Raw genomic sequence first — 230,686 nt, forward strand, 5'->3', positions numbered from 1 at the left:
CAGCGATCAGCTGTCGGTGTTCGGCGATTTCACCCACCGCGATCGCGGTGCGGCCAAGCCGGCTGCCAGCGGCGTGGATCCGGTGCTGCTGCGCCCGATCGACGACCTCGAGCTGACCGTGCGTTCGGCCAACTGCCTCAAGGCCGAGAGCATCTATTACATCGGCGATCTGATTCAGAAGACCGAAGTGGAGCTGCTCAAGACCCCGAACCTGGGCAAGAAGTCGCTCACCGAAATCAAGGAAGTGCTGGCACAGCGCGGCCTTGCACTGGGCATGAAGCTGGAGAACTGGCCGCCGGCCGGCGTCGCCCAGCACGGCATGCTTGGTTGATGCATCAGCGCATGGGCGTCTTCGGGCGCCCATGCGGTTTTTCTCATCGACGGGCCAAAGCCCGCGGTGACACCGGTCGAAGGATGGCCGGTTCGGACCAACCGCAGTCCATTCAACAGCGCCAGGATGGCGACAACGTCTCCCAGTAGTCTCAACATTCCTTAGGAAATCACACTCATGCGTCACCAGAAATCTGGTCGTAAGTTCAACCGCACCAGCGCGCACCGCGAAGCCATGTTCCGCAATATGGCCGCTTCGCTGTTCAAGCACGAGCTGATCAAGACCACCTTGCCGAAGGCCAAGGAACTGCGTCGCGTCGCCGAACCGCTGATCACCATCGGTAAGGTCGATGGCGTCGCCAATCGTCGTCTGGCGTTCGCTCGCCTGCGCGACAAGGAAGCGGTGGGCAAGCTGTTCGTCGAACTGGGCCCGCGTTACGCGACCCGTCCCGGCGGCTACCTGCGCATCCTGAAGGCCGGTTTCCGTGCTGGCGACAATGCGCCGATGGCGTATGTGGAGCTGGTCGATCGCCCGGTCGTTGCGGAGGAAGTGGCCGAGTAATCGGATCGCTTCATCAAGATTCTCGAAGAGCCCGGCATTGCCGGGCTTTTTGTTGTGCGCGGTATCGATTCGGGCCAGCGGTTCGGGGTATTGGGCGTGTTCTGGGCAATGCTTGCTTGGGCACCGGCCGACTCCGGGGCGGTGGCGTGGCCATGATGCTGGATGGCCAGGGTTCCTAGCCGGCGTGGTCGCGGCGATGCCTGCTCGATGGCCGTGGAGCCCATCGCCTGGCGATGCGCTGCCGCTGGGATGCAAGGCGCCTTGCGTGTGCGACGGAGCAGGGCGGTACATGCGTGGTCAGCGCCGCGGCGATGATTGATAATCGGGCTTCGATCCTAGGCAAGCAGTCACGATGAATCCATTGCGTTGGGGGTTTCGGGCGCAGTTCCTGCTGGGCTTTCTGGCCTGTGCGGGACTATTGGCCTATGCGATCTACGTACAGCTGTATCTGGGGCTGGAGCCTTGCCCGCTGTGCATTTTCCAGCGGATCGCGTTTGCGGCTCTGGCAGTGTTGTTCCTGCTCGGTGCCCTGCACGGGCCGCGTGGCGCAGGCGGGCGCAAGGTCTATGGCGTATTGAGTTTCATCGCCGCCGGCGTGGGCATGGGCATCGCCGCACGGCATGTCTGGGTGCAGATCCGGCCCAAGGACATGATGTCTTCGTGTGGCCCGCCGCTGAGTTTTCTGAGCGAGACGATGGGGCCGTTCGAGGTGTTCCGCACCGTGCTGACCGGCAGCGGCGACTGCGGCAACATCGACTGGCGCTTTCTGGGCCTGAGCATGCCAATGTGGAGCATGGTGTGGTTCGTGGCGCTTGCGTTGTGGGCGCTGTACGCCGGCTTCAAGGCGAGGCGCAGCTCGGTGCATCGCCAAGGCTAAGGGATGCCGCTGCGCGCCTGGGACGGTGGGGCCGGAACATGATGGGTCGGTCGCCTCGCGAGCTGCCTTGGCCTATCGCGTGCCGTCTGCGTGGCTTGAGTGGCTTGAAGGCGTCGCGGTTGTGCGCGTCACAGACAAGTGCGCGGATGTGCGGTTCGCCCGCGCTGCCCGAGCGGGCCGGCCGAGGGTGCGGCGTCGTTCCGCAACTACGTCGATCAGGTGCGTGGCCAGTGCCCGCTGGCGTAGGTGGACGTCGTGTCAGACCTTGGGCGTTGTTCGCCATTCAGTTGCGTTCGCCAAGGGGCACAAGGATTCGACGTCATCGCTTGCCTCGTCCACTGCGTGAACGCTTTGCGTTGCGCGCTGGCTCTGCCACCATCGCAGGCTGTCAGGAGCCCTCGTCATGAATCTTTCCGCCGCAACCCCCGCTTCCGATCACGCTGCCTCGTCGTGGGCGCCCGGCAGCTGGCGTGACAAACCCGCGCTGCAGCTGCCCGTGTATCCGGATCAGTCTGCGCTGCAGGCGGCGATGGACGAGTTGGGTCAGTTGCCGCCGCTGGTGACCTCGTGGGAGATCTTCGCACTCAAGCGCCAGTTGGCCGAAGCGCAGGAGGGCAAGCGCTTCCTGCTGCAGGGTGGCGATTGCGCGGAGAATTTCAGCGATTGTGAATCGGGCACCATTTCCAATCGCCTGAAGGTGCTGCTGCAGATGAGCCTGGTGCTGGTGCACGGCCTGCGGCTGCCGGTGGTACGGGTGGGCCGCTTTGCCGGGCAATACGCCAAGCCGCGCTCGGCCGATACCGAAACCCGTGATGGTGTGACCTTGCCGAGTTATCGCGGCGATGTGATCAATGCGCCGGCCTTCACCGAGGCCGCGCGCGTGCCCGATCCGCGGCGCATGATCACCGCGCATTCGCGGTCGGCGATGACGATGAACTTCGTGCGCGCCTTGATCGACGGCGGCTTCGCCGACCTGCATCACCCCGAATACTGGAACCTGGACTGGGTGGGCTATTCGCCGCTGGCGGCCGACTACCAGAAGATGGTGTCCTCGATCGGCGATGCGGTGCGCTTCATGGAGACCCTGTCTGGAGCCGAGGTGTACAACCTCAACCGCATCGATTTCTACACCTCGCACGAGGCGTTGCTGCTGCCCTATGAGCAGTGCCTGACCCGCCAGGTGCCGCGCCAATGGGGCTGGTTCAACCTCAGCACGCATTACCCGTGGATCGGCATGCGCACCGCAGCGCTGGATGGCGCGCATGTGGAATACCTGCGCGGGGTGCGCAACCCGATCGCCATCAAGGTTGGGCCGTCGGTACAGCCGGACCAGCTGTTGCGGCTGATCGACGTACTCAATCCCGAAGACGAACCCGGGCGTCTGAGCTTCATCCATCGCATGGGCGCGGCGCAGATCGCCGAGAAGTTGCCGCCGCTGCTGGATGCGGTCAAGCGCGATGGGCGCCGGGTGCTGTGGGTGTGCGATGCGATGCATGGCAATACCGAGAGCACCGGAAATGGCTACAAAACCCGGCGTTTCGACAATATCCGCGGTGAAGTGGAGACCTCGTTCGACCTGCATGCGGCTGCCGGTACGCGGCTGGGCGGTGTGCATCTGGAGCTCACCGGCGAAGATGTCACCGAATGCACCGGCGGCGCACGCGAACTGACCGAGCGCGATCTGGAGCGTGCCTACCGCTCCAGCGTGGACCCACGCCTGAACTATGAGCAGTCGCTGGAAATTGCGATGGCGATCGTACGCAAGCAACAACAGGCCGCGTCGCAGCCGCTGGGCGCATGAGCGGCGCGTGCGCATGACGTGATGCTCATGCCGCTTGCGGCATGCTCTGGCAGCCATCCCTCTCCCCCCCACAGGAAGAACGGTTTGACTGCCGATTGGAACGTCATTCGCGAATACGCAATTCCCCTGGGCGCCGCGCTGCTGGCCGGCGTCGTGACCTGGTCGTTGATGCTGTGGTTGTTCCGCCGCATGCAGGGACGCGATTACCGCCGCGCGCGTATCATTCGCGTGATCACCTTGCCCGCGGCCTTCATCCTGCCGCTGTTGTTTCTGGGTGTCGCTACCGAGGCGACCCCGCTGAGCGGCAAGGCGCTGGCAGCGGTGCAGCATTTGTTGCATGTCGGCATCGTCGGCTGCGTGACCTGGTTGCTGGTACGCGCGGTGGCGGCCGGCGAAGCGGCGATCCTTCGCAGCAACCCGATCGAGGTGGCGGACAATCTGACCGCGCGCCGCATCCAGACCCAGACCCGGGTGCTGAGCCGCGTGGTGATGGGCGCGGTGATCCTGCTTGGCGTCTCGGTGGTGCTGCTCGGCTTCGAGCAGGTGCGCCAGATCGGCAAGACGCTGCTGGCCTCGGCCGGCATCATCGGCCTGGTGGCGGGCATCGCGGCCAAGCCGGTGTTCGGCAACCTGATCGCCGGCCTGCAGATCGCGCTGACCCAGCCGATCCGGCTGGACGACGTGGTGATCGTCGAAGGCGAATGGGGCCGCATCGAAGAGATCGGCAGCTCGTATGTGGTGGTACGGATCTGGGATGAGCGACGCATGGTGGTGCCGCTCACCTGGTTCATCGAAAACCCGTTCCAGAACTGGACGCGCGCCAGCGCGGATCTGCTCGGTACCGCGTTCCTGTGGCTGGATTACCGCACGCCGATCGCCGCAGTGCGCGCGGAACTGGAGCGCATCTGCCAGAGCGAGCCGCTATGGGATGGGCGCGTCTGCGTCACCCAGATCACCGATACCAGCGACAACACCATTCAGGTGCGCCTGTTGGTGAGTGCGCGCAATTCTGGCGATGCCTTCGACCTGCGCTGCCTGGTGCGCGAAAGCATGATCGATTTTCTGACCCGCGAGCATGCTTACGCGCTGCCCAGGATCCGCGCCGAGATTGCGGCGCAGGAAAAGCCGGTGTCGCGCGCTGCAGAACCGATCTCGCCGGAGAGCGTGCGTTCGCCGGGTGCCGAAGATGGCGAGCCTGCAGCATCGATCTAGCGTTGCCGGCAGAGGGATCTAGCCGTTTTGGTGTGCGCTGGCGGCCAACCGGTTCGCGCATCGCAGGATTGGCGATGCGCAGCCGCCCGGGCGGCAAGCTGCGCGACATCCGGGGGACGCTGTCTGATGACGTCGATACCTGGACCGCCCCGCATTGCCTTGCGGTGCGGGGCGGTGCGCTCAGTCCGCGGTCTTCGGTGGCGATGCGCCCGGTGTCGCTGGCGGTGGTGCGCTCGGCGCGTAGCCGGGCGCGAACCGCGCGTGGCTGCGTTGCTCGTAGGCGTAGGCCAGTTCGATCAGGCGCGGCTCGCTCCAGGCGGTGCCCATGAACAGCAGTCCGAGCGGCAAGCCCTGGGTCTGCCCCATCGGCACGCTCAGGCTCGGATATCCGGCCACTGCCGCGGCACCGTAGCCGGCACCGGGAAAGGTGTCGCCCTTGCCGAGCGTGGTGACCCAGGCCGCGCCGGTGGTCGGCACGATCAGCGCGTCCAGGCGGTCGGCTTCCAGGGCTGCGTCGATGCCTTCCGGCCCGGCCAGCCGTTTGGCGTTGGCGCGTGCGCTCAAATAGCCCGCGTCGTCGAGGCCGGGCGCTGCCTGCGCCTGTTCGAACAACTCCTGCCCGAAGTGCGGCATCTCGCGCTGCGCCTGCGTGCGATTGAACGCAATCAACTGCTCCAGGCTCGCCACGGGCGCGCGGTGGTTCTGCAGATACGCGTTCAAGCCGGCCTTGAATTCGACCAGTAAGACCATCTGCTCAGCAGCATCCCACTTGCCATCCGTGGCCAGGGCCGTCTCAACCACCGTGGCACCTGCCGCGCGCAAGGTCTGCACGGCGCGATCCAATGCGGCGGCGATCACGGGATCCTCGCGCAGTGGATTGCGCAGCAGGCCCAGGCGCGCGCCACGCAGGCTGTCGGGTTTCAGGTGGGCCAGGTAATCGACGCTGGTCGCCGGTGCCTTGGCAGTGGCCGGGTCCTGCGCATCGGGCGCGGCGATGGCCTGCAGCAGCGCGGCCGCGTCGGCCACGCTGCGCGTCATCGGGCCGGCGGTGTCCTGGCTGGCCGAAATCGGGATGATGCCGTCGCGGCTGACCAGGCCTACCGTCGGCTTGAGCCCGACCAGGCCGTTGACCGATGCCGGACAGGTGATGCTGCCATCGGTCTCGGTGCCGATGCCCACCGTGGCCAGGCTGGCGGCGATTGCCGCACCGGTGCCGGCGCTGGAGCCGCATGGGTTGCGGTCGAGCGCGTAGGGATTGCGGGTCAGCCCGCCGCGGGCGCTCCAGCCGGAGCTGGACTGGGTGGAGCGGAAATTCGCCCACTCGCTCAGGTTGGTCTTGCCCAGGATCACCGCCCCGGCCGCGCGCAGGCGCTGCACCAGAAAGGCATCGCGGGTTGGATGGAACGCGGCCAGTGCCAGCGAGCCGGCGCTGTTGACCATCGGCACGGCGTCGATGTTGTCCTTGAGCAGCACCGGGATGCCGTGCAACGGTCCGCGCGTGCGGCCGGCGCGGCGTTCGTCGTCGAGCCAGCGTGCCTCGGCTTCGGCCTGCGGATTGTGTTCGATCACCGCATTGAGCTGCGGGCCGGCGCGGTCGACGCTGGCGATGCGTTGCAGGTAGGCACGGGTCAGTTCGAGGCTGGTGGTGGTGCCGGCCTGCATGCGCGCCTGCAGGCCGGCCACATCGGCCTCAACCAGTTCCAGCGGTTCGGTGCCGGCGGCCGTGGCGGGTGCATGACGCGTCGGGGCGTCGGCATGTGTACAGCCGCACAGCGCCAGCAGCAAGGCAAGGCACAAGGTGGTGGGTCGCATCGGCGCGGGTTCCCCGGGAAGTCTGCGCAGGCTAACGGCGCAGGATCTCGGTGACAACGGATGGCCGTGTCCGCATGGACGGGACAGGGTGGGTCAGCGGCGACGCCGGACCAGATCGCGTGCCAGCACGCCGACCACGATCAGGTTGATCGCCAGCACGGCCCAGGCGGTCCAGCCAGGATGGCGGACGATGGCGTAGATATCGAATGGCAGATAGATGGCGGCCGACAGGCAGCCCAGCAGCGAGGCCCAGGCCTTGGCGCGCCACAGGCCCCAGGCTTCCACCACATGCAGCAGGCCGTAGGCCAGCATGGCGGCAGCGGCCAGATGCACGGCATCGGGGTTGATGGTCTTGAGCAACGACGGCAGAGCGCCGTGGTCGGGATCCAGGTTGAAGCGGCGGATCAGCGTACTGACCGCATGTTGCAGCGGGAGCGGGCCCAGAATTTCCAGGCCCGTCGCCGCCAACAGCGCAAGCGCCCCCTTGACCGCCTCGAGCAGGGCGATCGCATGAAGGCCCGGATGCGCACGCGGATCCGGGCTGTAAGGCTTGCGCTGCACGAGCGTGAACGCCAGGGCTTAGCCGGAACGGCCAGCGCGCTTGCGCTCGTTCTCGGTCAGGTGCTTCTTGCGCAGGCGGATTTCCTTCGGGGTGACTTCGACCAGCTCGTCGTCCTCGATGAAGTCCAGCGCCTGTTCCAGCGTGTACTTGATGGCCGGGGTCAGCTTGATCGCATCGTCCTTGCCCGACGCACGCATGTTGGTCAGCGGCTTGGTCTTGATCGCGTTGACGGTCAGGTCGTTGTCCTTGGAATGGATGCCGACCAGCTGGCCTTCGTATACGTTGTCGCCTTCGGCGGCGAACAGGCGGCCACGCTCTTCCAGCGGTCCCAGCGCATAGGCCGGCGTTGCGCCCGGTGCGTTGGCAATCATCACGCCGTTCTGGCGCTTGGCGATGGCGCCCTGTTCCTTCGGGCCGTAATGGTCGAACACGTGGAACAGCAGGCCCGAGCCCTGGGTCAGGGTGCGGAACTCGTTCTGGAAGCCGATCAGGCCACGCGCCGGGATCATGTAATCCAGGCGCACGCGGCCCTTGCCGTCCGGCTCCATGTTCTTCAGCTGGCCCTTGCGGGTGCCCAGCTTTTCCATCACGCCGCCCTGGTGCTGTTCTTCGATGTCCACCACGAGCTGTTCGATCGGCTCCATCAGCTTGCCGTCGATTTCCTTGATGATCACTTCCGGACGCGACACGGCCAGCTCGTAGCCTTCACGACGCATGTTCTCGATCAGCACCGACAGGTGCAGTTCGCCACGGCCGGAGACCAGGAACTTGTCGGCGTCCGAGCCTTCCTCGACCTTCAGTGCCACGTTGTGCACCTTCTCGCGGTCCAGGCGGTCGCGCAGCTGGCGGCTGGTCAGGAACTTGCCGCCGGACAGGTCCTTGTTGCCGGCGAACGGCGAGTTGTTGACCTGGAAGGTCATCGAGATGGTGGGTTCGTCCACGGTCAGCGCCGGCAGCGCCTCAGGGTGGTCGAGCGCACACACGGTGTCGGAGATGGTCAGTTCCTGGATGCCGGAGATGGCCACGATGTCGCCGGCCTCGGCGCTGTCCTGCTCGATGCGCTCCAGACCCAAAAAGCCCAGCACCTGCAGCACCTTGCCCTGGCGCTTCTTGCCTTCGCGGTCGATCACGCTGACCGGCATGTTCTTCTTCAAGGTGCCGCGCTGGATGCGGCCGATGCCGATCACGCCGACGAAGTTGTTGTAGTCCAGCTGGCTGATGCGCATCTGGAACGGGCCGTCCGGGTCCACGTCCGGTGCCGAGACGTGCTGCATGATCGCTTCGTACAGCGGGGTCATGTCGCCGTCGCGCACGCTCGAATCCAGGCTGGCGTAGCCGTTCAATGCCGATGTGTAGACGATCGGGAAGTCCAGCTGCTCGTCGGTGGCGCCGAGCTTGTCGAATAGGTCGAACACCTGGTCGATCACCCAGTCCGGGCGCGCGCCGGGACGGTCGATCTTGTTGACCACCACGATCGGCTTGAAGCCCATCGCAAAGGCCTTCTGGGTCACGAAGCGGGTCTGCGGCATCGGGCCGTCCATCGCGTCGACCAGGATCAGCACCGAGTCCACCATCGACAGCACGCGCTCGACTTCGCCACCGAAGTCGGCGTGTCCCGGGGTGTCGACGATGTTGATGCGGTTGCCCTGCCAGGTGATGGCGGTGTTCTTGGCCAGGATCGTGATGCCACGTTCCTTTTCCTGGTCGTTGCTGTCCATCACGCGCTCAGCCAGGACGGTGCGTTCGGACAGGGTGCCGGACTGCTTCAGCAGGCAGTCGACGAGGGTGGTCTTGCCATGGTCGACGTGCGCGACGATGGCGATATTGCGGAGTTTTTCAATGGACATGCGGAAAGGGCCCCTGTCTGGCGCCAGTCTTGAGATGAGGTAAGCCCGACATTATAGCGGTTTCGTTGCGCTGCCGTTGCGGATTGACGCAAGTCGATTCAGATCGCCCATTCAGCCAGTGTGACGGCCGGGGGGCCGGGGCGGGCAGGTCCGTTGGACCATGGTCGTAACCGCGCGGCCGGTCACGCGCCCGGGTGTATCCTAATGGGCTGATGATCACTCCAGAACCTGCAAGGATTTCCATGTCCCTGATCGCCACCTTCGACACCTCCCGCGGCCCGATCGTTGTCGAGCTGTACCCGGAGAAGGCTCCGCTGACGGTTGCCAACTTCGTCAACCTGGCCAAGCGCGGCTTCTACAACGGCCTGAGCTTCCACCGCGTCATCGCCGATTTCATGATCCAGGGCGGCTGCCCGGAAGGTTCCGGCCGCGGCGGCCCGGGCTACCGTTTCGAAGACGAGACCAATAACGGCGTGGGCCACGAGCGCGGCGTGCTGTCCATGGCCAATGCCGGCCCGAATACCAACGGCAGTCAGTTCTTCATCACCCACACCGCCACCCCGTGGCTGGACGGCAAGCACACCGTGTTCGGCAAGGTCACCCAGGGCCTGGACGTGGTGGATAGCGTTGCCCAGGGCGACACCATCAACACGCTCACCATCGAAGGCGATACCGACGCCGTGCTGGCCGCCAAGGCCGACCGCGTTGCGGAGTGGAACAAGATCCTCGCCGCCTGATCGCAAGTTCCCGTCGAACGGCCGCCGTGTGCGGCCGTTTGCTCGTCAACGCGCGCCGCCAGGCCTTGCGGCCCCGCCAGCGCGCCACCCCCACCAACGCTTTTTAGCAGAGGAAACACCCCATGAAAGCACCTGTTCGTGTTGCTGTGACCGGCGCTGCCGGCCAGATCGGCTATGCCCTGCTGTTCCGCATCGCCTCGGGCGAAATGCTGGGCAAGGACCAGCCGGTCATCCTGCAGTTGCTTGAACTGCCGCTCGAGAAGGCCCAGGCCGCCCTCAAGGGCGTGATGATGGAACTGGAAGACTGCGCGTTCCCGCTGCTGGCCGGCATGGTCGGTACCGACGACGCCGAAGTGGCCTTCAAGGACGTCGATGTCGCCCTGCTGGTCGGTTCGCGTCCGCGCGGCCCGGGCATGGAGCGCAAGGACCTGCTGCTGGCCAATGCGGAGATCTTCACTGCGCAGGGCGCGGCGTTGAACAAGGTCGCCAAGCGCGACGTGAAGGTGCTGGTGGTCGGCAACCCGGCCAACACCAATGCCTATATCGCGATGAAGTCGGCGCCGGACCTGGACCCGAAGAATTTCACCGCGATGCTGCGCCTGGACCACAACCGCGCGCTGAGCCAGCTCTCGGCCAAGCTCGGCAAGCCGGTGGCCGGCATCGAGAAGCTGGCGGTGTGGGGCAACCACAGCCCGACCATGTATCCGGACTACCGTTTCGCCACCGCCGATGGTGCGTCCATCAGCGATGCGATCAACGACCAGGAATGGAACGCGTCCACTTTCATCCCGACCGTGGGCAAGCGCGGTGCGGCGATCATCGAAGCCCGCGGCTTGTCCTCGGCAGCGTCGGCCGCCAATGCCGCCATCGATCACGTGCGTGACTGGGTACTGGGCAGCAACGGCAAGTGGGTCACCATGGGCGTGCCTTCGGATGGTTCCTACGGTATTCCGCAAGGGGTGATGTTCGGCTTCCCGGTCACCACCGAAAACGGCAAGTACACCATCGTCAAGGATCTGCCGATCGACGACTTCAGCCAGAAGTACATCGACAAGACCCTGGCCGAGCTGGAAGAAGAGCGCAGCGGCGTGTCGCATCTGCTGGGCTGAGCACCACGGTTGCTGCAAGTCGAAACGCCGGGCACTGCCCGGCGTTTTTTTGTGTCTGCCCACCCGCGGTGACGACGGCGGGTGGGCATCGCGGCGGTGCTGCGTGCAGTGACAACGCGGCGCACCTGCGCTCGGTGATTCGGCGGCCAAGGTGCGTGCCCTGGTCGCGTTATCGCTTACTCCAGGCCTTCGGCTTTCAGCGCGGCCTGCACGTCGGCATCGGCCTGCATGCGCTGGAAGAAGGCACCCAGTGCCGTCAGCCCACTCAGGTCCACGCCGGCCTTGCGGGCCCAGCGCAAGGTTACGAACAGATACGCATCGGCGCCGGTATGGCTGTCGCCGGCCAGCCACTGGCGGCCCTGCAGATGCGCATCGGCACGCGCGTAGAGCGTGCGCAGCTTGCTGCGCGCATCGTCCTGGCTGCGCGCGATCAATGCCTGATCCTGCAGGTAGGCGGTGCTGCCGAAGATCGGCTTGAAGGTCGGGTGGACGTCGGCGTTGGAAAACCCGATCCAGCGATTGATCTCGGCACGGCTGCGCGCGCTGCCATCACCGCCCAGGCCGGTCAGCGGCGCAATATCGGCGATGTAATTCAAGATGGCGGCGTTCTGCGTCAGCGCCCAATCGTCGATCAGCAGCAACGGCACGGCACCTGCCGGATTGAGCTGCAGATAGTCGGGCGACTTCATGGTGGCGGCGTCGACCACCACCAGATCGAACGGCAGCCCGGACCAGCGCAGGACGATGTGGTCAGCGAGCGAGCAGGCGCCGGGCTTGGTGTAGAGCTTCATGGTCAATCCAGTGAGGAACAGGACCGCAAGCTTAGCCGGGTTGTCCCGCAAGCTGTGGCGCGCCTCGACAAGCGGTACGCAGTGCAATGACGGCTGCGCGTGGCGTTGTGCATCGCTGCAGGCGTTGCGGCCAATGACGTTCCGGCGCGAGGCGGCTTGCTCACCGCAAACTCAGCTGCCGGTAGTTCGGCAGCATACGCACCGCTGCGCGCCGTTCGATCCAAGCAAACATAGCGCAAGCGGTTGCAGAGGCGTGATGGCGGCGGTATCGACACGCCGCAGCACGGTGAGGCGTGTTGCTTACGACGCCGTGCGCGGACGCAGCTTCTGCACGCGATAGAACGTGTGGCCGCCGATGGTTGCCACCTGGTAGGCATTGCGCCAGCTCGGGCTTGCAATTGCGCTGGCGGCAAAGTGACTGGCACCCGGCACGATTTCCTTGCGCTGACCCGCAGGCAATGCCCAATTGCGTTCTGCAGCCAGTGCCACACCCAGCGCCTTGTTCCAGGCGTCATCGTTCTTCAGCTGTGTGCCGGGGGCCACGATGGTCGGTGCGAACTGCTTGCGCGCGGTGACCACCTCGCACATCGAGTCGCCCCACAGGCCGCTGTCCAGCCGGCGCAGCGCAACTTCAGCGACAGCCTGCTGGCCGCGCAAGGTCTGGTCGCGCGCCTCCAGGTACACGGTGGTACTCAAGCACAGCGAATCTGCAGCTGGCTGCGGCATCAATTGCGCCAGCCAGAAAATCCAAATCATCTTCATACAACTCCTTGCTCCGTATGGGCCGGTCCGCAGGGCATCCAAGGTGGATGCACCAGTGCGAAGGGCTTGGCGTCATGGGGAGGCGACCTGTCACGGGCCGCCCGGTCTCCGGCGAAAGAGAGCTGCCGAAGGCGCCCACCAAGTGGGTGGGTCAAAAAGTTGGCGCAAGGTAGGCGTCGATCACAGAATCGTGGCTGAATGGGCGGGGTTGACGCGGTGCAATGCCTGCTGCGCCTGCTTGGCGCACTGGTGCGTATCCCACTGCAGCAGTGCATGCGCGTCGCATCGGCACAGCGACAGCGCGGGCGCTGGTTGCACCGGCGTTGATGCATCTGCAATGAGGCGCGCATTGCCTCAAGGCGTGACACCTTCATGCTGGCTGCACGTGTTTTTCCGTGCATCGTCAACAGCCGGGCATATCGATTGGAACGTCGTCGACCGGTGTCGTATCAGTCAATCAATACGTGGCGACACGTACATGCATGGCACTAGATAACGCCACTTGCGCATCCTGTAGCGGACGTTGGCATCAACCCACTGCGCGTCGCCTCTTGACTGCTGGAAGCATTGCCGTCTTTCGCTGCGACGATGCACGCCGTTGCGTGCGTCGATAGAGATCTGGATGCGCGCTTATCGGGAGATGCTTTCAGAATCGTTATGGCATTGCCGCTCTTTCAACAGGCGGCTTCTGTCCGAAAGTGGTTTTCGATGCGTTGCCAAAGGTCAGCAGCATGCATGCCGCTCCGCAAAGCATCGGGCCGATCGCCATCGACCATGCCAACTGTGCATGATCCGCATCGTGATCATTGATCAAGTGCAGCAGCAGGCCGATCAGCACGCTGCCTAGTGCAAGCGCGAGCTGGGCGGCCGCCGTCAGCAAGGCGAAGCCGCGCGCCTGGTGTGCGGGGTCGTGGCGTGTCGACAGTTCGGCATGCCGCGCCCACACCCACTGGCTGGCGCTGCCGGCTGCCATCCCCAGGCCGAATGCCAGCGCCGCGTCGGGCCACACGCCACGTGTCGTCTGCATCGCAAACGACAGCCCGAACACGACCAGCATGAACCCGCTGCATCCCAGCCGCTGCAAGGCACCGGTCTGCAGCCGCGCCGCCAACGGCTGTATGGCCACGGTGCCGACGGCGTAGCTGATCAGAACCGCGCTGCCCCAGCGGGGCAAGGGAAGCAGGGTTTGCGCCAGATATGGCGCCAGTTTGGTGAAGGTGGGCAAGGCCAGCGACAATGCTGCGATCGCCATCAACGGCAGCCAGCAGGCGCGGTGCAGGCCTGCATTCGGTGCGTGCGCTGGCGGGCCAGCAACGTGGTGCGCATGCGGTTGCAGCGTGTGGCGCAGCCAGCCTGCCGTCAGCATGGCCAGCGTGCTGACGGCGACCACCACCGTCATGGCGACGGATGCGCCTGCAGACGGCCTGGAATGCACGAGCAGCCCGATCGCCGCACTGACCGACAATGCGGCCAGGCCGCTGCCGACCAACCGCAGTGCGCTGATGCCCTTTGCACCACGCCACGGCCAGCGGCCCAGGCCGAGCAAGGTGTTCTGCGCAACATCGCCCACGGCGTACGCCGCGCGGAACGGCAGGCTGACGAGCAACACGCAGGCCAGGCGCACGGCAGCGGGCAACAGGGGCACCAGGAACAGCAGTGCCATGGCCACGGCAGCGATCGCAATGCCACGCCATTGCGCGCGACCGGCCCAGGCCAGGCTGCTGCTCGCCTGCCAGCGACGGGCAGCGAGCAAGCCCATCAGCGCACTGACCACCAATCCCGCTGCAGCCGTCATGCCGGCGGCGGTGGCGCTCAGCTGCACGTATTCGGTCAGGGCAAAGATCAGCAACAGCTCGCCGGTATACCAGAGCAGGCTCTTGCCGAAGTGCGCAGCCGTGTACGCCAGCATCGCCGACAGTGGCAGGGTGGGGAGCTGAGGCGATGCCGTCGGGGCGTGCATGCAGCCGGTTATAGCCGGACTCTGCGACAACAAAAAGAACGCCGCAGGATGCGGCGATCGCGGCCTGGCGACGGCTGAGGTAGTGACCTGGCAATGACGCGCCCGGCGACAAGGATGTTTGGTGGCCAGCAACACGAACGCTGGCGCTATCCGTCCGCCTTGCGCAACGCGCTGCAAGAGCACCGGCGTACCGGCGCAGGGATCACAAGGTTGCAGCGAGTCGGCTTGCCTGGTTGATCGCACGCTTGGCATCCAGCTCGGCCGCCACGTCGGCGCCGCCGATCAGGTGCGGCTGCTTGCCGAGCGCCTGCAAGGCGGCCAGCAGGTCGCGGCGCGGTTCCTGGCCGGCGCAGATCACTACCGTGCCGACATCGAGCAATTGCTCGGTGCCCTCCACGCGGATACGCAGTCCGGCATCGTCCACGCCCAGATACTCCACGCCGCCAAGCATCTTCACGCCCTTGGCCTTGAGTGTGGCGCGGTGGATCCAGCCGGTGGTCTTGCCCAGCCGCGCACCCGGCCGCCCCGGGCTGCGCTGCAGCAACCAGACCTGGCGGGCGGGGCGCTCGGGCTGCGGCTTGGCCAGTGCGCCGCGGGTCTCGAAGGTCGGGTCCACGCCCCATTCGGCCATCCAGCGTACCGGGTCCAGCGACACGGGCTCGCCTTCGTGCACCAGGAATTCGCCGACATCAAAGCCAATGCCACCGGCACCGATGATGGCGACCTTGCCGGCGGGCACGTGGCGGCCCAGCACCACGTCCAGATAGCTCACCACCATCGGATGGTCGGCACCCGGGAAGTCGACCTTGCGCGGCTCGATGCCGGTGGCCAGCACCACCTCGTCGAACTCGGTGAGGTCGGCTGCCTGCACATGGGTCTCCAGGCGCAACTGCACGCCGGTCGCCTCGAGACGGTGGCCGAAGTAGCGCAGCGTCTCGTTGAATTCTTCCTTGCCGGGAATGCGCCTGGCGATGTTGAACTGTCCGCCGATCGCACTGCTGGCATCGAACAGGGTCACCCGGTGGCCGCGCTCGGCCGCGACCGTGGCGCAGGCAAGGCCGGCCGGCCCTGCACCGACCACGGCAATGCGCCTGGGCGTGGCGGTGGGCGTGTAGACCAGCTCGGTTTCATGGGCCGCGCGCGGATTGACCAGGCAGGTGGCCAGCTTGTTCTCGAACACGTGATCCAGGCAGGCCTGGTTGCAGGCGATGCACGTATTGATGGTGTGCGATTGCCCGGCAGCGGCCTTGTTGGTCCACTGCGGGTCGGCCAGCAACGGCCGCGCCAGCGACACCATGTCCGCCGCGCCGTCGGCGAGGATGCGCTCGGCCACTTCCGGCATGTTGATGCGGTTGCTCGCCACCACCGGAATGCGCAGGTGCGGTTTGAGTTTGGCGGTCACGCTGGCGAACGCGGCGCGCGGTACCGAGGTGGCAATGGTCGGGATGCGCGCCTCATGCCAGCCGATGCCGGAATTGATGATGGTGGCGCCAGCTGCCTCGATCGCCTGGGCCTGGGCCAGGATGTCCTGCCATTGATTGCCGTCTTCGACCAGATCCACCAGCGACAGCCGGTAGATGATGATGAAGTCCGGTCCGCAGGCCTCGCGGATGCGGCGCACGATCTCCACCGCAAAGCGCATCCGCTTGGCCGCATCGCCGCCCCAGGCATCGCTGCGTTTGTTGGTGCGTGCCGCGGTGAATTCGTTGATCAGATAGCCTTCCGAACCCATCACCTCCACGCCGTCGTAGCCGGCCTCGCGCGCCAGCCGTGCCGAGCGCGCATAGGCGGCGATCTGGCGCTCCACCGCCGCTGCAGACAGGGCGCGCGGGGTGAACGGATTGATCGGCGCCTGCAACCTGGACGGCGCCACCGACAGCGGGTGATAGGCATAGCGCCCGGCATGCAGCAACTGCAGGCAGATCTTGGCGCCGTGCGCGTGCACGGCATGGGTGACCTGGCGGTGCGGACGCACTTCCCAGGGCCACGACAGCTTGCCGCCGAACGGCTTGAGCCAACCCACCACGTTCGGGGAGAACCCGCCGGTGACGATCAGGCCAACCCCGCCGGCCGCGCGCTCGGCGAAATACGCCGCCAGCTTGGGGAAGTCGCGTGCGCGGTCTTCCAGCCCGGTATGCATCGATCCCATCAGGACGCGGTTGCGCAGTTGGGTGAAGCCCAGATCGAGCGGCGTGAACAGGTGCGGGAAGGGCGAGGGCGAAGGGCCGGTGGCGGGCGACATGATATGGATACGCTGGCGTACGGAGTGCGCACGATGCAGGCAAACGGGCATGGCGGCAAGTCCCGGGTGTCCGGGCCCGGGTTGCCGGCTGGCGCAGCTGCTGGAAGGCCGGACGGATACCCTCCTGTCGCGTCAGGGTTTGCGCCGCGCCTGCCTCTGCGTCCGGACGCGCCTGTCCCCGACGCGCGTGGCCTGCGAAGGGCAAGTCCCGGCGTCTTCTTTCCTGTTTCGCCGAGACGCGCGGCAGCATCAACGCCGGACAGGCAATGACGTGGCGATTGTGATGGCTACCAGCCGGCCAAGGTCAGCTTGCCGATGGTGCTGCCGCTTTCCAGCCGACGGTGCGCTTCACGCAAGGTGCCGGCATTGATCGGCGACAGCGTTTCGGTGTGTGTCGTGCGCAGCTCACCTGCGTCGATCAGGCTCGCCGCACGGTTGAGGATGCGATGCTGTTCCACGATGTCGTCGGTGGCGTAACGCGAGCGGGCGAACATCAGCTCCCAATGGATGCCGATGCACTTGGACTTGTACGGGTCGCCGATCGCCAACGGACCGCGCGGCTCGACGATCAGGCCGACATGCCCTTGCGGCGCCAGGATCTCGCCCAGCGGTTGCCAGTAGCGATCGGTGTCGGCCAGGTTCAGTGCCGCATCCACGTTGTGCAGGCCCAGCGCCTGCAACTGCGGGTGCAGCGGTTGATGATGATCGATCACATGCTGGGCGCCCATCTGACGCACCCACTCGATGCTTTCCGGCCGCGATGCGGTGGCGATCACCGTGAACCCGGCATGCCGCGCCAGCTGGATCGCGATCGAGCCAACCCCGCCGGCGCCGCCGATGATCAGCAGATGCCGGCCGCGGTTGCGTGCGCCATCGAAGGCGAACGGCATGCGCTGGAACAGCAGCTCCCACGCCGTGAGTGTGGTCAATGGCAGTGCAGCGGCCTGCGCAAAGCTCAGCGAGGTGGGCTTGCAGCCGGCGATGCGCGCATCCACCAGTTGGTACTGCGCGTTGCTGCCCGGACGGCTGATGTCGCCGGCGTAATAGACCTCATCGCCTACCGCAAACGCGGTGACGTCCGGACCCACGGCCTCGATCACGCCGGCAGCGTCGTAGCCCAGGATCTTGGGTGCTTCCAGGGTCTGCGGCTTGGGCGCGCGTATCTTGGTGTCGACCGGATTCACCGAGATCGCTTCCACTCGTACCAAGACGTCATACCCCGACGGCGCTGCGGGAGCCGGAAGCTCCATGTCAAGCAACGCTGCCGGGTCGTCGATCGGAAGATAACGTGTGAGGGCGACAGCTTTCATCGGGACGCTCCTGGTGGGGAGTTCAGGGTGCGTTGTGAAGCAAGTTGGCTGCAACCATCGGCCCCACAATTCAGCTCGGACGGGGCCTGGCGTTCACCAATGTGGTTTTTGCAGCGCTCAGCAAGGTCAAAAACAGGCACTGGTGTAAACGTCTTCACCGGGCTTAATTCGGCTCCCGTTCATATCGCGTGCGCGGCAAAAGTGGGCGCCCGGTCCTTTTCTTCATGAAACTGTATACGTAGTATTGGCTGGGGTTTGCAGCCCTGGCGATTGCTTTCACATGTTATATGACCGTTAACGCGATCTTCACTGAGGCCGGCTTAATCTGCGCCCCGATGGCTCTGGATGTGACGAGCATCTTTACCAAAAACAACGCCTCTATCGGTTTTATCTCCCAAAGAAGGAGCTGTATAAATGAACAAGAAAATTCTCACTGCCGCGTTGCTCGGCGGTCTGGCAGTTGCCCAGGCTGCTTCCGCGCAGGAGTTCGATGACCGTTGGTACCTGACCGGTAGCGCTGGCTTCAACTTCCAGGACAGCGATCGTCTGACCAATGATGCCCCGTTCGTCACCCTGGGCCTGGGCAAGTTCGTCAGCCCGAACTGGTCGATCGACGGTGAACTGAACTATCAGAACCCGAACTTCGACGACAACCAGGACCAGAACTGGAGCCAGTACGGCATCTCGTTCGACCTGCGTCGCCACTTCATCCAGGAAGGCCGCGGCTGGAACCCGTACCTGCTGTTCGGCCTGGGCTACCAGCGCTCGGAAGAAGAGTTCGACGCCACCCCGAACCCGGTGTCGCCGGGTCAGCGTAAGGACGGCAACTTCGCCGCCAAGGCTGGTGTGGGTCTGCAGACCACCTTCGACAAGCGCGTCGCCGTGCGTGCCGAAGTCGCCTACCGCGCCGATTTCGACGACCAGAGCGTTGCTGCTCCGCAGGAAGACTGGTTCGGCGACGTGCTGGCTTCGGTCGGCGTCGTGATCCCGCTGGGACCGGCTCCGTCGACCGCTCCGCCGCCGGCTCCTGCTCCGGTTGCTCCGAGCTGCGCCGATCTGGATGACGACGGTGACGGCGTCAACAACTGCGACGACAAGTGCCCGGCTTCGCAGCCTGGCCAGACCATCGGTCCGGACGGCTGCCCGGTGCCTGTGTCGATCGACCTGAAGGGCGTGAACTTCGACTTCAACAAGTCGACCCTGCGTCCGGATGCGGTGTCGATCCTGAGCGAAGCGACCGAGATCCTGAAGCGTTACCCCGACCTGAAGGTCGAGGTTGCCGGTCACACCGACTCGAAGGGTACCGACGCGTACAACCAGAAGCTGTCCGAGCGTCGTGCGACCACCGTGTACGACTACCTGACCAAGAACGGCGTCGATGCGTCGCGTCTGGTCGGCCCGATCGGCTACGGCGAGAGCCGTCCGATTGCTCCGAACACCAACCCGGATGGTTCGGACAATCCGGAAGGCCGTGCGAAGAACCGTCGTACCGAGCTGAACGTCCAGAACTAATCGGACCGCTGGCTTGCTCCATACAAAACCCGGCCTTGTGCCGGGTTTTGTCTATGTGTGTTCCGAAAGTCCCCTGATTCCTCGGCGTACAGGCGGCAATGCTGTCTGGGTTGCCCTCCCGGCACGGTTCTTGTTGAAACAGCGTTCATCGCTGCCTACACTCGCCGCGTCGACACCACACTCTTACTGGAAGAACCAACGATGCTGCGTACCGCTACGGCAGGACTGCTCTGTCTCGCTCTGATCCCCGCTGCCTACGCCGCTCCGAACTGCGCCGGCAGCACGGTGTCCCAGCCGCTGCCGTTGCCCGCCACCGTGATTGCGCCGGCCGCCGCCGAGTTCTACACCCGCAGCGTGCAGCTGGGCATGCCGACCGGCGTGCTGGCCCAGCCCTACAGCAGCGATCAATCGGTGGACCGCGTGCTGCTGCGCCTGCGCGTGGAAGGCTGCCAGGACGTGGCCAAGGTGATTCCGCCGGGCGGGACCGTCAACCCGAACGATCCGGCGGCCTACAAGGCCGCCACCGCCTTCGACAACACCCCGTGGCGCTTCGACATGAGCCAGAACGGCAAGCGCATGACGGCCGAAGAATTCGATGCCTGGATGAAGGCGCGCGGCGTGCGCGTGGTAAAGGCACGCCCGGTTGCCGGCGCAGCGCCGGCGGCAGCGGCGCCTGCACCGGCGGCCGACGCCAAGCCGGTCGAGAACAAGTAATCCGCGCGGTCGGGACGGCATGACCCGGCGGCCTCCGCCGGCGACGCCCCGGCCTCGCACGCGTGGCCTGGCACCGCCGGCGCGCGCCGCGCGCGTGTCCACCGCTGCACCGGGCAACTCCGGGCCGCGGCATGGGCTGGCGCGGGTGCTGTCCAAGCTGGGCGTGTGCTCGCGGACCGAGGCGGCCCGCCGGATCGCCGATGGGCGGGTCAGCGTCGATGGACGGGTGATCCGCGACCCCGAATTCCCGATCCGCACCCATCAACCGGCGGCCATCGCCATCGATGGCCAACCCCTGGCTGGACCTGCGCGGATCTATGTGATGCTCAACAAGCCGCGCGGCGTGGTCACCACGGTGCGCGACGAGCAGGGCAGGGACACCGTATACCGCTGTTTCGATGGTGCGGGCCTGCCGTGGATCGCGCCGGTCGGGCGCCTGGACAAGGCCAGCGAAGGTCTGCTGCTGTTCAGTAACGACCCGCAGTGGGCGGCGGCGGTGACCGATCCCGCCAGCGGGCCGGACAAGACCTATCACGTGCAGATCGATTGCCACCCGGACGCCGGGCAGCTGGAGCAGCTGCAGGTCGGGGTAATCGATCCAGACCCCGACGGTGATGGCGGAGTGCTGCGTGCAAAGCAGGTGCGCCTGCTGCGCGAAGGCGAGCGCAATGCCTGGCTGGAAATCGTGCTGGACGAAGGCCGTAACCGGCAGATCCGCCGTTTGCTCGCGGCCGTGGACATCGGCGTGCTGCGGCTGGTGCGCGTGGCGATCGGGCCGCTGGCAATCGGCGAGCTGGACAAAGGCGCCTGGCGGATGCTCAGTGCGGCGGAAGTCCTGGCGCTGACGCCGGCTCGCGCCAGCGCGCCAAACGCGCGCTGAGCAGGGCGCTCACCACGTCCACCGCGCGTGCGTCGCCGGCACCGTTGGCGTCATGGCGCCGGCCCTTGGCGTGATTGCAGCCGGCACAGGCCAGCGCCAGATTGCGCGCATCGTTGCGCGCATTGCCCACCAGCACGCACAGATCGGCTGCGGCGCGGCGGCCGAACCAGGCCTGCGGCACCACGTGTTCCAGCGTGGTGTGCCCCAGCGGTTCGCCGTCGAGGCCGATGTACAGGCGGCGACGGCAATGCAGGCAGCGGGTTTCCCAGCTGCCGTCCAGCAACCGGGCCTGGGCATCGGTGCGCGCCGCGAGCAGCAGCCGTTGGCGCAGCACTGTCCGCATGCTCAGGCCTTGATGACGTCCAGTTCCAGGCCGATCTTGATGAAGGCGTCGATCGCCCGGTCCAGCTGTTCGCGGGTATGCGCGGCGCTGATCTGGGTACGGATGCGCGCCTGGCCCTTGGGCACCACCGGGAAGAAGAAGCCGATCGCGTAGATGCCTTCCTCCAGCAGGCGCTCGGCGAACGTCTGCGCCAGCGGTGCGTCGTAGAGCATCACCGGGCTGATCGGGTGCACGCCGGGCTTGAGGTCGAAGCCGGCGGCGGTCATGCGTTCGCGGAAGTAGCGGGTGTTGTCCACCAGCTGCGTGCGCAGCTCGCCGGCCGCGTCCAGCATCTGGAAGGCCTTGATGCCGGCAGCCACCACGTGCGGCGGCAACGAATTGGAGAACAGGTAGGGGCGCGAACGCTGGCGCAGCAGTTCGATCACCTCGCGCCTGGCGGTGGTGAAGCCGCCCAGTGCGCCGCCCATGGCCTTGCCCAGCGTGCCGGTGAAGATGTCGATCTGGTCCAGCACGCCCTTGACCTCGGCCGAGCCGCGACCGGTGGCGCCCAGGAAGCCGGTGGCATGGCATTCGTCGATATGCACCAGCGCGTTGTACTTGCGGGCCAGGGCAGTGATCTGGTCCAGCGGCGCGATGAAGCCGTCCATCGAGAACACGCCGTCGCTGGTGATCAGCTTGGTCTTGCAGCCGGCCGCATCGGCGGCCTGCAGCTGCGCCTCCAGGTCGGCCATGTCGCAGTTGGCGTAGCGGAAGCGCTTGGCCTTGCACAGGCGCACGCCGTCGATGATGGAGGCGTGGTTGAGCGCATCGGAAATGATCGCATCGTGCTCACCGAGCAGTGGTTCGAACAGGCCGCCGTTGGCGTCGAAGCAGGCGGCATAGAGGATGGTGTCCTCGGTGCCGAAGAACGCGGCGATGGTGCGCTCGAGCTGCTTGTGCAGGTCCTGGGTGCCGCAGATGAAGCGCACCGATGCCATGCCGAAGCCGTGGCTGTCCAGCGCATCCTTGGCGGCCTGGATGATGTCCGGATGGTCGGCCAGGCCAAGATAGTTGTTTGCGCAGAAGTTCAGCACGCTGCGGCCATCGGCCAGCGTGATCTGTGCCGACTGCGGGCCGGTGATGATGCGCTCGGACTTGAACAGGCCCTGGGACTGGATGGCATCCAGTTCGGCGGCGTAGTGGGCGGTGAGCGCGGCAGGCGGACGGGTCATGGCGGTCGCAGTGGCAAGGAAGAAGCGCAATCTTAACGATCACCATGGCATACCACTACGTCATGCAAAATCGGCATAAGCAGTGGCGTGGATGTCATTTCACCGCCCGCGTGACGCTGCGCAGCATGGCATGCTTGCTGTTCAGCTGTGCCCCCGGCCAGGAGATCGTTGTGATACACCCCCGCTTTCGTTTTGTTTCCCTCGTATGCATCTTGCTGGCCCTGGCCGGCCCGGCAGGCGCACGCGACATCGGTTTGCTCAATGTGAGCTACGACCCCACCCGCGAGTTCTACCGCGATTTCAACACTGCATTCGCGGCGCAGTGGAAGCGGCAGCACCCGCAGGACACGGTCACGGTGGAGACCTCGCACGGTGGGTCCGGCAAGCAGGCGCGCGCGGTCATCGACGGCATCGAGGCGGATGTGGTGACCCTGGCGCTGGCCTACGACGTGGATGCGATCGCGCAGAAGGCCAAGCTGATCGACAGCGATTGGGAAAAGCGGCTGCCGGACAACAGCGCGCCGTACACCTCCACCATCGTGTTCCTGGTCCGCAAGGGCAACCCGAAGAACATCAAGGACTGGCCTGACCTGCTGCGCTCGGGCGTGGCGGTGGTGACGCCCAACCCGAAGACCTCCGGTGGCGCGCGCTGGAATTATCTGGCTGCCTGGGCGTACGCGGATCACATCTTCAAGGGCGACCGCGAGCGCATCCTGCGTTACATGCAGGCGCTGTTCCGCAACGTGCCGGTGCTCGACACCGGTGCGCGCGGTGCGACCACCACCTTCGTCCAGCGTGGCATCGGCGACGTGCTGCTGGCCTGGGAAAACGAGGCGCTGCTGGCGCGCGAGGAGCTGGGCAAGGACAAGTTCGAGATCGTGGTGCCCAAATTGTCGATCCTGGCCGAGCCGTCGGTGGCGCTGGTGGACAAGAACGTCGACAGGCACGGCACCCGCGAGGTGGCAGAGGCCTATCTGCGCTACCTGTATGCGCCGGAGGGACAGAAGCTGGCGGCCAGGCACTTCTATCGCCCGCGCCATCCGGAGTTTGCCGATCCGGCCGACATGGCGCGCTTTCCGGACATCAAGCTGGTGACGATCCAGCAGGCGTTCGGATCCTGGGACAAGGCGCAGCAGGAACACTTCGCCGACGGCGGCCTGTTCGACCAGATCCAGGCCAGGAAGTAGGCATGCAGACCTCGGTTGCACCCCGGGCGGTGTCGCCAGCGCGCCGCCGCCGCGTGATGCCGGGGCTGGGCCTGAGTCTGGGCATCACCCTGACCTGGCTCGGCCTGATCGTGCTGATTCCGTTGCTGGGCATCTTCATCAAGACCAGCGGCTTGGGTTGGGACGGGTTGTGGAAGGTCTGGAGCGAACCGCGCGTGCTGGCGGCGTTGCGGCTCAGCTTCGGCACCGCCCTGGCGGCAGGCGCGTTCAATGCGTTGATGGGCACCTGGGTGGCCTGGGTGTTCGTGCGCTATCGCTTTCCCGGCAAGCGCTTCTTCGATGCGGTGATCGACCTGCCGTTCGCGCTGCCCACCGCAGTGGCCGGCATCGCGCTGACCGCGTTGTATGGCGGCAACGGCTGGATCGGGCGCTGGCTGGAGGCGGCCGGGATCACGGTGGCCTATACCCAGCTCGGCATCGTGATCGCGCTGGTGTTCGTGGGCCTGCCATTCGTGGTGCGGGTGGTGCAGCCGGTCCTGGCCGAGAGTGACCGTGAAATGGAGGCTGCCGCCGCCACGCTGGGCGCCTCGCGCTGGCAGACGGTCTGGCGGGTGGTATTGCCGGGGCTGTGGCCGGCGGTGCTGACGGGGTTTGCGCTGGCCTTCGCACGCGGGGTGGGGGAGTACGGGTCGGTGATCTTCATTGCCGGCAACCTGCCCAACTCCACCGAGATCGCTCCGCTGCTGATCACCATCCGGCTGGAAGAGTTCGACTATGCCGGCGCCACCGCGATCGCCGCGGCGATGCTGTTGCTGTCGCTGGTGATCCTGCTGGTGGTCAACACGTTGCAGGCACGCCTGTTGCGCTATCAACGGAGGCCGGCATGACCGATGCTGTTTCCTCGTTGCCCTCGATGCTGCAGACCCGTGCGATGACCGAGCAGGCGCGCCGCATCACCGATTCGGCCACCAACGAGCCGCGCTGGGTGCAGTGGCTGATGATCCTGGGCGCGCTGGGATTTCTGCTGGCATTCTTGTTGCTGCCGCTGGTGCTGGTCTTCGCCGAAGCACTGCGTGGCGGCTGGGAGACCTTCCTGCGCGCGGTGGTCGACCCGGATGCGCTGTCGGCGATCAAGCTGACGCTGCTGGTGACGGCTTGCGTGCTGCCGTTGAACCTGGTCTTCGGCGTGGCCGCTGCCTGGGCGGTGAGCAAGCACCAGTTTCGCGGCAAGCGCCTGCTGGTCAGCCTGATCGACCTGCCGTTTTCGGTGTCGCCGGTGGTGGCGGGGCTGATCTTCGTGCTGATCTTCGGACGCAATGGCTGGGCCTGGCCATTGATCGACGAAGGCTGGCATGTGCAGCTGCCACTGCTGGGCGAGACGCTGATCCAGTTGCCACGCATCGTGTTCGCGTTGCCGGGCATCGTACTGGCCACCACCTTTGTCACCTTCCCGTTCATCGCGCGCGAACTGATGCCGCTGATGGAGCAGCAGGGCAGCGACGAGGAATTGGCCGCGCTGAGCCTGGGCGCCAATGGCTGGCAGATGTTCTGGCGGGTGACGCTGCCCAATATCCGCTGGGGCCTGCTGTATGGCGTGCTGTTGTGCGCGGCACGGGCAATGGGCGAGTTCGGCGCGGTGTCGGTGGTGTCCGGGCATATCCGCGGGCGCACCAATACGCTGCCGCTGCATGTGGAAATTCTCTACAACGAATACGCCTACAGCGCAGCATTCGCGTGTGCCTCGCTGCTGGCATTGACCGCGCTGCTGACGCTGGCGCTGAAGACGTACCTGGAATGGCGGCACGGCGATTCGCTGGCCGCCAACCACCGCCACTGAGGTCACCATGGGCATCCGTATCCACCGCCTGCGCAAGCAGTTCGAGAGTTTCACCGCACTGGACGACATCAGCCTGGACGTGCGCCAGGGCGAGCTGCTGGCGTTGCTGGGGCCGTCCGGGTCGGGCAAGACCACCTTGTTGCGGATCATGGCCGGGCTGGAGCACGCCGATGCTGGGCAGGTGCTGTTCGGCGACGAGGACGCCACCGGCATGAGCGTGCAATCGCGCCGGGTCGGCTTCGTGTTCCAGCACTACGCGCTGTTCAAGCACATGGATGTGTTCGAGAACATCGCCTTCGGGCTGCGGGTGCGGCGCGGCAACGCGCGCTGGGCCGAAGCGCGCATCCGTGCGCGGGTGGAAGAGCTACTGGCGCTGGTGCAGCTGCAGGGGCTGGAGCAGCGGTATCCCACCCAGCTGTCCGGCGGCCAGCGGCAGCGCGTGGCGCTGGCGCGGGCGCTGGCGATCGAACCGCGCGTGCTGTTGCTGGACGAACCCTTCGGCGCGCTGGATGCGCAGGTGCGCCGCGACCTGCGGCGCTGGCTGCGTGAGTTGCACGAGCGCACCGGCCTGACCACGGTGTTCGTGACCCATGACCAGGAGGAAGCACTGGAGCTTGCCGACCGGGTTGCCATCCTCAACCGTGGTCGCATCGAACAGCTCGACACCCCGGCGGTGATCTACGACACCCCGGCCTCGCCGTTCGTGTATTCCTTCGTAGGGGCGGTGAACCGCATTCCTGGCGTTCTGGAGCAGGGGCAGATCCAGGTGGCCGGTCATGCGCTGCCGCTGGCCAATGCCACGTTGGCTGCGGGGCCGGTCGAGGTGTATGTGCGGCCGGAAGATCTGGTGCCCGACGAAGCCGGCTGGCCGGCGACGGTGGCATGGTCGCAGCGTAGCGGGGCGCGCCTGCGTTTGCGCGCAACACTGGAGCCGGCGGGCAATGAAGTGGAAGTGGAGCTGCCGGCCTCGGCCGGTAGTTTTCAGCCAGGCCAGCAATTACGACTGGCAGCGCGGCAATACGGGGTGTTCCCCGCGTAAGTCAGCGCCTGCATCGCTGGCGGGGATGGGCCAGCTGGAATGAGGGGGATTGCAAGGCGCGCCTTTGCCTTGGCTGTGACCCATCCCGAATGCCCAATCTCCAATCGCGGACGTCAAGATTCGGTGCGTCTGGTCGATGAGACCGGCACCGGATCGGCGGAACGGCTACCACGTGTGTGCGCTGGGTCGAGCGAGCGCGAGGTTTGTGTTGCGCTGCAACGACAGTTCGACTAAGAAGTCATTGCAGCACTCGCTTCGCGCCATCCGCCGCCCATCGCTCCAGGAGAAGCCCCATGAAGCCGTCCTCGCTCGCTTGTTGTCTGTCGTTGCTGCTGTTGTGTGTCGCGCCATTGGCACAGGCACAAGATGAAGACGCGCCCGCCTCGCCGCTCAGTGGCACGTTTGCGCTGACCAGCGACTACCTGTTCCGCGGTATCTCGCAGACCAACGAAGAGCCGGCGTTTCAGGCCGGGCTGACCTACAAACTGCCGTATGGCTTCTATGTCGGCACCTGGGGGTCCAATGTCGATTTCGGCGCGGGCGATCCGGACTGGGAAGTGGACGGCTTTGTCGGCTACAACACCGACCTGAGCACCAATTTCAATCTCGACGTGATGGTGAACCGTTATCACTACCTGGGTGCGGGCGCGTCCAACTACGCCGAGTTGATCACCAAGACCACCTTCCTGAAGACCTACAGCCTGACCCTTGCCTACACCAACGATCTGTACGGCACCGATACCGACGGGTACTACTACGCGCTGGACGCCAACTGGACGTTGCCGTACGACTTCACTTTCGGCGCGCATGCCGGGCACAGCGTCTACACCTCGTCGCTGAGCCAGGTCGATCACGACTACAACGATTTCGGTGTCAACGTAGGCAGGACCTTCGGCCCGTTGGGCCTGAGCGTGGGCTATTACGACACCAGTGAAGCGGCCGAATTCGGCTTCGGGCGACAGAATTCGCAGAACCATCTGGTGGCGACGGCGACGGTCACCTGGCCGTGAGTGCGATGGGCTGAAGCGACGCTCACACCTTTGCTGCGTCGCCGTGCGTAGCGAAGCGTTGCGCGCAGCATCTTCGGTCCCTGCATCCAGGTGACGTCAGGAAATGGACATGCAAAAGGCGCCTCGCGGCGCCTTTTGCGTATCGGCTGGATCGGTCGATCAGTTCCAGCTCAAGACGACCTTGCCGGCCTTGCCTTCTTCCATCAGGTCGAAGCCCTTCTGGAAATCGTCGATCGGCAGCTGGTGGGTCAGCACCTTCTGCAGCGGGAAGCCCGACAGCACCAGCTGGGTCATCTTGTACCAGGTCTCGTACATCTTGCGGCCATAGATGCCTTGCACGGTGAGGCCCTTGAAGATGATCTTGTCCCAGTCGCAGCCGGCCCCGCGCGGCATGATGCCGAGCATGGCGATCTTGCCGCCGTGGTACATGCAATCGAGCATGTCGTTGAACGCGCGCGGGTTGCCGCTCATCTCCAGGCCCACGTCGAAGCCTTCCATGTGCAGGTCCTTCATTACCTCTTTCAGCGAGGTGTTGGCGACGTTGACCACGCGGGTGGCACCCATGTCGGCGGCCAGCTTGAGACGGAAATCGTTGACGTCGGTGACCACCACGTTGCGCGCACCGATGTGCTTGCAGATGCCCGCCGCAATGATGCCGATCGGGCCGGCGCCGGTGATCAGCACGTCTTCGCCGATGACGTCGAATTCCAGCGCGCAATGCGCGGCGTTGCCGTAGGGGTCGAAGAATGCCGCCAGCTCGGAAGGGATCTGGTCCGGGATCGGCCACAGGTTGGAGGCGGGCATCACCATGTATTCGGCGAAGGCGCCGTTGACGTTGACGCCGATGCCCACCGTGTTGGGGCACAGGTGCGGGCGGCCACCACGGCAGTTGCGGCAATGGCCGCAGACGATATGGCCTTCGGCCGAGACGCGCTGGCCGACCTGGTAGCCGGTCACCGCCGAACCGAGCTCGGCTACGCGGCCGACGAACTCATGGCCGATGGTCAGGCCGGGGGTGATGGTGCGCTGGCTCCACTCGTCCCACAGGTAGATGTGCAGGTCGGTGCCGCAGATGGCGGTTTTTTCGAGCTTGATCAGCACCTCGTTGGGGCCGGGGGTGGGAACCGGCACCTGCTCCATCCAGATGCCTTTTCCCGCGTCGCGCTTGACCAGCGCCTTCATCGTCTGCGCCATATGGCGAGGCCTGCTAAGTGAAATAAGTCGGCAATTATATGCCCGATGCCGCATCCGCCATGCGGCAGTGCAGGACAGTCGCCCGCGTTGATCCGGCGCCTGCCGGGAGACTTGAGCGGGCGGTGTACGGGCGGGCGCACCAGCCGTGCAAGGGGCGACTTCGCGCTGCCCCCATCCGCCCTTTGGGCACCTTCCCCCGCATGCGGGGGAAGGGGATGCACAGCGCCGATGGAGGTCACCGCTGCCTTTACCCTTCTCCCGCATGTGGGGGGGGAAGGCGGTGCACAGCGCCGAATGGAGGTCACCGCTGCCTTCACCCTTCTCCCGCATGCGGGGGAAGGCGATGCGCAGCGCCGGATGGAGGCCACCACCGTCTTCACCCTCCTCCCGCATACGGGGGAAGGTGGTGCGCAGCGCCGATGGAGGTCACCGCTGCCTTCGCCCTTCTCCGCATGCGGGGGAAGGGGATGCACAGCGCCGAATGGAGGTCACCGCTGCCTTCACCCTTCTCCCGCATGCGGGGGAAGGCGATGCGCAGCGCCGGATGGAGGCCACCACCGTCTTCACCCTTCTCCCGCATACGGGGGAAGGTGGTGCGCAGCGCCGATGGAGGTCACCGCTGCCTTCGCCCTTCTCCCGCACGCGGGAGAAGGTGGCGCGCAGCGCCGATGGAGGTCACCGCTGCCTTCGCCCTTCTCCCGCACGCGGGAGAAGGTGGCGCGCAGCGCCGGATGAGGGTGCAACCGGCAGATGCTCAGAACTTCACATCCAGACTCAGGAAGGTCTGCCGCGGCGCACCGACCACCATGGTCTGGTTGTAGCCATTCGGATCGGAGGCGACGTAGCCGTTGGTGCCGGTGCTGGCGAAGTAGCGCTTGTCGGTGAGGTTGGTGATGTTGAGGGCCAGCGCGACATTCTCGAGCGGGCCCACGCGGCCGAAGTCGTAGCGTGCGCCGGCATTGAACAGCCAGTACGAAGGCACCTGCGAATCGTTGAGGAAGGTGATGTAGCGCTTGTCGACGTACTTGCCATCCAGGTCCAGGCGCAGGTTACCGAACTGGTAGCTGGCGCTGGAGGAAAACATCAGCGCGGGGATGCCGACCACGTCCTTGCCGGAGGTGGCGACCACGCCGTTGTTGAGGTAATCGTCCTGGTAGCGCGAGCGGTTCCATGAGAGCGAGTTCAACCAGCTCAGGCCTTCGACCGGGCGCCACATCAGCGCCAGGTCTGCACCGGCGCTATGCACGGCGCCCACGTTGCTCAGGATCGCCGCGCAGGTCTGCACTGCGGTACACGGCGAAGTGGTCAGCAGGCGGTTGGAGAACTTGGTGAAGTAGGCATCGGCCGAAAGCTGGAACTGCGCGTCCTGCACCCGGTAGCCCACCTGCACGGTCTGCGATTGTTCCGGCTCCAGCGTGGAGCGGCTGCGGTCGAAAGCGGCCTGCGAGGTGCCGAATGGGGTGAACCCGAAGGCGGCGATGTTCTTGCTGTAGGAGGCGTAGAGGTCCTGGCGCTCGTCGAGCTTGTAGTTGACGCCCACCTGCGGCAGGAAGTTGTCTTCGGCACGGATGCGGCCTTGCGCCAGCGAGGTGGTCGGCACCAGCGATTGCGCGCGCGTGGTGGTGTCGAGCGCCTTTGCGCCGTAGTTCAAGGTGAGGCGGTCATCGAGCAGGCGCACGGTGTCCTGCAGGTACAGCATGCGGGTCTGGGTGGTATAGCGCTGTAGGAAATCGCGGCGGAACGGGGTCTGTGCCTCAAGGACGTTGTACAGCGAGGTATAGCCCTCGTTGCCCAGCGCAAAATAATTGCGGCCCTGCGTGGTGCGCGCGTTTTCGGCCCAGGCACCGATCTCCAGATCGTGGTTGCCCCACGACCACTTCAGCGCACTGGTGCCGCCAAAGCGATCCAGCCCGTAGTCGGTGGTGCGCATCGACACTGGAACCTGCGCCGAGGTGACGACATAGGGCGTCACCCATTGCCCCTCACCGCGATTGGCGTGGTAGTAGCCGGCGGCATCCAGGGTTGCACCGCCGAACACGAACGTGCCCGACAGACCGGCAAGATTGTCGCGGCGCAGGCCGCCGCCGGCGTAGTAGCTGGCATCCAGCCAGCTGTAGTCGCTGGGCAGGCCGGCCAGCGATTGCGGATAGCCATTGGCCACGCCGCTGGTGGCGCCGGTGCTCTGGTACGCGCGTGCCATCTGCACGGCAGTGGCCCAATCCGGCTGCAGGTAGTCGTAGTCCCAGCCCAGCGCGCGCTGGCTGGTCAACGACAGGTCCATGTAGTCGTATTCCTTGCGCCGCGAGGTATCCACGAACAGGCTCAGGCGGTTGCCGTCGCCCCACTGGTACACGGTCTTGAGGTTGGCCTGTTCGGAGGTCTGGTCGCCGAAGCCCTTCCATTTGTCGGTGCTGGCATTGGCGTAGGACAGGTACGCCGACACGCCATTGCGATCGCCGGTATCGGCGCGCACGAAGGTGCGGCGGGTTGCATCGCTGCCTACCGTCTGCACCAGCCGTGCACCGGGCGTGGTCTGCGGATCGGCCGAGTAGAACTGCATGGTGCCGCCGAGATTGGTGTTGGAGGCGGTGCCCAGCGCACCGGCGCCTTGCGCGATCTCTACCGAGCCGAGGTTTTCGGAAATGATGGCGCGGGTGATGTGCAGGCCGTTGGTGACGCCGTAGCTCATGTTGCCCAGCGGAATGCCATCCAGCGTGTAGCCCAGGCGGCTCTGATCGAAACCGTGCAGGGTGACCTGCGTGGACCACTCGTAGGTACCGAACGGGTCGGCGGACTGGAACTGCACACCCGGCAGTTTTTCCACTGCCTTGAAGGCGCTGCTGCCCGGTGTCAGCTGCTCGATGTCCTGCCGGCTGATGCGCTGCACCTGGCGCGTACTGCCCTGTGAGACCACGTTGATGGCATCCAGCTGCGTTGCGTTGCCAGCGGCATCGGCCGGCGTTGCCGGTGCGTCGGCCACGCTGGCGGTCACCGGCTCGGCGGCCTGCGCCATGACGGGAAGCAGCGCGGCCAGGGCCAGCGCCAACGGAGTGACATCAAAACGACGAGCGGAAGTCATGGGGGAATCCTGTTCGAGCACGGCTGGGGGCGGACGCGCGGTGCAAGACCGGCGTTTCGCGACGCAGGGTGTCAACGGCTCATGAAACATTGATGACGGCCGCTGTCGCAAAACTGTCGTGCTTGACGGCTATACGTGTGCGCTGCGCATCGCGCCACGCGCTGCATCGCCCCGACTTCGGCAAGGCTTTGGTCATGACGTCATCTTCTTCGCGCCGCGATTTTCTCAAGCGGGTTGCCGCGCTCACCGCTGCCGGAGCCTTGCCATCATCGATCGGCCGCGCGCTGGCGCTGCCGGCCAATGCGCGCACCGGCACGCTGCGCGACATCGAGCATGTGGTGATCCTGATGCAGGAAAACCGCTCGTTCGATCATTACTTCGGCGCGCTGCGCGGCGTGCGCGGCTTCGGCGACCCGCACGCGCTGCAACTGCGCGACGGCAACCCGGTCTGGAGCCAGCCTGCCGCCGATGGACGGCGGCTGTTGCCGTTCGCGTTCGATTCGCACACCACCAGCGCACCGCTGATCAAGAGCCTGGATCATTCCTGGAAGGCCGGCCATGGGCAGGACCCGACGCGCTGGGCCGAATACGATGCCTGGGTGCCGTACAAGGGCGAGCTGACGATGGGCTATTTCCAGCGCCAGGACATCCCGTACTACCACGCGCTCGCCGATGCCTTCACCATCTGCGATGGGTATTTCTGTTCGATGCACGGGCCGACCAATCCCAATCGCATGTATCTGTTCACCGGCACCAGCGGCCTGAGCGTGGGCGATCTGCGCGCACAGGTGGCCGACAACGCCGACGACGGCAACTGGACCGCCGACATGGCGCGCGACAAACCCGGTTACGCGGCGATGGGCTGGACCACCTATGCGCAGCGGCTGCAGGCAGCAGGCATCGACTGGCGCGTGTACCAGGAATACGACAACTTCGGCTGCAACTCGCTGGCGTATTTTTCCCATTACCGTGGGCTCGATCCGGCTGACGAACGTTACCTTCGCGCACGCGCGTATGTGCCCGGGTCCACCGCCGACAACGCGGCCACCACGCAGGCCGATCATCTGATTGCCGCGATTGCGGCCGACGTGCAAGGCAATCGCCTGCCGCAGGTGTCGTGGATCATTCCACCCACTGCGTACTGCGAACATCCCGAAGCACCGCCGGCCTACGGCGAGTCGCTAGTGGCGCGGCTGATCGATGCGTTGACCTCCAATCCGCAGGTCTGGGCCAGGACCGCATTGATCATCAACTACGACGAGAACGACGGCTTCTTCGATCATGTGCCGGCGCCGCTGCCGGCGCTGGATGCACGCATGGGGCGCAGCAATGTCGATGTGCGCGGTGAGTCGTACAACGGTGTGCCGGTGGGTCTGGGCATCCGCGTGCCGATGCTGGTGATCTCGCCATGGACGCGCGGCGGCTGGGTCAATTCGCAGGTGTTCGACCACACCTCGGTGCTGCGTCTGCTGGAGCGCCGCTTCGGCGTGGCCGAGCCCAACATCAGCCCCTGGCGCCGCGCGGTCAGCGGCGATCTGACCAGCGTGTTCGATTTCCGCAAGCCGGACGATTCGGCGCTGAGCGCATTGCCATCGATCGACGACTACCGTGCGCGGACCGCTGCGTTGCGCAACAAGCCGTCACCGGTGCCGCCGAGCAACCCTCGCATGCCAAGGCAGGAGCCGGGCCAACGCCCCGCGCGCGCGTTGCCCTATGCCCTGCAGGTGCATGCGCGCGTACACGCCGGCAACGCGCTGCAGTTGCAATTCGTCAACAGCGGCACCGCTGCGGCGGCGTTCAACGTCTACACCAGCAAGGCCAACGGTGGGCCCTGGTACTACACCGTGTTGCCGGGCACGCAGCTCGACGATGTTCCAGTAGGTGCGCTGCACGAGGGGGCGTACGCGCTGCGCGTGCATGGGCCGAATGGGTTCCTGCGCGAGTTCGCCGGCGAGCTGCACTCCGACGCGGTACAGCAGGCCAGCCCCTGGGTTCAAGCGCGACAGGACGGCGATGCGCTGGTGCTGGAGATCGGCAACGCCGGGCAACAGGCCTGTGCGCTGCAATTGCGTGCGCTGGACCATGGCGACCCGACGCCGCGGCCGCTGCAACTGGCCGCCGGCCAGCGGCAGAGCATCCGCCTGCCGCTGGCGGCCAGCGATCACTGGTACGACCTGGTGATCGAGCAGCCGGGTGCGGCTTTCCGCCGCCGCCTGGCCGGCCACCTGGAAACCGGGCGGCCCAGCCGCAGCGATCCCAGCTTCGGGCGCGCCTGAGCCTGGGTGACCCAGCCCGGCCAGCTGCGCATCAAGTGGTCTGCCGCGGTTGCGAGGTAGCGCATCCCTGCCAGCAGTCATGCGTTCGGCTGCAATCGTGAGCGTTACACTGTAACTCTCGCCTGTGCCGGAATCATGCAATGCGCCCACGTCGGCTTGCCGTTTCGCTGTTGTCCACGCTCGCCGTGGCGTCTTCCGCACAGGCGGGCGAGGGGATGTGGGTGCCGCAGCAACTGCCCGATATCGCCGGGCCGTTGAAGCAGGCCGGCTTGCAACTGTCGCCGCAACGGCTGGCCGATCTCACCGGCGACCCGATGGGCGCGGTGGTGGCGCTGGGCGGCTGCACCGCCAGCTTCGTGTCGCCGCAGGGCCTGGTGGTGACCAACCACCACTGCGCCTACGGCGCGATCCAGCTCAATTCCACCGCGCAGAAAAACCTGATCAAGGACGGCTTCAGCGCGGCCAAACCGGCTGACGAACTCAGCGCCGGTCCCACTGCACGCATCTATGTGCTGGACGCCATCACCGATGTCACCACGGCCGCCAAGGCCGCCAAGGCCGCCATGGCGGCGGCTGGCGATGATCCGCTCAAGCGCACCCTGGCGCTGGAGGACTTCAGCAAGCAGCAGATCGCCCAATGCGAAGCGCAGCCCGGCTATCGCTGCCAGTTTTTCAGCTTTGCCGGCGGCAACACCTACCGGCTGTTCAAGAACCTGGAGATCAAGGACGTACGCCTGGCCTACGCACCGCCTGCCAGCGTGGGCAAGTTCGGCGGCGACGTCGACAACTGGATGTGGCCGCGTCATACCGGCGATTTCTCGTTCTACCGCGCCTACGTCGGCAAGGACGGCAAGCCGGCCGCTTACGCAAGGGACAACGTGCCTTACCAGCCCAGGCATTTCCTCAAGTTCGCCGACCAGCCGCTGGGCGCCGGTGACTTCGTGATGGTGGCTGGCTATCCGGGCCGCACCAACCGGTATGCACTGGCGGCCGAATTCGACAACACCGCCAGCTGGACCTACCCGGTGGTCGGCCGCCACCTGAAGGATGTGATTGCGCTGATCGAGCAGGCCGGCAAGCAGAACCCGGACATCCAGGTGAAGTACGCCAGCACCGTTGCCAGCCTCAACAACGCCGCCAAGAATTTCGACGGTCAGCTGGAAGGGTTCAAGCGGATCGGCGCGCAGGCGCAGAAGCAGGCCGATGAAGCCGCCGTGCTGGCCTGGCTCAAGCGGCAGGGCGCCAGCGGCCGCGCCGCGCTCAAGGCCCACGACACCCTGGTCACGCTGGTCGAGCGCGACCAGGCCACCCAGCACCGCGACTTCGTGCTGCGCCAGTTCGATACCACCGGCACGGTGGGCGCGGCGGTAACGCTGTACCGATTGGCCATCGAGCGCGCCAAGCCCGATGCCGAGCGCGAATCGGGGTATCAGGAGCGCGACCTGCCGGCCATCGAAGGCACGATGAAGCAGATGGAGCGCCGCTACGTGCCGGCCATGGACCGGCAGCTGCAGCACTACTGGCTCAGCCAGTACATCGCGCTGCCTGCCGATCAACGCATAGCGGCACTGGACCAGTGGCTGGGCGGCGGCGACGCAGCCGCCGTGCAGGCGGCGCTGGCCAAGCTCGATGCCACCACCCTGGGCAGCACCGAGGCGCGCCTGAAATGGTTGACGGCCGACCGTGCCGCGTTCGAGGCCAGCACCGATCCGGCAATCCGGTATGCAGTGGCGCTGATGCCGGCACTGCTGCAGATCGAGCGCGAGGACAAGCTCGAAACCGGCGAAGCGCTCAAGGCGCGGCCGCTCTATCTGCAGGCGCTGGCCGACTACAAGAAGAGCAAGGGCGAGGCGGTCTATCCGGATGCCAACCTGTCGCTGCGCATCACCTTCGGTAACGTCAAGGGTTACGCGCCCAAAGACGGCATGGCCTACACGCCGTTCACCACGCTGGAGGGCGTGACCGCCAAGGACACCGGCGCCGATCCGTTCGACTCGCCCAAGCCGCTGCTGGATGCGGTCAAGGCCAAGCGCTATGCCGGTCTGGACGACAAGCGCCTGGGCTCGGTGCCGGTCAACTTCCTGTCGGACCTGGATATCACCGGCGGCAATTCCGGCTCGCCGGTGATGGACGCGCACGGCAAGCTGGTCGGCCTGGCGTTCGACGGCAATTGGGAATCGGTGAGCAGCAACTGGATCTTCGATCCGGCCATGACCCGCATGATCGCCGTGGACAGCCGCTACCTGCGCTGGATCATGACCGAGGTGGCGCCCGCGCCGCAGCTGCTGAAGGAGCTGGGTGTGCGCTGAGTCGGCCGGGCCGCAGGGCAGGGAGCGGTTATGATGCGGTCCGGTTTCGCTGCCGCGAGCCGGCCCCTCCCCCAAGGAACTCCCAGCGCATGCGCATCCTGCTTGCTCGTCACGGCGAGACGCCGTGGAACGCCGAAGGCCGTTACCAGGGCCAGATCGATATTCCGCTGTCGCCGGTGGGCGAAGGCCAGGCGCGCGCATTGGGCGAACGGCTGCAGGCCTTGCAGATCACCCGCGCGGTCGCCTCGCCGCTGTCGCGCGCGCAGGCCACTGCCAAGGCCGCCCTGGGTGCGTCGCGCACCTCGCTGCTGCAGACCGATGCCGACCTGCAGGAAATCGCGCACGGCGAATGGGAAGGGTTGCTTGCAAGCGAAATCAACGACAAGGATCCGGCACGCCTGCGCGCATGGCGCGAGGAACCCGACACCGTGCTGATGCCCGGCGGCGAATCGCTGCGCCAGGTGCTGGACCGCAGCTGGCGCGGCCTGGCGCGCGCCGCCGACGGACTGGGCGCCGACGACACCCTGCTGGTGGTCGCGCACGACGCCGTCAATCGCGTCATCCTGTGCAAGATCCTGGGCCTGCCGTTGTCCAGGCTGTGGACCTTCCGCCAGGCCCCGACCACGCTCAACCTGCTCGAAGGCGACGACGTCGAGCACCTGGAAGTGGTGCGCCTCAACGACTGTGCCCATCACACACCGTTCTTTGGTGAGGCCAAGCATCGGGCGCTGTGAGAGCAGCTAGCAAAACGACTGCGCGGCTGCCAGGCGGGCGCCGCCGGTGTTCGGATCGGCATGTACCACGCGTGCACGCCGTTTCCTCCGCGGCGTACGCGCCTGACGACCGCCCGCTACGTGTCGATAGCCGCTCGAAGGCGATCTGACAGGTAGCGCGTCCGGCAGGACGCAACCGCGATGCGTGCCAAGTCACGGCGTTGATAGGGCTCAGACCACAGCGGCATCGCAAGCGCGATAATGCGCGGCGCGACGCACGACATCAGGTAACCCCGTGACCACTCCCACCACACTCTTCGACTGGCTCGCCTACATCGAGCAGCAACACCCCAGCAGTATCGCAATGGGGTTGGAGCGCGTGCGCGAGGTGGCTGCGCGCCTGCAGATCGAAGCGCCAGCCAGGCATGTCATCGTCGTGGGCGGCACCAACGGCAAGGGCTCGACGGTGGCCTTCATCGAGGCGATCGGGCGTGCTGCCGGGTGGAGGGTGGGCGCCTACACCTCGCCGCATCTGCTGCGCTACAACGAGCGCGTGCGTATCGATGGCGAGGAGGCCAGCGATGCGCAGCTGGTCGAGGCATTTGCTGCGGTCGAGGCAGCGCGCGGCGACACCGCGCTGACCTATTTCGAGTTCGGCACGCTGGCGACGCTGTGGCTGTTTCAACACTCCGCGCTGGAGTTGGCGGTGCTGGAAATCGGCCTGGGTGGACGGCTGGATGCGGTCAATATCGTCGACTCGGACGTCGCCGTGATCACCACGGTCGATATCGACCACACCGACTGGCTGGGCGAGGACCGCGAGGCGATCGGTGCCGAGAAGGCCGGCATCATCCGCGCGTGGAAGCCGGTGGTGCTGGGCGAGATCGACCCGCCCTCGAGCGTGCTGCGCCGCGCCTACCTGCTGGGCGCCAATGCGATCCGTGCCGGTAGCGATTACTTTTTCGAGCCGATCGACGCAGGGCAGGGGGAGACCCCCCGAGCCGACGCGCGGCAATGGCGCTGGCGCGATGTGGCGGTGACGCTGCAATTGCCGATGCCGGCATTGCACGCGCCGGTACAGCTGGCCAACGCCGCTGCCGCAATCGCCGCATTGCAGGCGTTGCCGGTGGAGGTGCCCGCTGCAGCCTGGGCGCAGGGCATCGGCAACGCGCACGTGGCCGGGCGATTGCAACGTCTTGAGGTCGATGGCGTGCAGGTCTTGCTGGATGTCGGCCACAACCCGCAGGCCGCACGCGCGCTGGCCGCTGCGCTCGCTGCGCAGGCGCACGCCGGCAGCACGTATGCGATCTACGCCGCGCTGGCCGACAAGGATGCGCCGGGTGTGGTCCAGGCCGTGGCGGCGCAGGTCGATCACTGGGTACTGGCAGGGTTGGACGGAACACGCGGTCAGTCGGCCCAGGACCTGCAGCAACGCCTGCGCGACACTGCCGCCGCACAGGCCGCTTGCCACGCCGATGTTGCTGCGGCGCTGCAGGCGGTGCTGGCCGCTGCCCAGGCTGGTGATCGGGTGCTGGTGTTTGGCTCGTTCCACACCGTTGCCGATGCGCTGAGCGCACTTCGTTCAGCCCGTTAGGGTCGGCGAGCGAGCGCCGGCCTTATAATCGCCGCGGCACCCCGCCACGCCGCCTCTAGCTCTCTTCTGTGGACACTGCTCTGAAACAGCGATTGATTGGCGCCATCGTTCTGGTGGCGCTCGCCGTGATCTTCCTTCCGATGCTGGTCAAGGGCCCTGCGCCGTCCAGCGGCGTGGCCGATGTGCCGCTCGAGGCGCCTGCCGCGCCCGGCAAGGGCGAATTCGAAACCCGCGAGTTGCCGCTGGTGACGCCGGGCGATGCCCCGGCCGGTGGCGCGCTGGGCATGGCCGGCGCACCCGGCGGCCCGGCAACGGTGCAGGACAACCCCGACGCCGCCGATCTGGCCGCGCCCTCCAGCGCACCGTCCGCGCCGGGCGTGGCGGCCGGCAACTACGCGGTCAACTTCGGCGCCTACGCCACCAGCGCCGATGCCGATGCGGTGATCGCCCGGCTCAAGCAGGCGCAGTTGCCCGGTTTCAGCGAAAAGACCCAGATCGGCGGCCGTGAAGCCTGGCGCGTGCGCGTAGGCCCATATGCCGACCAGGCCCAGGCCGAATCGGCCCGGCTGCAGGCGGTGAAGGTCCGCAGCGACGTCAACGCCCAGGTGGTGACGCTGGATGCGAGCGCCAGCGCTCGGCCGCCGGTGGCAACCCCGACCCCGACTCCGTCGGCGCCGGCGCCCAAGCCGGCCAGCAGCACCATTGCCACCGCCGCTGCCACGCCTGCCGCCACCAGCACCGAAAGCCTGCCGCCGGAGTCGGCCAAGCCGGTTGCCGCCGCGCCCAAGCCGGTCCAGGCGCCGAAGCCGGCACCGGCCAAGCCCGAGGTCGCCAAGACCCCGGCAACGCCGGAGCCCGCCAAGCCCGAGACCGCCAAGCCGGCTGCGCCTGCCCCCACCGCTCCGGCAGCGCCGGCCGCCAGCGGCGTCGGGTTTGCGGTACAGCTGGGCGCCTTTGGCCGCGCCGAAGACGCCAATGCGCTGCGCGACCGTGTGCGCGCCTCCGGCTTCAGCGCGTTCGTCGAACAGGTCCGCACCGACAAGGGCGCGCTCAATCGCGTGCGCGTCGGTCCGGTAGCCAACCGAGGCGATGCCGAACAGCTGCGTGCGCAGGTGGCGGCCAAGGTGGGCATTTCCGGCATGGTGCGCCCGCATCCTTGAGATCCACGCAATGCGTCGCGCCGCCATCTGGCGGTTGCGGCAGCACGACGGCGTAGCATGCTGTCTGCGCTATCCACGCGCAGCAGACGCTGCCTTGACCAACGCGTGTGTTCAGCACGCATCTGCTTCACCGAATCGTTCGACCGCCTCACGCCCAGGGAGGGGAAGGCCATGATCAGCCCGCCACGTTGCACAAGCGGCCCGTATGCCGCGCGGAGACCTTGCCGATGATCGACATGGTGCTGGGTGTCATCATCCTGGTGTCGGCCCTGCTGGGCCTGCTGCGCGGCTTCGTCGCGATCGTGGTGGGGACCTTGTCGTGGTTGCTGGCCGGCTGGGCCACGTTCCAGTTTGGCGGTGCGGCCGCGCATTGGCTGGCCGATGGCAGGCAGCCATCGGCCACCGAGTCGTTCGGTGGCTACGCCATGGTGTTCGTCGGCGTGCTGATCAGCGTGGCGGTGATTGGCATGGTCATTCGCGCCGGCGTGGACGCGGTCAAACTCGGTGGCACCGACCGCATGCTCGGCTTCGGCCTGGGCGTGGTGCGCGGCGCATTCCTGGCCAGTGTGCTGGTGCTGCTGATGGGCTTCACCCCGTTGCCGCGCGAGGCGGCATGGCGGCAGTCGGTGCTGTTGCCGCTACTGCAGCCCGGTGCGGGCTGGATGCGGGCGCAACTGCCGGCGTGGCGGATGCCGTCGATGGAGATGCCATCGATGGAACTGCGCAACCTGCCAACGGACTTGGGGAAGTTGCCCTCGGCAGGCGATAATGCGGACCTGGGCAAGGCGCTTGCGGGCTCCGGGCTGAGCGACACCATCACGCGTGCGCTTGGCAAGCAACCCGGCAAGGCCGCCAGCGACGGACGCGATCCGGCGCAGGCGATGCCGGCCAATATCGATCCGGCGCAGGTTCGCGGCGGAGAAAGCGACCCCGCGCGGGTCGAGTCCCATGGCCAGGCAAGGCCACCTTCACAGTAACGGCGCAAGCCGAAGCGGAGAACACGCACCATGTGTGGCATCGTCGGTATTGTCGGCAACCAGAACGTCGCCGGGCAGCTGTATGACGGCCTGACCGTCCTGCAGCATCGTGGGCAGGACGCCGCAGGCATCGCCACTGCAGACGGCACGCGCCTGCGCGTGCAGAAGGCCAACGGCCTGGTGCGCGATGTCTTCGACGAAAAGAAGATGGCCGTGCTCGAAGGCCGCGTCGGCATCGCACACTGCCGCTACCCGACCGCCGGGTCGGAAGGCATGGACGAAGCGCAGCCGTTCTATGTCAACTCGCCCTACGGCATCGCGCTGGCGCACAACGGCAACCTGATCAACACCGAGGCGCTGCGCCAGCAGGTGTTCGAGGCCGACCGCCGCAATATCAACACCGATTCGGACAGCGAAGTGCTGTTGAACGTGTTCGCCTACGAGCTGGATGCGCAGCGCATGCTCACCCCGGAAGCGGCGATCCGTGCCGTGGCCGGCGTGCATCGCCGTTGCAAGGGCGGCTATGCGGTGGTCAGCGTGGTGCTGGGACTGGGCCTGGTCGCGTTCCGCGATCCGCACGGCATCCGCCCGCTGGTGCTGGGCAAGCGCGAGCATGCCGAAGGTACCGAATACATCGTGTCCTCCGAATCGGCAGCGCTGGACATCCTGGGCTATCAGCGCGTGCGCGACGTGCGCCCGGGCGAAGCGCTGGTGATCACCGCGCGCGGCGAGCTGTTCTCGGAAGTGTGCGCGTCGCCGACCAACAACGCGCCGTGCATCTTCGAGTACGTGTATTTCGCGCGTCCCGATTCGATGATCGACAACATCTCGGTGCACAAGGCGCGCATGCGCATGGGCCTGAAGCTGGGCGAAAAGATCCTGCGCCTGCGCCCGGACCACGACATCGACACCATCATCCCGATTCCGGACACCTCGCGCGATGTGGCGCTGGAAATATCCAACGTGCTCGGCGTGAAGTACCGCGAAGGCTTCGTCAAGAATCGCTACGTGGGCCGTACCTTCATCATGCCGGGGCAGGGCGAACGGCAGAAATCGGTACGCCGCAAGCTCAACCCGATCCATCTGGAATTCCGCAACCGCGTGGTGCTGCTGGTGGACGATTCCATCGTGCGCGGCACCACCAGCCGGCAGATCGTGCAGATGGCGCGCGATGCCGGTGCGCGCAAGGTGTATCTGGCCTCGGCCGCGCCGCCGGTGCGCTATCCCAACATCTACGGCATCGACATGCCGGCCGCCGAAGAACTCATCGCGCATGGCCGCAGCGAGCAGGAAATCCAGGAATTTTTGGGCTGCGACTGGCTGATCTACCAGGATCTGGAAGACCTGGAAGTGGCGGTACGCGAAGGCAACCCGGACATCAAGCAGTTCGATTCCTCGTGCTTCAACGGCGAATACATCACCGGCATCGAGCCGGGGTATTTCGAACGCATCCAGCAGCTGCGCTCGGACGATGCCAAGAAGCGTCGCCGCGCCTGAATTGCCGACGCGCGGTGGCCCGGCGCCCATGCGCGTGGGGATGGCGATGGCGGCAACGCGGCCGCAGTGCGACGCAATGGTGCCTGCACCGGCGCGCCTGCCCAGTGCCTGGCGTGGACATTGCGCCAGGCGTGGCACTGCCGATGCGTGCATGCGGATAAGCGCGCAATTGCGCTGTATCACTGCTGCGTACGCATCGTGATAACCGATTTGTTCGACGCTGCTTGCGCGTGCCTGGACGCGTCCGATCCGCTGCAAAAAGTTGCGTTGACCCAGCAGTACGCAGCGGCGTTTCGCGCAGGCCGATTGACGATCGATCCGGCAGCGCCGGCGCCTGCGCCGATCCGCATGCCGGGCCGTCCTGCCACGCCGATCCTGGTGCATCCGCGCGAGCTGCCACGGCGCGGGTTGGGCACGCCGGACGGGCGTGCGGCCTTCATCCACGCCATTGCGCATATCGAACTCAACGCCATCGATCTGGCCTGGGATGCGGTGTACCGCTTCCGCGGGCTGCCCGATGCGTTCCACGCCGATTGGGTGGCGGTGGCCGACGACGAATCGCGGCACTTCATGCTGCTGCGTGCGCGGTTGCAGGCACACGCGCGCGACTACGGCGATTTCGCCGCGCATAACGGGCTGTGGGAAATGTGCGAGAAGACCGCACACGACGGACTGGCGCGGATGGCGCTGGTGCCGCGCGTGCTGGAGGCGCGCGGGCTGGATGTGACACCGGCGATGATCGTCAAGCTGCGCTCGGTGGGCGATGCCGCCACCGCCGACGTGCTCGAAACCATCCTGCGCGAAGAAGTGGCGCATGTCGCCGCCGGCTCGCGCTGGTACCGCTGGTATTGCGAGCGGGCCGGCATCGAGCCGCGCGCCCGCTTCAAGACGCTGCTGCGCGAGTACGCCGGCGGCTACCTGCATGGACCGTTCAACGTCGAGGCACGGCTGCTTGCCGGTTTCGATGAGGACGAGCTGGCCAGCCTGGTGGAGCAGGCCGGCTAGGCAGCGTGCGGCGCCGGGACGATGTCCCTGGCGCGCCGAGTACCCGCGCATCCGCAGCCCCAAGACACGCGACTGCGTATCCCTGCCGGACAGGACTGTGCGCTGGTTCCCCCCGCGTCACTGCCGGAATCGCATCCAGTGGCCGCCAGGCATCACAGAACTGTAATTTTCCGTTGTAACAACTTGCAATCCGTACATCCACGCGCGCCCTAATGGCGTCCCGGGGACAGGGGCCCGGTGTTTCACATCCGTAACTTCCATGTCTTAGGAGAGAGAGACGATGAAGTCGAAGTCGATGTGCACCACAGTGGGTCTGCTTGCCATGTGCCTGGCCGGCACCGCCGCCGCTGCGGGCAAGCCGCTGTACCAGGCCGGCCCCGCGCTCAGCCGCAGCGCCGCTGCCACCGTCACCGCCGAACCCTCGCTGCAACGCCTGTTGAGCGCACCGTCCACTGCCAATGCGCAGGTGGTCCAGCTCGATGCGGGTGCAGTGGCCGCTGGCGAAAAACTGCTGGAATTGCAGCTGGACGGCCAGACCATCACTGCCACGCAGGCCAAGGTGGATGCATTGGAGGGCGGCGACAGCGTCTGGTACGGCAATCTCGGCCCACGTGCCGGCACCCGTGCGCGCACGTTGTCCGGCGTGGATCCGCTCAATTCGGCCATCCTGGTGCGTAGCGGCGACACCGTCACCGGCACCATTCGCTATGCCGGCAAGTTGTACCGCCTGCGTCCGCTGGCCGATGGCCGCCACGTGCTGGTGCAGGTCGACGAGCAGCGCATGCCGCAGGAGCATCCGGCCGAGTACAGCCTGTTGCCCAGGTTCGACATGCCCGGCGACGGGCGCGTGACCACCGCTGCTGCCTCATCCGGCAGCCCGGCCACCATCCGCGTCCTGGTCGTGGCCACCAACAAGGCCGTGACCGCGTATGGCGGCAACATGCAATCGCTGGTGCAGCTGGCGGTGGCCGAGGCCAACCAGGGCTACATCAACAGCAACGTCGGCATCACCTTGCAGCTGGCGCGCTACGAGACCACCAGCTACACCGAAACCGGCAACTTCACCACCGACCTGCAGCGCTTCCGTGTGACCAACGACGGTTACATGGACAGCATCCACACCAGCCGCAATACCTACACCGCGGACGTGGGCGTGATCGTGCTGGACAACAGCAGTTACTGCGGCCTGGCCTCGGGCATCGGGTCGAATGCGGCCAGTGCCTTCGCCTCGGTGTACTGGGATTGCGCGACCGGCTACTACAGTTTCGCGCATGAAATCGGCCACCTGCAGAGCGCGCGTCACGATGCCACCAACGACCCGAGCACCTCGCCTTACGCCTACGGCCACGGGTATCGCTACGGCAACAGCTGGCGCACCATCATGGCCTACGACTGCACCAGTGGTTGCCCGCGCCTGAACTACTGGTCCAATCCCAATATCAGCTACAACGGCGTGCCGATGGGCAATGCCAGCACCGCCGACAATCAGCGCGTGCTGGTCAACACCAAGGCCACCATCGCCGGCTTCCGCTGACGCCGTGCCTGCCGTTCCCGTCCCGGCACCGCTCAGGTGCCGGGACGGGAACGCTACTCCCGCACACGATGATCGCGCAGACTACAGACACCGCCGGCACCCGCCGGCCACGTCCTGTCCAGCGGAGTCCTCATGTCCACGTCCTTGCGTTATGCCCTCGCGTGCCTGGTCGCGCTGGCCATTGTCGGCTGTCGGCAGCAACCGGCCGAGCCCGCCGCCAGCACGCCCACGCCTGCCGCGGCAACGCCGGCGGCAGTGACCGGCAACGATGCCGAGGCCCGCGCGCTGCATGTGCTCGAAGCACGGCTGCAGCGCGATCATGCGTATCCGGACAACTGCATCAGCATCCTTACCGAAGCCGGCGATACACCTGCCGCGGATGCATTTGAATTTGCCGTCCACGAACGCCACGGCAATGGCTGCCCCGGTGATCCGCAGACCAGCCCGGTGCGCGATCGCTTCCGCGTGCAGGCCGACGGCACGGTGCTGTGGTACGACGTGGTCAACGCCGATTTCGTCGACTATGCCGAGCGCGCGCGTAGCCTGCAGTAGCGCCGTGCGCTCGCCACAGGCGTCTTCAATACCGTCAGGTGCCGACTCCCGGCCGCAGCGCGAACGTAGTGCTCGCTGGTACGTGAGCGGCGGGTTGGCCGCTCGCAACACACTGGCGGCGCACTACAGCGGCAGCTGTTCCAGCGCGACGCCGTCGGCATCCACGCGCAGCACCGAGCCTTGTTCGTACCAGTCGCCCAGCACGATGCGCGTGCAGGTGCGGTCGCCGGCCTGCACGGTATGGATGGCGGGGCGGTGGGTATGCCCATGGATCAGGCGATCCACACCGTAACGCACGAAGGTGGTCTCCACCTCGGACGGCGAGACATCGGTGACGGTTTCCAGTTGCGCCTGATCGCCTTGCTGGAGTTCGGCGTAGCGGGCCTGGCTTGCGGCACGCGCCTGCTGCGCGAAGGCCACGCGCGCGGCTAGCGGCTGCGACAGGAATTGCGCCTGAAACGCCGGGTCGCGCGTCTGCGCGCGGAACGCCTGGTACGCGGTGTCGTCGGTGCACAGCAGGTCGCCGTGCATCAGCAAGGTGGTGTGACCGTACAGGTCGATCACCGTGGGGTCGGGCAGGATGCGGAAACCTGCACGCCGCGCATAGTGTTCGCCGACCAGGAAATCGCGGTTGCCGGCCATGAAGAACACCGGCACGCCCGCACCGGCCACCGCATGCAGCGCCAGCGCGACCGCATCGGCCGCGGTTGACGGGGTGTCGTCGCCGATCCAGGCTTCGAACAGATCGCCAAGGATGTACAGCGCATCGCTGCCGGGCACCTGCGTGCGCAGGAACTCCAGGAACAGCTCGGTGATCGCCGGCCGCGCCGGATCCAGATGCAGATCGGAAATGAACAGGGTCGTCATCGCGTCATTGTACGGCGGGAGCGCGGGACGGGAATGCAGCAAGCCCCTCTCCTGCGGGAGAGGGGGTGGGGTGAGGGTACGGGCGAAGCCACTCGACGATCGAAACACCAGGCTTCGCACGCACCCGCATCCGCCCCTGCGGGGCACCTTCTCCCCCATAAAGGAGGACAATGTCCCGGCGGGAGAAGGAACAGCCCGCCGGGCTGGAGGATTCGTTCGCCTCCAGGACACGTGTGGCCTGCAGCAGCAAGCCCCTCTCCTGCGGGAGAGGGGTTGGGGTGAGGGTACGGGCGAAGCCACTCGACGATCGATAACACCAGGCTTCGCACGCACCCGCATCCGCCCCTGCGGGGCACCTTCTCCCCATCAAGGAGGACAATGCCCCACAGGGAGAAGGACGAGCAGAGACGCTCTGAAATTTGCTGGGTTCGTCTGGGCTCCCTGTTCGCACGCATTGCGCCGGTCGGTCAGAGACCGGTTCTCACGCAAGCCTCTATCGCTTACCCCAGCAGCGCAGGCAGCCCCCACAGCGACAGGCTGGCCAGCACCATGCCGATCGCCGTTGCGGCGAGCACGTCGCTGGGATAATGCAGGCCCAGCACCACGCGCGACAGCGCAACACCGGCAGAGAACGGCACCAGCAGCGGCGCCAGCGACGGGTAGTAGGCCAGCGCCACGATGCTGAAGGACACCGCGTGCAGGGTGTGCCCGGACGGAAAGCTGAACTCGTCCAGCGGCGCCACCCAGGCGCGGATGCGCACGTCGGCCGCGTAGGGGCGCGGGCGGCGGGTCCAGCGCTTGAGCGCCTTGTATAGCGTCAGCGCCAGCACGCCGGTGGCAGCCATGTGCGCGGAGGCACGCACGCCGTCCATGCCGTCGAGCAGCACCAGCAGCCCCATCAGGCTGTACCAGAATACGCCGTCGCCCAAACGGCTGATCGCGGCAAACGCGCGCCGCACCGGATGGCGACGGCACCAGTGATTGGCACGCCGGCACCAGCGCGCTACGTGACCGCGCCATACCTCAAGCCGCGTTGACGACATAACGCCCCCGTGCAGCGGTGATGCCCAGCAACAGGGCTTCGAAGTCGGACACCACAGTGTCCGGGTGCAGTTTCTTCATCGCCTGCGCGGCGGCCGTCCCCAGGCGCTGACGCAGTGCATCGTCCTGCGTCAGCGCCACGGCGGCCTGGACGAAGGCCTCATCGGTCTCCACCGCCGCGCCGGTCTGGTCATTGCGCAGGTACTCGCGAGCGGCGCCGTAGTCGAAGGCGACCGTGGCCACGCCGCTGGCCATGGCTTCCAGGGTCACATTGCCGAAGGTTTCGCTGCGGCTGGGAAACAGGAACAGATCGCCGCTGGCGAAGTGGCGCGCCAATGCATCGCCACGCTGGACACCGCAGAAAATGAAGTCCGGATTATCGTGCGCAAGCTTCTCGCGCGCCGGGCCGTCGCCCACCCAGACGAAACGCGCCTTCGGGCGGATCTGCTGCAGTTTGCGGAATGCATGCACAGCCAGCGGCAGGTTCTTTTCGTTGGCGATGCGCCCGACGTAGATCGCGGCAAAACCTTCGCCTTCGATCCCCCATTCCGCCCGCAGTGCCGGATCGCGCCGCGCCGGATCGAACTGCTGGCTGTCGACCGCACGCGCCAGCACCTGCACGTGCTGGAAGCCGTCATCGCGCAGGGTCTGCTGCAGCTCGCGCGTCGGTACCAGGGTGGCTTCGGCCTGGTTGTGGAAGCGCCGCATCCAGCGCAGCGCGGTGCCTTGCAGCCAGGCCGCGCCATAGTCGGGCAGGTATTCGTCGAAGCGGGTATGGAAGCCGCTGGCCACCGGAATGCCGAGCCGGCGTGCGGCCCGCATCGCCGACCAGCCCAACGGGCCTTCGGTGGCGATGTAGATCGCATCCGGTTGGCTCATGCGCCAGTGGCGCACCAGGCGCTGCGTGGCCGGCAACCCGAACTTCAGCCCCGGGTAGCGCGGCAGCGCCGCGCCACGCACCAGCAACGCATCGGCGGCCTCGGCCGCATCGCCGGTCTGGCGTGGGCGCACCACGTCCACCTGGTGCCCGCGCGCGCGCAGCCCGGTTTCCAGGCCATGCACCGTCAGTGCCACGCCGTTGACTTCGGGGGGATAGGTTTCGGTAACGATCGCGTAGCGCATGCCCGTTCTCCCGTTTTCGCTAGCTTCCGGGAGGGCGATGGCATTGATGTTGCGCCGACAAGACGTGGCGGTGACAGTGGAATCGGGAATCGGGAATCGGGAATCGGGAGTCGGGAATCGCAACAGCGCAGCGTTGCTTGTGTTAGCGCATGGTCGCCTGTGAGAAATCTGCATCAGAAGCCGGTGACCGACAATTCCCGATTCCCGATTCCCGATTCCCGATTCCCGATTCCCGCCTCAGGTCACAAACGGTTTGAAGGCGATACCCAGGCCGGCCATGCTTTCCACTTCGCCGATCAGGTCGGCGCGCAGCAGCGGGCGTGAGTCGATCCAGCTTTGCGACAGGATCAATGACAGCCGTGTGTCTTCGGCGGTGAGTTCCAGGGTCGGAATCGGGTCCGCCTCGTGTGCGCGGTGCAGCAGCACCGCCAGGCGCAGCAGTGCGGCCTTGCGGCGGGTTGGCAGCAGCAGGCGGTCGGGCAGGGCGTCGAAGGCGGTCTTGGGCACGTTGCGCCGATGCGTGCGCACCAGCGCGGCCAGCACCTGCTGCTCCTGCCGCGAAAAGCCGGCGATATCGGAGTGCTCCAGGATGTAGCTGCCGTGCACGTGGTACTGGCTGTGCGCGATGATCAGGCCCAGTTCGTGCAGGCGCGCGGCGCGGCGCAACACCTGCGCATCGTCGCCGTCCAGTTGCCAGGAGTCGCACACCTGGTCGAACAGGCGGCAGGCAGTGGCCTCCACGCGTTGCGCCTGTACTTCGTCGATGCCGTAGCGCTGCACCAGCGAGGCCACCGAACTGTCGCGCGGGTCGTTCTGGCCGCCGCGGCCAAGCATGTCGTACAGGATGCCTTCGCGCATCGCCGCCTTGCTGACCATCAGCTTCTCCAGCCCCAGCGCCTGGAAGGCCGCTTCGAGCACCAGGATGCCGCCGGCAATGATCGGCCGGCGTTCGGCGGCCAGCCCGGGCAGCTGGATGTCTTCGATGCGCTTGGCCTTGAGTAGCTCCTCGCGTAGCGCCGGCAGCGCCTGCGCGGTGATCGCGCCCTTGGTGAGCTTCATTGCCGCGCAGATCTCGCCGATCGCCTTGTGCGTGCCCGACGAGCCGATCGCTTCGTGCCAGCCCAGCGCCTTGTACTGGCCGGCGAACTGCTGGAATTCGGCGCCAATCTCGGTCAGTGCGTCCTTCCATTTTTTCTTGGACAGCTTGCCGCCCGGGAAAAACCGCCGGGTGCTGGCGATGCAGCCAGCCTGCAGGCTTTCGCGCTCCAGGGTCTGGAATCCTTGGCCGATGATGAATTCCGTGGAGCCGCCGCCGATGTCGATCACCAGCCGGCGCTGGTCTGGCTTGGGCGGTTGCGCGTGGGTCACGCCGAGATAGATCAGGCGTGCTTCCTCGCGCCCGCTCACCACCTCGATCGCATGACCGAGCGCGGTTTCTGCCGGCATCAGGAACGTCTGCGGCGAGCGCAGCTGACGCACCGTATTGGTTGCCAATGCACGCACGCGCAGCGAGGGTACGTCGCGGATGCGCTGGCCAAAGCGCGCCAGACATTCCAGTGCGCGCTGGCGCGCCTCGTTGGACAGGCCGCCCTTGCCATCCAGCCCATCGGCCATGCGCACGGTTTCGCGCAGGCGGTCGACCACCCGCAGCTGACCCATCAGGTAGCGCGCGATGACCATGTGGAAACTGTTGGAACCTAGATCGATGGCGGCAAGAAAATCGCCATCACGCAGGGGGGCAATCGTGGGGGAGGAGGTCGGCATGGGCCGCATGGTAGCCGATGCACCGTTGGCCACGTGAGAGGCCACGGCCGCGGCGTTTTCAGATCCGATCGAGCAAGGTCATCTGCGCCGAATGGGCCGGTTCTCCGGGGGCAGGGGTGCGCTTGTGGTAGACGCCTTCGGCATCCAGTTCCCAGGCACTGACGTTGTCGTCCAGATAGTTCTGCAGCACTTCGCGGTAGACGCGCCGTGCCAGGTCCGGCTCCAGGATCGGGAAGCAGGTCTCCACCCGGCGCAGCAGGTTGCGTTCCAGCCAGTCGGCGCTGGCGCAATACAGCTCGGCCGCGCCGTCGTTGCCGAACCAGTACACGCGGCTGTGTTCCAGAAAGCGCCCCACGATCGAACGCACGCGGATATTGTCGGACACGCCCGGCACCCCGGGGCGCAGCGTGCAGGCCCCGCGGATGATCAAATCGATCTGCACGCCGGCCTGCGAGGCGGCGTACAGGGCGCGAACCACCTGCGGTTCGTTGAGCGCGTTCATCTTGGCGATGATGCGGCCAGGGCGGCCATTGCGGGCCAGGCGGGTTTCGCGCTCGATCCGTTTCAGCACGCCGGCATGCAAGGTGAAGGGCGACTGCAGGAGTTGATCCAGCTTCATGCGCGGGGCCAGCCCGGACAACTGCTGGAACAGCATGTGCACATCGTTGCCGATCTCCGCATCGGCGGTGATCAGGCTGATGTCGGTGTACAGCCGCGCGGTGCCGCTGTGGTAGTTGCCGGTGCCCAGGTGCACATAGCGTTTGAGCTTGCGTCCCTCGCGCCGCACGATCAGCAGCATCTTGGCGTGGGTCTTGTAGCCAACCACGCCATACACCACCTGCACGCCGGCCTCCTGCAACTTGTCGGCCAGCCCCAGGTTGGCTTCTTCGTCGAAGCGCGCGCGCAGCTCCACCACCACGGTCACGTCCTTGCCGTTGCGCGCGGCCAGGATCAGCGCATCGACGATCAACGAATCCTTGCCGGTGCGGTACAGCGTCTGCTTGATCGCCAGCACGTTCGGGTCGACCGCCGCCTGGCGGATGACATCCAGCACCGCGGTGAACGCATCGAAGGGGTGGTGCAGCAGCACATCGCCCTTGCCGACGATGTCGAAGATGCCTTCGCTGTCGCGCAAGGTGCGCGGGTTGAACGATGGGTACTTGAGCTCGGGGCGCTGCACCAGGTCGTAGACCTGGGTGACGCGGCTGAGGTTGACCGGGCCTACGATGCGGTACACCGCGTTCTCGTTCAGGCCGAAGTTCTGCAGCAGGGTGCGCATGATCGGCGCCGGGCAGTCGTGCGCGATCTCCAGGCGCACCGCCGGCCGGTAGCCGCGCGTGACCAGTTCGTCGCGCAAGGCGAGCGCAAGATTTTCGACTTCTTCCTCGTCCACCACCAACTCGGAATTGCGGGTGACGCGGAACTGGTAGGAGCCCTTGACCTGCATGCCCGGGAACAGTTCGTCCACGAACTCGGACAGCACCGAGGACAGGAACACGAAACTCTGCGCACCTTCCGGCGACAGGCTGGCCGGCAACTGGATGATGCGCGGCAACGAACGCGGCGCCCGCACGATGGCCAGGTGTCCGGCGCGACCGAACGCGTCCTGGCCTTCCAGCACCACCACGATGTTCAGGGTCTTGTTGAGGATCTTCGGGAACGGATGCGCCGGATCCAGCCCCAGCGGCGACAGCACCGGCATGATCTCGTTACGGAAGTAGGCGCGCAGCCAGCGCTTCTGCCGCGCCGTCCACGCGCTGCGGCTGAGCACGGCCACGCCGGCCTCTTCCATCGCCGGGCGCAGCACCTCGTTCCAGGCGTGGTACTGCTGCTCCACCAGCTTGGCCGCGCGATCGTGCACGGCATTGAGGATGGCCGTGGGGCTCAGGCCATCCGGTGCCGGCGGCAGGCCGAATTCCTGCGCATGCCGCACGGTGGCGGCGCGGATCTCGAAGAATTCGTCCAGGTTGGTGCAGGAAATGCACAGGAAACGCAGGCGTTCCAGCAGTGGCACCTGTTCGTCCAACGCCTGCGCCAATACCCGGAAATTGAAGTCCAGCTGCGACAGCTCGCGGTTGATGTACAGCGCCGGATCACGCAGCGGATCGGTGGCGATGTCGTCGCCGGGTGTGACGTCGTGCAGTTCTTTGGCGTGGCCCATGGAGTCGGTCATCAAGGCGAATGGGTGTGCGTGGTGTGCGGCGCGTGGGCCGTGGCGCAGGCAATGCGACACGGACAGCGCCGGTGCATCGCGCCGCGTTGCGGCCTGCACCTCTTACATATCACGCCGAGCGTGACAGTGGCAGGGACTGTTCGCGTTGCACGACACGGGCGGCCACGAAATGGCATGAGAATTCGCTGCCGCGTCCCACCTCGCTTTCGATGTCCAGCCGCGCCTGGTGCAGGCCCAGGATGTGCTTGACGATCGACAGCCCCAGGCCGGTGCCGCCACTCTCGCGCGAGCGGCTGCTGGACACGCGATAGAAGCGCTCGGTGATGCGCGGCAGATGCGAGGCGGGGATGCCGTAGCCGGTGTCGCGCACCGCCAGCGCCGCACCGTCGCCTTCGCGCAGGAAGCGGATCGTGACCGTGCCGCCGCCGGGCGTGTAGCGCACCGCGTTGGTCACCAGGTTGGAGAACGCGCTATGCAGTTCCTTGTTGGAGCCGAGCAGATCCACGCCGGCCTCGTCGATGACTTCCACCGTGTGCCGGCCCTGGCTGTGCGCCTCGGCCTCGCGGCGCAGGGTGGACAGCATCGGCGCCATCGCCACATGTTCTTCGCCGAGTTCTTCCTGCGATTCCAGCCGCGACAGCGTCAACAGATCCTCGACCAGCTGCGCCATGCGCTGGGATTGCTTGCGCATCTCCGCCAGCATCGGGCCAGAGTCCGGGAAGTCTTCCGGGTCGAGCATGTCCAGGTAGCCGTGCACCACCGTCAATGGGGTGCGCAGTTCGTGCGAGACATTGGCCACGAAGTCGCGGCGTACCTGCTCCAGGCGCAGCAGCTTGCTGACATCGCGTGCCACCAGCAGCCAGTAGTCGTCCGAATACGGGATCAGGCGCAGGTTCAGGCGCAGGTCCGGGTCCACCGGCGAGGCCGCATCCAGCATCGGCTCGGCGTTGCGCCCGGCGGCCAGCCAGTGGGCCAGCGGCAACGGCTGCAACCGCTCCACCACCGACACGCCCATGTCGCCGGGATGGTGCAGGCCCAGCAGGCCGCCGGCGGCCTTGTTGAACCACTGCACGCGCTGGCTGTTGCGGTCCACCACCACCACCGCATCCGGCAGCGCCTGCGCGGCGGCGCGGTAGGTGCGCAGCATGTCGATCAGGCGTCGCTTGCGCCCGCGCATTTCAGCCTGGCTGCGGTACAGCAGCCGGTCCAGCTCGTTCCAGGCACCGACGCCGGCGGCCGGCTCGGCGCGCTGGCGCGCGGTGAGCCGGCGCAGCACCTGGCGCAGCCGCCAGTAATGCCAGCTCAGTACGCCCAGCGCGGTGAGCGTCAGTGCCATCCACACATGCTCGATCAACACGCCCACCACGACGGCAGCGCCCAGCAACAGCGCAAGGGTGCCGAGCGTCTTGAGCCAGGCGGAACGGATATGTTGAGGCATGGAAGGCGTTACCACGAAGCGTCAGGTAGGCAGCTGCCCGGCCCGTGCGGCGGCCCGGCGGCTGTGCGGCAACGATCAGGTCGCCGACGAAAAACGATAGCCCGAGCCACGCACGGTCTGCACCATGTTTTCCAGGCCGAACGGTTCCAGCGTCTTGCGCAGGCGGCGGATGTGCACGTCGATGGTGCGCTCTTCCACATACACGCTGCCGCCCCAGACATGGTCCAGCAGCTGGGTACGCGTATACACGCGCTCGGGGTGGGTCATGAAGAAATGCAGCAGGCGGTATTCGGTCGGGCCGATCGGCACTGGCGCATCGCCGGCGAACACGCGGTGCGCGGCGCCATCGATGCGCAGGCGGCCCACCGCCACGCTGCCGTCTTCGTCGTCCTCGCGGGTGCGCCGCATCACCGCACGGATGCGTGCCAGCAACTCACGGGCGGAGAACGGCTTGACCACGTAGTCGTCGACCCCGGCTTCCAGGCCGCCGACACGGTCGTTCTCTTCGCCGCGCGCGGTCAGCATGATGATCGGAATCTCGCGCGTCAGCTGCTCCTTGCGCCAGCGCCGTGCCAGGTCAAGGCCGCTGGTGCCCGGCAGCATCCAGTCCAGCAGGATCAGGTCTGGCACGCGGTCGGCGATGGCGGTCTGCGCTTCGCGCGCGTCGCCGGCATGGATGGGTTCGAACTCGCCTTTGCGCAGCGCGAACGCCACCATGTCGCGAATCGCGGGTTCGTCATCGACGATCAGAATGCGTTTCTGCACGCGGGGCTTACCGTCTGGCTTTGGTGATCGCCAGTAGACTACGGTTTTGTGACTCTAATGTGACATGGTCCGCGCAGCCCGTCGGCGGCGCGCGGCCCTCACAAGCGGACTGAACTTGAAAAGCGTGACAAGGTCCAGTACGTCGCACGGCACACTGTCATCCGAATCCCGAATCCCGAATCCCGATTCCCGCCCAGGCATCACTGTGGCGACAGGTCCGGGTCGCGAATTCCCTGCCGACGCAGCTCCAGCACCGTGGGCGTGATCGCGGCGATGCGCGCATCCACCCGCGCCCGTGTCACATAGTCCAGGTCCTTCTTCTTCAGCGCTTCCAGCTGCAGCAGGGCCTGCTCCGGGCGCCCGTTCAGATACGCGGACTCGGCATAGGCCTCGCTGGCGCGCAGATGGTCCCCGGCCAGCTCGCAGGCGCGGGCATAGGTCTGCTGCAGCAACGGATCCTCGCCACTGCGATGCAGCAGCGGCTCCAGCACCTGGCGTGCCCGCTGGCCGGATTGCTTGTTGGCCTGCTCGTTGAGCGCACCGGCATAGGTCAGCGCCACTGCGCGATTGTTCGGCAACTGCCTGAGCAGGGCATCGAAACGCGCGTTGGCCGCCTCGCGCTGGCCGACGCGTGCCTGTGCCTCGCTCAGGCCCAGCGCCAGCCACAGATTGTCCGGGTGCGCCTCCAGCAGGCTGGCCAGTTCGGACACCGGTTCGCTGGGCCGGCCGCCGCTGTTGCGCAGCCGGGCCAGCGCCAACCCGTAGCGCTGCGCATCGCTCAGGCCCTGCTTGGCGCTGCGGCGCAGGTTCTCGTATTCGCGGATGGCCGCATCCGGCGTGCTGGCGCTGAGCACCCGCAGGCGCTCCTTGGCCCAATCGAAGCCCTGCTGGTCGCCGCCGCGGCTGAGCGCATCCACCGGCAACCGCAGCGCGTAGGGCAGCAGCGCGTTTCCGTTACGGCTCAACGGCTCCGACAGCGATGGGTCGGCCGGATCCACGCGCTCCTGGCGCGTGCCGCCCGGCACCGAGGTGGTCAGCACCACGGTGTTCTTCTTCATCTGCTCGGCGCGTGCCTTGGCTTCGCTGATGCGGGTGGTGGTGACTGGGTGGGTCTGCAGGAAATCCGGTGCGCTGTAGCCGCCCTCATTGGCGCGCATCGCCACCGACATGCGTTCGAAGAAGCCGGCCATCGCGTCCACGTCGTAGCCGCTGCGCACCAGCGTGCGGATGCCCAGCCGGTCGGCTTCCGATTCGTTGGAGCGGGTGTAGTCGATCTGGCGCTGCTGCATCAGCCCCATGGCGCTGGTGATCGTGGCCATGGTGGCATCGCCCTTGGAGTTGCCACCGGCCTGCTGCGCGGCCACCACTGCGGCCAGCATGCCGAGCAGGATCGGGATCTGGTCGCGTTGCGCGCGTTCCACCCCGCGCAGCACGTGCTGCTGGGTGACATGGGCGATTTCGTGCGACAGCACCGCGGCCACTTCGTCCTCGCGCTCGGCGGTCAGCACCAGCCCGGCGTTGACCGCGATGTAGCCGCCCAGCGTGGCGAACGCATTGATCTGGCGGTCGCGCAGCATGAAAAAGGTAAACGGCTGCTGCGGTTGATCGCTGTTGGCGCCCAGGCGGGTGCCCATGGTCTGCAGCCAGTCGCCGATCAACGGGTCGTCCAGCACGTAGTCGTAGTTGCGCAGCTCGGCCAGCATCATCTTGCCGTACTCGGCCTGGCGCGCCGGCGTCAGCAGCTCGCCGGCCGACGAACCGATATCGGGCAGGCGGTTTTCCTGCGCAGGTGCCACGCCCATGGCGACGGCCAGGGTCAGGGCGGTAGCGAGCGGAAGCAGGCGCAAGTGGAACTCCCAGGTAGTGCGCGGAGCATGCGGGCAGCACGGCGCGGCGGCGTGAATCGGCAATTAATCCACAGTGTTGCGGTGGCGAGGTGGAAATTCCAGTCGCCCGTTACCATGTGTCAGACCTCAGACCAACCACGGAGTTTCCCGTGAGCCAAGAACACACCGGGCAGGATGCGGCCGCCGGCCCGCAGATCACCTTGTATTCCACCGCCATCTGCCCGTACTGCGTGGCAGCCAAGAACTTCCTCAAGAGCAAGGGCCAGACCTGGACCGAGGTGCGGATCGACCTGGACCCGGCCGAGCGCGAGAAGATGGTCGCGCTGGCGCGGCGCACCAGCGTGCCGCAGATCTTCGTCGGCGACGTCCATGTGGGTGGCTACGACGACATGATGGCCATGCATCGCGCCGGCAAGCTGGAACCGCTGTTCACCGGTACGGGCGGCCAGGCATGAGTGGTTCCGACGAGGGCAGCGCCGACCGCCTGCGCGAGTTCACCGAGTTCCGCCAGCGCATGAACCAGCGCATCCTGGCCGAGCCCAACCAGGTCGTGCGGCGCTTCTTCGCGCTCGACACCCAGACCTACCAGACCGGCGCGCTGGACGTGAAGACCAAGGAGCTGCTCGGGCTGGTCGCCTCGATGGTGCTGCGCTGCGACGATTGCATCAGCTACCACGTCGCCCAGTGCAAGGAGGCGGGGGTGAGCCGTGAGGAGTTCTTCGAGACCTTCTCGGTCGGCCTGGTGGTTGGCGGCTCGATCGTGATCCCGCACCTGCGCCGCGCGGTGGATTTCCTCGACCAGCTCGAAGGCGGCGCGCAGGCGCCGGCACAGCATGCGCATGGTTGATGGGTTGCTGGTGAGCGGCTGATTGACGTTCGGGATTCGGGATTGGGAATTCGGGATTAGTGAAGGGCCGTTCGCGCGCCGCCGTTGAGGCGGCGCGTTGCGTTTGGATGGTCGGTACGCGTCGGGTTGCCCGCCTCTCGTCCATGCCTTAGACCAAGGTCGGTTTGGGCGCCTTCGCCGGCATCGGGCATAATTGCCTGTGAAACCTCCTTGCGCTGGTGAGCCGGGCTTCCGGCTGGCGCTCCCCCCTTCAAGTTCGGAAACCCAACGTTATGACGCAGACAATCACGGTCATCCGCGGCGACGGTATTGGCCCGGAGATCATGGATGCCACGCTGTTCGTGCTCGACGCGCTGCAGGCTGGCCTGACCTACGAGTACGCCGACGCCGGCCTGGTCGCGCTGGAAAAGCACGGCGATCTGCTACCCGAGTCCACCCTGGCTTCGATCACCAAGAACAAGGTCGCCCTGAAGAGCCCGCTGACCACGCCGGTTGGCGAGGGTTTCAGTTCGATCAACGTGGCCATGCGTCGCAAGTTCGACCTGTATGCCAACGTGCGTCCGGCCAAGTCGTTCCCGAACACCAAGTCGCGTTTCGCCGATGGCGTGGACCTGATCACGGTGCGCGAGAACACCGAGGGCGCGTACCTGAGCGAAGGCCAGACCGTGTCCGAGGATGGAGAGACCGCGTTCTCCGGCACCCGGATCACCCGCAAGGGCTCCGAGCGCATCGTGCGCTACGCCTTCGAGCTGGCCAAGAGCACCGGCCGCAAGAAGGTCACCGCCGTGCACAAGGCCAACATCATCAAGTCCACCTCGGGCCTGTTCCTGAAGGTCGCCCGCGATGTCGCCGCGCAATACCCGGACATCGAATTCCAGGAAATGATCGTCGACAACACCTGCATGCAGCTGGTGATGCGTCCGGAGCAGTTCGACATCATCGTGACCACCAACCTGTTCGGCGACATCATCTCCGACCTGTGCGCCGGCCTGGTCGGCGGCCTGGGCCTGGCCCCGGGCGCCAACATCGGTCTGGACGCGGCCATTTTCGAGGCCGTGCACGGCTCGGCGCCGGATATCGCAGGGCAGGGCAAGGCCAACCCGTGCGCGCTGCTGCTGGGCGCGGCGCAGATGCTGGACCACATCGGCCAGCCGCAGAACGCCGAACGCCTGCGCGAGGCCATCGTGGCCACCCTGGAAGCCAAGGATTCGCTGACCCCCGACCTGGGCGGCACCGGCAACACCATGGGCTTTGCCAAGGCCATCGCCAGCCGCCTCTGAGCGCACTGGCAACTGCGCACAAAAAGAAAGGGCGCCCAGGGCGCCCTTATCTTTTGCTTGGAAATGTCTGAAGCCACTCCATGCCATCGATCGCAGGGAAACGCTCTTGCGATTCCCCAATCCCGATTCCCGACTCCCCGCTCAATTCCGCGACTGCAGCTTCGACAGCAAGCGCAGGAACTCGATGTACAGCCACACCAGCGTCACCATCAGGCCGAATGCGCCGTACCACTCCATGTGCTTGGGTGCGCCCTGCTCAACGCCGCTTTCGATGAAGTCGAAGTCCAGCACCAGATTCAGCGCTGCCACCACCACGACGAACAGGCTGAAGCCGATGCCGATCAGGCCCGAGTCGTGGATGAAGGGAATGCGCACGCCGAACAGGCCCAGCACGATGGTGGCCAGATAGACCAGTGCAATGCCGCCGGTGGCCGCGACGACACCGAGCTTGAAGTTCTCGGTGGCCTTGATCAAACCGCTGCGATACGCGAACAACAGCGCGAACATGGTGCCGAAGGTCAGCAGCACCGCCTGGAACACGATGCCATTGAAGCGTGCCTCATACACCGCTGAGATCGACCCCAGGAAAAAGCCTTCCACTAGCGCATAGATCGGTGCGGTGACCGGTGCCCAGGTCGGCTTGAAACTGGTTGCCAGAGCGAACACCAGCCCGCCGATCGCGCCTGCGATCATGTACAGGCGTGCGGCTGGCAACGGTGCGCCGTCGGCGCCGATCGATTGCGACCACGCGAACGCGGCGGTGACCACCGCCATCAACAGCAGCAGCCCGGTCTTGTTGACGGTGCCATTGAGGGTCATCGCCTGGCCGTCGCGGGTGACCACCGAGCCGGAGCCGAGGTCGAGGAAGGTGGATTCCCGAAGGGCGGGATTGCCGCTGCGCATGCGTGTTCTCCATGAAATGTAGGTGCCTGCCGACTTGGCGAGCGATACCGCGAGGATACCGGATCGTTCGATTTACACAGAGTGATTGACAGCAAGGCCAATCATTCTCAAAATAGTCGACCTTTCCAGCCTTCGGGACGGAGAGGTCCCGCCGGGGTATAGCGCAGTCTGGTAGCGCGCCTGCTTTGGGAGCAGGATGTCGGGGGTTCGAATCCCTCTACCCCGACCATTCCGAGCTCTTGACGGCGCGGAGTGCGAAGTTCGGTCCGGGCGCCCGTAGCTCAACCGGATAGAGCACCGGCCTTCTAAGCCGGCGGTTACAGGTTCGAGTCCTGTCGGGCGCGCCATCGGCGGTGCGGTAGGAAGCAGGTTTTCAGTGGTGGCTGTAGCTCAGCTGGTTAGAGTACTGGATTGTGATTCCAGATGTCGGGGGTTCGAGTCCCCTCAGCCACCCCACTGAAGCAGGTAATTGCAGGAAAGTGTGACCCGATGCGTCGCGGGGTGTTGCAACGAAGCAAAAACGCACATACAATGTGCGACCAGTTTCAGGGCCGTTAGCTCAGTTGGTAGAGCAGTTGACTCTTAATCAATAGGTCCAAGGTTCGAATCCTTGACGGCCCACCAGACAGGCAGCCACTCAGCGCAAGTTGAGTGGCTGTTTTTCTTTGTGCTGAGGTGCGTTTCCGGCGAAGAAGCAGTCGTGACCGGTGCGTTCGTCATGTTGCGAGTACAAGTGGAGGCGCGTCTCGCGCCAGACACCGGCGGCGCTCTCTCAGCTGCGCAACGGAGCTACAGATCTTCTGTGGCCAGCACTCCTGCAGACGGCGGCAGCATCCTGCGCGCCGTCCTTGGTGTCGCCGGTCCTCCTAGCGCTGCTTGTCCAGCAACTGCTGTCGCACGGCGATCATGCAGCTTTCCTTGCTGGCCAGATGCTCCAGGGCGTCGTTGTCGGCGGGATTGCCGCTTCCCACATCCACCACCGACACCTGCGTGCTGCCGCGGCGCTTGAAGGCGGCGATGGCCGTGGTTGCGTTCTTCAACGGAACGGTAGCGTCGTTGGAGGAGCCGCACAGCAGCGTGCGCGTGCGCGGAGTCCAGTCCAGCAGATCGTTGCGCGCCAGGTCCTGGCGGAATGGGTTGTTGGGATTGCGTGGGACATCCTTGTAGAAGCTCGGTTGGAAGTAGCTGCCAACCTTGTCGATCGTTGGCAACAGTCCGCCCACGGCAAGATCGACCAGGTCATGCTTGCCTGGGAAAAGGCCTTCGACCGTTCCCGCCCAAGGCTCCTGGAAGACTTGCGACGGGGAGAGGTAGACATTCTGATAGGCGTGCTGCATGCCGACCAGCGCGTAAGTCACCAGCACCAGGCCGAAGGTGCTCTCGCCAACGGCATTGCGCCCGCTCCAGCTGTCCAGGAAGGTCTGGCTCAGCGCATACGGTCCGGAAATTGGCGCGCTGGCGACCAGCTTGAACTCGTTGGAAGAGTGCGCCTCGATTTCGCGCTGGGTCGCCATGGCTGCATGGCCGCCCTGCGAGTAACCCGACAGCATGACCTTGCCGGACAGCGGAGTGTTCAGCCGCGCCAGGACCTGGCGTGCGGCGCGCATCGCATCGATGGTCGCGCTGGCTTCGCTGTTCGCGTGCAGGTAGGGATGGAAGGAATAGCTGGATTTGCCCAGGCCCAGGTAATCGGTGCTGACCACCACATATCCCTGGCCGGCCAGTCGGGTCACGAGCGGGTCATCACCCTTGGCATCGCGAATCTCCTTGGCTTGCTCCGCAGCGCGTTGCGGTTCGGTCCCGGAATTCCAGCTCAGTAGCGGGTAGGGGCCTGTGCAGCTGGCACCGCCTGGCACGAGCAACACGCCCGATGCCGTCGTCGGCTCTCCCTTCACGCCTACCGTTGCATAGGTGAACTCGGCCACCCTGACGTCGCATCTGGGGAGATCGCTGGCCTTGTCGTTGGGCAGCAACGCAGCAAGCGTCGTGCGGGTATAGCTGGTGAGGAAGTTGCTGTTGAGCAGGGTGCCGCGTGCGGGCGATGCCATCGCGATGACGGGCAGAAACGCCAGTGCGGTTCCGATGGCATTCAACAGACATGACGCTTTACGAGTTCGCATCTTTCCCATGACATGGTTCCTGGGGTGTCACCGCGGGTGAATGCGGCTGTGTGTGAGGGAGTGGTGGGACGCTTTAAGGTGTTGGCTGCAGGCAATCCACAAGGCGTGTGGACCGAGGCGCGCGCCACGGCGGATTGCGCAGAAATAGGTAGTAGATGGGTGCTGGCGAAGCCCTGGCTGTCCGGGAGGCCAGACTATGTGCCTGTCGAACAGGGCAGCATTCCGCAACAACGAAGCGCACACTCCCCGCGCGAACGCGTGAGCGTCCCTCGCGCCATCGCAGACGGCGATTCATCCGGTGTGCGCTGTCTTCTGCTGCAGCACGTTGCGGACCAGTCGTGAACGACGCAGTCCAGCAGCTGTCGGACCGCAGTCCGCGGCAGCGCGGCGATCCGCCGGTACCGCCAGACGCGGGCTCGGCAATGAATCGTTCACCCAGGCTCCACGGCAGGATCCGCCATCAGGACGGCGCAAGGAGGCACCAAGCCTCGCTGAGTGGCCCAACGAAAGGCGGGCTGGGCCCGGCAGCCAGTGGTGCTTTTTCTTTGCCGGCATCCCTGCAACAATGGTTGGGTGCCTGCGGCATTGCGAAAGTGGCGGAATTGGTAGACGCACCAGATTTAGGTTCTGACGCCGCAAGGCGTGGGGGTTCGAGTCCCCCCTTTCGCACCAATGCGGTGCGGCCGTGAGCACTCCGGCCGCCGCAATGTCGGTTATCCCCTTGCTTTTTGCCCGCCAGGGCGCCCGCCCCGCTGGCAGCGGCCGCCGTTATCGGCGAAACTACAGGGCTCGGCGGCTTTCTCGCCATCCGTCAACCCGCATCTTCCATCTCGTGCCGACGCCGTGCGCTGTCGGTGGCAGGAGTCAACATGCAAGCTTCGATCGAATCCACCGGCACTCTGGAACGCCGCCTGACCTTCACCTTGCCGCAGGAGCGCCTGGAGACGCATGTCGGTGGCCGCCTGCGCGAGCTTGCGCGGACCACGCGCATCAAGGGCTTTCGTCCGGGCAAGGTGCCGCCCAAGGTGATCGAGCAGCGTTTCGGCCAGCAGGTGCGTGCCGAGGCGATGGAAGGCCTGCTGCGTGAGACCTTCGATTCGGCGGTGCGCGAGCATTCGCTGCGTCTGGCCGGCAATCCGCGCATCGACCAGGGCGAAAGCGACTTCGATTTCGTTGCCACCTTCGAAGTGGTGCCGGACTTTGGCGATATCGACGTGACCAAGCTGTCGGTGGTGCGCCATACCGCCGAAGTGACCGACGCCGACATCGACCAGATGATCGAGAACCTGCGCCTGCAGCGCCGCACCTGGAACCCGGTCGAGCGCGGCGCGCAGGTCGGCGACCTGGTGGCGCTGGAGACCTGGTCCCAGGCCGGCGATGAGCGTCTGCCCGCCGAAGGCGTGGAGACCGGCAGCAGCGTGCTGGGCTCGGGCGTGATGTTCGACCAGATCGAAAAGGGCCTGGAAGGCCTGGCAAAGGGTGAGGAAAAGATCCTGAGCGTGGATTTCCCGGCCGAATGGCGGGTACCGCAGCTGGCCGGCAAGACCGTGCAGGTGCATGTCAAGGCAGTGGACGTGTCTGAGCCGGTGTTGCCGGCGGTGGACAAGGAGTTCATCAAGAGCTTCGGCGTGAAGAGTGGCGATGCCGAGCAGTTCCGCGCCGACATCCGCACCAACCTGGAGCGCGAGCTCAAGGGTGCGCTGATGAACCGCCTGCGCCGCGAAGTGGGCGAGCAGCTGATCGCCGCCTATGCGCATGTCGAAATGCCGCCGCGCCTGGTCGAGAACGAAGCGCGTTCGATGCTGGCCCAGCAGGTGGAGCAGGTGCGCCGCAGTGGCCGCGATCCGGGCCAGGTGCCGGCCGATGCCCACCAGGGTTTCATGGATGCCGCCGCCAAGCGCGTGCTGGTCGGTCTGCTGGTCGGTGAAGTGGCGCGCCGTAACGAGCTGCGCCTGGAATCCAAGCGCGTCAGCGAAACGCTGCGTCTGATCGCCTCGACCTACGAAGAGCCGGAACAGGTCATTGAGATGTACCGCAACGACCCCCAACTGATGGCTGGACTGCAGAGCCGTGTCATGGAAGAGCAGGTGATCGACTGGATCGCCGAGCGCGCCCAGCACACCGAGCAGTCGCTGTCGTTCCAGGACGCCATCCGGGCCTGAGGCGGTAGCAAGAGAACCGCGCCCTGCCGTCGTCAGGGTGCGGATAGCGAACACGGGCATCGGCACAGGCCGCTGCCACAACAGGAAGACTGATGAGCATTGTGACCAAAGCCCTGAACCTGGTGCCCATGGTGGTCGAGCAGACCAGCCGTGGCGAGCGTGCGTACGACATCTACTCGCGTCTGCTGAAGGAGCGTCTGATCTTCCTGGTCGGTCCCATCGACGACCATATGGCCAACGTGATCGTGGCCCAGCTGCTGTTCCTGGAAGCTGACAACCCGGAAAAGGACATCAGCATCTACATCAATTCGCCCGGCGGCGTGGTCACCGCCGGCATGGCGATCTACGACACCATGCAGTACATCAAGCCGGACGTCAGCACCATCTGCGTCGGCCAGGCGGCCTCCATGGGCGCGCTGCTGCTGGCATCGGGTGCGGCCGGCAAGCGCTACGCGCTGCCGAATTCGCGCGTGATGATCCACCAGCCGCTGGGCGGCTTCCAGGGCCAGGCGACCGATATCGACATCCATGCCCGCGAGATCCTGACCCTGCGTTCGCGCCTGAACGAGATCCTTGCCAAGCACACCGGCCAGTCGCTGGAGACCATCGCGCGCGACACCGAGCGCGACAACTTCAAGAGCGCCGTCGATGCCCAGGCCTATGGTCTGGTGGATCAGGTGCTGGAGCGCCGTCCGGAAGAGTCGATCCAGCCGTCTTGATCGCCAGGTCGCTGAAATTGCAGGAAAATCCGGCAGGGTCGGGCAGGGCGAATGTCCTCCCGGCCCTGTGCTATTCTCGAAATCGAACCCCCGTGCATCGGGTGGGGTAACTGGGTAACAGAAGCATGAGCGAAGACCGCCAAGGTCGTTCCGGCGACAGCAACAAGATTCTCTACTGCTCGTTCTGCGGTAAGAGTCAGCATGAGGTCCGCAAGCTGATTGCCGGTCCTAGCGTATTCATTTGCGATGAGTGCGTTGAGCTGTGCAATGACATCATCCGCGAGGAACTCGAAGAAAAGGCGCAGTCGGCACGGTCCAGCCTGCCCAAGCCGCGCGAGATCCTCGAGGTGTTGGATCAATACGTGATCGGGCAGCTGCGCGCCAAGCGCACGCTCGCGGTGGCGGTGTACAACCACTACAAGCGTATCGAGAGCCGCAGCAAGAACGACGACGTCGAGCTGGCGAAATCCAACATCCTGCTGGTCGGCCCGACCGGTTCGGGCAAGACGCTGCTGGCCGAAACGCTGGCACGCCTGCTCAATGTGCCGTTCACCATCGCCGACGCCACCACGCTCACCGAAGCCGGCTATGTCGGCGAGGACGTGGAAAACATCATCCAGAAGCTGCTGCAGAAGTGCGACTACGACGTCGAGAAGGCGCAGCAGGGCATCGTTTACATCGACGAAATCGACAAGATCTCGCGCAAGAGCGAGAACCCGTCGATCACCCGCGATGTGTCTGGCGAAGGCGTGCAGCAGGCGCTGTTGAAGCTGATCGAAGGCACGGTGGCGTCGGTTCCGCCGCAGGGCGGTCGCAAGCATCCGCAGCAGGAATTCCTGCAGGTGGACACCAAGAACATCCTGTTCATCTGCGGCGGCGCGTTCGCCGGCCTGGACAAGGTGATTCAGCAGCGCTCCAACGATGCCGGCGGCATTGGCTTCGGTGCCAAGGTCAAGAGCAGCGAGCGCAAGCAGGAAGTGGGCAAGATCCTGGCTGAAGTCGAGCCGGAAGATCTGATCAAGTTCGGCCTGATTCCGGAATTTGTCGGTCGCCTGCCGGTGGTCGCCACGCTGGAAGAGCTGGATGAGCCGGCGCTGATCAAGATCCTGACCGAGCCCAAGAACGCCATCACCAAGCAGTTCAGAAAGCTGTTCGACATGGAAGGCGTGGAGCTGGAGTTCCGTCCCGACGCGTTGTCGGCGATCGCCAAGAAGGCGCTCAAGCGCAAGACCGGCGCCCGCGGCCTGCGCACCATCGTCGAATCGGTGCTGCTGGACACCATGTACGAACTGCCGTCGCAGGAAAACGTCAGCAAGGTGGTGGTCGATGAGTCGGTGATCGAGCACAAATCCGAGCCGTATCTGATCTACCAGGCGCAACCGGCACCGGCCAAGGCCGCGTCCGGGGACTGAGCCCTGCCAGCTGGCCAGCCAGGCTCTGTCCTCGCTGGCGGCTAAAGGCTTTCCGAGCGCTACTTGCAACGCCCAGCCGATGGCCCCATAACGGGGCCATCGGCTTTTTATTGCCCCCCAAATCCCCATTCCTGCGGAGCGCCCCATGGCCCAGTCCCAACCAGAAGTTCTCGATCTGCCGGTGTTGCCGCTGCGCGACGTGGTGGTGTTTCCGCACATGGTGATCCCGCTGTTCGTCGGCCGTGACAAGTCGATGCGCGCGCTGGAAAAGGCCATGGAGGCGGACAAGCGCATCCTGCTGGTGGCGCAGAAATCGGCCGAGACCGACGACCCCGCGGCGGCCGATCTGTATACCGTTGGCACCCTGGCACAGGTGCTGCAATTGCTGAAGCTTCCCGATGGCACCATCAAGGTGCTGGTCGAAGGACTGTCGCGCGTCACCGTCGACAAGGTGGTCGAGCTGGACGGCGCGTTGCAAGGCCAGGGCATCGAAGTGGAGGCCAGCGATGCGCGCGAGCCACGCGAAGTGGAAGCGATCGCCCGTTCGCTGATGTCGCTGTTCGAGCAGTACGTCAAGACCAACCGCAAGCTGCCGCCAGAGCTGTTGCAGACCCTGGCCGGCATCGACGAGCCGGGTCGCCTGGCCGATACCATTGCCGCGCATATCGGTGTGCGCCTGGCCGACAAGCAGCGCCTGCTGGAGATCACCGACATCGGCGAGCGGCTGGAGCTGCTGGTCGGCCTGGTGGACGGCGAAATCGACGTGCAGCAGCTGGAAAAACGCATCCGCGGCCGCGTGAAGTCGCAGATGGAAAAGAGCCAGCGCGAGTATTACCTCAACGAGCAGATGAAGGCGATCCAGAAGGAACTGGGCGACCTGGACGATGCGCCGGGCGAGCTGGAAGAACTGGCCCGCAAGATCGCCGAGTCGGGCATGCCCAAGCCGGTGGAAACCAAGGCCAAGGCCGAACTCAACAAGCTCAAGCAGATGTCGCCGATGTCCGCCGAAGCGGCGGTGGTGCGCAACTATCTGGACTGGTTGCTGGGCGTGCCGTGGAAAAAGCGCACCAAGGTCCGCAAGGATCTGAAGGTGGCCGAAGACACCCTGGATGCCGATCACTATGGCCTGGACAAGGTCAAGGAACGCATCCTCGAATACCTCGCAGTGCAGTCGCGCGTGAAGCAGATGAAGGGGCCGATCCTGTGCCTGGTCGGGCCGCCGGGCGTGGGCAAGACCTCGCTCGGGCAGTCGATCGCCAAGGCGACCAATCGCAAGTTCGTGCGCATGAGCCTGGGCGGCATCCGCGACGAGGCCGAGATCCGCGGCCATCGCCGGACCTACGTCGGGTCCATGCCCGGCCGCCTGGTGCAGAACCTCAACAAGGTGGGCAGCAAGAATCCGCTGTTCCTGCTGGACGAGATCGACAAGATGTCGATGGACTTCCGCGGCGATCCGTCGTCGGCGTTGCTGGAGGTGCTCGATCCGGAGCAGAACAACTCCTTCAACGACCACTACCTGGAAGTGGACCTGGACCTGTCGGAGGTGATGTTCGTCGCCACCTCCAACTCGCTCAATATCCCCGGCCCGCTGCTGGACCGCATGGAGGTCATCCGTATCCCCGGCTACACCGAGGACGAAAAGCTCAACATCGCCATGCGCTACCTGGTGCCCAAGCAGATCAAGGCCAACGGCTTGAAGCCGGAAGAGATCGAGATCGGTGGCGACGCCATCCAGGACGTCGTGCGCTATTACACGCGCGAATCGGGCGTGCGTAATCTCGAGCGCGAGATCGCCAAGATCTGCCGCAAGGTGGTGAAGGAAATCGCGCTGGCCGGCCCGCAGCCGGCGGCCAAGAAAGCGGTTGCCAAGAAGGGCAAGCCGAAGGCGCTGGTGACGGTGGCCTCGAAGAATCTCGACAAGTACCTGGGCGTGCGTCGCTTCGACTTCGGCCGTGCCGAAGAGGAAAACGAGATCGGTCTGGTGACCGGCCTGGCGTGGACCGAAGTGGGCGGCGAGCTGTTGCAGGTCGAATCCACGCTGGTGCCGGGCAAGGGCAACCTGATCCTCACCGGTCAGCTCGGCAACGTCATGAAGGAATCCGCATCGGCAGCCCTGTCGGTGGTGCGTTCGCGCGCCGAGCGGTTGGGCATCGATGTGGATTTCCTGCAGAAGCAGGACGTGCACGTGCACGTGCCCGATGGCGCGACGCCGAAGGATGGTCCCAGCGCCGGTATCGCGATGGTGACCTCGCTGGTGTCGATCCTGACCCGCGTGCCGATCCGCGCCGATGTGGCGATGACTGGCGAAATCACCTTGCGTGGGCGCGTTTCGGCGATCGGCGGGTTGAAGGAAAAGTTGCTGGCGGCATTGCGCGGCGGTATCCGCACCGTGCTGATCCCGGACGAGAACCGCAAGGACCTGGCCGACATCCCGGCCAACGTCACCCGCGATCTGAAGATCGTGCCGGTGAAGTGGATCGACGAGGTGCTGGATCTGGCGCTGGAACGCCCGCTGGCGCCGAAGAAGGCTGGCAAGGAAAAGGCGCGCAAGACTGCTTCGCGCGTGGCCGTCCGCGGCAAGTCGCGCACCACCCCGGGAACCCGCGTCAAGCACTAACGTGCGCTGTCTGAGACGTCCCTAAACAAGCCAAAACCCGCGTCGTTATTGGGTTTTGGCTTGCGTGCTGTTGGGGGCGCTGGTATAAATGCACGACTCGTGGGCGCGGCAAAATGTGATGCGTCACGCGATACCACTTGTGTCGGGTTCTTCGCCAACGGCAAGAGCGCCGATTGTCGATTCCGCGGCGTCTGCCGCAAAGGGAGTTTCAAGAATGAATAAAACCGAATTGATCGATGGCGTTGCCGCTGCCGCTGACATCTCCAAGGCTGAAGCTGGCCGTGCTGTCGACGCGGTTGTGAGCGAAATCACCAAGGCGCTGAAGAAGGGCGACGCCGTCACCCTCGTTGGCTTCGGCACCTTCCAGGTCCGCGAGCGCGCTGAGCGTACCGGCCGCAATCCGAAGACGGGCGACAGCATCAAGATCGCCGCTTCGAAGAATCCTGCATTCAAGGCTGGTAAAGCCCTGAAGGATGCAGTAAACTAATCGACTCGCTAGGGTGCTTAGCTCAGCGGTAGAGCGTCTCCCTTACACGGAGAGGGTCGGGGGTTCGAAACCCTCAGCACCCACCACTAAGCACCAGGCAAAAGTTTCAAGCGCGGAGCGGTAGTTCAGCTGGTTAGAATGCTGGCCTGTCACGCCGGAGGTCGCGGGTTCGAGTCCCGTCCGCTCCGCCAGTTACACCAAAGCCCCTGAGCGATTGGGGGCTTTGTTTTCTCCACGACATGCGTGCTGCGCATGTGGTGGGGTAGATGTCCAAGTTCAAAGCGGAGCGGTAGTTCAGCTGGTTAGAATGCTGGCCTGTCACGCCGGAGGTCGCGGGTTCGAGTCCCGTCCGCTCCGCCAGTTACACCAAAGCCCCTGGCCGTGTGCCGGGGGCTTTTTTTTGGCTTGCGGGCGGTGCTCCTGGCCAGATGGTGTGGCGTGCTGCGTGTGGAAAATCGGCGGTAGCGGCGTTCGACGACGCGGTGCGCGCGCCCGTCTGGATACACCGAATGCGCCTGCATCCCTCCGGCCCCGCTGTTTTTGCACTGCGATCGCGCAGTGACGGGCGCCGGGCTGGGTGCGTGGCGTCAGGCGGGTTACACTGCGCGGCTCGCCCACAGGCCGTGATTTGCCAATGCTGCAGAAACTTCGCGACAAGACGTCAGGCTGGATCGCCACCGCCATCCTGGGGTTGCTGATGATTCCGTTCCTGTTCGTCATCGACAACAGCTACCTGGGCGGCATTGGCGCCAATAACGTCGCCAAGGTGCAGGCGCCACCGACCTGGTGGAAGTCAGCGCCGACGTGGTGGCCGGTCTCGCTGCTTTGGCAGCACCATGAAATCAGCACGCAGGATTTCCGCACGCGTTTCGAGCAGGCGCGGATGCAGGAGCGTCAGCGTCAGGGCGAAAACTTCGACCCGCGCACCTTCGAGTCCCGCGAAAACAAGCTGCAGGTGCTCGACCAGTTGGTAGACGAGCAAGTGGTGCGGCTTGGTGCAGAAGATGCCGGCATCGTGATCGGCGATGCGACGGTGCGCGATTACATCAGCAACATCCAGGCGTTCCAGGTCGATGGCAAGTTCAGCCCGGATCAGTACCGCGCCGCCCTGGCGCAAGGTACGCCGCCGCGCACGCCTGCGCAGTTCGATGCGTTGGTGCGCGACAGCCTGCAGCAATCGGTGATTCCGCAGGCCGTGGCCGAATCGGGTTTTGCGACCAAGACCGAGTTCGAGCGTCTGCTCAAGCTGATGGGCGAAACGCGTGACGTGGAGCTGGCGATGTTGCCGGCGCCGGCGGCCGACACTGCCCCGGTCAGCGATGCGCAGATCAAGCAGTGGTATGACGCGCACACGCAGGATTTCCGTCAGCCGGAGATGGTGAGCATCGAATACGTGGAGCTCAACGCCGCCACGATGCCGCCGGTCACGGCGGCCGATGAAGCCACGCTGCGCAAGCGCTACGAGGAAGAGAAGGCGCGCTTTGTCGAGCCGGATCAGCGTCTGGCGTCGCATATCCTGATCACTGCCGGCAGCGATGCTGCTGCGCAGAAGGCAGCAGAAGCAAAGGCTGCCAAGCTGGCTGCCGAGGCCAAGCAGCCAGGCGCCGACTTCGCCGCGTTGGCCAAGGCCAACTCGCAGGATCCTGGCTCCAAGAATGCCGGTGGCGATCTGGGCTGGGTCGAGAAGGGCACGATGGTCAAGCCGTTCGAAGATGCGCTGTTCTCGATGAAGGCGGGCGAGGTGGTCGGGCCGATCAAGAGCGAATTCGGCTATCACGTGATCCAGTTGCGCGAGGTCAAGGGCGGGCAGGGCAAGTCGTTCGAGCAGGTCCGCGACCAGCTTGCGGCCGAGCAACTCAAGGCCGATGCGGACAAGGCATTTGCCGATGTCAGCGGCAAGCTGGTGGATCAGATCTACAAGAACCCCACCGCCTTGGAGCCGGCCGCAAAGCAGGTCGGTTTGCCGGTACAGACCCTGGGCCCGTTCTCGCGGGCCACTGCCAGCGGCATTGCCGCCAATCCGGCGGTGCTGCGCTCGGCATTTTCCGAAACGCTGGTGCAGGACGGGACGGTGAGCGATCCGATCACCATCGCGCCCAACCACAGCGTGGTGCTGCGCGTGACCAACCACACCGCCGAACAGGCGTTGCCGTTGGACAAGGTGCGCGACAAGGTGATTGCCGCCGTGCATGCGGATCGCACCGAGAAGGCCGCTGCCGCCGCTGCAGACGCATTACTGGCCCGCGTGCAGAAGGGCGAAACGCTGCAGGCGCTGGCGGAGAGCGAGAAGCTGCAGCTGCAGCCGATCCCGGGGCTGCCGCGTACTGCACCAATTCCGACGCCTGCCGCAAACCGCGCAATTTTCAGCGCTCCTCGCCCGAGCGAGGGTAAGCCGTCGGTGGGCAAGGTGGAGCTGGATGGCGGGCGCTTTGCGGTGTTCGTCATCAGCAAGGCCACGCCGGGCGACTTGAAGCAGATGCCGGTCGAGCAGCAGACGATGCTGCGCGAGCAGCTGAGCCAGATCGACGGAAACAACGCGGCGCAGGCCTACGTCAAGCAAATGCGCAAGCGGTACAAGATCCAGATCGAAGAAGCGCAGCTGTAACGCCGCGCGGTCGATTGCGGTCAGGAACGAGCCCGGGCAACCGGGCTTTTTCTTGCCTGTAACTGCATGCCCGGATAGCCGTGAGCGCGGTAGTGCGCTCACGGGTCTGGGCAAATTCGTGCGCAGAGCCCTACGCGCACGATTTCGAAAGGCGGAATCAGACAACCGCTGCGCACCGGCGACGCGGCGCCAATGGTGGGCGCTTTGCGGCCGAGAAATTCGCGCAGAACAGGACTGCCTACGCGATGCCGCTCCTACGGAGGTAGGCAAGGTGGGCGGTTCGGAGGGCGTGTGCCGATGCGCTGGGCCACCGGGAACGATTGGGTGCGACGACCTCTGTGGACGTCAGGGCGTATCGTTGAACGACAGCACCATGCCCGGCTTGAGGACGGCGCGCTTGTCCAGGCCGTTGCTGGCGAGCAGGGTGGCGACCGTGATGCCGTAGCGGCGTGCGATGGCCCAGGCCGATTCTCCACTGCGGACGGTGTGGGTCCTGGCAGGCGCTTTGGAGGATTTGGCAGTGGCGCCACTGGCCGCTGTTGCTGCCGGTGCGCTAATGCCGGCGTCCGTATCGGTCGTCGGGGATGCGGTGGCGACAACTGCTCCGCTGGACCCAGGCTGCGCCGGTGCAACGGGCGCAAGCACGTGCACACCCGTGGGGGCGGCACGAGCGCTTGCCACGGCGGGGTTGAGGCGGGCCAGCAGCTGCGGTTCGATCGTGCGTTGCCCGGCCCAGGCGTTGAGGCTGGTACCGGCAGGCAGCGCGTGTTCGGTCAGGACCGGGACCTGGCGGTCCAGGGACGTCAACAGATTGCCCTGCTGCTGCGCATGATCGAGGACGCAGGCCAGCGCATGCAGTTTTTCGACGTAGTCGTAGGTGACCTTGGACATGCCCGGCAATTCAGATGGACGCGCGTTCTGGGCATTCATCCCGGCGCTGCGCATTGCCTGCAACACCCGGTACTCGCCGGCGTTGTAGGCCATCAGTGCCAGTCGCCAGTCGCCGCCGAACATGCCGTACAGCGTCTTGAGGTAGCGCACCGCCGCCGTGGTGGAATCCACCGCCGACAGGCGGCCGTCGTACTGCGCGCCGACCGGAACATGGTGGTTGCGGGCCGTGGTGGCGATGAATTGCCAGAGTCCGGCCGGGCCGCTGCCGTTGCGCGCGCCGGGGCGGTAGCCACTTTCGACGAACGGGATCAGCGCAAATTCGGTGGGCATGTCGGCGGCACGCAGCTCGTCGACGACATAGCCGAACAACGGCAGGACATCCTGTGCGTCGTCGGCCAAACGCGCGGGCGCGCGCGAGAAATGCTGTTCCCAACGGGTGTCGCTATGTTCGCTGTCGCAGCCAGGATCGGCGCGGCCTTCCAGAAACGACGAAAAAATCTCGCGCCCGTTTCGCATGCTGGGCGCGCTGGTCGGTGTGGAGGAGCTCTCGGCCGATGGCGGGCGACCGGCATCGGTGGACGCTGCAGACGCCGGCGCGGTGGCCGCACAGGCGGCCAGCACTGCCAAAACAAGACGCCTCATGCGCGAAATTCGTCTTTCCAGCACCGAAGTTCGGCGAAAACGTCTACTTCGGAGGAAACGGGGCCGGCTGCACGTGGCGCTACCGCAGAGCGGATTTCAGGACGGCTGGTACGTAAGAACGGATTGGTGGCCAGTTCACTCTTGAGCGAAATCGGCAGGGTAGGACGGGCTGCTTGACGCATGGCCTGGGCTTCCTGTTGACGGCGCTGCAAGGCAGCGTTGGTGGGATCGACGTGCAGCGCAAAGGCCGCGTTGGCCAGGGTGTATTCATGACCACAACACACAAGCGTTTCGCCGGGCAATCGGGCCAGGCGCTGCAACGCGTCGAACATCTGCGGAGCGGTACCTTCGAACATGCGCCCACAGCCTAGGCTGAACAGAGTATCACCACTGAGCAGGTGGCTGTCGGTCACGAAGGCGATATGGCTACGGGTGTGGCCGGGAACCTCCAGCACCTGGAATGCAGTTCCCAGCAGACGCAACCGCTCGCCCTGGCCCACCTGGCGGGCGGTTGCAGGGATGCGCTCGTCGGCGGGGCCGAACAGCTCCAGCTGCGGCCAACGCGCCTGCAGCGCCGCCACGCCACCGATATGGTCGGCATGGTGGTGGGTCAACAAGACGGCGCTGGGAACCCATCCGCCGCGTTCTGCGGCGGCAATCACCGGCTCGGCCTGCCCCGGATCGACCACGATGGCGCGGCCATCGGCGGCGACCAACGCCCAGATGTAGTTGTCGTCGAATGCGGGCAGGGCGATCAGTCGCATAGAATTGGGACCATGCCTGCCACGCCATTCTCCCGTCAAGCTGGTGTCTCAACCTGGTTTGATACGGGGGCGGGGCGCAGCCTGCTGCAGCTGGAGCGCCGGCTGGCGTTGGAGGCGCTGCAGGCGCGCCCATCCCAACCCTGGCTGTGGGTGACGCCCAGCGGCGATCTGCCGCCGCGCGAGGGCTTGCAGGGCCGCGGCCTGCGCCTGTTTCGCAATGCCGGACGTTTTGCCGGCGATGCCCGCTGTGCGATGCCGTTTCCGCTACCGACCGAGAGCCTGCAGGCCATCGTGGTGCAGCATGCCGTGGTGGGCGGGGCGGCGGATTTTCTGGCCGAGTGCGAGCGCCTGTTGATGCCGGGGGGCCGGCTGTGGTTGTTCACGCTCAACCCGTTGAGCCCTTATCGCGTCCACTGGGCGCGTCGCGGCCCGGTGGCGCTGCGCCCGGATCGCTGGCGCGTGCTCGCGCAGCGCGCCGGCCTGCAGACCGTGGAGACGGAGCGCTACCTTGGGCCGATCTGGCGTGTCGGGCGTGGCGCGTCCGATCCCGGTCGCGCGCCCTGGCGCGCGGTGTATCTGCTCGAAGTGGAAAAGCGCGCCTGCGCACCGATCGCGCCGACCCCGATTGCGCTGCCGTCGCGCTGGCCGCAGCCGGTGGCCACGATTTGACCCCTAGTCACGTTGCAACCCTGGAAACTGATGAAATCTATTGAAGTGCATACCGACGGCTCCTGCCTCGGCAATCCCGGTCCGGGCGGTTGGGCGGCGCTGTTGCGCTACAACGGCCGCGAGAAGGAACTGGCCGGTGGCGAAGCGGTGTCCACCAACAACCGCATGGAGCTGATGGCCGCGATCATGGCGCTGGAAACGCTGACCGAGCCGTGCCAGATCGTGCTGCATACCGACTCGCAATACGTGCGACAGGGCATCACCGAGTGGATGTCCGGCTGGGTGCGACGTGGCTGGAAGACGGCAGGCGGTGATCCGGTCAAGAACCGCGAACTGTGGGAGCGGCTGCATGCGGCCACGCAGCGGCACAGCATCGATTGGCGGTGGGTGAAGGGCCACAATGGCGACCCGGACAACGAACGCGTCGATGTGCTCGCTCGCACTCAGGCCATTGCCCAGCGCAGTGGCAGCGCAACCGCGTAAGAGGATTCAATGCGTCAGATCATTCTCGATACAGAAACCACCGGCCTGGAATGGCGCAAGGGCAACCGCGTCGTGGAAATCGGTGCGGTGGAGCTGCTGGAGCGGCGCCCGAGCGGCAACAATTTCCATCGCTACCTGAAACCCGATTGCGACTTCGAACCCGGCGCGCAGGAAGTCACCGGGCTGACCCTGGAATTTTTGGCCGACAAGCCGCTGTTTGCCGATGTGGCGGAGGAATTTCTCGCCTATATCGACGGCGCGGAGCTGATCATCCACAACGCCGCGTTCGACCTGGGCTTCCTCGACAACGAACTGGCGCTGCTGGGCGACGGCTACGGCCGCATCATCGACCGCGCCACCGTGGTCGACACCTTGATGATGGCGCGCGAGCGTTATCCGGGGCAGCGCAATTCGCTGGATGCCTTGTGCAAACGGCTGGGCGTGGACAACTCGCACCGCCAGTTGCACGGCGCCTTGCTCGATGCGCAGATCCTGGCAGATGTGTACATCGCGCTGACCTCCGGGCAGGAAGAGATCGGCTTCGCCAGCGCCGATGCCGGCCAGCATGCCAGCGATGGCGACAATGCGATCACCTTCGACCCGGCGTTGCTGTTGCCGCGCCCGCGCGTGGCGGTGACGGCCTCCGAGACGCAGGCGCATGAGGCGCGTCTGGCGCAGCTGCGCAAGAAGGCCGGGCGTGCGCTATGGGATCCGCCGGTCGAAGCGGTTGCGGTCGCCGGCTAGGCGACGATAGGCAATAGGCGGGTGGCGGGCGATGCGCTCGGGCGTGGCTCGCCCAGCCGCTACCGACGCGCCCCGCGCGGATCAGGCTGCAAAGCGGCTGTTGAAGCGCCCAGGCAGCGCGAGGTGCGCCTCAGTAGCTGCGCACCAGGATGGCGGTGATGTTGTCCGAGCCGCCGCCATCCAGCGCTGCGGCCACCAGGCATTCCACGCATTCCTGCGCGCTGCAATCGGCCTGCGACAGCGTTGCCGCGATCGCGGCATCGTCCACTTCCTCGGTCAGCCCGTCGCTGCACAGCAGCAGCTGCATGCCGGATTTGAGTTCGCCCTGCATGGTGGCGACGTTGAGATGCGCCGGGTCGGTCACGCCCAGCGCCTGGGTCACCACGTTGCGATGCGGATGCGCGCGCGCCTGCTCGCTGGTGAGCGTGCCCTGGGCGATGAGTTCCTGCACATAACTGTGGTCCTGGCTCAGCTGGGCCAGGCGTCCGTCGCGCCAGAGATAGGCGCGGCTGTCGCCGACCCAGGCCACTTCGAAGCGCTGGCCCAGCACGCGTGCGGCGACCACGGTAGTGCCCATCGGCAAGGTGTCGTTGCAGCGGCGCGAGGTCTTGATGATTTCCTCGTCGGCGATGCGGATGGCCTGCGCCAGCGGCGTGCCGGCGCGCACTTCGCGCACGATGGTTTCGCGTGCCAGTGCGCTGGCGACCTCGCCGCAGGCGTGCCCCCCCATGCCATCGGCCACCAGCCACAACCCCAGTTCGCTGTCGCCGTAGTAGGTGTCCTCGTTGAGGTCACGGCGCAGGCCGACGTGGGTGAGGTGTCCGAATTCGAGCATGGGGCCGGGTCGCCAGGGAGAAGGTGCGCCACCATCATCGCGGCCCGACCGGCCAGCAGCAACACGCGGCCGGCGAACGGCGCAGTGCCGGTTCACGCCCGGCCGGTGAGGGTGCCACCTGGGGCCGGCCCGGGCCGCTTGTGGCCGGGGCCGTGTGCCCGTATGATGCACGGCCCCAGGACACTGGGGACCATCTGGAGAGGTGGCAGAGCGGTTGAATGTACCTGACTCGAAATCAGGCAGGCGTTTATAGCGCCTCGGGGGTTCGAATCCCCCCCTCTCCGCCAGATTAAGGCGAGCAGGTGTGCCAGTGCCGCGTGAGTTCGCCGGCGGTATGTCCTTCTGTCGCCAGATTTGCATCAGCCCCCGCAAGGGGGCTTTTGTTTATGTGTGGCCATCGCTGCCTGCGGCGATGACTACAATCCGCTCGATTCCCGTTGGAGGCCTGTCATGTCCGAGATCCTGGTGCCCGTGTCCTTTGGTGAACTGCTCGACAAGATCGCGATCCTGCAGATCAAGTCCGAGCGCATGAGCGATGCAGCCAAGCTGGCCAATGTGCGCAACGAGCTGTCTGCGCTGGAAACCAGCTGGATGGCGCACCCGGCCGCCGGCCAAGACATCGTGCGCCTGCGCGCGGAACTGAAGGCCGTCAACGAGCGGCTGTGGGTGATCGAGGACGACATCCGGCTCAAGGAGCAGGCGCAGACCTTCGACGACGCCTTCGTGCAGCTCGCGCGCAGCGTGTATATCGAAAACGACGAGCGTGCGCGGATCAAGAAGCAGATCAACCTGGCACTGGGCTCGTCGTACGTGGAAGAGAAGTCCTACCAGGACTATCGCGCCAGCAAGGCCTGAGGGCCTGGTCCGGCCGATCGCGCTGCCGTGGGTTGGCGCGATCGATCCAGACAGGGGTTGATTGCAGCATGGCGCGGCGCCATGCCTGTGGCTGTGCTTCAGGGGGATTGCCAGTGTTCGCGCGCGGTGTCGGTGCGCAAAACGGCAGAACGCCGGCATTGTCTGGCCTGCAGCCTTGACGCCTATAGGCGCGCTTGGCCTTCTAGCCGGGATGATCGGCGCGGTAGCGTTCGAAGGCGGCAATCGCGTCCTCGACGGTGATCAACGCCATCACGTCATCGAACTCGATCTTGGTGCCCCAGCGCAGCTGGTCGGCCGGCGTGTGCAGATACTTGCGCGCCGCCGCGTCGTAGCGGTCCACGCAATAGCGCACGTCCGAATACGGGCCGCTGCGCCGCGGATTGCTGGCCGCATGCAGTCCCAGCACCTTCGTGCCCATCGCATTGGCGATGTGCATCGGCCCCGAATCCGGCGTGACCACCAGGTCCGCGCGGGCGAGCAGGGCGGGCAGCTGCTTGAGCGTGTCCTTGCCGACCAGGTCCAGCACCGGCGTGCGCGCGTTGGCGATGATGGCATCGGCGGTGCTGCGCTCCAGATCGCTGCGGCCGCCGCACAGGACGACGCGCCAGCCCTGCGCGGCCGCATGGTCGGCCAGGGCGGCATGCCGGTCCGGGTACCAGTTGCGCCTTACGTGGCTGGAGCAGGGCGAGATCATCAGCACCGGGCGGCCATCGTCGCGCCACTGCGCCTGCGCCCAGGCATGTGCGTCCTCGGGCACCGGCAGATCCCAGCGCACCTGGTTCTGGCGCAGGCCCAGCGGCTCGGCGAAGCTGCCGATGGCGTCGAGTACGTGGATGCCGGGGCGGTCGGCGATGCGTTCGTTGACGAACAGGCCGTGCAGGTCCTTGGAGCGGCTGCGGTCGTAGCCGATGCGCCGGCGCGCCGGCACGAAGGCCGAGAGCACGTTCGCGCGCAACGCCACCTGCATCTGCAGCAGGGCATCGAAGCGACCCAACGGCGCCAGCTGCTGGCGCAACGCGCGCATGCCGGCCACGCCGCTGCGTTTGTCGTAAGCGTGGAAATGCACGCCGGGCAGGCCGTCGAGCAACTTCAGCCCGGCCTTTTCGATGATCCAGTGCAGCGCGGTCTGCGGAAAGCCCGCCTGCAGCGTGCGCACCAGCGGCACCACGTGGGTGACGTCGCCCAGGGCGGACAAGCGCAGCAGACACAGCGATGCAGGCGTTACAGCCATGGTGTTGTTAGACTCGATAGATGGTTTCTTTCGACGCCACCGAAGCGCTGACGCCGTACCGCGAGGGCCGCGGCTATGGTGCCATTCTGTTCGACCGCGAACGGCTGCGGCAAGCCGACGCCGGGCTGTTTTCGCCGCAGCGCTGGGGCGACAGGGCGCGACCGGTCGACGAGGGTGGCCGCGGCGGGGCGTGGTTCGTGGATGCGCCGTTCGGTCGCAGCGTCTTGCGGCAATACCTGCGTGGCGGCATGGCGGCGCGCGTGAGCCGCGATCACTACCTGTGGAAAGGCGCCGGACGCACGCGCAGTTTTGCCGAGTTCCGGCTGATGCGCGAGCTGATCAAGCGCAAGCTGCCGGTACCGCGACCACTGGCCGCCTGCTATCTGCGCGAAGGCCTGGGCTACCGCGCGGCGCTGTTGATGGAGCGGCTGGAAAACGTGCGCTCGCTGGCCGATCACGCGCAGGTGGCCGGGCGCGGTGCGCCGTGGGAGGCCACCGGCCAGCTGATTGCGCGCTTCCATCGCGCCGGGCTGGATCACGCCGATCTCAACGCCCACAACATCCTGTTCGATGCCGGCGGGCATGGCTGGTTGATCGATTTCGACCGCGGCGTGCTGCGTATCCCGGCCACGCGCTGGCGCGAGCGCAACCTCAAGCGGCTGCATCGTTCGCTGCTGAAGCTGCGCGGCAACCGCAGCCGCGAGGAGGTCGACAAGGACTACGAGCGCCTGCATCGCGCCTACGAACTGGCCTGGGGCCGGGGCTACTGATGCAGTGGGCGTTGCGCGTGCAGGGGGTCGGCAATGCGTCGGCGGTGGCGCTCGGTTCGCCGATGGCCACGCTCGAGCGTGCCGGCGCGCCGTGGCTGACCATCGATTGCGGGAGCGAGGGGCTCACCGCCTTTCAGGCGCACTACGGCCAGCTACCGCAGGCAGTCTTCATCACCCACGTGCATCTGGACCATGTCGGCGGGCTGGAGCGGCTGTTCGTGGACAGTTATTTCTCCGAACGACGTGGGCGCACGCGCCTGTACGTGCCGGCGCCGGTGGTGCCGTTGTTGCAGCGGCGCATCGCCGATTATCCGAATGTGCTGGCCGAGGGTGGGGCCAACTTCTGGGATGCGTTCCAGCTGGTGCCGGTGGGCGATGCGTTCTGGCACGACGGCGTGCGGCTGGAGGTGTTTCCGGTGCGCCACCATTGGCCGGAGACCGCCTACGGACTGCGCCTGCAGGGCGCGCTGGTCTGGACCGGAGACACCCGGCCCATCCCGGAGATGCTGAAGCGTTATGCGTGCGACAACGAGCTGATTGCGCATGACTGCGGCGTTCACGGCAACCCGTCGCATACTGGCGTGGACGATTTGGAGCGGGAGTACCCGCAGGACCTGTTGAGCCGCATGCTGCTGTACCACTACGCCAGCGATGCCGACGGCGACGTGCTGCGCGCGCGTGGTCATCGCGTGGCCGTGCCTGGGCAACATCTGGCGCTGGCGGACCCGACCGCCGCCATGGTGCGCTGATGGGCGCCCTGACGCTGCCGACGCTGGCCGGCGCCCCCATGCAGGACCGCTACGGCCGCCCGTTGCGCGACCTGCGCCTGTCGGTGATCGAGGCCTGCAATTTCCGTTGCGGCTACTGCATGCCGGCCGACCGCGTACCCGATGATTACGGCTTCGACTCACAGCAGCGGTTGAGTTTCGATCAACTGGAGACGCTGGTGCGTGCGTTCGTGTCGGTCGGCGTCACCAAGCTGCGCCTGACCGGCGGCGAGCCGCTGCTGCGCCGCGATCTGGCGAGCCTGATTGCGCGGCTGGCGGTGATCGATGGCATCGAAGACCTGGCGCTGACCACCAACGGCGCCCTGCTTGCGCGGCAGGCCCAGGCGCTGCGTGATGCCGGTCTGCGCCGGATCACGGTGAGCATGGATGCGCTGGACCCTGCGCTGTTCAAGCGCATGAGCGGTGGGCGCGGTGAGATCGCCCAGGTGTTGGGCGGCATTGCCGCGGCCGAACGGGCCGGGTTCGAGCGGCTGAAGATCAATTGCGTGGTGCAGCGGGGTGTCAACGAAGATCAGGTGCTGCCGCTGGTGGAGCACTTCCGGGGCAGCGGGCATGTGCTGCGTTTCATCGAATTCATGGACGTGGGTAGCTGCAACGGCTGGACGCCGGACGCGGTGGTGAGCTCGGCGCAGCTGCATGCGCGCATCCACGCGCGCTGGCCGTTGCGGGCGCTGGATGCCAACTACATCGGCGAGGTCGCGCAGCGTCACGCGTTTGCAGATGGTGCCGGCGAGGTGGGCTTCGTCAGTTCGGTCAGCGTGCCGTTCTGTGGCGATTGCCAGCGCGCACGCGTGTCGGCCGACGGGCATCTGTACACCTGCCTGTTCGCCAGCCAGGGCCATGACCTCAAACCGGCCCTGGCCAATGGCGAGCAGGGGCTGGCGACGCATCTGCGGCAGCGCTGGAGTCTGCGCGGCGACCGCTACAGCGAAGTACGCGCGTCGGCGCCGCGTCGCGGCAAGCCGGTCGAGATGTTTTTGATCGGCGGGTGAGCGAGGACGCAGTGCTGGCGCAGCTGCGCACACCGTCGATGGACCGCCGTCACCAGGTCGTGCAGGCCTTGCGCAGCCCGTTATGGCGCAGGAATGCTGAGGGGTGGCAGTTGCTGTTCCATCAAGGCACCCCGTTCACCGAGAATGCCGCATCCTGATCGCCTGTCTTCGCGTCGCTTCCCATGCCTGCAAAATCCCGTTCCGCACGCCTGACCCACCTCGACGATGCCGGGCTTCCCACCATGGTGGATGTCTCGGACAAGGTGATCACCGCCCGCAGCGCCACCGCGGAAAGCCGCGTGCGCTTTCCGGCTGCCGTCGCCGCGCAGTTGCGCGCCAACGGCTTGCGCAGCGCCAAGGGTGGCATCGTGGAGACCGCCGTGATTGCCGGCACCATGGCGGTCAAGCGTACCCACGAGCTGATTCCGTTCTGTCATCCGCTACCGATCGATGCGTGTCGTTTCGAGATCGACTGGGCCGGCGAGCAGGTGCTGGACATCCGTTGCACGGTGCGTTGCGTGCATCGTACCGGCGTGGAAATGGAGGCGCTTACCGGTGCCAGCGTGGCCGCGTTGACGGTCTATGACATGTGCAAGGCGCTATCGCACAGCATGCGCATCGGCCCGACCAAGCTGGTCTCCAAGCGCGGCGGCAAGCGCGATATCGGAGCGGCGCGATGACTGCGACGGTGACGGTGCTGTATTTCGCCAGCCTGCGCGAGGCGGCGGGCATGGCCGACGAGCGCGTGCAGTCCGATGCGCAGAGCTTGCGTGGCCTGTACGCCGAGCTCGATGCACGGCACGGTCTGCGCTGGACACCCGCGCAATTGCGGGTGGCCGTGGATGGCGCGTTCGCGCGTTGGGACGATGCGCTGCGCGACGGCAGCGAAGTGGTGTTCATTCCGCCGGTGTCGGGAGGTTGAGCATGAGCGATCAGATGGCCGCAGTGTTTGCGTTGTCCGATGTCCCGTTGCCGCTCGATCATCTGCGCGGCGGGATGGAACATCCGCATGCCGGTGCCTTTGCCAGCTTCGAAGGCTGGGTGCGCAATCACAATGAGGGTCGCACTGTGGCCGGGCTGCGCTACGAGGCGTACGCCGCACTGGCGCAGGCCGAAGGCCAGCGTGTGCTGGACGAGGCGATGCAACGGTTCTCCATCGTGCACGCGCACTGCGTGCACCGCGTGGGCGAGCTGCGCATCGGCGACATGGCGGTGTGGGTCGGCGTGAGTGCGGCGCACCGCGGCGCAGCCTTCGATGCATGCCGTTTCATCATCGACGAGGTCAAGGCGCGCGTGCCGATCTGGAAGCACGAGCATTACCTCGAAGGCGATGCGGGTTGGCTGCATCCCGAGTCGCAATGAGATCGATGCGCGGGTGTTGCACCCTCGTGGGTACAGGCCTCAGCAGGCCTGAGCGCAGGCAACTTGGTCGGGCTTGAACTGCTGCCGGTGGCTCGATCCCCGATTTGATCGAAGACGACGGCGCACACATCGCCACGGCGCATGTGGTTTGCGGAGCATCAGGGAGAGTAGGGTGGTGTCCCCGCCGGTTGACCTCGGCGCCCGCATCGCGCCGTAGGAGACGCTGACGCTGCGGGAATGCCTGCGCCGTCGCCACGGCAGGCACCAACGACGGGTTGGCGTTGCGCGTGCGTGCACAGCGCACCAGGAGGCACGGGCTGCTTACTGCCCGGTCGACCGTGTGCAAGCCAGGGTTCCGGCCAATGGGACCGGCGTCAGTCGAAGAGTTGGGGTGGTGCCCCCGCCGGTTGACCTCGGCGCCCGCATCAATCGATACCGTTGCTGCCTTCCGGCCCTGGCGGGATTTTCGATCTAGCGTCGCGAGGGACCGACGGGGCCACCATAAGACGTGGGCCATTGGCATGGCCCGGATCTGCTGCGACCGAGTGATCGCGCACATCATGAATCTGGCGGAGAGAGGGGGATTCACTCGGCATCTTCGATGCCTCGCCCTACGGGCGGCTTCGCCGTGCAGGTGGCTGCGCCACCTGTCGAACCCGGGGGTTCTCACCCCCTCCCAGGCGCCGGCGAAACTCACGCGACTGGGCCATCTCAACACTTTAAAACTGGCGGAGAGAGGGGGAGGTGCTGATCCCGATCCAACTTCCTGACTCTCCTACAGCCACGCAAACCAGGATGGTGGCCTGACTTGTGAACCGTCATTGTAGCGGGTCCGACTAGCCCCGGGCTAGTCCGTTGTGCGACCAGCTCAACTCAGGTGCGCCGGCCGTGCTCTGGATGCGCGCTCCCGCTAGGGCTGGACAAGACCAAAGCCCACCAGTTTGCGAGTCAGCGTCGCCATGTGTGAGGCCGCGCGGCTGTTACCATGAGCTGCTCACTTGGGGCTCTTGACTGCATTGCTAATTCCATTAGGTTGAGTAGCCACCTGAGATATCAGCGGTCGATACTGAGATGAGCTCTAATACTGAAATGACAAGTTGAAGCCAAAGATATGATCGAATCCAAGATCGTCTCCAGGCAGCGCGTAGCCGATCATGGCGAGGTTCTGACGGGACACAAAGAAGTAGCTGCCATGCTCGACTTGGTCGAGCATGAGACCCAGCGCATCGACTCGCGGTTTCTTGAGCCAGCTTGTGGCGACGGAAACTTTTTGGCTGAGGTTTTGGCCCGGAAGTTGGCCGTTGTGAAGCGTCGTTACTGCAAGTCGCAGCTCGAATATGAGCGTTATGGCGTCCTCGCGGTTTGCTCAATTTACGGGGTTGATATCCTGCCGGATAACGTAGAGCGGTGCCGTGAGCGCTTGCTTGGTGTCTTTGAGGAAGCGTATCGGTGCGTGTTCAAGAGTAAGGTGCGCGAGGCTTGTTTAGATTCGGTACGCCACATTCTTGAGCTCAACATTGTCTGGGGCGATGCTCTAACGTTGAAGACCGTGGGCGATAAGCAAACCTATATCAAGTTCGCAGAGTGGTCCCCGATCAATGGAAGCCTATTGAAGCGTCGGGATTTCTGTTTTCGCGAACTAATTGATCGGCAGAGCGATCGCGACCTGCCGCTATTCTCCGATCTTGGCGACGAGGTGTTTGTGCCAACGCCAGAGGCCGAGTACCCACCAATCCACTTCTTGGATTTGGGCAATGGCTGACAGTGGCTACAACCCTGATGTCTTGACCTGTTTGGCTAATCTGAGCAGCGATGAAGTATTCACTCCTCCCGCGCTTGCCAATCAGATCCTCGACATGCTCCCGGGAGATCTGTGGTGCAACAAAGATGCGCGCTTTCTGGATCCTGGCTGCAAGTCCGGCGTATTCTTGAGGGAGATAGCAAGACGCCTCGATGCAGGACTAGCTGCTGTCATCCCAAATAAGCAAGAACGCCTCAATCACATCCTCAAAAATCAGCTATTCGGGCTTGCGATCACCGAAATCACAGCCCTTATGTCCCGACGATCTGTTTACTGCTCTCGATTGGCAAATGGAAAGTACTCGATTTGCGAAAACTTTGATAGTGATGACGGCAACATTCGATATGGGGCAGTAGCCCACACTTGGGAAAATGGCCGGTGTCTGTATTGCGGCGCCAGTGAACTTGATTATAAAAGAGATAACGGACTTGAAGCGCACGCTTACGAGTTCATCCATACCGACAACGCACAGAGCATTTTTCAGATGAAATTCGACGTCATCATCGGCAATCCACCCTACCAGCTGAGTGATGGCGGTCATGGTCGAAGTGCTTCTCCGATCTACCAGCTGTTCGTTGAGCAGGCGAAAAAGCTCAACCCACGCTACCTGACCATGATCATCCCGGCACGCTGGTTTGGCGGCGGCAAAGGCCTGGGTGACTTTCGTGCTGCGATGCTGGCGGATGACCGTGTTCGGAAGCTTGTCGACTTTGAGAACGTCAAAGAAGTGTTTCCGGGGGTGGACCTGGCGGGTGGTGTTTGCTACTTCCTCTGGGATAGAGACTCGCGTGGACCCTGCGAGGTTACCAACGTGAATGCTGGCACACGGGTTGTCGAAACACGAAAGCTGGATGAGTTTCCAACCTTCGTCAGGCACAGCGGCTCTGTTCCAATTATTCGCAAAGTTCTTGCCAAGAAATCCGAAGCTCGAATGAGCTCCCAGGTCACGAGCCGTAAGCCGTTCGGTCTTGCAACCAATGTTCGCCCCCAGAAGGTGGGTGAGCTAACGCTTCGCTGGGAAAAGGGTGAGGGTCCATATCCTCGCGATGAGATTGAGACCGGAAAGGATCTCATCGAAAAGTGGAAGGTCATTACGTCCTACGTCGGTTACGACCATGCTGGGAACCCTGGTAAGGATGGCCGCCGTCGGGTGCTCTCAAAGATCGACATCCTTCCCCCCAAGTCGATCTGCACAGAAACCTACCTCGTGGCCGGTGCTTATAAGACCCAGAAGGAGGCGCTGAATCTAATTGCCTACATGAAGACGCGGTTCTTTCGCTTTCTGATGGCGCAGTTTATGTACTCCCACCACTTGACCCGATCTGCCTATGAGTTTGTCCCGGTCCTGGACATGCAAGAGGAATGGACGGACGCCATGCTCGCAAAGCGATATGGCCTGACCAAGGATGAAATAGCGTTCATCGCATCGAAGATCCGCGCGTACGATTCGGCGGAGCAAGGGGATGAATAAGGAGTTCTTCCCGGCACGTCCAGCTGCTACCCCCACCATCTACGCTTACGAAGATTCACACCCTGAGTACAAGGGCATGCTCAAGGTTGGATACACAGCGAGAAGCGCGGCTGCTCGCGTGGCCCAGCAGTATCCAACAGCCAAGCCGGGCAAGCAGCCGTACACCATTGTCTTGGAAGAGTCGGCAATGCGCAGTGATGGATCTGCCTTTACCGATCATGACGTCCATCGCGCACTAATGCAGGCGGGCGTAAAACGCAAAGGTGGCGAATGGTTCGCGTGCACCGCCAAGCAGGTGCGGGCCGCCATCGTAGCTCTGCGCGAGCGCGAAGAGGTCGAGCAGACGCGTGATCTCAACTTCGGGATGCGCCCTGAGCAAGCAGTAGCCGTAGAGAAGACAGCCTATTACTTTAACTCTTTTGGCAAGGACAAGATCAACAAAGGTAAGGCGCCGCACTTCTTATGGAACGCAAAAATGCGTTTTGGCAAGACGTTTGCCAGCTATCAACTGGCCAAGAAGATGGGATGGAAGCGCATCCTAGTATTGACCTTCAAGCCAGCAGTTCAGAACGCCTGGGAAGAAGATCTCGTGCGCCACGTTGATTTTCGGAGCTGGCAGTTCGTCAAACCTGGCGGGCTTTCGCCTGAACGAGTGGACTGGAAGCGACCTGTCGTGTGTTTTGGCTCGTTCCAGGATTACCTAGGGAAAAATAAGAGCACGGGCGGGGTCAAGACGAAGAACGAGTGGGTCCATACAACCAACTGGGATTGCGTGATCCTGGACGAGTATCACTACGGCGCCTGGCGTGAGAGCGCCAAAGAACTGTTCGAGGCCGAAGACAAGCGCGAGGCCAAGTTTGGTGAAGGCGAAGGAATCGAGGATTTCGACGAAGACGTCATGCCTATCACCACGGGGCACTATCTCTACCTCTCAGGTACGCCTTTCCGTGCCATTGCGTCTGGTGAGTTCATTGAAGACCAGATCTTTAACTGGACCTACTCTGACGAACAGCGTGCCAAAGACAACTGGAGCGGCGCCGACTACAACCCATACGCTATGTTGCCGCGCATGGTTCTACTTACCTACCAGCTGCCTGATTCGATCAGGGAAATCGCCATGCAGGGCGAGTACAGTGAGTTTGACCTCAATGTGTTTTTTTCTGCCAAGGGCGAAGGTGACAGGGCGAATTTCATTTACGAAGATGATGTCCAGAAGTGGTTGGATCTGATCCGTGGCTCCTTTAAAGAGATCACTGTCGACAATCTGAAAATTGGTGCCCAGAAGCCGCCGATGCCCTTTTCGGACTCGCGACTGCTTAGCCTGCTGACGCATACATTTTGGTTCTTGCCATCGGTAGCCTCCTGTCATGCGATGAATAATTTACTGGGAAGACGGCAAAATCGCTTCTATCATGACTACGAAGTGGTCGTCGCCGCTGGGAGTGATGCTGGCGTTGGCGCCGCCGCCGTGCCGCCGGTGCAGGAAGCCATGGGTGACCCGCTCAAGACGAAGACCATTACACTGTCCTGTGGAAAGCTAACCACTGGTGTCACGGTCAAGCCCTGGACCGGCATCCTGATGCTTCGCAACTCATCCAGTCCGGAAACTTATTTTCAGGCTGCGTTTCGCGTCCAGTCTCCCTGGACGATCCGTAATCCGGATGGTAACTCTCCAAACAAGGAGGAGATCGTCAAGGAAGAATGCTATGTCTTTGACTTCGCTCCTAATAGAGCCTTGCGACAGATCGCTGATTACAGCTGCCGTCTGAGTGTCGACGAATCCAACCCTGAGCAAAAGGTTGCGGAGTTCATTAGCTTCCTTCCGGTGCTGGCATACGACGGCAGTTCCATGAAGCAGGTCGACGCAGCCGGCATTCTCGATATCGCCATGAGCGGCACGACAGCAACGCTACTGGCCCGACGCTGGGAAAGTGCTCTGCTCGTTAACGTCGATAATGACACGCTGCGCCGGGTGATAAGCAATGAGAAAGCCATGAAAGCCCTCATGAGCATTGAGGGCTTCCGCAATCTCAATCAGGAAATCGAGACGATCATCAACAAGTCAGAGGCTATAAAAAAGGCCAAGAAGGAGAAGAACGACGAGGAGATGAGCAAGCCTGAACGTGAAGAGCTCTCCAAGGAAGAGAAAGAGTACAAATCCTTGCGAAAAAAAATTCAGGAGAAGTTGATCAAGTTCGCCACCAGGATCCCGGTATTCATGTATCTCACGGACTACCGCGAGAGGACTCTGAAGGATGTGATCACGCAGCTGGAGCCCGGCCTGTTCAAGCGCGTTACGGGCCTGACGGTGTCAGACTTCGAGTTGTTGGTTAGTCTGAGCGTGTTCAACAGCGCGCTAATGAACGATGCAATCTACAAGTTCAAGCGTTACGAAGACGCCAGCCTGGCTTACGCTGGAATCAACAAGCATGAAGGCGAAGATGTCGGCCTGTTCGACACCGTGTTGACGCATGCCGATGCCGCGAAGGTCTACTCTAACATCCCCGCCTAGTTAGATCAGACTGATCAAATGCTGAGCGAAGACATCAAGCGCCACACACTCCGGATCATTGTCTGAGAAGATCACGTAGCGCTCGATTGATTCGCGAATTGTAATATTTTCCACCGGATATTTCTTGGCGCTGTCAGGCTTGATCACAACGATCAACTCTGTTGGTTCGGCGTAGTGAAGAACGATCCACACATCTTGGTCCGGGTGGCTCTTTGCGTAGGCTAGCTTGTCCGGGCGAACCCAGTAAGTAGGAGGGTTGTCGCCACGGAATCGCTCAGTGCCTGTCACCTCGACAACAGCCAATAACCGATTCTCGTCCTCAACGCCAACCTCCAAGTCTGGCTTACCAGGCTCTTCCGGGTGATGCGCGATGAACTCGCTGGTATTTGCCCCGAACCCAGTCACCCGGACACTGAGGCGTGAATCAAAGCTCTCGATCACTGCCTTGATGCGATCGAGGCGAACCTTTTCCTTATCCCAAGCAGCCTCGCCATAGGCGCTCTTCCAATGAAAATTCTCTCGCGCCTTGATCTCGGCGCAGTCGATCTCCTGATTAACATGCAAGCCCATTGCTGGAAATGTGCGCGCCCGAATGCTGCAGCAGTACTCTCCATCGACAAAGATCCAGTATCGATCCCTGTCAGACTTGTGTTCAATACTTGTAATTTTCGACATGCACGGCGCCCCCATCAACAGAAATGACATTTGCTCCCAATTATGGCGCGCCGCTCCGTATCTGCACAAGCAATCACAACATGTCCAATACCCCCACGGCCGAAGCACTGCCCAGGAGGCGTTAAGACTGCCCGAGTGTGGTTTCATGCTGATAAGGAAGCGATCACGGAGTCAATCCTGCTGCTATAGAAGATGGGTAAAGCGAAAGCAAGTTAACGCAGCCGCAGGTCTGAATGGATCTAGCAGGCTGCTGAAATCGTTGCCGTCTATGTAATGACCCACCGGTTTCTGCACAGGTCAGGTGGTTAATGTAGCGGCATAGGCTTGGTCAGGCGTCATCATGTTCAGTGCCTGATGCGGGCGCTGCCGGTTGTAGAACCCAATCCAGTCGCTGATGACGCGCAAGGCGTGGGCCAGGCTCTCGAACCGGTGCCGATGGACGCACTGTTCCTTGAGCGTGCGTATGACGCGCTCGACCATCCCGTTCTGCTGGGGACAGTGTGGCGTGATGAACTCCTGCTTCATGCCGTAGCCAGCGACCAGGCGGGTGTAGTCGCGGCTGGTGAAGACCAGGCCATTGTCCGAGCGCAGCAGGAACGGCTCCTTGACCTTGCCCAGCGTGCCGAAGCGGGTGATCAGTGCTTGCTCCAAGGCCGCCACGGCGGTGCTGGCCCTGCCCGTGCGCGAGAGCTGCCAGCCCAGCAATTGCCGGGTATGGCAATCGATCACCAGGGCCAGGCTCAGCCAGCCGTCCTTACCGCCCCAGATCCGACACAGGTCGGTGGCCCAGCGTTGGTTCGGTGCGCTGGCCACCGAGGGCAAGGCCTCGATCCGCGGTCGCTTGCCCACGGCCCGCTTGCGCACCTGCCAGCCCTTGATCTGAAAGATCCGCTGCACCGTGTTCTTGTTCATCCGCAGTAGCCCAGCCACCGTCCGATACCCGAACGACGGCTCGGCCTCGATCATGGCCTTGATCGGTTCGGCCAGCTCTGGCTTCACCTTCGGCGCTGCCTTGCGCGGCGTGTAGTACACGCTGCGCCGTGGTACACCGAACCAGCGGCACAGCTTGACCATCGAGACGTCGAACCCGTCCTCCTTCAGGCCCTGCTGGATCGAGGCCATCAGCTCTCGTCCTTGCCCAGCAGGGCTGCCAATTTTTTTCGGGCACGCAGTTCCAGCATGGCTTCGCCGTAGGCTTCCTGCAGCTCCTTGAGCTGGCGTTCGTACTGCTCGCGCACGTCTTCGGGCTTGGCCCGCAGCGCGTTCTCCAGGCCGCGCTTACCTTCCTCGACCCAGCCTTCGATCTCATTGGGCGTCAGGTCGAACTGCCGGCTGGCCAAGGCCACCGTCGTCTTCCCCTGGATGATCTCCAGCACCAGCGCCGACTTGCGCCGGGCCGTCCAGCGCTTGATCTGTTCTTCGTCCATCACTGCACTCATCGATGTCTCCTCTGAAGGCTAACACCTGAGCAGATTTTCAGTGGGTCATTACAGAGGCGGGTATTTTGCTCGCAGCAGCCCGCATCCTCGAAGGGCGGCTTCAGCGCCAAGGTCGGATCCACAGCCCGGAGCAGGCCGGCAGCTACCTGGTTGCCCGCTGCGCTCACCTGCCGCACGAAGTCTTCGGTGTCGTCTTCCTGGACAACCAGCACCACATCATTTCTACCGAGCACTTGTTCTCAGGCACCATCGACGGCTGCGAAGTCCATAGCCGAGTCGTCGCCAAGCGCGCGCTGGAGCTCAACGCGGTCGCGCTCATCTTGTTTCACAACCACCCCTCGGGCAATCCGGAGCCGAGCGAAGCAGACCGTAAGGTCACCCAACGCCTGCAGGAAGCCTTGGGCCTCCTGGACATCCGAGTGCTAGACCATCTGGTTATCGGTGGTCAGAAGAGCGTCAGCCTGGCCAGCAGGGGGTGGGCATAGCCCGCCCCTTCACCTATGCAGTCAGCCAACGCTAGACTGCGAAGGCAGATCCACATCCATGGAGCAGGAATGAAGGCGTTTCACGTGCGTGGGATCGTGTGGGAGACCGACGGCAAGCGTCCGTCATTGCCCGCTGAAGCCACGGTCGAATGCGAGAGTGAAGAGGCTATCGCCGATGCGCTCAGCGATGCATACGGCTGGCTGGTGAGCGAAATCGCCTTCGTAGAAGAGGTTGATGATGTCGGCCATGGCAGGAGATTGAGGTAGTGCTGAAGCAAGCTCTTCGTCTTCTGTCCAGCATGTGAGCTTTTTAACGCATGGCTAGCCACAGCAAAAGCAAGAACAAGCCAGCCCCCGCAGTGGTGGCGAACACCTTCCATTGTCGGAGTTCGGCTTTTAGGCCTTGGCCATCCAGCTTGCTTTGCTGCAACAGTTCGTTCAAATGACGGCGGGTTTCGTCAAGCTCTGACTCTCTCCGATCAAGCTTGGTCGAGAGTTGAATCAACTTGTCCTCGGCATCGCTTGCTTCGGCTCGTGCATCTTCTGCCTCTTGAGCTGCATCCAGGCAATCTCGCAGTCGGTGACCGAAATCGCTGGGCGTGAGGAAAACATCGTCGGCGTGCTTGTCCAGCAACAGCACGTCGTTGGCATGGCCCAGCGCGACATAGAAGGGCAGGCCTGTTTCGATCAGGGCACGGGTGACATTGCGCGAGTCGCCAATGGTCTCCAAGCGTTCCCCACCCCCTCGCGCGATGACCAGTCCTTTTACGCCGGTCCCAGTGAGCTGCTTCAATGCTTCAAGGAACTTGGTTTCATCCCCGAAGTTTGCCGTCACATGCGAGTTGTTGCGCAGTTCCGGGAGTCGCGCTGCTGAGCAGATGTCGTCCCAGCCGGTCTTGCTCGCGAGAAAGCCAAGCCCAGAAAGGCCGTTTTTCCCGAGGAACTCCCCGATCGCCACTGGATTGCGTCCTCGATCCGGGATGGGCACCACTGGCTCGCGCGTGACCGTGAGCCAGGGGCCCTCCACACGTCCCTGGAGCTCTACGGACATTTTTCTGTTCACCGTCAATACGCCTGCAATGATGATTGGGGCGTCGTCTTGAGGTTGCTCATCCGCGGGAATCCTGAAGCTCAACTCGATGCCGGGATAAGGCTCAAAAACCCCATAGCAGAACTGGTTCCACGGCATGAGTTTCTTGGCTCTCCCGGCCACACGCAGTGGTAGCTTTCCGCCTTCCAGGCGCACAAGAGGCAACACTTGGTCAGCGGTGATCCAGGGGGCACTGGCAGCTTGAATCGTTGAGTCGAAGGTCTGGTTTGGCTGGGGCATGGGCACATCGCGAAATGCGTTTCGCCAAAGGTAGCCTAGCAACAAAGAGACAGCCCACGAACCGTGCCCTAGACCGCGATTGTGGTCACACAACGAACGTTCGCCTCCAATCCAAATATGCTCGAGCGGGTGCATGCAGAACATGGTCCTACCCAACAGCTCCGTTGATGGGGGTAAGCTTTCCTCAGCACGCGAAGGCAAATCCAATATGGACGAGACGCAGCACATGGACTCAGCCACCCCAAACAAGCCCGAACCAGGCGCTCACTACATGTTCGAGCCGGACGTGGAGAGCAACCGCTCGGCCTGCGGGGTGCAGTTCACCAACAAGCGCCAGCTTCTTTCACCGCCACGGCTGATTCTGCGGCCGGAAGATGGTGGCTTCCCGCCGTTGCGAGAACTCCCGCTGCTGACTCTTGAGCCCAGTGCAGGCCCCGAGCCCCGAGACCTAGAGGCGGGTTTCAGTGGCTACTGGCTGATATCCGGCCGCCTCCATGACGTGATGGCATCGGTCGATCCCGAGGCGTTTGCCTTTGCGGAGGTGGATTACCGCCTGGCCAATGGCACTCCGGGCCCCCGCCACTACCTCTGCGACGTGGTGCGCGAGCGAGATGCGCTCGATGAGGCTGGATCGCGGTTGAAGATCAAGATTGATGACGACTACGTGCGTGGGAAATTCTATTCGCTGGCTGGCGGCGCAAGCTTGGCTTTCCGCAGCGAAGCGCTGAAGGGGGCTCACGTCTTCAGGACGCCCTTCAATCCCACGGCTTTCTGCGACCAAGTGTTCAAGGCCGCAGTCCTCGCAGCCGGCATTCCTGACAGCGCCGAAGCTAGCGGTATCTCTTTTATCGACGCATCAGATATTTGATGCCGCCGGGCTACAAGGAAGGAGCCTAAGCCGTGCCAAAAAAAGACACCCCATTGTTTCAGGGCCATCACGCCCTTGAGCAACAGACGTTTGCAAGAGATCCGCTGCTAGAAGCGTTGGTGGATTCGGGTCGGTTTAACAAGGATGCGGCCACAAACCTGATCAACATGCCCAAGGACAGGGCGCTTGCCCATGCCTTGGGAGTCTCGCCACATTCGGGAGGACCGCTGCAGGACTACAAGATCGGCTCAACACAGGTATTAAAGGACCTGGCTTCAACGAAGGACGGCATCGCCGCGTTAGCCGGCGATGCGGGCGCGTTGGACCGGATGGCGATGAAGGTCCAACGGTTAAGCGATGCGGCGCAGGTTGCATTGATTAATGGCGAACTCCACACCAACGCCGGTCTGAACCAAACCAGGGACCAGGCTAGGGCCATCACTAACGCTTTTTTCGATGACCCGATCAGCAACCTGCCGACGAGTTACGCCTCGAAGAATGTTGCGCAGATGGACGCGCACGGGCAGGCGAGCTGGAACACACGGCAATGGGCGGTGGTCACCCACAACGAAGGCCGGATCGTTTCCACGCTCAACCACTTTCAAAGCTCAGGGCAACCGTTGACTCGCGGCGGCAACCTCGATCTTCAGCGGCATGGTTTAAGTCAGGCCATCTCCGACGCTTACCACGGTGGAAAGCTGACGCTGTCACCCGGTGGCGTAGCCGTGATTGAGAACACCTTGGGCGAGGAAGCCGCCAGGCCTTTGCGAGTTCCTCGCGGTCAAAGCGGTGCAGCGTCCATGGAAGTATTGCTGGGCAATGCGTCGGCCAGCACCTTGGTGCGATCGGGCGGCTTGTTGGCGACGGGGGCAGACGCAGTGCTGACCGCCCGCCGCTCGGCCGAGTTGCTGGAACAAGGCAATGCCACGGCTGCGCAGTCCGAGGTCACCCATGCTTTGGCGCGCAATGTCGGCGGCTGGGCCGGTGGCGCGTCGACCGCCGCCGCGATTGGTGGCAGCGGCTTCGTGCCTGCTGCCCTAGTGGTGGGCGATGCGCTGTTGATGAGCAAGGCGTTCGACAAAGGCGCCGACTTGCTGGACAACCGCGCCATCTACCACCAAACGGACAAGGCTGGCGTGGAGTGGCAGTTCAATGGCCGCAACTGGCAGCGCGACGCGGCCATCGACCTCGCCCAGGATGGCCGGCGCACGAGCGGCGAGCAGCCCGTGGTTGCGAGCTACGAAAAATCCCAGGAACTGGGTGCGCTGGCCAACGCCAAGGCCGTGGAGTTGGCGCTAGGTAAGGTGCCTGCGCCCCAGGACCCGTTCAACCTCCCGGCCCAAGCAAGCGACCAAGTGGGATTGGACAACCAGAACTGGCGTCGCAATCCGACCACCGAGCTCTGGGAGCGCCAAGTCAAAACCGCCATGTCCGGCGCCAACGACCGAGGCAGCTACGAACACCAAACTGCCTCCCCGGAACGCGCGCAACAGCTCAACCAGGAAGCCCTGGGCCGTATCGAAAGCAACATCGCCACCGGGCGCGAAGCCATCGCCGCCGCTTACGTGGAAAACCATGCCGCGCAACGTGCCCAGGCTTACGGTGTCGAAGTGCCTGCGGCAGTGGAAAGCGTCCTCGCCAAGCAAGGTCACGTGCAGGGACACGACGGCCAGGTCTACCAGCGGAACGAGTCAGGGCAGTGGGCCGGCAAGGATGGCGTCGCCAGCGGCAATCTGGCGATGGAGCTGGAACTGACCGACCGACTGCGGCAGCCCTCAATCGAGCGCTCCCAGGAAACCTTGGCGGCGATCCAGGCACTTCCCGCGCCGACGGCTGCGCAGATGGAGCACAACGAACTGCTGCATCGTTACCGGGCGGCAGGCATTGATTTAAACGTCAACCCGCAGACCCAACAGGCCGTGGAGCTGGCCGCACAGCGGACCAGGGACGCCAACGGCATCACCGGGCCGACCATGCAGCAGCTACAACGCAACGAGTTGGGGCAATACGGGTATGACAGCCCCATCGCGCACCTCCAGCGCGGCAGCGATGGGGTCACTCGTGTGGTGGCCATCACGAGTAGCGACGACATCCGGCAGGCGTTGAGTGAGGCGCGGGACCACCGACAGGACACGGCAACCGCAACCGCTGCTCGGGCGTCCGAAGCGACGGGAGATGGCGACACCTCGACCTCCGATTCTTCCAGGCCGCAGCGAGTGCTCGATCTCCAGGCACGCATGCAGGCTTCTATTGCGACGCAGGCGCGACAAGAACGCGAACAGCAAGATCGTGTTGCGCACGAGCAGCACGTCGCGCAAGTGCGCGAGCACCTCCAGCAGGCACAGCCTGAGCACGAAGAACAGGCGCAGAGCGAGCAGGCAGTTCAGGCACAGGCGCTGTTGGAAGGGCAACGCCAAGCAGCGCAGCAACGCGAACAGGAAGAACGCGAGCAACAAGAGTGGCAGTCACAGGCCAGCCAGCAGCGAGAGCTGGAGGAGCGTGAGGAGAGGGATGTCGAGCAACGTCAGGCGCAAGAGCGCCAGGCCGACAGCCGGCAGCGGGAGCAACAAGACCGCCAGGCTCAAGAAGCAACGCGAACTGAGGTCCAAGAACATCGGGCTCGGCAGGCGCAGCAGCAAGACCCCAGCCAGCACGCCTCGCAACAAGCCGACCCTCGGCCGCACGCTCCGAATGCAGCGCTGGCTCAACAAACGCCACGGACCGAGTTGCCGCAGGAAGACGCGCGTCAGCAGTTTGAAGTCCAGAGCCAACAGACAGGCGAACAGCTGGCTCACAACCCACCTGACCCACCAAAGCAAACAGCGGGCTTAGGTGACGCGCAGCCGCATCAAGCACAAGAAGCGGCGCGCGCGCTGGAAAGGCAGACGTTGGAGAGTCGCGATGCTGCGCACCTCCAAGTGTCTCCCACTGGGGGCCGGGAACCCAGCGACCAACCCGTGCAAAGCGTGCAGGCCGATGCGGTGACCCCGGCGCTGTATCACCAGGTGCAAACGCAGCAGGCGGAGATGGAGCAAGCGCCGATCCGCCAGCAAGACGCGGCACGTGAGCAAGAGACAGAGCCGGTTCGCGTCATGGCCCCAACAACGCCTGCGACAGCAGACCCATTGATGGCACCACAGGCCAGGGCGCTTTCAACTCCTGAGCAAGAGACCAAGGCAGAGCAGCCCCGTCCTTCAGACACCTTGATCGCTGCTCATGGTGCGCCGTTGCTGCCACCTCAACACCTCGCGCAAGCACACGAGCAGTCCCCAGAAGCCAGTGCCGTGAGTCGCTCCTCCGTCGGGGCAGCAGACGCAGAAAACCAACGCACTCAATCGACCCCAGCGCAGGACCGCAGCGCCGCAGACCCGGGCGGTGCTCTATTCCTGGAAGAGACCATGCGCTCGCTGCGCCAGCTGCAACAGGAGATTGAGGCGGCAGATCGGGAAGACGAACGCTTCCACCAGGAATGGAAGGAGTATCGCGATCGTGGAGAACCTTATCCCTTCGCTCAAAAGAGGGCGCTAGACCAAGAGGGTGGCAGCATCGATGCATTCAGCGCGCACCAACTGGATCGCCGCTCTCCTAGCGAAACGGCTGAGCAAACCAATGTCTTCCCGCCTCAGGCTCAGGGCTTCGTCGGTCCAGGGGGAAGGGATGCGCCAGACGATTCTTCGCAGGTGGCGCGGAAATCCATCACGGGCGACCCGGACGTGGACGAAGTTCTCTATGCGCTCGACAGCAAGAACGAACTGGCGATCGAGCAAGCGCTGAACCGAGTCGCCAACAGCGCAGCGACGCAGGCGCTCATCAAAAGAGGCAACGAGTTCCTTGAGGCGCAGGCCCAGCAGGAGGCCCAGGAGCTCGCGGCCACACGCCAAGCGCTGGGGATGGATGTCTCAGCGGAAATCAACACCAGCCGCGGGCCGGTCATGGTGATGACGCTGCCGGAGTTTGCCAAGGGACCGATGCAAAGCGGTCCCCAAGGGGACGGCGGTGGGGGTGGAGACGGCGGTGGCGGCGGCGGCGGGGGAGGCGGTGGTGGTGGGGGGGGCGGCGGTTAGTCAAAATCGCTTCCGTGACCAGCCGAGCTCAGGAAACCTCATGGACAGGCAAGACGCCGCCGCAATGGCGGAAATGATGGCCACGTTGAATGCATCGAACACCTCGTTGCAAGAGACGGTCAAAGTGCTGACGACGTTGGTGGCATCCATGCAGCAGCGCGAACAACGGTTGCGCGAGGTGGTTGCCGAGCAACTTCAGGTAGTCCAACACGCGGCCAGCAGCGCCGATGCCAAGGTCAATCGAGTGCTGGAGAATGCGTTGCCGCGCTTGACGCAGCTGACCAATCAGGCGTTGACGCAGACGCTCGAGCCAGCCGCCAAGCGATTCAACAAAGAAATGGCCACTGCGGATGAGACACTGCAGCAAGCCACTCGACGTTACGCGCAGTCCCAGCAGTCCTTGGAAACAAAGATCACGCGACGCATGGGCATTGCATCCGCCACGATGCTGGTGGCGGGCGTGTTGGGACTGGGGGCGGTGGCTTACTCGGTGGGCATTATCAACGAGAAGCGAACCGAACTCGCACAGCTTCGATCGTCCATCGATTACCTGGACCGCGTGTCGCGTGCGGACGTGGCTCCCTGTGGCGAAGGCCGGCTTTGTGCCACACTCGAGAAGAATGGGCCGCGTTACGGCAACCAGAGGCAATACAGGGCGATCAACCTGCGCGCTGCTCCGACTGCGCGATGATGTTGTTGCGTGTGGGCTGAGTGCGCGATTTATTGCCCTAGCAGCGCCAAGCATGTTCCTGTGGATGGCTAGGGAAGTAAATTTACGCACCGCAAGAAATCAGGAGTGAGCTACTTCTAAACAGCCGCGAGCGGTGAATCGAGCCTAGGCTTTTGGTTTGACTGCGACCTCTGCACGTTGGCTGAAGTCCTTTGACCAAGCCAACATGGCTTGCACGTCGGCCAGCAGATCATCTGGCTCCGGAAGACAAGTGGGTGTATCCGTGGGTTGCGAGTGCTCAAACGCGGAGTATTTAGTCATCATCCCGTCGATCAGTGCGCAGTCTGCTGGGGTGATCGTGCTCAGTCGCTGTAGCTTGTTGAGCGTATTGATCTCGCGTCGGTAGCGGTTGACGATGCCAGAACAAAGGTCGTCCTCTACGGAGCGCTCAACCAAGATGCGGAAGTTGCTGCAAGCGGCCTTCAGCGCAAGCTCTTTCAACGACGGATCCAGCTTCTTGAGCTGTCCGATACTGCTGACCATTTGGCTAAGGCCAGCTTGGGGCTTCAGGGAGAACGTGTTGATCTGCGCAGGCATGCCGGTTTTGTTGTTATCCCGGGCGATCGACTCCACATTGACGCTGACAGCAGGCTGATTGAGCCTAAACCTTTGCTTGGCAGCAGTCTGCAGAAGGACCATCAGTGAAAGCCGGTGCGTGAACACGATCACTTGGCGGCGCTCGGCCAAGTCCACCAGGCGTTTGGCGACCGCTTCTTCGTAGCGTTGGTCTAACGAGGAGATGGGGTCGTCGAAGATCACCGGCATGCCCCGCTCAAGGCCAGTCGCGTCGGCCAAGAAGGCCGCTAAGGCTACGATGCGTTGCTCCCCCTCGCTCAAAATCTCGCGGTTCTTTTGACCTCCTTGCGCGCCCTTTAGCTCGACGTAAAAGGTGAAAGCGCCTTTGCCTTGTGCTCGGCATGCCATGCGGACGGGAAGCGAATTGCCCCCCAATGCCTGCAGCTCGGCATTGAAGCGATCGCAATAACCTTGGGCCAGCTCCGACTGGGCAATTTCATTGCTCTTAGACGTTAGCGGTGCGGTCAGTGTGGATTTGACCGCTGCTTCTACCGTCGCCACGCGCTTGAGGCGGATCACGTCGGCCCAAACGGCGTCGCGCTGTTCTGCTAGCCACTGCTGCGCTTTCAACTCGGCCAAACGTGTTTCCTTCTCCCTTCGTCCGTTCGGATCCAGCAAGCCCACCAATGCGTCGCGCTCAGCGCTGGCCGTCTTAACCTTATGGTCGTAGGCGTTAGTCCATACAGACCACTCCACGGGCGGTGCCGCTGTGGCCTCTGTCATGGCTCTTAGCCTCGCCTGGATTGCGTTAAGCAGCTGCGTAGCGCTTTCGGTTTCTATGCCAATAGCGGCACACTGGGCCTGCCACGCGACATCGGGAAGAGGACTGGGAAGCGCCTTTTTCAACGTCGCCAGCTTGTCTTCTGCGGTTTTTGCTTCCGTCTGCAGCGTGTCGTTGAGGTATTGCTCAAAGCTGGTCAGCCGTGCCTTGCCATCTTTTCCCAGTGGTTGCTGGCAAAGGACACAACATGCCTCCTCCCCGACGTGGGGGAAGGGATGATCGGGATAGGCGTAATTAGTCGAATACGTCTTTGCAGCGTCCCAAAGGGTCCTCCACACGGCGTCTCCGACACCCTTCAGCGGTAACCCATTTAGGAAAGACGTGGCGTAGGCGGTGGCGGCCTGGCGCTTTACCTCTGCGTTGCTGCGGGCATCCATGAGCGCCTGGGCTTTCTCATCGCTAAAGCGCTCCCTCAGTGCCGAGACGCTTGTGGCCATCTGCAACAGGCGCTCCAGCTCCCCGACTATTTTGGCGTGGGCCACTTCGGGGTTCGCCTGGGCCAGCGCCGTCTCCAGCGTCAAGCGCTCTTCATTCAGGGCAGAGGGGAAGGAGCAAGCCGTGTCGACATCATCTTCAGTTAGTCTTGCTGTCACCTTGCGGAGCAGAGTGGCAGCCCTGCTTTGGGCATGGTCTTCCGGAATGAGGGGCAGGCTACTGATGAGCCGGGCCGCGCGGGCCCTCAACAGAGCGGCAACGTCGTCCGAAATCTTGATGAGCATGCCCACAAACCGCATGGCACGCGGAAGGTGGGTGGCGGTGGTAGCGGTGTCCCCGAACTCTAGCGCCGTCGCAGAATCGAAGACCGGGACTGCTTTCAACTTCGGATGGGGGCCCTGGGCCTCTTCCCATGAGAGATCGGCAGACACACTGGCGCCATCGGCCCGCGTCGTGCTGACCTTGATCAAAGCGGAGGCGGCAGCGGGGCCGTGCTTGAACACGTTGCCGTAAATAGCTCCCTTGGCCCTTGCCCCGCACACGTGCTTCATTAGGCGGGCATAGCCCGATTTGCCGGCTCCGTTGGGACCGTAAACTACCGTCATCTGGCCCTGCCTAAGATCTAGGACGGCGTCTTCCCCGATGGCGTTGACGCCTCGGATGCAGGAGACCGAGTCAATGCGAAGATCTGCGGCCGATGGCGTTCCCAAGATGATTCCTGGTGCCAAGGGTGGATGCGGGGCCTCTAGCGTTTTGGCAGCTTCTGCCAAGCAATGGGAAGCGAGTGCCTCCATCTCTTCTTCTGTCGGTATGCGACGGTGCTCAATAACGATAGTAGCCGCCATGCGCAACCAACTAGGCCGGCCGTTAAGCCAGTCTTCGAGTGTTGTAGGCACAGCATGCCTTTCCTTCCTCACCATTAATCACGTCCCCTGTGCTCTACGGTAAGCCAGAAAGGCGCCGTTCCCTTTCATGAATAGTGGACTTTGCCATCGCATGGATCAAGTGGGTATAGATCCCATGCGTGAGACTAAAATTCGATGTCGGTAATCCTGCAAAGTTCAGAAAACTTTTTGCTATCACCATGACCTTTAAAGATGTGTTCGCTTGAGTTCTTCTCGCTCCACAAATCAGTGGGTGCTGTGACTTTCGCCAGCGCTGTCCACCGCCATCCGCAACGCACCGGTTGAATGCGCCTGGTTGGGCACTGCGTGGTCATTGCGATTTTTCACGTGCGCCAATAGCGCTCCTAACAAGTCGTCCCTGAAAATCCCCACCATCCCAGTCACAGTAAGGCGTTACCGGCCGCGCAGGCGTGCCGGAACTACCAGTTTTCGCTACGCTGTGGGCTGATTTCTTGCAATTTCCGTCCATGCGTACACGCCGCCCTGCTGCCGAAGACACCCCCGCCGAGGAGTTGTTTCGTTCGCGCCTGGAGAACCAGATCGATCTGCGCCATCCGCTGGCGCAGTTGAGTCAACGGATGCCGTGGGCCGCGTTGGAGCAGGCGCTTTGCTCGCACTTGCCGGCCACGCCCGCCGGAGGTGGGCGTCCGGCCTTGCCGGTGCGCTTGATGACCGGTTTGCTGTACCTCAAGCACGCCTATGACCTGTCCGACGAAGCGGTGTGCGAGCGCTGGCTGGAGAATCCGTACTGGCAGTTCTTCACCGGTGAGGTGGTGTTCCAGACGCGTCTGCCATGCGATGCCAGTTCGCTGACGCGCTGGCGTCAGCGCCTGGGCGAAGCTGGGATGGAAGAGGTCCTGGCGCACACGATCAATGCGGCGCACGCGATGAGGGCGGTGGATGCACGCGAGTTGTCGCGGGTGATCGTGGATACCACGGTGCAGGAAAAGGCAATCGCCTATCCGACCGACAGCCGTCTGCTGGAGGTGGCACGCAAGAAGCTGGTGCTGCTGGCCAAGCGCCACGGTATTGCGCTGCGGCAAACCTACGCACGGCAAGGCCCTGCCTTGAGCCGCAAGGCGGGCCGCTATGCCCATGCGCGCCAGTTCAAGCGCATGCGAGCTGCGCTGCGGCGCCAACGCACAGTGTTGGGGCGCGTGGTGCGCGATATGCAGCGCAAGCTAGACGCAGTGGAGGACAGCGTGCGCGAGCGCATCGCTGTGTGGCTGGACCGTGCGCAACGCCTGTACACGCAACACCCCAAGGACAAGCACAAGCTGTATGCGTTGCATGCTCCGGAGGTGGAATGCATCGGCAAGGGCAAAGCGCGTCAACCGTACGAGTTTGGCGTGAAGGTCGGCATTGCGGTGACGGCCTGCAAGGGATTGGTCGTGGGTGCGCGCAGTTTCCCTGGCAATCCGTACGACGGCGATACCTTGGCCGAGCAACTGGAGCAGACACGCGGATTGCTGCAAGACGTGGCTGTCGCCCCGACGGTAGCGATCGTGGACCTGGGCTATCGCGGGCGCGAGGTCGATGGGGTACAGGTGCTGCACCGTGGGAAAGCCAAGACGCTGACGCGCCGGCAGTGGCACTGGATCAAGCGACGGCAAGCGGTGGAGCCGGTGATCGGCCATCTGAAAGACGACTGCCGGCTGCGCCGCTGCAGATTAAAGGGCACCCAAGGCGATGCACTGCATGTCCTGGGCTGCGCCGCCGGCTACAACCTGCGCTGGTTGATGCGCTGGATCGCGCTTTTGCGTGCCTGGATCCGTGCCATGTCGCAGTTATCCCTGGGCGCCATGGATCGGTCACAGCTCGCAATTGGCGTCTGAAAAGGATTTTTCAGAGACGACTCTATAAAGTGCTGTCTCGTATTCCTTTTCCTCGAATTCGATCTTGGCCACGTTGCTCTCCTAGCTGTATGGGTTGGTTATTGGCTCTGACTTTGCCAGCGTTTCGAGTAGTGGTCTAGGCACCAATGACCATATAACTTCTCGTTCAAGCGAGAGCTCTTAGGGCAAATTCCCAACAGGGGGGAGGGTTGGGGGCGACAAGGGACCGCAGCGCGTCCAGGCTGAGCCCGTAGGCCAGCACCGAAAGGCCCGGAGAGACGCCCCTGAGCCCGTCAAGCTTCTCCTTGGCGGTAAAGGCTCGGCTGTAGGTGACGTGGTGTTCGTCGTCCAGCTCGTGGCCGACTAACTGAGCCCGGAGCTCGGACACCACGCCCGCGCCCTGCAGCTCTTGGATCAGGGTTTTGCGGAGCGAGTGGAAGCCGCGCTTGGCCTTGGGCCAGTTCTTGCCCACCTCGGCCAGGTGCCGGCTGAAGGCTTTGGAGATCCAGTTGCCTTGCCCATTTTTAGCGTCGGCCTTCGCCGCTGGAAACAAGCGCTCCTGCCCTTTGTCCCGCGCCTGCTGGACCCAGTCCAGGAAGCCCAGGGCGAGCAGGTCGGGATGGATAGGCACCGTCCTCAAGCTCACGTCTGTCTTCACCTTTTGATACTCGCCCTCGTCCGAAATCTGGATGCAGGGGAGGCCGCCATCCTCGACCACGTCGGCGGTCAGCAGTTGGCCGACCTCCGAGGCGCGGGCGCCGGTATACAGCCCGAGAAGGGAGGCCCATCGCGCGGCCAAGGGCAGGGCTTCAAAAGCAGCCGGCGCGAACAAGGCCTGGACCTGGTGGGCGTCGTAGGCCTTGAAGCCGAACTTGCGCCGGGCCCGCTTCTCGCGGGTGGAGTAGCTCACGTGCCCGGACGCGGGGTTGTCGCCCCGGGGGTAGTGGCCGGACGCTTGGGCCCACTCGAAGAACCCGCCCTTGCCACCGATGTAGCTCTGTTTGTTGGTTAGCGTTGGAGTGGAGGCACCTTTGTCGCGCATGTCTTGATACCACCGGGCCAGGTCCGAACGGGTGACCGTGTGCAGCTTGGTCTTCTCGCCAAGGAAGCTGGTCAGCAGTTCGACGGCGGTCCGCTTGATGGTCCAGGTCTTGGGCAAGGTGCTGCCTTTGAGGCTGGTCAGCCAAGCATCACGGGCCTTGCCCAGAGTGATCGTCTCGATGGCGGGCTTCGTCGTCCGCCGCGGCGTTGGGAGGGGAGGCACGTGCTGATGAATTAGCTCCCCCAACGCGCTGGGCTGGGGAGCCGTCAGCGCCATCAGTTGCTGGAAGAGCGTGACGTCTTCGGGGGTGTCGATCTGCCATTGCTCGGTGATCGACCCGTCCGCCGAGCGCGTCCGATTCAAGGTCAGCTCCTGCGGGCGTTGGGTGCCAGTCAGGCGCGCCAGAAGCGCGTCCAAGTCGTCGTCTTGGCTTTGCATGCGTCGGTCCCTCAACACAGTGAAGACCTGAGCATACCGGGCAGCAAGGGTCAGCGCGCGCAGGCGGGCCTCCCGCATGTCGTAAGTATGGAGGGTGCGTTTGAAGGTCTGGCGACCCACGATCGGCTGCAAATCGACCGGCACACGCTGGCGATACGACCAGAGTCCGGAGGGGGCTCGAACGAGATGATGAGGAATGCGCATGGGCGTCGTGTGTTCCGACTTGCGCAGCTGCAGCCAGTTTTTACGCTAACAAAAAACCCCTGATTTCTCAGGGGTTTGCGTAATCTGGCGGAGAGAGGGGGATTCGAACCCCCGAAGCGCGGTTTAGACGCTTACACACTTTCCAGGCGTGCTCCTTCAACCACTCGGACACCTCTCCGTACCTGCCGGACGACCGGGTCGAAGGCAGGAGCGGGATTCTAGCCGCCACGCGCGCCGTTAACAAGGACGAGCATGCACGCGCCACACCGCATGCGGGCCATGGAGGGGCCGGCGGGGCGGGGCGGTCGGTTGCGTGAAGGCGGGCGGAGGCGACACCTGCTGAACGATCGGCTTGACATGGCATGGCACAATATCGATTCAGACGAAGCTGGTTGCCCGATGTCCTATCTCGTTCTCGCCCGCAAGTGGCGCCCGAAGCGTTTTGCCGAACTCGTAGGCCAGGAACACGTGGTCCGCGCGCTCAGCAATGCGCTCGACAGTGGGCGTGTGCACCACGCATTTCTGTTCACCGGCACCCGCGGCGTGGGTAAGACCACAATCGCGCGCATTTTCGCCAAATCGCTGAACTGCGAGACCGGCACCAGTGCCGATCCGTGCGGCCAGTGCCCGGCCTGCCTGGATATCGACGCCGGCCGCTACATCGACCTGCTGGAAATCGACGCCGCGTCCAACACCGGCGTGGACGATGTGCGCGAGGTGATCGAGAACGCGCAGTACATGCCCTCGCGCGGTAAGTTCAAGGTCTATCTGATCGACGAAGTGCACATGCTCTCCAAGGCGGCCTTCAATGCGTTGCTGAAGACGCTGGAAGAGCCGCCAGAACATGTGAAGTTCCTGCTGGCCACCACCGACCCGCAGAAGCTGCCGGTGACGGTGCTGTCGCGTTGCCTGCAGTTCAACCTCAAGCGCCTGGACGAGGACCAGATCCAGGGCCAGATGACCCGCATCCTGGCCGCCGAGCAGATCGAATCGGACCCGTCGGCGATCGTGCAGCTGTCCAAGGCGGCCGACGGCTCGCTGCGCGATGGCCTGTCGCTGCTGGACCAGGCGATTGCCTATGCCGGGGGTGCGCTGCGCGAGGATGTGGTGCGCACGATGCTCGGCACGGTGGACCGCACCCAGGTCGGCGCCATGCTGCAGTCGCTGGCCGATGGCGATGGTGCGCAGTTGCTCAAGGTCGTGGCCGCGCTGGCCGAATTCTCGCCGGACTGGAGTGGCGTGCTGGAAGCGCTGGCCGAGGCCTTGCACCGCGTGCAGGTGCAACAGCTGGTGCCGTCGGTGGCATTTGTCGGCGATGGTATCGACCCGACTCCGTTTGCCGCGCAGCTGCGCCCGGAAGTGGTGCAGCTGTGGTACCAGATGGCGCTCAATGGACGCCGCGATCTGTATCTGGCGCCCAGCCCGCGCGCCGGGTTTGAAATGGCGGTGCTGCGCATGCTGGCCTTCCGGCCGGCGGCAGCGGTGCCGGCCGGCAGCAGCGACGATGGCCGTGGAGCCGCGGTTGGCGGCGGCGCGCGTGCGGAGGGCGCCGGTATCCAGGCGGCTGCTCCGGCTGTCGCCGCATCCATGCCTGCAACGAAGCCGGCGCAGGCCATGGAAGCGGCATTTGCGCCACCTGTGCCTGCTGCACCGCCGGCCGCCGCTGCGGCGGCGCCGGTGGTCTCGCTGGCGCCCTCGGCAGCGCCTGCTGGCGCGGCGCCAGCGCGCACCGACGACACCCCGCCCTGGGCGGTGGACGATGCACCGGTCAGGACGCCCGCAGTGCCGTCCACCGTCGTCTCTGCGTCCGAATCCACATCGGCCACTGCGCCGGCGATCCCGTCAGCATCGATGGTGGTCGCGCCGGAAGCAGCCATGGCGCCTCCGGTCGATGCCGCAGATCCTGGCCCTGCACCTGAGGCGGTGGCCGTGCCGCTGGCGGCAGCGTCGCCGGCCGGCACCCCGGCGCCGTTGCTGGCTGACGGCCATATCGCCGATGCCGAGCAGTGGCTGGACCTGGTCACCCGCAGTGGCCTGAACGGCCCGTCGCGGCAGCTCGCGGCCAACGCGGCCTTTATCGGTCACCGCGATGGTGTGCTGCGGCTGGCGCTGGCACCGGGCTTCGAATACCTGACTTCCGAGCGCTCCATCGCCAACCTGGCGCAGGCGCTGTCACCGGTGCTGGGCAACACGCCGCGCATCGTCATCGAGACCGGCAGTGCCGATGTCGAGACCTTGCACGAGCGTGCCAACCGGCAGAAAGGCGAGCGCCAGAGCGCTGCCGAAGACGCTTTCATGAACGACCCGAATGTGCAGCAGCTGATCCAGCAGCAGGGCGCGCGGGTGGTTCCCGATTCCATCCGCCCTTACGACGAGTAACGACCCATGCGTGGAAACATTGCCCAACTGATGCAGCAGGCGCAGAAGATGCAGGAAAACCTGCAGCGCGCCCAGGAAGAACTGGCCAAGCTGGAAGTCACCGGCACTGCCGGCGGCGGCATGGTCAGCGTGACACTGACCGGCGCCAAGGAATGCCGCAAGGTGCGCATCGACCCCAGCATCCTCTCCGACCAGGAAATGGCCGAAGACCTGATTGCCGCCGCCTTCAACGACGCCTCCAACAAGATCGATGCAGAATCCAAGGACCGCATGGGCTCGGCCACTGCCGGCATGCAGTTGCCGCCTGGCATGAAGCTGCCTTTCTGATCGAGGGGATTCGGGAATCGGGATTGGGGATTCGCTAGAAGCGAGATTGCTTCTGCATTTGCGAATCCCGAATCTCCCATGCCCAATCCCGGTTACCCAATGTCCTCACTGCTCGAACAACTGATCGAGGCCTTCCGGGTGTTGCCGGGCGTGGGCCAGAAATCTGCACAGCGCATGGCCTACCACGTGCTCGAGCGCGAGCGCGAGGGTGGGCGGCGTCTGGCCGCGGCCTTGGGCAATGCGGTGGAGAAGGTCGGGCATTGCGTGCAGTGCCGCGATTTCACCGAATCGGAAATCTGCACCATCTGCGCCAGCAGCAGCCGCGATCGGCAGCAGCTATGTGTGGTGGAGTCGCCGGCCGACCGCCTGGCGATCGAGCACGCCACCGGCTACCGCGGCCTGTACTTCATTCTGCAGGGACGGCTGTCGCCGCTGGACGGCATCGGCCCGCGCGAACTGGGGCTGGACCGGCTCGGCGAGCGTCTGGCCGCCGGCGAGGTCACCGAAATGATCATCGCCACCAATGCCACCGTGGAAGGCGAAGCCACCGCGCATTACCTGGCACAGCTGGCCCGCCAGCATGCGGTACGCCCGAGCCGGCTCGCCCAGGGCATGCCGCTGGGCGGCGAGCTGGAATACGTGGACCGCGGCACCCTGTCGCATGCCTTCGGCACCCGCAGTGAGGTGCCTTGAGGGCGGGGATTGGGGAGTCGGGATTGGGGATTGGCAAAAGCCGGTCCGCGCACGCGGTAAGCTCTTGCCGATCCCCAATCCCCAATCCCCAATCCCCAATCCCGAATCCCGAATCCCGAATCCCGAATCCCGTTTATGACCGACACCATCTTCGGCAAGATCATTCGCCGCGAAATTCCCGCCACCATCGTGTATGAAGACGACGACGTGCTGGGCTTCGAAGACATCGCGCCGCAGGCGCCGGTGCATGTGCTGTTCATTCCCAAGCAACACGCCATTCCCACCCTGGACGATGTGCCGCCGGAGCAGGCGCTGCTGGTCGGCAAGCTGGCGCTCGCCGCCGCCGCGTACGCACGTGAGCAGGGCCTGGCGCAGGACGGCTACCGCATCGTGATGAATTGCCGCGAGCATGCCGGGCAGACGGTGTTCCATATCCATCTGCATCTGCTGGCCGGGGCGCCGTTGGGGCGATTTGGTACGCCTTGATCCTGGGACGCTCCAGGGTTGCCTTGACCGCTAGGTGGAGAACGTAACGCGGCTGGCCATCGCGCTTGATATTGCGCGAAAACAAAAACGCCGCTCCTCAAGAGCGGCGTTTTGCATCACGGCTGGCTCAGCGGTGGATTACCACCAGCCGCGGCCCCAGCCCCAGCCGCCGCCCCAGCGCGGACCCCACGGGTCGCCCCACGGGCCGTACGGGTAGGCCGGAATCACCTCGACGTCGCGCACTTCCGGCCACAGGTAGACCACGTCGGCCGCCACCTTGGGCAGCTTGTAGTCGTACTCGCCGATCTTGGTGGTTTCATACCCCTCGATCTTGCCGATGAAGGTGACTTCGCGGCCGGGCTCGAAGACTGCCGGGTCGTAGAAGCCTGCGCGGCAGGCCAGGAAGCGGCCATCGCTGGCATCGACGGCATTGCGATCCGGACGCCCGCTGGCGTTGAGCGGACGCGAAATCAACTCGAAGCAGGTCTGGCCCTGGCTGGGCTTGGTCTGGATGATCTTGCCGCCCCAACGCACCGAGGTGCCGAGTTGTGCGCTGGCAGTGGAATCGTTCGGTCTGACCGTGGGGAACTGGCCCTGCAGCGGCTTGGGCGCGGTAGCGCAGGCTGCGAGCCCGAGCACAGCGACAATGGGAATCAGAAATCGGGTACTCATGAGGAAGCTCCGGTTCGCGGGCGATGCTGCAGCAGGTCTTTCAGAAGTGAGGCGCTGTCCGAATCAGCGCCAGCGTATCGCGCGGCAGCGAAACGCTGGCTGAGTGCCAACAGTGGCGTGTCGGGGTGTGTGCGGGCGACGCGTTGTGCCCAGGTGATGGCCGGTTCGTGCGGTTCGCGCGCCAGGCCAAGCTTGCCGTAACGGCGGCCCAGCCGATGCCAGGCGCGCAACAGCGGATCGCGTTCGCGTTCGCCACGCGCCAGCAGCCACCCCATCCAGGCCAGGGCACCGACGGCAAACACGCCGAAGATGGCGGCCAGCTGGGTGGGATCCAGGCGCTCGATGCCGAACGGTTGCAGCAACCGTTGCTGGCGGTCGGCGTTGAAGGACAGCACCAGATCGTTCCAGCCGCGGCGCAGCCAGTCGCTGACCTGGCCCAGGCTGGCCCAGGCGCCGAGCTGGGCGAAGTCGTTGCCGCCACCGCTTTGCAGGCGATCCTCCAGCGTGTCGTAGATGCGCTCGGGCGCCACTGCGGCAGTGGGGTCCACGCGCACCCAGCCGCGGCCTGCCAGCCACACCTCGGTCCAGGCATGCGCATCCATGCGCCGCACCACCCAATAATTGCCGAAGCTGTTGTAGGTCCCGCCGGCATACCCGGTGACCACGCGCGCGGGGATGCCGGCGGCGCGCATCAGCACCACGAACGCCGAGCTGAAGTGCTCGCAGAATCCGGCCTTCTGCTGGAACAGGAATTCGTCGACGCTGTTGCGGCCCAGCAGCGGCGTGTCCAGCGTGTAGGCGAATTCGCGGGTGATCCACTGCAGCGCCCGTTGCACGATGGCATCGTCGTTGCCGCCAGCCTCGGCACGCCATTGCCCGGCCAGGATGAGCGTGCGTGGATTGAAGCCGGGCGGCAGCGCGAGCGCGCGTTTGCGCAGCTGCCCGGGCAGGTCGGTGTCGAACCGTGCCGGCGGTGCCGATTGCAGCTCCCAGCGGGTCAGCGCACTCAAGGGGCGCTGCGCAAACAGTTCGTAGTCGGGCGAGAGATCGGCATTGGCAACGCCCTGGGTCGGCAGGTCCAGCGAGACCAGCTGGCGACGATCGGTGGGCTCGTAATCCATGCGATAGCGATAGGTCTGCGGGCCGGGCGTGACCGATGCCGGTTGGCCGCGACCGGTCCAGCGCGCGCGCTGCCAGCTGCGGCCGTCGAAATCCCACATCACCGGACCGCGCCAGTAGCGCTGCGGCGGCGGCGGCGCCTTGCCGGTGAACTGCACGCGCAGCGCCGGGCTGTCGTCGGCCATCAGGTCGATCCATTCGCCCGGCGACATGGTGTCCGACAGGCCGGGCCGCGACAGTGCGCGTTCGGGCACGCCCCACAGCGGCGAACTCAGGCGCGGCAGCAGCCAGAACGTGGCCAGTGCCAGCGGCACTCCGATCGCCACCAGTTTGCCGATGCCGCGCAACTGCAGGCGAAGGGTAGGCGTGGTGGTGCGGTGCTCCTCGTCGGCCAGCCGCTGCATGCTGAGCAGGGCGCTGAGCACGGCCAGCAGTGCCAGGGCCATCGTCGCCGGCCCCTGGTCGAGCAGGAATGCGGCGAATGGAGCGAACAGCGCAAAGCCGAGCAGGCTGCGCGCGTCGCGCAAACTGCGCAGTTCGGATGCCTTGATCGCCAGCATCGCGGCCAGCACCGCGCAGCCGGTATCGCGACCGAAGCGCATGCCGATCTGCCAGTACACCGCCGCCAGCATCGCGATCACCAGCAACAGCCGCAACGGCGCCAGCAGGCTGCCGCGCCAGCTCATCGCCCCGACCAACACCGCGGCCACCGCAATGGTGGCGGCGAGCAGGCCAGGCAACTGCAGCAGCAGCGGCGCCAGCGCCAGCCAGCTGGTGGCCAGCACCCAGCCACGGCTGGCCTGTGAAATGGGAAGGGCCGGCTCAGTCATGGGGAAGCAGTGCCAGGGCGCGCAGACACAGATGATGGTGCGAGGGCCCTTGCGCAGGCCCCAGCGGCGGCTGGCCGGGCAGCAGCAGGCGATAGCGGCGCCCGTCGCGTTCGGCCAGGTTGATCCAGCGTGCCAGCCGCGCGATGCGGCGTTCGTAGGGCAGTGCGTGCAGCGTGCGCCAGTCGAGCGTCACTTCGTTGCCGAGCGGCTGTTCGTACTCGCGCACCAGCAGGGTGTCGCGGCGGGCCGAATGCTTCCAGGAGATCGTGCGCGGTGCGTCGCCGGCGCGGTACGGGCGCAGTTGGTGCAGTTCCTCGCCCTGGGCGTGCAGACGGGTCTGGTTGGGCGCGCCGGCGCCATCCGGCAGGGTGGGGCCGTGATCCTCGGGCCGGGGGTAGGCCAGCAGCGGGGTTTCCGGCCACACCCAGGACCACGCACGCACCAGCCCCAGCGGCTGGGTGCTGGACAGGCGGATGCGTTCGATGTCCTGCCAGCCGCGCCGGGTGGTGGGCACCAGCAGGTCGACTTCGGCGTTGTCGTGATCGAGCAGCGAACAGAAGCCGCTGCTGTCCAGGTGATCCAGGCGCAGGCCACGCCGCAGGCGGGTGTCGCGGCGGGCCAGCGAGACCCGCATGCGCAGCGGTTCGCCGGCGACCACCGGTTCGGCCGAGACTGCCTCCACGCGCAGCGCCGACAACTGCAGGTGCGCCATGATGCTGCTGGCGATCCCGGCGGTGGCCAGCAGCAGTGCCAGCAGCAGTGCCGGGTTGTTGTTGTAGTTCAACGCGCCCAGCAACATCGCCAGCAACAAGGCGCTGACGAACAGGCCGAAGCGGGTCGGCAGCACATAGATCCGTCGCCGATCCAGCACGATCGGCAAGGCTTCCGCGCCCCGCGGACGGGCCAGCAGGCTGAGTCGGCGGCCAATGCCGCGCAATGACGCACGCACCGGTATCAGTCCACCGGCACGCTGTGCAGCAGCGCCTTGGCCAGCGCCGGTCCGGACGAGGATTCGGTTTCCGGCACCAGCCGGTGCCCGGCCACGGCCACGAACAGCGCCTGCACGTCTTCCGGCAGTACATGCTCGCGCCCCAGCAGCAGCGCGTAAGCCTTGGCGGCGCGCAGCAGCGCGATGCCGGCGCGCGGAGACAGCCCCACCCGAACCCCGGCATGCTGGCGGCTGCGTAGCAGCAGCGCCTGTACATAGGCGATCAACGCATCGCTGGTGTGGATCTGGCCGACCCCGGCGCGCAGCGCCACCACGTCGGTATCGCTGAGCTGCGGTGTGGCCTGGGCGATCAATTCGCGCCGGTCGGTACCCGACAACAGGGCGCGTTCGGCATCGGCGCTGGGGTAGCCCAGGCTCAGCCGCAGCAGGAAGCGGTCCAGCTGCGAATCGGGCAGGGGAAACGTGCCCGACAGGTCCACCGGGTTCTGCGTGGCGATGACGAAGAACGGCTCGGGCAAGGCGTGCGTGACGCCGTCGAGGGTGACCTGCTGTTCGGCCATCGCTTCCAGCAAGGAGCTCTGCGTGCGCGGCGGGGCGCGATTGATTTCATCGGCCAGCAGCACGTTGGTGAACACCGGGCCGGGATGGAATTGAAACTGGCGCGAGGCGGCATCGTAGACCGATACGCCCAGCACATCGGCCGGCAACAGGTCCGAGGTGAACTGCACGCGCTGGAAACCCAGCCCCAGGCTGGAGGCCATGGCGTGGGCCAGGGTGGTCTTGCCCAGGCCGGGCAGGTCCTCGATCAATAAATGTCCCCCGGACAGCAGTGCCACGAACGCCAGCCGCACTTCCTGCGCCTTGCCCAGCAGCAGCGAATTGACCTGGTCCTGCGCGCGCCGCAGCGATTGGCGCAGCGCATCGGTTAGCATTTCCGTGGAACGCAGCGGTGTCGACATCACAATTCCGTAGGTGAGAGAAGAGTGCACAGGGCAATGCAGGGGGACCAACGCGCACATCGCACCTTCGTGATCCTGTGGACACTGGCCACTGCCGTCAAGCTGTTGATCGCTGCACGGTTGCCGTTGTTCGTGGACGAGGCGTTCTACTGGCAGGAAGGCCAGCATCTGGCCGCGGCGTATTCGGATCTGCCGGGCATGACCGCCTGGCTGACGCGGCTCGGTGTCGAGCTCGGTGGACATCATCTGCTGGCGTTGCGGCTGCCGTTTCTGGCCATCGCCGCGTTGCTGCCGTGGTTGATCGCGCACATCGCCACGCGCTGGTTCGGCTCCACCCTCGGGTGGCAGGCGGGCAGCCTGACCCTGCTGATGCCGCTGTCGGCCACGCTGGGCATCCTGGCGGTGCCGGACGTGCCGATGGCCCTGGCCGCGGTGCTGTGCATGGATGCCGGCGCACGCCTGTTGCGCGAGGTCGATGCCACCAGTGCGCTGGAGCTCGCCATCGGCCTGGTCATCGGTGCGCTCAGCCACTACCGCTTCGTCGGCGTGATCGGGGTGGGCTGCATTGCGCTGCTGTGCATCCCGCAGGGGCGCGCGGTGCTGCGCGACCCGCGCATCTGGATGGCGCTGACGGTGGGCGCAGTGAGCTGGCTGCCGCTGTTGTTCTGGAACACCGACCATGACGAGGCCGGGCTGCGCTTCCAGCTGGTCGACCGGCATCCGTGGCGGTTCCAGATCAGCGGTCTGTGGTTCCTGCTGATCCAGGCGGTGGCCGTGACGCCGCTATTGGCGTGGGCGATGCTCAAGGTGGGCCTGGCCGGCACCCGCACCGGCGGTGGGTCACGCGCGCAATGGCGCTACTTCGGCCTGCTGGGCGGCATCTCCACCGTGGCGATCTTCGTGGTCGGCTTCTTCAGCGATGCCGAACGCATCAGCTTCCATTGGCCGCTGCCTGGCTATCTCGCGCTGCTGGTGCCGGTGCCGATGATCCTGATGCGCTGGCCGCATCCGCTGCGACGTGCCGCCTGGCTGCTTGCGCTGCTCGGCATGCTCGGCGCGTATGGGTACTACCTGGCGGTGTCGGTACCCTCCATTCGCGCGCAGGCGGCGGGCGAAAAATACTACCCACGCAATTTTGCCGGCTGGAACGATCTGGCGCGTGCGGTCAAGCGCCAGCTGGCGCAGATGCCGCCGGGCACGCGCGTGCTGGCGGAGAATTTCAAGGTCGGCGCCGAGCTCGGTTTCCAGTTGCGCAATGCGCAGATTCAGGTGCTGCATGCCGAGTTGAACGACAAGCACGGGCGCAGCGCGCAGCTGCAGCAGTGGGGCCTGCTCAGCGACGGCACGCGTGAGGGACCGCGATTGCTGGTGCTGTCGCCCAGCGATCAGCGCTACCGCGATCTGCTCGCGCGCTATCACGCCATCTGCGACATGGTCGGGCCGTTGCCGCCGCCGACCGTGGTCTCCACCGATCATGGCTACCAACGCTTCCTGTTGTTCGCATTGCCGGCCCAGCGCGCACCCGGGCCATGCGTGGCCCCGGCGATGGCGTGGATCGATACGCCGCTGCCGGATGCGAACGTCGCTGGCCGGGTGCAGGTGCGCGGCTGGGCCTTCAAGGATGGCATCGGGCTGGCGGATGTGGAGCTGCTGCTCGACGGCCGCCCGGTGGCGAACGCCGAGTATGGCAGTGCGCTGGACGTGCGCCCGTACTGGAAAATCTCCACCGACCCGCAGCATCCGAATGTCGGCTTTTCCGCCACGCTCGACACGCAGGCGTTGCCGCCCGGCACGCATTGGTTGGGACTGCGCCTGCACGGCCGCGACGGCAGCGTCGAGGACTGGTGGGAACAACCCGTCACCGTTTCCGCACCCTAGATCCCGCAATGACCGATAACCTCTTTCCCCATCCCGCGCTTGCGTCCGGGATTCGCATCGCCGTGCTGGTGCCCTGCCACAACGAGGCGGCGACCGTGGCCGAGGTGGTCGGCGCTTTCGCCGCGGCCCTGCCGGGCGCTGTCGTGTACGTGCTGGACAACAATTCCAGCGACGCGACTGCCGCGATTGCGGCCGACGCCGGCGCACAGGTATGCCGCGTCGCGCTGCAGGGCAAGGGCAATGTGGTGCGGCGTGGATTTGCCGATGTGGAAGCCGACATCTATGTGCTGGTCGATGGCGATGCCACCTACGATGCCGCTGCTGCACCTGTGCTGGTGCGCAAGCTGGTCGACGAACGGCTGGACATGGTGGTCGGCGCGCGACGCGATCAGCAGCAGGCCGCTTATCGGCCCGGTCATCGCGTCGGCAACGTATTGCTGACGCGTTGCGTGGGGCTGCTGTTCGGTCGCAGTTTCGACGACATGCTGTCCGGCTATCGCGTGTTCTCGCGGCGCTACGTCAAGTCCTTCGCTGCGCATGCGCAGGGGTTCGAAACCGAAACCGAACTGGCCGTGCACGCATTGCAGTTGCGCATGCCGGTTGCCGAGGTCGAAACCGCCTACGGCGTGCGCCCGGAAGGCTCGCAAAGCAAGTTGAATACCTGGCGCGATGGCTGGCGCATCCTCACCACCATCGCCAAGTTGTTCAAGGCCGAGCGGCCGTTGCTGTTCTTCTCGATCGGCTTCGTGCTCAGTGCTGCGTTGTCGATCGTGCTGGCGATCCCCTTGCTGGAAACCTACCTGCAGACCGGCCTGGTGCCGCGCTTTCCCACGGCGATCCTGTGCGTGGCATTGATGTTGCTGGGCTTCCTGCTGCTGGCCTGCGGCTTGATCCTGGACACGGTCACGCGCGGGCGTGTGGAAGCCAAGCATCTGGCCTACCTCGCCGAACCGGGCGTGGGGAGTCTGCAGGCGATGTCGCATGCAAGGGATGCGCATTGATGGCAGCCGCGACCGGCTCCGCGACCATTGCCCGCCGAGCGCGCCTGTTGCACTGGGCGGACCGGCGGTTCGGCTTTCATTCGCCGCGGCATGTCGTCGCGGCGGTCTGTGCTGTGGTGCTACTCGGCGCGCTGCTGTCGCTCGGCCTCGGCCAGGATGCCAACTGGGATCTGCGCAATTACCACCTCTACATCGGAGATGCGTGGGTCAATCAGCGCCTGGGCGTGGATCTGGCGCCTGCGCAGATGCAGAGCTACTTCAGCCCGCTGCTGGATGCGCTGCATGCCGGATTGATGCTACGTCTGCCGGGGCCGCTGGCGGGGGCCTTGCTGGGCGCCTTGCACGCGTTGGTCTTCATTCCGGTGGCGGCGGTGGCGTGGCGGGTGCTGTCGACCCATCCCCGGCGCGCGCAGTGGGCGCCGCTGCTCGCGCTGGCCGGCATGTGCAGTGCGGTGTTCCTGTCCGAACTGGGCAGCACCATGGGCGATACCGCCAGTGCGATACCGGTGCTGGGGGCCGTGGCCACCATGCTGTGGGCACAGGCCAGGGCGCGCAACGGTGCGGGCGTTGGGCGGTTATGGGTCATGGCCGGCGCGCTGATCGGGCTGGCGGTGTCGCTCAAGCTCACCAACGCACTGTACGCGCTGGCCTTGGCACCGGCGATGCTCTGCGATGGCGGGCGCGGGCGCTCGCGCGTGATTGCGCTCGGCATTGTCTCGGGCACGGCGTTGCTGGTGGTGGCGCTGGTGGTTGGTCCCTGGTACTGGCAGGTGTGGCAGCACCTGGGCAACCCGTTGTTTCCGCAATTCAACGGCATCTTCCAATCGCCACTGGCGGCGCCGGTGTCGATTGCCGATGTGCGCTGGCTGCCACGCAACCTCGGCGAACAGCTGATCTGGCCGCTGCTGTTTACGCTCAAGCCACAGCGGATCGGCGATCTCGGTCTGGTGCAGGCAGGTTGGGCGGTGTTGTATGCGGTAGTCGTGATCGCGCTGGGGCGCAGCGTGCTGCGGCGTCCGGTGCGGGCGGGTGAGCTCGATCGCTCCGGTGTCGTGCTGCTGGTCTTCTTCGGCGTTGCCTACGTGCTGTGGCAGGCGATCTTCAGCATTCATCGCTACCTGGTGGTGCTGGAGCTGCTGGCACCGCTGGTGCTGTGGATCGTGTGCCGACGCGCCTTTGCAACTCGGCCTGAGCGCAAGGCGGCCTGGTTGATCGGTCTGTGCGCGCTGGTGGCGGTGGTGGGATGGAAGGATTGGGGGCACGAGTCCTGGGCGCGCGACAGTTTTCGGGTCGAGCAGCCGGAACTTGGCGATTCGGCTGCCGCGACCGTGTTGCTGGTCGGCGACGAGCCGCAGTCCTGGCGCGTGCCGCTGCTGCCGCAACAGGCGCGCTACATCGGGGTGGCCACCAACATCTCCGAAACAGATCCGTATCGCCAGCGCGTGCGTGCGTTGATCGCCGAGCGGGCGCGGCTCTATGCGATGTTGGGTGCGGCGCGCGACAAGCAGCAGTTGCGTGTCGATCGAATGAACCACCTGGCACAACAGCTGGGCTGGGATGTCCAGCCGCAGTGCACGCGGCTGCGCTGGCTGATCGCGCGCGGGCTGCGTGCCGGGCTGGCGGAGGTACAGCCAGGACGCTGTCTGCTCACGGTGCCCAAGGGCAAGGCGCTGGATACCGCCGCTGCGGACCGCGCGGTGCGCGAGGCTGCGCAGCAGCGTCTTGCTGCGTATGGGTTGACGTTGGATCCGGCGCGCTGCCGCACCTTGTCCTCGCAGGTCGGGCAGGCCGACTATCCCTATCAGTTCTGCGAACTGGCGCGTCCGTAGCAAGGATCGGCAGGGGCGGGGCAGGCCATCGCCAGGGAGTGGCTCGGTGGTTTGGCCGGCCTGACATTTAGCAGGGCGGTGCTGTTGCCGCTGTCCTGCGTCTGCCGGCCGATGCTCCTGCCGCACGCTGCGGCCGGAGCGGGTATCAGGGAAGCACGAACCCCGCCTGCCGCAGCAGCCGCGTCAACGCGATCAGCGGCAGGCCGATCAATGCGGTGGGGTCGCTGGTGCGAATGGCGTCGAACAGGCTGACGCCCAGGCCTTCGCACTTGAAGCTGCCTGCGCAATCCAGCGCAGGCTCGGCGGCAAGGTAGCGGTCGATCCCTGCCGACGTCAGCGGGCGCAACTGCACTTCGGTCAGGTCCAGCGCGTGCGCTGTGCGTCCAGGGCCGACCAAGCTCACTGCCGTATGGAAGCGCACCATGCGGCCGGACATCGCAGTCAGTTGCGCATGCGCCCGCTCCAGCGTTCCCGGTTTGCCCAGGACCTCGCCGTCCAGATCAGCGACCTGGTCCGAGCCGATCACCCAGGCGTCGGGGGCGCCGGCCGCCACTGCAGCGGCCTTTTCGGCAGCCAGGCGGCTGGCCAGGGCCGCCGGCCGTTCGCCCGGCCGTGCCTGCTCATCGACCTGCGGGCTGGCGGTGCTGAACTCCAGTTGCAGGCGGCCGAGCAGGTCGCGCCGGTAGACGGAGGTGGAGGCAAGGATCAGGCGTGGCATCATGGGCGTGGCCAAGGGCGGGCAGGGGAGTCTGCCAGCCTGCACCGGTTGCAGCATCTGTGAATGGGTGCATTTGACATGGCTACGGCGGGTCTTTAACATTCTGTGGCTTATGTCCGCGAACGTACCCGAAATGCTGGATGCTTGGCGGATGGTCGCAGCGCGCAGGCGCTTCGATGGCCGCATCCCGCTATCTGCGATGACTCGCTTGCAGGGAAGTCTGGTCGATACCGAGGGCGAATGCGTCTATTCGCTTCAATTCGATCAGGACGCTCTGCTCAAGGTCGCCTATGTCGAACTCAGCATCGATGTCGAGCTGCCGCTGGCCTGCCAGCGCACCTTGCAGCGGTTTCTGTATCCGGTGCAGGTCAGGCAGCGTCTTGGACTGATCCGCGACGAGGACGAAGAGGCCGCGTTGCCGCCCGACTACGAAGCCTTGCTGGTGCCCGACGACGGCATGCTGCGGGCGATGGATCTGGTGGAGGACGAGCTGGTGCTGTCGGTGCCGGTCGTGCCGATGGCGCCGGGGAGCGAGGCTGTCGAGGCCGAGTGGGTTCCGAGCCAGGAAGAGCAAGACAAGGCCAGTCCGTTCGCGGCGCTGGCAGCGTTGAAGAAACAGTAACCGCCGCTGTTAAGGGCGGAAAGACAGGTCGACGCGGGCGTAGAGCGTGCTGTTCGACTCAACAGATCAAGTTATCGAACTAAAGTTGGAGCAATCCCATGGCTGTGCAGAAATCCCGTGTCACCCCGTCCCGCCGCGGCCAGCGTCGTTCGCACGATGCCCTGACCGCCAAGCAGCTGTCGACCGACCCGACCAGCGGCGAGATCCATCTGCGCCACCACATCACCGCCGACGGTTACTACCGTGGCAAGAAGGTGATCACGACCAAGTCGTCGGCCGTCCAAGAAGATTGATCCGTGGCGCCCGCCGCGCCAGGCGCGGCCGGGCGACCCTCGATTCTTCCGGAGCCGCCGGTCACCGCGGCTCTTGCACCAGGAAACAGTATGAGCAAGCGGATCTATTCCAGAATCGCGGGCACGGGTAGCTATTTGCCCGAAAAGGTGTTGACCAACGACGACATGTCGAAGATCGTCGACACCAGCGATGAATGGATCTTCTCGCGCACTGGTATCCGTGAGCGTCACATCGTCGCCGACGACCAGACCACCAGCGATCTGGCGTATTTCGCCGCGCTGAAGGCGATGGAAGCGGCCGGTGTGACCGCCGACGAGATCGACCTGATCGTCGTCGGCACCACTACCCCCGACCTGATCTTCCCGTCCACGGCCTGCCTGCTGCAGGCGCGGCTGGGCAATGTCGGCTGCGGCGCGATGGACGTCAACGCGGCCTGCTCGGGCTTTGTCTACGCGCTCAGCGTGGCCGACAAGTTCGTGCGCAGCGGCGACGCCAAGACCGCGCTGGTGGTGGGCGCAGAAACCCTGACCCGCATCGTCGACTGGACCGACCGCACCACCTGCGTGCTGTTCGGCGACGGTGCCGGCGCGGTGATCCTCAAGGCCGACGAAGAGACCGGCATCCTCAGCACCCACCTGCATGCCGACGGCAGCAAGAAGGAGCTGCTGTGGGACCCGGTGGGCGTGTCGGTCGGCTTCGGCGAAGGCAAGAATGGCGGCGGTGCGTTGCTGATGAAGGGCAACGACGTCTTCAAGTACGCGGTCAAGGCGCTGGATTCGGTGGTCGATGAGACCCTGGCTGCCAACGGCCTGGACAAGCACGACCTAGACTGGCTGATTCCACACCAGGCCAACCTGCGCATCATCGAGGCCACCGCCAAGCGGCTGGAGCTGCCGATGGAACAGGTGGTGGTCACGGTGGATCGCCACGGCAACACGTCCTCGGCCTCGGTGCCGCTGGCGCTGGACGAGGCGGTCCGCTCGGGCCGCGTGCAGCGCGGTCAATTGCTGCTGCTGGAAGCGTTCGGTGGCGGCTTTACCTGGGGCTCGGCGCTGCTGCGCTACTGAGCGCAGCTAACCAGCCTGCTGCGCGGCCGCCAGGCGCGCGCCCGATGCTCGGTGTGGCATGTGCCTCGCCTACACTCCGGTTCCTGCGCGCCGTGCGCAGCCGGCTGACGACCGCTTGCTACGTGTTGGTAGCCGCTCCGAGTTCCCAAGCGCCGCCGCATTCGCCGGCGGCGTTTTTCGACATCGATTCTGGATCGCTGCGCGGCCGCGCGGCTGATGCGGTTGCGCGCCTGGTCGGGATCGGATTGGTGCGCGGTTTGCGGCCTCGGGCCAAGTCCAAGCGACTCTTGCATACGCGTCAGTACAGACGGCCGGGCGATTTCGCACGTATCATCCCGGCTCGATTTTCGTAGGCAGCAACGCGTGACCGAATCTACGCTCGCTTTCGTGTTTCCCGGCCAGGGCTCCCAGTCCCTGGGCATGCTGGCCGAACTGGCCGAACTGCACCCGCAGATCCGCGAGACCTTCGTCGAGGCCTCCGATGGGGCCGGTGTCGATCTGTGGGCGCTGTCGCAGGGCGGCCCGGAAGAGATGCTCAACCGCACCGAGTACACCCAGCCGGCGCTGCTGGCTGCGGGCGTGGCGGTGTGGCGGCTGTGGAACGCGCAGCGCGGGCAGCGCCCGGCGCTGCTGGCCGGGCATAGCCTGGGTGAATACACCGCCCTGGTTGCGTCCGGCGCCTTGTCGCTGCACGACGGCGCCCACCTGGTGCGCCTGCGCGGCCAGTTCATGCAGGCGGCCGCCCCGGCCGGTGTCGGCGCGATGGCGGCGGTGCTGGGTGCCGAGGATGCGGTGGTGCAGCAGGTCTGTGCCGAGGCGTCCGGCAGCCAGGTGGTGGTGCCGGCCAACTTCAATTCGCCGGGCCAGATCGTGATCGGTGGTGATGCCGCAGCGGTGGACCGCGCGCTGGCGCTGCTGGCCGAGCGCGGCGTGCGCAAGGCGGTCAAGCTTGCAGTGAGCGTGCCTTCGCATACCCCGCTGATGCGCGATGCGGCCAATCAGCTGGGCGAAGCGATGGCCGGGCTGAGCTGGCAGGCGCCGCAGATCCCGGTGGTGCAGAACGTTGACGCGCGCGTGCACGAGGGCAGCGCCGCAATCCGCCAGGCGCTGGTGGAGCAGTTGTACCTGCCGGTGCAGTGGACCGGCTGCGTGCAGGCGCTGGCCGCCCGGGGCATCACCCGCGTCGCCGAATGCGGCCCCGGCAAGGTGCTGAGCGGGCTGATCAAGCGCATCGACAAGCGTCTGGACGCCCGTGCGCTGGCCACACCCGCCGATTACGCCGGCGCGCTCGACGCGTGGACGCACTGATCCAGCGCGCGCACGCGGTATGCAGATCCCCTCGACGTTCGCGGCGATGATCGCGACGTCTCCCTTCGAGGAACAGTAGTCATGAGCAAGCCACTGCAGGGCGAAATCGCCCTCGTCACCGGCGCCAGTCGCGGGATTGGTGCGGCCATTGCCGATACCCTGGCCGCCCAGGGCGCCACCGTCATCGGCACCGCCACCTCGGCGTCCGGCGCGGCGGCCATCGGCAAGCGCCTGGCCGCCGGCGGTGGCCACGGCCGCGAACTCAACGTCACCGATGCCGCGGCGGTCGATGGCCTGATCGATGCGATCGGCAAGGAATTGGGCGCCATCTCGATCCTGGTCAACAACGCCGGCATCACCCGCGACAATCTGTTGATGCGGATGAAGGACGACGACTGGCAGGCCATCATCGACACCAACCTGACCAGCGTGTTCCGCACCTCCAAGGCGGTGATGCGCGGCATGATGAAGGCGCGCAAGGGCCGCATCATCAATATCGCCTCGGTGGTCGGTGTGACCGGCAATCCGGGCCAGACCAACTACGCCGCGGCCAAGGCCGGCATCATCGCGTTCTCCAAGTCGCTGGCCAAGGAAATCGGCTCGCGCGGGGTCACCGTGAACGTGGTGGCGCCCGGTTTCATCGATACCGACATGACCAAGGCGCTGCCGGACGAAGCCAGGGCCGCGTTGCTGCAGCAGATTGCACTGGGCCATCTGGGTGCGCCGGAGGACATCGCCAATGCGGTGGCGTTCCTGGCGGGGCCGACCGCCCGCTACATCACCGGTGAGACCCTGCACGTCAACGGTGGCATGTACATGCCGTGAGCGTGCGCCGCCGGGAGGCGCTAAGTGGCTGATCGGCCGGGACTTGTGATGCAATGCAAGGCCCGGGCGCTTCCACTACACTATCCAACGCGGCCATCGCAGCGGCGATGGCGTTTGTGAGTCCCTCACAGGAGCACCGCACATCCGTGTGTGGGGATCCTGAAACTCGAACCACCACTACTCCAGCTGGAGCGATATCCCCAATGAGCACCATCGAAGAACGCGTCAAGAAAATCGTCGTCGAACAACTCGGCGTCAAGGAAGAGGAAGTCACCACCAGCGCATCGTTCGTCGATGACCTGGGTGCCGACTCGCTGGACACCGTCGAGCTGGTGATGGCGCTGGAAGAAGAGTTCGAGTGCGAGATCCCGGACGAAGAGGCCGAGAAGATCACCTCGGTCCAGCAGGCGATCGACTACGTCAAGGCGCACGTCAAGAGCTGATGCGTTGTTCCTGATGGCGGTGGCGTGCGTCATGCCGCTGCTGCGTCAGACATCCCATGGGGCCGCTGATGCGGCCCTGTGTTTTTCAAGCGTCACCCGCTAACCGCAAGCACCGTCCGTTCCGTGGTGAGGAGATCTGCAATGAGTCGTCGTGTTGTCGTTACCGGCATGGGCATGGTGTCGCCGCTGGGCAATGATCTGGCCAGCAGCTGGGATGGAATCATCCACGGGCGCTCCGGGATCGGCCCGATCACGCAGATCGATGCCTCGCAGTTCACCACCAGGATCGCCGGCGAGATCAAGAATTTCGATCCCACGCTTTTTGTGTCCGCCAAGGACGTCAAGAAGATGGACTCGTTCATCCACTACGGTGTCGGCGCTTCGTTCATGGCGCTGGACGACTCCGGGCTGGAGATCGACGAAAGCAATGCCGAACGCATCGGTGCCATCCTCGGCTCCGGCATCGGCGGGCTGCTCGGTATCGAAGAGCAGACCATCAAATTCCATGAGGGCGGCGCGCGCAAGATTTCGCCGTTCTATGTGCCCAGCACCATCATCAACATGCTGCCGGGCCAGGTGAGCCTGATCAAAGGCCTGAAAGGCCCGACGTTCTCGGCGGTATCGGCCTGCGCCACCTCCAATCACTCGATTGGTACGGCGATGCGCATGATCCAGTACGGCGATGCCGACGTGATGCTGGCTGGCGGCGCCGAGCGCGGCTCCTCGCCGAGTTCGGTCGGCGGCTTCTGCGCAATGAAGGCCATGTCCACCCGCAACGACGATCCCGCTGCCGCCTCGCGCCCGTGGGACAAGCAGCGCGACGGCTTCGTGCTGGGTGACGGTGCCGGCGTGCTGGTGCTGGAGGAATACGAACACGCCAAGGCACGCGGCGCGCGCATTTATGCGGAGCTGGTCGGTTTCGGCGCCAGCTCCGACGCCTTCCACATGACCGCGCCGAGTGAAGACGGCGAAGGCGCTGCGCGCAGCATGGTCGCGGCCATGCGCGATGCCAAGCTCAATCCCGAGCAGATCGGCTACCTCAACGCGCACGGCACCTCCACGCCGCTGGGCGATCTGGCCGAGACGCTGGCGATGAAGCGCGCGCTGGGCGATCACGCCTACAAGACCATGGTCAGCTCGACCAAGTCGATGACCGGCCACCTGCTCGGCGCTGCCGGCGGCGTGGAAGCGATCTTCTCGGTGATGGCGCTGCACACCGGCATCATTCCGCCGACCATCAACCTGGAAGAGCCCAGCGAAGGCTGCGACCTGGATTACGTGCCGAACGTGGCGCGTGAGGCCAAGGTGGATGCGGTGATGTCCAACGGCTTCGGCTTTGGCGGCACCAACGGCACGCTGGTGTTCAAGCGCATCTGAGCCTGCGCGCCGGTGGCGGTGCCACCGCGCCGCGTGCGTCTGGACGACGGTGGTGCGCGGCACTTTCGCGGCCGCCGCCGCCCGGTTGTCGTTCGATCCGTGGTTGATCGGTCGTTTCCTGATCGATGGTTGATCCATTCCCGCCACTCCCGTGCGCGCTGCAGTTTCGGCAGCGCCATGAATTTCCGCACCCTCGCCAAGCCGGACCGATGACGCTCACCAGATCACTGCACGCGGACATCGATTTGCTGGCGCTGCATCGGCTGGCGCCGCAGCGCTATCCGGCACTGCTGGAATCCACCGCCTCCGGCACCGAACATGGGCGCTGGGACGTGCTGTTGCTGGCAGACGGCGACAGCCTGCGGCTGGACGCCGATGGCCGCACCCGCGATGGCGAGGGCAGGGTGCTGGAAAGCAGCTTCCTGGTTGCGCTGGACGCCGCCTGGCAGGCCGAGCGCGTGCCACGCGAGGCGCACAGCCCCTGGCCCTTTCGTGGTGGCTGGGCGGTGTTGCTGGATTACGAGTTGGCCGCCCAGGTCGAGCCGATCCTGCAGTTGCCCACGCGCGCCGATGGCCTGCCCATCGCACTGGCCTTGCGCGCGCCTGCAGCGGTGTTGCGCGATCGTGTGCAGGGCCGCTGCATCGCGCTGGCCGAACCGGGCCGCGAGGATTTGCTGGCGCGCATCGTGGAGGACATCGCCGCGTGCGCTGCGTTGCCGCCGTTGCCGGCCTGGGTCGGGCCGGTGGCAGTCGATGAAGACGCGCCCGAGCGGTTCACCGACGCGGTGCAGCGGGTGCTCGATTACCTACGCGCGGGCGATGTGTTCCAGGCCAATATCTCGCGCGCCTGGCAGGCCACGTTCGCCGACGCGGTCGACCCGGCGGCGCTGCATGCGCGGCTGCGCGCGGCCAACCCCGCGCCGTTTGCCGGAGTCTTCGCTGCGGCCGGGCGGGCAGTGGCCAGTTCCTCGCCCGAGCGCCTGGTGTCGGTGCAGGGCGATGCAGTGCAGACGCGCCCGATCGCCGGCACCCGCGCGCGCTTTGCCGGCGACGACGATGCGGCGCGCATCCGCGAACTGGTGGGGCATCCGAAGGAACGCGCCGAGCACGTCATGCTGATCGACCTGGAGCGCAACGACCTGGGCCGCATCTGCGCGCCGGGCTCGGTGGAGGTGGACGAGCTGATGGCGGTGGAAAGCTATGCGCACGTGCACCACATCGTCAGCAACGTGCGCGGCCGCCTGCGTGCCGGCGTCACCCCGGGCGAGGTGATCGCGGCGGTGTTCCCCGGCGGCACCATCACCGGCTGCCCGAAGGTGCGCTGCATGCAGATCATCGCCGAGCTCGAACGCACCGCGCGCGGCGCCTACACCGGCGCGTTCGGCTGGCTCAATCGCGATGGCGACATGGACCTGAACATCCTGATCCGCACCGCCGAGGTGGCCGGCAACCAGGTGCGGTTCCGTACCGGGGCCGGCATCGTGGTGGAGTCGGATCCGCAGCGCGAGCTGGACGAGACCCGTGCCAAGGCGCGCGGCGTCCTGCGCGCACTGGATCCGGCATGAGCGCTTCAACGGGACATCACCGGCGCGCGGTATCCTGCGCGGCGCTGGGGCAATGACGAGGTGGGTGTGGCGGTGACTGGCAAACGCGGATGTCTGGCCGTGCTGGGCACGGCAATGCTGCTTGTGGTGCTGGCGGCGATTGCCGCGCTGGTGGCATGGCGGCACTACCTGCAGTTCGCCGACACGCCGGCCAAGGCCACCGCGCCCAGCGTGGTGGTGGCACCTGGCGATTCACTCAAGGCCACGCTGCGCAAGTTGCGCGCGGCCGGCCTGGAGCAGGGCACCGATCTGGAATGGCAGCTACTCGCGCGCCAGGTGGATGCCGCCGGCAAGCTCAAGGTGGGCGAATACGCACTGGCACCGGCACTGTCGCCGCGCGAGCTGCTGACGCGCATGCGCCAGGGGCGGGTCATCCAGTACCGCTTTACGATCGTGGAGGGCTGGAATTTCCGCCAGCTGCGCGCCGCGCTGGCCACCGCCACGCCGTTGCAGCAGTCCATCGGCAGCCTGGACGATGCGGCGCTGATGGCGCGGCTCGGCGTGGCCCGCCAGCATCCGGAAGGACGCTTTCTGCCCGAAACCTATCTGTACCAGCGCGGCGACAGCGATCTGGATGTGCTCAAACGCGCGCATGCGGCGATGGACAAGGCGCTGGCGCAGGCCTGGGCGCAGCGCGCGGCCGACCTGCCGCTGGCATCGCCGGAGCAGGCGCTGATCCTGGCCTCCATCATCGAGAAGGAAACCGCGCTGGGCAGCGAGCGGCCGCTGATCGCCGGAGTGTTCCTGCGTCGCCTGCAGATGGGCATGAAGCTGCAGACCGACCCCACCGTGATCTACGGCATCGGCAGCAGCTACGACGGCAATATCCGCCGCCGCGACCTCACCACCGACACGCCGTACAACACCTATACGCGCACCGGTCTGACCCCGACGCCGATCGCCATGCCCGGCCGCGAGGCGCTGCTGGCGGCGGTCCGCCCGGCTCCCGGCGATGCGCTGTACTTCGTGGCCGTGGGTGACGGCACCGGTGCCCACGCCTTCTCGGCCACGTTGGCCGAGCACAACGCCGCGGTGGCGCGCTACCTGCAGCGTCGCCGCGAGCCGACCCTGCCGCAGAAGGAGCCCACGCCATGACCGCTGTGTTTTCGCCCTGGCAGCAGCGCGCCTTCGACCAGACCGTGGCTGCACTGGATGCCGGTCGGCTCGGGCACGGGCTGCTGATCTGTGGCCCCGAAGGCCTGGGCAAGCGCGAGGTGGCCCTGGCGCTGGCCGAACACGTGCTGGCCAGCTCGCCCGACCCGGCGCTGGCGCAGCGCACGCGCCAATTGATCGCCGCCGGCACCCATCCGGACCTGCAGCTGATCTCCTTCATTCCCAACCGTACCGGCGACAAGCTGCGTACCGAGATCATCATCGAGCAGGTGCGCGAGATTTCGCAGAAGCTGTCGTTGACGCCGCAGTACGGCATCGCGCAGGTGGTGATCGTCGACCCGGCCGATGCGATCAATCGCGCCGCCTGCAATGCCTTGCTCAAGACGCTGGAAGAACCCTCGCCGGGCCGCTACCTGTGGCTGATCAGTGCGCAGCCGGCACGTTTGCCGGCCACCATCCGTAGCCGCTGCCAGCGGCTGGAATTCAAGCTGCCGCCCGCGCACGAGGCGCTGCAGTGGTTGCTGGCGCAGGGTGTCGAGGCGCGCGCCGCGCAGGAGGCGCTGGATGCTGCACGCGGTCATCCCGGATTGGCCGCGCAGTGGTTGCGCGAGGATGGCCTGACGGTGCGACGCGCTGTGGCACAGGATCTGGAGCAGATCGCCAGTGGTCGCGCCGGCGCAGTGGAGGTTGCGCAGCGCTGGACCAACGACGGCCAGGCCGATCAGCGTCTGCGTCATGCGGCTGACCTGGCGTTGGCGCAGGCATCGGCCGGCTTGACCGATCCATCGCGGTTGCACAAGCTGGCGACCTGGTTCGACGCCGCCAATCGCACCCGCGATCTGCTGCGTACCACCGTCCGCGCCGACCTGGCAGTGACGGAATTGCTGCTGGCCTGGCGCGAGGGAGAGCGCCAGGCACGTTCTAGGGGAACTCGATGAGTGCAATGAATGCACGCCAAGGCATTTTGTCGTTGGCGTTGAAGGACAAGCCGGCGCTCTACAGCGCCTATATGCCGTTCGTGAAAGGGGGCGGCATCTTCGTGCCGACGCCCAAGCGTTACATGCTGGGTGATGAGGTGTTCCTGCTGCTGACCTTGCCCGATTCCAGCGAGCGCCTGCCGGTGGCCGGCAAGGTCATCTGGACCACCCCCGCCGGTGCGCAGGGCAACCGCGCCGCCGGCATCGGCGTGCAGTTCCCGGACGGCCCGGAAGGCGAGGCAGTGCGCAACAAGATCGAAACCCTGCTGGCCGGCCTGACCACCTCGGACAAGCCCACGCACACCATGTGAAACGGGGCGTTGGCGTAGCGGGGTGGCGCGTGAGACGCAAGGCCCATCCGCTGCGCCGCGGCGATCGGATCAAGCCGATGCAGCCGCGGTGTCGTCGCATGACAGGGCCAGGTAAACACCTGTTGACGATTGCTGCCGCTGCCCTATAATGTGCGGCTCGCGTCACCGGGCGGTTAGCTCAGCGGTAGAGCATTGCCTTCACACGGCAAGGGTCACAGGTTCGATCCCTGTACCGCCCACCATGACGTGATCTCGAAAACCCCTGTCCTAAGGGGTTTTTTGTTGCCTGGTGTTTTTGTGCCGTTCCAGAGCGCGCGCGCGTGCAAGCGTTGCCGCCGAATCGCGAGACCAAGATCAGGCGTAGTGATAGCGCGCTTGCGCAATCAGCAAGATGCCGTTCTCGACCTTGTAGACGATCATGCGGTGATCGTTCGGAAATCTATCGTCGGCTGGAGTGTGCGATGTGCGTTTGTTGGTGGTGAACGGCTGGGATTCACCAGCGGCATCGCGCGTGCCGTCAGCAGGCCTGGGGAAGGATGCGCTGCCTGCAGGACCTGGCCGTGCGATCTGTTCCTGGCATCGATGCGGAGTGGTGCGCCAGCATCGTCGCCAGCGGTGCGTCGCGTTGTGCGGGCGGGGGACTTAAGCCCTTTTCGTTACAGCGGTCTTCTTGCGAGCTCGACAAGGACTTGCCATCCTGCAAGGCCCCTGTTCGAGATGGAGTGGCGATGAAGACGCTGCTGGGAAGTGCGCTGGTTGCGACGTTGCTGTTGGCCGGTTGCGCGCGTGATGTGGGCGAGCAGTACGTGGGCAAGTGGGTCAACGTGAAGTCGCAGAAGAATGTGCTGAGCATCGAGCACAATGGCGAGAGCTTCATCATCCGCGACACCATGCCGGAACTGTTTGGCAATGGCGCCAAGACCAGGAACTACCCGGCGCTGCTGACCAAGGGCGTGCTGCAGGTGTCCAGTGGCAGCGGCACCGTCAACTATGCGATCGATGAGGCGACCGGGCGTTTGAGCACTGGTGATACCGAGTACACGCGGGTCAAGTGACGCCGGGGTTGGTGGCGCTGCGGTGCCATCGGAGGCGTGGTTGCCAAGGAAAACGCTGCAGATGCTGGGTCATCGCGTGCTGGCCGACGCTGCTGAAGGCGCGTCGTCAGCGTGATTGCAAGCGCGGGCTGAGGGCTATGGGTCTGCCATGTGTCGGTTTGCCTGCATCCAGCGCCATAGCGTGGTACGCGAGACGCCCAGTGCCTGTGCGGCAATGGCGCGGTTGCCGTTGGCGCGATCCAGTGCGGTGCGTACCGCTGCGGCGGTGAGCTGCATGCGCGATACGGCGAGGTCTGTCTGCGTGCCTGGAGCGGTCTGATGATCGGGGTGTCTTTCGAACAGCTCGGGCGCCCAGCGTTGCAGGTGTTCCAGGCGCAAGCTCTCGCCCGGCTGCGCTTTCCAATGAATGCACAGGCGCTCGACCAGATTGCGCAGTTCGCGCACGTTGCCGGGCCAGGTGTGCTGCTGCAGCCGCTGCAAGGCGTCTTCGGACAGGGGCGAGGCGCTATTGCCCAGTTGCTGGAAATAATGCGCAAGCAGCAGCGCAATGGCATCGGGGCGATTGCGTAGCGGCGGCAGGGCGATGCGCAGTGCCGCCAGGCGATAGAACAGGTCGCGCCGGAAGCGGCACTGCTCGACCAGGGCATGCAGGTCCTGCAGGCTGGCGGCGACCACGCGTACGTCCACTGCCACTGGCAGGGTGGCGCCGACGCGCAACACCTCGCGCTCTTCCAGGACGCGCAGCAGGCGGGTCTGCAGCGGCGTGGGGAGCTCGCCGATTTCATCGAGGAACAAGGTGCCTTCGTGCGCAGCTTCGATCAGGCCGGTGTGGCCGCCGCGGCGTGCGCCGGTGAAGGCGCCATCGCTATAGCCGAACAATTCCGCTTCCAGCAGCGATTCGGAGATGGCGCCACAGTTGATGGCGACGAAGCGGCCGCGACGCCGGCTGCCGGCGTGCAGCTGGCGCGCGACCAGTTCCTTGCCGGTGCCGGTCTCGCCGCTGATCAGTACCGTCCCCGAATGGGGGGCATACAGCTGCACCAGTTCGCGTGCCTGCAGCATGGGGGCGTCTTCGCCAAGCAGGGCGTCGTTGCGGCGCACGCGGCGCGTGCCACTGCGCGCAGTGCGCGGCGGCGGGCTGGTGGAGGCGCTGCCCAGCGCGATGGCCTGTTCCAGGGCCTGGCGCACCGATGCGGCTGAGTACAGCAGCACGCCGGGCAGGCCGGCCTGCTCGGCGAAATCGATCGCCATGCCAGTGCCCACGATGACCTGGATGCCGGCCGTGCGCAGGTCGGCAATGCAGTCGCGCGCATCTTCGGCGGTGACGAAGCGGCGGTGTTCGATGTCCAGATCGAAACTGGCCTGGAAGGCATGAAACGAAGGAACGTCGCTGGCATGCGTCACCACGCCGATGCGCGGGGCGATGCGGCGCGCGCGCGCCAGCGCTTCCATCAGATCGAAGCCGGTAGCCTGGATCGGCGCCAGCGGTAGTGGCAGGCGACTGCGTAGATAGGCGGCGTTGGAGCCGCCGGCCACCAGCGCGTCGCAGCGCTCGCGGCGCAGGCGCTGGCTGATGACCTCCACCGCGTCGGCAAAGCCCAGGTTGATCTGCTCGATGCGCGCACGCTGGTCGAATTCCGGAATGACGTCGGCCAGCAGGCCGGTCAGTCGCGAGACGCTGACGGTCCAGATGGTGGGCTGGGTGGACTCCATGGAGTCGGTGGGTGGGATCCTGGGCACTGGCAAGTCATGTTTCAGTAGTGTTGCATGCTGCGCCAGATGTTGCGTTCATGCAACATTGCGGGCTACGCGCGATAGTAAAATCAACCACTTGCCGTTGGCACGGCCTTTGCGCCTGATCTTTCATCTCATCGCAGGAATCGTCATGATGTCTTCGTCCACCACCACCGCCGGCACGCGCTTTCGCGCAGCGCTGGCTGCCGAGTCGCCGCTGCAGGTGATTGGCGCGATCAATGCCAACCATGCGCTGCTGGCGCAACGCGCCGGCTATCAGGCGATTTACCTGTCAGGCGGCGGCGTGGCGGCCGGGTCGCTTGGGTTGCCGGACCTGGGCATCAACACGCTGGAAGATGTGCTGATCGACGTGCGGCGTATCACCGACGTCTGCGCACTGCCGCTGCTGGTGGACGTGGACACCGGCTTCGGGCCGAGCGCGTTCAACATCGAACGCACCATCAAGTCCCTGATCAAGGCCGGCGCGGCTGGCTGCCATATCGAAGACCAGGTGGGCGCCAAGCGCTGCGGGCACCGGCCGGGCAAGGAGATCGTCAGCCAGGGCGAGATGGTGGACCGGGTCAAGGCGGCGGCCGATGCCAAGACCGATGCGGCGTTCTTCCTCATTGCGCGTACCGATGCAATCCAGATGGAAGGCGTGGATGCGGCCATCGAGCGCGCCATCGCCTGCGTGGAAGCCGGTGCGGACGGCATCTTTGCCGAGGCCGCCTACGATCTGGAAACCTACGCGCGCTTCGTCGAGGCGGTGAAGGTGCCGGTGCTGGCCAACATCACCGAATTCGGCAAGACGCCGTTGTTCACCCGCGACCAGCTCGCGCAGGCCGGTGTGGCGATCCAGCTGTTTCCGTTGTCGGCCTTCCGTGCGGCCAACAAGGCCGCCGAGGCGGTCTATACCGCGATCCGTCGCGATGGGCATCAACAGGCCGTGCTGGACAGCATGCAGACGCGCGAGGAACTGTACGCGCGCATCGGCTATCACGATTACGAGCAGCGGCTGGATGCGTTGTTCGCACGCAAAGGCGCATGATCGCGCGTTGCTGCGCGCCGATTCCTTTACTTCGTCCGTGACATCGCAACACGCCACCGTTTGGGAGCTCATCGCATGAACGACACCGCCATTCCTGGCTTCAAGCCGAAGAAATCCGTTGCACTGTCCGGCACGGCCGCCGGCAATACCGCCCTGTGCACCGTGGGCCGCAGCGGCAACGACCTGCACTACCGTGGTTACGACATTCTCGACCTGGCCACCACCAGCGAGTTCGAGGAGATCGCCTACCTGCTGGTGCACGGCAAGTTGCCCAACAGCGGCGAACTGCGCGGCTACAAGGCCAAGCTGCGCTCGCTGCGCGGCGTGCCGGCGGCCGTGAAGACGGCGCTGGAACAATTGCCGCCGTCGGCGCATCCGATGGATGTGATGCGCACCGGCGTGTCGGTGCTGGGCTGCCTGCAGCCGGAAAAGGACGACCACAATCATCCGGGCGCGCGCGACATCGCCGATAAGTTGATGGCATCGCTGGGTTCGATGCTGCTGTACTGGTATCACTACAGCCACAACGGCAAGCGCATCGAGGTGGAGACCGACGACGATTCGATCGGTGGGCATTTCCTGCATTTGCTGCACGGGTTTGCGCCCAAGGAGTCGTGGGTACGCGCGATGCACACCAGCCTGATCCTGTATGCAGAGCACGAGTTCAATGCATCCACGTTCGCCTGCCGCGTGATTGCCGGCACCGGCAGCGACATGTACAGCGCCATCGCCGGTGGTATCGGCGCGCTGCGTGGCCCCAAGCATGGCGGCGCCAATGAAGTGGCGTTCGAAGTGCAGAAGCGCTACGACACGCCGGACGAAGCCGAGGCCGACATCAAGGCGCGGGTGGAGCGCAAGGAAGTGGTGATCGGCTTCGGGCATCCGGTGTACACGGTGTCCGACCCACGCAACAAGGTGATCAAGGACGTGGCGCGCGAGCTCTCCGATGAGCAGGGCAGCCGCAAGATGTACGACATCGCCGAACGCTTGGAAAGCGTGATGTGGGACATCAAGAAGATGTTCCCGAACCTGGATTGGTTCAGTGCAGTGAGCTACCACATGATGGGCGTGCCGACGGCGATGTTCACCCCGTTGTTCGTGCTTGCGCGTACGGCTGGTTGGAGCGCACACATCATCGAGCAGCGCGTGGACGGCAAGATCATTCGGCCTTCTGCCAATTACACCGGCCCGGGGGATCAGGTGTTCGTGCCGCTGGAGCAGCGCTCCTGAAAGTTGCTGCGTGCGAGCGTCCCTCATCCGCCCTTCGGGCACCTTCTCCCGCGTGCGGGAGAAGGGAGGGTGCCGAGCAGTACGTGGTGAACAGCAGTGCCAGCAACAGCAACAGCAACAGATCCCGCCCGCTTCGTGATATCGCCAGCCATGAATAGCCAGTACCGCAAGCCCCTGCCGGGCACCTCGGTGGAGTATTTCGATGCACGCGCCGCCATCGATACGTTGCAGCCCGGCGCGTATGTGGCGCTGCCGTACACCGCGCGCGTGCACGCGGAAAATCTGGTGCGTCGCGCGCAGCCGCAGATGCTGGAGGCCTACCTGCGCCAGCTGATCGAGCGCAAGCGCGAGCTGGATTTTCCGTGGTTTCCGGCGCGTGTGGTCTGCCACGACATCCTTGGACAGACCGCGCTGGTGGACTTGGCTGGCCTGCGCGATGCCATTGCCGAACAGGGTGGCGACCCGGCCCAGGTCAACCCGGTGGTGCCGGTGCAGCTGATCGTGGATCACTCGTTGGCGGTGGAATACGCGGGGTTCGACAAGCAGGCGTTCGCCAAGAACCGCGACGTGGAAAATCGCCGCAATGCCGATCGCTTCCATTTCATCGAATGGACCAAGCGTGCGTTCGAGAACATGGAAGTGATTCCGCCAGGCAACGGGATCATGCACCAGATCAATCTGGAGAAGATGTCGCCGGTGATCTACACGCTGGATGGCGTGGCGTTTCCGGATACCTGCGTGGGCACCGATAGCCACACCCCGCATGTGGATGCGTTGGGCGTCATCGCAGTGGGCGTGGGCGGCCTGGAAGCAGAAAACGTGATGTTGGGGCGTGCCTCGTGGATGCGCCTGCCGGACATCATCGGCGTGGAACTCACCGGGCGGCCGGCGCCGGGCATCACCGCCACCGACGTCGTGCTGGCGTTGACCGAGTTCCTGCGCCAGCAGCGCGTGGTGGGGGCATACCTGGAGTTCTTCGGCACCGGCGCCAGTGCGCTGACCATCGGCGACCGCGCCACCATCTCCAACATGACGCCGGAATTCGGTGCCACCGCGGCGATGTTCTACATCGACCAGCAGACCATCGACTACCTGCGTCTGACCGGCCGCGACGATGCGCAGGTGGCACTGGTGGAAACGTACGCACGCCACACCGGCTTGTGGGCGGACGACCTGGCGACCGCGCACTACGAGCGCGTGCTGCAGTTCGATCTGTCCAGCGTGGTGCGCAATATGGCCGGGCCCTCCAACCCGCACAAGCGCGTGGCGACCACTGAGTTGGCGCAACGCGGTATCGCGGGGCAATGGGACGAGGTGCCTGGGCAGATGCCTGATGGCGCGGTGATCATCGCCGCGATCACCTCCTGCACCAACACCTCCAACCCGCGCAACGTCATTGCCGCCGGCTTACTGGCACGCAACGCCAATGCGCGCGGCCTGACCCGCAAGCCGTGGGTCAAGAGTTCGCTGGCGCCGGGGTCGAAAGCGGTGCAGCTGTATCTGGAAGAAGCCGGCCTGTTGAGTGAGTTGGAGCAGCTGGGCTTCGGCATCGTGGCGTTCGCCTGCACCACCTGCAACGGCATGAGCGGGGCGCTGGATCCGGCGATCCAGCAGGAGATCATCGAGCGCGATCTGTATGCCACCGCCGTGTTGTCGGGCAACCGTAACTTCGACGGGCGCATCCATCCGTATGCCAAGCAGGCGTTCCTGGCCTCGCCGCCGCTGGTGATTGCCTACGCGATCGCCGGCACGGTGCGCTTCGATATCGAGAAGGATGTCCTCGGCATCGATCCCGATGGTGTGCCGGTGACGCTGAAGGACCTGTGGCCCAGCGATGCGGAGATCGATGCGGTGCTGGCGCGCAGCGTCAAGCCGGAGCATTTTCGCAGCGTGTACGACCCGATGTTCAAGCGCAGTGGGGGGCAGGGACTCCGGGTGAACCCGCTATACGACTGGCGCCCGCAAAGTACCTATATTCGCCGCCCGCCATATTGGGAGGGCGCGCTGGCTGGTGTGCGCACCCTGCGCGGCATGCGGCCGCTGGCGGTGCTGGGCGACAACATCACCACCGATCATCTCTCGCCATCGAATGCGATCCTGGCCGGCAGTGCGGCCGGCGAATATCTGGCACAGATGGGCGTGCCGGAAGAAGACTTCAATTCCTACGCCACCCACCGCGGCGACCACCTCACCGCGCAGCGCGCCACCTTCGCCAACCCCAAGTTGGTCAATGAGATGGCGGTGATCGATGGGCAGGTCACCACCGGCTCGCTGGCACGGCTGGAGCCGGAAGGGCAGGTGCTGCGCATGTGGGAAGCGATCGAAACCTACATGACGCGCAAGCAGCCGCTGATCATCATTGCCGGCGCCGATTACGGGCAGGGCTCCTCGCGCGACTGGGCTGCCAAGGGCGTGCGGCTGGCGGGCGTGGAAGTGATCGTGGCCGAAGGCTTCGAGCGGATTCACCGCACCAACCTGATCGGCATGGGCGTGCTGCCGCTGGAATTCAACCCTGGAACCGACCGCAAGAGCCTGGGTATCGATGGCCGCGAGACCTTCGATGTCGCCGGTGAGCGCACCCCAGGCGCCACGCTGACACTCTCGATCCATCGGCGCAATGGCGAGCAGCTGCAGGTGCCGGTGATCTGCCGGCTGGATACCGCCGAGGAAGTCTCGATCTACGAAGCCGGTGGTGTGCTGCAGCGGTTTGCGCAGGATTTTCTTGAGGCGAGCAAGGCGGCCTGAGACAGGTCCGTCCAGCGGACCTGCCGCGGCTTGATGGCGGCGCTTCCAGCAGGCACACTTTGGCAATCTTTGCCATTGGAGTACGTGAATGGCCACCATGAACATCTCGCTGCCCGACGAGCTCAAGGCATTTGTCGATCAGCAGGTTGCGGAGCACGCCTATGGTTCCAGCAGTGAGTATCTGCGCGAGCTGATCCGCCGGCAGCGCGACGCGCAACACCTGCGCGCCGTGCTGTTGGACGGCGCCAACTCCGGGCCCGCCGTTCCGATGGGCAGTGAATTGTTCGATACGCTTCGGGCACGTGCCCACGCGCGTGACGCAAGCAAGTGATGTCGGCGCGTTGGCGCCCGCTGGCCTTGCAGGATGTGGAGGCCGCTGCGGCGTGGTACGGCAGTGAGGCTGGAATGCAGCGCGAACTGGCCTTCATCAAGGCGCTTGAGTCCGCGGTGGCGGTGATTGCGCGTCACCCCGACGTTGGCTCCAGCCGCTACGCCATGTTGCTGCAGTTGCCGGAGATCCTTTCCTGGCCATTGAAGGGATACCCGTATTTGTTGTTCTACACCGCACACGCGGCCGACATCGTCATCTGGCGTGTGCTGCAGATGCAGCGCGATATTCCCGCATGGATGATGGATTCCCCCTAGCGGTGACGGTATGCCGGCACCTTGCCGGCGTGGTCACCGACACCGTATCAGCCACTGCTCGTTCTACTGACACCACATCATGACGCCATGACCCATCTTCCCCAACTCCGCATCCCCGCCACCTACCTGCGCGGCGGCACCAGCAAGGGTGTGTTCTTCCGTCTGCAGGATCTGCCCGCAGCGGCGCAGCAGCCCGGTGCTGCACGCGATGCGCTGTTGCTGCGGGTGATCGGCAGCCCCGATCCCTATGGCAAGCAGATCGATGGCATGGGCGGGGCGACGTCGAGCACCAGCAAGAGCGTGATCGCCTCCACCAGTACGCGGCCGGGTCATGATGTGGACTACCTGTTCGGGCAGGTGTCCATCGACAGCGCGTTCGTGGACTGGAGCGGCAACTGCGGCAACCTGTCGGCGGCGGTGGGGCCGTTTGCGATCGCCAACGGCCTGGTCGATGCCGCAACGCTGCCGCGCGATGGCGTGGCAACGGTGCGGATCTGGCAGGCCAACATCGGCAAGACCATCGTGGCGCATGTGCCGATGACCGATGGCCAGGTGCAGGAAACCGGCGACTTCGAGTTGGACGGGGTGACCTTTCCGGCGGCCGAGGTGCAGCTGGAGTTCCTTGACCCGGCCGACGATGCCGAAGGCGAGGGCGGGGCGATGTTTCCCACCGGCAATCTTATCGACCAGCTGGACATTCCCGGCCTTGGCCGGCTCGATGCAACGCTGATCAACGCCGGCATTCCGACCATCTTCGTCAATGCGCGCGATCTGGGCTACACCGGCGCCGAACTGCAGGACGCCATCAATGGCGACCCGCGTGCGCTGAGCATGTTCGAGACCTTGCGTGCACACGGTGCGGTACGCATGGGCTTGATCGCGCGGCTGGAAGATGCGGCCACGCGCCAGCACACGCCCAAGGTGGCGTTCGTCGCGCCGCCTGCGGACTACATCGCCTCCAGTGGCAAACCGGTGCATGCGGCCGAGATCGATCTGCTGGTACGGGCGATGTCGATGGGCAAACTGCATCACGCGATGATGGGCACCGCGGCGGTGGCCATCGGCACTGCCGCGGCCGTGCCGGGGACGCTGGTCAATCTTGCGGCCGGCGGCGCGGCGCGCTCGGCGGTGCGGTTCGGGCATCCGTCAGGCACCTTGCGGGTGGGGGCCGAGGCAACACAGGTCGATGGGCAATGGCAGGTGACCAAGGCGCTGATGAGCCGCAGCGCGCGGGTGCTGATGGACGGCTGGGTGCGGGTGCCTGGCGACGCCACGGTGGGCGGCGGATAGTCCGCTGAGACCGGGCGGGTTCCAACGCACAAATTGCATGCGCGTGTTGCATTAATTCGAACGTCATTTCGAATTATGGAAACTTTTTCGTACGGGCTCTGCCATATTTGTGTAAATCGTGTTAATTCTGTTGCGCCGCGGCATGCAGGCCAGGCAGCCGCCCCCACCAGAATTCGGAGTCTTCCCATGTCAGCCAGCCGGTCGCTCAAGATCAGCGCGCTTGCCGTTGCCGTTGCGTCCTTTCTTCCGCTCCACGCTGCCGCGCAGCAGGCCCCCGGCGACGACGATGTCGTGCGTCTGGACGCGGTCAAGGTCACGGTCGAACGTCGTTCGGAAGATTCCAAGGATGTGCCGGTGTCGGCCAGCGTGCTGCGTCCGGAATTCCTGGATGCCATCGCCACCAGCGGCTCGGACATCCGCGTGCTGGCTGGCAAGACGCCCAGCCTGAACATCGAATCGTCCAACGGCCGCGTGTTTCCGCGCGTGTACATCCGCGGCTACGGCAACACCGATTTCAATACCTACGCCTCGCAGCCGGTGTCGTTGATCTATGACGACGTGGTGCAGGAAAACGCGTTCCTGAAGGGCTTCCCGATCTTCGATCTGGAAGGCCTGGAAGTGCTGCGCGGCCCGCAGGGCACGCTGTTCGGCCGCAACACGCCGGCCGGCGTGGTCAAGTTCAATTCGGTCAAGCCGACCATCGGCGCCAACGACGGCTACGCCAGCCTGTCCTACGGCACCTACGGCACCATGACCCTGGAAAGCGGCCTGAGCATCGCCATGGGCGACCACTGGGCGGCGCGTCTGTCCACGCTGGGCCAGCGCCGCGACGACTGGGTGGAAAACCGCGACGGCCGCGACCTGGAAGGCTATACCGACTCGGCGGTGCGCCTGCAGCTGCTGTACCAGGCCAGCGACGATTTCAGCGCGCTGTTCAACGCGCATGCGCGCCATCTGGACGGCACCGCGCGGCTGTTCCGCGCCAACATCATCCAGCCCGGCACCAACCAGCTGGTGGATGGCTTCGATGCGGAAAAATCCTTTATCGACGGTGCCAACACCCAGGAACTGCAGACCTACGGCGGCAGCGCCAACCTGACCTGGGACCTGGGCGACATCGCGCTGCACTCGATCACCGCCTACGAAGGCATCGGCAAGTACTACAGCCGTGGCGATATCGACGGCGGCTTCGGCGCGGTGTTCGCACCGCCGTCCGGCCCGGGCGCGATTCCGTTCCCGGTGGAAACCGCCGGTGGCATCAAGAGCCTGGATCAGTACAGCCAGGAGCTGCGTGCCGAATCGCAGTACGAAGGCCCGCTCAACTGGCAGGCCGGGCTGTACTACTTCCATGACGATGTGGAAGGCGAAAACTATACCTACGACACCCTCAGCGGCGGCGATCTGGCCAGCTACCAGCTCACCCGCCAGCGCAACACCTCGTGGGCGGCGTTCGGCTCGTTGAACTACGCGGCCACCGACCGCCTGAACCTGCGCGCCGGTATTCGCTACACTTACGACAAGAAGACCTTCGACGTGCTGGCGCTGGACCGCGTCACGCTGGTGGAGCCGTCCAGCGGCGAAACCGACAACTCCAAGGTCACCGGCGATCTGGCGGCCACGTTCTCGATCAATGACGACGTCAACGTGTACGCACGTGCCGCACGTGGCTTCCGTGGCGCCAGCTTCGGCGTGCCCTCGGGCACCGCGCCGCTGACCGTGGCCGAGCCGGAGACGGTGGATTCGTTCGAGATCGGCATCAAGTCGGATCTGTTCGACAACCGTGCGCGCCTGAGCTTGGACATCTACGACTTCCGCGTGAAGAACCAGCAGCTCACCGCGGTGGGCGGCGCGTCCAACGACGTGCGCCTGCTCAATGCCGACAAGACCAAGGCGCGCGGCGCCGAGTTCGATTTCGAAGCGCTGCTCACCCAGAACCTGCGCGTGAGCGCCGGCGGCGCCTACAACTGGACCCGCATCGACGACCCGGGCCTGTCGGTGGGCGTGTGCCGCACCTGCACCGTGACCGATCCGATCAACGCGGCCGGCCGCGCCGAGATCGACGGCAACGATCTGCCGCAGGCAGCAAAGTGGATGGCCAACGCCACGCTGCGGTACGGCATCCCGATGGGCAACGATGGCGAGCTGTTCTTCTACACCGATTGGTCGTACCGCAGCGAAGTGAATTTCTTCCTGTATGACTCGCGCGAGTTCACCGGCCAGCCGCTGGTCGAGGGCGGCGCCAAGATCGGCTACAACTGGGGCGCGGGTGCGTACGAGTTGTCGGTGTTCTGCCGCAACTGCACCAACCAGATCCGCGTGACCGGTGCGATCGACTTCAACAACCTCACCGGCTTCATCAACGACCCGCGCATCGTGGGTGCGCAGTTCCGCGCCAATTTCTGATTGGCGTCGTTGTGTAGCACCATCGAACCGCCGGCGATCATGCCGGCGGTTTTTTTTATGGCAGCAGGAGTGGCGACATGCAGTGGAGTTGGCAACGCGCGTGGATGATGCCGGTGATGTGGTGCGTCTGCGCCGCCGCATGGGCGCAGACGCCCGCAGCGGCAGTGCAAGGCGTCGCTGCGCCTGCGCCGGCCGACAAGGTGATGGTGTCCACCGATATCGGCGACGACATCGACGATGCCTTCGCGTTGGGCCTGTTGCTGCGCAGCCCGCAGCTGGAGGTGCTGGGCATTGCCTCGGCCTGGGGTGACACCCGCTTGCGTGCGCAGTTGCTGCAGCGCCTGTTGCAGCAGGCCGGGCGCGAGGAGATTCCGTTGGCGGTGGGAGTGCCCACCACCAGCACGATCGCCTTCAGCCAGGCGCGTTGGGCCGCCAAGGGCCAGCTGCCGGCCGGGTTGCCGGACGCGGCGGCGATGATCCTGCAGCAGGCGCGCCAGCATCCGGGCGAGGTGACCCTGCTGGTGCTGGGCCCGATGACCGATGCCGCGCTGGCGCAGCAACGTGATCCCGCTGGCTTTGCCAAGCTCAGGCGCATCGTGGCGATGGGTGGGTCGGTGCGGGTGGGCTACGGCAAGTCCGCGTATCGCCCGGCCAGTGCGCCGGCTGCCGAGTACAACATCGTGTCCGATGTGGCTGCTGCGCAGCGCGTGTTCGCGGCCGGCGTGCCGATCGTCCTGTTGCCGCTGGATGCCACCCAGATCACGCTGGAAGAGCCCGAACGTATCGCGCTGTTTGCGCACGGCGACGGCCTGACCGACGCGCTCACCCAGCTCTACTACCAGTGGCGCAACACCGACCAGCCCTGGGCCAGCGCAACGCCGACGGTGTTCGATGCCGTGCCGGTGGCCTGGCTGCTGCGCCCCGCACTGTGCCCGACCACGCCGCTGCATCTGGATGTCGATGCGCACGGCTACACCCGCGAAGGGCCAGGTACGCCAAACGTGCAGGCCTGCCTGCGTGCAGACAAGCCGGCGTTGATCGACATGTACATGCGCCAACTGCTGCGCTGAGACCCTTGCCGGGACATTGGTCAGGCGTGGCGGCGTGCACCGCCCCTCATCCGCCCTTCGGGCACCTTCTCCCGTCGGCGGAAGAAGGAGATCCTTGTGTTTCATGGTGTGGCTGGTGCGGCTGGTGTGAGCGTTCGTCATGGCATGAACCGCCCCTCATCCGCCCTTCGGGCACCTTCTCCCGTCAACGGGAGAAGGGAGAGTCAAGAGCTTTTTGGAGCTGCTGGTAAGGCTCAAGTGTCGAAACAGCTTCCGCGGGTGCGAGGCAGGCGAACCGACGCACAGGAACACACGTCGCTTACCCGAAAGCATCGACTCGACGCGCGGTGCCAAGCATTGCGCCGAACCTCCATCCATCCCTGGCACACCTTCTCCCGCGTGCGGGAGAAGGTGCCCGAAGGGCGGATGAGGGGCCGTTGAGAACTGCCCGAGGTCGCATGGCGCACAGCACCACAGGCGCGATCCCTGCACTACCGCGCAGCGCATGCCGGTGAGGCGCCTCGCTATACTGGCGGCCTCCGTCATGGGATAGCGCGAATGGACAGCCGGGAATCAGGGATGAGGGCGTCGGGCATGCGGCACGTGTTGCTGTGGGTGGTCTTGCTCACGGTGGCGCTGGGCAACGTGGCCTGCAAGCGCAACGAAAGCGGGCAGCTGCCTACCGCCAGCGGCGAGGCGATCAAGGGCGACACGCAGGCCATCACCGGCTTTGCGCTGGCGCGCGCCTATCCCGACCAGACCAGCGATGGCGTATCGCTGGCACTGGAATTCTCCCGGCCGCTGGTCGGCACGCAGGATTTCGATGCGCTGGTGCGTTTTGAGGAAAAGGTCGGCACCGGCGACAGCAGCTGGTCGCTGTCCGACGACGGCAAGACCCTGCGCTATCCGTATGTCGAGGCCGCCACGGACTACACGGTGCTGATCGACGCCAGCCTGTTGGCGGCCGACGGTAGCCGGCTGGGCAAGCCGCTCAAGCAGAAGGTCTATACCGGCGAGCTGCAACCGGTGGCCGGGTTCGCCTCGCAGGGCAGCGTGCTGCCCGCGCGCGAAAGCCGTGGCCTGCCGGTGGTGTCGGTCAACGTGCCGGAAGTGGACGTGGAATTCCTGCGCGTGCGCGAGAAGTCGCTGCCAGCGTTCTTCCAGCATTTCCAGCGCGGCGGGCGCCGCGGCAGCTGGGAGCTGGAGAGCGAATACAGCGGCAAGCAGCCGTTGTCCAAGCTGGCCGACCCGGTCTACGTCAATCGTTTCATCCTGGGCGGCAAGCAGAACGAGCGCGTGCTGACCTACCTGCCCACGCAGGACATCAAGGAACTGCAGGAGCCTGGCCTGTACTTTGCGGTGATGAAGCGCGCCGGCAGCTTCGGCAACGAATTCGATACCGCGTTCTTCACCGTCAGCGACATCGGCCTGCATACGCGCGCCTACAAGGACAAGCTGTTCGTACACACCGCCTCGCTGCAGAGCGGTGAGGCGATCAAGAACGTGGAAGTCCGCATCCTGGATGCCAAGGGCGAGCTGTTCCTCAAGGGCGCCACCGACGGCAACGGCAATGCGCTGCTCAACTACACGCTGGATGCCGGCCATGTGCTGGTGGCGCGCAGCAGGACCGATCTGTCGATGCTGCCGTTCAACCAGCCGGCGCTGGATCTGAGCGAGTTTGCGGTGGCCGGGCGGCAGAGTGCGTGGTTCGACGTATTCGCCTGGGCCGGCCGCGACCTGTATCGCCCCGGCGAGACCATGCGCGTGTCGGCGATCCTGCGCGATAACGACGGCAAGCCCACCAAGCCGCAGCCGGTGTTCCTGCGCCTCAAGCAACCGGACGGCAAGACGTTCCGCGAAACCAGGCTGCAACCCGGCGAACAAGGCTATTTCGAGTTCACCCAGCAGATTCCCGCCGATGCGCCGACCGGCCGCTGGCAGGTGGAGTTCCGCACCGACCCGGCCAGCAAGGACGCCGTGCAGGGCATGACGGTGCGCGTGGAAGAGTTCCTGCCCGAGCGCATGAAGCTGGACCTGGACAGCACGCAGAAGACCCTGAGCGCCGGCCAGCCGTTCAAGCTGGTGGCCAATGCCGCGTATCTGTACGGCGCGCCGGCCGATGGCAACCGTTTCACCGCCAAGCTGGCGGTCAGCGTGGAGCAGCACCCGCTGGAATCGCTGCCGGGCTGGTTCTTCGGCGACCCCACGCTGGAGCTGCCGCGCGAAGCCAGGGACGTGATCGACACCGAGTTCGGCGGTGACGGCATCCTGCGCGAAGACATCGCGCTGCCGGCCGAGGCCAAGCCGGTCAGCACGATTGCGGCGGTGGTCTCCGGCAGCGTGTACGAAACCGGCGGGCGTACCGTCACCCGTACGCTCAAGCGCGTGCTGTGGCCGGCCAAGGCGCTGGTTGGCGTGCGCCCGTTGTTCGACGATACCGATGGCGCCGATGCCAACGCCAACGCGCGCTTCGAGATCACCCGTGTGGATGCCGATGGCAAGCCGCAGCCGGCCAAGGGCCTGAAGGCCACGCTGGTGCGCGAGCTGCGCGACTACCACTGGAACTACACCGACGACCATTGGGACTACGACTTCACCCGCCGCTTCGAGAACAAGGACACGCGCACCATCGACGTGGCCGGCAGCAATGCCAAGCTCGATTTCCCGGTGGAATGGGGCGAGTACCGCCTGGATGTGTTCGACCCGGCCACCGGGCTGACCACGCGCTACCCGTTCCGCGCCGGCTGGAGCTGGAACGACGAAAATCGCGGCCTGGACGCGCGCCCAGACAAGGTCAAGCTGGCCCTGGACAAGACCGGCTACCGTGCCGGCGACACGCTCAAGGTGACGCTGACCCCGCCGCATGCCGGCAAGGGCGTGCTGCTGGTGGAAAGCGACAAGCTGCTGTACGTGCAGGACATCGACGTCAAGCCGGGCAGCACGTTCGAGATTCCGGTGACGGAAAGCTGGGAACGCCACGATGTCTACGTCACCGCGCTGGTGTTCCGTGGCGGCACCGCCCCCAGCAAGATCACGCCCGCACGCGCCGTGGGCGTGGCGTTCGTGCCGATGGAGCGCAAGACCCGCCGCGTGGCAGTGGGCCTGTCTGCGCCCAAGCAGATGCGCCCGGAGCAGCCACTGCCGGTGACGGTGAGTGTGCCCGAGCTGGCAGGCAAGGCTGCACATGTGACCATCTCTGCGGTGGACGTGGGCATTCTCAACATCACCCGCTTCCCGGTGCCCGATGCCAACGCGCAGTTCTTCGCGCAGCGGCGCCTTGGTACCGATGCCTACGATATCTACGGGCGGGTGATCGAAAGCTTTGAAGGCGCCAGCGGCAAGCTCAAGTTCGGTGGCGACATGGCACTGGAAGCGCTGCCGCAGGCCAAGCGCCCCACTGCGCGCGTGCAGACCGTGGACCTGTTCTCCGGTTCGGTGAAACTCGACGCCCGTGGCAATGCGCGCGTGCAACTGCCGGTGCCGGATTTCAACGGCACGTTGCGGGTGTCGGCGCTGGTGTATTCGGACACGCGCTACGGCAACCGCGACATGGAAACCATCGTGCGTGCGCCGATCCTGGCCGAGGCCAGCATGCCGCGCGTGATGGCGCCGGGCGACCGCAGCACGGTGACGCTGGACGTGCAGAACTTCACCGGCAAGCCGGGCGAGTTCACTGTGCGCGTGGACGGCATCGGCCCGCTGGCGATTGCCGAGGCGGCGCGCAGCATCAAGTTGAACGTGGATGCCAAGCAGACGCTGAGCTTCCCGCTCACCGCCACCGAAGGCTATCGCGTGGCCAAGGTGCGCGTGCGCGTGGACGGCAACGGCTTCAAGGCCGACCGTAGCTACGAGTTGCCGGTGCGTGCCGGTTGGCCGCAGGTGCTGCGTGCGCAGACGCGCGTGCTCGACCCGTTGGCGCCGATCACCCTGGACAGCAGCTTTGCCGATGGCCTGATGACCGGCTCGGTCACTGCGCGCATGGTGGTCAGCCCACTGCCGCCGATTCCGTTCGCCAGCGCGCTGCAGGGCGCGCTGGAGTATCCGTATGGGTGCGCCGAGCAGACCACCAGCAAGGGCTATGCGGCGCTGTTGCTCGACGACGCCACCGCCAAGGCACTGGGCACCCAGGGGCTGGATGCGGCCAAGCGCCGCGAACGCATGGAAGGCGCGTTCGGGCGGCTGGCGTCGATGCAGATCGCCAGCGGGCATTTTTCGATGTGGGGCGACGACGGCTATGTCAATCCGGCGCTGACGCCGTACATCGCCGAGTTCCTGCTCGACGCCAAGGATGCCGGTTTCACGGTGCCCGACAACGTGTTGCAGAAGGCGCTCAATCGCCTGAGCGAAGACCTGCTCTCCGGTGGCAATGAGTTCTATGGGCAGGACCGCCGCGACAATCTGAAGTTCGCCAACCAGGCCTGGTCCGGTTATGTGCTCGCACGTGTCAATCGTGCCCCGCTGGGCACGCTGCGCGCGTTGTACGACAACCAGCGCGACAAGGCGCTCACCGGCTTGTCACTGGTGCACCTGGGGGCGGCGCTGTCGCTGCAGGGCGACACCAAGCGCGGCGAAGCGGCAATCAAGGCTGGCTTCGCCAAGGACAGCTCCGAGCGGCCGCCGTATTTCGGCGACTACGGCAGTGCAATCCGCGACGATGCCTTGATGATGGCCCTGCTGCACGAACGTGGCCTGTCCAAGCCCGAGTACGACACCCGCGCAGTGGCGCTGGGTCGCGCGCTGGATGCACGCCGCGCCGGTGGTCCACTGTGGCTGAGCACGCAGGAACAGGTCGCCCTGGCGCGCCTGGGCAAGGCCTCGATGGTGGGGCAGGGCAAGCAGGTGTCCGGCATGCTGACCGTCGGCGGCGACGCCCAGCAGATCGCTCCGGCACGTGTGTTCGGGCGTAGCTTCGACAGCGCTGCGCTCGCACGGGGTGTGCAGTTCGCACCGCAGGGCGAGGCGCCGATGTACGCCAGCCTGGAAGTGGCCGGCATCCCGCGTAGTGCACCGGAGGCAGATACGCGCCACCTCAGCGTGGAGCGCAGCTGGTACACCACCGATGGCAAGCCGTGGACGCCGCGCGCGCTGAAGGAGGGCGAGGCGCTGATCGTGCGCGTCACCATCACCGCCAACGCATCGATGCCCGATGCATTGCTCACCGATCTGTTGCCGGCCGGCCTGGAAATCGAGAATTTCAATCTCGGCGATGCCAAGCAGTGGGCCGACGTGGTGGTGGACGGTATCGGCATCAGCGAACGCTCCAGCGCCGCCGACATCAAGCACGAAGAGTTCCGCGACGACCGCTATGTGGCTGCGCTGGCACTCTCCAGGGGCAGCAAGGCCCAGGTGTACTACCTGGTGCGTGCAGTCACGCCGGGCACCTACACCGTGCCGCCGTCGCTGGTGGAAGACATGTACCGGCCGGAGCTGCGCGGGGTGGGGCACACTGCGCCCGCGACGATCACGGTGGTGCAGCCGTAAGGCGATGCGTTGGTCTTTCTCCCGTCGGGACATTGTCCTCCTTCATGGAGGAGAAGGTGCCCCGCAAGGTGGATAAGGGTAGCTGCGAAGCCTGGTGTCATCGGTTTCCAAGTGGCTTCGCCCCGTACCCTCACCCCAACCCCTCTCCCGCCGGGAGAGGGGCTGTGATCGCCCTGCGGCAGGAGTGAATAACGGTAAGGTCGCCCACGTAGTGGTGCCGTAAGCGATTCCTTCTCCCGTCGGGAGAAGGTGCCCCGCAGGGGCGGATGAGGGTGCGTGCGAAGCCTGGTGTCATCGATTACGCAAGTAGCTTCGCTTCGCACCCTCACCCCAACCCCTCTCCCGCCGGGAGGGGGCTTTAGATCGCTGCGTCAGGAGTGAAAAGAGGCGCGGTCGTCCACGTAGCGGAGTCGTTAAACGATTCCTTCTCCTCTCGGGACATTGTCCTCCTTCATGGAGGAGAAGGTGCCCCGCAGGGGCGGATGAGGGTAGGCGCGAAGCCTGGTGTCATCGATGGCCAAGTGGCTTCGCCCCGTACCCTCACCCCAACCCCTCTCCCGCCGGGAGGGGGCTTTAGATCGCTGCGTCAGGAGTGAAAAGAGGCGCGGTCGTCCACGTAGCGGAGTCGTTAAACGATTCCTTCTCCTCTCGGGACATTGTCCTCCTTTATGGGGGAGAAGGTGCCCCGCAAGGTCGGATAAGGGTACGTACGAAGCCTGGTGGTATCGATTGCCAAGTGGCTTCGCCCCGTGCCCTCACCCTAATCCCCGCTCCGCGCCCCGGCCCGCGCTTGCGGCGCAGGCGCTCCAAGGCACGCGCCGGTGGCGCGCAAGCTGTGCCTTCTCGCCCCGCCGGGAGAGGGGCTTTGAAGCGCCGCACTGAAGGTCGTTGCGACTCCGACGACGTATCTGGCGACACCGCTGCGCATTGTCTTGGCATTGCGATGCAGGCGACATGCAAGGGTCATTTCTACTGGCTACGGTGGCGTGCTTTCTCACAGGCGTGGCGCCCTTGCTGCGCGATCCCGGGATTCCATGCAGCGTTTCGCTTCGTATCGTTTTCAGCTGTCCATTCTCGCCGTCGCCATCACGGCATGTTCACCAGCGTTGCAGGCGCAGAGCAACGCGATCTCTGCCAGCGCAGAGCGCACCGTTTCATCGTCGCCTGCATCATCTGTAAGCCCTGCAGACGCTAACGCGGCACCGGACGACGCGGCAGGCGCACAATCCACCGTGTCCCCGGGTGACGTATCCAGCGCCGATGCACCAGCCGCCGCAACCAGAACCGGCGTGCAGACACTGGACGCCATGCAGGTCACCGGCGTACGGCGCGCCAACGCAGCAGCGGTGGAAAGCAAGCGTGCGGCGACCAACATCACCGATGTGATCAGTGCCACCGACGTGCGCGCACTGCCGGACAGCACGATTGTGGAGGCGCTGCGTCGCGTTCCGGGGCTGTCGGTCCTGCCGGCTACCGACAACGAGCATCCGCGCGACGAAGCCGCCACGCCGGTGCTGCGCGGCCTGGGGCCGTCTTACAACAATGTCACCATCGACGGGCTCACCATCGCATCACCCGGCACGCCGAACGGCACGCTCGGGTCCATCACCCGCGGCGTGCGGCTGGATCTGCTGCCGGCATCGATGGTCAGCGAGTTGCAGGTGGTCAAGACGTTTACGCCGGATCTGGATCCCAATGCCACCGGCGGTGCGATCAACCTCAAGACGCGCAGCGCATTCGAAAATGGTGGCAAGCCGTTCTTCAGCGCCGAAGCGGCGCTCGGCCACGCCAACGATGTGGGCAAGCCGCGCGACCAGGACGAGCTTGGCTACCGGTTGAATGCCACCGGCAGCCGCACCTTCGGCAGCGAGCAGCAGTACGGGCTCACGCTGTCGGCGAACTACCAGACGCTCAGCAGCTACACCGAAACCCACATGACCACCGATACGGTGCATTACGGGTTCTACGACAACAACGGCGTGCTGCAGACCGGTGCCAATCTGGGCAATGGCTGGGCGGTGCCGCAGCAGGACAAATACTGGTACGTGCAGAACCAGCGCGACCGCTATGGCGTCACCGGCAAGTTCGAGATGCGGCCCAGCGCGGCGCTCGAAGCCTATGCCATGGCCGGCTACTACTATTTCAAGGACGACATGGAGCGCAACGAGGTCATCATCGACCCGCGTAACCGCAACCAGGTGTTCAACCAGGCCGCCACCTCCGGCAGTTATCCCGGCGGCGATATCGAGGTGGGATATTCCAACCAGATCGTTACCACGCGCACCAAGGTGGCGCAGTTGGGAACGCTCTGGCGGCCGACCGACCGGCAGCAGCTTTCCGTGCGTGGCGCGTGGTCGGATGCCACCTACGACGAGCCGATCCGCATGATCAAGTACGCCACCGGCATCAGCCGCGCCGCACCGGTGCCGGTGGGCCAGACCGGCAGTGGCGTGACCCTCAATGCCACGCCCAATTACGCATTCAACTACGACACCTCCGGGTTCGATCACCGGTTCGGCGTGTCGCCGCAGGCCTACAATAACCTGGACAACTACAGCCTGTCGTACTGGCGGCCGGACTACAAACGCACCGCCGGCGATCGCATCCTCACCGGTCGGCTAGACTACGGCTTCAATCAGGGCGAAAGCGATCAGGGCATCGGCGTTGCGGCAGGGGTGTCCTACACCACCGACAAGCCGTCCTACGACATCTATCGCGTGGAATATCAGCCCAATACCAGCGCGCCGGCCTTCGGCCTGGCCGACGTGGCAGGTACCGGCAGGGCACCGATGCGTTACGCCGGATTGAACCTGATCACCATCGATCCGGACAAGGCCAACCGCGTGCTGGCGGCATCGCCGTTGAGCGCATTCAACAGCACCGACCAGCAGGCCTTCAGCAACCAGGACAACTTCACCCATACCGAAAAGATCTTCGGTAGCTACGGGCTGGTGAGTTATCGCAGCGACCGGCTCAATGTGCAGGCCGGCGTGCACCTGGACAGCACCAGGCTCGATACCGTCGGTCGCCAGCGGCAGCTGGACACCGCCACCAACCGCTATGTGTATGTCGACAATCCCACCCGCGCGGATTACCACTATCTGCTGCCGTCGGCCATCATGACCTACCACCTGACCGACACCCTGGACCTGCGCGCCGGTGCCAGCCGCACGCTGGGCCGGCCGCCATACGACGCATATGCTGCACGGACCTCGATCGGCTTCGTCAACACCGCCGACGCCGGCAACCCCAACGCACAAGGCGTCACCGTCACCATCGGCAACCCGGAGATCAAGCCGCGCGTGTCCAACAACCTGGATCTGTCGCTGGAATGGCGCCTGCCTGGTGATTTCGATGCGTTCGCCTCTGCGGCGGTGTTCGACAAGCGCATCCAGGACGAGATCTTTACGCTCTCGCGCACCGACAGCTTCACCTTCGACGGCACCACCTACGCCAACGCGCTGATCAGTACGCCGGCCAATGCCGCCAAGGCACGCATCCGCGGTGTGGAATTCAACGGCATCGTCAACACGTTGGCACCGCTTGCGCCGTGGCTGCGCGGTGTGGGCGTCAGCGCCAATGTTGCCGTGCTCGATGGCAGCCTCGACGTGCCGTACAGCATGGGCAGCGGCAGCAATGTCACCCAGCGCGAGCGCAAGCTCGACAACCTGGTCGGCCAACCGGACTACACCGCCAACGCCACGGTGTTCTACAACACCGGCGGCCTGGAACTGCGCGCGGCCTACAACCGGCAGGGCAAGGCCTTGCGTTCGATTGTCAGCAATATCGATTGGCAGGATCTGTACTGGTCGCCACGCTCGCAGCTGGATTTCACCGCGACCTATGCCATCAGCAAGCAGCTCAGCCTGATCGGTCAGGTCAGCAACCTCACCCATAGCCGCATCACCAGCGTCACCGGCCCGGGGCAGAACCTGCTCAAGGACAGCTATTCGGTGCCTACGACCTATTGGGTTGGTTTGCGGTTCACCCCCGCGTTTTGATCCGTGGGCAACAGGCCATTGGTCGCTGTGGCGTGCAGGCCTCAGGCGCGTGGTGTCAGCCTGTACCGTTGGCGCACGCGCTGACCGTTCGCACTGTGCGTGTTGCGCTGGCGGACCTGCAGTGAGTTCTTCCCTTCACCTGGAGTCATTTCGATGTCCTTGCAATCTGTTGCCGTCCTCGCTGCGCTGGTGTGTGCGGCCATGACCACCACTGCAGCCAGCGCAGCGCCGGGCGGCGTGGCCGCCATCCAGGCACGCCTGAGTCATCCGCAGGGCGGCATCGTGGTGGTGGCCCATCGCGGGTGTCACGCGCCGGCGCCGGAGCACGGCTTCGCCGATACCGCGCCGGAGAACTCGCTGGCCGCATTGGAGCGCTGCATCGCGATCGGCGCCGATGTGATGGAAACCGACGTGCGCCGCGCCGCCGACGGCACGCTGGTGATGCTGCACGATGCCACCGTGGACCGCACCACCGACGGCACCGGCAAGCTGTCGGAGCTGACCCTGGCCGACCTGCAGAAGCTGCGCCTGCGCAGCGATGAAGGCGGTGCCCAGGCACCGCTGACTGAGCAGCGAGTGGTTACCCTCGAACAGATGCTCGCCAAGGCCAAAGGGCACATCCTGCTCAACCTTGACGTCAAGGATGCGATCTACGTGCAGGTGGTCGATGCGGTCACGCGCGCAGGCATGCAGCACCAGGTGATCGTCAAGGCCGAAGCCGGCATCGCAAGCTCACCGCTTGCGGCAATGCAGCCGTTCGACCGTGTGTACTTCTTCCCGATCCTGATCAACGCGCACGGTACTGCCGATCTGGCTGCGATCGCCACGGCACAAACCCGCAACGCGCGCCCGATGGCCTTCGAGCTGCCCAAGATGACCGCGAAGCAATTGCCGGCCCTGGCAGCAGTCAGCAAGGCGCACAACGTGCGGTTGATGGTCAACTCGTTGTGGGAAGGGTTTATCGCCGGGTATGGCGGCGATGCCGATGCGGTACGCAAGCCGGACCAGGTCTGGGGCCGCCTGTACCGCGATGGGGTGAGCATCATCCAGACCGATGCACCGGAAGCGTTGCTGCGCTATCGCGCGACACTGGAAACACGTTGAACGTGTGGCAGGAGCTTGCGGCGGTGTGCATTGGCTGGGGTCAGGGGCTGGTGACGGTGAGGCACCGCTGATCTTTGCCATCACCGGGATCGGGGCGCTGCTGTTTGCCATCGTGGATGCGCAGGATGGCTACACGATCTGGAGCGGCTGGGTGCTGCATGTCTCGCTCAACGCCGCGTGGACCGTGTTTGCGGTGTCCGACTCGGCCGCCGGTGGCTGGCTGGGGATGGCGCTGCGGTTGTCGGCGGTGTTTCTGGCAATGGGATTGCTGCGCGCATTCGTCAGGCCTGTCCGGCCCGCGCACAGCGCTCTCGTCGCCGCCCGGGCGCAGCATCCCTAGTGCCGCGGCTGGTCAGCCGACGGTGGCAATACGGCCGCCCGCACCGCGTGGCAGTGGCCGAAATACGTTTTGCCCTGCATGCTTTGCACGATGGACGAACAATCGCAGGCGCAGACAGGGATGGACCGCACGCCGCCGCGCCCGCGCGCGCCGAAACAACCGGCCCAGCCTCGCCGCCGTTGGTTGCGATGGCTGCGCTGGAGCGCGGCCGCGCTGCTCACCGTGTTGCTGGTGCTGGACCTGGGCTTCCCGCTACCGCTACCCCAATCCCGCGACACCTCCACCCTGGTGGTGGCGCGCGACGGCACGCCGTTGCGCGCGTTCGCCGACCGCAATGGTGTGTGGCGCTATCCGGCCAGCCCGGAGACGGTGTCGCCGCTGTATCTGCAGGCGTTGCTGAACTACGAAGACCGCTGGTTCTGGCGGCACCCTGGCATCAATCCATGGGGGCTGCTGCGCGCCGGTGGGCAGTGGCTCGGCAGCGGGCGCATCGTGTCCGGCGGTTCCACCCTGACCATGCAGGTGGCGCGCATCCTCGATCCGCATACGCGCACGCCATGGGGCAAGGCCAAGCAGCTGCTGCGCGCGGTGCAGCTGGAAGCGCATCTGAGCAAGCACGAGATTCTGACGCTGTATCTGGAGCGCGCGCCCTATGGCGGCACCATCGAAGGCGTGGAAGCGGCCAGCTGGGCGTACCTGGGCAAGCCGGCCAAGGCCTTGTCGCAGGCCGAAGCAGCCTTGCTGGCGGTATTGCCGCAATCACCCAGCCGCCTGCGCCCGGATCGCCATCCCGAGGCCGCGCAACGTGCGCGCGACAAGGTGCTCGACCGCATGGTGGAACTGGGCGTGTGGTCGCGCGTACAGGTGGACGATGCGCGCATCGAGCCGGTGGTGACGCGCTCGCTCAAACCGCCGTTGCATGCGGCGCTGCTCGCGCAGCGGTTGCACAGCGCGCAACCGCGCGCAGCACGCATTGTCACCACGCTGGACGTGGAGCTGCAGCGCACGCTGGAAGAACGCGTGAGCAGCTATTTTTCGCAATTGCCCGAACGTACCTCGGCAGCCTTGCTGGTGGTCGACAACGCCAGCATGGAAGCGCGCGCCTATGTCGGCTCGGCCAGCTTCGGCGACCGCAAACGGCTGGGGCATGTGGACATGGTGCAGGCCTGGCGCTCGCCTGGCTCCACGCTCAAGCCGTTTCTGTACGGCATGGCGCTGGACGATGGCCTGATCCATTCGGAAAGCCTGCTGGTGGACGCGCCGCAGAGCTTCGGCAATTACCGCCCCGGCAACTTCGATGCCGCGTTCAATGGGCCGGTGAGCGCGGCCACTGCATTGCGCCTGTCGTTGAATGTGCCGGCAGTGGATCTGCTCGATCGCATCGGCCCGGCACGCTTTGCCGCGCGGCTGTCCAATGCCGGCATTGCGCTGCACTTCCCGCGTGGCACCCCGCCATCGCTGGCGTTGATCCTGGGCGGCACCGGTGCGCAGTTGCAGGAGTTGGTAGGCGCGTTTGCGGCGTTCAATCGTGGCGGCATTGCCGGGCATGTGCGCTATACGCCGGACGATGCCCGGATCGACCGCCGGCTGATGTCGCCCGGTGCTGCCTGGATCGTGCGCGAGATCCTGCAGAGCAACCCGCGCCCCGGTTATGGCAGCGGCACCTTCGACACCGCCACGCGTCCGGGCGTGGCCTGGAAGACCGGTACCAGTTATGGCTACCGCGATGCCTGGGCGATCGGCGGCACGCGTCGCTATACGGTGGGCGTATGGGTGGGGCGGCCGGACGGCACGCCGCTGCCCGGGCAGTACGGCGCGGTGACTGCATTGCCGCTGATGTTCGAAGTCATCGATGCATTGCCGCGCACTGCTGGCGACAGCGCGCCGGTGCCGATGCCTGCGACGGTGCAGCCGGTGGAGATCTGCTGGCCGCTGGGGGGTGCGGCCGAGCAGACGCCGCCGCCGCTGTGTGCGCGCCGGGCCGAGGCCTACACGCTCGAGGGCGCGGTGCCGCCCACCTTTGCCGAACGCGATGCGCGGCTATGGCAGAACGGCCAGCTGCGGTTCGAGGTGGACGCGCGTAGTGGCCAGCGGTTGTCGCAGGAGTGCACCCAGCCGCATCAACGGGAACCGCGTGCGTTGGCGCGCTGGCCGGCACTGGTGTCGCCCTGGCTCAGCGCGGCCGAGCGTGCGGCCGCGCAGTTACCGCCGCTGGCCGCCGACTGCCTGCCCGATGGGCGCATGACCGGCGGCGGCGTGCTGCGCATCGACGGGCTGAGCGACCGTGCCACCCTGGCACGCGCAAACGACAGCGCCCGCCCGGTGCGGCTGCAACTGCGCGCGCTGGGCAGTGAAGCGCGCATCGATTGGCTACTGGATGGCCGCTGGATCGCCCAGACCAGCGGACGACAGGGGTTTCAGCGCGATTTTGCCGAGGTGGGGACGCACACACTGACCGCCATGGCCGCCGATGGCGCATGGACCCAGCTGCGCTTTCGCGTCTTGCGTTGAGCGGGCAGGGCCACAACTGTCGCCGCAGGAGCGCGCCTGGGCGCGACAGGCGATCCCTGGACATCTCCTCGCACCCGGGGGCGTTTCTCCGGAGTGGTGGTTTGTCCGCACGGCGTTGCAAAACTCACCGCTCAGCTGGCAAGCCATGCAGGCGATAGATGGAGGTTTGGTGCCCAGGGGTGCGCTGTTTTTTTGCATCGTGTGGCGGCGCCCGCGCAGGAACATCGCTGCCGGGTAGGAGCGCACCCCGGCGCGACGGGCGTTACCTGGAAATCTCGTCGCGCCCGCGCGGGTTCCAGCGATGGCCAAGGGCGGGCGTGCCGCCGCATCGCAGGGGCATCAGTCGGAACGACATCAACCACGCGCCACTGCGCAGTGCAGACAACAGACAGGGCGCTCCGGGCGCCCTGTCTGTTTCATCATCGATGTCGATGTCGATGTCGATACAGCGGTACACCGAACGCATCGACCAAACCACATCACCCAGCTCGGCTTACTCGCCGATCCAGCCTTCCAGCATGTCGGCGAATTCGTCGGCATGCTCTTCTTCCTGCGCCAGGATGCTTTCCAGGATGCGCTTGGTGGTGGTGTCCTTGTCGCCGATGAAATCGATCATCTCGCGATAGCTGTCGATGGCGATGCGTTCGGCGATCAGGTTTTCCTTGACCATGTCGCGCAGGTCGCTGCCTTCCTTGTACTCGGCGTGCGAGCGCTTGGTCAGCGTATCCGGGTTGAGGTCGGGTTCACCGCCCAGCTGCACGATGCGTTCGGCGAGCTTGTGCGCGTGTTCCTGCTCCTGCTGCGCGTGCTCCAGGAACTCGCCCTTCACCGCGTCGGCGAGCATGCCCTTGGCCATGAAGTAGTGGCGGTAGTAACGCAGGGTGCACACGTATTCGGTGGCGAGCGCGGTATTGAGCAACTCGATCACCTTTTCGCGGTCGGCGTGGTAGCTCTCGGTGATGGCACCGTCTTCGATGCTCTGGCGTGCGCGGGCGCGCAGGGTGGCGGTATCGGTGATACCGGCGGAGGTGGTGCTGGCTGGCTGATTGGACATGGCTGGCCGTTTTCCTTCTGAGTGGACGGGGAAATCAATGGATCAATCGGGCAGGTGCTGCAGGACGTAATCGGCGGCAGACACCTTGAACTCGCCGGGCTCTTCGACGAACAAGGCCTTGACCACGCCGTCATCGGCATACAGCGCGTAGCGGCGCGAGCGCAGGCCCATGCCCGACCCGCTGGCGTCGATCTCCAGGCCCAGAGCGCGCGCCAGTTCGGCGTTGCCGTCGGGCAGCAGATGCAGGCCGTCGGGGACCAATTGGCTGCGCCCCCAGGCCTGCATCACGAACGGGTCGTTGACGGCGGTGCACAGCACCTCGATGCCGCGTTTGCGGAACTCCTCGAAGTGCTCCACATAGCCCGGCAGGTGCTTGGCAGAACAGGTGGGCGTAAACGCACCCGGTACCGCGAACAGCAGCACCTTGCGGCCGGCGAACAGGCTATGCGTGTCGACTGCTTCGATGCCCTCGCGCATGCGCTTGAGCACCACTTCCGGAATGCTGTCACCAACGGCGATGGTCATGGGTGGGGCTCCTGTGGCTGAACGAAGTCTAGAAAAGGGCAGGGGAAAGGCGCGTCAACGCGCTTGAAATCCGCAACCGGACGCCTATCTGACGCACATGGCCGGCGCAACGGTGCACGCCACCGCCGCCGGCCCCTCACCCAACCTTTTGGAGGCTTGCAATGAACATCGTTCGTTATCCCCAGTGGCCCACGCACGCCCTGCAAAACGAGATCAAGCATGTGTTCGACCGCTTCTTCGAACAGAACGGCGATACCGACGAATCGGCCGTGGTGACCGCGCAGTGGGTGCCGCGCGTGGATATCAAGGAAGAGGCCAATCACTTCGCGCTGTATGCCGACCTGCCGGGCATCGACCCGAGCCAGATCGAGGTGCAGATGGACAAGGGCATCCTGTCGATCAAGGGCGAGCGCAAGGGCGAGTCCAGCACCGAGACCGAGCGCTTCTCGCGCATCGAGCGCCGCTACGGCAGCTTCCATCGCCGCTTCGCGCTGCCCGATAGTGCCGATGCCGACGGCATCACCGCCGCTGGCCACAACGGTGTGCTGGAGATCCGCATTCCCAAACGTCCGGCGGCCACCCCGCGTCGTATTCAGGTCGGCAACGGGCAGGACGCCAGCGGCGGCACGGTGCAGTAAGCCGCAAGGCCGCAGCGACGTTGTACGGCTGCCGATCCCGGTGGCGGCCAGGGTCCGGCCCAGATATGGCGCCCGGAACCTGGCAGCGCCAGGGCGGCCGCCGGTGCAGTGACGCGGCGAGCCAGTGCAAGGCAACCTGGGGCGAAGCCATCGGCTTCGCTCCCCGGCGACGGCCGCGCCGTAGAATAGGCGCGGTCGCCCGCCCGGCTGCGAAGAGATCGGCTGGCACCTCGAGTTGCGTCAGCGCCACGGCGCGGTTGGTCTCCGGATCTGCAGGAACAGCACGTCTCTGCACCGGGTGCTGCCGCCGTCATGGCCGCGCCAACCCAGTGCCGACCCTCGGACTGGCTCGTGGCCCTGGCTGCGGGCCGTTTTTTTTCCAGAGGTGATTAGATGGAATTCAAGGATTACTACGCAACGCTGGGCGTGGAGCCCAGCGCAGGCGATGCGGAGATCAAGACCGCCTACCGGCGGCTGGCGCGCAAGTACCACCCCGACGTCAGCAAGGAAGCCGGCGCCGAAGACAAGTTCAAGGCCATCAACGAAGCCTACGAGGCCTTGCGCGACCCGGCCAAGCGCAAGGCCTACGATCAGCTGAAGGCGCAGGGCTATCGCCCGGGCGACGAATTCCAGGCTCCCCCTGGCTACGGCGGCGGGCAGGGCTTCGATTTCGAGGAAGTGTTCGGCAACGGCGGTGCCGGTGGCGGCTTCAGCGACTTCTTCGAGAGCCTGTTCGCCGGTCAGCGCGGTGGGCGGCCACGTGGCCCGGGTGCCGGTCCGGGCGCGGGAGCCGGCCCGCAGGCGCGTGGCGACACCCGCGCCAAGCTGGCGGTGCCGCTGGAGGCCGTGCATTCGGGCGACAGCGTGCGCATCACCATCAACGGCAAGCAGCTGGATGTGCGCGTGCCCAAGGGCGTTCAGCCCGGCCAGGTGATCCGCCTGAGCGGGCAGGGCACTGGCGGCGGCAATCTGCTGCTGGAGATCGAATATGCCGCGCACCCGCATTTCGAGGTGGACGGGCGCAACATCCTGTACACCTTGCAGGTGATGCCCTGGCAGGCCGCGCTGGGCACCACCATCAGCGTGCCGACCCTGGGCGGGTCGGTGGAGCTGAAGGTGCCTGCCGATTCGGATGCCGGCCGCAAGCTGCGCCTGCGCGGGCGCGGGCTGCCTGGCACCACCCCGGGCGATCAGATCGTGGAACTGGAAATTCTGGCACCGGCGCCGACCGACGATGCGCAGAAGAAGGCATATCGCAACCTGGCCAAGGCGTTCGGCGAGACGGTGTGAGTTTCCCCGTGAGGAGAATTGGACCCCTCTCCTGCGAGAGATGGGGTTGGGCTGGGAGTGCGGTGAGCCAGCAGCATCCCCCAGCCAACGCCGTCCTTCCCCCGCTTGCGGGGGGGAGGTGCCTGAAGGGCGGATGGGGGCAGCAGTCGCGTGGTGTTCCCGCACGTGTGACTGGTACGGCACCAACAGCACCCTCATCCGGCGCTGCGCGCCACCTTCTCCCGCACGCGGGAGAAGATGATTGGCTGTCAGTGCTCGCGCGCGCCGGAGAAGATGATCGGTTGTCAGTGTTCCCCCGCACGCGGGAGACGGTGGTTGGTTGTCAGTGCTCGTGCGAGAAGGCGATGGGTTGCCGGCGCTGCAGCATCGCCCGGCCGACGCCTCCCTTCCCCCGCCTGCGGGGGAAGGTGCCCGGAGGGCGGATGGGGGCAGCAGTCGCGTGGTGTTCCCGCACATGTGACTGTGACGGCACCAACAGCACCCTCATCCAGCGCTGCGCGCCACCTTCTCCCCGGGGGGAGAAAAGACAAGCTTCCAATGGAAGAAAGAATGGCAGAAAGAAAGCGACGCCGCACCCTGTCGATGGCCGCGTTGAATCCAGCCTAGCCCTGTCCTGCGTCGTCCTCCTGCAGTCGTGTAGAAGGCAAGCGCAGCGCGTCAATCCATCATAGGTGGCGCCACGTGGCAGGCACCAATCCTTTCGTCCTGCCCACCTACCGAAAGCGCTGCCGGCGCACTACACTCGCCGCACACTAGGGGAAACACATGGCACGCATTCTGATCGTCGACGATTCGCCGTCGCAGCTGCTGGGGATTCAGCGCATCGTCGAGAAGCTGGGACATGAAACCATCACCGCCACCGATGGCGCCGCCGGCGTGGAAGCGGCCAAGGAGTCGCTGCCGGATCTGGTACTGATGGACGTGGTCATGCCCAACCTCAACGGCTTCCAGGCCACGCGCACGCTCAAGCGCGAGCCCACCACCCAGCACATCCCGGTGATCCTGGTGACCACCAAGGACCAGGACACCGACCGCATGTGGGGCATGCGCCAGGGCGCGCGCGCCTACATCACCAAGCCGTTCTCCGAAGACGAACTGCTGGAAGTGATGGAGCGCGTGTTCAACCAGAAGGACGAACCACCGGTGGCCTGATCGCGTCGGCGAGGCGATCCCCGACGACGCGCTTCGCATGCAAGAAGGGCACGGCCTGCTCCTGCGGGAGAAGGCAGGGTGCGGAACAGGGTGAGTGACCGCCACTGCCGATCCGGCGCCTGGATGGAGCAAGCGCGCATTCGGATGCCGCCTGCGTCATGTTTCGCTGCGCAAGGCCACATCAGCTCAACGGTGTGCGTCAGGCCTGCGGCCAGTGCAGCACTCGCCCGCCCGTAACCACCACGGCTCCGCTGCCCCGGATACCTCCGTTCGCGCGCATCGCCCAGCATCGCGGCGCGCATGGTCCCGACACGCAGGGTCATACGCTTGCACCTTGGATGCATCGGAACGTGTCCGGCCCGCCCGCTCGCCTTCAAGCACGCCAGCCCAGCGTCGGCAGGCCGGGACTCTCGGGCCAGGGCGCACGACATGCACGCGGGCGACATGCCAGCAGCCTGCTCTTGGCTGTCAGCCCGCAGCACGGGGTGTCTGTCGTCCGATTCCCGCTCGCGCAGGCATGCCGCTGGTTGCTCTGTCCCGACCGGCACCCGAGTCGCCGCCCGATCCGCGCCAGCGGCTAAACCGCCGATGCACCGATCCGGGCCTTTCAAAACGGCGGGTCTGCCCCATCTAGTAGAATCGGCGAATCACACAACACGGCGGCACTGCGGGACTGGCCCGCACAGCCCCTCGATCACGGAGCGTGCATGGCCTGGAATACACCCGGCAACAAGGGCGGAGATGGCCCGGACCCCAACCGTCGCAGGTCCTGGGGGCCGCGCGGCGGCGGCAATGGTGGGGGCTGGGGCAATCTGCCAGCGCCATTGAAGGAGCTGTTCGACGGCGGCGTGGGCCGCTGGATCCTGATCGCGGTGGTGCTGATGGTGCTGTTCTCCAGCTTCCAGCTCATCGGCGAGCAGCAGCGCGGCGTGGTGCTGCGCTTCGGCCAGTTCTCGCGCATCCTGCAGCCTGGCCCGAATTTCAAGCTGCCGTGGCCGATCGAGTCGGTGCGCAAGGTCAACGCCACCGAGATCAAGACCTTCAGCAACCAGGTGCCGGTGCTGACCCGCGACGAGAACATCGTCAACGTCTCGCTCAACGTGCAGTACCAGATCAGCGACCCGCGCAAGTATCTGTTCGGTTCGCGCAATGCCGACCTGGTACTGGAGCAGGCCGCGCAGAGCGCCGTGCGTGAGCAGGTGGGGCGTTCGGATCTCAATACCGTGCTCAACAATCGCGGCCCGCTGGCGATCGCTTCCAAGGACCGCCTGCAGGCAGCGCTGGATGCCTACAACACCGGCCTGGCCGTCACCGGCGTGACCTTGCCCGACGCCCGTCCGCCGGAAGAGGTGAAGCCGGCCTTCGACGAGGTCAACGGCGCCCAGCAGGTGCGCGAGCGCCTGATCAACGAAGCCCAGGCCTATGCCGCCAAGGTGGTGCCGGAAGCGCGCGGCCAGGGTGCACGCACCCGCACCGGCGCCGAAGGCTACAAGCAAGCGGTGATTTCCAAGGCCGAGGGCGATGCCGACCGCTTCACCCTGCTGCAGGAACAGTACGCCGGCGCCCCCGAAGTCACCCGCAAGCGGCTGTGGCTGGAAACCGTGCAGAAGGTGTTGTCGGAGAACCGCAAGGTGATCGGCAGCGATGGCCGTCAGGTCATCTATGTGCCGCTGCCGGCCGATGCCAACAAGCCTGCCAACACCAGTGGCAGCAGTAACAGTGGCATGCCGTCGATGGTGCCGCAGGACGTGCTGTTGAACCCGCCGCAAAGCGCCAGCAGCGAGGCCATCCGCAACCCGGAACGCGGCCCGCGTCCGACCGGCCGTGAGGGAATCGAATAATGAAGAATTCGCTAGTCGTCGGTCTGATCGTCGCCGTGCTGCTGGGCCTGATGGGCTCGGTATTCGTGGTGCGCGAAGACCAGACCGCCATGGTGCTCAACCTGGGCCGTGTGGTGCGCGCCGACCTCAAGCCCGGCCTGCACTTCAAGATTCCGATGGTGGAATCGGTGCGCGTGTTCGACCGTCGCTTCCAGGTGCTGGACACCGCCCCGGCGCGTTACTTCACCGCCGAGCAGAAGGACGTGAGCGTGGACTTCTTCGCCATCGGCTACATCTCCGATGTGCGGGCGTTCTATCGCGCCACCGATGGCGAGGAATCGGTCGCCAACTCGCGTCTGGCGCCGATCATCACCGATTCGCTGCGTAACCAGATCAACTCGCGCACCCTGCAACAGTTGGTTTCCGGCGACCGCAGCGAGCTGATCGCCAGCCAGCTCAAGGGCATCAATGGCGCCATCAAGGGCTTAGGGATGCAGATCACCGACCTGCGCATCAAGCAGATCGACCTGCCTACCGACAGCCAGGTGATCACCGACGTCTACGAGCGCATGCGTGCCCAGCGCAAGCAGGAAGCCAGCAAGCTGCGCGCCGAAGGCGAAGAGCAGGCGCTGACCATCCGCGCCCAGGCCGACCGCGAGAGCACGGTGATCAAGGCCGACGCCGAGCGCGACGCACAGAAACTGCGAGGCGAAGGCGATGCGCAAGCCGCGCAGATCTATGGTCAGGCCGGCTCCAAGGACCCTGCGTTCTACGCCTTCTACCGCAGCCTGGAGGCCTACCGCGAGTCGATGACCGACGGTAATGGCGTGGTGGTGCTGGACAAGAACGACCCGTTCCTGCAGTACCTCAAGAACGATCGTTGAGTCGCTCTGCTTGAATCAAAGACGCCCGCGTAATGCGGGCGTTTTTGCATGTGGCTCGTTTGCCGAGCAGGTGCGTTCCTGCGCGAGGAGTATTTCGGGTTGCGGATCCGGGCACACTACAGGTCCCCCAGACACCGGCATCGCCCATGCATGACCTGCTTACCGCCCTGTGCCTGATTTTCATCATCGAAGGCCTGTTGCTGTTCGCTGTGCCGATCGCCTGGAAGCGCATGATCGATCAGCTCTTCAGCCTGCCGGTCGCGCAGGTGCGGGCCATCGGCGCGGTGACCCTGGCGCTGGCCGTGATCGGGCTGTGGATCGTGCGCCATTGATCCGCCTGCGGCGAACGGCATCGGGATCGATGTGAAGATGCATGGGTGTCGCCAGGCGGCCGGGCCGGGCGGATGCGGCCTGTGCCAACCCCCTGATCGACCAGGCTGGCGCGTTCCGCGTGCCAGGGGTAGTGCACGTCACCCGAAACCCGGATAATGCACAAAAGCCGGCCGGGCATGCTCCAACCAGAGCACTCCGTTCGGCTTTTTCCGTGTCAGGGCTGGTCGCCGCTGCAACGCTCCCCGATGGAGCCGCGCGCACGGTGGCGCCGCCGGCCCCGAACCGGTCCCATCCCGCGGCCCCGATGGCCGCAGCAAAACTTTAGGAGTTCACCCGTCATGGGTCAGTCAGTTGTCGTGCTCGGTGCCCAGTGGGGCGATGAAGGCAAAGGCAAGATCGTCGATCTGCTCACCGAAGAGATCGGTGCGGTCGTCCGCTTCCAGGGCGGCCATAACGCCGGCCATACCCTGGTCATCAACGGCAAGAAGACCGTCTTGCACCTGATTCCGTCCGGCATCCTGCGCGAGGACGCGCTGTGCCTGATCGGCAACGGCGTGGTGATCTCCCCGGCGGCGCTGATCAAGGAGATCGGCGAGCTGGAATCTGCCGGCGTGGAAGTGCGTTCGCGCCTGAAGATCAGCCCGGCCGCGCCGCTGATCATGCCCTACCACATCGCCCTGGATCAGGCCCGCGAGAAGGCCGCCGGCGGCAAGGCCATCGGCACCACCGGCCGCGGCATCGGCCCGGCGTACGAAGACAAGGTGGCGCGCCGCGGCATCCGCATCGCCGACCTGCATTACCCGGCGCAGCTGGAAGAACTGCTGCGCACCGCGCTGGATTACCACAACTTCGTGCTGACCAAGTACCTGGGCGTGGACGCGGTGGACTTCCAGAAGACCTTCGACGAGGCACTGGCCTTCGGCGACTACGTGCAGCCGATGAAGTCGGACGTGGCCGGCATCCTGCACGACCTGCGCAAGCAGGGCAAACGCGTGCTGTTCGAAGGCGCGCAGGGTGCGTTGCTGGACATCGACCACGGCACCTATCCGTACGTCACCAGCTCCAACACCACCGTGGGCGGCGCACTGGCCGGTACCGGCGTGGGCGCCGATGCCATCGACTACGTGCTGGGCATCGCCAAGGCCTATGCCACCCGCGTGGGCGGTGGCCCGTTCCCGACCGAGCTGGACGACGAAGTGGGCCAGGGCATCCGCGACCGCGGTGCCGAGTACGGCGCCTCCACTGGGCGCCCGCGCCGCTGCGGCTGGATGGACATCGTTGCGCTCAAGCGTGCAGTGGCCATCAACGGCATCTCCGGCCTGTGCATCACCAAGCTCGACGTGCTTGATGGCATGGAAAAGCTCAAGGTCTGCATTGCCTACGAATACCGCGGCAAGCGCACCGAATACGCGCCGCTGGACGCGCAGGGCTGGGAAGAGTGCACCCCCGTGTACCTGGAGTTCCCGGGCTGGACCGAGAACACCCACGGCATCACCGAGTGGGACAAGCTGCCGGCCGCCGCACGCGCCTACCTGCGCGCGCTGGAAGAACTGGCCAGCTGCCCGATCTCGATCGTGTCCACCGGCCCGGACCGCGACCACACCATGGTGCTGCAGGACCCGTTCGCCTGATCGGCTGACCCCGCGCAGTGACACGGCAACGGCCCGGCTTGTCCGGGCCGTTGCCGTTTGAGGATTACTGAGATTTGACATGACTTTTGGCGGTGCCTGCGTGCCTGGTTGCGGCGGATCATCCGCGGCCTGACGCCACCGCGTGCCCACTTCGCCCCCATCGAGAATTTCCCATGCGTCTTCCCCTGGTGACCGCCATCGCGCTGGCCCTGGTCGGTACAAGTCCGGCGACCTCCGTCCTCGCAGCTGCGCCGCTGCCGCAGAGCGCCGACACGTCGTCCATCACCACCCAGTTGCCGCGCACAGCCAAGCCCACGCATTACGCAGTGGAGATCACTCCGCATGCCGACAAGATGCGCTTCGACGGCAAGGTCGCCATCGATATCAGCGTGCTGCAGCCCACCGACCAGATCGTGTTGCAAGCGGCCGACTTGCGCTTCGCGCGTGGCACGCTCACGCAAAAAGGCGGCAAGCCGCAAACGGCCAAGATCAGCAGCGATGCCGAGGCGCAGACCGCCACGTTCGCGTTCGGCAAGCCGCTGGCAGCGGGCGAGTACGTGCTGTCCATCGATTACAGCGGCGTGATCAACACGCAGGCCAATGGCTTGTTCGCGCTGGATTACACCACCGCGCAAGGTGCGCGCCGCGCGTTGTTCACCCAGTTCGAAAACTCCGATGCGCGCCGCTTCATTCCTTCCTGGGACGAGCCCAACTTCAAGGCCACTTTCGACCTGGCGATCAATGCGCCGGCCGGGCAGATGGCGGTGAGTAACATGCCGGTGGCCTCGTCGCGGCCGGGCGCAAACGGGCGCACCCGCATCGCATTCCAGACCTCGCCCAAGATGTCCACGTACCTGCTGTTCGTCAGCGTGGGCGATTTCGAGCGCGCCACCGTCACCGCCGACAATGGCACCGAGATCGGCGTCATCGCGCAGAAGGGCAAGGTGGACCAGGCGCAATTCGCGCTGGAATCCGGCCGCGATGTCTTGCACGAGTACAATGCCTACTTCGGCGTCCCATACCCGCTGCCCAAGCTGGACAACATCGCCGCGCCCGGGCGCAGCCAGTTCTTCAGCGCCATGGAAAACTGGGGCGCGATCTTCACCTTCGAATACTCGTTGTTGCTGGATCCGGCGGTGGCCAACATCGACACCAAGCAAGGCGTGTTCACCGTCGCCGCGCACGAGATCGCCCACCAGTGGTTTGGCAATCTGGTGACCATGGCGTGGTGGGATGACCTGTGGCTCAACGAAGGCTTCGCCAACTGGATGGAAGCGCGCACCACGGCAAAACTGCATCCGGAATGGGACATCGACAAGACCGGCCCGGCCAAGAAGAGCCGTTCGGCCATGCGGCGCGATGCGTATGTGACCACCCACCCGGTGGTGCAGCACGTGGCCACCGTGGAGCAGGCCAGCCAGGCCTTCGATGCCATCACCTACGCCAAGGGCGAGGCGGTGATTGCCATGCTGGAAGACTACGTCGGCTCGGATCACTGGCGCGACGGCGTGCGCAGTTACATCAAGCAGCATCAGTACGGCAATGCGGTGACCGACCAGTTGTGGCAGCAGATCGACGCCGTGGCCCCGGGCAAGCAATTCACCCAGGTGGCACACGACTTCACCCTGCAGCCGGGCGTGCCGTTGATCAAGGCCAGCACCCGCTGCGTGGGTGGCCAGACCACGGTGACGCTGGAGCAGGGCGAGTTGACGCTGGACCGCCCCGACAAGCAGCCGTTGCGCTGGCATGTGCCGGTGGTCGTGCGCAGCGGCGACGCCACGCCGGTACGTGTGCTGGTAGACGGCACCGCCCAGGTGCAGGTGCCGGGCTGCGACGCACCGGTGGTGGTCAACGCCGGGCAAAAAGGCTACTTCCGCACCTTGTATGCGCCCGCACAGTTCAAGGCGCTGACCAGCAGGTTTGGCGCGCTACCGGTGGTGGACCAGTTGGGCGTGTTGAACGACACCGACGCACTGGCCGACGCGGGCATGCAGACAGAGGCCGATGTCTTGGATCTCACCGCACAGGTGGCAGTCGGCGCATCGCCCGACCTCTGGGACATGGTGGCCGGCATCTACGATGGTGTGGATGGCAGCTTCGAGCATGACCCGGCTGGGCGCGCCGCGTGGCGTGCCTATGCAGTGCCACGCCTGTCGACCGAATTCGCATCGCTGGGTTGGGACAACCGCGATGGCGACTCGGCGCAGATCCAGCAGTTGCGTACCCGCCTGATCGCCAGCCTCAGCGACATGGGCGATGCCGCAGTGATCGCCGAGGCGCGCCGGCGCTTTGCCGCTTTCCAGGTCACTGCCGCATCGCTGTCGCCGGAGTTGCGTGACAGCGTGCTGGGCGCGGTTGCGCGCAATGCCGACACCGCCACCTGGGACGCCTTGCATGCCTTGGCCAAGCAGGAAACCTCGGCGATGGTGCGCGACGCCTACTACGATTTCCTCTCCATGCCCATCGACGAGGCGCTGGCCAAGCGCGCGCTGGCACTGGCGTTGACACCAGAGCCGGGCGCCACCACTGGCGCGAGCATGATCGACCGGGTCGCCTCCCAGCATCCGGAGCTTGCCTTCGATTTCGCCGTGGCGCATCGCACGCAGGTGGACACCCTGGTGGACTCCACCTCGCGTGCCCGCTATTACCCCGGCCTGGGCATCGACTCGGCCGAGCTTGCCACCGCCGACCGGATCAAGGCCTATGCCGAGCAGTACATCGCGCCGACCTCGCGGCAGGCCGCAGACAACGCCATCAACACGATCCAGACGCGGGTGAAGCTGCGGGCGGCGTCGCTGCCGCAGATCAAGGCGTGGTTGAAGGGACGCAAGCGCTGAGCGTTGCGGTCATCGCAGCACAGGAAACAGCCCGGCGTTGCCGGGCTTTTCTTTGCCGCGCTGCCGGCCTTATCCCATGCGCATCGACGCACTCTCACGCTGCCGGTCCGCCTCCTGCTGCTGGCTCTGCGCCAACGCCTGCTGGCGATCGTTACTGGCTACCTCCAGCTGCTGCAGCGACTGCTCCACCGGCGTCTGCACAGCCACATCGGTCGGCATGTGGGCGCGCAGGTGCGCCGGGTTGTTCAACTCGCCCTGCACCACAAACACAGTGCGGCCAGCCGGGCTGTCGGCGGTCTGTTGGCTCAGCACCACATGGTCGGCCCGGTCCAGGTTGTTCTGGCGGGCGAGGGTCATCACGCTGGCGATGAGGCGCTCGCTGTTCTCGTCCGGCGTGCGCCCAGCCTGCGCATCGATCGCGCTCACGCCCGCGCGCACCTGCTGCAGCAGTGCGTAGTCCCGGTGATCAGGGCCGATATCGGCCAGTTTGGTTGGCGACTGCGTCTGATCGCGCAGGCCGTCGGCCGACGCCGTGAACGGGCTGCGGGTGATCGAGCGGTACGGGTCGTCTTCGTGGAACTGCGTGGCTCTGTGCTGCCGTTCCAGGCGCACGGCGCGGGCATCGTCGAGTTCGGCGATACGGCCGGCATTGGTTTCTTCGCGCATGGACAGATGTCCGCCGCCAGCGCTGACGTTCACCCACTTGTGTTCTTTTTCGAAGTACATCGCGTAGAAGCTGTTGCTGCCGATGACGTTGGGGTCGACCGCAGAGCGGCCCTCCAGCATCTGGATCGCTTCGGTGGTGCCAAGCTTGGCCAGGTACTGGCTGCCTGCCGCCAGTCCCATCTGCGCAAAGGTCTCATAGCCGGTATTGCTGATGCGAGTGGCGCCGACGTATTCGTTGTCGAGCATGTTGGTCCAGATCTGTTCCAGCTTCTGGGGGCCGCTATTTTCCAGGGCCGCTTGCAGGAGCACGCGGGGCGTCCAGCAGTTGGGGTCGAGCTCATGGTCAAGGAAGGCTTGGTCGTGTGCTCGCATGACGTCCTTGCCGGGAAGGTTCAGTGCCATATCCGGACGCTCTTTGTCGAACCAAGCTTGTCGAAGCTCAAAATCCTTCTTGAGCAGCGTCTGCCCGAACTCTTCCCACTGGCGTTCGCTCAATTGAGCATTGGCAAAGCGCGAGCCAGTATCGTGCTGTGTCCTGGCATAGTCTTGCGCGTAACTGTTAGCCACTTGCCCTGGCAAGCTGTCGTTGTGCACGACGCCTAATGCCAGCGTCCCATAGCCGTCTGCTCCATCCAGCTGCGAAAGATAGTTCCAGTACAACTCGCGATTGCCTTTATCCGCGTAGTTGGCCAGGATCTGGAGATCTTGTCTAGTTAATCCACTCATATTTTACTCCCTGTCAGTAGACCGATCATCTGACTTTGGTGCGTGCCAGTATTTCTTTTACTGCATCTTCCATGCGCTTCCAGTCCTTCAGGAATGCACGCTTGTAGTTGAGACTGATGGAAAGTTTGTTCTCGATATCGGAGAAGTAGTGGACGCAACTTGCAGCAACGGCACCTTTTTCATGGGCCACTTCAGATCCCTCCAGCCGAACGCCATCTGCTCGAAATTTTTTGCTGTCGCACTTGATGAACGTGGTCAAATTGCCGCTTGAGTCGCGCGCGACGTACCAGTCGTCTTCAAACGCAGGGTTGCGCGTCGGAGGCTCGCCGTGGCGGGCTTCATACGCTTTTACATATGCCGCCATCTTCTCCTCATCAATGGCGTAGGGCGTTAATCCGAATGCTTCAGGCTGTGCTATGCGGAGATCGAGCCGGGCGACAGGATTGCTCCGCTCAACAGAGCCTGCCTCTGTACGCCTATCGTTTGACGAGAAACGCTCAAGCAATACCTCAATGGGAACACGGTCGACATAGTCGATCGACACGGAAATTTCTTTCCGGAAATCATTCGTACGCGGGTTGGCCCGTGCCCCGGGCGGAGTAGGGGTCATGTCTGGCCATTCGATAACCAGCGTGACGCCTTCGCCCGGCCACGGTGCGATCTGGCTGTCCAGGTAGTTGGCGGGGATGCGGAAGGTGTTCGGCCCCAGTTTTATGTCCACCGGTGCGTCCGAATAGGTGTGCCCGTTGATGGTGCGGCCGGTGGTGACGTTGTCCGGCATGGGGGAGGTCCCTTTCTGTTCGGGTGATGGCGTCCGTGCACACGCACTGCCGGTGACAGCCACGGCGAGTGCAAGGGCCAGGCACCGGCCGGATGACATCATGTGCATTGATCAATCCATTGCAGGGTTCGTCGGCAACTATAGGCAAATCAGGATCAACGCGACAGCAAGGGCCCGGCCTGCGATTGCCGGTGCAGTACGGTACGCGCCGATGTGGTCTACACGAACCGCAAGCGCGCCATGGCGTTGGATGTCTTCGATACGTAGCCGGTTAGCTGGAAAACGCAGCGCCCTTGGGCGCTGCTGTAGGAGCTGGCGGCGAGGCTCTACGCGATGGCTGTCAGTCAGTCTCCACTGCTGCAGCGCGCTTTCCCATTGCCGCCTCGATCAGCGCCAAGAGGTTCTGCTGGCGCTGATGGCAGAAGCTGTCGAAGTCATCGGCACGCAGGGCAGCGACCGGGATGCGATGGCTGACCAGGAGTGCATCCATGCCAACGTTGTCCAGCTGGACCTGCTTATGGGCCTGCAGGGCGGCCAGATAGCTGGAGGGGGCCGATCCGCCAATCATGCGGTTGGCCTTGTAGGAGATTGGCGTCTTGTTGATGATCGAGTCGTAGCGCCGACGCGGGATGTCCTGCTTTTCGCACCAATCGCGCGGGAAGATGTGGTGGATGTCCAGTGCCACCTCGTCGGCCTCCAGATCGCGGATACGCGATTTCCAGAACAGGTCCTGTGCGCCTTCGCGCAGTACCAGCACGTTGATGCCCTTGTAGGCGGCGCTCAGGCGCGAGGTCAGCGAGGCGAGGCGGTCGATCTGGAAGGTGGCATCGGCAATCGTGCGTGGCGGTTGGCCATCGTGCTCGATCCAGCTCAGCAGCTCATCGACATCATTTGCAATACGGGTCTCCACCGCGCCGCCGTAGAGTTCGCCCAGCACGCCGCACCAGAACCACTGCGCCAGCTTCTGGTGGATGCGCGGCTCGCGCCAGTGCTCGTCGGCGCCGATCAGTGCCAACACCGCCGCCAACGGCGCCAGCTGGGTGCGGTAAGGCAGGTCGCGTGGCGCAGTGAAGCATTCCTGGCGCAGGAACTTGGCCGCACGCAGGAACCCTTGTTCAACCGGGTTGGCCCAGCGCTTGTAGGCATCCAGCGGCAGTTCCAGCACCGATGCGCGCTTGGCGCTGACCGGGGCCACCTGCTTGCCGGTCTTGCCGGCCTCGATATCGGCACGGCGCCTTTCCAGCGTGTGCAGCATCGTCAGGGCCTGCAGAAAGTCGGTGTTCTCCACCCCGCGCAGGATGGGTTCCTTGGCCAGCCGCTTGTAGCGCGAGGACACCTTACGCAGCTCGCTGCCGTACCAGTCGTCGCGCAGGTTGTAGCCATCGGCAGCATAGCTGGCGGTCACCAACTCGAACACCGACAGCGGGACGCCGCCGGTATTGACCTTCTCGAACACCAGGCACACCGCTTCCTTGCTGGTTTCCTTCTTCAGCACGATCAGCGGGATCTGATATTCGTTGTATGCATCGAGCACCTTTTCTTTGAACTCAAAGAACTGCGCCTGCGCAGCGGCGTTGAACTTGAACAGATCCTGCAGCCAGCCCATCGCCTCCAGGATCTCTGAGCATGGGAAGTACAGCTGTTTACATTCCAGCTCGCGCGTGGACAGGTCCAGATCCAGCCTGCGGCCGAAATCGCTGCGCTGCTGGCGACTGCCGTCGGTGGCGATGATGGCCTCGTCCAGCCGGTCCGGGCCGGCCAGGGCGGTGGGGATGTGGATGTAGTAGTGGCGGTCGACCGGCTTGCCCTTGTCGGTCGTGGTCTTGACCGGGCCGGACAGCTTGAGCACCTGGGTCAGTGTGGTCAGACGTTGCTGACCGTCGAGGATCAGCTTCTCCGGTGCGGCCAGTCCCTCCGGCGGCACGTTCTCCACCGGGCGGACCTGGAAACGCACCTCGCCGCCGGTTTCCAGCAGCATCACCGCGCCCACCGGGAACGAGCGCCCCAGGCTGACCAGAAGGCTGCGCACATGCTCGTCATCCCAGACCCAGCCACGCTGGAAATCCGGTAGCTGGATCTTGCCTTGGACGACGTCCTTGAGCAGGTCCTTCAATGGCAGTTTGGTGCTGTCGAATGTGGTCATGGGCTTGTTTCCTTGTGATGTGTAATGACCCACCGGTTTCTGCACAGGTCAGGTGGTTAATGTAGCGGCATAGGCTTGGTCAGGCGTCATCATGTTCAGTGCCTGATGCGGGCGCTGCCGGTTGTAGAACCCAATCCAGTCGCTGATGACGCGCAAGGCGTGGGCCAGGCTCTCGAACCGGTGCCGATGGACGCACTGTTCCTTGAGCGTGCGTATGACGCGCTCGACCATCCCGTTCTGCTGGGGACAGTGTGGCGTGATGAACTCCTGCTTCATGCCGTAGCCAGCGACCAGACGGGTGTAGTCGCGGCTGGTGAAGACCAGGCCATTGTCCGAGCGCAGCAGGAACGGCTCCTTGACCTTGCCCAGCGTGCCGAAGCGGGTGATCAGTGCTTGCTCCAAGGCCGCCTCATTGGGCGTCAGGTCGTACTGTCGGCTGGCCAAGGCCATCGTCGTCTTCCCCTGGATGATCTCCAGCACCAGCGCCGACTTGCGCCCGGCCGTCCATCGCTTGATTCTTCGTCCATTACTGCACTCAGTGCTGTACTGCGATGTCGCGCAGATTGACACGGTGGTCGTGCTGGCAGTTCGCTCGCAACGTAAGGCGGGCTTTGCGGATGATGTTCGCAGCTCTCTGAGCGCTGTAGCCCGGCGCCCCTGGTATTCGATGCACTGCCACCGGATCCGCGCAAGCAGATGCCGGAGATCGTCGTGCGCCTCGCCGACGCTGCCAACCGGGGCAACCATGCACGTCATGGCCCATAGAACCGCCGCAATGCCTCACCGCCGGCCGAGCGTTGCTGTTATCCCATGCGCATCGACGCACTCTCACGCTGCCGGTCCGCCTCCTGCTGCTGGCTCTGCGCCAACGCCTGCTGGCGATCATTACTGGCCACCTCCAGCTGCTGCAGCGACTGCTCCACCGGCGTCTGCACAGCCACATCGGTCGGCATGTGGGCACGCAGGTGCGCCGGGTTGTTCAACTCGCCCTGCACCACAAACACAGTGCGGCCAGCCGGGCTGTCGGCGGTCTGTTGGCTCAGCACCACGTGGTCGGCCCGGTCCAGGTTGTTCTGGCGGGCGAGGGTCATCACGCTGGCGATGAGGCGCTCGCTGTTCTCGTCCGGCGTGCGCCCAGCCTGCGCATCGATCGCGCTTACGCCCGCGCGCACCTGCTGCAGCAGTGCGTAGTCCCGGTGATCAGGGCCGATATCGGCCAGTTTGGTTGGCGACTGCGTCTGATCGCGCAGGCCGTCGGCCGACGCCGTGAACGGGCTGCGGGTGATCGAGCGGTACGGGTCGTCTTCGTGGAACTGCGTGGCTTTGTGCTGCCGTTCCAGGCGCACGGCGCGGGCATCGTCGAGTTCGGCGATACGGCCGGCATTGGTTTCTTCGCGCATGGACAGATGTCCGCCGCCAGCGCTGACGTTCACCCACTTGTGTTCTTTTTCGAAGTACATCGCGTAGAAGCTGTTGCTGCCGATGACGTTGGGGTCGACCGCAGAGCGGCCCTCCAGCATCTGGATCGCTTCGGTGGTGCCAAGCTTGGCCAGGTACTGGCTGCCTGCCGCCAGTCCCATCTGCGCAAAGGTCTCATAGCCGGTATTGCTGATGCGAGTGGCGCCGACGTATTCGTTGTCGAGCATGTTGGTCCAGATCTGTTCCAGCTTCTGGGGGCCGCTATTTTCCAGGGCCGCTTGCAGGAGCACGCGGGGCGTCCAGCAGTTGGGGTCGAGCTCATGGTCCAGGAAGGCTTGGTCGTGTGCCAGCATGACGTCAGCACCTGGCAAATTCTGCGCAAGGTCCGGGCGGTGTTCGCTCATCCAGTATCGTCTGACTTCAAGATCCTTTTTGAGCAGGGTTTGCCCAAATGCTTCCCATTGCCTCTCGCTCAATTCAGCGTTGGCAAAGCGCGAGCCGTTGTCGTGTTGGGTCCTGGCGTACTCCTGTGCGTAACTATTTGCGACCCGACCGGGCAAGCTGTCGTTGCGTACCACGCCTAGCGCCAGCGTCCCGTAGCCATCTGAACCATCTAGTTGCGAAAGATAGTTCCAGTAGAGCTCGCGGTTGCCCGCGTCCGCGTAGCTGGAAAGAATCTTCAGATCTTGATCGCTCAATCCGCTCATGTCCTGCTCCTGATAGTCGCGCTGATCACTTCACCTTGGTGCGTGCCAGCACGTTCCGTACTGCGTCTTCCATATGTTTCCAGTCTTTCAAGAAGGCGCGCTTATAGTTCAGGATGATGGAAAGCTTGTTCTCGATGTCAGAGAAGTAGTGAAAACAACTTGCAGCAACAGCGCCTTTTTCGTGTACCACTTCAGATCCCTCCAGCCGAACGCCATCTGCTCGAAATTTTTTGCTGTCGCACTTGATGAACGTGGTCAAATTGCCGCTGGAGTCGCGCGCGACGTACCAGTCATCTTCGTAGGCGGGGTTGCGAATCGGCGGCTTTCCATAGCGGTCCTCGTACTCTTTTGAGTATGCCAGCATTTTCGCCTCGTCTATTGCGTAGGGCGTCAGGCCCAAGGTGTCTTGCTCGGCAAGGCGGAGATCGAGGCGCTGCCTCGGATCTCGGCGTTCCACCGAATCGGCTTCGGTAATTGCCTCATTGGACGAGTGTCGCTCCAACGATGTCTCGATGGGAGCCCGGTCGATGTAGTTGATCCGAACTGAAATTTCCTTGCGGAAATCATTCGTACGCGGGTTGGCCCGTGCCCCGGGCGGGGTGGGGGTCATGTCTGGCCATTCGATAACCAGCGTGACGCCTTCGCCCGGCCACGGCGCGATCTGGCTGTCCAGGTAGTTGGCGGGGATGCGGAAGGTGTTCGGCCCCAGCTTTACGTCAACCGGAGCATCCGAATAGGTGTGGCCGTTGATGGTGCGGCCTGTGGTGACGTTGTCCGGCATGGGGGAGGTCCTTTTCTGTTCGGGTGATGGCGTCCGTGCACATGCACTGCCGGTGACAGCCACGGCGAGTGCAAGGGCCAGGCACCGGCCGGATGACATCAGATGCATTGGTCAATCCATTGCAGGGTTCGTCGGCAACTATAGGCAAATCAGGATCAACGCGACAGCAAGGGCCCGGCCTGCGATTGCCGGTGCAGTACGGTACGCGCCGATGTGGTCTACACGAACCGCAAGCGCGCCATGGCGTCGGATGTCTTCGATGTAATGACCCACCGGTTTCTGCACAGGTCAGGTGGTTAATGTAGCGGCATAGGCTTGGTCAGGCGTCATCATGTTCAGTGCCTGATGCGGGCGCTGTCGGTTGTAGAACCCAATCCAGTTGCTGATGACGCGCAAGGCGTGGGCCAGGCTCTCGAACCGGTGCCGATGGACGCACTGTTCCTTGAGCGTGCGTATGACGCGCTCGACCATCCCGTTCTGCTGGGGACAGTGTGGCGTGATGAACTCCTGCTTCATGCCGTAGCCAGCGACCAGGCGGGTGTAGTCGCGGCTGGTGAAGACCAGGCCATTGTCCGAGCGCAGCAGGAACGGCTCCTTGACCTTGCCCAGCGTGCCGAAGCGGGTGATCAGTGCTTGCTCCAAGGCCGCCTCATTGGGCGTCAGGTCGTACTGTCGGCTGGCCAAGGCCATCGTCGTCTTCCCCTGGATGATCTCCAGCACCAGCGCCGACTTGCGCCCGGCCGTCCATCGCTTGATTCTTCGTCCATTACTGCACTCAGTGCTGTACTGCGATGTCGCGCAGATTGACACGGTGGTCGTGCTGGCAGTTCGCTCGCAACGTAAGGCGGGCTTTGCGGATGATGTTCGCAGTTCTCTGAGCGCTGTAGCCCGGCGCCCCTGGTATTCGATGCACTGCCACCCGATCCGCGCAAGCTGATGCCGGAGATCGTCGTGCGCCTCGCCGACGCTGCCAACCGGGGCCATGCACGTCATGGCCCATAGAACCGCCGCCATGCCTCGCCGCCGTTTTACCCCATGCGCATCGACGCACTCTCACGCTGCCGGTCCGCCTCCTGCTGCTGGCTCTGCGCCAACGCCTGCTGGCGATCGTTACTGGCTACCTCCAGCTGCTGCAGCGACTGCTCCACCGGCGTCTGCACAGCCACATCGGTCGGCATGTGGGCACGCAGGTGCGCCGGGTTGTTCAACTCGCCCTGCACCACAAACACAGTGCGGCCAGCCGGGCTGTCGGCGGTCTGTTGGCTCAGCACCACGTGGTCGGCCCGGTCCAGGTTGTTCTGGCGGGCGAGGGTCATCACGCTGGCGATGAGGCGCTCGCTGTTCTCGTCCGGCGTGCGCCCAGCCTGCGCATCGATCGCGCTCACGCCCGCGCGCACCTGCTGCAGCAGTGCGTAGTCCCGGTGATCAGGGCCGATATCGGCCAGTTTGGTTGGCGACTGCGTCTGATCGCGCAGGCCGTCGGCCGACGCCGTGAACGGGCTGCGGGTGATCGAGCGGTACGGGTCGTCTTCGTGGAACTGCGTGGCTTTGTGCTGCCGTTCCAGGCGCACGGCGCGGGCATCGTCGAGTTCGGCGATACGGCCGGCATTGGTTTCTTCGCGCATGGACAGATGTCCGCCGCCAGCGCTGACGTTCACCCACTTGTGTTCTTTTTCGAAGTACATCGCGTAGAAGCTGTTGCTGCCGATGACGTTGGGGTCGACCGCAGAGCGGCCCTCCAGCATCTGGATCGCTTCGGTGGTGCCAAGCTTGGCCAGGTACTGGCTGCCTGCCGCCAGTCCCATCTGCGCAAAGGTCTCATAGCCGGTATTGCTGATGCGAGTGGCGCCGACGTACTCGTTGTCGAGCATGTTGGTCCAGATCTGTTCCAGCTTCTGGGGGCCGCTATTTTCCAGGGCCGCTTGCAGGAGCACGCGGGGCGTCCAGCAGTTGGGGTCGAGCTCATGGTCAAGGAAGGCTTGGTCGTGTGCCAGCATGACGGAGGCCCCGGGCAGGTTCAGCGCCAGATCTGGACGATCTTGATGGAACCAGATTTGCCGAAGTTCAAGATCCTTCTTGAGCAGTGTCTGTCCAAACTCCTCCCACTGCCGCTCGCTCAAGTCCGCATTGGCAAAGCGCGAGCCAGTATCGTGCTGTGTCCTGGCATAGTCTTGCGCGTAACTGTTGGCCACTTGGCCGGGCAAGCTGTCGTTGCGCACCACGCCCAGCGCCAGCGTACCGTAGCCGTCCGCACCATCCAGCTGCGAAAGATAGTTCCAGTACAACTCGCGATTGCCTTTATCTGCGTAGTTGGCAAGGATCTTGAGATCTTGTCCAGTTAATCCACTCATATTTTACTCCCTGTCAGTAGACTGATCACCTGACTTTGGTGCGTGCCAGTATTTCTTTTACTGCATCTTCCATGCGCTTCCAGTCCTTCAGGAATGCACGCTTGTAGTTGAGACTGATGGAAAGTTTGTTTTCGATGTCAGAGAAGTAGTGGACGCAACTTGCAGCAACGGCACCTTTTTCATGGACTACTTCGGATCCCTCCAGCCGAACGCCATCGCCTCGGAACTTTTTGCTGTCGCACTTGATGAATGTGGTCAAATTTCCGCTGGAGTCCCGCGCGACATACCAGTCGTCCTCAAATGCAGGGTTGCGTGTTGGAGGCTTGCCATAGTGGGCCTCGTACGCTTTGACGTACACCGCCATCTTTTCTTCATCGATGGCATAGGGTATCAGTCCGAGTGTTTCAGGCTGTGCAATACGCAGATCGAGTCTGTCGACGGGATCACCCCGTTCGACCGAATCAGGCTCGGTAAGCGCTTCGTTAGACGCATAACGTGCCAGCAATCCTTCGATGGGGACACGGTCAACATAATTCATCGAGGCATGGATCTCCTTGCGGAAATCATTCGTACGCGGGTTGGCCCGCGCACCGGGCGGGGTGGGGCTCATATCTGGCCACTCGATGACCAGCGTCACCACCTCGATGGACCACGGTGCGATCTGGCTGTCCAGGTAGTTGGCGGGGATGCGGAAGGTGTTCGGCCCCAGCTTTACGTCAACCGGAGCATCCGAATAGGTGTGGCCGTTGATGGTGCGGCCTGTGGTGACGTTGTCCGGCATGGGGGAGGTCCTTTTCTGTTCGGGTGATGGCGTCCGTGCACATGCACTGCCGGTGACAGCCACGGCGAGTGCAAGGGCCAGGCACCGGCCGGATGACATCAGATGCATTGGTCAATCCATTGCAGGGTTCGTCGGCAACTATAGGCAAATCAGGATCAACGCGACAGCAAGGGCCCGGCCTGCGATTGCCTTGCCATGCGCCGCACGGCGCGGGAGTACGACCACGCGTTGACAGCAGGATATGCGGGCAGGCCATCATGCTGGCCGTGCAACGGCAGCTCGCCATGTAGGGTGATGAAGGGCATTTGTCGCCTCCCGTCGCGCGACGTGTCGAGCTGCCGTGCCCTCAATACGAACGTCGCCGCTTCATGCCCCAAACGCACCATCGATCGTATGCATTGCCCCGGTGACAAAGCTCGCCTCCGGACCCGCCAGCCAGGCCACCATGCCGGCCACTTCCTCGGCGCGGCCGTGGCGTTTGATCGCCATGAAGCTATGCATCAGGTCTTTCATCGGCCCGTTTTCCGGGTTGGCGTCGGTATCGATCGGGCCCGGTTGCACCACGTTGATGGTGATGCCGCGCGGCCCGAAGTCGCGGGCCAGCCCGCGCGCCAGCCCTTGCAGCGCGGATTTGCTCAGCGCGTAAGACGCCATGCCGGGCAACGGCATGCGGTCGCCGTTGACCGAGCCGATCACGATGATCCGCCCGCCGGGCGGCATCTGCCGCGCGGCCTCCACGGCCGCGTGGTAGGGCGCGTGCACGTTGATGCGGAACAGCCGGTCCACCGCATCCGGATCCTGCTCCAGCGCATCGCCGAACAAGGCGATGCCGGAGTTGACCACCAGCACATCCAGCGGCCCGCTGCGGCGCACCGTGTCGATGACCGCATCGCGGTCGGCGCTGTCGGCCAGCACCGCGATGCTGCCGGTATCACCGGCCAGGCGCTGGGCCGCTTCCTCAGAGCCGGCGTAGGTAAACGTCACCCGTGCGCCCTTGGCCACGAAGCGCCGCACGATAGCGGCACCAATCCCCCGGCTGCCACCAAGCACCAGTACCGACTTGTCTTTGAACGCTGACATGCACCCACCTAGCAATTAATGTAGCGAGCAATACATAATAGATCTCGCTTGCCGTCAAGGATTTTGTAACAATGGCTACAGAAATCTCACGGGCCCGCGGCCGGCCGCGTGCATTCGACCCGGACCAAGCGGTCGCCACCGCGCAGCAGCTGTTCCATGCGCAAGGCTACGACGCACTGAGCGTGGCCGACCTCACCCGGGCGCTGGGTATCAACCCGCCGAGTTTCTATGCCGCCTTCGGCAGCAAGGCCGGCCTGTATGCGCGCATCCTCGACCGCTACGCGCAGACCGGGGCCATCCCGCTGCCGCAGATTCTGGACGCCAACCGCCCGCTGGCCGACGCCCTGGCCGATGTACTGGAGCACGCCGCCCGCTGCTACGCCGCAGACCCCGCTGCCACCGGCTGCCTGGTGCTGGAAGGCACGCGCAGCAACGACGCGCAGGCGCGCGAGGCCTCCTGCGGCTTTCATGTCGCCGCCCAGGAGTTGATCCGCTCCCACATTGCCAAGCAGTGCCCGCACGACGCAGACCGGCTGGCGGATTTCGTCAGCACCACCATGGCCGGGCTGTCGGCCAGCGCCCGGCATGGGCAGAGCCTGGAGCGTCTGCTGGCGAGTGCGCGGTTGGCGGGGGAGGCGCTGCGGGTGGTGCTGCGCGGAATTGGATGAGCATGTCTGGCTTCCGCCGTTGAGCGGTAGACCCTCGTTGAGTCAGGGCACTTAGCGAAGATTGCTTGCAAAAACAGCTCGCACGCTGGATATTCCATATTTCGGAATATGGAATAAGGCGGGCTTGGCTGTGGAACTGAAGCCCCAGGATCTTGTGGTGCTTTACAAGCAGGTCGCCCAGGCGGGCCAGGCCTGGACCTACGCCTCCCTTGGAGAAGCGCTGGGCATGAGCGCGTCGCAGGTGCATCGCAGCGTCAAGCGCGCGGTGGCATCCGGCCTGGCGCTGGAAAAAAGCCGCGGCGAGTGGGAGACAGTGCGCACGGCGCTGCACGAGTTTGCGGTCCACGGCGTGCGTTATGCCTTTCCCGCGGTCATCGGGCCGCTCAGGCGTGGCATTCCTACGGCCTTTGGTGTGCCCCCACTGTCCACTGCGATTGCCAGCTCCCCCGGGGATGCACCGGTGTGGCCAAGCGCGCAGGGCACGGCCAAAGGCCCCAGCTTGTCGCCGTTGTCGGCAGGTGCGCCCAACGCTGCGCTGGCCGACCCTGCCTTGCATGAGCTGCTGGCGCTGCAAGACGCCCTGCGCAGCGGGCGTGCCCGCGAGCGCACGCTGGCAGCGCGCTATCTCAAACAATTGCTGGGGCTTGGCGATGCGGTCTGACGATCCTAACTTGCCGCATCTGCTGGTGATTGCGGATGCACTGGGCGAACTTTGCGACCATGTGGTCTTCCTTGGCGGCGCAGTTGTCGGCCTGCTGGTATCCGATCCATTGGCGGAAAGCGTCCGCGCCACCTATGACGTCGATGTGGTGGTCAATCTTGACTGGGCCCGGTTCCGCGGCATCGAGGGGCGTGTGGAATCGCAGGGCTTTGCGCGCGAGATGCGCAGCGGTGTCGTCTGCCGCTGGGTACACGAAGCGTCGGGCGTCCTCTTCGACCTGATGCCGGTGGATGAAGGTGTGCTTGGCTTCTCCAACCGCTGGTATGCCCATGCTGTAGAGACGGCCCAAGTGGTGGCCTTGAGCGATCGCCTGTCTATCCGCTTGGTCACAGCGACTGCATTCGTGGCGACAAAGCTCGAAGCCTTCGTTACCAGAGGCAACAGTGACTTCCTTTCCAGTCACGATTTGGAAGACGTCCTCAATGTCGTCGATGGCCGGGCCGAGCTGGTGGAAGAGTTTGCCGTGGAGCATGTAGATCTTCGGCAGTGGGTCGCCGACGTGTTTGTGGGGCTAGTGGATAACCCGGCGTTTGTGAACGCGTTGCCGGGATTGGTGGCCGAACCGGCGCGCGCAACCGTCGTGCTTCAGCGCCTACGCACCATTGCAGCAGCGTAGCTGCGACATCGTCGGCTTAGGTCTGCAAAGAAAACCTTGAAGCACCGGCGCCCGCTTGCGATGATGCATCGCAATTGCAACGCGCCGGGCCTGCCGTGAAATCCGCATCTCTTCCATCGCTCCGGGTAGACCCTGCGCTGCGCGAAGCGGCCGAGGCCGTGTTGCAGGAGGGGGAGACGCTTTCCAGCTTTGTCGAGCACTCCGTGCGCGCCCAGGTGCAACAGCGCCAGCAGCAGGAAGCCTTCATTGCACGCGGGCTGGCCTCGCGTGACAGCGCCAAGGCATCCAACCGGTACATCGCGCGACCGATGTGCTGGCCGGGCTGCAGTCCCAACTGGACCAGGCGCGCAAGGGCTGAACCAGAGTGCGCTTCACGATCCGCTTCACCGAAGAAGCGCGCGACGATCTTGCGCGGCTTTACGACTGGCTGCTGCAGCGTGTCGATGGCGATTTCGCCATCGCTGAGCGTGCATTACAGGCCATTCGTGAGAGCATCGCTGCACTTGAAGTGGCACCGCTGAGCTGTCGTAAAGTTCGCCAAGGCGACCCTTTCCAGCGTGAGCTGGTGATTGGCTTCGGCCCAAGTGGCTATGCGCTCTTGTTCGAAGTCCAAGACAAGCAGACGGTGCTCGCGCTCGCAGTGAGGCATCAGCGTGAAGACGACTGGTGCTAAGGTCTTGCGACGAAGAATGTATAGAAAACTTTGAATTTAAGAAGAAGGTCGTGATGGCACGGATGTGGATGGTGCGTGGTGAGGGTGGCAGCTTGTACGAAGCATTTCGCGAGCAAGGCGTGGTTGCAGTGGGTTGGACTCAGCTCGCGGCTGAGGCCAAGCCAGGTGTTGATCGCAAGCAATTAACCGCGATTTATCAGGCTGCTGAGCCATTGGCCCGACCCGGTACCGTCATTTCCGGCGCCTCGCAGGTATGGCGTTTCGTAAATGAAATTCAGCAAGACGATTGGGTCATTACTTACTCGCCAGCGAATCGCCTTTACGCAGTTGGCACTGTGGCGGGGCAGGCGGAGTACCTTCCCGAGTCGGCCGAATCAGGGATAGCGCTTGCGCGCAAGGTGCAATGGCTGCAGGAGCTTCCCCGCGATCACCTGGGCATCTCCACCAAGAATAGCCTTGGCTCCACATTGACATTGTTTGAGGTGCCGCCCAGTGCCGCTGACGAGATATTGGCAGTGCTCAAGGGCAAGCCAGTGCAGGAGATCGAGGAAGCGCTGGACGAAGCTGTTGCCGACCCTCTTGCAGGTATCGAATCCCAGGCGCTTGAGCGCATCAAAGATCTGGTCAGCGAGCTTGGTTGGAATGACATGCAGCAACTTGTGGCCGGCATTCTGCGAGCGATGGGCTACAAGACTCAGGTCTCGCCTCCCGGTTCAGACCGTGGGAAAGACATCGTTGCATCGCCGGACGGGTTCGGTTTCGAGCATCCACGCATTGTCGTGGAGGTCAAGCATCGTAAGGGGCAGATGGGCAGTCAGGAAATTCGCAGCTTTCTTGGTGGGCGCCACAAGGATGATCGCGGTTTGTATGTCAGCACCGGCGGCTTCAGCAAGGATGCGCAGTACGAAGCAGATCGCGCGTCCATTCCACTGGCGCTGTGGACGCTGGACCATGTGGTGCGCGCGCTGATCGAGCACTATGCGGCTACCGACGCCGAAACAAAACGCATTGTGCCGCTGAAGCGGCTTTACTGGCCCGCCTGAAGCCAGAGGAAGAACAAGTGACATCTACCGAACAAAAGATCGAGCGCTTCATCGCCGCGTTGGCTTCGCTTGGCGGCAGCGCGGGCAATCAACGCCTGCGTGAGGAACTGGGCTGGCAGGACAGTACCTATCAACGCATCAAGCAGCAACTGATCGACGACGGCCGCATCCGCGCTGGTCGGGGGCGAGGCGGATCGGTTGCCTTGACGGCGGCGACACAAGCGCCAGCTGTTCCCAACGTCGTACCCGAACCAAAGCCGGCACGGGCCAAACCCGCGGCTGCAACGCTCAAGAATGAACCTGTGTCCGAACTCGACTACGCCGACAAGCTCTGGAAAACCGCCGACAAGCTGCGCGGCAACATGGAGCCCAGCGACTACAAGCACATTATGCTCGGTCTGATTTTCCTCAAATACATCTCGGATGCCTTCGAAGCCCGGCACGCAGCCTTGCTGGGCGAAGATCCACAGGCGGCAGAGGACAAGGACGAGTACCTCGCCGAGAATATTTTCTGGGTTCCCAAGCAGGCACGTTGGTCGCACCTGCAGGCAAACGCCAAGCAATCGAGCATCGGCACGTTGATCGACGACGCCCTGCGCGCCATCGAGAAAGACAACGAATCGCTGAAGGGCGTGCTGCCCAAGGACTACGCACGCCCCGCGCTCAACAAGGTGATGCTGGGCGAACTGATCGACCTGATTTCCGGCATTACGCTCAGCGACAAGGGCGCCAAGTCCAAAGACGTGCTGGGGCGCGTGTACGAATATTTTCTCGGTCAGTTCGCAGGCGCCGAAGGCAAGCGCGGCGGCGAGTTCTACACACCGCGCAGCGTGGTACACACCCTGGTGGAGATGATCGAGCCCTACAAGGGCCGCATCTACGATCCCTGCTGCGGTAGCGGCGGCATGTTCGTGCAGAGCGAGAAGTTCGTCAACGAGCACGGCGGGCGCATTGGCGACATCGCCATCTATGGGCAGGAAAGCAATTACACGACCTGGCGGCTGTGCAAGATGAACCTTGCCGTGCGCGGCATCGACAGCGACATTCGCTGGAACAACGAGGGCAGCTTTCACAAGGACGAACTACGCGACCTGAAGGCCGACTTCATCCTGGCCAACCCGCCGTTCAACATTTCCGACTGGGGTGGCGAGCGCCTGCGCGACGACGTGCGCTGGGCGTTCGGCCCGCCACCGGTGGGCAATGCCAACTACGCCTGGTTGCAGCACATCGTCCATCACCTCAGCCCGCACGGCTTTGCCGGCGTTGTCCTGGCGAATGGCTCGATGAGCAGTCAGCAAAGCGGTGAAGGCGAGATCCGCAAGGCGATGATCGAAGCTGGCGTGGTCGATTGCATGGTCGCCCTGCCAGGACAATTGTTCTATTCCACGCAGATTCCGGCCTGCCTGTGGATTCTGGCCAAGGACCGCAGCAACGGACTGGTGCTGCAGAGCAAGTTGCGCGACCGCCGTGGCGAAATCCTGTTCATCGACGCTCGCAACATGGGCACACTGGTTGACCGCACCCGGCGCGAATTGAGCGATGCCGAGGTGGCCAGAATCGCGGCGACCTACCACGCATGGCGTGGCGAGCAGGACGCAGGCGACTACGCTGATATCGCCGGGTTCTGCAAGGCTGCCTCGCTCGATGAGGTGCGCAAACACGGCCATGTACTCACGCCGGGCCGCTATGTTGGTGCAGCGGCGCAAGAGGATGATGACGAACCGTTTGCCAAGAAGATGCAGCGCCTGGCAACTCTATGGCGGCAGCAACAGCAGGAAGCGGCGAAGCTTGACGCAGCGATCGAGATGAATCTGAAGAGCCTGGGGTTCTGACAGGAGAGACATGATGAACGAGAAACTCGACTTCACAGCATTGCGCAATGCGGTGTCTTCGCTGGAAGACAGCCTGGGCGTGGTCAGCGACAGCACCTGGTTCGACCAGCAATCGAAACAGGTGAAAAATACGCTGATGGCAGGCGTCATCCAGAATTTCGAGTTCGTCTATGAAATCGGCATCAAGATGCTCAAGCGCCAGATCGAGGCCGAATCCGCCAGCCCGGAGGAGGTGGACGAAACCAACTTTCGCGAAGTGCTGCGCGTGGCCGCCGAAAAGGGCTTGATCGCCGACGTGGAGGCCTGGTTCAAGTATCGGCAGATGCGCAACATCACCGCGCACACCTACGACCACGAAAAGGCGAAGAAGGTGTACCAGGGCACACTCGACTTCATCGTCGATGCGCGCGACTTGTTGCAACAGCTGGAAGCACGCAATGTCTGACACGCCCAATATTGACATCCGGCCCGATCATTGGCAGATCGTGCGCGACATTCTGCGTAAGCACGTGCCGCAATATGAAGTATGGGCTTTCGGTTCGCGGGCCAAATGGCTGGCCAAGCAGTATTCCGATCTGGACCTAACGATCATCACCGACCAGCCCTTGTCGCTGGCGGTGAGCGCGGCGCTGGCCGACGATTTTTCCGAGTCGGATTTGCCGTGGAAGGTCGATGTAGTTGATTGGGCGACTACTGGTGAGTCGTTTCGCAAGATCATTGAGCGGGATAAGGTGGTGGTGCAGGAATCGCAGCACAAAAGCTCATCTGCCGCGAGCGCCTGGCATGAAGTTCCACTGTCTGAATTAACGGCCACACCTGCAACTTACGGAATAGTACAGCCGGGGCAGGTTGCGTCTGACGGTGTGCCGATGGTGCGCGTGAACAATTTCAAAGGCCACTCGCTTAGTCTCGAAGATGTGATGCGTGTTGCGCCAGAGATCGAAGGGAAGTACGAGCGCACACGTATCCAAGCCGGCGACGTCCTTATCACGATTGTGGGCTCCGTAGGGCAGATCGTCATTGCTCCTGAATCATTAGCAGGTTGGAACATCGCCCGTGCCGTAGCCTTAATTCGCCCGAAAGTGCCGGAGCTTTCGCGCTGGATTTCGATGGTTTTACGCTCTCCGTACGCACAGCATCAACTCGGTGTTGCGGCAAATACTACAGTGCAAACTACCATTAATCTTAAAGATCTCCGCCAACTGAAGATCCCACTACCGGGGAAGAGAGAGCGTCACGCGATCACCGGCATCTTAGGTGCACTCGACGATAAAATCGAGCTCAATCGGCGTATGAATCAGACGCTGGAAGCGATGGCCCGCGCCCTGTTCAAGTCTTGGTTCGTGGACTTCGACGGCGTGCCGCCAGAAGACATGCAGGAATCGGAACTGGGCTTGATTCCGAAAGGATGGCGGGCTGCTTCACTCGACTCCGTTGCTCACTACCTTAATGGTTTGGCGCTGCAAAAATTTCCGCCAGAGAGTGAGGTCGATTTCTTGCCCGTCATAAAAATCGCGCAATTGCGCGCCGGTAATACGCAAAATGCAGATAAAGCAAGTACTCGGATCAAGTCGGAGCATATCGTCGAAGACGGTGATGTATTATTTTCATGGTCAGGCACGCTGGAAGTCGAAGTGTGGACGGGGGGGCGCGGAGCATTGAACCAGCATCTGTTTAAAGTGACTTCGACAGAAGTTCCCAAGTGGTTCTATTACTTTGCCACACGCGAACACTTGCCTGACTTCCGAACCATCGCCGCAGGCAAGGCCACCACGATGGGTCATATTCAGCGCAAGCACCTTGCTGACGCTAAAGTCGCTGTGCCGCCGGCCGATGCGATGGGTGAATTTGACCGTACAATCGCGCCGCTGTTCGAGCAGATCATCAACAACGCTTTGCAATCTCGAACCCTTGCGCAACTGCGCGACATCCTGCTCCCCAAGCTGATTTCGGGCGAGTTTGGGGTAAGGGATGTGAAGTGCTTCATGGAAAAAGCAAGGTGAGTCTGGATTGGTGCCCAGGCATCCGTGAAGCGTGCTCGTATTGGCGCGAAGCGCCAATGTTGCAGCAGACCTTCGAGGCGCTGGAACGCACCTTGGATCAGGACAACGATGCGTGTATAGATTGCGCAAAATCAATCGTTGAAGTGTTCTGCCGCATCATCGTGGATGAATTGGATTCGCCTATTCAACCTGTCAAGCCTAAAGTCCCTGCCCCTGATTTTGGTGTGTGGGTGGGTGCCGCTGTACGCGTGCTTAAGCTTGGCGAAAATCAAAACAGTAAATTTCTTAAGCTGGTCTCGCAGCACCACAAACTGACAACAGCACTGGGCGATCTACGGAACGAATCTGGGCCGGTCAGTCATGGGCGTGATGGATTTCTTGCCAAACTGTCCATCCACCACCGCCGCTCGGCGGTCCTGTCAGCGGATGCATTGGTGATGTTTCTGCACCAAGCCTACCTGGAGACCCAGCGAGATCCGGTCAATTCACGCGAGCCTTGGGAGCGGTTTGAGGAATTTAACCAGTTAATTGACGCTTACGTCGGGTTGGGGTTGGTAATGGACGATGACGGCAATCCTGAGTTTCAGGTTCTTTTACCGGGCAATGACTCCTTTCCACTCAATGTTCCAGTCAGTCGGGTTCTCTATCAGCTTGACCGTGGTGCTTATATCGAAGCGTTGAACGCCGCACGTGTTGCTACTGCTCTTGTAGCGGAGCAGGATGTACAACGAGGAGAGCACTGATGGCCTGGGACTGGGCAGTGATTGGAACCGCTGTTGGTGGGTTTTCCACTCTGATCTATACAGGATTCACTTATGCACTGCTGCGCGAGAACCGTGCGCTGCGCAAGGCTGGCCGCTCGCCCCATGTGATTGCCCGTTTCGAGCCGCACCCTGATGGCAACGGAGCCCTGCAACTTGCGTTCTCAAACGTAGGCACAGGTCCAGCCCTGGATGTCTGCTATTCGTTCGAGCGTGAGGCGGGCGATTTCGAGAACTATCACATTTTGTTCAAGCACGCCGAAGAGCGCCCGGCATTGACCATGGTTGGGCAAGGTGAAAAGTTCAGCTTTACTTTTGCTATCGGGTTCAACCTGTTCAGTCCCAAAGATGCGAACGTCAGCAGAAGGCTCAAGCCTTTTTACGTCAACGTTAGCTGGCGTGCTGCAGGGGAAAAGAAGCTAAACGCTGAAAAATATCTTTTGGGTATCTCGGCATATGCCGGGCTGCCTGGGGTTGTCGAAAAGCCATCCATTGCCAAGATTGCCGATGCGTTGGGTGACATCAAAAGGCACATGGGAACATTGGCGCAAAATGCTGACGCACGAATTCGAATAGTGGATGCGACCTCGATCGAGGAGCACATAAGGAAAGTCGTTCCAGTACGACAACCACTTTCCGATGAGGAGCAGAGCTAATGGCTTTTCTATCCGAAGCCGCAGTCGAGCAAGCCCTGCTTGAACAATTACGCAGGTTGGGCTACTCCGTCGTCTCGGACAACACAACGGGCCCGGACGGCAGCGCGCCGGAACGCGAAAGTCATGATGTCGTGGTGCTGCACCAGCGATTGGCCGATGCCGTCACCCGGCTCAACCCGCAGCTGCCGCCGGAGGCGAGGGAAGACGCCATCCGCAAGCTCACCCAAAACGACTTGCCGAACTTGCTGGAAGAAAACCGCCGCATCCACACGCTGCTGACCGAAGGCGTGGATGTCGAGTACTACGCAGACGATGGTGTGCTGACAGCGGGCAAGGTTTGGCTACTCGACTTTGACCGCCCGGAGAACAACGACTGGCTGGCTGTTCAACAGTTCGTGGTCATCAGCGGCCAGACCAGACGCCGGCCGGACGTGGTGCTGTTCGTCAACGGTCTGCCGCTGGCGGTGATCGAATTGAAAGCACCCGGCAGTGCAGGTGCACACCTGGTGGGTGCGTTCAACCAGTTGCAGACCTACAAACAGCAGATCCCCGCGTTGTTCCATACCAATGCCGTGCTGGTCACCTCTGATGGTATCGCAGCAAGGGTCGGCTCGCTGTCCGCTGATCTGGAGCGCTTCATGCCGTGGCGCACCACCGACGGCAGGCAGGTGCTGCCCAAGGGACAGCCGGAGCTGCCCACGCTGATCGAAGGCGTGTTCGCGCCGCAGCGGTTTCTGGAGCTGCTGCGCTGGTTCACCGCTTTTGGCGAAACCGGTGGCGGGCTGGTCAAGATCATTGCCGGTTACCACCAGTTCCACGCGGTCAACCACGCGGTGGAATCGACGATTCGCGCCTCACGCACGGCCATTGCCGAAGATCCAGCCAATTACGGTTTGGCCAGCGTCAACACGCAGCCGGCAGGCGACCGCAGGGCGGGGGTGATCTGGCATACACAGGGCAGCGGCAAGAGCCTGCTGATGGCCTTCTATGCCGGGCGGCTGGTGCAACACCCGGCGATGCGCAACCCGACGCTGGTGGTGCTGACCGACCGCAACGACCTGGACGACCAGTTGTTCGGCACGTTTTCGATGTGCAAGGCGCTGCTCCGGCAGACACCGGTGCAGGCCGATAGTCGCGAGGATCTGGCGCGCCTGCTCGATCGCGCAAGCGGCGGTGTGATCTTTACCACCTTGCAGAAGTTCGGCGAAGTGGATGCGCCATTGACCGCGCGCCGCAACGTGGTGGTCATTGCCGATGAAGCGCACCGCAGCCAGTACGGCCTGAAAGCCAAACTGGACGCGAAGACCGGCGTGGTATCGTATGGCTTTGCCAAATACATGCGCGATGCGCTGCCCAATGCCTCGTTCATCGGCTTCACCGGCACGCCCATCGAAGCGACCGACGTCAATACCCCCGCGCTGTTCGGCCATTACATCGATGTCTACGACATCAGCCGCGCGGTGGAAGATGGCGCAACCGTGCCGATCTATTACGAATCGCGGCTGGCGCGCATTGAACTGGATGAAGACGAAAAGCCCCATCTGGATGCCGAGGTCGAGGCGCTGTTCGAGGGGGAGGACACGGATGAAAAGGAAAAGCTGAAAGGGCGGGCAGCGGCGGTGGAGCGGCTGGTCGGCAGCCAGAAACGGCTGGCCCTGGTGGCGCAGGACCTGGTGACGCATTTCGAAGAGCGCGTGGCCGCGCTGGATGGCAAGGCGATGGCGGTGTGCATGAGCCGCGAGATCTGCGTTGACCTTTATAACGAAATCATCAAGCTGCGCCCCCACTGGCACAGCGACGACGACACGCTGGGCGCGGTCAAGATCGTGATGACCGGCGCGGCCAGCGACCCGCCGCAATGGCAGCAGCATATCGGCAACAAGGCCCGGCGTGATGCATTGGCCCGCCGCGCCAAGGATCCTGCCGACCCGCTGAAGCTGGTGATCGTGCGCGACATGTGGTTGACCGGTTTCGACGCGCCTTCCATGCACACCATGTATGTGGACAAGCCGATGAAGGGGCATGGGCTGATGCAGGCCATCGCGCGGGTCAACCGCGTGTTTCGGGACAAGCCGGCCGGCTTGATCGTCGACTACATTGGTATCGCGCAGAACCTGAAATCCGCCCTGGCGCAGTATTCGCCCCAGGACAAGCAGAACACCGGCATCGACGAAGCGCAGGCGATCGCCATGCTGCGGGAGAAGTACGAAGTCGTGCGGGATATGTACCACGGCTTTGACTACCTCACGGCACTGGATGGCAAACCGCAGCAGCGCTTGGCAATGATGGCTGGTGCGATCGAGTGGATCCTCGATCAGCAGCAGCAATGGATGGCCGCGGCAAGCAGCGACGATGGCAAGAAGGCGGCGCAACGCCGCTATCAGGACGCAGTGCTGGCCTTGTCCACGGCCTATGCGCTGGCCTCCGCCTCGGATGAGGCGCTCGCGGTGCGCGAGGAGGTGGGCTTCTTCCAGGCCATCCGCGAAGCCTTGGTCAAAAGCGCGACAGGTTCAGGCATCAGCTCGCAGGAGCGCGACTTCGCCATCCGCCAGATCGTGAGTCGTGCGGTGGTCTCCACCGAGATCGTGGATATCCTCAAGGCTGCCGGCATCCAGTCGCCGGACATTTCCATCCTGTCCGACGAATTCCTTGCCGAAGTGCAGCGGATGGACAAGAAGAACCTGGCATTGGAAGCGCTGCGCAAGCTCATCAATGATGGCATCCGCGCGCGTAGTCAACGGAACATCGTGCAGACCAAGGCATTTACGGAACGACTTGAAGACGCCATCGCACGCTACCACGCCAATGCGATCACCACTGCCGAGGTCTTACAGGAGTTGATCCAGATCGCCAGGGACATCCGCGCCGCACGCGCAAGTGGCGAAGAGCAGGGATTAAGCGAGGAGGAAGTTGCTTTTTACTTTGCCTTAGCAGAGAACGAATCTGCGGTGCAGGTGATGGGCGACGATGCACTCAAGGTCATTGCACACGAGCTGCTGGTGAGCCTCAAGGGCAGCGCTTCGGTGGATTGGGCGCGCCGCGATTCGGCGCGTGCGCGCATGCGTGTGCTGGTCAAGCGCATCCTGCGCAAATACGGCTATCCACCTGATTTGCAGGATGCAGCGGTTCGCACGGTTCTACAGCAGGCCGAAGCACTCTCTGCTTGCTGGTGCGCCTGAGTTGCGCTATTGACGCCAGACGATAGCAGTAGCAGGATTCAACCACGGAGCCTCGAAACTCCGCTAACAGCGGTACCCACCTCCGACAAACCGGTGGGTTTTTTGTGCCTGCAACTTTTGTAGGTGCAACCGACGTGATGCCTGCGTCGGGAGGGCGGCTAATACAACACCCGCAAGGGGAATACGCCCGCCGGCTGTTAGCGGTTTCGAGCCTCCCGACTTCCCATCCCCCGCCTTGCGGCGGGCGGGATGATTCCATGGAATGAGGAGCAGGCCATGTCGGACGTTGTACGCGATGTGCAGTCATCCCCGGGCTACTACCTGCCAGAGGGCGCGCAGTACCGCTTGCAGCAGCTGCGCGACCATATGCGGTTTCTGGCGCGCCTGGCGCAGCCGCGCACGCAGGCCGAAGAGCAGTTGCGGCAGCCGGCCGTCCGCATGGACGAGCTGGCGTGCTGCCTGTAGCTGCTGGCCGAGCAGGTAACGCAGGCACTGGCGCAGGTGCAGTGGCCCGCGCGCCTGGAGCCCGACGCCTCTGAGAACGCGCATGCCGTCGCCGGGGAGGCCGCATGAACCGGCGATGGCATCGCCCCGAATACAAAGGCGGGCCGGGGACGACAAGCTGCGTGATGCGCTTGCCTTCGGCATCACCGTGGAGCGGGTGGATGCGCTGGAACCGTTGCTGCTGACCAGCTCTGCAGAACCTGGTTGCCGCGTCTGCAGAATGATCGATCGTCATTCTGTCTTGGCAAGCGCCGCTTTCGCCAGGGCGGATATCAGCAGTTTGGCTTTCTCCGGATGCTTGACCTCGTTCTCGCTTACCTGCTCCACAACGCTGAGTCCATTGGTCTGGATCTGTCTCGGCGTAAACAGCATGCCCGCGGCGCCGGGAACCGAGGCGAGAAGTGTCAGTGGGTCGTACAAGTTGAGTTTGGTGACCTTCGGCCACACCTGGTCGAACGCAATGGCCTGTCTTGCGCCGTCTTGCGGGCCGTGCGCCGGCGGTAGTTCTTCTGCGGTGAACGTGCGGAAGAACCAGGTCTGATCCAGTCCCGGAAGCAGCCCTGCCTGAATCCCTTCCCATAAGCCATTCAAGGCGTTCTTCTGCACGTCCTTGAGATAGCTGCCTACCGAATGCCGGCTCTGTGCCAAGGCTTCATAGAACGCGGGAGATACCGCCGTCTTGTAGGCAGATTCCTTGGTAACGATGCGCAAGGGAATGTGCAGTTGCTGTGCCTTGCGATACAGGCCACGGGCTGCATCCAGATCTGTCGCATTGTTGTAGGCCCGGGCATCTGGCCGTACGTGGCCGTCATCATCCTTGTCCGGCTCAACACCTCCCATGATGGTGATGCGCTTGACGCGCTCGCGCACAAGATCCGGATGCGCATCGACCAGTGCATGGGCGTCGGTCATGCCTGCGATCACCACCATGTCCAGCCCCTGCGGGGCCTGCGTCAGGCGCTGCCGCAGCGCTTGCAGGCTGTTGCCGCAGACCTCGGCCGGGTCTGCGCGCAAGACATTGCCTTCCTGCAGGAATTTGGCATGGTCCTTGGCCTGTTTCGCAGTCATCGGGTAATCCTGCCCGCGCGAAACGCGTACCTCCGGTAGTTGCAGTTGGTTGAACACGCCCTTGGCAAGCCGGGCACGCTCCTCACGCACGCTGGCATCGCCCAAGGTCACCGCAACGTCGGTGAGGCGTACGAAGCCCGCCACCTGCAGATGCTTGCCGATGGTGTAGGCGACCACATCATCGGGATCCTTGTTCGGGTCGGTGAACAGCACGGTGTCACGCGGTGCAGCCGGTGTGTGGAAGCTGAGCTCCCGCAGCACCGCCGCTTCGTCGGACGTGAGGCAGGGAGTCCCTTCGGCCCCGAGTTCGGCGAGCATTCGGCGCTGCGCTGCCGTCAGTGGAGGGGCACTGAGCGAGCGTTTGAGGGCGTCAGCGCCCTGTGGTCTTTTCCGCGGCAAAGCCTGCAGCACCGGGGCTTGGGGCTCTGCGCAGGGCGGGTGTCGATCTGCCGCCACCGGTCCAGCGTGCTGAGCCGTGCGCTCGGTCGCTGCGGCCGTGTTTACGGGCATGTGCAGTGTGGGTGGGTACCTGATGGGGTCCATCCATTGTTCTCGCGTAGATGCTGGCCAACGGGACGATCAGCATGGATGCGGCGTCATTCCCTGGCACATCGATCAGCGAAGGGCGCGGTAACGGCACGAAGCGGCGGTTGCCTGTTGCGCTGCTTCAATTATGAAATCGTGACCATCGACATAGCGGCAGCGCGTAGTGATCTGCGGACACGTCGCCTCTGCATCCTGCCATTGCAGCATGGCTGCACACCGGCATCTGCACCGTTGTCAGACGCTTGTGTTGTGACAGGTGGCCGCAGACGCATACGCCTGCGTGGTCGCTACGCCGATACCCTGCAACTGTGCGAGGTGCGAACCAGCTGTTTCGTCGGGTGCTGCATTCGTTCGGTTATTGGCTTTACGCAAGGGCATCCAAGAGCAACATTGACGGCCTGTCAACTCGATGAAGAGGTGAAGCATGCGCCCTGCGAATCTGACATCGGCCACACGCAGAGGGTCAAGACACGATCAACCCGAGATGCCAGCCGAACATGGCGTTGGCCCCTCCCAACAGCAGGCAGACCCCCACCAGAACAGGCAATTGACGGACAACCTGAGGCCACGGCCACCAGTGCGTGCGGCGCGCCTGAGGGAGCCGCACGTGCCCATCGGCGCACAGATCGCAGGCGTTGGAAGGTCGGTGGCGCATGCTGGCACGCTGATGGCAGCGGCTTGGGTCGTTCCTTCTAGCTTGATTGCATTACAGGCGCCGTTCGCGGCAGCTTACGGTTATGCGACAGATGATCCGTACTGGAAGGACTATGCAATGGTTGCCTGTACCCCTCTTCTGAATTCGGTGACTGCGTTGGGTGCGGCATATTCGATTGAAAGTCTGATGGCCTGGTATCAGCAAGCACTCTCTCAGTCTCCTGTGACGAAGGCAGCCAGGGCAGCCGAGTTGGGAACAACCGAAGCATGCTTGGACGAGGCCATCGACCTGGTCACCGCGCCCGATGCAGAGACGTCCGGCCCTGAAATGAGCGAAGGGGAGAGGCTTGCGCTGGCCACGGATCTCATGCACCTGGCAACATCAGACCGTTCGCAGTTGCCTCCTGAACTCTGGAGTGCCGCCAGTGGGGTTGGCAACGATGCCAACGCGTTGGTGAGTCGCTTACTTGCGGCTGCACGAAGCCGCGCGGCTGCAGAGGCGCCTGCATCGTCCGGTGGTTGAAAGGCGACCTCACGCGCGATGCGTCCGGGTTGCGCGGTGAACCATGTGTCACCTGCTAGGTGTTCGGCGCTACACCGGCGCAGACTTCAAGATCCCCGACAAACTCTCGCGCAGGATCAGCTGCAGATGCATGCGGTTGAGTTCCATGCCGCTGGTCATCACGCTGTGCAGGCCGCCGCACATGGCGGCGACGGCGAAGACGCGGGCCTGGAATTCCTGTTCGCTGCTGGCCGGGTCGGCGTGGCCGCGGAGCAGGCGCTTGAGCAGGGCGCTGAGGTGTTCGATCAGCGATGCGCTCTGCCGGCGCATGAAGGCGGCCAGCACCGGGTCGCGCAGGGTGGCCAGGTGCAGTTCCAGGTCGATGCGGGTGCGCTTGATGCTGGTTTCCTGCAGCAGCCAGTCTTCGAGCAGGCCGGCGATGAAATCCACCACGTGTACTTCGTCCGGGCGCTCCACCAGCCACATCTGGCGGATGGCGCGCATGTAGTTGCGCTCCAGCAGTGCGCGTACCAACGCGTCCTTGTCTTCGAAGCGCTGCAACAGGCTGCCGCAGCTCACCTTGGCGCGTTCGGCGATCAGTTCGAAGCTGGTGGCGCCCAGGCCCACTTCGTCGATGCACTGTTCGGTGGCGTCCAGGACATCTTCCAGCAGCAGTTCTTCGCGCTCTTTCGCCGTGCGTAGCAGCAGAACGTTGGACATGGGGCAGCAGATCGGCGGGGGGCTGCAGTATACCGGCGCAGCGTTGCCTATCCGTTGCGTTCGCTTGCGTCTGTGCCATCAGTCATGGTGCTTGCAAGGCGACCTGCACTGTGGGCAGGCGGCATGGATCAACCGATTTTTCACGGCGGCTGTGCGACACGTGAGGTCTGGTTGCAGGAGATGCATGTGAGTGAGAACAGTGCGGTTGCGGGCGTGTCGGCGCGCTGGCCGGCGCGGTTATGGGTGGTACGACATGGGCAAAGTGCGGGCAACGTGGCGCGCGATGTGGCCGAGTCCAATGGGGCGGCGTTGATCGAGCTGGAGCATCGCGATGCGGATATTCCATTGTCGCCGCTAGGCGAGCGCCAGGCAGATGCGCTGGGCGCATGGATTGCGGGTCTGCCGGAACATGAGCGGCCAACCCTGATTCTGAGTTCAACGTACGTACGTGCGCGGCAGACTGCAGCGGCGGTTGCGCAAGCGTTGGGGCAGCCAGCCGGTGCAGTCAGCGTGGATGAGCGCTTGCGTGAGAAGGAATTTGGCGTGCTCGATCGCTACACCACGTCGGGCATCCGCGAGGCCTTTCCGGCATTGTTCGAACAACGCAATCTGGTAGGCAAGTTCTACTTCCGCCCGCCTGGTGGCGAGAGCTGGTGCGATGTGATCTTTCGCCTGCGCAGCATCGTGGGCGATCTGCAGCGCAACCATGTGGGTGCGCGCGTGCTGATCGTAGGGCACCAGGTGATCGTCAATTGCTTCCGTTATCTGATCGAGCGGATGGACGAGGCCACCATCCTGGCGATCGACCGCGAAGGCGATGTGCCCAATTGCGGCGTTACCGAATATGCGGCCGCTGCCGATGGGCAATCGCTGGAGCTGATCCGGACCAAGTTCGTGCCGCCGGAACTGGCCGACGAGCCGGTAACCACCGAGTCCGATCGCCCGGCCGGAGCGCGCTGAGATGAGCGCCCCGCGGCTGCGCATCTTGACGGCTGCGGCGTTGCGCACGATGCCGTTGCCATCGCCCGGCGGAGACAAGGAGCAGCGGGGGCGGGTGCTGATTGTGGGCGGGTCGATGCGGGTGCCTGGTGCGGCGCTGTTGGCAGGAGAAGCCGCGCTGCGTGCGGGCGCGGGCAAGTTGCAGATCGCCACGGCGGCAAGCGTGGCGCCGGGCATGGCCTTGGCCGTGCCGGAAGCCTTGGTGCTTGGGTTGGGGCAGAACGGGCAGGGCGAGATCGTGCGCGGGCACCGTGCGCTGGATGCGGCGATGGCTGCCTGCGATGCAGCGGTGATCGGCCCGGGGATGGCCTCCACCAGTACCACAGCGGCGCTGGTCAAGCGCGCCATTGCGCAGGCGGTGTGTACGTTGGTGCTGGATGCCGGCGCGTTGTCGAAAAGCCTGCGCGCGCCGGCCGGGCGGCCGTTCGTGCTGACGCCGCATGCCGGCGAAATGGCTGCGTTGGCCGGCGACGACAAGACGGCAGTGGAGGCGGCGCCTGGCGACTACGCGCTGGCCTTTGCAAAGAAGATGCGCAGCGTGGTGATCGTCAAAGGCGCCGACAGTTTCATCGCCGGGCCTGAAGGCGCGCTGTGGGTGCACCGCGGCGGTGTGCCGGGCTTGGGCACCTCCGGCTCGGGCGATACCTTGGCTGGACTGATTGCGGGATTTGCGGCGCGTGGGAGCGATGCATTGACCGCCGCGCTATGGGGCGTGTTTGTGCATGCAGCAGCCGGCAAGCAGCTGGCCAGGCGGATCGGTACGGTGGGGTTTCTGGCGCGAGAAATCCCGCTGCACGTGCCGGGAATCGTGGACCGGTTATCGCGTGTGTCCACAACGGATAAGTAGCTTTCCCCGTCGGGAGCGGGGTTGGAGTGAGGGTGCGATGGCTCGACCGTGTTGCAGACGGTTGATGTTTACTCGCATCGCTGCGCACTCATGCTCCGCGTGCACCCGTACCCTCATCCGGCGCTGCGCGCCACCTTCTCCCGATGGGAGAAGGGCTTCTGAAACCGCTCTCGTGCGTGCGAGCGTTCAACGAGCTCCGCTCGAAGCGCCTGGAATCGTGGATCGGCTATCGCATGTGTCCATAGCGGAAAATAGCCCCTCTCCCGTCGGGAGAGGGGTTGGGGTGAGGGTACGATCGCTCCGCTGTCTTACAGCCAGCTTGATTTGCTTGTTCGCTTCGAATCGCTGTGCGAGGAAGCAATCACGCACACAAGCAGGCTCCGCATGCGCCCGTACCCTCATCCGGCGCTGTGCGCCACCTTCTCCCGATGGGAGAAGGAACTCATTCGCGCTTGCTTTCGTTTGGCAGGTCATGTTGCAGCGCTTTGCTCGACCAGGCTGCGCGCTTGTGCAACCTGGGAGGGTGCGTGGTGAATCAAACGATGGCGTGGTCGATGGAGCGAGTGGTGGGAACGGTGGGCGTGCTGGGTGCGCTGGCCAATGCCGGTGCAGACCTGGGAGTCGATGCTGTTCTCGGCCGAGTTCCTGAAGAAGCACCTGGGACCGACCATGGCCACTGCCGGCTATGGCGACCGTAAGATCATCGTGTGGGACCACAACCGCGACATGATGGTGCACCGCGCGCATGTGATCTTCGTCCATCCCGACGCGTCCAAATATGCCTGGGCACGGGATTTCATTGGTACGCGACCTGGGCGGGTTCGCGCCGATGGTGGAGAACGTGTCCGCCGTGGCAATAAAAAACGCGATGGAATAAACGCCTGCCGACCGCTGCGCTTGCAGCGATCGGCAGGGGGGGCATAACGCTGGATGCGTACTCTCAGGTGGCTCAGGACAGCAGCAAGCCGCCGGTGGCGCCGAACACTTCGCCAGTCACGTAGCTGGATTCCTGCGACGCCAGGATGACATACAGCGGCGCCATCTCTACGGGTTGACCGGCACGCTTGAGCGGAGTTTCCGAGCCGAAGTCGGGAATCTTTTCGGGCGGCTGCCCACCGCTGGGCTGCAGCGGGGTCCACACCGGACCAGGTGCCACGGCGTTGACGCGGATGCCCTTGTCGGCCACCTGCTGCGCCAGCCCCTTGGTGAAGTTGACGATGGCCGCCTTGGTGGAGGCGTAGTCGAGCAGGGTAGGCGAGGGCTGATAGGACTGGATCGAGCCGGTGTTGATGATGGATGCGCCCGGCGGCAGATGTGGAATGGCCGCCTTGCACAGCCAGAACATCGCATACACATTGGTCTTGTAGGTGGCATCGAACTGCTCGGTGGTGATGTCGGCGATGTCCTTGATGGCGGTCTGCTTGCCGGCGATGTTGACCAGCAGATCCAGCCCGCCGAGTTCCTTGACCGCACGCGCCACGAGCGTATTGCAAAACGCTTCGTCCTTGAGGTCGCCGGGGACGCTAATCGCTTTGCCGCCTTCGGCCTGGATCAACTTCACCACTTCCGCCGCGTCCTGCTCTTCTTCCGGCAGGTAGTTCAGCACGATATCCGCGCCTTCGCGCGCATACGCAATGGCGGTGGCGCGGCCGATTCCCGAGTCGGCGCCGGTGATCAGCGCTTTGCGGCCCTTGAGTCGGCCGAAGCCCTGGTAGCTCTGCTCGCCATGATCGGCCTTGGGCTGCAGCGCATGGATGGTGCCCGGCGCTTCCTGGGTCTGCTCGGGGAACTTGGGCTGCGGAAACTGGGTAAGGGGGTTCTGCATTTCGTACTGGTTCTTGGTGCTGGACATGCACTGGCTCCTGCATTGGGGGACGGCAAGCCGCAGCGTGCTGCGGCCGATGCAGTGCAGTCTGGAAACCACGGCGATGCGTGGGGGTGAACGAATGTTGTGCATGATGTGAACGCACTACGCAGGTGGCGCGCGTGCGGCGCTGCTGCGCCGTGCACGCAGGCCACGACCGGGAGGACCGCAATGCAGTGTGTAGGGATCGATGGCGCCAACAGCGGCTGGCTGGCGGTGGGGCAGGCCGGCGATGGATTGTAGTGTGCTGGCTACCCCACGGTGGCCGCGGTGGCGAGCGCATTGGGGGACGTCGCCGTGCTGGGCGTGGATATCCCGATCGGTCTGAGCGAGCACGCGCCCCGCGCTGCGGATGTGCAGGCGCGGCGCTTTGTTGGTGGGCGCCGCGCATCCAGTATCTTTGCCGCGCCATTGCGCGGCATGCTGCATGCACCCACGCAGGTGGAAGCGTCTGCGTTGCATCGGGTGCTGGATCACGACGGCCAGCGTGGCTTTGGCGTGCAGTCGTTTGCGCTACTGTCCAAGATTCGCGCCTGGGACGATGCCTTGCGCGCCGATCCGCCGTGGGCGGAGCGCGTGTTCGAGGTGCACCCGGAGGTGTCGTTCTCCGTGCTCGCCGGCGGGCACGGCCTGGCGGCGGGCAAGAAGATCAGTGCAGGCCACCAACAGCGCGCCGCCTTGCTGGGCCAGTGCTATGGCGCCAGGCAGGTGGCTGCATTGCTGGAGCGCGTGCCGCGTGCGCTGGCCAAGCCGGACGATGTGCTCAATGCCCTGGTGGCCTGCTGGAGCGCGCAGCGCATTGCCGCAGGTACCGCCGGCAGCCTGCCGGCGGTGGTGGAGCACGACGCCTGCGGGCTACGCATGGGCATCCACTACTGACTCAGCGCGTCTGCACCGACATCGAATACGGCCGCTGCGCCGGGTCCGTGGCCCACTGCGTGTTCGGCATGGCCTGCATGCGGAAGCGCAGTTCGCCACCGGCCTGGATTTCTTCGTGCGTAAGGTAGGCGCGATGCAATGCCTTGCCGTTGAGGGTGGCACTGCCGATGTAGGTGCCTGCGTCGCTGAGGCCATCGGCGATCACGCTGAAGCGCTTGCCGTTGGGCAGGTTGAGGGTGGTGCGCGGCAGGAACGGGCGGCCGATGATGTATTGGTTGCTGCCCGGCGCCACCGGGTAGAAGCCCAGCGTGGTGAACACGTACCAGGCCGACATCTGGCCCAGATCGTCGTTGCCGGCCAGGCCCTCCGGGCCGGCGTGGTATTGGCTGTCCACGATCTGCTTCAGGCGCGCCTGCGTGCGCCAAGGCTGGCCGGCATACGCGTAGAGATAGGCCACATGGTGGCTGGGTTCGTTGCCGTGCGCATACCAACCGATCAGGCCGGTGATGTCTTCCATGTGCTCGAACACCTTGGGATCGACCTCGGCATCGAATACGGCGTCCAGGCGCGCCAACAGCTTGTCTTGGCCGCCATGCGCTGCGGCCAGGCCGGCCACGTCCTGCGGCACGTACCACGAGTACTGCCAGGCATTGCCTTCGGTGTAGTCGCTGCCGTAGCCGCTGGCCGAGGGGTCGAACGGTTCGCGGAAGTTGCCGGCGCGGGTACGCGCGCGCATGTAGCCGGTGGCCGGGTCGAAGGCGTGCTTCCAGTTGCCGGCGCGTTTGCTGAATTCTGCGGCGATGGTGGGCTTGCCGAGCTTGTCGGCCATGCGCGCGATGGTCCAGTCGTCGAAGGCATATTCCAGCGTCTTGGAGGCGGCTTCGCCTTCTTCGTCGATGGGCACGTAGCCCAGCTCGCGGTATTGCGCAATGCCATCGTACGGGCCGTAGTTGGCGCTGGCGACCATGGCCTGCAAGGCTTCCTCTGCGTCGAAGCCGCCGATGCCTTTCATGTACGCGTCGGCGATCACCGGCACGGCGTGGTAGCCGATCATGCACCAGGTTTCCAGGCCATGGAACGCCCACACGGGCAGGATGCCGTAGGCGCTGTCGCGGCGTGCGGCGAGCAATGAATTGACCATGTCGCTGCTGCGTTGCGGCGGCTGCACCAGCGTAAGTAGCGGGTGCAGCGCGCGGTAGGTATCCCACAGCGAGAAGGTGGAATAGTTGGCCCATCCATCGGCGCGATGCACGGCATTGTCCGGGCCGCGATAGCCGCCGTCGCTATCCATGAACAGCGTGGGGCCGAGCAGGCTGTGATACAGCGCGGTGTAGAGCTGGGTGCGTTGCCGCGGCGTGCCCTGCGCGTCGATTGCCGCCAGCGCCTGCGTCCATTGCGCACGCGCATCGGCGCGCACGCGGTCGAAGTCGAAGCCGGGCACTTCGGCGTGCAGGTTGGCGATGGCCGCGGCCTCGCTGACCGGGGACAGCGCCACGGTGACCACCAGCGGGGTGCCGTCGTTGGCGACATCGAACACACCGACCAGTTGCCGGCCTTCGATCTGCGCGCGCTGCGCGGGGTTCTTGTCGCCCGGCGGAGGGAAGCCCTTGTATGGGATGTCCTGTTCGGTGTCGTGCAACTGCGTGGCAGTGAGCGCGCGCGAGAAGCGCATGGCGAAATACAGTTGCCGGCCCGGTGCCCAACCGCGCGTTTCACGAAAGCCGGTCACGGTGCCATCGGCGCGCACGCGCAGCCGCGACCACTGCACCTTGCCGGGGTAGTCGTACAGGCTGGTGCGCAGGTCCACCAGCACATGCGCCGCTGCGCCCTTGGGGAACTGGTAGCGGTGCACGCCCACGCGCGCACTGGCGGTGAGTTCGGCGCGGATATTGCGGTCTTTCAAGGTCACGGCGTAGTAGCCGGGCTGCGCCTGTTCGCTGGCATGGTCGAACTGTGCGGTGTAGCCGCTGCCCGGTGTGCTGGCATCGCCGCGTTCCAGCTTGACCTCGCCTGTTTGAGGCATCAGCAGGATGTCGCCCAGGTCCGAGTGCCCGGAGCCGGAAAAATGCGTATGCGAAAACCCCACGATGGTGCCGTCGCTGTGTCGGTATCCCGCCGCCCAGCCGTAGGCCTGCTTGCGTGGCTTGATCTGCGTATCCGGGCTCAACTGCACCATGCCGAACGGCACCGTGGCGCCGGGATAGGTATGGCCTTCGCCACCGGTGCCGATGAACGGGTCCACTGCTTCGAAGGCGGACGCGGCTGTGCGCGGGGCGGCGGGACACGCGAACGACGCGACGGCGGCGAACATGGCCAGCCAGCGCAGGCGGAAAACGATCGATCGATGCGGCATGCGAAACGGCTCCGGGCGGATGCAGCGCCGGACCGTAGCACAGCGGCAGCGGTGAGCCATCGTTGCGGAAGCACGCATCATGCTCAGTGTGGTCGAGGTCGCCAGCTTGTCGATCCTGGCTGCGAAGTTCTGGCCTGTGCGGGTATCGCATGCTGCGGGGGCAGGCTGTCGCGGCCCCCCGCCAAATGCTGTTCGTCATCAGTGGATGCTTCGATGGTGTTCGCTGCGCAACCGCGGCGTGGAGTCGCCGACCGATTCCACACAATGGCAGCGGGGTAATGTTCGTGTGCCGGCAGCCCGCTGAAATTTGCCGCATCGCCCGCATATCCCGTCGATGGATCTGTTCGATACGCCAAGCGCGCCGCTGCAGGTGCTGGAGGATGCCGAGGGCGGCGTACGCTATTGGCCGCAGCTGCTTGCGCCCGAGCTGGCGCAAGCCTGTTTTCGCGCGCTGCGCGACGGGGCGAACTGGCACAGCCAGCGCCGGGAAATGTATGACCGCGTGGTGGAGGTGCCGCGCCTGCTGGCCTCGTATGCACTGGATGCGGCGCTGCCCCCGGGGTTGCCGTTGTTGCAGCTCAGCGATGCGGTGCAGGCGGTGTTGCCCGCGCCCTACAACGCGGTGGGCCTGAACCTGTACCGCGACGGGCGCGACAGCGTGGCGATGCATCACGACAAGCTACAGACGCTGGTGGCGCCGTACCCGATCGCCCTGGTGTCGCTGGGCAGCGCACGGCGCATGACGTTGCGCGCCAAGGACGGCAGTGCGCGCGCGACTGCGCTGGACCTGGCGCCAGGTAGCCTGTTGGCGATGAGCCATGCCTCGCAACTGACCCATGAGCACGGCATCCCCAAGACCGCACGCGCGGTGGGCGAGCGGGTGAGCGTGGTGTTTCGCGTGCGACCGGCGGCACGCATGGCCGCCGGCAAGCACGGACCGCATTGGGCGCCCGTGCCGCAGTGAAGGCCACTAGCGGCGCCGTCGTGCGGCAGGCAGGTCCAGCCGTCGTCCGCCATCGTGTTGGCCTGTTCACGACCTGGTGCGGTCCACCGTCACATGACAGCTGCTTGCACGTTTGCTGCGCGGCCCGGAGTCGTTGTGCAGCGCTGTGGCCTGCCACCGGCTTGGAGCGGCCAAGACGTCTCGGGCAGCAGTCGTCAGATGGATAGGCACAGCGCCCGGAACCGGGGTGGCAAGCGGTGCAAGCCGCTTCCGAGCTTCAGCCGCGTCTGCCGGGTGGCTGCGCAGTGATTGCATCAGCTGTTCTTATCCCTGTTCGGCCAGCGTGGCCTCGATGCGGCGCCTGCATCGGTTGGGTGCGCTTGCACGGAGCGGCTTTCGCAAGCCAGGTGGCATTGCCCATTTCGGGTGATTGCCATTGCCATCACCCCTGTCCATGCTTGCATGCATCCCTCCCTCCCACCTGCGTTGCCGATCCATGCCCCTGGACGATACCCGCCACCATCAGATGTTTCCCGAACTGGACGCGGGCCAGTTGGCGATCACGCGGCGCTTCGCCAGCGGGCCGGCGCGGCGCTTTGCCGCCGGCGACACCGTGTTCGATGTCGGCGATGCGCACGCACCGGTGTGGGTGGTGCTGGAAGGCGTCATCGAAGTGGTGCGCCGAGACGGCCTGGGCAACGAAAAACCGATCACCCGGCATACGCCCGGGCAGTTCACCGGCGAGGTGAGCCAGCTGGCCGGTCGCGCGTCGCTGGCGGCCGGGCGGGCCGGGCCGGATGGCTGCCTGGCACTGCCGTTCGACACCGCGCACCTGCGCGCATTGATGATCAGTTCTGCCGAAGTGGGCGAAGTGGTGATGCGTGCGCTGATCCTGCGCCGCGTGGGCCTGATCGAGGGCGATGCCTCCGGCTCGGTGTTGATCGGGGCACCGGACGACAGGCATCTGACGCGGCTTCAGGGGTTTTTGACCCGCAACGGTTACCCCAACACGGTGGTGGACATCTCCAACGACGATGGCCGCGCGCTGGTCGAGCGCCTGGGCATCCAGGAGCACGATCTGCCGGTGATGGTCTGCCCCAGCGGCCGCGTGCTGCGCCAGCCCAGCGATGCCGAAGCCGCGCATTGCCTGGGCATGACACCGGACATCGACCCGGACAAGCGCTACGACGTGGCCATCGTCGGTGCCGGCCCCGCGGGTCTGGCCACGGCGGTGTACGCCGCCTCCGAAGGTCTGTCGGTGCTGGTGATGGACCAGCGCGCCATCGGCGGCCAGGCCGGCGCGTCGGCGCGTATCGAAAATTATCTGGGCTTTCCCACCGGGATTTCCGGGCAGGCGCTGGCGGGACGCGCCTACAACCAGGCGCTGAAATTCGGGGCCGAGCTGGCGATCCCGATCGAGGCAGCCACCCTGGAGTGCGGGCGCGACGATGGCACGCTGAAGCTGGATCTGGCCGACGGCAAGCAGCTGCTGGCCAGCACCGTGGTGATCGCCTCGGGCGCGCGCTACCGGCGCCCGGAGATCGACGGGCTGGATCGCTTTGAAGGCCATGGCGTGTCGTACTGGGCTTCGCCGGTGGAGGCGCGGCTATGCGAGGGCGGCGTGGTGGCGCTGGTGGGTGGCGGCAATTCCGCAGGCCAGGCGGTCGCGTTCCTGGCGCCGCGGGTGAAGGAGTTGCACCTGATCATTCGCGGCGATGGCCTGGAAGCGTCGATGTCGCAATACCTGATCGAACGTATTGCCGCACTGCCCAACGTGCAGCTGCACACCGGCACCGAAGTGGCCGCGCTGGACGGCGACCACGAGCGCGGGCTGCAGGGGGCGACGCTGCGCACGCGCGCCGATGGCGCGACCACGCGCGTGGAGCTGCGGCACCTGTTCCTGTTCGTCGGCGCCGATCCCAATACCGGTTGGTTGCAGGACTGCGTGGACACCGACACGCGTGGCTTCGTCATCACCGGCACCGCGCGCGGCGATGGGGTGCCGGCCTGCCTGCCTTTGGAAACCAATCGCCCCGGTGTGTTCGCCATCGGCGATGTGCGCGCCGGCTCGGTCAAGCGCGTGGCGGCGGCGGTGGGCGAGGGCGCTGCAGTGGTCGCGCAGATTCATCAGTATCTGGCCCATCAGGCCAACCCGGTGCCGGTGTCCGAACTTGCCAATGCTGGAGAGTAGGGGTTCGGCAATCGGGATTGGGGAATCGGAAAAACAGATGCGCGTGGCCGGTCGATTCCTCCGTTCCCAGGCCATCAGGCTGTCACCACGCGGTACGCGCAAACTGGGGTCGCTGGCCTGGCGCATCGGCGCGCAGGCGCCAGGCTACTGCGGCCAATGCACCTGCGGTAGTTCGCCGGTCTGCGGTTTGGCGAACAGGTAGCCTTGTTGCAGGTGAATGCCCAGGTCGCGCAGGGTGCGGTATTCGTCGGGGTGTTCGATGCCTTCGGCAATGACGGCGATGCCAAGTTCTTCGCACATGCGGGTGACGTGGCGCACGATGGCCTGGCGACTGCGGTCGGTGTCGATGCCGCGGACCAGTGCGATGTCCAGCTTGAGCAGGTCCGGCTGGAACTCGGCCAGCAGGCCGAGCCCGGCATAGCCGGCGCCGAAGTCGTCGATGGCGGTCTTCATGCCGCGCGCGCGGTAGGTGCGCAGGATGTCGAGCAGATGCGACGGGTCGGCCAGATGTTCCTGTTCGCTGACCTCGAAGATGATCGCGTCCAGCGGCCAGCCGTAGTGTGCGGTGGCCTCGAGCGTGGCGCGCAGGCAGTGCTCGGGGTTGTAGACCGCGTTGGGCATGAAATTGATCGACAGCAGTGCGGGCAGGGCGATCCGTGCGGCGCACTCGATCGCCTTGATGCGGCAGGCCTGGTCGAAGGCGTAGCGGTTGTGGGCGTCTACCGCGGCCAGGATGCTGTCGGCCGACTCGCCGTTGATGCCACGCACCAACGCTTCGCCGGCGTAGATGGTGCGTGCGGCCACATCGACAATCGGCTGGAAGGCCATGGTGATGGCGGTCGGAAATGCATGACCATCGCGGCAGGCGTTGCAAATGGGAAGGCTGGGCATGGGATGGCAGTCGTGCGACAGGGATCGAGCCTAGTTCTATCGGCCGTAACGGCGCGTCATTGAGGGTGACCAATCCGATTGCGGCGCTGCCGGCAGCGTTGGCATGGTCAATGCCCGGAACCGGCACAGTCTTACGTTTGTCCTGATGCGCCCGGGGACCACGGTGTAGCGGGCACAGGCGGTGGTGGACCCACGGTGGGCAGACGGCTGCAGGCGCAACGCCGCATCGGTGATTGAATGCCCGGAGAGTACGCGCCACGCAGCGCGCCCTCCGATGCCCGGCGCGCCTGGTTCGTCGCACTGTCCTCACCCTGCCGGCGGGCGGGCTCGGCGATACTTGTCGTAACGCCCGCATCGGAAGCCCCATGACCGCCCTCACCGAACGCTACGCCCAGGCCGTGGATTACGCCCGCATCGCCCATGCCGGGCAAGTGCGCAAGGGCACGCAGATTCCGTACCTGAGTCATCTGCTCGGCGTCTCCACGCTGGTGCTGGAATGTGGTGGCGACGAGGAGCAGGCCATCGCCGGGCTGCTGCACGATGTGGTGGAAGACTGTGGGGGTGGTCATGAGGCGTCGATCCGCGCGCAGTTCGGCGACAGCGTGGCCGACATCGTGATGGCCTGCACCGACGCCACCGCCGAAGACAAGGCCGAGGTGGACAACAGCGAGCGTGCGCGCCAGCGCGATTGGCGCGAACGCAAGCTGGCCTACCTGGAGCACCTGCGCAAGACCCCGGAGCGTGCCTTGCTGGTATCCGGCTGCGACAAGCTCTACAACGCACGCACCATCGTGCAGGACCTGGAAAACCCTGCGGTGGGCCAGGACATCTTCAACGTGTTTACCGCCGGCCGCGACGGCACCTTGTGGTACTACGCCGCGCTGGAAGAGATCTTCCGCACCCGCGATGCGGCAACTGCGCGCCTGTTCAGTGGCGTTGTCATGCGGATGCAGGCACTTGCCCAGACCGGCGAGCAACCGGTGCCGGCGCCGACGCACGCGCTGGGATGAGCGCGATTTAGAGCGGCTGATTAGAGCGGCTGATCTGCTGCCTGGCTGCAGGGCCCTTGCCCGCCCACCATCGCGGGACACGCTGCAAGTACGTCCATGTAAGCTCTTTAAAAGTCCCGCGAGCGGTGACGCCCCGCGGCTTCGACCAGGCAGTCGTGTGATCCAAGCAGTTGAGTGCGTCCAAACGACACCGCAATGACATTGGCTGCATGCACGCCGCGCTAGGCTAATGCGTTCTGCAACGTCGGTTCGGCCGTCATGTCCAGCACAACCTCGTCTTCCTCCGGCCAGGTGCACGTGCGCGGCGCGCGCGAGCACAACCTGAAGAATGTGGACGTGGACATTCCACGCGATGCGCTGGTGGTGTTCACCGGGGTGTCCGGCTCGGGCAAATCGTCGCTGGCCTTCGGTACCATTTTTGCCGAAGCGCAGCGGCGCTACCTGGATTCCATCTCTCCCTATGCGCGTCGCCTGATCGACCAGGTGGGCGTGCCGGACGTGGATGCCATCGATGGCCTGCCGCCGGCGGTGGCCCTGCAGCAGGCGCGCGGTGCGCCAAGCGCGCGTTCGTCGGTGGGCAGCGTCACCACCATCTCCAATTCGCTGCGCATGCTGTACTCGCGTGCGGGCCACTATCCGCCGGGGCAGGAGATCATCTATGCGGATGGGTTTTCGCCGAACACGCCGGCCGGTGCCTGCCCCACCTGCCACGGCCTGGGCCGCATCTACGATGCGACCGAGGCGACCATGGTGCTGGACCGCAGCCTGAGCATCCGCGAGCGCGCGGTGGCGGCCTGGCCCGGTGCCTGGCACGGCCAGAACCAGCGAGACATCCTCACCACGCTGGGCATCGATGTGGATCTGCCGTGGCACAAGCTGCCGAAGAAGACCCGCGACTGGATTCTCTTCACCGACGAGCAGCCGGTGGTGCCGGTGTATGCCGGCTACGACCTGGACGAGGTCAAGCGCGCGCTCAAACGCAAGGAAGAGCCCAGCTACATGGGCACGTTCACCAGTGCCCGGCGCTATGTGTTGCACACCTTTGCCACTACGCAAAGCGCGCAGATGAAAAAGCGCGTGGCGCAGTACCTGGTGAGCACGCAATGCCCGCAATGCGACGGCAAGCGGCTACGGCGCGAGGCGCTGTCGGTCACCTTTGCCGGGCTGGATATCGGTGAATTGTCGCGGCGTCCGCTGGACGAAGTGGCCGAGTTGCTGCGCCCGGCGGCAGACGCCGACCTGCGCACGCAGGGCAGGAACAAGGGCGCAGCCGAGCATCCGCAACAGCGCATCGCCGCGCAACGCATCGCGGCAGACCTGCGCGCGCGCATCGCCGTGGTGCAGGCCTTGGGCCTGGGGTATCTGAGCCTGGAGCGCAGCACGCCCACGCTGTCGCCTGGCGAACTGCAACGGTTACGGCTGGCCACGCAGATCCGCTCGCAGTTGTTCGGCGTGGTGTATGTGATGGACGAACCATCGGCCGGCCTGCACCCGGCCGATGCGCAGGCGCTGCTGGGCGCGCTGGACCAGCTGAAGGCGGCGGGCAATTCGGTGTTCGTGGTCGAGCACGAAGTGGATGTGATCCGCCACGCCGACTGGATCGTGGACGTGGGCCCGGCCGCCGGTGCGCATGGCGGGCAGGTGCTGTACAGCGGTCCGCCCGCCGGGCTGGAGACGGTGGAGGCATCGTCCACGCGACGCTATCTGTTCGGCGCGCCGCCGCAGGTGCATCGCCATGCGCGCCAGGCAGGCGGTTGGCTGCAGTTGCGCGGCATTACGCGCAACAACGTGCGTGGCCTGGATGTGGATCTGCCGCTGGGTGTGTTCACCACCGTCACCGGCGTGTCCGGCTCGGGCAAGTCGTCGTTGATCAGCCAGGCACTGGTGGAACTGCTTGCTGCCCACCTGGGCCAGGGCCAGGCAGACGATGAGCAGGCACTGGATCCGCTGGAGCGCGGCACCCAGGTGCCGGTGGAGGGTGCGATCGTCGGCGGGCTGGATCGCGTGCGCCGGCTGGTACGCGTGGACCAGAAACCGATCGGGCGTACGCCACGTTCCAACCTGGCCACCTATACCGGCCTGTTCGACCCGGTCCGCAAGTCGTTTGCGGCCACACCGGCCGCGCGTCGCCGCCGCTACGACCCGGGGCAGTTCTCCTTCAACGTGGCCAAGGGCCGCTGCGCCACCTGCGAGGGCGAGGGCTCGGTGTCGGTGGAGTTGCTGTTCATGCCCAGCGTCTATGCGCCATGCCCCACCTGCCACGGCGCGCGCTACAACGCCAAGACCCTGGAGATCGAGCTGCGCGGGCACACCATCGCGCAAGTGCTGGAGCTGACCGTGGACCAGGCGGCAACGTTCTTTGCCGACCACGCCAGCGTGCTGCGGCCGTTGCAGGCGTTGCGCGAGGTGGGGCTGGGCTATCTGCGGCTGGGCCAGCCGGCCACCGAACTCTCCGGCGGCGAGGCACAGCGCATCAAGCTGGCCACCGAGCTGCAACGCGCCCAACGGCGCGACACCGTCTACGTGCTGGACGAGCCGACGACCGGCCTGCACCCGGCCGACGTGGATACCTTGATGACGCAGTTGCAGGGGCTGGTGGAGGCAGGCAATACGGTGATCGTGGTCGAACACGATATGCGCGTGGCCGCCAGCAGCGACTGGGTGCTGGACATGGGCCCGGGCGCGGGCGGTGCCGGCGGCACGGTGGTGGTGGCCGGAACGCCAGAGCTGGTGGCGCGACAGCATGGCAGCCGCACCGCGCCGTTCCTGGCGCAGGCGATGCGCGAGGGAATGCAGGCGTAAAGCAGCGGTGTCTGGGGCTGCAGCGTTGCTGCGTGAGCCGCATGTTGCCCGGTGTTGCTGTCTGCCTGCTACCCCGCGCCGCTGGCGCGCACGACTGCGCCGGCAGGCACGACCAGCGTGCGAAAGTCTTTCAGCTCGTGCGCCGGGCGTGTCACGCTGACAGAGCGGTCGCGGATGCACCCCTGCACCACCTCCTGGGCATCGTGGCGGCCGCGGTGGTGGATGCGCGCCGATGCGCAAGGCGTCGGTGGCGCGCAGGCGGGCATCGCCCAAGCGCACTCGTCTTATTCAATGCGGCCGTAGGTCAGCCCATGCCCGAGGGCGAATAGCGCGGCATTGCGCACGGTGCGGTAGACGCAACGAGCCCGGCATGTGCCGGGCTCGTACGCTGTGGTCTGCGGCAAGGTGCGGACCGTCCTCGATCCACCCCGTGGAATCAATCGGCCATGATCTTCTCCGGCGTCATCGGCGTGCTGCGGATGCGCTTGCCGGTGGCGTGGAAGATGGCGTTGCAGATGGCCGCAGAAACGCCTACCTGGCCGATCTCCCCCACGCCCTTTGCGCCGAGGCTGCTGACCACGCGGTCGTCTTCGTCTGCAAAGATCACCTCGATGTCGTGGATATCGGCATTGGCAGACACGTGATACTGGGCAAGATCGTGATTCATGAAGCGGCCGAAGCGGTGATCGGCCTGGGTGTGCTCGTGCAGGGCCTGGCCAATGCCCCAGACCACGCCGCCGATGATCTGGCTGCGCGCGGTAGTGGGGTTGAGGATGCGCCCTGCGGCAATTGCGCTGACCACACGCGTCACCCGCACCGTGCCCAGTTCTTCGTCCACCCGCACTTCCACGAACACGGCCCCGTGCGTGGCGCGGGTGTATTTGCGTTGCTTGAGCACATTGGGCAGCAGCAGGAACTTGTCGTCGATCTGCTCCTTTCCTGTGGCCCGCAACAGGTCCGGCAAGGCGATGGCACTGCTGGCGTCCGCGCGCAAGGCGATGGTGCCATCGGCAAACACCACATCGTCCAGCGTGGTGCGTGCAAAGCGCGAATCGGGCAGGGCCTGCGCCAGCCGCAACAGCTGGGTACGCAATTTGCCGCACACGCCATCCACCGCCGAGCCGATCGTGGCCACATGCGACGAGCCGCCTTCGATGGGAGCAACCGGCAAGGTGGAGTCGCCGAGCTGGAAGGTGACCTGTTCCAGCGGCAGGCCGAGCGCCTCGGCGGCGATCATCGTCATCACCGTATAGGTGCCGGTGCCGATATCGCTGGCAGCGCTGCTCACCACCAGGCGCCCGTCGGCATGCAGCACGGCATGCGCACGCGCGAACATCTGCATCGCGTCCCATTGCGCGGTGGCCATGCCCCAGCCGACCCATTCACGGCCTTCCTTGCGTGCACGTGGCTGCAGAGGACGCTGCGACCAGCCGAAGCGCTCGGCGCCTTGCTGATAACACTCGCGCAGGGCCTTGCTGGAAAATGGCGTGTCGTCGGCCGGGTTGACCTCGGCGTAGTTCTTCAGCCGCAGTGCCAGCGGATCGATGCCCACTTCATAGGACAGTTCGTCCATCGCCACTTCCAGTGCATGCACGCCATGGGTGGCGCCGGGGGCGCGCATGTCCATCGGGCTGTACTGGTCCAGGCTGACCAGGTTGTAGCCCAGGTGCACGTTGTCGCAGGCATATAACTGCCCGCTCCAGTTGACCACCACTTCGACGTAGTCTTCGATGCGCGAGGTTTCGGCGATGGCCTCGTGCCAGATCGCACGCAGCGTGCCGTCGCGGTCGGCACCGAGCTTGAGCCGCTGCACGGTTTCCGGGCGGTGGCCGAAGGTGAACATCTGCTGGCGGGTGAGCACCACGCGCACCGAGCGGTCCAGCAGGATGGATGCCATCACCGCCAGCGCCAGCTGGTATTGCGGGCGCAGCCCTGAGCCGAATGCGCCGCCCACGTATGGATTGCGCACGGTCACCTTGCGCTTGCTCAGGCCGAACACATGCGAGACATACCAGCGGCTGTTCTGCGAGCCCTGGGTCTTGTCGTAGATGGTGAAGTGGCCGTCGTCTTCGCGGATCACGGTGGAGGCGAACAGCTCCATCGGATTGTGGTGCTCCACACCGCTGTAGTAGTCGGCCTGCACCTGGCAGGCGGCATCGGCAAAGGCGGTGTCTGGCTTGCCCTTGTCCTTGGGCGGCGGCGTGAAGCCGGCCCGCATGCCCTTGGGTTTGTGCGCCCGGTCCAGCTGTGTCATCAAATCGGTCTGGTGCGGTTCCTGGGCGTATTCCACCTGCACCAGATGCGCGGCATGCCGCGCCGCCTCGAAGGTGTCGGCCACCACCAGCGCGACGGGCTGGCCGCTGTAGAGAACGACGTTGTCGTACAGCGGCCGGAACGGCGAGCCGGGCGGTGCGGTCATGTCCTTGTAGAACAGATCCATGCCGCGCATATGCGGGCGATTCTCATGGGTGACGATCTCCAGCACGCCGGGGACCGCGCGTGCGGCCGCCAGGTCGAAGCCGACGATGGTTCCCTTCGCAATGCTGCTGCTGACCACCACGCCATAGGCCAGGTCCGGCACCGGCCATTCGGCGGCATAGCGTGCCTGGCCGGTGACTTTTGCACGGCCATCGATGCGCGGCACACCCGTGCCGGTGGGGCGGAAGCCGGTGCCGGGTTCGGCGACCGGCGGCGTCAATTCGGTAGTGGATAGATCGGTGCTGCGTGCGTTCATGGCGATTGCTCCAGCGCATGGGGGCGCCCGCGGTTGTCGATGCTGCCTTCGCGCGCGACCTCGAGCGCGCGCACGATGGCGCGGCGTGCCAGCGGCAGCTTGAAGGCGTTGGCGCCCTGCGGCTGCGCGCCCTCCAGCAACGCGTCGGCCAGGCGCGCGAAACTGTCTGCGTTGGCGGGCAGGCCTGCCAGCTGTGCCTCGGCCTCGGGCTTGCGCCAGGGCTTGTGCGCCACGCCACCCAGGGCAACGCGCACGTCGCGGATGCTGCCGTCCTCGGCCAGATCCAGCGCGGCGGCAACCGATACCAGCGCAAACGCATACGACAGGCGCTCGCGGATTTTCAGGTAGGCGCTGTGCGCGACGAAACGCTGCGCGTCGGGCAGGTCGATATGCACGATCAACTCATCCGGCGCCAGCGTGCTGTCCAGCTCCGGGTGGTCGCCGGGCAGGCGGTGGAAATCGGCAAATGCGATAGCGCGTTCGCCCGTGCGGCCTTGCACCTGCACCACTGCATCCAGTGCAGCCAGTGCCACGCACATGTCCGATGGATGGGTGGCGATGCAGTGCGCGCTGGTGCCCAGGATGGCGTTGTAGGTGGTGAGCCCGCCGATGGCCGAGCAACCGCTGCCGGGTGCGCGCTTGTTGCAGGGCGTGGCGCTGTCGTAGAAATACATGCAGCGCGTGCGCTGCAGCAGGTTGCCGCCATTGCTGGCCATGTTGCGGATCTGCGCCGAGGCGCCGGCCAGGATCGCCGCACTCAACAACGGGTAACGTGTCTCCACCTCCGGGTGGTAGGCGGTATCGGCGTTGCGTGCGAGTGCACCCAGGCGCATGCCGCCATCGGGCTGCACGGTGATGCTGTCCAGCGGCAGGCGATTGATGTCGACCAGGCTGCTGGGCCGCATCAGCTGCAGCTTCATCAGGTCGGTGAGATTGGTGCCGCCGGCAATCAGCCGGACCGGGGCTTCCGACGGCACGGGATGCGCCTGGTCGGCGCGCGGGGCGATGGCGGTGAGCGCGGCGTCGATGCTGTCTGCGCGCGCATAGCTGAGCGGGATCATGCCGGCACCGTCCCTGGTTCCCAGGGTTTGCTGGTGCTGTCGCTTGCCTGGCCGGATGCATCGAGCACATCCATCACCGCGTCGGTGATCTGCGGGTAGGCGCCGCAGCGGCACAGGTTGCCGCTCATCAATTCGCGCACCTGGTCGCGGGTATGCGCCTTGCCCTCGTTGAGCAGGCCGGCGGCCGAGCACAACTGGCCCGGTGTGCAGTAGCCGCACTGGAAGGCATCGCGTTCGATGAAGGCACGTTGCAACGGATGCAGTTGCTCGCCGTCGGCCAGGCCTTCGACGGTGGTGATGTCGGCGCCATCCTGCATCACGGCCAGCGTCAGGCAGCTATTGATACGACGCCCGTTCACCAGCACCGTGCAGGCACCACACTGGCCGTGATCGCAGCCTTTCTTGGTGCCGGTGAGATCCAGCCGGTCGCGCAACAGGTCGAGCAGGCTCACCCAGGCTTCGAGCTGCAGGTGATAGGGCTGGCCGTTGATGCGAAGGTTGACCGGGTAGGTCGGTGCGGACGTGGCGGGTGCCGGTGCCGTGTCATGGGCGGTGGCGGGTGTGGCATTCATGCGAACCCCGTGGCGGTGGCTGAGGAGGGCCACCACCTTGACCGCGCTGCGGTCAAGACAGGGTGACCACGCGGGCGCTGGAGCGATGCCTGCCACGCTGCGATGCAGGCATCGCGCTGCGTTGTGACGGTGGCACGCTTGCGCGTGCAGGCATTGCCTGGTCACGCAACAGGAACTACCGCGAACTGAATGCGTCAGCGACGCGGCTGCGTCCTGTGCCGGCGTCCCGGCTGCTGCGACATCGCGCCGGTATCCTTGCAGGATGAGAACAAGATGTCAGTAATGAGCCGGCGTGGCGGCAGCGCGGATTTTCCGTTGCATGGCAGACGCGTCCGGCGACTTTCGGTGGCCACGCGCGTGCTCGACCACACCATCGGCGTGCTCAAGCAGGCGATGCAACAGGCCCGGCTGGGCAACGACGAACGCCTGCAGGCAATTGCGCGGCCGGACGCGCAGGCGCGCCGGCTCCAAGCCACCGCGCATGGTCCCTCGGTCGATGACTACATCGCGCAGGAACGGCGCGATGCGCACCGTGATGGTGGGCGCAGCGTGTTCGGCTGGGAGGCGGCGCCGGCTCCGGCTGCATCTGCGCCGCCGGCGCATGCGCGCGCCGCGCGGCGATGACCGTGCGCAGGGATCGCCGCGCGCCGGTGGCAACCGATGGCCGCTGCTTCACCTACGTGTTTCCGTGCCAATGGGAAGACCATTGCAAGATCGGCTTTTCGCGTGATCCGTTGGCGCGCATCGGCAGCCTGCACCCGCGCTGGTTCGCGTTCTTCGATCTCGACCGTGGGCTGCTGGTGGAAACCGAACGCGAGCGCGATGCGCGCGATCTGGAACTGCAGCTGCGCCGCCCCTTGCTTGCGCATAACGCACCGGCACCGATGGCGATCCGGGTTGCCGCGGGTGGGCAGACCGAGTGGTTCCGTGGCGTGAGTGAAGCACTGGAACTGGCGGTGAGTGGTTTGCAGGCCCACGGCTACCGCGTGTTCGGACTGCGCGACTGGTTACACGCGTCGATGGCGCAGCGTATCGATCGGTTGTACGACTGGTCGGCCGCGCAGCTGAGTCCGGACGAACTGGATGGCCTGGTCGGGCCGACATCGGCGCAACGCGCGCTGCGCGACGTGCTGGACGGATATCGCGCCCTGGATCTGCCGCTGCAGGCGCATCTGCCCGAGCCGATCTGGGCGTGGTACTGCGGCAGCCGGTGAGCAAATTGCCAATGTCTTGACACCGGGCGGCCCAGCATTTCGGCAGTTCCAGAGGAGATGTCCCATGCGGACCGCGCAACTGACATTGACCGAGGCCTTCAAGGTGTTGTTCTCGCTGCATCAGGTGCAGGCCGCCGAGATGGTGATCGCGCCGGGCCAGAGCGAAGGCGGGCCCGACAATCGCCACCGCGCTGCCGACCAATGGGTATACGTCGTCGATGGCGACGGCATGGCCATCGTCGATGGACAATCGCACCCGTTGCAGGGTGGGAGCCTGCTCGCCATCGAGCGCGGCCAGACGCATGAAATCCGCAACTCCGGCCCGGTGCCGTTGAAGACCGTCAACTTCTATCACCCGCCGGCCTACGATGCGCAGGGCGAGCCGTTGCCGGCAGGACAGGGGTAGCGTGATCGTGGTGCCATTGCGCATGTATCGACGGATATGCCGATGCGATCACTTCTGCGCAGGCGCATATGGCGACCAGGCGCCTGGCACGCTTCAACGCAAGGTGAGCATCGCACCAACCGTGTATTGACGCAGTGTTTGTTACATCCAGTTGCCATCCATCGCCTGGGAAGTGCCATGCCTCAGTCCAAGACACGCCGCGCTGCGGCCAGTGACAAACGCGAAGGAAAGTCGGCCAGTACCCAGGCCGGCGAATATGTGAAAGAAGAAATCGACCAGGTGCGCAAGGGCGTGCACGGGGTGAAGAGCACCCGGCAGGCCATTGCGATCGGGTTGTCCAAGGCGCGCCGCGATGGGGTGGATGTTGCGCCGTCCAGCTCCGCGTCCAAGACCACCAAGCAAAAGGCTGCGCAGGACAAGGCAGCTGCGACCTCCAAAAAACCGGTATCGCCCACACGCTCGGCCGGCGCCAAGAAAGCCTTGAAGACCGCCAGCAAGCGCACTACCGCCAAGAAGACGGTGGGCAAGCCGGCCTTGTCCGCCCAGGCTGCGCGCGCCGCAAAAAAGCGCACGGCCAGTGAGCGCTCGACAGCGGCGAAAAAAGCCGCGAAGACCAAGGGCCCGGCAGTGCGCAAGGCGGCTGCGAAGAAGGCGGCTGCGACGCGCAAGCGTGCCCCGTAAGAACGCCCGGTCATGCGGTAACAGGGAAGGGCCGGCTGCGGCTGCCGGGATTGAATGACTTGCCCATTGCACGCTCCAGTACCGGCGCGTGTGCGCCACAGGCATGCTTTCAGCCGTAATGGCCGTGCGGCTCGTGCACAGGCGTATCCGCGCGCAGACGCACGCGTGGCCGCAGCCAGTGTGCAAATGTTGCTTCGTCCCACGCTCCATCGGCCAGGCCCATCATGGCACCGTATTTCTCTTCCTGCGAGGCGGTGAGCTCGGCACCGTTGAGCAGCAGAAAGACCCGATAGCACACATGGGCCGTGCGTTTGTTGCCATCCACGAACGGGTGGTTGCGCGCGAGCCCGTAGGCGAGGCAGGCCGTCAGTTCCACCAGATCGGGCGGGGGGGCGCCGTAGGAAAACAGCTGTTGCGGGCGTGCGAGTGCCGAATCCAGGAGCGCCTCGTCGCGCACCCCGGCTGCGCCACCGTGCTCGCTCAATTGACGTTCGTGGATCGCCAGTGCAAGCGCGCGCGTGATCCAGACCAGCATGCGTGTGTTCACTTGGCCAGCTTGTTCAGCACTTGGCGATCCTGGCGCATCACCTGCTCGGCCACATCCATCTGCGCGGCCAGCGTCGGGTCGAAGGCGGTCAACTTGATGCCGTCGGGGGTTTCCAGTGCATACAGCTCGTCGCCCTTGCCCAGGCGCAGGCGGGCCAGCAGTTCCTTGGGCAGGATGACGCCAGAGGAATTGCCGATGGCGGTGATCTTGAGTTTCATGACGGCATCTCGCGTTGATACGTAAGTTATAACTTACGCATCACCCAGGCGCAAGCGCTGTGCTGAAGCGGCTCAGCAAGCCAATCTCGCCTGCTGCGACCGATCGGTGTACAAATGTACACCTTGCCACGTCCGTCTCCATCCACCCATGTCCACTTTGTCTCCCCAACGCGCCGCTGTGCTGGCTTTCCTGCAGGAGCAGGCCCGCGCTGGCGTCTCGCCCAGCCTGGCCGAGATCGCGCAGGCGTTCGGGTTCGCCTCGCGCACTGCGGCGCAAAAGCATGTGCAGGCACTGGCCGAGGCCGGCTTGATCGAACTGCGCCCCAACCAGAAGCGCGGCATCCGCATGCCCGGCGGTGGCGGGCGCGATGCCTTGCTGGCGTTGCCGGTGCTGGGGCGGGTGGCGGCTGGTGTGCCGATCGGCGCGGATATCGGCCTGGACCGGCAGCTATGGCTGGACCGCACGCTGTTTTCGCTGCAGCCGGACTACCTGTTGCAGGTGCAGGGGGATTCGATGATCGACGACGGCATCCTGGACGGCGACCTGGTCGGCGTGCACCGCAGCAACGAGGCGCGCAATGGGCAGATCGTGGTGGCGCGGGTGGATGGCGAAATCACCATCAAGCGGCTGGAGCGTGGTGCCGAGCGTATCCGCCTGCTGCCGCGCAACCGCGCGCATGCGCCGATCGTGGTGGCGGCCGATGCCGACTTCGCGATCGAAGGGCTCTACTGCGGCCTGATCCGGCAGGGCTGAGATGAGCGAGCCGGTGCAACCGCGACAACACGGCAATGCGGCGGTGGCCATGCCGCTGGACGCATTGCTGGCGGCGCGCACGGTGTGGCGGGCCGGCCACGGCACGGCCACCGTCACCGGCGGCGAAGCCACCGGGCATGCCGGGCTGGATGCAGTGCTGCCCGATGGCGGCTGGCCGCGGCGCGCGCTGACCGAGCTTTTATTGCCCGCCCACGGTGTAGGAGAGATCGCCTTGCTGCTGCCCACGCTGGCGCGCATGACCGGCGCCGGCAGCCGGGTGGTGCTGGTGGCGCCGCCGTTCATTCCGTATGCGCCGGCGTGGCAGGCGGGCGGGGTGGTGCTGGAACATCTGGAAGTGGTGCAGGCCGAGCCACGCGACGCACTGTGGGCGTTCGAGCAATGCCTGCGCAGTGGTGCCTGTGCGGCGGTGCTGGGGTGGCCGCAGACCGGCGATGCCCGCGCCCTGCGGCGCCTGCAGGTGGCGGCCGACAGCGGCAACTGTTGCGCGTTCGCGCTGCGCGACCGGCACCATGCGGTGAATGCATCGCCGGCGGCCCTGCGGCTGGAATTCCTGCCCGAGCGCGATGCCTGGCAGGTGCGCAAGTGCCGCGGCGGGCAGGTGCCCTCGCAGCCGCTGCGGCTGGCGCATTGAGGCGCGTGCATGTTGTGGGCCTGTCTATTGCTGCCGCAGCTGGCGCTGGACGCTGTCCTTCGGCGTCTGGAAGAACCGCAGGCGCCGTTGGTGCTGGTGCAGGGGCCGGCGCAGCTACGCAACCTGCATTCGGTCAATGCCGCGGCCGCAGCGGCCGGCTTGAAAGCGGGGATGCGGCTGTCGGCGGCGCATGCGCTGATGACGCAGGTGCGCACCATCGATTACGACGCGCAGAACGAAGCGCGCACGCAGCGGTTTCTGGCGGCCTGGGCATACCGGCATAGCTCGCTGGTGAGCCAGCAGTGGTCGCGCGCCATCGTGCTGGAAGCTGCGGCCAGCTTTCGCCTGTTCGGCCCCTGGCCACGCTTCGAGCGCCGCTTGCGCGATGAACTGCAGGCGTTGGGCTTCCAGCACCGGCTTGCGCTGGCGCCCACACCGCGCGCGGCGCGCGTGCTGGCCGGCCTGCGCGATGGCATGGTGGTGACCGAACTGCAGGCCTTGCACCGCACGCTGGACACCGTGCCGGTGCGCCGCGCGGCCTTGCCGGGCGATGCCGGCGAGCGCCTGCAGCACATGGGCGTGCGTACGCTTGCCGCAGTCCGTGCGCTGCCGCGCGACGGCCTGCGTCGGCGTTTCGGGGCCGATCTGCTGGAACATCTGGACCGTCTCTACGGCGATGCCGATGACCCGCTGGACTGCTATGCGCCGCCGGACCATTTCGACCAGCGCGTGGAGCTGGGTTACGAGGTGGAAACGCACCCGGCCTTGCTGTTCCCGCTGCGCCGGTTGATCGGCGACCTGTGCACCTATCTGTCGATCCGCGATGGCGGCGTGCAGCGTTTCGTGCTGCGGCTGGAGCACGAAGAAGGCGCCACCGACGTCGAGATCGGCCTGCTCACGCCCGAGCGTGCGCCCACGCTGGTGTTCGAGCTGGCCCGCAACCGGCTGGAACGGGTGGAGATTCCACGGCCGGTGGTGGCGATGCGCCTGCTGGCCAGGCAGCTGCCGCCGTTCGTGCCGGCCATGCGCGACCTGTTCGATCAACGCGCACAGCAGTCGGTGGACTGGCCGCAGCTGCGCGAGCGGCTGCGTGCGCGGCTGGGCGATGAGGCCGTCTACCGCGTGTTGCCCGCCGACGACCCGCGCCCGGAGCGTGCCTGGCGCCGTGCCATCGGCGATGCAGTACGCGAAGCCGCCGCGCCGGCGCGCCCGCCGCGGCCCACCTGGCTGCTGCCGCAACCGGTGCCGCTGCACGATCCGCAACTGCGCATCGTGTCCGGCCCGGAACGCCTGGAAAGCGGTTGGTGGGACGACGACGAGGCGCGACGCGACTATTACGTGGTGGAAACCGCGCGCGGCCGGCGCGCCTGGGTGTTTGCCGCACCCGGCCACGTGGACGGGTGGATGCTGCACGGGTGGTTTGCGTGAGCGCAGGCATGCCCGCGCGGTCGGAGCAGGTGCCGCCTGGCTGGTCGTGGCGGCTTGGGCGCAAGCGGCTGCCACCGCTGCGGTCAAACGCAATTGGTGTTGCAGCCACGCGATCTGTCGTGCACTGGAAAACCCGTATCGCGCAGCCCGCTGTCGAAGGCGTCCGTGCATGAGCTGGGATGACGGCGTCGATGGGGTGGACCGCGAGACGCCCGGCGGGCGCATGCCGCGTGCCTGGAACGTGGCTGCACGGCTGCGCGCGGCCAACGATGACATCGCCCACAGCCAGGATGCCGATGGCCTGCCTGCGTATGCCGAGCTGCATTGCCTGTCGGACTTTTCGTTTTTGCGTGGTGCGTCCAGTGCCGAGCAGCTGTTTTCCCGCGCGCACCACTGCGGCTACAGCGCGCTGGCGATCACCGACGAATGCTCGCTGGCCGGCATCGTGCGCGGCCTGGAGGCCTCGCGTGCCACCGGGGTGCGGCTGATCGTCGGCAGCGAATTCACCCTGGTCGATGGCACCCGCTTCGTGCTGCTGGTGGAACATGCGCAAGGCTATCCGCAGCTGTGTGCGCTGATCACCACTGCGCGGCGCGCGGCAGGCAAGGGCGCCTATCGGTTGGGGCGCACCGAGGTGGAGGCGCAGTTCCGCGCCGGGGTGCCGGGCGTGTTCGCGTTGTGGTTGCCCGGTGCGCAACCGCAGGCCGAACAGGGCGCGTGGTTGCAGCAGGTATTTGGCGAGCGTGCGTTTCTCGCAGTGGAGCTGCATCGCGAACAGGACGACGCCGCACGGCTGCAGGCGCTGCAACTGCTGGCCCAACGGCTGGGCATGACCGCACTGGCCAGCGGCGATGTGCATATGGCGCAGCGCCGCGAGCGCATCGTGCAGGACACCCTGACCGCCATCCGTCACACACTGCCGCTGGCCGAGTGCGGCGCGCACCTGTTCCGCAATGGCGAGCGCCACCTGCGCACACGCCGCGCATTGGGCAATATCTATCCACCGGCCTTGCTGCAGGCCACGGTGGCGCTGGCGCAGCGCTGCACTTTCGATATTTCCAGGCTTGAATACACCTATCCGCGCGAATTGGTGCCGGAAGGGCATACCCCAACCAGCTATCTGCGACAGCTCACTGAGGCCGGTGTCCGCAATCGTTGGCCGGGCGGCGTCTCGTCCAAGGTGCGCGAGGACATCGAAAAAGAGCTGGCCTTGATCGCGCTGAAAAAGTACGAGGCGTTCTTTCTCACCGTGCACGATGTGGTGCGGTTTGCGCGCTCAAAAAACATCCTCTGCCAGGGGCGCGGCTCATCGGCCAACTCGGCGGTGTGCTATGCGCTGGGCATCACCGCAGTCAATCCCGATGAAACCCGCTTGTTGATGGCGCGCTTCCTGTCCGAAAAACGCGACGAGCCGCCGGATATCGACGTGGATTTCGAGCACGAGCGCCGCGAGGAAGTGCTGCAATACGTCTATGAAAAATACGGTCGCGAACGTGCAGCCCTTGCCGCCACGGTGATCTGCTACCGCGGCAAGAGCGCCGTGCGCGACGTGGCCAAGGCGTTCGGCCTGCCGCCGGACCAGATCGCCTTGCTGGCCAATTGCTACGGCTGGGGCAATGGCGATACGCCGATGGAGCAGCGCATCGAAGAAGCCGGCTTCGATCTGGCCAACCCGCTGATCAACAAGATCCTTGCAGTGACCGAGCAATTGCGCGATCACCCGCGGCATCTGTCGCAGCACGTCGGCGGGTTCGTGATTTCCGACGAACCGCTATCGCTGCTGGTGCCGGTGGAAAACGCGGCAATGCGTGATCGAACCATCATCCAGTGGGACAAGGACGATCTGGAAACCATGAAGCTGCTCAAGGTCGATTGCCTGGCCCTGGGCATGCTCACCTGCATCCGCAAGACGCTGGACCTGGTGCGCGGCCATCGCGGCCGCAGCTACAGCATTGCCACACTTCCGGGCGATGACGCACCCACCTACAAGATGATCCAGCGCGCCGATACCGTGGGCGTGTTCCAGATCGAATCGCGCGCGCAGATGGCGATGCTGCCGCGGCTCAAGCCTTCAGTGTTCTACGATTTGGTGATCGAAGTGGCGATCGTGCGTCCCGGCCCGATCCAGGGCGACATGGTGCACCCGTATCTGCGCAGGCGGCAGGGCCGCGAGCAAGTGAACTATCCATCGCCGGAAGTGGAAGACATCCTCAAGCCGACCCTGGGTGTTCCGCTGTTCCAGGAACAGGTGATGGAACTGCTGATGCATGCGGCCGAATACACCGAGAGCGAAGCCGACAACCTGCGCCGTTCGATGGCGGCCTGGCGTCGCGGTGGCGACATGGAGCAACACCGCGCCCGCGTGCGCGAGCGCATGCAGAAAAAAGGCTACGCCGCCACCTTCATCGACCAGATCTTCGAGCAGATCAAGGGCTTTGGCTCCTACGGGTTTCCGCAGAGCCATGCCGCCTCATTCGCCAAGCTGGTGTATGCCAGCTGCTGGCTCAAGCGTCACGAGCCGGCGGCGTTTGCCTGCGGCCTGCTCAATGCGCAGCCGATGGGGTTTTATTCGGCCAGCCAGATCGTACAGGACGCGCGCCGCGGCAGCCCGGAGCGCCAGCCGGTGGAGGTGTTGCCGGTGGATGTGCTGCATAGCGACTGGGACAACATCCTGGTCGGCGGGCGGCCGTGGCGCAACGATGCCGATCCTGGCGAACAACCGGCGATCCGCCTGGGCATGCGCCAGGTCAGTGGCTTGTCGGAACAGGCCGCCCTACGCATCGTCGCCGCACGCGCGCAACGCGCCTTCGCCGATATAGGCGACCTGTGCCTGCGCGCCGCACTCGACGAAAAAGCGCGCCTGGCACTGGCCGAAGCCGGGGCGTTGCAGTCGATGGTGGGTAACCGCAATGCCGCGCGCTGGGCCATGGCCGGGGTGGAGGCGCGGCGCCCCCTGTTGCCGGGCAGCCCGGCCGAGCGCCTGGTGGAGTTCGAAGCACCGCGCGCCGGCGAAGAGATCCTGGCCGATTACCGCGCGGTCGGTCTGAGCCTGCGCCAGCACCCGATGGCGCTGCTGCGCCCGCAGATGCGCCAGCGGCGCATCCTGGGCCTGCGCGAGCTGCAGGGGCGCCGTCACGGCAGCGGCGTGCACGTGGCCGGGCTGGTCACCCAGCGCCAGCGGCCGGCCACCGCCAAGGGCACCATCTTCGTCACCCTGGAAGACGAGCACGGCATGATCAACGTCATCGTCTGGGCCCATCTGGCGCTGCGCCGCCGACGCGCGCTGCTGGAATCGCGCCTGCTCGCGGTGCGCGGCCGTTGGGAACGCGTGGACGGCGTGGAGCACCTGATCGCCGGCGATCTGTACGACCTCAGCGACTTGCTCGGCCAGATGCAACTGCCCTCGCGGGATTTTCATTGAGCGCCACCCGACGGAGCACACCGGCAACGCAACGATGCGTCATGTCCGTGCGCAGGATGTGGCTGTGCTCGATACAACGTTGCATCACTGCGCGCTGTCACCCCGCGCATCGACAGCCAAACCGCATGACTGCCGGCATCCACGCCCTGGATTGTGACAATCCCGTCAAGTTCGCTCATGGCCACGCTCATCGCCCGGCGGGGCGCGCGATACCGCCGCCAGCGCAAAACCGCACGCGTAGGTGAACATATCCCGCCACCGGTCACTGGCAGCAAAGCGGTCTGTGCTACACCATGCAGGTCCGCGCGGCCGCGCTGGCTTGTCTTTCACCCACGAGGCGATCATGAAGTTGGAGGCGTTGTTCGACCAGTTGCACACCTTGCCCACCGTGCCCAAGGTGGCGCAGGACCTGATCCGTCAGTTCGACGATCCGGACACCAATATCGATACGCTGGCGCACACCATCGAGCGCGATCCGGTGATCGCCGCCAAGGTGCTGCGGCTGGCCAATTCGGCGCGCTTCCATGGCCTGCGCGATTCCACCAGCGTGGAAGATGCCGCCATGCGCCTGGGCTTCAATGCGCTGCGCACGCTGGTGCTGGCCTCGGCGATGACCGGCGCCTTCCGTGCCGGCCCGGGCTTCGACCTCAAGGCGTTCTGGCGCCACAGTTTCGAGGTGGCCGGCATCTGCCGCCTGCTGGCGCGCCAGCATGGGCTGGACCCGGAGACCGCCTTCACCTGCGGCATGATGCACAACATCGGCGAGCTGTTGATCCAGTCCGGCGCTCCGGATTACGCCAGCCGCATCAATCACGAAACCTCGTCCGCCGGGCATGCGGCCGAAGAGACCCTGCAGCTGGGCTTCGGCTATCCGGAGGTAGGTGCCGAGCTGGCGCGCCGCTGGCAGTTGCCCGCCGTCATCCAGGACGCCATTGCCTACCAGGTGCGCCCCGCGGCTGCGCCCGACGGCGCGCGGATGCCGTTGCTGGTCGCCCAGGCGGTGCAGGTCTCCGACGCGCTGCACGCCCACGGCGGTGCCACCCCGGCGGCGCTGGAAGCGGTGCGCGGGCCGTTGATGGATGGCGTGGATCTGGATGCCTTGTTCGCGGCGCTGCCGGAGGTGATCGAAGCCGATCGCGCGTTTGCCGAGTTGCTGCACTGACAGCACTTGCCGCTGCGTCACTCCAGACGCAGCGGCTCGAACGCGCAGCCTTCAACAGGTCGCGTTTCTTGCCCCGGGTACAGGCAGTCACGCCGCGTCGCAGCTGGACTCGCATCGGCGTAGGCGCTAGCGTGGTGCGGATTTTTTGCCTACAGGGGAATGCCCAATGAGCCACGACGCGCAACCGCGCCAGCTCACCTTCCGCGCCGTTGTGCTGGCCATCGTGCTGGCGGTGGTGCTTTCGGCTGCCAACGCCTACCTCGGCCTGTTCGCAGGCCTGACCATCGCCACCGCCATTCCGGCGGCGGTGGTGTCGATGGGCGTGCTGCGCCTGCTCGGCGGCGGCACCATCCTGGAGAACAACATCGTCCAGACCGGCGCTTCGGCCGGGTCGTCGATCGCCGCCGGGGTGATCTTCACCATCCCCGCGCTGGTGATCATGGGCTACTGGCCGGACTTCAAATACTGGTGGGTGCTGGGCATTGCCGGCATGGGCGGGCTGCTGGGCGTGCTGTTCTCGGTGCCGCTGCGGCGCTCGATGATCGTCGAAGACCCGCTGCCGTTCCCCGAGGGCAAGGCGGCGGCCGAGGTGCTCAAGGCCGGTGAAAATCCCGGCCCGGGCCTGAAGATCCTGGCGGTGTCCGGCGCCATCGGCGCGCTGGTCAAACTGGGTGCGGCCAGCGGCCTGCGCGTGATCCCCGATACCTGGGCGCAGGCCACCTACCTGGGCAGCAGCCGCCTGGTGGGGTATATCGGCACCAACCTGTCGCCGGCGCTGCTGGGCGTGGGCTATATCGTCGGCTTGAACGTCGGCATCGTGGTGCTGTCCGGCTCGATCCTGTCCTGGCATATCGCCACTCCGCTCTACCAGCAGTTCTTCATGGGCAGCGATCCGGCACTGGCGCAGAGCCTGGCTGGTGCGCCGGCGGCCGATGCCGCGTTCGGCATCTGGGGCGCGAAGATCCGCTACCTGGGCGTGGGCGCGATGTTGATCGGTGGTGTGTGGACGCTGTTCTCGCTGCGCAAGTCGCTGTTTTCTGGGGTCAAGAGCGGCTTTGCCGCCGCGCGCAAGAGCGGTGGCGGCGTGGTGGCCGACACCGAACGCGACCTGCCGATGAAGTGGATGCTGGTGGCACTGGTGCTGTGCACCTTGCCGCTGCTGGGGCTGTATCAGGCCATCGTGCAGCAGTGGCATGTGTCGATCCCGATGACCATCATCATGATCGTGGCCGGCTTCCTGTTCGTGTCGGTGTCGGGCTATCTGGCCGGGTTGATTGGCTCGTCGAACAACCCGGTCTCCGGCATCACCATTTCCACCATCCTGTTCGCCTCGGCGGTGCTGGTGCTGCTGCTGGGCAAGAGCGGGCTGGTGCCGGTGGGCATCGGTGCCGCGCCGCTGGGCGCGGTGGCCGCGATCATGATCGGCGCGGTGGTGTGCTGCGCGGCGGCGGTGGGCGGCGACAACCTGCAGGATCTCAAGGCCGGCTATCTGGTCGGTGCCACGCCGTGGAAACAGCAGCTGATGCTGGGCATCGGCGCATTCTCGTGCGCATTGATCATGGCGCCCGTGCTGAACCTGCTGGCGCAGGCCTACGGCATCGGCCCGGCCACGCCGCAACATCCCAATTCGCTGGGCGCGCCGCAGGCCACCTTGATGGCGTCGGTGGCCAAGGGCCTGTTCGGCGGCCAGCTGCCGTGGAGCATGATCGCCATCGGTGCGGTGGTGGGTGCAGCCATCATCGCCCTGGACGAATGGTTGAAAGCCACCGGCAAGCGTTTCCGCGTGCCGGTGCTGGCCGCGGCGATCGGTATCTATCTGCCGCTGGAACTGATGGTGCCGATCTTCCTGGGTGGGCTGATCGCGCATCTGGTCGAGCGCTTCCACAACATCGGCGCCGACGACGAAGACGGCCGCGATCGCGTGCATCGCCCGGGCGTGTTGTTCGCCGCCGGCCTGATCACCGGCGAGGCGCTGATGGGCATCGCCATTGCGGTGCCGATCGTGCTGTCCAGCCGCGCCGATGTGCTGGCGTTGTCGGCCACGCTGCAGCTCAACCAATGGTTTGGCCTGGCGATTCTCGCCCTGGTCGGCTGGCTGCTATACCGCGTGGGCAAGCGCGGCGAACAGGCCGCCTGAGCCTGCGACGGACACGGCGCATGCGATGCATGCGCCGTCCTGGCAGGCGCGCAAGGCGGCCTGCTCGCAGCGCATGCCGCTGCCATTTGCAACATCACGACGCATCGTCATCGCAGATCCACCGATTGCCCCTGACTGCGTTCTTGGTCTGCAGGCGTCTTTGCGCCGGCTTTATGCCAGATCCAGGATTCGTGCATAGCGCCTTTATGCCGCCGCTGCGTATCGTGCCGTCTCCCGCACGGATGAGGCGTGACAGTTGCCGCATGCCTCGATCGACCCTGCTGATACCCGCGCCGTAGGCCATCGCGCCGCTGCCGCAGCCGACAAAAACGTTAGCCCAATCACACTGCGTTTCTTTCAAGGCGCGGTTGCGGTCACTTTTTTGTCATGCGAGCTCGACAGTTCGATAGGATCAACCGGACGCTGCCATTGCGGCGTCGTGCAGTCGATCCGCCTCTCCACGTGCATCCCCACCCACTTACTGCTGGTTTGTCGCGTCATCGGCCCAGCACTCTGCCATGGAGTTACTGCAATGCTGACTGTTATCCACCGTTCCTCCTTCCGCGCACCGCGCCTGCCTTTGCTGGCCATCGCCATGGCCGGCGTGCTGTGCGGCCTGGCCACTCAAGCGCAGGCGCAAGACGCCACCGAAGCGGCGCTGTGCACCGACCGGCCGACCAAGGCCAATTCCACCTGTACCGTGCCGACCGGCGCGTGGCAGCTTGAAACCGACATCGGGAGCTACACCCGCGACAGCCAGCCCGGCACACGCACCGAAACCTCGGTGTTCACCAATCCCACGCTCAAGGTCGGCGTCAGCGACCGCATCGACCTGCAGCTCAACTGGGCGCCGCAGCTGCAGGTCAAGACCACCGATCGCACCACCGGCGCACGCAGCAGCCTGAGCGGCGGTGGCGACATCTATCTGCGCATGAAGGCGCGCTTCTACGAAAGCGATACCGCCACTGTCGCGGTGCTGCCATTCGTCAAGGCGCCCACCGCACGCACCGGGTTGGGCAATGACGAATGGGAAGGAGGCGTCGCATTGCCGATTAATTTCGCCTTGCCCAACAGCTTCTCGTTGACCTTCGGCCCGGAGGTCGATTGGTTGGCCGACAGCGATGGCAGCGGCAAGCACATCGCGGTGATCAATGCGATCAACCTGGCCCGCCCGCTGACGTCGAAGCTGTCGATGGCAGTGGAGGTGTGGTCCTCGATCAACCGCGACCCTGCCGACACCATCGAGCAGTATTCGGCCGACATCGCCGCTGCGTATCTGATCAACCCGCTGTTGCAGCTGGACGTGGGCGCCAACTTCGGCCTCAACGAGCGCACTCCGGATGCGCAGGTGTATGTGGGTATGTCGCACCGCTTCTGATGCGCTGCCGCCCGTGCCGCCCATGGGCGGCATGGGTAAGGCGCGCGACGGCGTGCCGCACCATTTCACTCCGCATGACCTCCTGCCTTTGCGCGTGCGCCGCAGCAACGCCTACCATCGACGTTTTGCCGTTGCCGGAGATGTCGATGAAGCTGCGTCACGCCGTATTGCCCCTGTGTTTGCTGGCCGCCTTGCCAAGCCTCGCCGCCGCGCGCGGTTTCGATGTGCGCGACATGGTGGCGCTGGACCGGGTGTCCTCGCCCACGCTCAGCCCGGATGGCAGCGTGGTGCTGTTCGCCAAGCGCCAGGCCAAGACCGCCAATGGCAAGCCGGCCACCAGCCTGTGGGTACGCAATCTGCGCACCCGCGATCTGGCGCCGCCCAAGCGGCTCACGCCCGATGGCTGGAACGTCAACAGCCCGGCGCTGTCGCCGGATGGCAAGACCGTGTACTTCCTCAGCAGCAAGTCCGGCAGCCAGCAGCTGTACGCGCAGCCGCTGGCCGGCGGCACCCCGCAACAGCTCACTGCCTTTGCCGTGGATGTGGACAGCTACAAGCTCTCCCCTGACGGCAAGCGCATCGCCTTCAGTGCGGGCGTGTTCCAGGACTGCGGTTCGGACCTGGGCTGCACCAAGAAGAAGCTGGGCGAGCGCAAGAACCGCAAGGCCAGCGGTGTGGTCTACGACCAGCTGTTCGTGCGCCATTGGGATACCTGGAACGATGGTCGTCGCAATACCTTGTTCGTGGCCGACCTGCCAGCGGCAGGCGCCAAGGCGGTGGTCGGTGCGTCGGCCATCAGCGCCACGCTTGCCGGCGATGCGCCGTCCAAGCCGTTCGGTGGCAACGACGACTACACCTGGTCGCCCGATGGCAGCACCGTAGTGGCCAGCGTGCGCATCCCGCAGCCGCATGGCCCGGAAGCGGGCAAGAACGCCAAGGCCGGCGCCAAGCCCACCGGCAACGACGAGCCCTGGCAGACCAACTTCGACCTGTATCGCCTGGATGCCAGCGGCAAGTCCGCACCGGTGAATCTGACCGCATCCAACCCGGCCTGGGACGCCGGCCCGGTGTTCAGTGCCGATGGCAAGACGCTGTACTACCGCGCCATGAAGCGTCCCGGCTTCGAGGCCGACCGTTTCGGCTTGATGGCGATGGACGTGGCCAGCGGCAAGACGCGCGAGATTGCGCCCAAGTGGGATCGCTCGGCCGGCGAGATCGTCTTGAGCGACGATGGCAGCAGCCTCTACACCAGTGCCGACGACCTCGGCGAGCATCCGTTGTTCAAGATCGACATCGCCAGCGGCGAAGCGACCAAAGTGGTGGGCGAGGGCAGCGTGCATGCACCGACCCTGGCCGGCGCCACGCTGGCGTTCACCCGCAACTCGCTCAAGAGCGGTGACCAGATCGTTGTCAGCGACGTGCAGGGCCAGAATCTGCGTGCCATCACCCAGACTGCGGGCGAGCAGCTGCCGGACGTGCAGTTCGGCGACTACGAGCAGTTCCAGTTCAAGGGCTGGAACAACGACACCGTGCACGGCTACGTGGTCAAGCCGTACAACTACCAGGAAGGCAAGACCTACCCGGTGGCGTTCCTGATCCATGGCGGCCCGCAGGGCAGCTTCGGCAACGGCTGGAGCAACCGCTGGAATCCGCAGACCTACGCCGGCCAGGGCTATGCGGTAGTGATGATCGACTTCCACGGCTCCACCGGTTACGGCCAGGAGTTCACCGATGCGATCAGCCAGCATTGGGGCGACCGCCCGCTGGAAGACCTGCAGAAGGGCTGGACCGCCGCGCAGAAGCAGTACGGCTTCCTCAACGGCGACAAGGCCTGCGCGCTGGGCGCCAGCTACGGCGGCTACATGGTTTATTGGATGGCCGGCAACTGGAATCAGCCGTGGAAGTGCCTGGTCGACCACGACGGCGTGTTCGACAACCGCACCATGGGCTACGCCACCGAGGAGCTGTGGTTCAGCGAATGGGAAAACGGCGGCACGCCGTGGCAGAACCCGGCCGGCTACGAGAAGTTCAACCCGGTGCTGCACGTGGACCAGTGGAAGGTGCCGATGCTGGTGATCCACGGCCAGCAGGATTTCCGCATTCCGGTCGAACAGGGCCTGGCCGCGTTCACCGCGCTGCAGCGCAAGGGCATCGAATCGAAGTTCCTGTACTTCCCGGACGAGAATCACTGGGTGCTCAAGCCGGACAACAGCATCCTGTGGCACGACACCGTCAATGGCTGGTTGAAGCAGCATATCGGCCAGTAAGCTGTGCCATCCCGGCATGTCGCGCAGTGCGGCGTGCCGGGATGATGGTCAACTGTTGCGGGCAATGGAATTGATCTGCGGCGACGTTTCAATGAGCTCGCGACACCGCGCGCTACCTTCCGGATCGGGCCGCGCCGTTGGCTGCCGCATCAGGTGCAAGCAACGCAGCGTCGCTCTTCTCTGTATGGCGTGCAGGCGCAGCGCCTGCTCCCCGCATGCCGTACACAAAGCACTTGATGATGAGCTCGCTTGCCGTAGATCGGCGACGCAAGGCAGCTGATCGACGGCTAGGTCATTTCCCGTACGTCATGTAGACGTGTCAAAATAGCGCTTCCTTAACTTTCTCAATCCCTGCCAGGATCGCAAGGATGTCGCGCATGCGCACGTTTGCCCGCCCCGCCATATTGGCGCTCGCCTTGATGTCCAGCCCTGCCTGGAGCGCCGTACCGCGGCCTGCAGCGGTCGCCGCTGCACACGCGCAGGTCAACGCAACGCCCGCGGCCGGCACGACGAACGATGCGGCCAGCAGCGAGCTGCTGGTGCCGTTGCCGGCAACGCTGAAGTCGGGAATGAGCTACCGCGCGTTCTCGCAGGCGATCGCCGAGCAGGGCTGGCAGCCGGTCGATCCGCTGGCTGCCGACAGCTGCATGGCGGCAGGCGATTGCGAAATCGAATTCGTTGCACCCACCGCCGCCGCGCGTCTGCGTGTGCAGGTGGGGTCGCGGTCCGGCGCGGCGGTCGTGCAGGGCTGGACGGCGCGGCGCACGCCGGCCGATCGCATGGGCGCCAC

At 65.0% G+C, this 230,686-nt stretch carries 186 protein-coding genes, 11 tRNA genes, 3 other RNA genes and 4 pseudogenes (2 of these 204 only partly in view); 141 read left to right on the forward strand and 63 right to left on the reverse strand.

From position 1 onward, the window contains the following. The 5 genes from HG421_RS03430 to HG421_RS03450 all read left to right on the forward strand — a co-directional run. Positions 1 to 331, forward strand: the 3' end of a protein-coding gene (locus tag HG421_RS03430) for a DNA-directed RNA polymerase subunit alpha (protein ID WP_104616954.1). 668 nt of this gene lie to the left of the window's left edge; only the last 331 of its 999 coding nucleotides appear in the window; the start codon falls outside the window, past its left edge; the stop codon is at positions 329 to 331. Between the two features lie 177 nt (positions 332 to 508). Beyond that, positions 509 to 892: a 50S ribosomal protein L17 gene (gene rplQ / locus HG421_RS03435; protein ID WP_003486665.1), complete on the forward strand. Its 384-nt coding sequence runs from the start codon at positions 509 to 511 to the stop codon at positions 890 to 892. Positions 893 to 1,244: 352 nt separating this feature from the next. Then, on the forward strand, positions 1,245 to 1,769 hold the full coding sequence (locus tag HG421_RS03440) for a disulfide bond formation protein B (protein WP_169705207.1): 525 nt from the start codon (positions 1,245 to 1,247) through the stop codon (positions 1,767 to 1,769). Between the two features lie 403 nt (positions 1,770 to 2,172). Beyond that, positions 2,173 to 3,570: a class II 3-deoxy-7-phosphoheptulonate synthase gene (locus HG421_RS03445; protein WP_169705209.1), complete on the forward strand. Its 1,398-nt coding sequence runs from the start codon at positions 2,173 to 2,175 to the stop codon at positions 3,568 to 3,570. Positions 3,571 to 3,654: 84 nt separating this feature from the next. Continuing rightward, complete coding sequence (locus tag HG421_RS03450) at positions 3,655 to 4,782, forward strand: mechanosensitive ion channel family protein (RefSeq protein ID WP_169705211.1); 1,128 nt, start codon at positions 3,655 to 3,657, stop codon at positions 4,780 to 4,782. Between the two features lie 180 nt (positions 4,783 to 4,962). Here HG421_RS03450 and HG421_RS03455 read toward each other — a convergent pair whose 3' ends face one another. The 3 genes from HG421_RS03455 to typA all read right to left on the reverse strand — a co-directional run bounded on the left by HG421_RS03455 (position 4,963) and on the right by typA (position 9,003). Further along, the gene (locus HG421_RS03455) at positions 4,963 to 6,579 is read right to left on the reverse strand and encodes an amidase (protein ID WP_211161817.1); all 1,617 of its coding nucleotides are present in this window, start codon (positions 6,577 to 6,579) and stop codon (positions 4,963 to 4,965) included. Positions 6,580 to 6,687: 108 nt separating this feature from the next. Continuing rightward, positions 6,688 to 7,155, reverse strand: a complete 468-nt coding sequence (locus HG421_RS03460; protein WP_169705214.1) for a DUF2127 domain-containing protein — start codon at positions 7,153 to 7,155, stop codon at positions 6,688 to 6,690. 18 nt (positions 7,156 to 7,173) lie between these two features. After that, positions 7,174 to 9,003 (reverse strand): translational GTPase TypA, encoded by a 1,830-nt coding sequence (gene typA, locus HG421_RS03465; RefSeq protein WP_169705215.1) that lies wholly within the window; start codon positions 9,001 to 9,003, stop codon positions 7,174 to 7,176. A gap of 242 nt (positions 9,004 to 9,245) precedes the next feature. On the opposite strand from typA, the gene HG421_RS03470 reads away from it, so the two are divergent. Together HG421_RS03470 and HG421_RS03475 are read left to right on the forward strand one after the other, a co-directional pair. Then, complete coding sequence (locus HG421_RS03470) at positions 9,246 to 9,740, forward strand: peptidylprolyl isomerase (RefSeq protein WP_039413197.1); 495 nt, start codon at positions 9,246 to 9,248, stop codon at positions 9,738 to 9,740. Positions 9,741 to 9,862: 122 nt separating this feature from the next. After that, positions 9,863 to 10,849, forward strand: a complete 987-nt coding sequence (locus tag HG421_RS03475) for a malate dehydrogenase (protein WP_169705216.1) — start codon at positions 9,863 to 9,865, stop codon at positions 10,847 to 10,849. Between the two features lie 176 nt (positions 10,850 to 11,025). Here the strand turns inward: HG421_RS03475 and HG421_RS03480 are convergent, their stop codons facing one another. The 5 genes from HG421_RS03480 to HG421_RS03500 all read right to left on the reverse strand — a co-directional run bounded on the left by HG421_RS03480 (position 11,026) and on the right by HG421_RS03500 (position 17,914). Then, positions 11,026 to 11,640, reverse strand: coding sequence for a glutathione binding-like protein (locus tag HG421_RS03480; protein WP_169705217.1), 615 nt, complete (start codon positions 11,638 to 11,640; stop codon positions 11,026 to 11,028). Between the two features lie 300 nt (positions 11,641 to 11,940). Next, positions 11,941 to 12,402: a cell wall hydrolase gene (locus HG421_RS03485; protein ID WP_169705218.1), complete on the reverse strand. Its 462-nt coding sequence runs from the start codon at positions 12,400 to 12,402 to the stop codon at positions 11,941 to 11,943. 655 nt (positions 12,403 to 13,057) lie between these two features. Further along, on the reverse strand, positions 13,058 to 14,362 hold the full coding sequence (locus tag HG421_RS03490) for an MFS transporter (protein ID WP_169705219.1): 1,305 nt from the start codon (positions 14,360 to 14,362) through the stop codon (positions 13,058 to 13,060). A gap of 202 nt (positions 14,363 to 14,564) precedes the next feature. Then, positions 14,565 to 16,604 carry an NADPH-dependent 2,4-dienoyl-CoA reductase gene (locus HG421_RS03495; RefSeq protein WP_169705220.1) on the reverse strand — a complete coding sequence of 680 codons (2,040 nt, stop codon included), beginning with the start codon at positions 16,602 to 16,604 and terminating at the stop codon, positions 14,565 to 14,567. A gap of 287 nt (positions 16,605 to 16,891) precedes the next feature. Then, positions 16,892 to 17,914, reverse strand: a complete 1,023-nt coding sequence (locus tag HG421_RS03500) for a zinc-binding alcohol dehydrogenase family protein (protein WP_169705221.1) — start codon at positions 17,912 to 17,914, stop codon at positions 16,892 to 16,894. Positions 17,915 to 18,328: 414 nt separating this feature from the next. Here HG421_RS03500 and HG421_RS03505 point away from each other — a divergent pair, with 414 nt between their 5' ends. From HG421_RS03505 to HG421_RS03515, 3 genes are all read left to right on the forward strand, one after another. Next, on the forward strand, positions 18,329 to 19,426 hold the full coding sequence (locus HG421_RS03505) for an OmpA family protein (protein ID WP_169705222.1): 1,098 nt from the start codon (positions 18,329 to 18,331) through the stop codon (positions 19,424 to 19,426). 201 nt (positions 19,427 to 19,627) lie between these two features. Then, positions 19,628 to 20,140, forward strand: coding sequence for a hypothetical protein (locus HG421_RS03510; RefSeq protein WP_169705223.1), 513 nt, complete (start codon positions 19,628 to 19,630; stop codon positions 20,138 to 20,140). 19 nt (positions 20,141 to 20,159) lie between these two features. Beyond that, positions 20,160 to 21,020: a pseudouridine synthase gene (locus HG421_RS03515; RefSeq protein ID WP_169705224.1), complete on the forward strand. Its 861-nt coding sequence runs from the start codon at positions 20,160 to 20,162 to the stop codon at positions 21,018 to 21,020. Here HG421_RS03515 and HG421_RS03520 read toward each other — a convergent pair. Further along, positions 20,959 to 21,363, reverse strand: a complete 405-nt coding sequence (locus tag HG421_RS03520; protein WP_169705225.1) for an HNH endonuclease — start codon at positions 21,361 to 21,363, stop codon at positions 20,959 to 20,961. The two genes, HG421_RS03515 and HG421_RS03520, sit on opposite strands and share 62 nt — an antisense overlap. Positions 21,364 to 21,365: 2 nt before the next feature. Beyond that, positions 21,366 to 22,574: a glycine C-acetyltransferase gene (gene kbl / locus HG421_RS03525; protein ID WP_169705227.1), complete on the reverse strand. Its 1,209-nt coding sequence runs from the start codon at positions 22,572 to 22,574 to the stop codon at positions 21,366 to 21,368. A 170-nt stretch (positions 22,575 to 22,744) separates the two neighbouring features. On the opposite strand from kbl, the gene HG421_RS03530 reads away from it, so the two are divergent. From HG421_RS03530 to HG421_RS03550, 5 genes are all read left to right on the forward strand, one after another. After that, entirely contained in the window at positions 22,745 to 23,761 is a 1,017-nt protein-coding gene (locus tag HG421_RS03530) for a sulfate ABC transporter substrate-binding protein (protein WP_248279459.1), read from the forward strand. Between the two features lie 2 nt (positions 23,762 to 23,763). Beyond that, positions 23,764 to 24,627: a sulfate ABC transporter permease subunit CysT gene (gene cysT / locus HG421_RS03535; RefSeq protein ID WP_169705231.1), complete on the forward strand. Its 864-nt coding sequence runs from the start codon at positions 23,764 to 23,766 to the stop codon at positions 24,625 to 24,627. Continuing rightward, positions 24,624 to 25,577, forward strand: a complete 954-nt coding sequence (gene cysW, locus HG421_RS03540; protein ID WP_169705233.1) for a sulfate ABC transporter permease subunit CysW — start codon at positions 24,624 to 24,626, stop codon at positions 25,575 to 25,577. Before cysT ends, cysW begins: the two co-directional genes overlap by 4 nt. Positions 25,578 to 25,584: 7 nt before the next feature. Beyond that, positions 25,585 to 26,616, forward strand: coding sequence for a sulfate/molybdate ABC transporter ATP-binding protein (locus HG421_RS03545; RefSeq protein WP_169705234.1), 1,032 nt, complete (start codon positions 25,585 to 25,587; stop codon positions 26,614 to 26,616). A 293-nt stretch (positions 26,617 to 26,909) separates the two neighbouring features. Continuing rightward, positions 26,910 to 27,626, forward strand: a complete 717-nt coding sequence (locus HG421_RS03550; RefSeq protein WP_169705236.1) for a TorF family putative porin — start codon at positions 26,910 to 26,912, stop codon at positions 27,624 to 27,626. A 159-nt stretch (positions 27,627 to 27,785) separates the two neighbouring features. Here the strand turns inward: HG421_RS03550 and tdh are convergent, their stop codons facing one another. Then, positions 27,786 to 28,820 carry an L-threonine 3-dehydrogenase gene (tdh, locus tag HG421_RS03555; RefSeq protein ID WP_169705238.1) on the reverse strand — a complete coding sequence of 345 codons (1,035 nt, stop codon included), beginning with the start codon at positions 28,818 to 28,820 and terminating at the stop codon, positions 27,786 to 27,788. A gap of 754 nt (positions 28,821 to 29,574) precedes the next feature. Continuing rightward, positions 29,575 to 31,989: a TonB-dependent receptor gene (locus HG421_RS03560; protein WP_211161776.1), complete on the reverse strand. Its 2,415-nt coding sequence runs from the start codon at positions 31,987 to 31,989 to the stop codon at positions 29,575 to 29,577. Between the two features lie 104 nt (positions 31,990 to 32,093). Between HG421_RS03560 and HG421_RS03565 the strand changes: the two genes are divergently transcribed. From HG421_RS03565 to HG421_RS03615, 11 genes are all read left to right on the forward strand, one after another. After that, positions 32,094 to 34,175 carry a phosphocholine-specific phospholipase C gene (locus tag HG421_RS03565; protein ID WP_169705242.1) on the forward strand — a complete coding sequence of 694 codons (2,082 nt, stop codon included), beginning with the start codon at positions 32,094 to 32,096 and terminating at the stop codon, positions 34,173 to 34,175. A 215-nt stretch (positions 34,176 to 34,390) separates the two neighbouring features. Continuing rightward, positions 34,391 to 36,484: a S46 family peptidase gene (locus tag HG421_RS03570; protein WP_211161818.1), complete on the forward strand. Its 2,094-nt coding sequence runs from the start codon at positions 34,391 to 34,393 to the stop codon at positions 36,482 to 36,484. 89 nt (positions 36,485 to 36,573) lie between these two features. Beyond that, positions 36,574 to 37,218 carry a histidine phosphatase family protein gene (locus HG421_RS03575; protein ID WP_169705246.1) on the forward strand — a complete coding sequence of 215 codons (645 nt, stop codon included), beginning with the start codon at positions 36,574 to 36,576 and terminating at the stop codon, positions 37,216 to 37,218. Positions 37,219 to 37,278: 60 nt separating this feature from the next. Continuing rightward, positions 37,279 to 37,350: non-coding RNA, sX9 sRNA (locus tag HG421_RS03580), on the forward strand. A gap of 142 nt (positions 37,351 to 37,492) precedes the next feature. Further along, the gene (gene folC / locus HG421_RS03585) at positions 37,493 to 38,791 is read left to right on the forward strand and encodes a bifunctional tetrahydrofolate synthase/dihydrofolate synthase (protein ID WP_169705248.1); all 1,299 of its coding nucleotides are present in this window, start codon (positions 37,493 to 37,495) and stop codon (positions 38,789 to 38,791) included. Between the two features lie 68 nt (positions 38,792 to 38,859). Continuing rightward, on the forward strand, positions 38,860 to 39,951 hold the full coding sequence (locus HG421_RS03590) for an SPOR domain-containing protein (RefSeq protein WP_169705250.1): 1,092 nt from the start codon (positions 38,860 to 38,862) through the stop codon (positions 39,949 to 39,951). A 227-nt stretch (positions 39,952 to 40,178) separates the two neighbouring features. Next, the gene (locus tag HG421_RS03595; RefSeq protein WP_169705252.1) at positions 40,179 to 40,928 is read left to right on the forward strand and encodes a CvpA family protein; all 750 of its coding nucleotides are present in this window, start codon (positions 40,179 to 40,181) and stop codon (positions 40,926 to 40,928) included. A 30-nt stretch (positions 40,929 to 40,958) separates the two neighbouring features. Continuing rightward, a complete protein-coding gene (gene purF, locus HG421_RS03600; protein WP_169705253.1) occupies positions 40,959 to 42,425 on the forward strand; it encodes an amidophosphoribosyltransferase in 1,467 nt (488 codons plus the stop codon). Between the two features lie 168 nt (positions 42,426 to 42,593). Next, complete coding sequence (locus HG421_RS03605; RefSeq protein ID WP_169708073.1) at positions 42,594 to 43,430, forward strand: ferritin-like domain-containing protein; 837 nt, start codon at positions 42,594 to 42,596, stop codon at positions 43,428 to 43,430. 280 nt (positions 43,431 to 43,710) lie between these two features. Further along, positions 43,711 to 44,964, forward strand: coding sequence for a zinc-dependent metalloprotease (locus HG421_RS03610; protein ID WP_169705255.1), 1,254 nt, complete (start codon positions 43,711 to 43,713; stop codon positions 44,962 to 44,964). 132 nt (positions 44,965 to 45,096) lie between these two features. After that, the gene (locus tag HG421_RS03615) at positions 45,097 to 45,516 is read left to right on the forward strand and encodes a hypothetical protein (protein ID WP_169705257.1); all 420 of its coding nucleotides are present in this window, start codon (positions 45,097 to 45,099) and stop codon (positions 45,514 to 45,516) included. 123 nt (positions 45,517 to 45,639) lie between these two features. On the opposite strand, the gene lpxH is transcribed toward HG421_RS03615, so the two are convergent. The 8 genes from lpxH to HG421_RS03655 all read right to left on the reverse strand — a co-directional run bounded on the left by lpxH (position 45,640) and on the right by HG421_RS03655 (position 56,533). Beyond that, on the reverse strand, positions 45,640 to 46,383 hold the full coding sequence (lpxH, locus tag HG421_RS03620; RefSeq protein WP_169705259.1) for a UDP-2,3-diacylglucosamine diphosphatase: 744 nt from the start codon (positions 46,381 to 46,383) through the stop codon (positions 45,640 to 45,642). A gap of 500 nt (positions 46,384 to 46,883) precedes the next feature. Continuing rightward, positions 46,884 to 47,426 carry a phosphatase PAP2 family protein gene (locus HG421_RS03625; RefSeq protein ID WP_169705261.1) on the reverse strand — a complete coding sequence of 181 codons (543 nt, stop codon included), beginning with the start codon at positions 47,424 to 47,426 and terminating at the stop codon, positions 46,884 to 46,886. Beyond that, positions 47,407 to 48,546, reverse strand: coding sequence for a glycosyltransferase family 4 protein (locus tag HG421_RS03630; RefSeq protein WP_169705263.1), 1,140 nt, complete (start codon positions 48,544 to 48,546; stop codon positions 47,407 to 47,409). The genes HG421_RS03625 and HG421_RS03630 overlap by 20 nt, the downstream gene beginning before the upstream one ends. 237 nt (positions 48,547 to 48,783) lie before the next feature. Further along, positions 48,784 to 50,310: an exopolyphosphatase gene (gene ppx / locus HG421_RS03635; protein ID WP_169705265.1), complete on the reverse strand. Its 1,527-nt coding sequence runs from the start codon at positions 50,308 to 50,310 to the stop codon at positions 48,784 to 48,786. A gap of 58 nt (positions 50,311 to 50,368) precedes the next feature. Then, positions 50,369 to 52,471: a polyphosphate kinase 1 gene (gene ppk1 / locus HG421_RS03640; protein ID WP_169708074.1), complete on the reverse strand. Its 2,103-nt coding sequence runs from the start codon at positions 52,469 to 52,471 to the stop codon at positions 50,369 to 50,371. Positions 52,472 to 52,592: 121 nt separating this feature from the next. Next, positions 52,593 to 53,921 (reverse strand): phosphate regulon sensor histidine kinase PhoR, encoded by a 1,329-nt coding sequence (gene phoR, locus HG421_RS03645; RefSeq protein ID WP_029219268.1) that lies wholly within the window; start codon positions 53,919 to 53,921, stop codon positions 52,593 to 52,595. 75 nt (positions 53,922 to 53,996) lie between these two features. Further along, complete coding sequence (phoB, locus tag HG421_RS03650) at positions 53,997 to 54,686, reverse strand: phosphate regulon transcriptional regulator PhoB (protein ID WP_002806631.1); 690 nt, start codon at positions 54,684 to 54,686, stop codon at positions 53,997 to 53,999. A 200-nt stretch (positions 54,687 to 54,886) separates the two neighbouring features. After that, complete coding sequence (locus HG421_RS03655) at positions 54,887 to 56,533, reverse strand: M48 family metalloprotease (protein ID WP_169705267.1); 1,647 nt, start codon at positions 56,531 to 56,533, stop codon at positions 54,887 to 54,889. A 149-nt stretch (positions 56,534 to 56,682) separates the two neighbouring features. On the opposite strand from HG421_RS03655, the gene grxC reads away from it, so the two are divergent. The 3 genes from grxC (at position 56,683) to HG421_RS03670 (ending at position 58,660) form a co-directional block, all read left to right on the forward strand. Then, on the forward strand, positions 56,683 to 56,988 hold the full coding sequence (gene grxC / locus HG421_RS03660) for a glutaredoxin 3 (protein WP_064508694.1): 306 nt from the start codon (positions 56,683 to 56,685) through the stop codon (positions 56,986 to 56,988). After that, a complete protein-coding gene (locus HG421_RS03665; RefSeq protein ID WP_169705269.1) occupies positions 56,985 to 57,380 on the forward strand; it encodes a carboxymuconolactone decarboxylase family protein in 396 nt (131 codons plus the stop codon). Before grxC ends, HG421_RS03665 begins: the two co-directional genes overlap by 4 nt. Before the next feature lie 272 nt (positions 57,381 to 57,652). Next, complete coding sequence (locus HG421_RS03670) at positions 57,653 to 58,660, forward strand: isocitrate dehydrogenase (protein WP_039571876.1); 1,008 nt, start codon at positions 57,653 to 57,655, stop codon at positions 58,658 to 58,660. A gap of 141 nt (positions 58,661 to 58,801) precedes the next feature. On the opposite strand, the gene HG421_RS03675 is transcribed toward HG421_RS03670, so the two are convergent. Beyond that, positions 58,802 to 59,563, reverse strand: coding sequence for a Bax inhibitor-1/YccA family protein (locus HG421_RS03675; protein WP_169705271.1), 762 nt, complete (start codon positions 59,561 to 59,563; stop codon positions 58,802 to 58,804). 152 nt (positions 59,564 to 59,715) lie between these two features. Here HG421_RS03675 and HG421_RS03680 point away from each other — a divergent pair. The 4 genes from HG421_RS03680 to HG421_RS03695 all read left to right on the forward strand — a co-directional run bounded on the left by HG421_RS03680 (position 59,716) and on the right by HG421_RS03695 (position 60,187). Then, positions 59,716 to 59,792, forward strand: a tRNA-Pro gene (locus HG421_RS03680). A 41-nt stretch (positions 59,793 to 59,833) separates the two neighbouring features. After that, a tRNA-Arg gene (locus tag HG421_RS03685) sits at positions 59,834 to 59,910 on the forward strand. A gap of 32 nt (positions 59,911 to 59,942) precedes the next feature. After that, positions 59,943 to 60,019 (forward strand) — tRNA-His (locus tag HG421_RS03690). 92 nt (positions 60,020 to 60,111) lie between these two features. Then, positions 60,112 to 60,187 (forward strand) — tRNA-Lys (locus HG421_RS03695). Between the two features lie 242 nt (positions 60,188 to 60,429). Here HG421_RS03695 and HG421_RS03700 read toward each other — a convergent pair. Then, a complete protein-coding gene (locus HG421_RS03700) occupies positions 60,430 to 61,692 on the reverse strand; it encodes an alpha/beta hydrolase family protein (protein WP_169705273.1) in 1,263 nt (420 codons plus the stop codon). A 578-nt stretch (positions 61,693 to 62,270) separates the two neighbouring features. On the opposite strand from HG421_RS03700, the gene HG421_RS03705 reads away from it, so the two are divergent. The 10 genes from HG421_RS03705 (at position 62,271) to HG421_RS03750 (ending at position 71,685) form a co-directional block, all read left to right on the forward strand. After that, positions 62,271 to 62,355: transfer RNA gene (locus tag HG421_RS03705), tRNA-Leu, on the forward strand. A gap of 197 nt (positions 62,356 to 62,552) precedes the next feature. Beyond that, the gene (gene tig, locus HG421_RS03710; protein ID WP_169705276.1) at positions 62,553 to 63,845 is read left to right on the forward strand and encodes a trigger factor; all 1,293 of its coding nucleotides are present in this window, start codon (positions 62,553 to 62,555) and stop codon (positions 63,843 to 63,845) included. Positions 63,846 to 63,937: 92 nt separating this feature from the next. Beyond that, positions 63,938 to 64,564: an ATP-dependent Clp endopeptidase proteolytic subunit ClpP gene (clpP, locus tag HG421_RS03715; protein WP_002806026.1), complete on the forward strand. Its 627-nt coding sequence runs from the start codon at positions 63,938 to 63,940 to the stop codon at positions 64,562 to 64,564. A gap of 125 nt (positions 64,565 to 64,689) precedes the next feature. After that, complete coding sequence (gene clpX / locus HG421_RS03720; protein ID WP_005920420.1) at positions 64,690 to 65,976, forward strand: ATP-dependent Clp protease ATP-binding subunit ClpX; 1,287 nt, start codon at positions 64,690 to 64,692, stop codon at positions 65,974 to 65,976. A 145-nt stretch (positions 65,977 to 66,121) separates the two neighbouring features. After that, positions 66,122 to 68,593 carry an endopeptidase La gene (lon, locus tag HG421_RS03725; protein ID WP_169705277.1) on the forward strand — a complete coding sequence of 824 codons (2,472 nt, stop codon included), beginning with the start codon at positions 66,122 to 66,124 and terminating at the stop codon, positions 68,591 to 68,593. A gap of 214 nt (positions 68,594 to 68,807) precedes the next feature. After that, positions 68,808 to 69,080 (forward strand): HU family DNA-binding protein, encoded by a 273-nt coding sequence (locus HG421_RS03730; RefSeq protein WP_002806049.1) that lies wholly within the window; start codon positions 68,808 to 68,810, stop codon positions 69,078 to 69,080. Between the two features lie 11 nt (positions 69,081 to 69,091). Continuing rightward, positions 69,092 to 69,166: transfer RNA gene (locus HG421_RS03735), tRNA-Val, on the forward strand. A gap of 28 nt (positions 69,167 to 69,194) precedes the next feature. Then, positions 69,195 to 69,271 (forward strand) — tRNA-Asp (locus HG421_RS03740). A gap of 92 nt (positions 69,272 to 69,363) precedes the next feature. After that, positions 69,364 to 69,440, forward strand: a tRNA-Asp gene (locus HG421_RS03745). A 274-nt stretch (positions 69,441 to 69,714) separates the two neighbouring features. After that, on the forward strand, positions 69,715 to 71,685 hold the full coding sequence (locus HG421_RS03750; RefSeq protein WP_169705278.1) for a peptidyl-prolyl cis-trans isomerase: 1,971 nt from the start codon (positions 69,715 to 69,717) through the stop codon (positions 71,683 to 71,685). A 345-nt stretch (positions 71,686 to 72,030) separates the two neighbouring features. Here the strand turns inward: HG421_RS03750 and HG421_RS03755 are convergent, their stop codons facing one another. Together HG421_RS03755 and gloB are read right to left on the reverse strand one after the other, a co-directional pair. Continuing rightward, the gene (locus HG421_RS03755) at positions 72,031 to 73,218 is read right to left on the reverse strand and encodes a lytic transglycosylase domain-containing protein (RefSeq protein ID WP_169705279.1); all 1,188 of its coding nucleotides are present in this window, start codon (positions 73,216 to 73,218) and stop codon (positions 72,031 to 72,033) included. Then, positions 73,215 to 73,982, reverse strand: coding sequence for a hydroxyacylglutathione hydrolase (gene gloB, locus HG421_RS03760; RefSeq protein ID WP_169708075.1), 768 nt, complete (start codon positions 73,980 to 73,982; stop codon positions 73,215 to 73,217). Before gloB ends, HG421_RS03755 begins: the two co-directional genes overlap by 4 nt. A gap of 12 nt (positions 73,983 to 73,994) precedes the next feature. Between gloB and HG421_RS03765 the strand changes: the two genes are divergently transcribed. Genes HG421_RS03765 through dnaQ form a run of 3 tightly spaced genes read left to right on the forward strand, consistent with a single transcriptional unit; the run spans position 73,995 to position 75,878 of the window. Beyond that, positions 73,995 to 74,651, forward strand: coding sequence for a hypothetical protein (locus HG421_RS03765; protein WP_169705280.1), 657 nt, complete (start codon positions 73,995 to 73,997; stop codon positions 74,649 to 74,651). A gap of 30 nt (positions 74,652 to 74,681) precedes the next feature. Further along, positions 74,682 to 75,134, forward strand: coding sequence for a ribonuclease HI (gene rnhA / locus HG421_RS03770; RefSeq protein WP_169705281.1), 453 nt, complete (start codon positions 74,682 to 74,684; stop codon positions 75,132 to 75,134). Between the two features lie 9 nt (positions 75,135 to 75,143). Further along, the gene (gene dnaQ, locus HG421_RS03775) at positions 75,144 to 75,878 is read left to right on the forward strand and encodes a DNA polymerase III subunit epsilon (RefSeq protein WP_169705282.1); all 735 of its coding nucleotides are present in this window, start codon (positions 75,144 to 75,146) and stop codon (positions 75,876 to 75,878) included. A 130-nt stretch (positions 75,879 to 76,008) separates the two neighbouring features. Here the strand turns inward: dnaQ and HG421_RS03780 are convergent, their stop codons facing one another. Further along, positions 76,009 to 76,713, reverse strand: a complete 705-nt coding sequence (locus HG421_RS03780; RefSeq protein WP_104539788.1) for a PP2C family protein-serine/threonine phosphatase — start codon at positions 76,711 to 76,713, stop codon at positions 76,009 to 76,011. Positions 76,714 to 76,909: 196 nt separating this feature from the next. Here HG421_RS03780 and HG421_RS03785 point away from each other — a divergent pair. Together HG421_RS03785 and HG421_RS03790 are read left to right on the forward strand one after the other, a co-directional pair. Beyond that, positions 76,910 to 77,000: transfer RNA gene (locus tag HG421_RS03785), tRNA-Ser, on the forward strand. Between the two features lie 163 nt (positions 77,001 to 77,163). Further along, on the forward strand, positions 77,164 to 77,568 hold the full coding sequence (locus HG421_RS03790) for a DUF6165 family protein (RefSeq protein ID WP_169705283.1): 405 nt from the start codon (positions 77,164 to 77,166) through the stop codon (positions 77,566 to 77,568). A 202-nt stretch (positions 77,569 to 77,770) separates the two neighbouring features. On the opposite strand, the gene HG421_RS03795 is transcribed toward HG421_RS03790, so the two are convergent. Further along, positions 77,771 to 78,820, reverse strand: a complete 1,050-nt coding sequence (locus HG421_RS03795) for a glycosyltransferase family 9 protein (protein ID WP_169705284.1) — start codon at positions 78,818 to 78,820, stop codon at positions 77,771 to 77,773. Positions 78,821 to 78,840: 20 nt separating this feature from the next. On the opposite strand from HG421_RS03795, the gene HG421_RS03800 reads away from it, so the two are divergent. From HG421_RS03800 to HG421_RS03830, 7 genes are read left to right on the forward strand one after another with little or no spacing between them, the layout of a single operon-like run. Continuing rightward, positions 78,841 to 79,590: a 3-deoxy-D-manno-octulosonic acid kinase gene (locus tag HG421_RS03800; protein WP_169705285.1), complete on the forward strand. Its 750-nt coding sequence runs from the start codon at positions 78,841 to 78,843 to the stop codon at positions 79,588 to 79,590. Beyond that, positions 79,590 to 80,339, forward strand: a complete 750-nt coding sequence (locus HG421_RS03805; RefSeq protein ID WP_169705286.1) for an MBL fold metallo-hydrolase — start codon at positions 79,590 to 79,592, stop codon at positions 80,337 to 80,339. Before HG421_RS03800 ends, HG421_RS03805 begins: the two co-directional genes overlap by 1 nt. Further along, complete coding sequence (gene moaA, locus HG421_RS03810) at positions 80,339 to 81,370, forward strand: GTP 3',8-cyclase MoaA (RefSeq protein ID WP_169705287.1); 1,032 nt, start codon at positions 80,339 to 80,341, stop codon at positions 81,368 to 81,370. The genes HG421_RS03805 and moaA overlap by 1 nt, the downstream gene beginning before the upstream one ends. Beyond that, a complete protein-coding gene (locus tag HG421_RS03815) occupies positions 81,367 to 81,528 on the forward strand; it encodes a hypothetical protein (RefSeq protein WP_168968095.1) in 162 nt (53 codons plus the stop codon). Before moaA ends, HG421_RS03815 begins: the two co-directional genes overlap by 4 nt. Positions 81,529 to 81,552: 24 nt before the next feature. Beyond that, positions 81,553 to 82,050: a cyclic pyranopterin monophosphate synthase MoaC gene (gene moaC / locus HG421_RS03820; RefSeq protein ID WP_169705288.1), complete on the forward strand. Its 498-nt coding sequence runs from the start codon at positions 81,553 to 81,555 to the stop codon at positions 82,048 to 82,050. Beyond that, a complete protein-coding gene (locus HG421_RS03825; RefSeq protein ID WP_169705289.1) occupies positions 82,047 to 82,292 on the forward strand; it encodes a MoaD/ThiS family protein in 246 nt (81 codons plus the stop codon). The genes moaC and HG421_RS03825 overlap by 4 nt, the downstream gene beginning before the upstream one ends. Beyond that, the gene (locus HG421_RS03830; RefSeq protein ID WP_169705290.1) at positions 82,289 to 82,732 is read left to right on the forward strand and encodes a molybdenum cofactor biosynthesis protein MoaE; all 444 of its coding nucleotides are present in this window, start codon (positions 82,289 to 82,291) and stop codon (positions 82,730 to 82,732) included. The genes HG421_RS03825 and HG421_RS03830 overlap by 4 nt, the downstream gene beginning before the upstream one ends. A 397-nt stretch (positions 82,733 to 83,129) precedes the next feature. Here the strand turns inward: HG421_RS03830 and ffs are convergent. Further along, an RNA gene (gene ffs, locus HG421_RS03835) (signal recognition particle sRNA small type) lies at positions 83,130 to 83,226 on the reverse strand. A 617-nt stretch (positions 83,227 to 83,843) separates the two neighbouring features. Between ffs and HG421_RS03840 the strand changes: the two genes are divergently transcribed. From HG421_RS03840 to HG421_RS03850, 3 genes are read left to right on the forward strand one after another with little or no spacing between them, the layout of a single operon-like run. Continuing rightward, complete coding sequence (locus tag HG421_RS03840) at positions 83,844 to 84,494, forward strand: SAM-dependent DNA methyltransferase (RefSeq protein ID WP_169705291.1); 651 nt, start codon at positions 83,844 to 83,846, stop codon at positions 84,492 to 84,494. Then, complete coding sequence (locus HG421_RS03845; RefSeq protein WP_169705292.1) at positions 84,487 to 86,004, forward strand: Eco57I restriction-modification methylase domain-containing protein; 1,518 nt, start codon at positions 84,487 to 84,489, stop codon at positions 86,002 to 86,004. Before HG421_RS03840 ends, HG421_RS03845 begins: the two co-directional genes overlap by 8 nt. Next, positions 85,997 to 88,516, forward strand: coding sequence for a GIY-YIG nuclease family protein (locus HG421_RS03850; RefSeq protein ID WP_169705293.1), 2,520 nt, complete (start codon positions 85,997 to 85,999; stop codon positions 88,514 to 88,516). The genes HG421_RS03845 and HG421_RS03850 overlap by 8 nt, the downstream gene beginning before the upstream one ends. Here the strand turns inward: HG421_RS03850 and HG421_RS03855 are convergent, their stop codons facing one another. The 3 genes from HG421_RS03855 to HG421_RS03865 form a co-directional block, all read right to left on the reverse strand. Continuing rightward, positions 88,517 to 89,221, reverse strand: coding sequence for a hypothetical protein (locus HG421_RS03855; RefSeq protein ID WP_211161777.1), 705 nt, complete (start codon positions 89,219 to 89,221; stop codon positions 88,517 to 88,519). It abuts the gene before it with no gap. Positions 89,222 to 89,488: 267 nt separating this feature from the next. Then, complete coding sequence (locus HG421_RS03860) at positions 89,489 to 90,313, reverse strand: IS3 family transposase (protein WP_168968454.1); 825 nt, start codon at positions 90,311 to 90,313, stop codon at positions 89,489 to 89,491. Then, positions 90,313 to 90,630 (reverse strand): DUF1153 domain-containing protein, encoded by a 318-nt coding sequence (locus HG421_RS03865; protein ID WP_169705294.1) that lies wholly within the window; start codon positions 90,628 to 90,630, stop codon positions 90,313 to 90,315. The genes HG421_RS03860 and HG421_RS03865 overlap by 1 nt, the downstream gene beginning before the upstream one ends. A 47-nt stretch (positions 90,631 to 90,677) precedes the next feature. Between HG421_RS03865 and HG421_RS03870 the strand changes: the two genes are divergently transcribed. Beyond that, on the forward strand, positions 90,678 to 91,115 hold the full coding sequence (locus HG421_RS03870) for a JAB domain-containing protein (RefSeq protein ID WP_169708077.1): 438 nt from the start codon (positions 90,678 to 90,680) through the stop codon (positions 91,113 to 91,115). 69 nt (positions 91,116 to 91,184) lie between these two features. Continuing rightward, positions 91,185 to 91,382: a hypothetical protein gene (locus HG421_RS03875; RefSeq protein ID WP_169705295.1), complete on the forward strand. Its 198-nt coding sequence runs from the start codon at positions 91,185 to 91,187 to the stop codon at positions 91,380 to 91,382. A 43-nt stretch (positions 91,383 to 91,425) separates the two neighbouring features. On the opposite strand, the gene HG421_RS03880 is transcribed toward HG421_RS03875, so the two are convergent. After that, on the reverse strand, positions 91,426 to 92,445 hold the full coding sequence (locus HG421_RS03880; protein ID WP_169705296.1) for an exodeoxyribonuclease VII large subunit: 1,020 nt from the start codon (positions 92,443 to 92,445) through the stop codon (positions 91,426 to 91,428). A gap of 226 nt (positions 92,446 to 92,671) precedes the next feature. Between HG421_RS03880 and HG421_RS03885 the strand changes: the two genes are divergently transcribed. From HG421_RS03885 to HG421_RS03895, 3 genes are read left to right on the forward strand one after another with little or no spacing between them, the layout of a single operon-like run. Next, entirely contained in the window at positions 92,672 to 93,313 is a 642-nt protein-coding gene (locus HG421_RS03885) for a DUF1629 domain-containing protein (RefSeq protein ID WP_169708078.1), read from the forward strand. Between the two features lie 32 nt (positions 93,314 to 93,345). Continuing rightward, a complete protein-coding gene (locus HG421_RS21035; protein WP_211161778.1) occupies positions 93,346 to 97,377 on the forward strand; it encodes a hypothetical protein in 4,032 nt (1,343 codons plus the stop codon). Positions 97,378 to 97,417: 40 nt separating this feature from the next. Then, positions 97,418 to 98,068: a hypothetical protein gene (locus HG421_RS03895; RefSeq protein ID WP_169705297.1), complete on the forward strand. Its 651-nt coding sequence runs from the start codon at positions 97,418 to 97,420 to the stop codon at positions 98,066 to 98,068. Positions 98,069 to 98,212: 144 nt separating this feature from the next. On the opposite strand, the gene HG421_RS03900 is transcribed toward HG421_RS03895, so the two are convergent. Continuing rightward, positions 98,213 to 100,819 (reverse strand): AAA family ATPase, encoded by a 2,607-nt coding sequence (locus tag HG421_RS03900; RefSeq protein ID WP_282434627.1) that lies wholly within the window; start codon positions 100,817 to 100,819, stop codon positions 98,213 to 98,215. A gap of 452 nt (positions 100,820 to 101,271) precedes the next feature. On the opposite strand from HG421_RS03900, the gene HG421_RS03905 reads away from it, so the two are divergent. After that, complete coding sequence (locus tag HG421_RS03905) at positions 101,272 to 102,639, forward strand: IS5 family transposase (RefSeq protein WP_168968245.1); 1,368 nt, start codon at positions 101,272 to 101,274, stop codon at positions 102,637 to 102,639. Between the two features lie 166 nt (positions 102,640 to 102,805). Here the strand turns inward: HG421_RS03905 and HG421_RS03910 are convergent, their stop codons facing one another. Then, on the reverse strand, positions 102,806 to 104,323 hold the full coding sequence (locus HG421_RS03910; RefSeq protein WP_169705299.1) for a site-specific integrase: 1,518 nt from the start codon (positions 104,321 to 104,323) through the stop codon (positions 102,806 to 102,808). 85 nt (positions 104,324 to 104,408) lie between these two features. Next, positions 104,409 to 104,501, reverse strand: a tRNA-Ser gene (locus HG421_RS03915). A 221-nt stretch (positions 104,502 to 104,722) separates the two neighbouring features. On the opposite strand from HG421_RS03915, the gene dnaX reads away from it, so the two are divergent. From dnaX to HG421_RS03935, 4 genes are all read left to right on the forward strand, one after another. Beyond that, positions 104,723 to 106,702, forward strand: coding sequence for a DNA polymerase III subunit gamma/tau (gene dnaX / locus HG421_RS03920; protein WP_169705300.1), 1,980 nt, complete (start codon positions 104,723 to 104,725; stop codon positions 106,700 to 106,702). A 6-nt stretch (positions 106,703 to 106,708) separates the two neighbouring features. Continuing rightward, the gene (locus HG421_RS03925; protein WP_005913896.1) at positions 106,709 to 107,029 is read left to right on the forward strand and encodes a YbaB/EbfC family nucleoid-associated protein; all 321 of its coding nucleotides are present in this window, start codon (positions 106,709 to 106,711) and stop codon (positions 107,027 to 107,029) included. A gap of 99 nt (positions 107,030 to 107,128) precedes the next feature. Then, on the forward strand, positions 107,129 to 107,722 hold the full coding sequence (gene recR, locus HG421_RS03930; RefSeq protein ID WP_169705301.1) for a recombination mediator RecR: 594 nt from the start codon (positions 107,129 to 107,131) through the stop codon (positions 107,720 to 107,722). Between the two features lie 135 nt (positions 107,723 to 107,857). Further along, positions 107,858 to 108,208 (forward strand): histidine triad nucleotide-binding protein, encoded by a 351-nt coding sequence (locus HG421_RS03935; protein WP_169705302.1) that lies wholly within the window; start codon positions 107,858 to 107,860, stop codon positions 108,206 to 108,208. A gap of 138 nt (positions 108,209 to 108,346) precedes the next feature. Here the strand turns inward: HG421_RS03935 and HG421_RS03940 are convergent, their stop codons facing one another. The 4 genes from HG421_RS03940 to HG421_RS03955 are packed head-to-tail and all read right to left on the reverse strand — an operon-like array spanning position 108,347 to position 112,737. Continuing rightward, positions 108,347 to 108,880 (reverse strand): Slp family lipoprotein, encoded by a 534-nt coding sequence (locus HG421_RS03940; RefSeq protein WP_169705303.1) that lies wholly within the window; start codon positions 108,878 to 108,880, stop codon positions 108,347 to 108,349. Beyond that, entirely contained in the window at positions 108,877 to 110,829 is a 1,953-nt protein-coding gene (locus HG421_RS03945) for a transglutaminaseTgpA domain-containing protein (RefSeq protein WP_169705304.1), read from the reverse strand. Before HG421_RS03945 ends, HG421_RS03940 begins: the two co-directional genes overlap by 4 nt. Then, positions 110,822 to 111,778 carry a DUF58 domain-containing protein gene (locus HG421_RS03950; RefSeq protein ID WP_169705305.1) on the reverse strand — a complete coding sequence of 319 codons (957 nt, stop codon included), beginning with the start codon at positions 111,776 to 111,778 and terminating at the stop codon, positions 110,822 to 110,824. The genes HG421_RS03945 and HG421_RS03950 overlap by 8 nt, the downstream gene beginning before the upstream one ends. Positions 111,779 to 111,783: 5 nt before the next feature. Then, on the reverse strand, positions 111,784 to 112,737 hold the full coding sequence (locus HG421_RS03955; protein ID WP_169705306.1) for an AAA family ATPase: 954 nt from the start codon (positions 112,735 to 112,737) through the stop codon (positions 111,784 to 111,786). A 36-nt stretch (positions 112,738 to 112,773) separates the two neighbouring features. On the opposite strand from HG421_RS03955, the gene HG421_RS03960 reads away from it, so the two are divergent. Genes HG421_RS03960 through HG421_RS03970 form a run of 3 tightly spaced genes read left to right on the forward strand, consistent with a single transcriptional unit; the run spans position 112,774 to position 117,445 of the window. Further along, positions 112,774 to 114,615, forward strand: coding sequence for a glycosyltransferase family 39 protein (locus tag HG421_RS03960; protein WP_169705307.1), 1,842 nt, complete (start codon positions 112,774 to 112,776; stop codon positions 114,613 to 114,615). Positions 114,616 to 114,623: 8 nt separating this feature from the next. Further along, positions 114,624 to 115,616 (forward strand): glycosyltransferase family 2 protein, encoded by a 993-nt coding sequence (locus tag HG421_RS03965; protein WP_169705308.1) that lies wholly within the window; start codon positions 114,624 to 114,626, stop codon positions 115,614 to 115,616. Beyond that, positions 115,616 to 117,445, forward strand: coding sequence for a glycosyltransferase 87 family protein (locus tag HG421_RS03970; RefSeq protein WP_211161779.1), 1,830 nt, complete (start codon positions 115,616 to 115,618; stop codon positions 117,443 to 117,445). The genes HG421_RS03965 and HG421_RS03970 overlap by 1 nt, the downstream gene beginning before the upstream one ends. 145 nt (positions 117,446 to 117,590) lie before the next feature. Here HG421_RS03970 and HG421_RS03975 read toward each other — a convergent pair whose 3' ends face one another. Then, the gene (locus HG421_RS03975; RefSeq protein ID WP_169705309.1) at positions 117,591 to 118,166 is read right to left on the reverse strand and encodes a Maf family protein; all 576 of its coding nucleotides are present in this window, start codon (positions 118,164 to 118,166) and stop codon (positions 117,591 to 117,593) included. 109 nt (positions 118,167 to 118,275) lie between these two features. On the opposite strand from HG421_RS03975, the gene HG421_RS03980 reads away from it, so the two are divergent. The 14 genes from HG421_RS03980 to HG421_RS04045 all read left to right on the forward strand — a co-directional run bounded on the left by HG421_RS03980 (position 118,276) and on the right by HG421_RS04045 (position 129,159). Next, positions 118,276 to 118,785 (forward strand): YceD family protein, encoded by a 510-nt coding sequence (locus HG421_RS03980; protein ID WP_169708080.1) that lies wholly within the window; start codon positions 118,276 to 118,278, stop codon positions 118,783 to 118,785. 98 nt (positions 118,786 to 118,883) lie between these two features. Then, the gene (gene rpmF / locus HG421_RS03985) at positions 118,884 to 119,078 is read left to right on the forward strand and encodes a 50S ribosomal protein L32 (protein ID WP_010368401.1); all 195 of its coding nucleotides are present in this window, start codon (positions 118,884 to 118,886) and stop codon (positions 119,076 to 119,078) included. A 90-nt stretch (positions 119,079 to 119,168) separates the two neighbouring features. Then, on the forward strand, positions 119,169 to 120,146 hold the full coding sequence (locus HG421_RS03990) for a beta-ketoacyl-ACP synthase III (protein ID WP_169705310.1): 978 nt from the start codon (positions 119,169 to 119,171) through the stop codon (positions 120,144 to 120,146). Positions 120,147 to 120,204: 58 nt separating this feature from the next. Next, positions 120,205 to 120,280, forward strand: a non-coding RNA gene (locus HG421_RS03995) — sX9 sRNA. 229 nt (positions 120,281 to 120,509) lie between these two features. Then, complete coding sequence (gene fabD, locus HG421_RS04000; protein WP_169705311.1) at positions 120,510 to 121,454, forward strand: ACP S-malonyltransferase; 945 nt, start codon at positions 120,510 to 120,512, stop codon at positions 121,452 to 121,454. An 81-nt stretch (positions 121,455 to 121,535) separates the two neighbouring features. Then, on the forward strand, positions 121,536 to 122,279 hold the full coding sequence (gene fabG, locus HG421_RS04005) for a 3-oxoacyl-ACP reductase FabG (protein ID WP_169705312.1): 744 nt from the start codon (positions 121,536 to 121,538) through the stop codon (positions 122,277 to 122,279). Between the two features lie 203 nt (positions 122,280 to 122,482). Further along, positions 122,483 to 122,722, forward strand: a complete 240-nt coding sequence (gene acpP / locus HG421_RS04010) for an acyl carrier protein (RefSeq protein WP_002814322.1) — start codon at positions 122,483 to 122,485, stop codon at positions 122,720 to 122,722. A gap of 141 nt (positions 122,723 to 122,863) precedes the next feature. Then, positions 122,864 to 124,099, forward strand: a complete 1,236-nt coding sequence (gene fabF, locus HG421_RS04015) for a beta-ketoacyl-ACP synthase II (protein WP_169705313.1) — start codon at positions 122,864 to 122,866, stop codon at positions 124,097 to 124,099. A 209-nt stretch (positions 124,100 to 124,308) separates the two neighbouring features. Then, entirely contained in the window at positions 124,309 to 125,664 is a 1,356-nt protein-coding gene (locus tag HG421_RS04020) for an aminodeoxychorismate synthase component I (RefSeq protein WP_169705314.1), read from the forward strand. A gap of 60 nt (positions 125,665 to 125,724) precedes the next feature. Further along, positions 125,725 to 126,798 carry an endolytic transglycosylase MltG gene (gene mltG, locus HG421_RS04025; RefSeq protein ID WP_169705315.1) on the forward strand — a complete coding sequence of 358 codons (1,074 nt, stop codon included), beginning with the start codon at positions 125,725 to 125,727 and terminating at the stop codon, positions 126,796 to 126,798. Continuing rightward, positions 126,795 to 127,754: a DNA polymerase III subunit delta' gene (locus HG421_RS04030; protein WP_169705316.1), complete on the forward strand. Its 960-nt coding sequence runs from the start codon at positions 126,795 to 126,797 to the stop codon at positions 127,752 to 127,754. The genes mltG and HG421_RS04030 overlap by 4 nt, the downstream gene beginning before the upstream one ends. Further along, a complete protein-coding gene (locus HG421_RS04035; protein WP_003483889.1) occupies positions 127,751 to 128,104 on the forward strand; it encodes a PilZ domain-containing protein in 354 nt (117 codons plus the stop codon). The genes HG421_RS04030 and HG421_RS04035 overlap by 4 nt, the downstream gene beginning before the upstream one ends. A 167-nt stretch (positions 128,105 to 128,271) precedes the next feature. Further along, positions 128,272 to 128,346, forward strand: a tRNA-Val gene (locus HG421_RS04040). A 486-nt stretch (positions 128,347 to 128,832) separates the two neighbouring features. Further along, on the forward strand, positions 128,833 to 129,159 hold the full coding sequence (locus HG421_RS04045) for a hypothetical protein (RefSeq protein WP_169705317.1): 327 nt from the start codon (positions 128,833 to 128,835) through the stop codon (positions 129,157 to 129,159). 135 nt (positions 129,160 to 129,294) lie between these two features. Here HG421_RS04045 and prpR read toward each other — a convergent pair whose 3' ends face one another. Next, positions 129,295 to 130,899, reverse strand: coding sequence for a propionate catabolism operon regulatory protein PrpR (prpR, locus tag HG421_RS04050; RefSeq protein ID WP_429001908.1), 1,605 nt, complete (start codon positions 130,897 to 130,899; stop codon positions 129,295 to 129,297). 145 nt (positions 130,900 to 131,044) lie between these two features. On the opposite strand from prpR, the gene prpB reads away from it, so the two are divergent. The 13 genes from prpB to pbpC all read left to right on the forward strand — a co-directional run bounded on the left by prpB (position 131,045) and on the right by pbpC (position 154,740). Next, positions 131,045 to 131,941: a methylisocitrate lyase gene (prpB, locus tag HG421_RS04055; protein ID WP_169705318.1), complete on the forward strand. Its 897-nt coding sequence runs from the start codon at positions 131,045 to 131,047 to the stop codon at positions 131,939 to 131,941. Between the two features lie 75 nt (positions 131,942 to 132,016). Then, complete coding sequence (gene prpC, locus HG421_RS04060; RefSeq protein WP_169705319.1) at positions 132,017 to 133,171, forward strand: bifunctional 2-methylcitrate synthase/citrate synthase; 1,155 nt, start codon at positions 132,017 to 132,019, stop codon at positions 133,169 to 133,171. Positions 133,172 to 133,321: 150 nt separating this feature from the next. Further along, on the forward strand, positions 133,322 to 135,916 hold the full coding sequence (acnD, locus tag HG421_RS04065; RefSeq protein ID WP_169705320.1) for a Fe/S-dependent 2-methylisocitrate dehydratase AcnD: 2,595 nt from the start codon (positions 133,322 to 133,324) through the stop codon (positions 135,914 to 135,916). 88 nt (positions 135,917 to 136,004) lie between these two features. Beyond that, on the forward strand, positions 136,005 to 136,247 hold the full coding sequence (locus HG421_RS04070; protein WP_169705321.1) for a type II toxin-antitoxin system ParD family antitoxin: 243 nt from the start codon (positions 136,005 to 136,007) through the stop codon (positions 136,245 to 136,247). Beyond that, a complete protein-coding gene (locus HG421_RS04075; RefSeq protein ID WP_228329938.1) occupies positions 136,247 to 136,561 on the forward strand; it encodes a type II toxin-antitoxin system RelE/ParE family toxin in 315 nt (104 codons plus the stop codon). Before HG421_RS04070 ends, HG421_RS04075 begins: the two co-directional genes overlap by 1 nt. A gap of 87 nt (positions 136,562 to 136,648) precedes the next feature. Continuing rightward, on the forward strand, positions 136,649 to 137,851 hold the full coding sequence (gene prpF, locus HG421_RS04080) for a 2-methylaconitate cis-trans isomerase PrpF (RefSeq protein WP_169705323.1): 1,203 nt from the start codon (positions 136,649 to 136,651) through the stop codon (positions 137,849 to 137,851). Between the two features lie 186 nt (positions 137,852 to 138,037). After that, entirely contained in the window at positions 138,038 to 140,254 is a 2,217-nt protein-coding gene (locus HG421_RS04085) for a TonB-dependent receptor (RefSeq protein ID WP_169705324.1), read from the forward strand. Between the two features lie 77 nt (positions 140,255 to 140,331). Then, positions 140,332 to 141,324, forward strand: a complete 993-nt coding sequence (locus tag HG421_RS04090) for a nucleoside hydrolase (RefSeq protein WP_169705325.1) — start codon at positions 140,332 to 140,334, stop codon at positions 141,322 to 141,324. Between the two features lie 558 nt (positions 141,325 to 141,882). Then, positions 141,883 to 146,784, forward strand: a complete 4,902-nt coding sequence (locus HG421_RS04095) for an alpha-2-macroglobulin family protein (RefSeq protein ID WP_211161780.1) — start codon at positions 141,883 to 141,885, stop codon at positions 146,782 to 146,784. A gap of 1,034 nt (positions 146,785 to 147,818) precedes the next feature. Further along, positions 147,819 to 150,785, forward strand: a complete 2,967-nt coding sequence (locus tag HG421_RS04100; protein WP_169705327.1) for a TonB-dependent receptor — start codon at positions 147,819 to 147,821, stop codon at positions 150,783 to 150,785. Between the two features lie 153 nt (positions 150,786 to 150,938). Beyond that, positions 150,939 to 151,889, forward strand: a complete 951-nt coding sequence (locus tag HG421_RS04105; RefSeq protein ID WP_169705328.1) for a glycerophosphodiester phosphodiesterase family protein — start codon at positions 150,939 to 150,941, stop codon at positions 151,887 to 151,889. 25 nt (positions 151,890 to 151,914) lie between these two features. Beyond that, positions 151,915 to 152,229 (forward strand): hypothetical protein, encoded by a 315-nt coding sequence (locus HG421_RS04110; protein ID WP_248279461.1) that lies wholly within the window; start codon positions 151,915 to 151,917, stop codon positions 152,227 to 152,229. Positions 152,230 to 152,349: 120 nt separating this feature from the next. Further along, the gene (gene pbpC / locus HG421_RS04115; protein ID WP_169708082.1) at positions 152,350 to 154,740 is read left to right on the forward strand and encodes a penicillin-binding protein 1C; all 2,391 of its coding nucleotides are present in this window, start codon (positions 152,350 to 152,352) and stop codon (positions 154,738 to 154,740) included. Positions 154,741 to 155,002: 262 nt separating this feature from the next. Here the strand turns inward: pbpC and HG421_RS04120 are convergent, their stop codons facing one another. From HG421_RS04120 to HG421_RS04130, 3 genes are read right to left on the reverse strand one after another with little or no spacing between them, the layout of a single operon-like run. Further along, positions 155,003 to 155,206, reverse strand: a complete 204-nt coding sequence (locus tag HG421_RS04120) for a hypothetical protein (RefSeq protein WP_169705329.1) — start codon at positions 155,204 to 155,206, stop codon at positions 155,003 to 155,005. 27 nt (positions 155,207 to 155,233) lie between these two features. Then, positions 155,234 to 155,794 (reverse strand): ferritin-like domain-containing protein, encoded by a 561-nt coding sequence (locus HG421_RS04125; protein WP_169705330.1) that lies wholly within the window; start codon positions 155,792 to 155,794, stop codon positions 155,234 to 155,236. A 42-nt stretch (positions 155,795 to 155,836) separates the two neighbouring features. Continuing rightward, entirely contained in the window at positions 155,837 to 156,319 is a 483-nt protein-coding gene (locus tag HG421_RS04130; protein WP_169705331.1) for a peroxiredoxin, read from the reverse strand. Positions 156,320 to 156,480: 161 nt separating this feature from the next. Here HG421_RS04130 and HG421_RS04135 point away from each other — a divergent pair, with 161 nt between their 5' ends. The 8 genes from HG421_RS04135 (at position 156,481) to HG421_RS04170 (ending at position 166,904) form a co-directional block, all read left to right on the forward strand. Further along, positions 156,481 to 156,957 (forward strand): Hsp20/alpha crystallin family protein, encoded by a 477-nt coding sequence (locus HG421_RS04135; protein WP_169705332.1) that lies wholly within the window; start codon positions 156,481 to 156,483, stop codon positions 156,955 to 156,957. A gap of 393 nt (positions 156,958 to 157,350) precedes the next feature. Then, positions 157,351 to 158,247, forward strand: a complete 897-nt coding sequence (locus HG421_RS04140) for a DnaJ C-terminal domain-containing protein (RefSeq protein ID WP_169705333.1) — start codon at positions 157,351 to 157,353, stop codon at positions 158,245 to 158,247. 765 nt (positions 158,248 to 159,012) lie between these two features. Continuing rightward, positions 159,013 to 159,399, forward strand: coding sequence for a twitching motility response regulator PilH (gene pilH, locus HG421_RS04145; RefSeq protein WP_169705334.1), 387 nt, complete (start codon positions 159,013 to 159,015; stop codon positions 159,397 to 159,399). Positions 159,400 to 160,106: 707 nt separating this feature from the next. Further along, a complete protein-coding gene (gene hflK / locus HG421_RS04150) occupies positions 160,107 to 161,240 on the forward strand; it encodes an FtsH protease activity modulator HflK (protein WP_169705335.1) in 1,134 nt (377 codons plus the stop codon). Next, positions 161,240 to 162,103, forward strand: coding sequence for a protease modulator HflC (hflC, locus tag HG421_RS04155; RefSeq protein ID WP_169705336.1), 864 nt, complete (start codon positions 161,240 to 161,242; stop codon positions 162,101 to 162,103). Before hflK ends, hflC begins: the two co-directional genes overlap by 1 nt. Before the next feature lie 146 nt (positions 162,104 to 162,249). Beyond that, positions 162,250 to 162,435, forward strand: coding sequence for a DUF2065 domain-containing protein (locus tag HG421_RS04160; protein ID WP_169705337.1), 186 nt, complete (start codon positions 162,250 to 162,252; stop codon positions 162,433 to 162,435). A 339-nt stretch (positions 162,436 to 162,774) separates the two neighbouring features. Then, entirely contained in the window at positions 162,775 to 164,067 is a 1,293-nt protein-coding gene (locus HG421_RS04165) for an adenylosuccinate synthase (RefSeq protein WP_169705338.1), read from the forward strand. A gap of 173 nt (positions 164,068 to 164,240) precedes the next feature. Next, positions 164,241 to 166,904, forward strand: a complete 2,664-nt coding sequence (locus tag HG421_RS04170) for a M1 family metallopeptidase (protein ID WP_169705339.1) — start codon at positions 164,241 to 164,243, stop codon at positions 166,902 to 166,904. 69 nt (positions 166,905 to 166,973) lie between these two features. Here the strand turns inward: HG421_RS04170 and HG421_RS04175 are convergent, their stop codons facing one another. The 10 genes from HG421_RS04175 to bdcA all read right to left on the reverse strand — a co-directional run bounded on the left by HG421_RS04175 (position 166,974) and on the right by bdcA (position 178,339). Beyond that, a complete protein-coding gene (locus HG421_RS04175) occupies positions 166,974 to 168,296 on the reverse strand; it encodes a Smlt3024 family type IV secretion system effector (protein ID WP_169705340.1) in 1,323 nt (440 codons plus the stop codon). A gap of 25 nt (positions 168,297 to 168,321) precedes the next feature. Next, positions 168,322 to 169,185 (reverse strand): Smlt3025 familytype IV secretion system inhibitor, encoded by an 864-nt coding sequence (locus HG421_RS04180; protein ID WP_169705341.1) that lies wholly within the window; start codon positions 169,183 to 169,185, stop codon positions 168,322 to 168,324. Positions 169,186 to 169,417: 232 nt separating this feature from the next. After that, complete coding sequence (locus HG421_RS04185) at positions 169,418 to 171,220, reverse strand: GmrSD restriction endonuclease domain-containing protein (protein ID WP_169705342.1); 1,803 nt, start codon at positions 171,218 to 171,220, stop codon at positions 169,418 to 169,420. A gap of 48 nt (positions 171,221 to 171,268) precedes the next feature. After that, the gene (locus tag HG421_RS21600; protein ID WP_248279462.1) at positions 171,269 to 171,670 is read right to left on the reverse strand and encodes an integrase core domain-containing protein; all 402 of its coding nucleotides are present in this window, start codon (positions 171,668 to 171,670) and stop codon (positions 171,269 to 171,271) included. Positions 171,671 to 172,023: 353 nt separating this feature from the next. Then, positions 172,024 to 173,346: a Smlt3024 family type IV secretion system effector gene (locus tag HG421_RS04195; RefSeq protein ID WP_169705343.1), complete on the reverse strand. Its 1,323-nt coding sequence runs from the start codon at positions 173,344 to 173,346 to the stop codon at positions 172,024 to 172,026. A 25-nt stretch (positions 173,347 to 173,371) separates the two neighbouring features. Further along, positions 173,372 to 174,235: a Smlt3025 familytype IV secretion system inhibitor gene (locus tag HG421_RS04200; RefSeq protein WP_169705344.1), complete on the reverse strand. Its 864-nt coding sequence runs from the start codon at positions 174,233 to 174,235 to the stop codon at positions 173,372 to 173,374. 180 nt (positions 174,236 to 174,415) lie between these two features. Further along, a complete protein-coding gene (locus tag HG421_RS21605) occupies positions 174,416 to 174,817 on the reverse strand; it encodes an integrase core domain-containing protein (protein WP_248279463.1) in 402 nt (133 codons plus the stop codon). A gap of 338 nt (positions 174,818 to 175,155) precedes the next feature. Further along, positions 175,156 to 176,478, reverse strand: a complete 1,323-nt coding sequence (locus tag HG421_RS04210) for a Smlt3024 family type IV secretion system effector (RefSeq protein WP_169705345.1) — start codon at positions 176,476 to 176,478, stop codon at positions 175,156 to 175,158. A gap of 25 nt (positions 176,479 to 176,503) precedes the next feature. Continuing rightward, positions 176,504 to 177,367: a Smlt3025 familytype IV secretion system inhibitor gene (locus HG421_RS04215; RefSeq protein ID WP_169705346.1), complete on the reverse strand. Its 864-nt coding sequence runs from the start codon at positions 177,365 to 177,367 to the stop codon at positions 176,504 to 176,506. A gap of 258 nt (positions 177,368 to 177,625) precedes the next feature. Continuing rightward, positions 177,626 to 178,339 (reverse strand): SDR family oxidoreductase, encoded by a 714-nt coding sequence (gene bdcA, locus HG421_RS04220; RefSeq protein ID WP_169705347.1) that lies wholly within the window; start codon positions 178,337 to 178,339, stop codon positions 177,626 to 177,628. 71 nt (positions 178,340 to 178,410) lie between these two features. Here bdcA and HG421_RS04225 point away from each other — a divergent pair, with 71 nt between their 5' ends. The 13 genes and pseudogenes from HG421_RS04225 to HG421_RS21180 form a co-directional block, all read left to right on the forward strand. Beyond that, positions 178,411 to 179,007: a TetR/AcrR family transcriptional regulator gene (locus HG421_RS04225; RefSeq protein ID WP_169705348.1), complete on the forward strand. Its 597-nt coding sequence runs from the start codon at positions 178,411 to 178,413 to the stop codon at positions 179,005 to 179,007. Positions 179,008 to 179,137: 130 nt separating this feature from the next. Then, entirely contained in the window at positions 179,138 to 179,668 is a 531-nt protein-coding gene (locus HG421_RS04230) for a MarR family transcriptional regulator (RefSeq protein WP_169705349.1), read from the forward strand. Continuing rightward, positions 179,658 to 180,344 carry a hypothetical protein gene (locus HG421_RS04235; RefSeq protein ID WP_169705350.1) on the forward strand — a complete coding sequence of 229 codons (687 nt, stop codon included), beginning with the start codon at positions 179,658 to 179,660 and terminating at the stop codon, positions 180,342 to 180,344. The genes HG421_RS04230 and HG421_RS04235 overlap by 11 nt, the downstream gene beginning before the upstream one ends. A 95-nt stretch (positions 180,345 to 180,439) precedes the next feature. Continuing rightward, positions 180,440 to 180,702 (forward strand): annotated as a pseudogene (locus HG421_RS04240) (YlcI/YnfO family protein). 6 nt (positions 180,703 to 180,708) lie between these two features. Then, on the forward strand, positions 180,709 to 181,017 hold the full coding sequence (locus tag HG421_RS04245) for a type II toxin-antitoxin system RelE/ParE family toxin (protein WP_007963395.1): 309 nt from the start codon (positions 180,709 to 180,711) through the stop codon (positions 181,015 to 181,017). Continuing rightward, complete coding sequence (locus HG421_RS04250; protein WP_248279464.1) at positions 181,011 to 182,060, forward strand: restriction endonuclease; 1,050 nt, start codon at positions 181,011 to 181,013, stop codon at positions 182,058 to 182,060. The genes HG421_RS04245 and HG421_RS04250 overlap by 7 nt, the downstream gene beginning before the upstream one ends. A 302-nt stretch (positions 182,061 to 182,362) precedes the next feature. After that, positions 182,363 to 183,892, forward strand: a complete 1,530-nt coding sequence (locus HG421_RS04255; RefSeq protein ID WP_169708086.1) for a type I restriction-modification system subunit M — start codon at positions 182,363 to 182,365, stop codon at positions 183,890 to 183,892. A gap of 13 nt (positions 183,893 to 183,905) precedes the next feature. Next, positions 183,906 to 184,337, forward strand: coding sequence for a nucleotidyltransferase substrate binding protein (locus HG421_RS04260; RefSeq protein WP_228329915.1), 432 nt, complete (start codon positions 183,906 to 183,908; stop codon positions 184,335 to 184,337). After that, on the forward strand, positions 184,330 to 185,895 hold the full coding sequence (locus HG421_RS21175) for a restriction endonuclease subunit S (RefSeq protein WP_169705352.1): 1,566 nt from the start codon (positions 184,330 to 184,332) through the stop codon (positions 185,893 to 185,895). The genes HG421_RS04260 and HG421_RS21175 overlap by 8 nt, the downstream gene beginning before the upstream one ends. Positions 185,896 to 185,951: 56 nt before the next feature. Beyond that, the gene (locus tag HG421_RS04270) at positions 185,952 to 186,638 is read left to right on the forward strand and encodes an abortive infection family protein (RefSeq protein WP_248279465.1); all 687 of its coding nucleotides are present in this window, start codon (positions 185,952 to 185,954) and stop codon (positions 186,636 to 186,638) included. Continuing rightward, positions 186,638 to 187,312, forward strand: coding sequence for a hypothetical protein (locus HG421_RS04275; protein WP_169705354.1), 675 nt, complete (start codon positions 186,638 to 186,640; stop codon positions 187,310 to 187,312). The genes HG421_RS04270 and HG421_RS04275 overlap by 1 nt, the downstream gene beginning before the upstream one ends. Further along, positions 187,312 to 190,491 (forward strand): type I restriction endonuclease subunit R, encoded by a 3,180-nt coding sequence (locus HG421_RS04280; RefSeq protein ID WP_169705355.1) that lies wholly within the window; start codon positions 187,312 to 187,314, stop codon positions 190,489 to 190,491. The genes HG421_RS04275 and HG421_RS04280 overlap by 1 nt, the downstream gene beginning before the upstream one ends. Positions 190,492 to 190,767: 276 nt before the next feature. Continuing rightward, positions 190,768 to 190,953: pseudogene (locus HG421_RS21180) on the forward strand (XAC0095 family protein); the annotation flags it as partial. A gap of 273 nt (positions 190,954 to 191,226) precedes the next feature. On the opposite strand, the gene xopQ reads toward HG421_RS21180, so the two are convergent. Further along, positions 191,227 to 192,606 carry a type III secretion system effector XopQ gene (gene xopQ / locus HG421_RS04290; protein WP_169705356.1) on the reverse strand — a complete coding sequence of 460 codons (1,380 nt, stop codon included), beginning with the start codon at positions 192,604 to 192,606 and terminating at the stop codon, positions 191,227 to 191,229. Between the two features lie 427 nt (positions 192,607 to 193,033). On the opposite strand from xopQ, the gene xopAV reads away from it, so the two are divergent. After that, entirely contained in the window at positions 193,034 to 193,786 is a 753-nt protein-coding gene (gene xopAV / locus HG421_RS04295) for a type III secretion system effector XopAV (RefSeq protein WP_169705357.1), read from the forward strand. 69 nt (positions 193,787 to 193,855) lie between these two features. On the opposite strand, the gene HG421_RS04300 is transcribed toward xopAV, so the two are convergent. After that, positions 193,856 to 194,485 (reverse strand): TetR/AcrR family transcriptional regulator, encoded by a 630-nt coding sequence (locus tag HG421_RS04300; protein ID WP_169705358.1) that lies wholly within the window; start codon positions 194,483 to 194,485, stop codon positions 193,856 to 193,858. A 180-nt stretch (positions 194,486 to 194,665) separates the two neighbouring features. Between HG421_RS04300 and HG421_RS04305 the strand changes: the two genes are divergently transcribed. From HG421_RS04305 to HG421_RS04315, 3 genes and pseudogenes are all read left to right on the forward strand, one after another. Beyond that, positions 194,666 to 195,445: a histidine phosphatase family protein gene (locus tag HG421_RS04305; RefSeq protein ID WP_169708087.1), complete on the forward strand. Its 780-nt coding sequence runs from the start codon at positions 194,666 to 194,668 to the stop codon at positions 195,443 to 195,445. Between the two features lies 1 nt (position 195,446). Further along, positions 195,447 to 196,331 carry an NAD(P)H-hydrate dehydratase gene (locus HG421_RS04310; RefSeq protein WP_169705359.1) on the forward strand — a complete coding sequence of 295 codons (885 nt, stop codon included), beginning with the start codon at positions 195,447 to 195,449 and terminating at the stop codon, positions 196,329 to 196,331. A 597-nt stretch (positions 196,332 to 196,928) separates the two neighbouring features. Continuing rightward, positions 196,929 to 197,187: pseudogene (locus HG421_RS04315) on the forward strand (glycosyl hydrolase); the annotation flags it as partial. Positions 197,188 to 197,280: 93 nt separating this feature from the next. Here HG421_RS04315 and HG421_RS04320 read toward each other — a convergent pair. Then, entirely contained in the window at positions 197,281 to 198,183 is a 903-nt protein-coding gene (locus HG421_RS04320) for an SDR family oxidoreductase (protein ID WP_169705360.1), read from the reverse strand. A 273-nt stretch (positions 198,184 to 198,456) separates the two neighbouring features. Between HG421_RS04320 and HG421_RS04325 the strand changes: the two genes are divergently transcribed. Next, positions 198,457 to 199,074 carry a DUF429 domain-containing protein gene (locus tag HG421_RS04325; RefSeq protein WP_228329909.1) on the forward strand — a complete coding sequence of 206 codons (618 nt, stop codon included), beginning with the start codon at positions 198,457 to 198,459 and terminating at the stop codon, positions 199,072 to 199,074. A gap of 1 nt (position 199,075) precedes the next feature. On the opposite strand, the gene HG421_RS04330 is transcribed toward HG421_RS04325, so the two are convergent. Next, positions 199,076 to 201,427 (reverse strand): GH92 family glycosyl hydrolase, encoded by a 2,352-nt coding sequence (locus HG421_RS04330; RefSeq protein ID WP_169705361.1) that lies wholly within the window; start codon positions 201,425 to 201,427, stop codon positions 199,076 to 199,078. Between the two features lie 334 nt (positions 201,428 to 201,761). On the opposite strand from HG421_RS04330, the gene HG421_RS04335 reads away from it, so the two are divergent. Beyond that, positions 201,762 to 202,391, forward strand: a complete 630-nt coding sequence (locus HG421_RS04335) for an alpha-ketoglutarate-dependent dioxygenase AlkB (RefSeq protein WP_169705362.1) — start codon at positions 201,762 to 201,764, stop codon at positions 202,389 to 202,391. Positions 202,392 to 202,866: 475 nt separating this feature from the next. Continuing rightward, positions 202,867 to 204,561: an FAD-dependent oxidoreductase gene (locus HG421_RS04345; RefSeq protein WP_169705364.1), complete on the forward strand. Its 1,695-nt coding sequence runs from the start codon at positions 202,867 to 202,869 to the stop codon at positions 204,559 to 204,561. Between the two features lie 144 nt (positions 204,562 to 204,705). Here HG421_RS04345 and HG421_RS04350 read toward each other — a convergent pair whose 3' ends face one another. Further along, entirely contained in the window at positions 204,706 to 205,452 is a 747-nt protein-coding gene (locus HG421_RS04350) for an EAL domain-containing protein (RefSeq protein ID WP_169705365.1), read from the reverse strand. Between the two features lie 365 nt (positions 205,453 to 205,817). Here HG421_RS04350 and HG421_RS04355 point away from each other — a divergent pair, with 365 nt between their 5' ends. After that, positions 205,818 to 206,462, forward strand: coding sequence for an HD domain-containing protein (locus tag HG421_RS04355; RefSeq protein WP_169705366.1), 645 nt, complete (start codon positions 205,818 to 205,820; stop codon positions 206,460 to 206,462). A gap of 258 nt (positions 206,463 to 206,720) precedes the next feature. Further along, on the forward strand, positions 206,721 to 209,264 hold the full coding sequence (locus tag HG421_RS04360; RefSeq protein WP_169705367.1) for an excinuclease ABC subunit UvrA: 2,544 nt from the start codon (positions 206,721 to 206,723) through the stop codon (positions 209,262 to 209,264). 436 nt (positions 209,265 to 209,700) lie between these two features. Here the strand turns inward: HG421_RS04360 and HG421_RS04365 are convergent, their stop codons facing one another. Genes HG421_RS04365 through HG421_RS04375 form a run of 3 tightly spaced genes read right to left on the reverse strand, consistent with a single transcriptional unit; the run spans position 209,701 to position 213,631 of the window. After that, complete coding sequence (locus tag HG421_RS04365) at positions 209,701 to 211,998, reverse strand: xanthine dehydrogenase family protein molybdopterin-binding subunit (RefSeq protein WP_169705368.1); 2,298 nt, start codon at positions 211,996 to 211,998, stop codon at positions 209,701 to 209,703. After that, positions 211,995 to 213,083, reverse strand: coding sequence for an FAD binding domain-containing protein (locus HG421_RS04370; protein ID WP_169708088.1), 1,089 nt, complete (start codon positions 213,081 to 213,083; stop codon positions 211,995 to 211,997). Before HG421_RS04370 ends, HG421_RS04365 begins: the two co-directional genes overlap by 4 nt. Next, positions 213,056 to 213,631, reverse strand: coding sequence for a (2Fe-2S)-binding protein (locus tag HG421_RS04375; protein ID WP_169705369.1), 576 nt, complete (start codon positions 213,629 to 213,631; stop codon positions 213,056 to 213,058). Before HG421_RS04375 ends, HG421_RS04370 begins: the two co-directional genes overlap by 28 nt. Before the next feature lie 318 nt (positions 213,632 to 213,949). Here HG421_RS04375 and HG421_RS04380 point away from each other — a divergent pair. The 4 genes and pseudogenes from HG421_RS04380 to HG421_RS04395 form a co-directional block, all read left to right on the forward strand. After that, positions 213,950 to 214,255 (forward strand): annotated as a pseudogene (locus HG421_RS04380) (DUF763 domain-containing protein); the annotation flags it as partial. A 2-nt stretch (positions 214,256 to 214,257) separates the two neighbouring features. Next, positions 214,258 to 214,845, forward strand: coding sequence for a GIY-YIG nuclease family protein (locus HG421_RS04385; RefSeq protein ID WP_425533291.1), 588 nt, complete (start codon positions 214,258 to 214,260; stop codon positions 214,843 to 214,845). Positions 214,846 to 214,909: 64 nt separating this feature from the next. After that, positions 214,910 to 215,251, forward strand: a complete 342-nt coding sequence (locus tag HG421_RS04390) for a cupin domain-containing protein (RefSeq protein WP_169705371.1) — start codon at positions 214,910 to 214,912, stop codon at positions 215,249 to 215,251. A gap of 177 nt (positions 215,252 to 215,428) precedes the next feature. After that, the gene (locus HG421_RS04395; RefSeq protein ID WP_169705372.1) at positions 215,429 to 215,932 is read left to right on the forward strand and encodes a DUF6496 domain-containing protein; all 504 of its coding nucleotides are present in this window, start codon (positions 215,429 to 215,431) and stop codon (positions 215,930 to 215,932) included. Between the two features lie 109 nt (positions 215,933 to 216,041). Here the strand turns inward: HG421_RS04395 and HG421_RS04400 are convergent, their stop codons facing one another. Beyond that, the gene (locus HG421_RS04400; protein ID WP_169705373.1) at positions 216,042 to 216,467 is read right to left on the reverse strand and encodes a type II toxin-antitoxin system death-on-curing family toxin; all 426 of its coding nucleotides are present in this window, start codon (positions 216,465 to 216,467) and stop codon (positions 216,042 to 216,044) included. A gap of 8 nt (positions 216,468 to 216,475) precedes the next feature. Then, the gene (locus HG421_RS04405) at positions 216,476 to 216,697 is read right to left on the reverse strand and encodes an AbrB/MazE/SpoVT family DNA-binding domain-containing protein (protein ID WP_169705374.1); all 222 of its coding nucleotides are present in this window, start codon (positions 216,695 to 216,697) and stop codon (positions 216,476 to 216,478) included. 148 nt (positions 216,698 to 216,845) lie between these two features. On the opposite strand from HG421_RS04405, the gene lexA reads away from it, so the two are divergent. From lexA to HG421_RS04450, 9 genes are all read left to right on the forward strand, one after another. After that, entirely contained in the window at positions 216,846 to 217,451 is a 606-nt protein-coding gene (gene lexA / locus HG421_RS04410; RefSeq protein ID WP_169705375.1) for a transcriptional repressor LexA, read from the forward strand. A 1-nt stretch (position 217,452) separates the two neighbouring features. Continuing rightward, the gene (gene imuA / locus HG421_RS04415; RefSeq protein ID WP_169705376.1) at positions 217,453 to 218,103 is read left to right on the forward strand and encodes a translesion DNA synthesis-associated protein ImuA; all 651 of its coding nucleotides are present in this window, start codon (positions 217,453 to 217,455) and stop codon (positions 218,101 to 218,103) included. A gap of 9 nt (positions 218,104 to 218,112) precedes the next feature. Next, positions 218,113 to 219,531: a Y-family DNA polymerase gene (locus HG421_RS04420; protein ID WP_169705377.1), complete on the forward strand. Its 1,419-nt coding sequence runs from the start codon at positions 218,113 to 218,115 to the stop codon at positions 219,529 to 219,531. Between the two features lie 169 nt (positions 219,532 to 219,700). After that, entirely contained in the window at positions 219,701 to 222,952 is a 3,252-nt protein-coding gene (locus tag HG421_RS04425) for an error-prone DNA polymerase (RefSeq protein ID WP_169705378.1), read from the forward strand. 343 nt (positions 222,953 to 223,295) lie between these two features. Beyond that, positions 223,296 to 224,114 (forward strand): HDOD domain-containing protein, encoded by an 819-nt coding sequence (locus HG421_RS04430; RefSeq protein WP_169705379.1) that lies wholly within the window; start codon positions 223,296 to 223,298, stop codon positions 224,112 to 224,114. A 166-nt stretch (positions 224,115 to 224,280) separates the two neighbouring features. After that, entirely contained in the window at positions 224,281 to 226,251 is a 1,971-nt protein-coding gene (locus HG421_RS04435) for an OPT family oligopeptide transporter (protein WP_169705380.1), read from the forward strand. Positions 226,252 to 226,783: 532 nt separating this feature from the next. Next, on the forward strand, positions 226,784 to 227,629 hold the full coding sequence (locus HG421_RS04440; protein WP_169705381.1) for a transporter: 846 nt from the start codon (positions 226,784 to 226,786) through the stop codon (positions 227,627 to 227,629). A 146-nt stretch (positions 227,630 to 227,775) separates the two neighbouring features. Then, positions 227,776 to 229,896, forward strand: a complete 2,121-nt coding sequence (locus HG421_RS04445; RefSeq protein ID WP_169705382.1) for an alpha/beta hydrolase family protein — start codon at positions 227,776 to 227,778, stop codon at positions 229,894 to 229,896. Between the two features lie 377 nt (positions 229,897 to 230,273). Next, positions 230,274 to 230,686: the 5' portion of a hypothetical protein gene (locus HG421_RS04450; RefSeq protein ID WP_169705383.1), read on the forward strand. It continues 73 nt past the right edge of the window; the window shows 413 of its 486 coding nt (coding positions 1–413); the start codon lies at positions 230,274 to 230,276; its stop codon lies off the right edge, out of view.

This window comes from Xanthomonas campestris pv. badrii (genome assembly GCF_012848175.1).
Lineage (GTDB): Bacteria > Pseudomonadota > Gammaproteobacteria > Xanthomonadales > Xanthomonadaceae > Xanthomonas > Xanthomonas campestris_C.

Coding starts and splice junctions, on each gene's coding strand:
- kbl (WP_169705227.1), bottom strand. CDS start 22,574: ATGACCCGTCCGCCTGCCGCGCTCACCGCCCACTACGCCGCCGAACTG.
- HG421_RS03665 (WP_169705269.1), top strand. CDS start 56,985: ATGAGTGGTTCCGACGAGGGCAGCGCCGACCGCCTGCGCGAGTTCACC.
- HG421_RS04360 (WP_169705367.1), top strand. CDS start 206,721: ATGTCCAGCACAACCTCGTCTTCCTCCGGCCAGGTGCACGTGCGCGGC.
- lon (WP_169705277.1), top strand. CDS start 66,122: ATGGCCCAGTCCCAACCAGAAGTTCTCGATCTGCCGGTGTTGCCGCTG.
- hflK (WP_169705335.1), top strand. CDS start 160,107: ATGGCCTGGAATACACCCGGCAACAAGGGCGGAGATGGCCCGGACCCC.
- cysW (WP_169705233.1), top strand. CDS start 24,624: ATGACCGATGCTGTTTCCTCGTTGCCCTCGATGCTGCAGACCCGTGCG.
- HG421_RS03545 (WP_169705234.1), top strand. CDS start 25,585: ATGGGCATCCGTATCCACCGCCTGCGCAAGCAGTTCGAGAGTTTCACC.
- HG421_RS03965 (WP_169705308.1), top strand. CDS start 114,624: ATGACCGATAACCTCTTTCCCCATCCCGCGCTTGCGTCCGGGATTCGC.
- acnD (WP_169705320.1), top strand. CDS start 133,322: ATGAATAGCCAGTACCGCAAGCCCCTGCCGGGCACCTCGGTGGAGTAT.
- lpxH (WP_169705259.1), bottom strand. CDS start 46,383: ATGACGACCCTGTTCATTTCCGATCTGCATCTGGATCCGGCGCGGCCG.
- HG421_RS04350 (WP_169705365.1), bottom strand. CDS start 205,452: ATGCCCAGCCTTCCCATTTGCAACGCCTGCCGCGATGGTCATGCATTT.
- HG421_RS03970 (WP_211161779.1), top strand. CDS start 115,616: ATGGCAGCCGCGACCGGCTCCGCGACCATTGCCCGCCGAGCGCGCCTG.
- cysT (WP_169705231.1), top strand. CDS start 23,764: ATGCAGACCTCGGTTGCACCCCGGGCGGTGTCGCCAGCGCGCCGCCGC.
- dnaQ (WP_169705282.1), top strand. CDS start 75,144: ATGCGTCAGATCATTCTCGATACAGAAACCACCGGCCTGGAATGGCGC.
- HG421_RS04085 (WP_169705324.1), top strand. CDS start 138,038: ATGTCAGCCAGCCGGTCGCTCAAGATCAGCGCGCTTGCCGTTGCCGTT.
- HG421_RS03490 (WP_169705219.1), bottom strand. CDS start 14,362: ATGCACGCCCCGACGGCATCGCCTCAGCTCCCCACCCTGCCACTGTCG.
- xopAV (WP_169705357.1), top strand. CDS start 193,034: ATGCGCCCTGCGAATCTGACATCGGCCACACGCAGAGGGTCAAGACAC.
- HG421_RS03935 (WP_169705302.1), top strand. CDS start 107,858: ATGACCGACACCATCTTCGGCAAGATCATTCGCCGCGAAATTCCCGCC.
- HG421_RS03470 (WP_039413197.1), top strand. CDS start 9,246: ATGTCCCTGATCGCCACCTTCGACACCTCCCGCGGCCCGATCGTTGTC.
- clpX (WP_005920420.1), top strand. CDS start 64,690: ATGAGCGAAGACCGCCAAGGTCGTTCCGGCGACAGCAACAAGATTCTC.
- HG421_RS03475 (WP_169705216.1), top strand. CDS start 9,863: ATGAAAGCACCTGTTCGTGTTGCTGTGACCGGCGCTGCCGGCCAGATC.
- HG421_RS03570 (WP_211161818.1), top strand. CDS start 34,391: ATGTGGGTGCCGCAGCAACTGCCCGATATCGCCGGGCCGTTGAAGCAG.
- HG421_RS03875 (WP_169705295.1), top strand. CDS start 91,185: ATGAAGGCGTTTCACGTGCGTGGGATCGTGTGGGAGACCGACGGCAAG.
- HG421_RS04105 (WP_169705328.1), top strand. CDS start 150,939: ATGTCCTTGCAATCTGTTGCCGTCCTCGCTGCGCTGGTGTGTGCGGCC.
- HG421_RS03780 (WP_104539788.1), bottom strand. CDS start 76,713: ATGCTCGAATTCGGACACCTCACCCACGTCGGCCTGCGCCGTGACCTC.
- HG421_RS03795 (WP_169705284.1), bottom strand. CDS start 78,820: ATGGCTGTAACGCCTGCATCGCTGTGTCTGCTGCGCTTGTCCGCCCTG.
- HG421_RS04405 (WP_169705374.1), bottom strand. CDS start 216,697: ATGAAACTCAAGATCACCGCCATCGGCAATTCCTCTGGCGTCATCCTG.
- HG421_RS04125 (WP_169705330.1), bottom strand. CDS start 155,794: ATGTCCAATCAGCCAGCCAGCACCACCTCCGCCGGTATCACCGATACC.
- HG421_RS04235 (WP_169705350.1), top strand. CDS start 179,658: ATGCGGTCTGACGATCCTAACTTGCCGCATCTGCTGGTGATTGCGGAT.
- HG421_RS04390 (WP_169705371.1), top strand. CDS start 214,910: ATGCGGACCGCGCAACTGACATTGACCGAGGCCTTCAAGGTGTTGTTC.
- prpB (WP_169705318.1), top strand. CDS start 131,045: ATGATGTCTTCGTCCACCACCACCGCCGGCACGCGCTTTCGCGCAGCG.
- HG421_RS04195 (WP_169705343.1), bottom strand. CDS start 173,346: ATGAGCGGATTGAGCGATCAAGATCTGAAGATTCTTTCCAGCTACGCG.
- HG421_RS04400 (WP_169705373.1), bottom strand. CDS start 216,467: ATGCTGGTCTGGATCACGCGCGCGCTTGCACTGGCGATCCACGAACGT.
- HG421_RS04375 (WP_169705369.1), bottom strand. CDS start 213,631: ATGAATGCCACACCCGCCACCGCCCATGACACGGCACCGGCACCCGCC.
- HG421_RS03805 (WP_169705286.1), top strand. CDS start 79,590: ATGCAGTGGGCGTTGCGCGTGCAGGGGGTCGGCAATGCGTCGGCGGTG.
- moaA (WP_169705287.1), top strand. CDS start 80,339: ATGGGCGCCCTGACGCTGCCGACGCTGGCCGGCGCCCCCATGCAGGAC.
- HG421_RS03865 (WP_169705294.1), bottom strand. CDS start 90,630: ATGAGTGCAGTGATGGACGAAGAACAGATCAAGCGCTGGACGGCCCGG.
- rnhA (WP_169705281.1), top strand. CDS start 74,682: ATGAAATCTATTGAAGTGCATACCGACGGCTCCTGCCTCGGCAATCCC.
- recR (WP_169705301.1), top strand. CDS start 107,129: ATGTCCTCACTGCTCGAACAACTGATCGAGGCCTTCCGGGTGTTGCCG.
- HG421_RS04075 (WP_228329938.1), top strand. CDS start 136,247: ATGTCGGCGCGTTGGCGCCCGCTGGCCTTGCAGGATGTGGAGGCCGCT.
- HG421_RS03895 (WP_169705297.1), top strand. CDS start 97,418: ATGGACAGGCAAGACGCCGCCGCAATGGCGGAAATGATGGCCACGTTG.
- dnaX (WP_169705300.1), top strand. CDS start 104,723: ATGTCCTATCTCGTTCTCGCCCGCAAGTGGCGCCCGAAGCGTTTTGCC.
- HG421_RS04090 (WP_169705325.1), top strand. CDS start 140,332: ATGCAGTGGAGTTGGCAACGCGCGTGGATGATGCCGGTGATGTGGTGC.
- HG421_RS03505 (WP_169705222.1), top strand. CDS start 18,329: ATGAACAAGAAAATTCTCACTGCCGCGTTGCTCGGCGGTCTGGCAGTT.
- HG421_RS03675 (WP_169705271.1), bottom strand. CDS start 59,563: ATGCGCAGCGGCAATCCCGCCCTTCGGGAATCCACCTTCCTCGACCTC.
- imuA (WP_169705376.1), top strand. CDS start 217,453: ATGAGCGAGCCGGTGCAACCGCGACAACACGGCAATGCGGCGGTGGCC.
- xopQ (WP_169705356.1), bottom strand. CDS start 192,606: ATGGACCCCATCAGGTACCCACCCACACTGCACATGCCCGTAAACACG.
- HG421_RS04130 (WP_169705331.1), bottom strand. CDS start 156,319: ATGACCATCGCCGTTGGTGACAGCATTCCGGAAGTGGTGCTCAAGCGC.
- HG421_RS04320 (WP_169705360.1), bottom strand. CDS start 198,183: ATGTCCAGCACCAAGAACCAGTACGAAATGCAGAACCCCCTTACCCAG.
- HG421_RS03790 (WP_169705283.1), top strand. CDS start 77,164: ATGTCCGAGATCCTGGTGCCCGTGTCCTTTGGTGAACTGCTCGACAAG.
- HG421_RS04210 (WP_169705345.1), bottom strand. CDS start 176,478: ATGAGTGGATTAACTGGACAAGATCTCAAGATCCTTGCCAACTACGCA.
- HG421_RS04275 (WP_169705354.1), top strand. CDS start 186,638: ATGGCCTGGGACTGGGCAGTGATTGGAACCGCTGTTGGTGGGTTTTCC.
- HG421_RS03625 (WP_169705261.1), bottom strand. CDS start 47,426: ATGTCGTCAACGCGGCTTGAGGTATGGCGCGGTCACGTAGCGCGCTGG.
- rplQ (WP_003486665.1), top strand. CDS start 509: ATGCGTCACCAGAAATCTGGTCGTAAGTTCAACCGCACCAGCGCGCAC.
- hflC (WP_169705336.1), top strand. CDS start 161,240: ATGAAGAATTCGCTAGTCGTCGGTCTGATCGTCGCCGTGCTGCTGGGC.
- HG421_RS04120 (WP_169705329.1), bottom strand. CDS start 155,206: ATGCGTTCGGTGTACCGCTGTATCGACATCGACATCGACATCGATGAT.
- HG421_RS04135 (WP_169705332.1), top strand. CDS start 156,481: ATGAACATCGTTCGTTATCCCCAGTGGCCCACGCACGCCCTGCAAAAC.
- fabF (WP_169705313.1), top strand. CDS start 122,864: ATGAGTCGTCGTGTTGTCGTTACCGGCATGGGCATGGTGTCGCCGCTG.
- HG421_RS03495 (WP_169705220.1), bottom strand. CDS start 16,604: ATGTCGCCCGCCACCGGCCCTTCGCCCTCGCCCTTCCCGCACCTGTTC.
- HG421_RS03700 (WP_169705273.1), bottom strand. CDS start 61,692: ATGGGAAAGATGCGAACTCGTAAAGCGTCATGTCTGTTGAATGCCATC.
- HG421_RS04035 (WP_003483889.1), top strand. CDS start 127,751: ATGAGTGCAATGAATGCACGCCAAGGCATTTTGTCGTTGGCGTTGAAG.
- HG421_RS03925 (WP_005913896.1), top strand. CDS start 106,709: ATGCGTGGAAACATTGCCCAACTGATGCAGCAGGCGCAGAAGATGCAG.
- HG421_RS04200 (WP_169705344.1), bottom strand. CDS start 174,235: ATGCATCTGATGTCATCCGGCCGGTGCCTGGCCCTTGCACTCGCCGTG.
- HG421_RS03975 (WP_169705309.1), bottom strand. CDS start 118,166: ATGATGCCACGCCTGATCCTTGCCTCCACCTCCGTCTACCGGCGCGAC.
- HG421_RS03730 (WP_002806049.1), top strand. CDS start 68,808: ATGAATAAAACCGAATTGATCGATGGCGTTGCCGCTGCCGCTGACATC.
- HG421_RS03630 (WP_169705263.1), bottom strand. CDS start 48,546: ATGCGCTACGCGATCGTTACCGAAACCTATCCCCCCGAAGTCAACGGC.
- HG421_RS04165 (WP_169705338.1), top strand. CDS start 162,775: ATGGGTCAGTCAGTTGTCGTGCTCGGTGCCCAGTGGGGCGATGAAGGC.
- bdcA (WP_169705347.1), bottom strand. CDS start 178,339: ATGTCAGCGTTCAAAGACAAGTCGGTACTGGTGCTTGGTGGCAGCCGG.
- HG421_RS04300 (WP_169705358.1), bottom strand. CDS start 194,485: ATGTCCAACGTTCTGCTGCTACGCACGGCGAAAGAGCGCGAAGAACTG.
- HG421_RS04270 (WP_248279465.1), top strand. CDS start 185,952: ATGTTGCAGCAGACCTTCGAGGCGCTGGAACGCACCTTGGATCAGGAC.
- HG421_RS04045 (WP_169705317.1), top strand. CDS start 128,833: ATGAAGACGCTGCTGGGAAGTGCGCTGGTTGCGACGTTGCTGTTGGCC.
- HG421_RS04140 (WP_169705333.1), top strand. CDS start 157,351: ATGGAATTCAAGGATTACTACGCAACGCTGGGCGTGGAGCCCAGCGCA.
- pilH (WP_169705334.1), top strand. CDS start 159,013: ATGGCACGCATTCTGATCGTCGACGATTCGCCGTCGCAGCTGCTGGGG.
- HG421_RS03510 (WP_169705223.1), top strand. CDS start 19,628: ATGCTGCGTACCGCTACGGCAGGACTGCTCTGTCTCGCTCTGATCCCC.
- HG421_RS04310 (WP_169705359.1), top strand. CDS start 195,447: ATGAGCGCCCCGCGGCTGCGCATCTTGACGGCTGCGGCGTTGCGCACG.
- HG421_RS04395 (WP_169705372.1), top strand. CDS start 215,429: ATGCCTCAGTCCAAGACACGCCGCGCTGCGGCCAGTGACAAACGCGAA.
- HG421_RS03550 (WP_169705236.1), top strand. CDS start 26,910: ATGAAGCCGTCCTCGCTCGCTTGTTGTCTGTCGTTGCTGCTGTTGTGT.
- HG421_RS03560 (WP_211161776.1), bottom strand. CDS start 31,989: ATGTTTCATGAGCCGTTGACACCCTGCGTCGCGAAACGCCGGTCTTGC.
- HG421_RS04070 (WP_169705321.1), top strand. CDS start 136,005: ATGGCCACCATGAACATCTCGCTGCCCGACGAGCTCAAGGCATTTGTC.
- HG421_RS04175 (WP_169705340.1), bottom strand. CDS start 168,296: ATGAGTGGATTAACTAGACAAGATCTCCAGATCCTGGCCAACTACGCG.
- HG421_RS03910 (WP_169705299.1), bottom strand. CDS start 104,323: ATGCGCATTCCTCATCATCTCGTTCGAGCCCCCTCCGGACTCTGGTCG.
- HG421_RS03940 (WP_169705303.1), bottom strand. CDS start 108,880: ATGAGTACCCGATTTCTGATTCCCATTGTCGCTGTGCTCGGGCTCGCA.
- HG421_RS04185 (WP_169705342.1), bottom strand. CDS start 171,220: ATGACCACATTCGACAGCACCAAACTGCCATTGAAGGACCTGCTCAAG.
- HG421_RS03750 (WP_169705278.1), top strand. CDS start 69,715: ATGCTGCAGAAACTTCGCGACAAGACGTCAGGCTGGATCGCCACCGCC.
- HG421_RS03500 (WP_169705221.1), bottom strand. CDS start 17,914: ATGAAAGCTGTCGCCCTCACACGTTATCTTCCGATCGACGACCCGGCA.
- HG421_RS03615 (WP_169705257.1), top strand. CDS start 45,097: ATGTCCACGTCCTTGCGTTATGCCCTCGCGTGCCTGGTCGCGCTGGCC.
- HG421_RS03860 (WP_168968454.1), bottom strand. CDS start 90,313: ATGGCCTCGATCCAGCAGGGCCTGAAGGAGGACGGGTTCGACGTCTCG.
- HG421_RS04330 (WP_169705361.1), bottom strand. CDS start 201,427: ATGCCGCATCGATCGATCGTTTTCCGCCTGCGCTGGCTGGCCATGTTC.
- HG421_RS03960 (WP_169705307.1), top strand. CDS start 112,774: ATGCAGGGGGACCAACGCGCACATCGCACCTTCGTGATCCTGTGGACA.
- HG421_RS04095 (WP_211161780.1), top strand. CDS start 141,883: ATGAGGGCGTCGGGCATGCGGCACGTGTTGCTGTGGGTGGTCTTGCTC.
- HG421_RS03955 (WP_169705306.1), bottom strand. CDS start 112,737: ATGTCGACACCGCTGCGTTCCACGGAAATGCTAACCGATGCGCTGCGC.
- prpC (WP_169705319.1), top strand. CDS start 132,017: ATGAACGACACCGCCATTCCTGGCTTCAAGCCGAAGAAATCCGTTGCA.
- phoR (WP_029219268.1), bottom strand. CDS start 53,921: ATGCCTCAACATATCCGTTCCGCCTGGCTCAAGACGCTCGGCACCCTT.
- lexA (WP_169705375.1), top strand. CDS start 216,846: ATGTCCACTTTGTCTCCCCAACGCGCCGCTGTGCTGGCTTTCCTGCAG.
- purF (WP_169705253.1), top strand. CDS start 40,959: ATGTGTGGCATCGTCGGTATTGTCGGCAACCAGAACGTCGCCGGGCAG.
- HG421_RS03905 (WP_168968245.1), top strand. CDS start 101,272: ATGCGTACACGCCGCCCTGCTGCCGAAGACACCCCCGCCGAGGAGTTG.
- HG421_RS03440 (WP_169705207.1), top strand. CDS start 1,245: ATGAATCCATTGCGTTGGGGGTTTCGGGCGCAGTTCCTGCTGGGCTTT.
- HG421_RS03825 (WP_169705289.1), top strand. CDS start 82,047: ATGACTGCGACGGTGACGGTGCTGTATTTCGCCAGCCTGCGCGAGGCG.
- rpmF (WP_010368401.1), top strand. CDS start 118,884: ATGGCTGTGCAGAAATCCCGTGTCACCCCGTCCCGCCGCGGCCAGCGT.
- HG421_RS03595 (WP_169705252.1), top strand. CDS start 40,179: ATGATCGACATGGTGCTGGGTGTCATCATCCTGGTGTCGGCCCTGCTG.
- HG421_RS04335 (WP_169705362.1), top strand. CDS start 201,762: ATGGATCTGTTCGATACGCCAAGCGCGCCGCTGCAGGTGCTGGAGGAT.
- HG421_RS04440 (WP_169705381.1), top strand. CDS start 226,784: ATGCTGACTGTTATCCACCGTTCCTCCTTCCGCGCACCGCGCCTGCCT.
- HG421_RS03755 (WP_169705279.1), bottom strand. CDS start 73,218: ATGAGGCGTCTTGTTTTGGCAGTGCTGGCCGCCTGTGCGGCCACCGCG.
- HG421_RS04430 (WP_169705379.1), top strand. CDS start 223,296: ATGAAGTTGGAGGCGTTGTTCGACCAGTTGCACACCTTGCCCACCGTG.
- gloB (WP_169708075.1), bottom strand. CDS start 73,982: ATGCGACTGATCGCCCTGCCCGCATTCGACGACAACTACATCTGGGCG.
- ppk1 (WP_169708074.1), bottom strand. CDS start 52,471: ATGGGCCACGCCAAAGAACTGCACGACGTCACACCCGGCGACGACATC.
- HG421_RS04030 (WP_169705316.1), top strand. CDS start 126,795: ATGACCGCTGTGTTTTCGCCCTGGCAGCAGCGCGCCTTCGACCAGACC.
- HG421_RS04260 (WP_228329915.1), top strand. CDS start 183,906: ATGAACGAGAAACTCGACTTCACAGCATTGCGCAATGCGGTGTCTTCG.
- HG421_RS04020 (WP_169705314.1), top strand. CDS start 124,309: ATGACGCTCACCAGATCACTGCACGCGGACATCGATTTGCTGGCGCTG.
- HG421_RS03880 (WP_169705296.1), bottom strand. CDS start 92,445: ATGCCCCAGCCAAACCAGACCTTCGACTCAACGATTCAAGCTGCCAGT.
- HG421_RS03565 (WP_169705242.1), top strand. CDS start 32,094: ATGACGTCATCTTCTTCGCGCCGCGATTTTCTCAAGCGGGTTGCCGCG.
- HG421_RS04420 (WP_169705377.1), top strand. CDS start 218,113: ATGTTGTGGGCCTGTCTATTGCTGCCGCAGCTGGCGCTGGACGCTGTC.
- HG421_RS04215 (WP_169705346.1), bottom strand. CDS start 177,367: ATGCATCTGATGTCATCCGGCCGGTGCCTGGCCCTTGCACTCGCCGTG.
- tdh (WP_169705238.1), bottom strand. CDS start 28,820: ATGGCGCAGACGATGAAGGCGCTGGTCAAGCGCGACGCGGGAAAAGGC.
- HG421_RS04100 (WP_169705327.1), top strand. CDS start 147,819: ATGCAGCGTTTCGCTTCGTATCGTTTTCAGCTGTCCATTCTCGCCGTC.
- fabG (WP_169705312.1), top strand. CDS start 121,536: ATGAGCAAGCCACTGCAGGGCGAAATCGCCCTCGTCACCGGCGCCAGT.
- HG421_RS04445 (WP_169705382.1), top strand. CDS start 227,776: ATGAAGCTGCGTCACGCCGTATTGCCCCTGTGTTTGCTGGCCGCCTTG.
- HG421_RS04435 (WP_169705380.1), top strand. CDS start 224,281: ATGAGCCACGACGCGCAACCGCGCCAGCTCACCTTCCGCGCCGTTGTG.
- HG421_RS03990 (WP_169705310.1), top strand. CDS start 119,169: ATGAGCAAGCGGATCTATTCCAGAATCGCGGGCACGGGTAGCTATTTG.
- HG421_RS04425 (WP_169705378.1), top strand. CDS start 219,701: ATGAGCTGGGATGACGGCGTCGATGGGGTGGACCGCGAGACGCCCGGC.
- HG421_RS03765 (WP_169705280.1), top strand. CDS start 73,995: ATGCCTGCCACGCCATTCTCCCGTCAAGCTGGTGTCTCAACCTGGTTT.
- HG421_RS04280 (WP_169705355.1), top strand. CDS start 187,312: ATGGCTTTTCTATCCGAAGCCGCAGTCGAGCAAGCCCTGCTTGAACAA.
- moaC (WP_169705288.1), top strand. CDS start 81,553: ATGCCTGCAAAATCCCGTTCCGCACGCCTGACCCACCTCGACGATGCC.
- HG421_RS03575 (WP_169705246.1), top strand. CDS start 36,574: ATGCGCATCCTGCTTGCTCGTCACGGCGAGACGCCGTGGAACGCCGAA.
- typA (WP_169705215.1), bottom strand. CDS start 9,003: ATGTCCATTGAAAAACTCCGCAATATCGCCATCGTCGCGCACGTCGAC.
- HG421_RS04180 (WP_169705341.1), bottom strand. CDS start 169,185: ATGCACATGATGTCATCCGGCCGGTGCCTGGCCCTTGCACTCGCCGTG.
- HG421_RS03485 (WP_169705218.1), bottom strand. CDS start 12,402: ATGAAGATGATTTGGATTTTCTGGCTGGCGCAATTGATGCCGCAGCCA.
- HG421_RS21175 (WP_169705352.1), top strand. CDS start 184,330: ATGTCTGACACGCCCAATATTGACATCCGGCCCGATCATTGGCAGATC.
- HG421_RS21605 (WP_248279463.1), bottom strand. CDS start 174,817: ATGGCCTTGGCCAGCCGACAGTACGACCTGACGCCCAATGAGGCGGCC.
- prpF (WP_169705323.1), top strand. CDS start 136,649: ATGACCCATCTTCCCCAACTCCGCATCCCCGCCACCTACCTGCGCGGC.
- HG421_RS03670 (WP_039571876.1), top strand. CDS start 57,653: ATGACGCAGACAATCACGGTCATCCGCGGCGACGGTATTGGCCCGGAG.
- HG421_RS04305 (WP_169708087.1), top strand. CDS start 194,666: ATGCATGTGAGTGAGAACAGTGCGGTTGCGGGCGTGTCGGCGCGCTGG.
- HG421_RS04355 (WP_169705366.1), top strand. CDS start 205,818: ATGACCGCCCTCACCGAACGCTACGCCCAGGCCGTGGATTACGCCCGC.
- HG421_RS03850 (WP_169705293.1), top strand. CDS start 85,997: ATGAATAAGGAGTTCTTCCCGGCACGTCCAGCTGCTACCCCCACCATC.
- HG421_RS03840 (WP_169705291.1), top strand. CDS start 83,844: ATGATCGAATCCAAGATCGTCTCCAGGCAGCGCGTAGCCGATCATGGC.
- acpP (WP_002814322.1), top strand. CDS start 122,483: ATGAGCACCATCGAAGAACGCGTCAAGAAAATCGTCGTCGAACAACTC.
- HG421_RS04365 (WP_169705368.1), bottom strand. CDS start 211,998: ATGAACGCACGCAGCACCGATCTATCCACTACCGAATTGACGCCGCCG.
- HG421_RS21600 (WP_248279462.1), bottom strand. CDS start 171,670: ATGGCCTTGGCCAGCCGACAGTACGACCTGACGCCCAATGAGGCGGCC.
- HG421_RS04160 (WP_169705337.1), top strand. CDS start 162,250: ATGCATGACCTGCTTACCGCCCTGTGCCTGATTTTCATCATCGAAGGC.
- HG421_RS04170 (WP_169705339.1), top strand. CDS start 164,241: ATGCGTCTTCCCCTGGTGACCGCCATCGCGCTGGCCCTGGTCGGTACA.
- HG421_RS03800 (WP_169705285.1), top strand. CDS start 78,841: ATGGTTTCTTTCGACGCCACCGAAGCGCTGACGCCGTACCGCGAGGGC.
- tig (WP_169705276.1), top strand. CDS start 62,553: ATGCAAGCTTCGATCGAATCCACCGGCACTCTGGAACGCCGCCTGACC.
- HG421_RS03520 (WP_169705225.1), bottom strand. CDS start 21,363: ATGCGGACAGTGCTGCGCCAACGGCTGCTGCTCGCGGCGCGCACCGAT.
- HG421_RS03445 (WP_169705209.1), top strand. CDS start 2,173: ATGAATCTTTCCGCCGCAACCCCCGCTTCCGATCACGCTGCCTCGTCG.
- clpP (WP_002806026.1), top strand. CDS start 63,938: ATGAGCATTGTGACCAAAGCCCTGAACCTGGTGCCCATGGTGGTCGAG.
- HG421_RS04345 (WP_169705364.1), top strand. CDS start 202,867: ATGCCCCTGGACGATACCCGCCACCATCAGATGTTTCCCGAACTGGAC.
- HG421_RS03885 (WP_169708078.1), top strand. CDS start 92,672: ATGGACTCAGCCACCCCAAACAAGCCCGAACCAGGCGCTCACTACATG.
- HG421_RS03480 (WP_169705217.1), bottom strand. CDS start 11,640: ATGAAGCTCTACACCAAGCCCGGCGCCTGCTCGCTCGCTGACCACATC.
- ppx (WP_169705265.1), bottom strand. CDS start 50,310: ATGCCGACCTCCTCCCCCACGATTGCCCCCCTGCGTGATGGCGATTTT.
- HG421_RS03855 (WP_211161777.1), bottom strand. CDS start 89,221: ATGTCATTTCTGTTGATGGGGGCGCCGTGCATGTCGAAAATTACAAGT.
- HG421_RS03900 (WP_282434627.1), bottom strand. CDS start 100,819: ATGGTGAGGAAGGAAAGGCATGCTGTGCCTACAACACTCGAAGACTGG.
- HG421_RS04225 (WP_169705348.1), top strand. CDS start 178,411: ATGGCTACAGAAATCTCACGGGCCCGCGGCCGGCCGCGTGCATTCGAC.
- HG421_RS03515 (WP_169705224.1), top strand. CDS start 20,160: ATGACCCGGCGGCCTCCGCCGGCGACGCCCCGGCCTCGCACGCGTGGC.
- HG421_RS03610 (WP_169705255.1), top strand. CDS start 43,711: ATGAAGTCGAAGTCGATGTGCACCACAGTGGGTCTGCTTGCCATGTGC.
- pbpC (WP_169708082.1), top strand. CDS start 152,350: ATGGACCGCACGCCGCCGCGCCCGCGCGCGCCGAAACAACCGGCCCAG.
- HG421_RS03945 (WP_169705304.1), bottom strand. CDS start 110,829: ATGACTGAGCCGGCCCTTCCCATTTCACAGGCCAGCCGTGGCTGGGTG.
- HG421_RS03980 (WP_169708080.1), top strand. CDS start 118,276: ATGTCCGCGAACGTACCCGAAATGCTGGATGCTTGGCGGATGGTCGCA.
- HG421_RS03845 (WP_169705292.1), top strand. CDS start 84,487: ATGGCTGACAGTGGCTACAACCCTGATGTCTTGACCTGTTTGGCTAAT.